The sequence below is a fragment of the Thermodesulfovibrio sp. TK500a genome (genome assembly GCF_055381765.1).
Genome location: NZ_AP041606.1, coordinates 57,672 through 288,357 on the forward strand (window position 1 = coordinate 57,672; position 230,686 = coordinate 288,357).

A 230,686-nucleotide genomic window follows, 5' to 3' on the forward strand; every position below is an offset into this window, starting at 1 on the left:
TTAATGGATACAATTCTTTTACCTCCTTTATTTGCCTTATCTTAAGAGGAAAGGGATCTTTGTTTTTGGTCAGTATTAAATCCCAGATGGATTTGCCTATTGAAAGCCATTTTTTTTCGTATTTTGTGATTGGTTCTTTAATAACAGGTTTAATTACTTCTGAGTCAAAAGCTCCTGTTTTTTCACATTCCTTCAACGTATAGTCTACAAGCATATAATCATCTGTTCTTAATCTGATAGTGCCTCCGTGAATAAGCTTTTTAGCATAAATGTGGAGGTTTTCAGTTGAGGTAAGTCTCTTATTTTCATGTGACTTCTTTGGCCATGGGTCAGGATAATTCATTATTATCTCTTTTACGCTACAATCTTCAAAAAGTAACTGAAAAGCCCAGTAAGCATCTATCTTAGTGCAGTATATATTTTTAATGCCATCTTTTTTACATTTATTCAGAAGTTTGTTTACAGGTATCCAAGATTTTTCTATTCCAAAAAATACTTCATCTTTGCGTTCTTTGGCAAGACTAACTATGTAATCTCCTCCGCCGAAGCCAATTTCTACGGTAAAATTTTTTAAATTTAGAGGTTTTTCAACTTTTCGATAGTCTATGTAATTAAACATAAAAAACCTTCAGACTATCTTTTTAATTTCAATGCCACCTCGGCAAGTCTTTTTCCGAAGGCTTTGCATAGGTTTATTTCATTTTCGTCTATCTCTCTTTTATTTTCAGCTTCTGCAACATGACCCGGACCATATGGAGACCCTCCACCTTTTGTTAAATATAAATCTGGCACAGAATAGGGTATTCCAACAATTATACATCCTAAGTGAAGTAATACGGTCATGAAAGTAAGAATTGTAGATTCTTGTCCTCCGTGAAGAGTGCCTGTTGATACAAAAACTCCTGCTGGTTTTCCTTCAAAAACTCTTTGCATCCACAGAGGTCCGAACTGGTCGACCACATTTTTAAGCTGTGCCGAGACATTACCGAACCTTGTTGGTGTTCCAAAAGCATAACCATCAGCATTTTTAAAGTCTTCAAGAGTGACAAGGGGTATATCTTTTTGCATATCAATGCCTGCCTGAATATCTGGTCTTGATGCAATTAGTTGCTCTGGAAGTAACTCGGGACATCTTCTGATGATAGGTTCTCCTCCTGCTTCGATTACTCCTTCTGCGACATATTTTGCCATCTTATAGGTATTACCAAAAGTGCTGTAGTAAACAATCAAAATTTTCATCTTTTTCACCTCGTTTTTATTTCTTATAACTAACAAATTATAACAAAAAAAACAGCTAATATTGCCATAAAATAAAGTAATGACTAACTCTGGTGATATTATTGATATAATTAAATGTAAATGAATTCGCTGAACGATAAAATCTCCTCTCTTGCAAAAGTCGAAAAAGAGGCTGAGAATCTTGTAGTTTTTTCAGAAGCTTCACAGATTAGAGAGATTGTAAGATTAATCATTTTACAAGGAGCAAGATTTATCCATCTTACAGCCATTGATTTTTCAGAACAGCGCCAGAAAATTCAGCTAAATTACTTTTTTTTACTTCTCAAAGAGAGGATAAACATTATTTTAAAAACAGAATTAGATTCAGCCTCACCCTCAGTGTCCTCTATTTCAGATATTATACCCGGAGCAATTTGGGCTGAAAGAGAGTGTATGGACCTTTTTGGAGTGAACTTTTTAGGGCATCCTGACCCACGACGACTTGTTTTGCCTGATGATTGGCCAGAAGATCTTTATCCTCTCAGAAAAAATTTCTCCTATGATTTTAAGCCTCCCGTTAAATCGGAAGCTTCTGTAGAACTAAAAAAACCTGGGGAAGGGAGGACAGTAATTCCTTTGGGGCCTTTTTATCCATCTCTGGAAGAGCCTGCTTATTTCAGACTTATTGTTGATGGAGAAGAGATTGTAGATTTTGATTACAGAGGTTTTTATGTGCACAGGGGAATTGAAAAATTAGCCGAGAGTGTTCTGAATTATCAACAGATTCCTTTTCTTGCCGAGAGAATATGTGGTATATGTGGATTTGTCCACTCAACTGCCTATTGTCAGGCTGTTGAAAGGGCAGGAAAAATTGATGTCCCCGAAAGAGCAAAATTTATAAGAACCATCTTTTTAGAACTTGAGAGGATACATAGTCATCTTTTGTGGGCGGGACTGGCAGCCCATATTGTTGGCTTTGATACTTTATTTATGCAGGCATGGAGAATTCGTGAACCTGTCATGCAACTATGTGAGATGATAACAGGAAACAGAAAAACCTACGGAATTAACATAGTTGGCGGTGTAACAATCGATATACTTCCTCAGCAAATGAAAGACATGGAAGGAGTTATAAATCAGATTGAAAAGGAAGTGAGAGAGTTAAGAGAAATAATACTAAATGACGAAGTTATTCAACTTAGGTTTCAGAAAGTAGGAGCTTTGCCAGAGGAAGAAGCTAAAAACTTTTATGTCGGCGGACCTGTTGCAAGAGCCTCGGGAGTAGAAATTGATATCCGATTAAACTTTCCTTATGCTGCCTACTCTGAAATAGGATTTAGAATGCCCATAAGAAAAGAGGGAGATGTTTGGGCAAGAACAATAGTGAGGCTTGAGGAGATACTCATATCTATAGGTATTTTAAGGGAGACAGTCAAAAAAATACCTGAAGGTCCTACTTTTATAAAGTTTACAAAGATAGAGCCATGGCAAGAGGGAATATCATATGTAGAGGCTCCGAGAGGTCAGCTTTTCCACTATGTAATGACTGGTCCAGATGGCAAACCTTACAGATGGAGCGTAAGAGCACCTTCCTATCAGAATTACCAAGCTCTTTCGGTTTTACTAAAGGGAGGTTCCATTGCCGATGCACCTCTTATCATTGCCAGCATTGACCCTTGTTTTTCCTGCACAGAGAGATTTGAAACGGTAGACATAAAAAGCAAGATATTTAGGACTTATACGGCAGAGGAATTAAGAAAATGCTTAAAAGCAAAATAAAAGCTCTTCTTTTATCATCAAGGCATAAAAAAATAACAAGACCCTATCCTTTTGTGCCTGTAAAACCACCGGAAAATTTAAGGGGAAAATTGCAAATACTTAAAAATAAATGTATCGGATGTGGCAACTGTGTGAGAACTTGTCCTTCAAGGCTTATAAAAATTGAAAATACAAGTGATGAGAGAATTGTTAAATTCTCTTCAGGCAGATGTATATACTGTGGAAGATGTGCTTCCTCCTGTCCAGAGAGAGCCATTCAGATTACCCATGAATTTGAGCTTGCCACAGAGAATAAGGAAGATTTAGAGATAGAAGTAAGGCTAAAGATGTTTAAATGTCTACAGTGTGGAAAGCCCTTTATTGTTGAAAATATGCTTACAAGACAAATTGAGAAGTTATCGGACAAAAGTGAAGAACAGATAAGGAAGCTTATGACTTGCAGTGAGTGCAAAAGAAAAATGCAACAAAGGGGCGATTGAGTGATGGATAATCTATCTTTTATACTTTTAACGCCTCTTGTGGGTGCTTTTTTATCACTCTTCTTTAGAGGGAGAAAATCAGGTGTATTCGCAAGCTCCTTTGCATTTATTACACTTTGCTTTTGTATCATGAGTATATTATCTCCTCAAACAGTTTATTATAAGATTTTATTTTTCAACTGGTTCAAAGTAAGTTTAATTTTTGGTTTGATGAACGATTATCTAACTTCAATAATGCTTATCTTGATAACTCTAATAGGCTTTCTTGTAATTCTATATTCATTAGGTTATATGTCTCCAGAAAATGCTGACCATCCTTTTTACAGCCCCTACGGAAGTTATTACTTTCTCATGCTTCTGTTTATTGGTGCAATGGCTGGTATAGTTATGTCAACTAATTTTTTGCAAATATTTTTCTTCTGGGAGATAACTACCCTTTGTTCATGGGCATTGATTTCGTATACAAAAGAAAAGAAAGCCCTTTTCTCCGGAATGAAGGCCTTTATCATGACACATATTGGCGGTTTGTGTTTTTTGATAGCTCTTACTATAATGTATGTTGAAACTAAATCGTTTGATTTTCGAGTTTTTGATAATCTTGCAGAGACTTCAAAATTAGTTGTTCTTTTACTTTTATTTTTTGCAGCTTCTGCGAAGTCTGCTCAATTTCCACTTTTTACATGGCTTCCTGATGCAATGGTTGCTCCGACACCTGTAAGTGCTTATCTGCATGCTGCTGCCATGGTAAAGGCAGGCGTGTATCTTATAGCAAGAATTTATATTTCCTCTCCAAACTTAACAGAAAGTTTTGCCTTTATTACGGCAACAGTTGCTGTAATTACAATGATGTTATCGGTAGTTCTTTACTATTTTCAAGATGACCTAAAGAAGCTTCTTGCTTACTCTACCATAGGTCATCTGGGTTACATTCTCTTAGGAGTTTCCTTAGGTATTTTAGGGTCAAAAGTAGGTGGAATTGGTGGAATTTTCCACATAATCAATCATGGCTTTGCAAAGGGACTTCTTTTTCTCTCTGTAGGTGCCATTGCATATGCTACAGGAACCAAAAGTATAAGAGAACTCAGAGGATTAGGTAAAAATTTTCCATTACTTGCTCTTTGTTTTATAGTTGGAATGTTTGCTATTGTAGGCATTCCACCTTTTTCAGGCTTCTGGAGTAAGTTCATGATTTTTACAGGTGCCTTTGAACTAAAAAATAACTATACCGCATTTTTAGGTGTTTTATCTGTCTTAGAAAGCGTTCTTTCATTTTGTTGGTATATATTTATAGGCCACAAAGTTTTCTTTGGAACTCCTTCTGATAAAGTTTTATTAGCTAACACTGAAATTCCTATGACAATGGGAGTAAGTTTAATATTGCTTTTGATTTTCTGTTTATTGTCTCCCCTTATAGGCTTCCCTTTTGTCAAAGCTCTTTATGGAGGTGTATGAATGGATGATTTTTATTATCTATACGCCTCTTTGGGATTTTTATTATTGGGGGCGATTTTGTCTATATTTATTAATAGAAAATCATTAGCTGGTTTCGTAAGTCTCATAATGAACTTTCTTTTTTCAATAGGGCTTTTAAATTTTTCCATAAATTGTTTGATGAATAATAACCAATTGGAAAAAAATCTATTTTCCATTAAGCCTCTTTTAAATTCATCTCTATCCATTTTAGTTGATTCTCTCTCAGCTGTTTTTCTTATAGTCATAGCGATTGTCTCTCTTTGTGTCACCATGTTTTCATGGAAATATTTAGAAGTCTATAAAGCTCATTCTCCAAGAAGATTTTATCCTTTTTTAATGCTCCTTTTTTTCTCCAGCGTTGGAGTTGTAATAGTGAAAGATTTGTTCTTTTTCATCCTTTTCTGGGAAGTGATGACTCTAAGTTCATGGTTTCTTGTAATTTTTGAAGGAGAGAAAAGAGAAGCACTAAGAGGGGGACTACAGTATTTTATAGCAACTCATATTGCCACAGCTTTTTTAATATTATCTGCTGTAATTTTATACTCTTATAGCAATGATTTTAATTTTACAGCAATAAGTAAGTCCCTGAGTGATATATTAAAAGGCAATTTTTTACTCAGTCACTTTATATTATTCTCCTTGTCTTTGGCTTTTTTGACAAAAGCGGGCGTTCTTCCTTTTGGTTTCTGGTTACCTAATGCATATCCTCAACCGCCATCTTCTGCATCTTCTTTCTTTGGAGGAGTGATGTCAAAATTGGCAGTCTATGCCCTTCTTAGATTTTTCCTATCAGTTATTCCACTTTCTCCATATACACAATCGTGGGGATTTATAATTGCAACGGCTGGAGTTTTCTCAATTTTTATTGGAACAATCGCTGCCTTAACTCAGGATGAAGCTAAGAGATTAATGTCTTTTCATGCCATAGGACAGGTTGGCTATATGTTGCTTGGAATAGGTGCAGGACTTTATTTCATGAGCTTGAACCAATTTGTTGGAATAACAGCTCTTACAGGTGGCTTGTTGCATCTTTTAAATAATTCCATGTATAAAAGCCTGCTTTTTCTAAATGCAGGTTCAATTTATTACAAAACAGGAACAACAGACCTTGATAGAATTTCAGGTTTAATTAGGGTAATGCCTCTTACTACAATGACGGCATTAGTTGGTTCTCTTTCAATAGCAGGTGTGCCTCCATTCAATGGTTTTGTCTCAAAGTTGATTATTTTTGAATCATCCATTGGAGCAGCAAAGGTAAGTGAAACTTTGCTTTTAATAAAGGGAGCTTTTATAGTTTTCGGTATAATTTCAGTTTTTATTTCAGCCATTACTCTTGCTTCCTTTCTTAAATTTTTCAACTCCTCTTTTATGGGAAAAATGAAATTAACATATGTTGAAAGAGGAAATGTTCACTGTAGTATGACACTTTCACAGATTATTCTTGCATTGATTTGTCTAATAACAGGTTTATTCCCCATTATATCTCTCAAATTAACTTATAATGCCATAACTTCTGCGGTCAATCTATCTTTGCCAAACTTTTCTGAAATATTTGTAACAAGTTTTTTTGGATTTGGTATTAATTTTTGTAAGAACTGTTCTGAAGGAGGGGTTTGGTTTCCTATATTCGTTATTTTCTCTGTTTTTATTCTTTCCTTATTAATCTTTTCATTTGAGAGATACGCTCAGGCACCCAAAAGAGAAGTGGAGACTTGGTATGGAGGCAAAGAACACTCTCCAGAGGAAGTCACTTACACAGGGCATAGTTTTTATCAACCATTTAAGGAAATGGTAAGCTTTAGGATTGGCAAGATTCAGTTTAAAGGTTTATATCCCGTAGGCTTGCCTTCTTTTAAATTATCTATGCCTTCGTGGATTAAAAAATTTTTAAATCCAGACGATTGGTTTTATTATCCTTTTGCCAATAAAGTCAGACTGGTATTTATCTCTATTGAACAGATATATGAAAAACTAAGTAAAAAATACATTGCATGGCTGGTGTTAGGAAGTATATTAGTTGGTGTTTTAGTGTTTCATTTATCGGGAGGAAAGCCATGAATTGGAGCTTGATTATTTTCTCCTCAATTATAAATATATCCGTAGTGCTTTTGCTGTCCCCTCTTTTCGATGGATTTACCAGAAAGATAAGAGCAATAATTCAAAGCAGGGTAGGACCTCCGCCACTTCAATCATACTACGATATTTTAAAACTAATGGGAAAGGAAGACTTAAAATCAACGATAAATCCACTTTTCAGATTTTCACCATATCTTTCAGTAATCAGTATTGCAATGGCCTCTCTTTTAGTGCCTATTGTGGGAGTAAATCCTCCTTTTAATTTCTGGGGGGACATATTTCTCTTTATCTATATAATAACTGTCGTGGGAATTGCCATAATCATAACAGCCTCGGCCTCAGAAAATCCTTTTGCCTATATCGGTGCATCTCGTAAAATGATGCTCCATCTTTCCGTTGAGCCAATACTTGCTATTGCCTTGATTACTGGAGCTATAAATGCAGACTCTTTTAAAATCGGAGACATTGTAAAATGGTATCATTTAAACGGTCCTAATGTTTCAATGCTTTTGGCAACAGTTTGCGTATTTCTATCCCTACAAGCACTTATTGGAAAAATTCCTTTTGATGTTTCAGAGGCAGAACAAGAGATAGCCGAAGGAGTGCTTATTGAATTAAGCGGTCCTAAGTATGCTTGTGTAAAATGGGCAAATATGTCAAAACAAGTACTTTTTTGTCTTGTTTTCTCCCAAATTTTTATCCCCTGGCCACTAACTGAGAATATTCTCTTAAATATTCTTATTGCCCTGTCTAAAGTTACTGTAATAATTTTCATAAGCACACTGATTGAAGCATTAAATCCAAGATTGAGAATTGACCAAGCACTTAAATACAATTTAACTCTTGCAGGATTTTCAATCACAGCTGTATTTTTAGCTCTTTTAGGAGTATGATATGGAGATAATATATATATCAATTTTATTCTTTACATTTCTTGCAGGTGAATCGAAGAACCTTAAATTTTCTTCCTACAGCCTAATACCTCATTCATTGTTAATTTCTATTTCAATATTTGTTCTTGCCTATCTGAACAATATATCTTCTCTTTATCTAATCGCTGTTTTAGACCTAATTGTGAGGGCCTTTTTAATGCCCTATCTTTTGATAGTTCTTCTCAGAAATAGATTAACAGAAGAAACAACACCTTCTATAATTCATCCTCTCTCAATAGCTCTTTCTATTGTTATTCTGTCTGTAGGTTATAAATCAATAAATGCTTTTCAGAGCTTAATTTTCCCAGACGTTCTTTCATGTTTTTCCACTGGAGTTATGCTTTTTGTTTATGGTATGTTTTTACTGCTTTCAAAAAAAGACATAATAAAAATGATAATCAGCTTTTTCGTAATAGAAAACGGAATTCATTTCCTCATGATAAGCATGATACCTCATATGCCTAAATTTATAGAATTAGCCCTCACTGTGAATTTTGTAATAGCCATATTTCTTTTTATTTATATTGCAAGAAAACTGAGCGAAATAGCGGTTTTAGAAGAGATTAAAAAGTTTAGAAATTCAAAGAGTATTTTAAAAATACAGGAGTGAGGTAGATGAATTACGATTTTATATGTGTTTGCCTCTCCTTTTTAGCTCCTTTTTTAACTGGAATGATTATTTTTTTTATGCGGAAAGGTTTGTTAACTAATGTTATTTTATCATTGGTTTCTATAGCTTTTGCTTTGTTTTCAACCTTCTATAGCTTTTATATACTAAAGTATGGTGAGAGCTTATCTTTAGATTTCTATGGATTTTTTTTCTTAGATGGTTTTGGTATTTTTATGCAGTTCATGGTTGAGTTTGTAACTATTTTCGTTATCCTTTACTCTTTAAAAGAACTTCCCCAGAACTACTTCCATCGAACCAAGCATTTTCATTTTTATTTTTCTATGATTTTAATATCCACAGGATTTATGAATCTTGCTTTTTCTCTGAATAATCTTTTCTTGATATACATAGCCCTTGAACTAAGCAGCATCGTTGCTGTATATCTAATAGCTTTTAATTTAACAAAGGAAGCCCTCAAGGCAGGCTTCAGATATCTTATCGTGGTAAATGTTGGGATACTTTTTAGTTTACTTGCTATTGTTTTTATCTATTATGCAACGGGACAAGAGGTCTCCATTAGCAGTATGGGACAAATTGTATCTTCCCTCTCTCGGGACATGGCACTTTTATGCGCTGGATTATTTATTATTGGATTTTTCACAAAGGCTGGATTAATGCCTTTTCATATATGGCTACCCGATGCTTATGCAGAGTCACCTACAGCAGTAACATTTTTCTTAGCGGGTGCCGTTACAAAAATTGGATTTTACGGTTTAGCCAGAACCGTTACAGCCTTTGCTTATAATTTGGAAGAAATAAGGCTTATGGTTATAATCTTGGCCTCTTTAAGCATGCTGTTCGGAGCAGTTCTATCCTTTAATCAGAGAGATATCAAAAAGTTAATTGCTTACTGTAGTATAAGCGAGATGGGATTAATAGCGTCTGCTTTTGTTTTAAGTAGTTATTCAGGTTTTTGGGGCGGTGTTTTTCATATGTTAAATCATACTCTTATGAAAGGTGCTCTTTTTTTATCGGTAGGAGCATTAATCTATCTGTGTGGAAGCAGAAAAATTGAAGATATATCCCTTCTTCCGAAAAAAAATTCTGTTATCATAATATCTTTCATAATAGGTGCAATGGCAGTAGGAGGGATGCCTCCTTTTAATAGTTTTTTAAGTGCTGTTACTGTAATTTTTAATCTTGCCGAGGAAAGATTTTTCTGGAGTTCAGTCATTCTTGCTATTTCAGGTTTTATAAGTGTCATTGCTTTATTGAGAACCGCTAATGCTATTTTCTGGGCCAAAAATGAAGAAGTAGAGCTCAAAAGTGACACTCCTCTACCAGCTTTAATGATTTTTTGTTCTTTGTTTTTGGCCATTCTACTGATTGTGGGAGGAGTATATCCAGAATTTATTTATTGCCTTATTGATAGTGCTGCAAAGTCAATTTTATCTACAATTCATTAGGAGGAAAAAATGTCTTTGATTAAGAAATTAGCCCAGAGGGCTTTCAAGAAATCCATTTGGGTATTTCATGTAAATACAGGAGCCTGTAATGGTTGTGACATAGAATTACTCGATATTCTAACTCCCTACTATGACATAGAAAGATTTGGTATGAAGGCTGTGAGTTCCCCCCGTCATGCCGATGCCCTTGTAATTTCTGGGCCAGTTACGCGACCTACCGTTGATTTCGTGAAAAAAGTCTACGAAGCTACACCAGAGCCTAAAATTGTCATTGCCCTTGGTTCATGCGCTACTGCTGGTGGAATATGGTTTGACAGTTACAATGTTGTTGGAGGTGTGGATAAAATTGTCCCTGTAAATTTATACATTCCCGGCTGCCCCCCTCGTCCTGAGGCAATATTATTTGGCATTGCAAAGGCTTTAGGAATTTCAAAGGAAAAAATAAAACCTCTTGTTGCAGAAGAAATTGAATCTTGAGGACTTCTTAGACAGACTTTCCGGAAAAATTATAATAGCAGGCATTGGCAATTCTCTTAGAGGAGATGATGCCGTTGGAAGTTATATAGTAAAAAATCTGCAAGGCAGAATCAAGGCCGTTACATTAGATTGCGAAGACAGCCCGGAAAAATACATTGATAAGTTTATTGATTTAAAGCCCGACCTCATAATATTCATTGATGCCATGAGATTAAACAGACAACCCGGTGAACTTATTATTATTTCCAATAAAGATATTGCAAATAAAGGAACAATAACTCATCAGACTAATTTGCACCTTATCATTCATTATATAAAACTGCACATAAATCCGCAGATATTTATTATCGGAATTCAACCGGAGGATACAACTTTTGGGAATTCAATTAGCCATAAAGTAAGGGAAACTGCCAATATAATCTGTGAGTTATTTATTGAAAGGCTATCAAATGATAAATAAACTCAAACATTATGGTATAATTTCTTAAAAACTTTTTAGGAGGTTTTAAAATGCTTAAAGGTTCAATGGTTGCGATAGTCACACCATTTAAAAAAGGTAAGGTAGATGAGAAGACCCTTGAAAAACTAATAGAATGGCACATAAAAGAGGGCACCCATGCAATAGTACCTTGCGGAACAACAGGAGAGGCATCTACCCTTGATTACGAAGAGCATTACAGGGTAATTGAAATAACAGTGAAAACAGTAAATAAGAGAATTCCCGTTATAGCTGGGACAGGCTCAAACTCTACTGATGAGGCAATCATGATAACTAAAAAAGCAGAGCAGCTCGGTGCTGATGCGGTTCTATCCGTAACTCCCTACTACAATAAGCCAACACAGGAGGGTTTATACAGACATTTTAAAGAAATTGCTGACAAGACCGGTTTGCCAATAATTCTCTATAATGTGCCAGGTAGAACTTCTCTGAATATGTTACCTCAGACTGTAGCAAGGTTGAGAGAGCATAAAAGAATAGTAGGAATAAAAGAAGCTACAGGCGATATGAAGCAGGTAAGTGAAATTATAAGGCTTTGCGGGAGAGACTTTACAGTGCTTTCCGGTGATGATTTTACCAATTTAACTCTTCTTACTCTTGGTGGTAGAGGATTTATATCTGTTACTGCCAATATATGCCCAAAGGATGTGTCAGAACTTTTTAATGCCTGGGAGAGAGGTGAAATTGAAAAGGCACGAGAGATTCACTATAAGCTCGAGCCCATAAACAAAGCCATGTTTATTGAAACAAACCCAATTCCCGTAAAAACTGCACTTGCTCTTATGGGTAAGATTAAAGAAGAGTTCAGGCTTCCTCTCTGTGAAATGTCTTCGGCAAATAAAGAGAAACTTGCGGAGGTTTTAAGAGTCGCCGGCTTGATTAAATGATTGAAGAGATAAGAATCAGAGATTTCGCTATAATTGAAAGTCTGAATTTATCTCTCTCTGAAGGATTTAATGTGCTTACAGGAGAGACTGGAGCGGGAAAATCCATTATTATAGACGCTCTGGGAGTTTTACTAAAAGAAAAGGTCTTACCTGCTGATTTTGTAATGCATGGTAAAAAGGAAGCTTCTGTGGAAGTGCTAATTTCGGGTTTTTCCCCTGAAGATTTAGGAATCGACGAAGAGATACTTATTTTTCGAAAAATATTGAATTTGCAGGGTAAGACAAGGGCATATATTAATGAATCTGCCCATACCTTACAGGGCTTTTCGAACATGGCAATGCGATTCATCAACATTCACGGACAACATGAGCATACATATCTTCTTAAAAAAGAAAATCACATAAGATTTTTCGACATTATAGCAGGTCTGCAAGAGGAAACAGAAAAGTTGAGCTTGCTCTATAATGAAGTTCAAGAACTTAATCGGCAAGTAGAGGAATTAAGGGAAAAAATCAATGAAAAAAAACAAAAACTTGATTTACTCAATTTTCAGATTGACGAAATAAAGAAGGCTAATTTAAAAGAAGGAGAAGAGGAGGAGCTAAGCGAAAAAAGACAAATTTTAAGAAATATAATGAAAATAAAGGAAATAGCAGAAAGCAGCTTTGCTCTTCTGAAAGAAGATAAAAACTCTGTTTATACGGGCATGTCTGTCCTTCTTAATCACATTAAAGAACTATCTCAATTTGACTCAAAAGCTGAAGAATTAAGAGGTCTCATTGAATCTTCATTTGTTCAAATTGAAGAAGCAGTTCATATTCTGAGAAAGCTTAAGGAGAGTTATGAACCAGACCCTTTAAGCCTTGAAAGTATTGAAGAGAGACTTTCTCTTATAAGCAAGCTTAAATCAAAGTATGGCGGGAGTATAAAAGAAATCATAGAGTATGCAGAGAAAGCAGAAGAAGAGATAAAATTTTTCTCTCTATCTGAAGATGAATTGAAAGAGAAAGAGGAAAAACTAAAAGAGCTTTCTCAGCTTCTTGAGGATAATGCAAAAATTTTATCAGATAAAAGAAAAGAAAAGGTCGATACGATAGAGAAAAACATTATTGAAGAACTGAAGTTTTTAGGGTTTTCAAAGCCGGACTTCAAGATTAACATTGATAAAAAACCTATCAGTCCTCAAGGAATAGATGATATAGAGTTTTTTTTCACTGCAAATCCAGGACAGCCTCCAAAGCCTCTTTCAAAAGTTGCCTCTGGAGGCGAGCTTTCGAGGCTTATGCTTGCTTTAAAATGTGTGGAATTAAAAATGGCTGAGACATCTGTTAAAGCTATAACCCTTGTTTTTGATGAAATAGATGCAGGGATAGGTGGTATTGTAGCAGAGAATGTAGGTAGGAGAATGAAAGAACTTGCCAGATATCATCAGGTGCTTTGCGTAACCCATCTTCCTCAGATAGCTGCTATGGCAGACAGCCACATAAAAGTTGAAAAATTCATAGCTGATGATAAAACATTAGTAAAAGTAAAGGTCCTCAATGACAACGAAAGAAAAGAAGAAATAGCTCGAATGCTGAGTGGTCGCATAACGGAAAGTTCATTATTTCATGCCGAGGAACTTCTTGATAATAGATGAAACTGTTTTTCTTTGAAACAAAGTTTAATCGATACAGTATAACTCCTATTGTTGCATCCCTTGAGCAAAGAAATGATTTAAATGTGGATATTGTATTTTTTAGCCAAAAAGATATTGAAACCTTAGAAGCTCTAATGAAAGATTGTGATGAAGGCGTTTTTTGTTTTTCCTTTTGTTCTCCCCAATGGAAAGAGATAAAGAGTATCTATACATTTTTGAGAGAAAAATATCCAGCTTCAATTTTTATTGCAGGAGGACCAGCTCCTTCTGGAGTACCAAGGAAAGTTGTTGATTTAGGCTTTGATTATGTTTTCGTAGGTGAGGCAGAAAAGACCTTTCCCGAACTTCTGTCTACCGGTTTCAGAAATCTTGATAGAAAAAGAAAATCTCTAATCAAGGGAGAAAGAATTGACTTGAATGACTTTATGGCGTGGAGCACTATAAACAAGAGATTCTCCCCCCTTGAAATAACCAGAGGTTGTCCTTTTGCCTGTAAATTTTGTCAAACGAGTTATCTTTTCGGAACAAAACCAAGACACAGAAGCATTGAGAGTATTCAAAGTCATGCGGAGATTTTTCTGAGACACGGTATGAGAGATTTTAGATTTATTACTCCCAATGCTATGAGTTACGGCTCTTATGATGGAAAAACGCTTAAGCTGGATGCAGTAGAACAGATGCTTAAAAGTTTAAGAGAACTTTCTGACAGACTGAGATTGTTCTTCGGCACTTTTCCTTCCGAGATAAGACCGGAACATCTTACAAAAGAGGCCATTCAAACTATAAAGCCTTACATTTTTAACAGAAACTTTACAATAGGAGCTCAATCTGGAAGTGACAGAATGCTTGATAGAATGCATCGTGGTCACTCAACTGAAGACGTATACAGAGCTGTAAAAAATGCCATAGAAGAGGGATTTTCTGTAGATGTGGATTTTATTTTCGGACTTCCCGAGGAAACGAGTGATGACCAGAAAAAGACAATAAAATTCATGGAACTTCTTGTTAATCTTGGCAGGAGTAAAAATCTTCCCGTTAGGATACACAGTCATTACTTCATTCCACTTAAAGGAACGCCCTACGGGAATTATGAACCTTCAGGTATTTCTAAGGAGCTTACAACTTTTTTAGGCAAACTTTATAATTCAGGCAGAATTTTTGGACATTGGCACAAACAAAAAATATATACATCAGAGATAACTGCTAAAGTTAAAGCTTAATTATATGTTATATTAACAAAATGATTGAAGAAAAACTGAAGGAATTAGAAATCTCCCTTCCAGAGCCAGTCAAACCTGTGGGGTTCTATGTGCCTGCATTGAGGGTAAATAATCTTCTTTTTTTAAGTGGAATTCTTCCCTTTAGAGAAGGGAAAATTTCAAAGAAAGGCAAAGTTCCGCTGGAACTTTCAATTGAAGAAGCCAGTGAAGAGGCGAAGCAGACAGTTTTAAACGCTTTAGCAATTGTCAGGGAACATGCTGGAAGCCTTGATAAAATAAAACAGTGCATAAAAATAACAGGCTATATTGCCGCTTCAGATGATTTTGTCGACCATCCGAAAGTATTAAATCCTGCCTCGGAGATGCTTTTTAAAATTTTTGGAGACAGAGGTAAACACTGTAGAGTTGCGGTAGGTGTCAGCAGTTTACCCCTCGGAGCTGTTGTAGAGATGGATTTTATATTTGAACTTGTATAGCTTCATTTAAAGGCTACATCGAGAATCATCATTAGAGTAAAGCCAATTATCAATCCTGCTGTGGCGAGGTCAGAATTTCCATTTCTTTGCGATTCAGGAATTAACTCTTCGGCGGTTATAAAAATCATCGCACCTGCTGCAAAACCCAATGCATAGGGCAAAAAGTTCTGCATAATCTCCACAAGAAGAACGCCCAAGACAGCAAATAGAGGTTCCACAAACCCCGATAACTGACCATAGAAAAAGCTTTTACCTCGTGAAAATCCTTCTCCTCTTAGGGGCATTGAAATGGCAAAACCTTCAGGAATATTTTGAATACCAATACCAAAGGCTAAAACAATCGATGAAAGTAGTGTAACAGAGGAAGGCTCCAAGGCATGTGCTCCGAAGGAAACACCTATTGCCAAGCCTTCGGGGATATTATGTAGAGTTACTGCAAATACAAGAAGGGTTGTCCGTCTGAAAGATGTTTTTATTCCTTCTGCTTTTTCAATTGGTGACTGAAAGTGTAAATGGGGTAAAAGCATATCAATTAGCCTTAGAAACAAGGCTCCTAACACAAACCCGCTGGCAGGGGGAATCCATGAAGGAATTGGGAAATTTTGTGCCATTTCAATTGCTGGGTCAAGCAAAGACCAGAAACTGGCAGCAATCATTACACCTGCAGCAAAGCCAAGGGCAGTATCAAGAATTTTTCTGCTTACATTTTTAAAGAAGAAAACAAGAGACGCTCCAAAGGCAGTTAATGCCCATGTGAAAATTCCTGCAAAAAGAGCAAGTGAAATGGGAGAGAGGGTATTTATGTAGTTTTCAATCATTTTAAATTATAATATAAATTAACATGAAGCCGAAAATTCTAATAAGTAGATGTTTTTCTCAGCCTGTAAGATACAATGGTGGAATTGTAAATGATGAATTCATAAACAAATTAAAAAACTATGTAGAATTTCTTGATGTATGTCCAGAGGTAGAAATAGGTCTTGGAGTTCCAAGAGACAGGCTCATCATATTAGAACAGGGAAGCTCAAAGAGATTGTTTCAACCCGAGACTGGTAAAGATTTTACGGATACTATAATTCGGTTTTCAAAAGACAAACTTTTTTCTCTATCTGAACTTGACGGAGCTGTTCTGAAGGCAAAATCTCCCTCCTGCGGAGTAGGGTCAACTAAACTTTACAAAAATGGCTCAATAGTTGGAAAAACATCGGGTTTTTTTGCTGAAGAGGTAAAAAAGACTTTTTCATATCTGCCCATTGAAGATGAGGGAAGATTAAGGGATGAGAGTATAAGAAAGCATTTTCTAATTCGAATTTTCGCTTATGCTGAACTGAGAGATTTATGTAAGAGCACTGCACCTAAAGATTTAGTCTATTTTCATTCAAGATACAAGTATTTACTCATGACCTTTAGTCAGAAGATTCTGAAAGAACTTGGCCAGTTAGTGGCTAATGGGAATATATCATTAAGTGAAAAAATAAAAATTTACAGAGATAAGTTCTATGAGGCCTTTATAAGAAAACCTTCAATGAAAAGGCAGGCAAATACGCTCATGCACATAATGGGACATGTATCCAAAAAAATATCCTCCAAAGAGCGTTCACATCTTATAAGTCTCATTAATAAATTCATGGAAGGTAAAATACAACATAAGGTAGTTATTGAGTTGCTGAAAAGCTTTGCATATAGATTTGAAGAAGATTATATTCTTATTCAAAAGTATCTTGAGCCCTATCCTGAAGACTTAGATGTATAAAAGAGTTATCTACTGGTTTAAGAGAGATTTGAGAATTGATGATAACAGAGCTTTTTGTGAAGCCTGCAAAAACTCTCAAGAGATTATCCCCATTTTCATATTCATCCCGTCTCTTCTCGATAGATTTAAAAGCCATGACAGCAGATTGGGGTTTATTGTTGATTGTATTAGCTCTCTCTCTCAAGATATTAAGAACAAAAGAGGCAGACTTTTTTGTTATTATGATGAACCAGTTAAAATTTTTGAATATATAATTGAAAAATACAAACCACAGGCAGTCTATACAAACAAGGCATTTTCATGGACAGGTGAGGAGATAGAAGAAAAGGTAGAGTCACTCTGCAGAGAAAAAAATATTGCTTTCCATTCTATAAAAGACAACTTTCTCTCTAACATAGATAAAATCCCTTACACCAAGATTTACTCAGCTTTTTACAAAAAATGGAAGTTAAATCTTAATGCCGATATATCACCTTCACTTGAAAAGATTAATACTCCACCTATCAAGGAGACGGAAATTAAAGATTTACAGAACAAGTTAAAATTTGAATTAAATAAAACATGGAAGTCAGATTTTGGTCAAAGAAGACTTTACAGTTTTGACTTCTCAAACTATGAAAAAACCAGAGATAAACTGGATTTAGATGGTACTTCTAAGCTTTCACCTTACATAAGATTTGGTGTTTTATCCTTAAGAAAAATATACAAAAGAGCAATTGAGACTGTTGGTGAGGACTGTCAGTTCATAAAGGAACTTGCATGGCGTGAATTTTGGTATCACATAAAGTTTAACTTTCCTGAGTTTAAACATCTTGAATTTCAGCAAAAGAGGAGAAGCTTGCATTGGCATGATGATGAAAACTTAATAAAAGCTTTCATAAATGCTCAAACAGGCTATCCTATTGTTGATGCAGCAATACTTCAACTAAAGGAAGAAGGCTGGATGCACAACAGAGCAAGAATGATAGTGGCCAGCTTTTTAACAAAAGATTTACTTGTCGACTGGAGGATGGGCGAGAGTTTTTTTATGGAATACCTTCTCGATTATGATGAAGTTGTAAACACGGGAAATTGGCAGTGGAATGCCTCTGTTGGTCCAGACCCAAGACCTCTTAGAATTTTTAATCCAATTATTCAAGCAGAGAAATTTGACCCTCATGCAAAATTCATAAAAAAATATATCCCCGAGCTTAGAAACATGAAAGCTTTCGAATTACATAATCCGCTAAAATTTTCTCTGCCTTACTACAAGCCCATAGTAAATCATTACGAAAGGGTTATTAGTATAAGAAAATTTTATTCTGCTAATAAAGAAAACATCTGACCTTTCTCCCTCCTATATCCTTTAAAGGAGGGATATTTTCTATACACATGTCCATTCTGTATTTACATCTGTAATAAAATCTACAACCTTTAAGAAGCCACGAATTTTTCTCTTCGCTGAATATGGTGGTTTTTTTCTCTCTATCTCTTCTATGAAAACCAGGTATACTCTTCAGAAGAATTGTAGTATATGGGTGAAGAGGTTCTTTGAAAATTTCCTTTGTTTTTGCTAATTCTACAATTCTACCTAAATGCATCACTCCTATGATGTTACTGACAGCCCTTACTACATTTAAATCATGGGTTATGAGAATAATAGCAAAACTTCTCTTTTCTTTGATTTCTATTAGTTGATTGAGAATTGAAGCTTGAAGAGAAATATCTAAAGAAGAGAGGGGTTCGTCAGCAAGCAGTATTTCGGGCTCAAGTATTAATGCTCGTGCTATAGCTACTCTTTGCCTCTGTCCACCACTTAGCTGATGGGGGTATCTATTCAGTAAATCTTCGTCAAGCCCAAGCTCCCTAAACAGATTTATAGTTTTTTCTTCTTTTTTGTCTTTATCTTTTATTTTATGAATTTTTAGGGGTTCTTCAACTATAGACTTTATTCTCATTCTTGGATTTAACGAAGCATAGGGGTCTTGAAAAACTACTCCAATTGATTTACGGAAAGCTTTAAGTTCCTCTGTGCTTGAAGTATATATGTTTTTATTTTTAAAAAATATTTCACCTTTGTCTGGCTTAATAAGTCTTGCTAAGAGTTTCATCACCGTTGACTTACCCGAACCGCTTTCTCCCACAATAGCAAAGAACTCATTTGGAGTTATTTGAATTTCAAAATCTTCTACAGCCTGAATAGAAAAATTTTTAAATTTAAATGTCTTATTTAGATTTTTTGTCTCTAAAAGTAACAACTATGTCTCCCAGAGACTGAATTCCTCTATTAATCTTATGCCTGTATAGTAGCAACACATTTCGTGGTCAAAATTATTAATAAAAGAACGCTCCACTCCATCTTCAAAAATAATTCTCACTAAACAAATCCCTCCCGGAAGCGTTGAATTCCTCTCCTCTATTACCTCTCCAACCCCCCATAAAGAATAATGGAGATGTCTAACTTTATCTCCAATCTTAAGATAAGTTCTCGGCTGCATTTTCTAATTATACCATTTGTAGAAATGGTGATACTAAAAAGACATACAGTATGTGCCTATAGCTCTACGTATCAGAAAATTTATTTTTAGCTCTCCCCCAAGTTGAAAGTTGTTGACGAAAAAATTGTTTTGCTGTTAAAGTATTCTATTAAATTCAAAAAAGAGAGGAGGGGAGGAAATTAATGCCCTCTATAAATGTAAGGGATATGGATTCTTTTGAAGCAGCATTGAAAATGTTTAAGAAGCAGTGCGAGAGAGAAGGCATTCTTTCGGAAATCAAGAAAAGGGAACATTATGAAAAGCCGAGCGTAAAGAGAAAAAAGAAAGTCCTCGCTGCTAAAAAGAAATTAGCGAAAAAAATGAAACTTTTATCAAGGTAATCCAATCCAAATGGAATGGATGGCTATTAAAGATTATTGCTGTCCATTCCATTTAAATTTTGAACACTGGAGGCTCCGATGAAACTCAAGGATTTTTATAAAAAGGCAATAAAAATAGGAATTGAAAATGACCCCCGTGGAAAAGAAGCAGTTATAAGAGAGCTTGAAAAGAGAAAGAAAGATTATGAATCCCTTTCTGAAAAAAAGAAGGAATTCTTTGATTTAGAATCTCTTGAAAATCCATATAGCGACTCGCGAATACTTTTTGGTACAGGAGAGGAGGAAATTAGAACAGTAATAGCTGGTATAGACATGGAAGTAGGTGAAATTGTATTAGCAGATTCTTTAAGAAAAAACGGAACGCCCATAGACCTTGTCTTATCCCATCATCCTGAAGGTTCAGCTTATGCAAGGTTATATGCTGTAATGTATATGCAGGCTGATATATTAGGAAGATTCGGAGTTCCTATAAATGTTGCAGAGAGCTTAATGGATAAGCGAATAAAAGAGGTAGAAAGAAGGCTTATGCCTGTTAACCATACAAGAGCAGTTGATGCTGCAAGATTACTTAATATACCGTTTATGTGCTTACACACTCCTTCTGACAATATGGTTGCAACTTACTTACAGAGACTTTTTGACGAAAAGAAACCCTATACTCTTGATGATGTTATCGAAATTCTTCTTGAGATACCGGAATACAAAGAAGGAGAGAAAAACAATGCAGGCCCAAAAATTCTCTTAGGCAGTAAAGACAGAAAAGCAGGAAAAATATTTGTTGATATGACAGGTGGAACAGAGGGAGCAAAGGATATTTTTCATAGTATGGCATTAAGCGGAATTAATACAGTCGTATGTATGCATTTAAGTGAAGACCACAGAAAAGAAGCAGAGAAAAATCATATGAATATAATAATTGCTGGGCATATTGCCAGTGACAATCTTGGATTAAATCTGCTTCTTGATAAAGTTTTAGAGGGAGAAGATATAAAAATACTTGAATGTTCAGGTTTTAAGCGTGTTGTAAGACAGTAAGCCTTTGTAATGGATTATCAGAAAGTCTTAGAGGAAATTAAAGAGAGAATAGATATTGTTGATTTTGTTTCTGAATACGTTAATCTAAAAAAAACAGGGCAAAATTATAGAGGTCTCTGCCCTTTTCATTCCGAAAAAACACCGTCTTTTTTTGTAAGTCCCTCGAAAAAAATTTTCCATTGTTTTGGCTGTGGAAAAGGTGGCGATATAGTTACTTTTTTAATGGAACACGAGAATATCAGTTTCCAAGAGGCTTTATCTATTTTAGCTGATAGGGCGGGTATTGAAGTTGAGATAACTAAAGAGAAGCTTTCTTCCACAATAAAAGGAAGGTTATATGAAATTTACAAACAAGCTACAGATTTTTATGTAGAAAATTTAAAAAAATCTGACAGAGCAATGAAATATCTGAAGAGTAGAGGTATTGACAATAGAACTATCGAAAAATTTCAGATAGGATATGCAACCGCTGAAAAAACTGGTCTATTTGATTTGTTGAGAACAAAAAATTTTGATGAAAATGCAATGAAAAAATCAGGTTTAACAGGTAGTAATGCCGATTTTTTTAGGGAAAGAATTATCTTCCCTATTCATGACTTAGCAGGAAGGGTAATTGGCTTTGGAGGAAGACTGTTAGATTCAAAAAGTGAATTGCCCAAGTATATAAATTCGCCAGATACGCCGATTTTTAAAAAAGGAGAAAATCTCTTTGGCTTGTGGTATGCTAAAAGGCACATTAAAGAAAAGGGTTATGTTATCATAGTGGAAGGATATATGGATGTAATATTATGCCACCAATCTGGTTTTAATAACGTTGTAGCACCTTTAGGAACAGCTCTAACTTTAGAGCAATTGAAAAAAATCAAGAGAATTACAAATAAGATACTTTTTGTTTTTGATGGTGACGATGCTGGAATAACTGCCGTTGAAAGAAGTCTAATACCGGCCTTTCAAATGGGATTTATTGCAAAGATAGTTATTCTTAAGGAAAATGAAGACCCTGCCAGTATTCTTCAAAAAGAGGGTGCAAGTTCATTTAAAAGCTATCTTGCTAAACCACTTACTCCTGTAGATTTTTTTCTTAAAATCAAGAAAAAGAAGACTCTCACCGAAAAAACTCACGATTTTTTAAAGGCAATAGCCAATCTTAAAGACACCATATACAGAGATGAACTTTTAAAGGATTTTTCAGAAAAGACAGAGTTAAGTGAAGTTACTTTGAGAGATGAACTTAAAAAGATTATATCTATTGATAGTAACAAAGAAGATTATGAAGCAAAGAATATCTCGATTTTAAGTGAAGAGGAGATTTTAATTAGGCTACTGATTTCATTTCCAGAGAAAATAAATTTGGTGTTCAGTTATATAAGCTTTAGTGATTTCGAAAATTCTATGGTAAAAAATTTAATTATGAAAATCAATAAGTTGTATGATGCGAAAGAGTATTCTTTTCACAAATTTTTCAATATGATTGATGAGGACGAAAAGGCTTTTATTTCAAAGCTTATAATGTCCTTTGAAATTGAAGAAAATCTCCTGTCTCAATATGTTAATGACTGCATAAAGAGGATAGCTATAAAGTCAATTAACAAAAAAATCAGGGAAGTTTCTAAGACAGGAGATGAAAACAAGCTCAATGAGCTAATAAAAGAAAAAATAAAAATACAGGCTCTAAAATGAAAGAAAGAGACGAATTTTCAGATTTATCTGCCGGAGAAAATGAGATTGATGGAGAAAATTTACTCAATGATAAGGATTCTGTAAGGCTTTATTTTAAATGTATTGGCTCTTTCCCGGTTTTATCAAAGAAAGAGGAAGAAGAACTCGCAAAAACAATAGACCTTAAAAAAAATGAATTAATTCGGAAACTTCTCAATATACCTTTTGTTCAAAGAAAGATATATGAACTAAGTAAGGTTTTTTCGAATAATCCAAGAAAAGCACAAGAAATACTCGAGGATGAAAGCAGTATCGAACAGATAAGGGAAAAATTTGTCAAACTTTCGGAAGATGTCAAAAAAATAATGAGAAGAAAGAAAACTCCTCGAGATTTATTAAAAAAAATTTTCGATATACCTTTAAAAGATGAACTTGTAACAATGTTTGTCGATGAACTCGATAGATTTAGCAGGGAAATTCAAAGGGGCTCAAATATGGAGGCCATAACAGGACTTTCAAACTACGAGTTCAACGAATTATTCATGGATATCAAAAATCTGTTCAATGAGTATACAGAGGCTAAGAATAAGTTGATTGAGGCTAATCTAAAACTGGTTGTAAGCATTGCAAAGAGATATCTCGGAAAAGGACTTAATCTTGAAGACCTAATTCAAGAAGGCAACATTGGATTAATGAAAGCCGTTGATAAATTTGAATACAAAAAGGGCTTTAAATTTAGCACATATTCTACTTGGTGGATAAGACAGTCAATTACAAGAGCCATTTCAGACTACTCAAAAACAATAAGAATCCCTGTACATGTAATGGATAGTGTATGCAAAATAAACAAACTTTGCAGAGAATTAAGCATGACTCCCGAAGGAGAGATTGATTTACAAAATGTATCAACCAGTCTAAATATTCCCTTAGAGAAAATCAATGAATTTTTTGTTCTTTGTAAAGAGCCAATATCAATTGATATGTCCGTAAGAGATGATGATTCTTTATTAAAAGAATTCTTAGAGGATATAAATTCGCCAAATCCATATAAAGAGACTCTTCATCATGACTTAGAGTCAATAATAGACAGGATGTTTGATGTTCTAACCGAAAAAGAACGAGAAATAATAATCCAAAGATACGGTCTAAAGGATGGCAAACCAAGAAGTCTTGATGAAGTAAGTAAGATTTACTCTGTCTCAAGAGAGAGAATAAGGCAAATTGAATTGAGGGCAATGAGAAAACTTAAGAGGCTTTCAAGGCTTAATTGGCTTAGGGATTTCATAAAAGAATCTTGACTAATAAGCCTTTATAAGGTTATAGTATTCAATACACTGCTCATTTAGGGCCCATAGCTCAGCTGGCCAGAGCTACCGGCTCATAACCGGTTGGTCCCAGGTTCGAATCCTGGTGGGCCCATCTCATAAAGGAGAAATTTTAATAGTGATTGATGTTCTAAATATTCTTATTCAACTACAGGAAATTGATTCGCAAATAATTAATTTAAAACAAAAAACTGAATCTTTACCTTTAAAAATAAAAAAATTAGACCAATTAGCAGAAGAGATAGATAAACAATTTGAAAATGAAAGAAAGAAGCTTTCTACCTTAGAGAAACAAAAAAAAGATAAAGAAAGAGATATAGATGAAATAAACGATAAGATTAAGAAGTTAAAAGAAAAAACCTCTCAAATAAAAACCAACAAAGAGTATCAAGCCCTTCTTAAAGAAATTGAGTCGTTTGAGGAAGCTTTAAAAAAGGAAGAAGAAAATCTTTTATTAATAATGTATGAACTGGATGAAACAAAGAGAAATCTTGAAGATTCGAAGAAAAATGCCGATTTAAAGAAAAAAGAACTCGAATTAGAAAAGATACAAGTGGAGGAAGAAATAAAGAGAGTTAACCAAAGCATAGATACTTTAATCGATGAGAGAAGAGGGTTTATAGATAAATTACCTAAGGAAATTTACGATGAGTATAAAGAATTAATGAAAAAACACAAAGGAATTGCCGTTTCAGAGGTTAAAAATTCTGTATGTCAAGGTTGTTTTCTTCATATACCACCACAATTATATGTGGAAATCAAACTAAATCAATCAATTTACCATTGTCCTCAATGCGGAAGAATTCTTTTTTACAAAAAAGAGGAAAATAAAGAAGAAAAGGCTGTATCTGAATGAAGGGAAAACTTTACTGTGATGGAGCTTCTCGAGGAAATCCTGGAGAGGCGGGGGTTGGTTGTCTTCTGATTTATGACAATGAAAGAGTAGAAGTTTCAGAGTATATTGGAAAAGCAACCAATAATGTAGCTGAATATACTGCTCTAATAAGGGGACTTCAGGAGGCTTTAAGAGTTGGTATAAGTAGTATTGAAATTTTTTTAGACAGTGAACTTATTGTGTTACAACTAAAGGGAGTCTACAGAATTAAAAATAAAAATTTACTTCCGTTTTATAATCAAGCAATAAAACTTCTATCAGAATTTAAAAATTATGAGATTTTTCACATTCCAAGAGAGAATAACTCTGAGGCAGACAAGCTTGCCAAATTAGCATCGCACAAAGTATGAAAGTAAGATGCAAGATATGCGGTATTATAAAAGAGGGCTTATCTATTAAACATTACAATATTAAGCTTTGCTTCGACTGTTTTCCTCAATTTTTTATAAAACGAGTTCAAAATACAATAGAAAAGTTTAAAATGTTCAATCAAGACTCTAATTTGATAGTAGCAATCTCTGGTGGGAAAGACAGCATGAGCCTTGCAAAAGCCCTAAAGGAATTAGGTTATAAAATGAGAGCATTTCATATGAACGTAAATATATCAGAAGTATCACAAAAATCTCAAAGTATTGTTGAAAATTTTTGTAATAAAGAAAATATTCCCCTAAAAACAATAGAGTTATACGAGCAAATTAAAGCTTCTCTTGAAGATTTATCTAAGATTTCAGGGAAGCCAGTTTGTTCTGTTTGCGGAATGATGAGAAGATATTTTATCAACAAAGAAGCACAAGAGGAAGTAATTGTAACAGGTCATACATTAAATGATGAAGTCTCTTTTATATTGAAGAATATTCTTTTTTGGAATGATGAACTTTTAGCAAGGGTCAATCCTGTTCTTCAGGAAAGGGAAGGTCTAAGCCGAAAGGTAAAGCCGCTATGTCTAATTTCTGAAGAGGAAACTCTTGCTTTTTGTAAAGTTATGAATATCGAATACGTTGATGAACCCTGTCCAAACAAGCCCGAAATTTATGACATTTTTAAAACTACAGTTAAAGGCTTCAATGATATTTTCCCTGGGTCAATAGCAGGATTTTATAAAGGATGGTTGAAGAGAAGCAGACAATTTTATGCTTCGTATGAAAAATACATAGAACTCAAAACTTGCCAGAGTTGTGGCTATCCAACGACTTCTGATTTGTGCAGTGTTTGCAGATTAAAGGAAAAGTTGATACAATATGAAGATGGACGAGGTCTTAAAAGCTGTTAAAGAGAGAAGAAGCATAAGAACATTCCTAAAAAAGGATATTCCAGAAGAAATAATAAACAAGCTTATAGACTCGATAATATGGGCACCTTCAGCAGGCAATCTTCAGGCACGAAAGTTTTATTTTATAAAAAATAAGGAGATGAAAATAAAGATTGCTCAGGCAGCTCTATCACAAAACTTCATATCCGAAGCTCCTCTTGTAATTGTGGGATGCGTTGATAAAGCCAGAATATATCCAAGATACGGTGAGAGGGGAGTAAATCTATATGCTATTCAAGATGTGGCATGCAGTATTACAAATGTGATGCTTGTTGCTCATGAAAACGGACTTGGTTCAGTATGGATTGGTGCTTTCAGAGAAGAAGAGGTTGCTAAAATTATTGGTTTGTCACAAAATTTCAGACCTGTTGTAATATTACCTGTAGGTTATCCAGCTAACATACCTCTACCTCCTTCCAGAGTAAGTAAAGATGAAGCTGTGGAGTTTATCGAATGAAATCGACCATTAATGTAGCGATTGAAGCGGCAAAACTTGCAGGAAAGATAATTAAAGAGAATATTGGAACGATAACTAAAGAGGATATAACACAGAAAAGCATATCCGACTATGTAACTAAATTTGACCTTCAGGCTGAAAGAGCGATAATCGAAAAAATAAAAACACACTTTCCAGAACATCAATTTATGGCCGAAGAATCATCGAACAAAATAAAAAAAGCTGAATATATGTGGATAATTGATCCCCTTGATGGAACTACCAACTTTATTCATGGCTTTCCAGTAGTTGCAATCTCAATCGCTTTAATGTTTAAGGAAGAGGTTGTAGTAGGCGTAGTTTATGACCCTCTAAGAGATGAGATTTTTTATGCTGAAAAAGGCTCTGGTGCTTTTTTAAATGATGAAAAAATAGAAGTCTCAACTATAAAAGACCCTTCATTGGCACTTATTGCTACAGGATTTCCTTTTAGAAATAAACATTACATCGATGATTACATGAAAATATTCAGAGAACTTCTTTACTCCGTAAGCGACCTCCGTAGACCTGGTGCAGCTGCTCTTGACCTTTGTTATGTTGCCTGTGGAAGAGTAGATGGCTTTTTTGAGTTTGCTCTCAGTCCATGGGACATAGCAGCAGGGACAGTCATTATAAAAGAAGCAGGAGGAGTTGTGTCTGATTTTGAACGAGGACAGAACTATTTAAAAACCGGAAATATAATAGCTGGCAATCCTTATGTTCATTCTTTTCTTGTTGAAAAAATAAGGGAAGTGTTAGTTGACTGATAATTCAAAATTTTTTTTTCGGTGTAAAAAATTTTTTTCAGAATTTTAGATTTTAGAATGATAATTTTGTTCTAAAATATCAATCACTGATTTCATATCCTGCGGTAAGGGAGATTGTAAACTTATAACCTCTCCATTAATTGGATGTTTGAACTCTATCTTGAAGGCATGAAGCATCTGCCGGTGAACAGGAACTTTTATTTTATCGATTTCAAGATAAGTTTTTTTGCCGTATGTCTTATCACCTAATATGGGATGTCCTATGGAGGAGAAATGAACTCTTATCTGATGGGTTCTACCGGTGATAAGTTTAATTCTAACAAGAGTATAATTTTTAAAATTTTTAATAGATTCCCATTCTGTAATCGCTTCCTTACCTTTTCTTGACCTGACGGACATTTTTTTTCTATCACTTTCTGACCTTCCAATTGAAGATTTTATTTGCCCTTTACCTTTGAGTTCTCCGTACACTATTGCAATATATTCCTTTTTAATCTCCCTTTTTTTAAAGAGTTCTACTAATTTATAATAGGCAACATCATCAGTTGCAACAATAAGTACTCCAGAGGTATCCTTGTCTAATCTATGGACAACACCGGGTCTGAGAGGACCACCAACGTTAGCCAGTTTTTTCATATGAAAGGCAAGGGCATTCATTACTGTTCCGTCTCTATGACCCACTGATGGATATACAACAATGCCAGGAGGCTTTGAAAGACCTACAATAAAGTCATCCTTATACAAAATTTCTAAGGGAATATTTTGCGGTATTAATTCTAAATTATCTTTTTCCTCAGCAACTGAGTATACAACTTCAACTAAATCATTATATTTTAATCTGTAACTTTTGGGTTTATACTGATTATTTACTTTAACCTGCTTTCTTTCAATAAGTTCCTGAGATTTTGACCTCGTAATCTTAAGCTTTTCAGCAACGAAAGTATCAAGCCTTAAATCCTTATCGGAGAGTTCAGCGATAAATGAATGGTTCATAAACATAGTTTACTTTTTAAAAATTTTCCCGTATAGGAATCTGGATTCATAGCTATCTCTTCTGGAGTTCCAGTAGCTACTACTTGTCCACCTTTTTCACCACCCTCAGGCCCGAGGTCAATTATGTAATCTGCCCATTTTATAATATCAAGGTCATGTTCAATAACTATAACAGTATTTCCCATATCAACTAATCTTTGGAGAATTTTTAAAAGTCTGTCTATGTCTACCATATGAAGACCTGTTGTTGGCTCATCAAGGATATATAGGGTATTTCCAGTAGCCTTTTTGCTCAATTCTCTTGAGAGTTTAATTCTCTGAGCTTCTCCACCAGAGAGAGTATTGGCAGGTTGGCCAATTGATATGTAGCCAAGGCCTATTTCTTCCATTATTTTGAGTTTATGAGTTAATTTAGGTATATTTGCAAAAAACTCTCTTGCTTCAGAAACAGTCATTTCAAGGATTTCACTGATATTTTTATTTTTGTATTTTATATTTAATATCTCTTCTTTATATCTCTTGCCTTTGCAGGAATCACAAAGGACATATACATCTGGAAGGAGATTCATTTTTATCTTTTTTAGTCCATCACCCTGACAGGCTTCGCATCTTCCTCCTGGTAAATTAAAGCTGAAATGTGATTTTGTATATCCACGAATTTTAGACTCTGGTAGCATAGAGAAAAGTTCTCTTATATCGGTCATTATTTGAGTATAGGTAGCAGGAGTAGAGCGAGAAGTTCTACCAATTGGTGACTGGTCTACCAACACAACCTTATCTATGTATTCAATTCCTTCAATTTTTTCGTGTTTACCTGGTATTAAATTGGCGTTGTATAACTTATTAGCCAAAGCTTTATAGAGAATTTCATATACCAAAGTGCTTTTACCCGAGCCAGCCACTCCTGTAATACATACAAATACTTTAAGAGGAATTTTTACAGTTATGCTTTTTAAATTGAACGCTTCGGCTCTTTTTATTATTAGATATTTTTCTGGCTTTCTACGGATTATGTCTTTATAAGCAAATCGTTTTTCTCTTAGATATGAAGCAGTAATGGAGTGTTTATTTTTCAGTAATTCTTCTGGTGTGGAAAAACTGGTGATGTAGCCTCCATCCTTACCCCCACCAGGACCAAGTTCCAAGATTAAATCTCCATGGAGAATGGTGTTTTCATCGTGCTCTACCACAAGAAGAGTATTCCCCCTTTCTTTCAACTCCTTCAGACTTTCAATTAGTTTGTAGCTATCTTTTGGATGCAAACCTATGCTTGGTTCATCGAGAATATACAAAACTCCGCTAAGGTTTGAACCAAGCTGGGTGGCAAGTCTCACTCTTTGAGCCTCTCCTCCTGAGAGACTAAAGGCAGGCCTATTTAGACTAATATAACCAAGACCAATTTTCCTTAGAAAATCTAACTTTATAAAAATTTCTTTAAGAATTCTATCTGCTATTATTTTATCGTGAGGTTTAAATTCAAGTTTTGACAAAAATATAGCCAGTTCGTCCAGTGAAAGCAATGACAATTCGTATATGTTTTTGCCATTTATTTTGACTGCAAGAGCCTCTTCTCTCAACCGTGCTCCATAGCATTTTTTACAAGGTGTAAGGTTGAAAGTATCAATTTCTTCATCTTCTACGATATTGTCATATCCAAGCCCTCTACATGCTGGACAAGCACCGTATTTGCTGTTGAATGAAAATATTTTTGGTTCAATTTCAGGTAAGCTTATTCCACAATTTGAGCATGCAAGCTTACTGCTGAAAATTATATCTTTTCCCTCATCAACAAGATTTACCACTACAGTATCGGAATACTTCATCGCAAGCTCTATAGCTCTTCTTACGTGCTTTGTATACTTTTCTTTGACTATAATTCTATCAACTACGAGTTCAATTGTATGTCTAATGTTTTTACTTAATTTAATATCCTGAGTTAACTCAATGATACTGCCATCAATCCTTGCTCTTATGAAACCTTCATTTCTTGCCTTTTCAAGTTCTGCCTTGTGTTCACCTTTCTTTTCAATTACTACGGGAGCAAGAATTTGGATTTTAGTTCCTTCTTTTAAATGCATTATTGATTCTGTAATCTTTGATATGTCCTGAGAAGACAATCTCTTGCCGCAAGAGGGACAATAAGGTATACCAATCTTTGCATACAAAAGTCTCAAGTAGTCGTATACCTCTGTAATTGTTCCAACTGTAGAGCGGGGACTTTTTGAGATAGTTTTCTGGTCAATGGAGATTGCAGGAGAGAGTCCTTCTATGAAGTCTATGTCTGGTTTTTGTAGCTGGTCGAATATGGTTCGTGCCTCAACTGGTAGGCTATGGAGATATCTTCTGTGAGCTTCTGCAAATATTGTATCAATAGCTAAAGAAGACTTACCTGAACCTGAAGGACCTGTTACTACAATTATTTTATTTCTCGGTATTGTTATATCTAAATTTTTTAGGTTATGCTGCCTTGCACCTTTAATAATTATAGTGTTTTGCATATTACTCTTTTTTGTATTCTTTTAATTCTGCTACTACTGTTCCTACAGGCACTTTTGTTTCAACTTTTAAAGGAATTTTATTTTCATCTCTGCTAAGCCATATTAATATATCTCCTTTTCTCTTAAATAGTCCTTCTGTATCAAGTTGGGGTTTTACTACCAGAGCATCCACCTCCTTTTTGTCATATCTCTCAATTTTTTCTTCTCTTAATATCTGGATATTTACCTTTACAAATTTATTGCTGTCGAATATATCAACAGAGGGATTGGTTTTTAAATCAATAGGCAAACTCCTTAGATAAAAGAAACCCGAAAGGACATCCCAAAAGACTTTATCTATGTTAGTGTGAAAGGTTGTATTATTCTTTAGATGATTGATAAAGACTATTTCGCCTTTTTCATAATCAAATAGTGTTTCTTTATTTCCCCTGTGTTTTCCTTCAACCTGAATTAAAGTGAAATGTTTAGGCTTCCCACTCTCTATTTTGCTCTGTGCCCGGTCATTTACATAATAAAAATTGGATATAAACCCTGCAGACCTTACTTCTGAAGTTATAACTGTATCATTTTCATTACCTTTCACAGACATTACTGCAGAACCAACATAAATACCCATCCAGTATATATCAAATTTCATATACTCATTTATAAATTTTGAAAGCGGGTTTATGGACTGAGGCTTTGAAGCTATTGTTGGTGCTGCTGATGAGGCCACCTGTGTATCAGATTCGGCAAGAGGATTTTCATCACTGTGTGAAGTAGCGGTATAAGTATCTGTTTTATTTTCAGAGTTTTCAGCCTTTTCAGAGATTTTTTCTTCCTTTGTAGGTTTTGAATTAGATGGATTAGCATTGGTTTTCTGTTTATTTTCAAAGAAAAAGGTTTCAATAAAATCAATCTCAGGCAGGTTTAGATGAATTTTTCCTACAATAGCAAATATGCTTATATGAATGGCTATAGAGGCAATTAAGGCGAATATAATCCATTTTGTCTTTACTTTCATAAGATAGTATAACACTTAGTTGACCTGTAGTATGAAACATATATAGAATGAAAAGATTACACTGGAGGATTGATTTTGAAGAAAAAAGTCTTATTAGTGTTAATTTTATCAGTTTTCATGCTCTTCTTTATCTTCGGAAAGATAAATCTGAATTCTTTATTAAAAACTCCTATTTCCAATGAGTTAAGAAAAATTACCAGTGCCGATGTATCAGTTGAATCGATATACTTAAATTTAATTCCTCTCTATTTTGAGATAAAAGATATCAAAATAGCTTATGGAAAAGACGAAGTTTTGAAAGTTAAAAGAGTCAAACTTTACCCAGGGTTTGAAAAAATTTTTAATGGCGAGATTGAAATATTGAGGACTGTAGTTTATGATAGCGAATTTTCCTTTGAATATAATAAATTCAATTTATTAATAGAAAGTATAAGTAAATATATCAAAGAAACTACTGATATGCCAATTCTTTTAACCTTTAAAGCTTTAGAGCTTAAAAACTCTTCTGGTGTATTTATTTTTAATAATGATAAGACAATAAAAATTTCCGAATTAAACAGTAGGCTGTTTATTAAAAAAGAACCCGAGCTCTCGTTTCTCACCAATCTTAAAATAATGTCATTGACTTCTCCTCCAATTGAATTTAATTTAAAGGCATCTCTAAGGATTCAAGAAAAAGATATAATTCTGCAGGAGTTGAAGATTTTTGATTTAGACTCTCTTGTTAAATCGGAAGGAAGATTTAATTATCCTAAATTCATGGGTGAATTTGTCATTGGTGGTAAAATATTTGTCAAATCTTTGCTGAGAGTATTTCAAATACATGGTTCTGACTTTGGTGAATTGAATCTAAATGGAAAAATAAAATTGATTGATGGAAAAAATTTGATGGAAAGACTTTATCTCCTCATTAATTTTGATGGATATTTCATGCTTGAAGAAATAATGAAAATTTTAAAAGTATCAGAAAGATTAGAAGGTTATGCACAAATATATAAAGCAAAACTTGAAGGAAGTCCTTTAGATTTTAATGTTACAGGAGAGGTTTATCTAAAAAATGGGAATATCTTAGGCGTAAAAGTAGAGAAAGTTCAGACAAAGGCACTATACAAAAAGGGTATTCTTTATTTCACTGAAGGAAAGCTAAATCTTTATGGTGGGAAGGCTACAGCAGACGTATGGATAACACTTCCAAAAGTTTTCAACCATTATGTATTTCTAAGAGTTAACTCTGTGTCAAGCAGCGGTATTTTTGAGCTGATTAACTGGAATCCAGAAATACCAGAGGGCAAGGTAGATGGCTGGTTGAGGTCAGAGGGAAGAGTCTTTTCTCCCGAGGGTTCTTTTGTCTATATAAAAAAGTCAGATAAAATTCAGGATTTAAGAGGCAAGATTAGAACAATAAGGGGAGATTTCAAGGCTACCGATAACATTTATAGATTTAATTCTCTTGAGATTGAAATGGATAAAACAATCACACGAGCAGTTGGTTATTTTGACTCAATCAGGAACTATATAAATTTTAATTTTAAATCTAACACCACCGACATAAATGAACTCATAATGCCCTATCAAAAGGGACTATACGGAAATGCACATATTAATGGAAGTATTGTTGGGAATACTGATAATCCTGAGTTAAGGATAGGCTTTATCTTAAACAGGCTGTTAGTGAGGTTAGAAGAAATTAGTGATAAACTAAAATCTCAAATATTGGAATTTAATAATGCGAAGGGAGTAATTTCCTATTCAAAGGCAAGATTAAATACTAAAATTAATGGGAAGGATTTCTCTATTTCTGGAGATATAATATTTCCTGAGGCTAAGAGACTATTTGAATTTAAAAACCCCTTATACGATTTGAGCTTCACTATGAATAATATTGAAATTAAAAAATTGCCTGTCACAGGTTTGAATGAATTGATATCAACTAATATAAGTATTGCTGGGAATATAAAAGACAATGGCAAAGTTTATTTTGATGCCTCAACAACAAATTTATTATTAGATAGCAGGAAAATAGCAGATAAAGCAATGATTAAAGCTACCTTATTAGAGAACTCTTTTTTAATAAAAAAGGCTGATTTCTATGTTGAAGACCATTTGCTCCATGCAGAAGGATTTATAAATTTTGATGGAAAATTTGCTATTAAAGGCCATTCTCAAGAGTTTGATATAACTAAATTTTCAGGAAAATTTACGAGATTATTTGGAGTTAAGTATTTGGAAAAGCTTATTCTTAATAAGCTCAATTTTAAAATAGAAGGTTCTTTAGATAAACCAGAAATTAATGCGAGTTCAGAACTTTCATTGAAAACAAAAAATGCCAAGTATATCAATGGAAGTGCTTTTGTAAAATATACCGCTGGTAATATCTCCATCAATACAAATCTACTTAAGGGAATTACTCTTAAGGCTGAAGGAATACCTCAAGAGAGTAAATGGCATATAGATGCTAAATTCAGTTTTGCCCGAGTAGACCCAGTTTTGAGTTTATTAAGCAACAGCCTTCCCGAAGACCTTGTAGTTCTGATTGATGGAAAATTTGAAGCAAAAATAGAGGGAGAAAATATAGATGCCCTAATTAACCTTCCTAAACTTTTTATGAGAATGTATGGAATAGGACTTAACAATAAAGAACCGATTAAAGCCTCAATAAATAAAGGCAATATCCAGTTTGAACCTATAAAGCTTATAGGTCAGTCTACAGAACTTACAATTAAGGGTAAAATAGTTGACTATTATGATGTTTTAATAGATGGGAATACTGATTTGAGACCTTTAAAAGCTTTTTTCAAGGCAGATGATATTAAGGGACGAGCATCTACGCTCATATACATATATGGTCAGAGAAACAATCCAGAAATAATAGGAGAACTTGATGTAAATGACTCCGCAATCACCATAAGAAAGGATATACCAACTTTTAACAACATAAATGCTGTTATTTCATTTAATGAGAACAGAGCATTTATTGAGAAAGCATCGGGTAATTTTTCGCAAGGTAAATTCAATCTTGAGGGGAGTGTTTATCTTGAGAATTTTGCCTTGAAACAAATATGGTTGTCAGGAAATTTCTCAGATGTTAGATGGATTTTTACGCCTAAAGCATGGGCATACTTAGATGGTCAGGTTTATCTTACTGGAGATTATGCAAATCCTTTATTTTCTGGAAGCGTGAGGGTAAGTAAAGGAATATACAGTGATAGATTAGACTGGACAAAATTTGCATTAAGGTCATCTTCATCTCCTAATGTTACCCAGAGGGATGGAGTTTTAAGTAATTTAAAATTCAACCTGAGAGTAATTACAGATAAATTTTTTGTCAATAATAACCTTGCTACTGTTAATTTAGATAGCGATATTGTAATTAAGGGAACAGTTGTTGAACCCTTACTAATCGGATGGATAAATGCTAAGGATGGGTGGATTTATTTTAGAGGCAATAAATTTGAGCTATCCCGATTGCTCATACAGTTCACAGAGTCTAATCCAGTTAAGCCATATATTAATATTTCTGCTCGAACAGCGATTAATCAATATAACGTAAACTTAAATATTAATGGTTATATTGACCAGTTTAATCTTATGTTAAGTTCTAATCCTCCCCTTGCTGAACAAGAGCTACTTAATCTGCTGGTGCTTGGACAAAATGGAGTTTCGTCTGGAGGAATGCCAGGTGCATCAGAAGCAGCCTCATTTATAACAGGACAGATGGAAGAGGTTTTTCAGGAAAGAATTCGAGGTATTACAGGCCTTGATGTGATGACCGTAGAACCGTATTTGTCCAAAAAAACAGGGGCAATCAATCCTCGCATAACCGTGGGAAAGAAGCTTCTCGATGGAAAAATGACTGTCACCTATTCTACAGCTACCGGCGCAACAGCTGAACAGACAATAAAAGTTGAATACCTTGTTAAGAGGGGTGTTTATTTGGTTGGAACAAAAGACGAGACAGGAGGTATCTCGGGTGCTATTAAGTTTCGCTTTGAGTTTCGTTAGTATCCTAATTTTACTCTTTAATAATGCCTTTGCAGATGAAATTGTAAAAAAAATTGAAATTGAAGGATTAAATTCTATCTCTAACAAGGAGTTCATATATCTTCTCGGAGTAGAAGAGGGTAAAGTTTTAAATAAAGAAGAGATAAATAGAGGAATTAAAAGGCTTTTTTTGAAGGGTATATTTGATGATATTGTCGTTAACTATGACAATGGAGTTTTAAAAATAGAAGTCAAAGAAAAGTTAAAAATAAAAAGGATAAACATAGAGGGTAACGAATATTTTAGTGAAAAATTCTATATAAATTCTTTAAATTTAAAAACAGGTGACTTTTTCAGTAAAGTAAAACTTCAAAGAGCAATCGCCAATATTCAAAATGAAATGAATAAAAGAGGCTTTCCGGAAAATAAAATTTCCTATGTAGTATCACAGGAAGGACAGGATGTTTCAATGAGAATATTAGTTGAAGAAGGCAATCCGTTGAGGGTAAAAAATATAATCTGGCAGGGTAGTCTTAATGAAAATATTAAAAACCTTCTTTCTATAAATCAAAACGACCCTTTTGATAAAGTAATGATTGAAGAATTTATCAAAAAATCAATGGAGTATCTAGAAAAAAAAGGGTTTAAAGGTTCGAGTATCAAATACTCCTTTGAAAAAGGAGAATTAAAAATTTTTATTGATGAAGGAGTAAAGTTAGAGATAGAAATAAAGGGAGCAGATTCTCTTACCTCTAAAGAATTAAAGGATTTGATAATGGCTCATTTCAAAGATAAGGTGAGTGAAGATATTATTAAAGACAGCGTTAATAATCTGATAACTTTTTATAGAACAAAAGGATTTATTGATGTAAAGATATCTCCCTTAATGGAAAAGAAAGGCAATGAGTGGAACATTACTTATATTATAAATGAGGGAGAAAAGAGAATTGTTGATAAGATATTATTCATGGGAAACTTTAAAACTCCTCCAGAGGAACTAAAAAAAATTCTAATCAACAGGGAGGGTATTGATTTTAATCCAGAAGAACTTGAAAATGACAGACTAAGAATAGAGGATTTTCTCAGAACAAAAGGTTATTATGAAGCAAAGGTCTCTCAGCCAGATATAAAAGATAGAGAAAATAAAATAGAAATTAGCTTCAATATAGAAGAAGGAAAGCTTCTCAAGATAATATCGATTAATATAGAAGTCAAAGAGAATTTCCTTAAAAAGGAAGCTATTGATGCAGTGGCAAGTTTTATAAATTTCCCTTTCAGTAACTCCGTTTTCATTGAAATTAAGAGACGGATAAGGGAAGTCTATATAAAAAAGGGCTATCAAGAAACATTAGTAGAGGGAGTAACTGAGAAGACTAACGAGGGGATATTAATAAAAATAACTGTGCATCCAGGTAATAAAAAGTATTTTGGCCGGTCAATTATTCTTGGTAATAAGAAAACTAAGACAAATTTTATTTATGATAGACTAACACATAAAGAAAATGTGACTTTTAATCCAGAGTATATAGATAAGGATAGACAAAATTTATATAAAACAGGACTTTTTTCAAGAGTTGACATAAACTATGAAAAATATGACGATACAATTGATTTAATATACAATGTAGAAGAATTACCTGCAGGAATTTTTGAGTTTGGATTAGGATATGGTGAGTATGAGAGGGCAAAGGGATTTGTTGAACTGTCGTATATTAATCTGTTTGGAGTTAACAAACAGTTATTTTCACGCCTTGAAATAAGCAGTATTGAGAAAAGAAGTTACATTACCTATATTGACCCTTGGTTATGGAGTGACCTCATTTTTAAATCGTCATTACTTTTCGAGAGAACAGATATGAAAAATATTGATACTAAATATATCATCTATAGAATTAGAAAATACGGTTTATCGGGTGGCTTTGAGAAAAAATTTTTTGATTATTTCAAGGGAGAGTTGCTTTATGAAGCAACTTATTCTAAAATATGGGACGTTAGACCCGAGGTAATTCTCTCAGATAAAGATATAGGCGAAATATTTATTAGCGGTATCAAGGCTTCATTGATATATGATACAAGGGACAACGTATTTGACCCCACAAGAGGATGGTTGGCTGGTGTAACTTCGAAGATAAGCAGCGAGGCTTTAGGTTCTGAAATTAACTTCTCAAAAACCTCCTTTTATATAAATCGATACACGGAACTTAAAAAAGGATTGGTTTTAGCAACTTCCTTGAGAGCAGGTTTTGCATGGCTTTACGGCAACAGTAAAGAACTGCCCATTTCTGAAAGATATTTTTTAGGAGGAAGGGACACTGTAAGAGGTTATGCTCAAAACACTCTCGGACCAAAGAAAGACAATGAGCCTACTGGAGGAAATGCTTTTCTAATGGGTAATTTAGAATTAAGAACTTCTTTAGGAAAGAACTTTTATCTGATAAATTTTCTTGACTTCGGAAATCTCTGGCAAAAAATTGATAATATGAGTATAACAAATCTTAAATACACAACTGGTTTAGGGCTAAGATATAAAACACCTGTTGGTCCATTTAGAATAGACTATGGATATAAATTAAACAGAGAAAAAGGAGAATCAAGAGGTGAGATTCATTTTAGTATTGGTCATGCTTTTTAATATTTGTTTGATTGAACATGCAAATTCTGAGACTATCAACAGAGTTGTGGCATATGTGGGCAACATTGCTATAACCCTTGATGATTTCAAAGAAGAACTGAGTAAACTTAGAGAAAAAATGCCTGACATAAAAAGTGAAGAAGTTATTAACATTTTAATAAATAAAACTATTTTACTTAAAAAAGCACGAGAGTTGTTCATGGAAGGCAGAGACGAAGATATTATCAACAGCTATATTGATTTGAAAATAAAATCTTCCATTATCATACCAGAAAATCAAGTGAGACAGTTTTATGATGAAAACAGGGAAAAAATGAATGACAGACCATATGCTGCTGTTAGAAGTGAGATTGAAAAATATTTATTTGAGAGAGAGTTAAATAAAAGACTCAAGGAACATATTGAAGAAATAAAAAAAGATGAGGATATAAAAGTAATTTTTATGCCTTGATATTATAAATTAAAGCACTTTCATCACATTCTGGAAATTTAGGACATCTTATACAGTCTCCCCAAATCTTTTGAGGAAGCTTTGATTTATCGATTTCTTTAAAGCCAATTTTTTTAAAAAATTCAGGTATATATGTCAATACAAAAACTCTCTTTATACCAAGTTTTTTTGTCTCCGATAGACATTTTTTTACAAGTAGACGACCTAAGCCTTTTTTTTGATGTTCCCTTCTAACGACTAAAGAACGAACTTCTGCCAGGTCTTCCCATAGAATGTGAAGAGCACATACCCCTAAAATTTCTCCTTTGTCCTCTGCTACATAGAAATCTCTTAAATTCTCATAAAGCTCATTTAACGAGCGGGGAAGCATCTCTCCCTTTCTTGCAAATTCATTAATGAGTTTGTGTATTGTTTTTATATCGCTTATTTTGGCTTTTCTAATTTTCAATAATTGAAAAACCTCTCAAAACAAGCTTTTTGTTGATATCGAGCAGTTCTCTTCTCTTTGGAGGGATAATTTCCTCAAGTGCCTTTACTACATTGTCAATATTAATCAAGCCAGATACTTTAAGAAAAGCTCCAAGTAATATCATATTGGCAAGCTTAGGATTTGCTATGAGAGACGCCTCTTGGGAGGCCTCGACCGAATGAATTTTTTTACGCTCCGAAGAATTTGAATTTTGTATAATAGACGAATCATAGATGACATGACCATTTTCCTTCACTCTATTGAAAAACTTTTTATACGAAGCTTCATTTAATGCAATAAGAAAATCGGCATTTTTTATTATTGGACATCCGATAAGTTCATCGGCAACTATAACCATACAGTTTGCTGTTCCCCCTCTCATTTCTGCTCCATAGGAGGGAAACCATGTTACCTCTTTTCCTTCCTTCATAGCTGCATAGGCTATTACTTTACCTAAAAATAGTATTCCCTGACCTCCGGAACCGGCAATTATTATGCGTTGTTCCATTTGTCCTTTATAACTCCTATTTTGAATTCTTTTAGCATATTTTCTCTTAGCCACTTTAATGATTGCTCAGGAGTCATTCCCCAGTCAGTAGGGCAGGGTGAGAGCATTTCTACAAAACTGAAACCCTTTCCTTCAATTTGATATTTAAAGGCTTTTTCTATATATTTTTTAGTTAGAACTATATTTTTGTATGAATCCAATGAGCCTCTCGCAACAAAAGAACTACCCTGGAGCGTTGCAAGAAGTTCTGAAACATGAATAGGATACCCTGCTTGATTAGGGTCTCTTCCAGTGGGGGTTGTTGTTGTTTTTTGTCCCGGAAGCGTGGTTGGAGCCATTTGTCCACCAGTCATTCCGTAGTTTACATTATTTATAAAAAATACACATATATTTTCACCTCTGTTTGCAGCGTGTATTATTTCCGCTGTTCCTATTGCTGCTAAATCACCATCTCCTTGATAGGTAAATACGACCTTATCTGAACAAACTCTCTTAATACCTGTTGCTGCAGCAGGTGGTCTGCCATGAGGAATTTCAAGTATGTCAAAATCAAAATAATCATAGGCAAAGACAGCACATCCAACAGGCGCTATGGCAATTATTCTTTCTCTGAGATTTAACTGGTCAATTACTTCTGCAATAAGTCTGTGAGCAATACTGTGTCCGCATCCAGGACAATACCTGAAAGGCACTTTCTTTAGAGATGATGGTCTTTCAAAAACTTTTTTCATAAAGATTAATTATAGCAGAAATCCTTATAATTTTTCATTATTCCTTCCATTAGGCCATAGTCACTTACAATTATTTCCTTCGCTTTTACATATTCACATATAGAGTCCATTATTATTATTCCTGGAATAATAATACCAGCTCTATCTTGAGTTAAACCAGCAATATTTTTTCTTGAATTCACAGGAAGTTTTGAGATTTTACTAAAAATAGACTTTAAGTTTTTTATAGATATTTTTGTTAAATGAACGTCCTCGGAATTATAAAAATCTAATTTTTTTTCTATCATAGCAATAGTTGTGGCTGTTCCACCGGTTACGTAAATTTTGTTAATTCTTAAAAGAGGAATGTTCTTTTCAATTTTTTTTCTTAAGTCTTGATAGAAGTTTTCAATTTCAAATTGAAGGGGAGGGTCTGATTTAAAAAATATTTTATAATCTCTCAATGCTCCCGAAGGTATACTGCCCTTTAAAATCTCTTGTCCATCTAAATAAATCCACTCGGTACTACCACCACCTATATCAATAGCAAATAACTCCTTTTTTTGTACCTTAAGCCCTGCAACTATACCTTCTAACATATAATAGGCTTCTTGGTTGCCAGTGATTATTTTTAAACTTAATCCTGATTCTTCTCTTACTTTATTGCAAAAATCTTGTCCGTCCAAGGACTCTCTTAGTGCGCTTGTTCCTATGGCTATTATTTCTGTTGAGTTAAATTCTTCAGCTATAGCTTTAAACTTCTTGATGATTTTTATTGATTTTTCTATGGAATTATTATTAAGTCTTTTTGTTGTGTTAATATTTTTACCGAGCTGCGTTACTGCGCGGTCATGGTAAATTTTAATTATTTTGTCTTTTTTTAATTTTCCTATTAAAATTCGGATAGTATTACTTCCAACATCAATTACAGCAATGATTTCAGTAGGTTTCATAATAGGAGTTTACAATTTCAACAACGGCTTTATTTATGGTAACTTTTTTACTTTCTTTTGTCCTTCGCTTTTTTATTTCAATTTTTCCCTCTTTCAATCCTTTTTCTCCGATTATAACCTGAATTGGTATGCCTATTAAATCGGCATCTTTGAATTTTACTCCGGGACGTTCGTCTCTATCATCAATAAGTACTTCCATGTGCCTGTCTGCAAAACTATTATATATTTCTGAGACTTTTTCGTAGAGCTCTTCAGCTATTTTTGTTGTTTTTGAATCACCCATGTTTAGTGGAATTATCTCAATATCAAATGGGGCAATGCTTTTAGGCCATATTATTCCATCTTGGTCATTATTCTGTTCAATAGCTGCCGCAGCGACTCTTGCAGGTCCTATTCCATAGCTTCCCATTATTATAGGCTTTTCTTTACCATCTTTATCGAGATAGATAGCATTTAAGGGTAGGGAATATTTAGTGCCAAGTTTAAAAATATTTCCTACTTCAATGGCTTTTTCAATTCGAATAGGAGCATTACATTTTATGCATCTATCAATTTCAGAAACCTTTCTAATATCGTGCCATTCAGGACGGAAATCTTTTTCGGGAGTAATTCCTTTAATGTGATAGTCCTTTTTATTTGCTCCAGATACATAGAGGATGTCCTTACTAATTGATTTGTCGGCAATTAGTCTTATTTTGTGGTTCAAAGGTCCGATAAACCCTATTTCTATTCCTAAGATTTTATGGGCTTCTTCTGGTGAGGCAAAGCTAAATTCTCCAATTATTCTTGCAAGCTTTTTCTCATTTATTTCATGGTCTCCTCTAATTAAGACAAGAACCGGCTCTTTTTCAGTAATTACGAGAAGACTTTTAATAAAATACCTCTCATCCAGTCCTAAAAATTCAGAAACTTCTTTGACAGATTTTTTATTAGGCGTATAAACTTCGGAGAATTCCATGTCTATTTTGGGAGGAATAGGGGGATTGCTTTTTGCTACTTCAATGTTAGCAGCATATCCACATTGGTCACATAGCACTATCTCATCTTCACCCGCTGGAGTAGGAGCCATGAATTCGTGAGATTCCATATCACCCATTATTCCTGGATCTGATTCAACTTGATAATATCTAAGACCACACCTTGAGAATATTCTATGATAGGCTTCGGCATGCATTTGGTAACTTCTGTCAAGACCTTCATTGTCAGCATCAAAACTATAGCTATCTTTCATAATGAATTCTCTTGTTCTAAGAACTCCGCCTCGAGGTCTTGCCTCATCTCTGAGTTTTGTTTGAATTTGATACCATATTTGTGGCAGTTGTCGGTATGATTTAATTTCTTTAGCAGCTATCCACGTCATAATTTCTTCATGCGTCATACCAAGACACATATCCCTGCCGGTTCTGTCTTTTAAACGGAACATTTCTTCTTTTATAGAATACCATCTTCCTGTTTGCTGCCATATTTCTGCAGGATGGAGGATTGGCATTGATATCTCTTGAGCTCCAATTCTTTCCATTTCTTCTTTAAGAATGACGTTTATTTTATTTAAAACTCTCCATCCAAGAGGTAAAAATATAAAAAGACCTGCAGCCAGTTGTCTTACATAGCCCGCTTTTAACATTAAGATATGAGATATTGCATTGATACCCGATGGAGTTTCTCTCATTGTAGGAATGAATAGGTTAGAATATCGCATCTTCAACCTCCAAAATTTTGATATTAAATTAAAGTATATCATATCGCCTTTACCAGATAGAAATTTTAAAATTTAACATAATATACATTATCAGACAAAAATTTAAGACTAAAAAATGTTTAAAATCTGTGAAAATTTTAGTTAAAAGAAAGATAAATCCCGTTACTTATATGGGAAATTTTTGGATTGTATATTAAGTGGGCAATTAAAATTTTTAAGGGTTATCAGAATTTTATCTTTTTATCGCGCAACTTACAAACGCCATATCGTTATCAATTGATTTAACCTTTCCAATTACTAATTCTCCAGAAGATATTCCATCTTTATCTTCAATCATACATTTAATGTAATTATCCGATGTTCCTGTAAATAAATGATTTTTTCTATTTTCAACTATTATTTCAAGTTGAGAATTTATAAATTTTTCAATATATTTTCTTTTTTTAGCTTTAGCTATATCGACCAAAACGCTTGTTCTTTCTTTTTTTAGTTGTTCTGGTAAGTGGTTAGGCATTTTAGCGGCTACAGTAAATGGTCTCTTTGAATAATTAAAAACATGAAGGTATGAAAAGTTGACTTTTTCTGCTATTTTAAGTGTTGCTTTAAAGTCATCTTCGGTTTCGGAGGGAAAGCCAACAATTAGGTCTGTTCCTATGGCTATATTAGGATACATGAGAAGTATTTTTTCAATTATTTTCAAGTACTGTGCTATGTCATACTTTCTATTCATCAATTTCAGAATTCTGTCACTTCCGTGTTGTAAAGGTATATGAAGATGTTTACATATCCTTGAATCTCCCATAATTTCTAAAAGCTCTTCATCGACATGATTTATCTCAATGGAGCTTAATCTAATTTTAGGTATAGAAGTTTTTTTAAGTATATTTTTGAGAAGAAAATTCAGATTTGTCTTTTCTTTTTCATTAAAGCCGAAAAGTCCTATATTAATTCCGCTCAATATGATTTCCTTAATTCCGGAAGATTCATAATCTTTTATTTCTTCGATAATTTCTGACACTTTATAGCTAATTGGCTTACCTCGTAAATAAGGAACAACACAATAACTGCAGTAGTTGTTACATCCATCTTGTATTTTTACAACAGCTCTATGCCGGTTAATTTTTTTTGAAGTAATACTTGAAGTTATTGTGTTAAAGTAATTAATTATACTGTCTTTGTTTTGATTAGAGATTATTTTTAAATTTTCTGTTTCTTTTGGAAATCTCAGATTAATATAACATCCAGTGGCAAAACATTTTTTGCCTTCCTTTAATGCCCTGTTAATTATTTGTCTCGACTGGATTTCTGCTTTATTAGTTACAGCGCATGTATTTATAATCCAACAATCTGCCTTTTTTAAATCATCTGTAATTTCATATCCTTTAATCTTGAGTGATTTTTCAAGCTTTTGAAACTCTGCTTGATTTACTCTGCATCCAAAAACAATCAATGCTACTTTCATTTTTAGATAACGATTCCCTCAAGGGAATGTCGGTTAGCTTTTTTGATTTTTACTTTTATGATTTTCCCGGAAGGAAAATGGCTGGTTAGTTTTACAATTTTATTTGTTCTTGTTCTTCCGAAGGTAAAACCTTCTTCATTTTCCCCTTCTATTAGAACCTCTTGAATTGTATCTTCTAATTGCTTATTTTTAGATTCAGTAATATTATCTTGAAGTTTTAGAACTTCCATTAATCTTTTAGCTTTAATATCCTCATTAATTTTTCCTTCAAGCTTTGAAGCAGCTGTTCCAGGTCTGGCAGAGAATTTAAAGGCAAATATGCCGTCAAATTGAATTTCCGTTAATGCACTGATTGTTTTTTCAAAATCTTCATCTGATTCTTGAGGAAAGCCTACAATAATATCTGAAGTTATTGCAATATCTGGAATATTGTCTCTTAGTGTTTGAATTTTTCTCATATATTCTTCATAGGAATACTTTCGATTCATTAGTTTTAAAATTCTATCTGACCCTGCTTGCAAGGGAAGATGGATGTGTTCACACACCTTCTGATTGTTTTTCATTACATAGATTAATTTTTCTGATAAATCCTTTGGATGGGATGTGACAAATCTTATTCTTTCTATACCTTCTATTTCTGAAATTTTTTCAAGAAGCAAGGGGAAATCTATGTTTTCATGCTGGTAGGAGTTGACATTTTGTCCTAAAAGTGTAATTTCTTTAAATCCTTCCTCTCCTAACCTTTTGATTTCATTATATATTTTTTCAAAAGGTCTGTTTCTCTCTCTTCCTCTTGTAAAAGGAACAACGCAATAGGCGCAGTAGTTGTTGCAACCGTAGATTATGTTAACCCATGCCTTAACATTATCTTTTCTTAAAGTTGGAAAGTCAAAATAGGCTATTTCTGAGTTTTCATCGATGAATATTTTTTCTTCCGAATTATTCTCAATAATTTTTCCTAAAATACTAATATTGTCAGGTCCTATAATGTAATCAATAAAAGGTGCTTTGTTAATCAGTCTCTCTCCCTGGAGCTTTGCAGAGCAGCCAGCTACTATTACTTTTAACTCTGGCTTTCTTCTTTTTAGATGTTTAATTCTTCCCAAGCTGCTCATAAACTTCTGTTCAGCTTTTTCTCTAATTGCACAGGTATTAAATATTATTATGTCTGCATTTTTAGGCTCATCTACCTCATTAAATCCCATTGAGTAAAGAATGCCCAACATTCTCTCAGAGTCATGTTCATTCATTTGGCATCCAAATGTTTTAATATATACGGTCTTCCCTTTCATATATTTATTATAACAGGTCTATTAAAAGTCAATTGAAAGGCTATAATTTGTTGTTGATGAATGTGTTTAAGATAGCACATAATAATACATGATTTATGAGTTTCTTCAGGCAATTCTTATTATCTTTGGGATTTCAGGATTAATAATCTATTTTCTCGGAAAACTTCATATTCCCCCTATTGTTGGCTTTCTTCTTGCCGGAACAATAATTGGTCCTTATGGATTGGGGTTGATAAAAGACCCCCACGAAGTTGAAGTTATTGCTGAGATAGGAGTAATTCTACTAATGTTTACAATTGGAATAGAGTTTTCCATACCTCGACTGCTTTCTTTAAAAAAAGAAGTTTTTCTTCTCGGCATGCTTCAAGTTGCTGTCACAATACTAACAATAACCCTTATCAGTCAGTTTACCCTTAATGCTGACTTAAATAATGCCATATTCTATGGTTTTATAGTAGCCCTTAGCAGTACGGCAATTGTAATGAAACTACTTGCTGACCGAGGAGAATTGAACACTCCACATGGTAAAATCTGTCTCGGTATTCTTTTATTTCAAGACCTTTGCGTTGTACCACTCATGCTTTTCACTCAAATGCTTTCAGGTAAGGGAGGTAGTTACTACAACTTTTTTACCGTTATCCTAAAAGCCTCTGTTATACTATCGATAGTTTTCTTGTTTTCAAGAATTGCAGTTCCTTACATTCTCCATGAGGTTGTAAAGACAAAGAGTAGAGAACTATTCATAATTGTGACTATTTCTATCTGCCTTGGAACGGCTTTCTTTACCTCCAAGTTGGGTCTTTCCCTTGCTCTCGGAGCTTTTTTGGCAGGCGTCGTTATTTCTGAGTCAGAGTACTCAGCTCAAGTAGTCTCAGATATTTTACCTTTTAAGGAAACTTTTTCTGGAATTTTCTTTATATCCGTTGGGATGCTTCTCAATTTAGAATTCATAAGTAAGAATCTAATTGAAGAAATTATTCTTGTTGGAAATATCTTTATTATCAAGGCAACGATTATAATTCTAATATCTTATGTTTTTATCCACTCCTTAAAGGTATCTCTTAAGTCAGCCTTTTCTTTATCGCAGATTGGTGAATTCTCGTTTATACTTGCCTTTACAGGAAAAGCCTCAGGACTTTTAGATGAAACTACTTATCAGAGCTTTATTTCTGCATCTGTTATAACAATGCTGGTAACTCCTTTAATCATCAAATATTCTCCTAATTTCATTGACTACATCATACAGAAAGAACCATTCAAATATTTTGAGAAGTCTGACAAAATAAAGGACACTGACGTGATTGTAAAAAAATCTAACCATGTAATAATAATTGGTTTTGGATTAAATGGTAGAAATCTCGCAAGAGTTCTAAAAGAGACCAAAATACCCTATACAATATTAGAGCTAAATCCTGATACTGTGAGGAAAATGAAAAAAAAGGGAGAACCTATATATTATGGAGATGGAACAAGTCAAGAAATTCTTCACAAATTAGGTTTGAAAAGAGCAAAGGCTCTTGTTGTTGCTATTTCTGACCCAACTGCTACGAGAAGAATAGTCCAGATAGCAAAGACTGAAAATCCAAAAATTCATATTATTGTAAGAACTCGTTTTATAACAGAAATGGAAGAACTGAGAAAATTGGGAGCTGATGAGGTCATTCCAGAAGAGTTTGAAACCTCTCTTGAAATATTTGCAAGAGTTTTACATCTTTTCGGCGTTCCAAGAAATAAGATACTTCAGATGATAGAAACAATAAGACAGGAAGGATATGAAATATTAAGATTGCCAGAACAACCCAGAACAAGAGCAGGAGTAGAGTGCGTTCTTTTCGAAGGACTTGAGATGGATAGTTTTCAGATTGATAAAGACTCGTGGCTTAAAGGACACTCTTTAAGGTCTCTTGATTTGAGACATAAAGCAAAAGTTACAGTAATTGCTATTCAGAGGGGACAGGAAACCTTTTTAAACCCACCAGCAGATTTTACCTTAAAAGAGGGAGATATAATAATATATGTTGGTAATAAGAGGCAGTTAATAGAAGCTTTAAGTTTCTTTCAAAAAGGTTCAGATTAATTTATCTTATAAAACTCATGAATATTTTATCTTCTCTTGCAGGTTTAGTTACTTCTTTTGAATTTTCAATTACTTTTAGTATCCAAGCCATATTTTTTCCAAGTATTCTCATTATCTGAATTCCTTCTTCATCTTTTAAAACTTCTCCTGGATTTCTACCAAAAATTACATTCCAATAATTAGAGGATGGTACAACCATTTCAGCATAATGGAGATAATGTAAAAGTTGGTCAAAGGTGCTAACACCTCCTGAACGCCTATCGGCAACTACAGCTACTCCTACTTTTTGTCTGAATAAGCCTCCATTTACCGAGGATACCAAGAATGCTCTATCTAAAAAACATTTAAAAGTTCCAGCTATACCCGAAAAATAAACTGGCGAACCTAAAATAATACCATCTGCTTTTTTAATTTTTTGTATCCATTCATTGACTTCATCATCTATACTACATTTTTCATTCTTATTCTGAGCGCATTTATAACAGGCAATGCATCCTCTTATTGTTTTACTACCGACCTGAATTATTTCAACTTTAATATTTTCTTTTTCAAGTTCTTCAGCGACCATCTTAATGGCATTAAAGGTGTTACCATTTTTTCTTGGACTACCATTAAACGCTACTACTCTCATTTTTTAACCTCCAAAATAAAATACGGAGAGGGAGGGATTTGAACCCTCGGTGGAGCTTTTAGACCCCACACGCGATTTCCAGTCGCGCCCGTTCGGCCACTCCGGCACCTCTCCAAAATATTATGTATTTTAGCATTTAGATTGTCATATTTTCAAAAAAAAAATTAAAAGCTTGTTTACTTTCTAAACAAAATCCGGAGGAGACTTATAGAATTGCCCCTCCGGATTGAAAAAATTAAAAATTATGCCTTTTTGTGGCAATCATTACATTTAGTTGGTGCTGCTTTACCTGCCTCATTTTCTTTCTTATGACAGTCTATACACTGTTTGTGATAGGCATCCATTGCTTTTATGCCTCCACCCTTTTCAGTTGCCTTTTCTCCTTCAGGATCATGGCATTCTATACACTTAGTTGCTTTTTCTGCAGGATTAGCATCGGTATGATGGCAGGTTTTACAATCAATCTTGTAGTTTTCTGCGTGTTTTTTGTGATTGAATTCAGTAGGTGGAAATTTTGCACCTTCCCAATGGAGCTTGTAAACATCTTGCGGTTTTTGTTGAGCATAAACAAGAGAAATAGCAAGAAGAAACATAGCTAATGTTAAGATTATCAGTCCTTTTTTAGATCTCACTTATCTCACCTCCTTTCATTATTCATATTGGTTATTTTAGTGTTCCTCATGTTCTTCTTCATAACCAGTAAACATTGCTTTAATATGAGCCATTGGAGTGTGTCCGAGAGTCGCTAAATAGAAATGAACAATAATGAAAGCACTGAAGAAAATCCAAAGACCAGTGTGGACTAATGTCGCAATTTGAATGCCGCCTATTAAACTGCCTAAAGGACTGAAAAGATGAGGATCCCATAAAATCAAACCTGTCAAAATTTGAAGTGGAATTAATAAGACCATTATCATTAAGTAAGATATTTGTTGCATCGGATTAAACTTGCTTTCTGGTGTTGGATGATGAGGATTTTTATCGCCTATCATTATTCCGTATCCGTAGTATTTAGCCTGCCGAATTGAATTTTTTATAAATTCTATTGGCTTCCAGAAAGGTGGTATGTATATTTTAAAGAGTTTACCAGAGAGCAAATAATATAAAAGCCATATAAAGTAGTTTGCGAGCAGAATAAATCCAAGCCAACTATGAATGTCGACAGCAGTTTCAAAGCTCATCAACCCCATTGAATCGACAAATCTTATCTGAGCACCAGTTAAGATTAGTATTATAAATCCTATTGCATTTATCCAGTGCCATATTCTAACGGGCAATGGGTGTAGATAGACCTTCTTCATTATTTTCCCTCCCTTCTCTTTCTTCTAATTGGTGCAGTTAAAATTCTTAAAGTTATATGGATTATTGGCACCGCTATACCACCGGCAAGAGCTAAGAAAAATAGAATATCAAGCACTTTTATCTTAGTTAATCCAAGAACATAAAAATCTTTGATATTAGGAATTGCATAGGCAGAATTTAGAGATTTGTTGTCAATTACAAATTTTACAGGTTTCGCTCCTTCTTTATTAATCTCAAGTTGTCCTTTAAAAGGAGCACCTGGATTATGACAGTACGAACAGTCTTTTATTGAGTTGCCTTTTGGTTCAATTTTATGTGCATCATTAGGATTTAAAACGTCTATTCTTCCACTCAAATTAGCTTTTGATTTTTCTTTCATAGCGGCCATGAATTTCCATAGTTCCTGTTCCTGAATCTTTCCATCGCCATTTGAATCAATTTTGGATTTTAATGTTTTAATATCAACATTTAGTGCCTTTGCAACTGCCTCGTCAGTTATAGGCTTATTTTTTGACCTTTCCATTAGAGTAAGAAATACAGCCTTTTCAGCTTTCGTGTGGCAAGAGGCACAAGAGGCTGAGTTGAAATGTACATCCACAAAACTTGTAAGCCTTACTGGTGGATTCCATAGCCACTTATTATGACTTATCTTGGCATCTTTATGACACTTAATACATGAATCTCCCAACTTTGCAAGATTTGTGGGAAGAACATCATGGGAATTATGACAGGAAGAACATGTGGGAGCATTTTGTTTGCCCTGTTTTATGGCCATTTGGTGCACACTTTCCTTAAATGCCTTGCCTGAGTCGCTATGACATTTTATACATAGCTCTGAACTTGCCATTTTATCTTTGCTTATGAATGCTACTTTGTGGTAATCATGACATTTTAGGCAATCTGGTGATTGTTGATTGCCTTTCTTCAGGGCGGCGGAATGTATGCTTAGTTCATACTTTTTAACTGCATCCTGATGGCAGTTGTTACATATGTCTTTTGATTTTGCTCTGTAGTCAGCAAGAGATTCAAAGTTTCTTATGGGATGCTGAGTTGGTGAAAATTCTTTATGACATTCTGTACATTTTAGTTTTTTATGGGCTGAATTTAATATATCTGATTCCCTTACTTGCACAGAAAGAGTTTCTCCATTTTTGAATTTCATTGATATTGCTCTGCTGTGACAACTCAGACAGTATTGATTTTCAGGAAGAGATTTGGCCACTTTGGCAGCCTTTACTCCGTGATAACCGTGACATTCAATACATGAGGCCGTTTTTGTCAGGGCATAGTGAGCGGGATTTTTCTGAAGTTCTTTATCTGTGTGGCATTTCGTGCAGATTTTGTTCATTTCATTGGTATACTGCTTTTTGTCTTTGAAGTTGTAAACAGGATGTTTTACTTTTGAAAAATCATCATGACATACGAGACACTGAAATTTACCGTGAACAGATTTTTTTATCTCCTGTTCGTTTACTCTTAAATTTTTCTTTTCTTTGCTTGGAAGAGTTTTGCTTATATCAAATTGATGACAGCTCATACAGTATTCTGAAAAGCTTACTTTGTTTTTCCATTCTTTCATTGAACCTATATAGTGATTACCATGACATTGAGAACAATATATATCTCCTTTTTTGACAATCGTTCCATGTACTGCTGGCTTCATTAAAGCATCTTTAGGATGACAATTTAGACAGTTAGGAGAGAATTCCTTGATATAGTCATTTTTGCTTCCTATTTTTCTTGGTTTAGGGTGATTTTTAAGAGTGATGTTTGGATGACAGGAAGAGCAATCCAATGCACCGTGAACAGATTTTTCAAACTTAGTTCCATCAATAAACAGAGAGATTGATTCTCCGCTTTCGGATTTTTTCTGTAGGGTTTTAATTCCATGACATCGCAGACACGATTTGGCGTCTTGAGAAACAGCATCTTTGATTGGCAATAAGTAGGAGATAAAGAAACACATTATTACTAATCCACCAATAACAATTGCCCTCATCCCACACTCCTTAGTTTGATATTTTTAAAATTTGAGTTGGAAAATTATAACACAAACAGCAGAGACAATAGCAATTAAAATAGAATTAAAAGCTATAAAACTTTTTTAATTAAGTGATTAATACTTTTTATAAAAAAGAGGGTCTTCGCAGATTTTCTTAAGGCAGGCTTTTATTGTTTTCTCTATTTCTTTACCTATTTCTTCATTAAAACCTACAAATCCCTTGTCTCCAATAAAGGTAACAGGTACTCCCGAAGGGGTTATTCCGTAAGATTTTGACATTGTAAGCAGAAGTTCTCTTGAGGCAGGATTAGACCATACTTCGTAATCTTTAATATCAAGCTTTGTGTATTTCTTTTTTATAACCGATAAAAACTCTTTTTGCTTTGCACAATGGGGACAGCCATCTCCCCAAAAAAAGTATAAAATTACCTTATTTTTGCGTTCAGCCGATGCTACAGAAAAAATTAAAAGAATAGCAGAACTAATAAGTATTAAAGATATCAATAGCCTTTTAGCGTCATTCATAGAAAAATATACCATGTATATGATAAATTAATCAATTACAAGTTATTATCTATGAACAATCCTTTTATGGAGGACTAATGTCAAAGTTTGAGAAATTGAATGAAAAAGTTTGGGATTTTTTTTCATCGGTGGATCTTGCCGTATCTCTTTTCATAGTAATTTCGATAGGTGCTGCTGTTGGCACAATCATACCTCAACAACCAGAGCCTGAGATAACGGTTAGATTTTTTTCAAAAATAATGTCTGAAGAAAATGCCATTAAAATCTACGAAGTAATAAATCTTTTAGACTTAAATAATCTTTACCACAGCTGGTGGTTTACTTTTCTGCTTTTCATGTTTGCTCTAAATCTTATTGTTTGTTCCCTTGACCGATTGCCTGTTCTTATTAAATCCTTTAAATCCCAGCCACAACCTCTTCCAATAAGTATAATTGAAAAAATGCCAATAAAGAGAGAGATAAAGTTTAATGAAAAATCAGATTTCAAAAATAAAGTTATCGATCTTTTGAAAAAAAAAGGTTTTCAAACAGATATTTTTCATACATCAGAAGCTTTGCAAATTCAGGCAAAAAAATGGATTAAGACAAGGTTGGCCATATATGTCACACATTTAAGTATCCTAATAATTCTGGCAGGAGCCCTTATTGGAACTTTTTGGGGTTTTAGAGGCCATATGAATATAGTTGAGGGCACAGGCACTGATTTTGCCATTTCCGATGATGGCAAGGCAATTCCATTAGGTTTCAAGGTATTTTGTGACCGTTTTGAAGTAGACTATTATGAAAATTCAGCAGTGCCTAAAGCCTACAGGAGCTATCTTAGAATTATAGAAAATGAAAATCCTGTAAAATTTAATGGAAAAGAGACTGTATTGATAGAGGTAAACCATCCCCTTTCCTACAAAGGAATAACATTTTATCAGGCCAGCTACGGATTTCAACCACAAGAAAATGCAGAATTCAGATTTACTTACTTTGATAAAAACGGAAAACCTGTTCCTCTAAAAGCAAAATTTGAGGAAAAATTTAAACTTCCAGGTCAAACTGTATCAGTTTCTGTAATAGATTTTTCACCAGCTTTAGGGATAGATGAACAAGGAAGATTATTCAATATGACAACAGATATGATAAATCCAGCGGTTCTTCTTTTATTTGAAGACAAAGGAAAGAGAGAGAATCAGTGGATTTTGAAAAAAATTCCAGAGACATGGGAGACGCCATACGGCAGGATAAGATTTGATGAATTATGGGGAGCACAATACACAGGTATTCAGGTTCGTAAAGACCCTGGCGTTCCTTTAATTTACGCTGGTTCAATACTCATGTGCATAGGGCTTTTTGTGTCTCTTTTCCTAAGACCTATCAATTATTTTGTTACAATAAAGAATAATACAATATGCTTTTATGCCCCCTCTTCGAAGGGTAAGGTCATGACAGAGAAAAAGCTTGAAGAAATAATTAGTGAATTGAAAGGAGAAGTATCATGAGCTATCAGATAATTTCAATTGCAGGCTTATTCTATATTCTTGCAATGCCTATATACATAATTTATATGCTCTCAAAAAATAACAAAGTTGGATATTTAGCTTCCACAACTTTATTATTAGGAGCATCTATTCATATATACGGGTTTGTAAGAAGATTTTTGGAAATGTATGCGATAAATCATTCTGTCATGAGAAGCATTCCGATTACTAATCTCTACGAAAGTCTTGTTTTCTTCGTTCTTTCTTTGGTTATTGGTTATCTTTTTATAGAATGGAAGTATAGAAAGAAGAGTTTCGGAGTTTTTATATCTATAATAGCAGGTATTGGAATCGGACTTACCGAGCTGCTTGGAATGGCAAGAGAAGTTCAACCTCTTGTTCCAGCGCTTAAGAGCAATTGGTTACTTGCCCATGTAACGCTAAGTTTTATCGCTTATGCAGCCTTTGCAATAAGCTTTATAACTGCTCTTTTACACATAATTGTATCATCAGAGAATAAAAAATCCTTCAAGTATTATTTTTCAACAGCTTTGCTGGGAGTTATGTTATTTGTCTTTATATCAATGATAATAGACATAATAACCGCTGGCAATCCAAAATCTGTAAAAATGTTTCACTCTACCCTTGGAAATTCTTCACTATCTATTGCAATTTTAAGTTGGCTATCTCTTTTGGGCTTCATTTTTATTTCCTATAAGTTTAGCGATAAGTTAGTTAAGATATTGAAGGATTTTAGAATTGATGATAATTTTTTAGAGGATATAACATACAAAGGAATTGCCTTTGGCTTCCCTATATTTACGATTGGCGGACTTGTGTTCGGAGCTATATGGGCAGATCAGGCGTGGGGTAGATACTGGGGATGGGACCCAAAAGAAACGTGGTCATTGATTACTTGGTTCGTTTATGCTTTTTATCTTCACGCAAAGTTTATAAGGGGTTGGCAGGCAAATAAAACATCCATGATAGCCGTAGTTGGTTTTATTGTAACCCTTTTTACTTATCTCGGCGTTAATCTATTTCTAAGCGGATTGCACTCATACGGAAGTATGTAAAGAGATGTTAGTATTGGGAATTGATACGTCTTGTGATGACACCTCTGTGGCTGTTTTAGAGAATAGAAAAATTCTAAGCAATATTGTCTCTTCTCAGATACAGTTTCACAGCAAATACGGTGGCATCGTTCCTGAAATAGCCTCTCGTAAGCATATTGAGTGGATATGGGATGTTACCGATAGGGCTATAACAGAAGCTAAGATTGATATTAAAGACATTGACCTGATAGCTGTATGTAAAGGCCCAGGGTTAATTGGTTCTCTTCTTGTAGGCCTATGTTTTGCCAAAGCTATAAGTTTTGCGAGTAAAAAACCAATTATAGGCGTTAATCATTTAGAAGCACACATTCACTCAGTTTTTCTGGAAGATAGATACCCTAATTTCCCCTTTTTAAGCCTTATCGTATCAGGGGGACATACAAGTTTATATAGAGTTGAGGATATTGGAAAGTATAAGGAGTTAGGCAGAACAAGAGATGATGCAGCAGGTGAGGCATACGATAAGATAGCCAAAATGATAGGTTTAACCTATCCAGGAGGTCCGTTAATTGATAAACTTGCAAAGGAGGGTAACGGAGAGCTTATAAAACTGCCAAAACCTATGCTTCACGGCACATTTGATTTCAGTTTTAGCGGTTTAAAAACCGCTGTAAAGTTGATACTAAATAACTTAAGCGATGAAGAGGGAGGATTATCTGATAAACTGAGAAAAGACATTTCTGCATCTTTCCAGTCTGTTGTAGTAGAAGTGTTAATTGAGAAGATAAAAACCGCTTCAGAAAGGGAGAATCTAAAGAGAGTTGTAATAACAGGAGGAGTAGCTGCAAACAGTGAACTCAGGAAGCGAGCATTAGAACTCGAAAAAGAAGGTTTTGAGATTTATTTGCCATCAAAATCTCTATGTACAGATAACGCAGCAATGATTGCTATTGCAGGTTTACATAGATTTAAAAAAGGAGAAAGGTCAGACCTATACCTTAATGCCCGTGCTTATTTACCACTGTAAGTGTTTATGCTAAAATAAATATTTAAAAATTTCCTTAAAAGGATTTTATTATTAAAAATTGGAGGCAACAAATGAAAATTATATTAGCTTATTCGGGCGGTCTTGACACATCTGTTGCAATTAAATGGTTAAAGGATAAGTATTCTGCTGAAGTAATAGCTTTCTGCGCCGATATAGGACAGGAGGAGAATTTTCAAGAAATTGCTGAAAAGGCTATTAAAACCGGAGCATCTAAGGTATTTATAGAGGACTTGAAGGAAGAATTTGTAAGAGACTTTGTATTTCCCATGTTAAGAGCAAATGCCGTTTACGAGGGTGGTTATCTTATGGGAACTTCCATTGCAAGACCTTTAATTGCAAAAAAACAAATAGAGATTGCCATTAGTGAAAAAGCAGAGGCTGTGGCTCACGGAGCTACAGGAAAAGGAAATGACCAAGTTAGATTTGAGCTAACCTATTATGCTCTAAAGCCGGACATAAAGGTTATAGCTCCATGGAGAGACTGGGAGTTTTCATCGAGAAGCTCACTGATTGAATATGCAGAAAAAAATAAAATACCCGTTCAGGCAACAAAGGAGAAGCCTTACAGTATTGACAGAAACTTATTTCATATAAGTTATGAGGGAGGCATACTCGAAGACCCTTGGAATGAACCACCTTCTGATATGTATACAATGACCTTGCCTCCAGAAAAAGCTTCCGATACTCCTCTATTTGTTGAAATAGATTATGAAAATGGAGACCCCGTAGCAATTAACGGAGAAAGATTAAGTCCCGCCAGTTTACTTCAGAGACTTAACAAAATGGCTGGAGAAAACGGCATCGGAAGAGTCGACATTGTCGAAAATAGATATGTTGGTATTAAATCGAGAGGTGTTTACGAGACTCCTGGGGGTACAGTTCTTCATATTGCTCACAAAGCCATTGAATCTATTACAATGGACAGAGAAATAATGCATCTTAGAGATAGTCTTATACCAAGATATGCTGAATTGATTTATTATGGCTATTGGTTTTCACCAGAAAGAGAGGCGTTACAGAAGTTAATTGATGAAACTCAGAAAAATGTTACAGGAACAGTAAGACTTAAATTTTATAAAGGTAACTGTATTGTTCTCGGTAGAAAGTCACCCTACTCTCTTTACAAAAAAGAGCTTGCAACTTTTGAAAAAGACCAAGTTTATAATCAAAAGGATGCTGAAGGTTTTATTAAAATAAATGCTCTGAGGCTTCGAACAATCAAGAAATATAATGAATGAAGAAGAAAAGAAGTTTGCTTTAGCTCTAAATGAGATACAAGACGTTGGTATTGTGAGCATAAAAAAGCTCCTTTCGAAATTTGGTTCTTTCAGAAATATATTTAATGCCGACATAGATGCAATTTCCTCTGTCGAGGGAGTTGGTATTGAGAGAGCAAGAAGGATAAGGAATTTCAATGAATGGAATAAAATAGAAAAACTGATTGAAGAGTGCGAAAAGAAAGACATTAGAATATACACTCTTATGGACAAAGATTATCCAAAAAACTTAAGAGAGATTTATGACCCTCCCGTAGTTTTGTTTTGCAGAGGAGAGATAATACCAGAGGATAAATTTGGAATTGCAGTTGTTGGTTCGCGAAAAATGACTGAATATGGAAGACGGGTAACTGAAAAAATAGCTGCTGAGCTTGCTTTAATGGGCATATGCATAGTAAGTGGTCTTGCACGAGGTATAGACTCAACTGCACACGGAGCAGCTTTAGATAGAAATGGAAGAACAGTTGCCGTTTTAGGTAGTGGAGTATGCAATATCTATCCACCTGAAAACAAAAGGCTTGCAGATAGAATAATTCAACGTGGAGCAATAATCAGTGAATTTCATCCCTACGAGCCACCTAAGAAAGAGAACTTTCCAAGAAGAAACAGAATAATAAGTGGCATGACCATCGGAACAGTAGTAACAGAGGCAACTTTAAACTCTGGAGCACTAATCACTTCCTCTTTTGCACTTGAACAAGGTAGAGAAGTATTTGCTGTTCCAGGAAATATAACCTCTAAAAATTCAGAGGGAACAAATTATTTGATAAAAAAAGGAGCCAAATTAGTCTCATCTGTAGAAGACATACTTGAAGAAATTATGCCCTTTATTCCATCATTAAAGGACACAATAAAAGAACAAAAGGCTGCTCCAGCGGTTATTTTAAAGGAAGACGAAAAGGCGGTTTTTGATATTCTTGAAGAACCATTGAATTTAGATGAGATTTTAATTAAAACAGGATTAAATATTTCGAATTTAGTTGACATTATTTTGAAATTAGAGATAAAAGGATTAATAATAAAGAGAGAAGGAAGATATATCAGGAGGAATTAGATGAAACTTCTTGATTTTTTAAGGGTGCTCGCAAGACAACTCATAGACAATGACTACAATGAAGAGTCAATAAAAGAGCTATCGCTAATGGATATTGATTTAAATCAAATCAAGGAAGAGCTTAATTTTATTGAAGGAAGTGAACTGATTGATATCGAAGAGATTGACATGATAAGAGCTTTACTGGTTTATTTACTTATGAGGGAGACCGATTTACACGAAGATGATATATATAGTTTTATTTTCAGTAAAGGTAAACAGATAGTATGGAACTGAAGAAAAAAAATTTAATAATTGTCGAATCGCCAGCTAAGGCAAAGACTATTAATAAAATATTAGGTAAAGATTTTCAGGTCAAGGCATCAGTAGGACACATAAAAGACCTGCCTGAAGACAGGCTCGGTATAGATATTGATAATAAATTTGAACCAGAATACATAATAATTCCAGGTAAGGAAAAGATTGTAAATGAACTAATAGAGACGGCAAAGAATGCAGACAAAATTTTTATAGCTACAGACCCTGACAGAGAAGGTGAAGCAATTGCTTATCACATAGCTGAAGAGATAAAATCTCCTGAAGACAAGGTATACAGAGCAATTTTCAATGAAATAACTCCAACAGCTGTTAAGTCTGCCATTGAAAATCCTTCTAAAATTGATATAAACAAAGTTTATTCTCAACAGGCAAGAAGAATACTTGATAGACTTGTAGGATACAACTTAAGTCCTTTCCTATGGAAGAAAGTTAAGAGAGGTTTGTCTGCAGGAAGAGTTCAGTCTGTTGCATTAAGAATGGTTGTTGAAAGAGAAAAAGAGATACTTACCTTCAAGCCTCAAGACTACTGGACAATAACTGCTAAATTTAAAGAAAAAGAATATGAGATAGAGGCAAATTTATATAAATATAAAGGTAAGCTTCTTGTCGAAAGAAAAGAGGATAAAAAATTTTTAATAACCGACGAACAAACAGCCCTAAAAATTAAGGATGAGTTAGGTAAGCTTAGTTATATTCTTTCAAAGATAGAAAGAAAGAAGAAAAAGAAAAATCCACCTGAACCATTTAGAACTGCTACTTTACAGGCTCAAGCATCGTCGGTATTAGGATTTTCACCAAAAAAGACGATGATGTTAGCCCAACAGCTCTATGAGGGAATAGACATAGAAGGTGTTCGAGTAGGATTAATCACTTATATGAGGACAGACTCGACAAGAGTAGCAGAGGAAGCAAAAAAATGGGCTAAAAAAATAATAGAAGTAAGCTATGGAAAGGAATATGTTGGAGGAAGCAAAATAGGGGAAGGCAAAAAACAGGCAAAATCTATTCAGGATGCCCATGAATGTATCAGACCAACATATCCTGACAAGTCTCCCGATACAATTAAAAAAAACCTATCTCCAGACCAATTTGCACTTTATAAACTTATATGGGATAGATTTTTAGCAAGCCAAATGTCTCCTGCAGAAATTGACCAGACTACTTATGTAATCGAAGATTTGAATAATACTGCTCAGTTCAGGGTTAGTGGTTCTTTAATCTCCTTTCCCGGATTTCTTGTGCTGTATCGCGATGAAGAAACTGAAGAGGATTTAATCTTACCACCTCTACAAGAAAATACTACTCTCGAAATTATCAATATAAGTTCGCAGAAACATACGACTGAACCACCTCCTCGTTATACAGAGGCCACCTTAGTTAAGGCATTGGAAGATAAGGGAATAGGAAGACCATCAACATATGCAACGATTTTAAGTACAATTCAAGACCGAGGATATGTAAGGAAGATAAAACAAAGGCTTCAGCCAACCTATTTAGGATTTCTCGTAAACGACCTTCTTGAAGAAAAGTTTCCCGAATTAATGGATTACAACTTTACCGCTCGAATGGAGGAAGATTTAGATAAGATTTCATTAAAAGAGGCAGAATGGCGGAGAGTAATAGAGGAGTTTTACAGCGAATTTGAAAAGGCTCTCCAGAGTGCCTCAAAGATATCGAGAATTAGCAAGCCCAAAGAAATAAAAACTTCGGTAAAATGTGATAAATGTGGAAAAGATATGGTGATTAGATGGAGTAAAGGAAATCCTTTTATGGCTTGCTCAGGTTATCCAGAGTGTAAAAATACTAAATCAATAATAAATGAAAGTGAAAACAATTCGGTTATCAAACAGTTAGATGAGAAATGTCCGGAGTGTGGTTCTCCACTACTATTAAGACCAGGCATAAGAGGTGAATTTATCGCCTGTTCAAGGTATCCTGAATGTAAATTTACAAAATCCATAACAGCTAAAGCAAAATGTCCAAACTGTGGAGGTGATATTGTAAGAAAAAACGGAAGAAAAAATAGAACATTCTGGGCCTGTGCGAATTATCCTAACTGTAAGTTTATATTACCAAGCGAACCTTACCCAAAAGAATGTCCTAAATGTGGAGCACCTTATATGCTTAAGAGAAAAGATAGAGAGGGAAATGAAATTTTAGTTTGCCATAATAACAAATGTAAAGTTAAAATAGAGTTTAAGGAAAATTCGGCTGGGACCGACCCTGCGCAACAGAATGGTGTGAACCCCGCCAGGTCCGGAAGGAAGCAACGGTAAGCATTTAATTCTGGGTGCCGCAGCAAGTCGGTCCCTTTAACAAGGAATAAAAATGGCATATCTCGGACTTGCAAGAAAATACAGACCCCAGAAATTTTCAGACCTTATAGGTCAAGAGATAATAGTTAAGATACTTCAAAACTCATTAAAATCAAATAAACTCTCTCATGCTTATGTATTTTCTGGCCCTAAAGGTGTTGGAAAAACATCAACGGCACGAATACTGGCAAAAGCTCTTAACTGTCAAAATGAAGAAGAAAAGCCATGTGATAACTGTCCTTCCTGTATTGCAGTAAAAGAAGGTAAAGCAATGAGTGTAATAGAAATAGATGCTGCCTCTCATACCTCTGTTGAAAACATAAGAGATTTGAGAGAAAATATTCGTTATGCCTCTGCTGAAGGTCTATACAAAGTTTACATAATCGATGAAGCCCATATGTTAAGTCAGGCAGCATTTAACGCCTTTCTAAAAACTCTCGAAGAACCACCCCCTCATGTAGTTTTTGTTTTAGCCACTACTGAGCCTAAAAAAATTCCTCTTACCGTTTTAAGTCGTTGTCAACATCTTCAGTTCAGAAGAATCTCTATAAATTCTATAAAAGAAAGACTTGAGACCATATGTAAAGAAGAAGATATTAAGATTACCGACGAAGCTTTAAGGATAATTGCTTCTAATGCCGAAGGAAGTATGCGAGATGCTCTAACCTTGCTTGATCAGATTGCAGCCTATGCAGATGAAATCTCTGTTGAGGAGCTAAATCTACTGCTTGGAACAATGGATGTAAAGATTCTCTATGAGCTTTCGGAGTATATAATTTATGGAAACAGGGAGAAATTGATTTTTAAGATTGATGAACTAAATGACTGTGGCACAGATTTCAAACTTTTAACAAGAGATTTAATCAATTTCTTAAGAAATCTACTCATAAAAAAAGTTGCAGGTGAAAAAATTATTTTTGTCTCCGAAGAAGAATTAAATCTACTCAAGGAACTCGAAAAGAAGACATCGGAAGAACATTTAATTTTAATTCTAAAAGAGCTAATAAATTCAGAATATTCAATAAAAAATTCCCTATTTCCACGAATAAATTTCGAATTAGCTTTATTAAGGCTCAGCATGTTGTCAAGCTTTAGAAATATTGACTCTGTCATGCAAGAATTTAAGAAACATAAGGAAGAAGAAAAAACAGAGGAAAAGTATGAAATCTCAGGTGAATATACATTTGAGGAAAAGTGGCAGAATTTTTTAAAAAAGCTTGATACAGAAAATCACATTCTCGCTGCCAAGATAAAACAGGCTAATGTTAATTTTACAGATGAAGAAATTCAACTGATTTACAATGGTGGCAGCACATTTTGTGCCGAATCTGTTCGAGAACGCCTGCAAGAAATAGAAGAGTTAATGAGGCAGGCAGGATTAAATAAAAGAATTTTAGTAAAAGAACATAAAAAATCAGACAATCTTAAAGATAATTTTTCATTAAACGCAAACAACAATAATGAAAAAGTTTTAGAAAACAAAATAGTAAAGGAAGCGCTACAGCTTTTTGAAGGAAGAATTTACAATATAATTCCTAAAAGGGGAGGAAAGAATGTCTAAAAAAATGTTCGGTGAAATTATGAGGCAGGCTCAAAAAATTCAGGAAGAAATTCAGAGAAAGCAAGAGGAAGTAAAAAAGATGACCGTTGAAGCTACAGCAGGAGGAGGCATGGTTACAGTCAAGGCAAACGGTGCTGGAGAAATAGTCTCAATCAAAATCGACAGAGAGGTTGTTAATCCTGATGATATTGAAATGCTTGAAGACCTTGTCCTTGCTGCTGTAAACGAAGCAGTGAAAAGGGCTCATGAACTTGCCCAGAGCGAGATGGCTAAGGTTTCAATGCCATTTAATCTTCCGGGCATGCCAGATTTAAGCAGTCTTTTTGGTAAACTATGAGCAATCCCTTAGAAAATCTGATAGAAAACCTCTGTAAACTACCAGGCATAGGTAGAAAGACCGCTCAAAGGCTTGCATTCTATATTATGGGAATGGAAGAAGAAGAGGCGATAAAGATAGCGGAAGCAATAACGGATATAAAAAAGAAAGCCCGATACTGCTCTGTTTGTTATAACATTACCGAAAATGAAAGATGTAGCATATGTGAAAATCAAGATAGAGACCAATCTACAATATGTGTAGTAGAAGAACCAAGTAATATTGTCTTATTCGAGAAAACAGGCTACAAGGGTGTATACCACGTTCTATGCGGAACACTCTCGCCTGTTGATGGTATTACACCAGACAAGCTCAAAATAAGAGAACTTGAAGAGCGAGTGAAAACAGGACAAGTAAAAGAAATAATCATAGCAACAAGTCCTAATAATAAGGGTGAGCTTACAGCCCAGTGGATAAAGGAAACTCTTAAAAATTATGAACTAAAGATTACGAGAATTGCCTATGGATTACCTATTGGTATTGACATCGAATTTGCAGATGAAGTAACATTGTCAAAAGCTTTAGAAGGAAGGAAGTCTTTTAATGCATGAGGAGTTTAAAAAGAAGAGAATTGAGCTTAATAAAAGCTTAGAGGAGATTTCTGAACATACCAAAATAAAAAAATGTTGCCTCAAAGCCATAGAAGATGGAAATTTTGAAGAATTACCTGTTGAGGTTTATGCACGGTCTTACATAAAAACATACGCTCAATATCTCAAAATATACCCTACTGAAATATTGAAAGAATATGATAAATTTTTAGAAAAAAAGCAAACTTCTCAAAAACCAGAAGTTGTCTCAGTTAGAGAAATTCCTATAAAAGAGGAGAAAAAGAATAAAAAAGTTCCTAAAGGAGTCTCAACAGCCCTAATAATAGGGGCAGCTTTATTATTGATAATTATCTTGCTAAATATTGAAAAAAAAGAATATACCCCTCCTTCCTTAAACTTACAAAAACAGGTAACTCTTGAGGATGCTAAAAAAGAAAGCAAAGATGAGCAGATAAACAAAAAAAATGAAAATATGCTTGAACAGAAAACTCTTAAAATAGAGGCTACTGATAAAGTATGGATGAGGATTACTATTGATGAAAAGGAAAAAAAGGAATTTTTTCTAAATCCAGGACAGTCTCTTGAGTTAAAAGCTACAAAATCCTTCAAATTACACATCGGAAATGCTGGCGGTGTAAAGATTGTCTTTGATAATAAGGAATTCGAGAAATTGGGTGAAACTGGACAGGTAGTTTATTTAAATCTTCCTCAGGATAGAAATTGACAGATAATAAAATCTTAGAAATAATAACACAAGCAGGAAAACCCCTCTCTTTTAGGGAAATATCAGATAGCTTATCTCTAAAATCTTCAGAGAGAAAAAAATTAAAAACGATACTAAAACATCTTATAAAAGAAGGAAAAATTTTAAGAAATCGGAAGGGGCTTTATCTTCCTGTAAAAGAAGTAAAACTTGTTGCCGGTTATTTTGAAGCCCATAGAAATGGTTATGGCTTTTTAATTCCCGACTCTCCCTCTGAGAACGATGTTTTTATCCCACCGCATGCCACTATGGGAGCTATGAATGGTGACAGAGTTATAGTGAGAATTGAACATAGGAGAAAAAGAGAGGGTAGAATAGTAAGAATTTTAGAGAGAGCCACTAAAAAAATAATTGGCACTATAGAGAAAACTGGTCCTATTCTTACGCTTCAGCCGAGAAAAAAGTTTTTTAATCAACAGATTGTTATTAAACCTTCAGAAATTAAAGTTAGTGAAGGTGACCTTGTACTTGCAGAGATAACTCATTTTCCCTCTGGAAATAAACCTCCAGTAGCTAAAGTTGTGAAAATTTTTGAAAAGCCAAAATCTCCTAAAGAGGATATTGAAATATTGCTTTATGAATATGACCTTCCCCGAAAATTTTCAGCTAATACTTTAATATTTTCAAAGAAAATTGCTGATAGGGGAGTTTTAAAAGGGAATATAAAAAACAGAATAGATTTAAGAAATCTTATTACTGTGACAATAGATGGAGAGAATGCAAAGGATTTTGACGATGCCATTTCAATCAAAAAATCAAAAAAGGGATTTATTCTGTGGGTACATATAGCTGATGTCAGCCACTATGTAAAATGGAATAGTTTAATAGATGAAGAGGCAAGGACAAGAGCTACGAGTGTATATTTGCCAGACAGGGTAATACCTATGTTACCACCAGAATTGAGTGAAAATCTATGTAGTTTACTCCCCAAAACTCCAAGATTAACTTTTACCGTAGAAATGCACTTTAACAACTCGGGAGAACGAGTCGAAACCCTTTTTTACCCAAGTATAATTCAAACTGCCGAGAGAATGACCTATACATCTGTAAAAAAGATTTTATTAGATAAAGACAAAGATGAGACAAAGAGATATAAAAACTTGGTTTCTCATTTTGAAAAAATGGCAGAGCTATGCGATATACTAAAGAATAGAAGACAAAAAAGGGGAAGTCTTGATTTTGACCTTCCAGAACCAGAGGTTTTACTGGATATAAAAGGAGACCCCCTTGCAATTATAAAAGCTGAAAGAAATCTCGCCCATTTTATAATTGAAGAATTCATGATAGCAGCTAATGAAGCAGTAGCGGAATTCTTATTTGAAAACAAAATACCCTGTCTTTATCGTGTCCATGAGGAACCGGAAGCGAATAAAATAAATTATCTAACAAAAATAATACGAAATCTTGGCATTTTAAAGGGAGAACTAAAACCAAAGGAGTTTCACGAATTTCTTGGTATTATAAAAGGAACTCCTCAAGAAGAGATAGTGAATTATCTAATTTTAAGAAGCTTAAAACAGGCAAGATATAGTCCTGAAAACGTTGGTCATTTTGGTTTAGCCTCACAGTGTTATACCCATTTTACCTCGCCCATTAGAAGATACCCAGACCTCATTGTCCACAGGATTTTGAAGGAATTTTTAACAAAAGGTAAGCTGTCTAAAGAGAAAATCAAGGAATTAAATGAAATACTACCAGACCTTGCCGTTCATTGCTCCAAAAAAGAACGTCAAGCAGATGAAGTTGAAAGAGAATCTGTGCAGATAATGAGGGTATGGTTCATGAAAGACCGTGTGGGAGAAGAATTTGAAGGTAAAGTTACAATGGTTACTTCCGAAGGACTTAGAGTAAGACTTGAAGATTACTATATTGAGGGATTTTTACATCTATCACATATGACTGATGATTTTTATCAGTTTGATGAAAACAGATACTGCCTTATTGGTCTTAGAAGAAAAAGAAAGTTTACTATTGGAACTCCTGTTTCTGTAAGATTATGCAAGGTAAACATTGAAGACAGAGAAATTATATTTGACCTTCTATAAATAGGACTTCGTATGTAGCATAAATACCATCTGAATTTCCGAAGAGTTTATTGTAGAGACGACAGAAGTTTTGGAAGGATTGTTTACCGGAAAATTTCTTCTTTTCCGTAAAATTAGTGCCTGTAAGTTTATGGGAAAGGAAAAGTTCTCTTACACTTGAATACTTCTGCTTGTATTTAAGTATCTTATATTTAATGGGGATATCAATATCTTTAAATATGGATAAGTAAAAATCAGCTTCTTTCAATTCATATACTGAACCAAAACCTGTTATTTTTGATACTTGCTCTATTTCTTTTAGAGTCTGTGATGTAAATATGGAAAAATAAAATTTGCCACCTTTTTTAAGAATCCTCAAAAGTTCTGAAAAGTTTGATTTAGGATTGGATAGCCAGTGTAATGCAGAGGAGCTAATCAGCAAGTCAGCTATTTGATTTTTCAGAGGAATTTCCTCTGCTCGAGCATTTATAAGATAATGTGAACTATCTGTATTATTCTTCATTTTCTTTAAAAATTCAAATGAAATATCTACATGGATAAATTTCTGAAAGTTAATTTTATCTGATAAAATGGTCATAATTATTCCGCTTCCACTTCCTATTTCAACAACTTTAGGATAAATGCCAAACTGTATGTTCTTTGTAAGTTCAAGAGCTACTTGTTTTTGAATAGAGGCATAGGATTCGTAGGTATTTGCTGCTTTGTTGAAATAAAATTTGATATCTTTCATATATTTTATTTTAACAGGATTATGCTGTTTGATGGACTTCTCTAACAATTTCTGTAAGGTCTTCTGCTTTGATATTTTCTAAGGTAGCATATCGAGCTTCGAGTAGATGAGCAATTTTTAATGCCATATCCATTTTCAAGAAGCCTTTCTTATTCTCAGTGTCAATAACAATAAAATCAACATGGGGAAAACCTCTAAGCAGAAAACATACACTTTCTAACTCTTTTAAAGGAGGGTTATTTGAAATAGATACATTACCTCTGCCATCAGTAATAATTATTACGATAAATCGACTTTCTAATTCCTTTAACCTGATTTTTTTTATTAATTTATAGGCTTCAAGAATGCCTGCTCCCAGTGGAGTTTTACCTCCTGTTGGAATTTCCTTCAGTCTTCTCTGAGCGAGTTCCACAGAGGAGGTCGGAGGAAGAACTATCTCTGCCCTGTCTTTTCTGAATACAATCATAGCAACTTTGTCTCTCTTCTGGTAGCAATCTATAAGCAACGAAAGCACTGCTCCTTTTGTTGCCTTCATTCTCTGCTCTACACCCATAGAACCTGAACCATCAACAACAAAAATTACATTATGACTCATTCTTCTCTCTTTTTCTTTGTATCTAAGGTCATCATCAAAAATTACTACATTATCCTTCATTGCTCTAAGTTTTTGAAAAGGTGCTGCGGCTCTCAGAGTTGCATCAATTGCAATATCTGGTCTTTTTTGCATAAGACTTCTTACATATCTACCTCCCCTACCCTTTGTTTTAGTCTTGGTTCTTCTTCCTGTTGTTTGCCTTACTATTCTATCTTTCTTGAAAATAAATCTCTTTACTTTAAATTTTTCACCAATGGGAAAAACTTCTTCTTTTTCAGAAGAAGGAATACTCTGAGATTTACCATCATGGGATTCTTGGCTTTGGGAAAGAGGAGTTTTTTGCTCTCTGTCTTTTTGCTCTTGTCTGTTTTCTGAATTATTTGAACTGTCGGTTTCATGTTCTTGTTCGTGTTTCTTTTCTTCAGGCTCTGGTTCAATAGTTCTTCTTCTGTGATTTAAAACAAGAGGTGCTACTGCTTGAACATGCTCCTCAGTAACAGTCTCCTCTTCCCTGTATGCAGCAAAGGCTTTAGAGGCATAGTAAAGATAAATATCTCCTCTATGCCCCGAAACAGCTTCCTTTAAAATCAAGTCTGCAATAAATTCTTTTATCTCATCTGAAACTTTAACTTTTTTTATAAAATCTTTGTATTTTAATATTTTTTTAAATAATTGATATTGCTCTGTAAAATGGCATTCATCTAAAGCATTTAACTTCAATATTTCGACTTTTTTATCTTTATCCCTTACTTCATCCATAATCACGCAAATGCCGAATCTGTCAAGAAAGTGAGATGAAAAATCAGCCTCTTCAGGATTCATGGTTGCGAGAATCTGAAACTGAACAGGCTCTCTCAAGGTAATTCCTTCTCTTTCAATGATATTTTCTTCTCTTGCCTGAACTTCAAAAACAATTGAGAGAATATCCTGGGGAAAAAGATTAATATCTTCAATCACAAGAAAACCTCTGTTTGCCCTTGAAAGAAGTCCTCTCTGAAAAACTCTTTTCCCAGTTTTTATGGTTTCTTCAATATCAATCCCGCCCAAAACCGCCTCTTCAGTTGCATTTATTGGAAGTTGAACAGAAGGAATTTTTAACTGTTTTAAAATATCGCAAAATGCTCTAAGAAGAGTTGATTTCCCTGTGCCTCTTTTTCCAGCCAGTAAAACATCTCCACACCTTGGCTCAATTAAATTAAGCAATAGAGCAAGTTTGGCATTTTCCTGATTTACGAAGTTGAAAAAGTTTATTTTATATTCTTTCAAGGATTGCATGAAGTTTCTCTGCCTCTTGCGAGATATCCTCAAAGGGAAGCCTTTTAAGTCTGTGTCTCAGAGCAAGCGGAGCAATCTTTTTTATATCTTCCTGGGTTATTTCAGCTCTTCCACTGAATGCAGCAAAAGCTCTTGCAGTCTTAAGCATGACTAAGTCTGCCCTGTGACCATCAAGGTTTAGCTCTGCTGTGATATCCACAACCGCTGAAACTGATTCTTCAGTAATTGCTATATCTTTAAGTCTTTCTTTTGCATTGATTATCTTTTCGGCAATCTCTTCCTGAGCATTCTGCCACTTTTTATGGAAACCCTCAGGGTCGTCATCAAACTCTGCCTTTCTTTTTAAAATTTCAACCCTTAGTGCTTTATCCCTTATTGAATTAACCTGAACACAGAGACCAAATCTGTCAAGAAGCTGAGGTCTCAGCTCTCCTTCCTCAGGATTCATAGTGCCTACAAGAATGAATCTTGCAGGATGAACAAAAGAAACACCTTCTCTTTCAACTGTATTAATTCCCATAGCAGCAGAGTCAAGTAAAAGGTCAACAATATGGTCTTCAAGCAAATTTACCTCATCAACATAGAGAAAATTTCTGTTTGCATCAGCAAGAATTCCTGGCTCAAAGCGTTTCTCACCTCTTTTTATGGCATGTTCAATATCAAGGCTGCCTACAACTCTGTCTTCTGTAACACCCAGAGGAAGCTCCACAACCCGCATTTTTTTCTTTTCATTCTCTAAGGCTTGATTTTTTTCAATCTTATCCAAACAATCACTACAAAAAGGTCCTTGAGGTGAGCAACAGAATCTACATCCTTTAATAACCTCTATCTCAGGAAGTAAATCAGCCAAAGCACGCACAGTTGTTGATTTAGCTGTGCCTTTCTCGCCCATTATTAAAACACCGCCAATACTTGGGTCAATAACATTCAAAATAAGAGCAAGCTTCATCTCCTCTTGGTCAACAATAGCAGTAAAAGGGAATATCATTTAATTACCTCCTTCATCTTGTCTCTCCAGAACTGAACTTCCTCTGCTGTTACTATATCAATACTTCCTCCTTGAAAATTTCCCTTTGTCTCACCTATTTTCTCCTCAATCCAGCCTTCAATCTCAAGATAAATTGCTTTCAATGCTTCTTTTACATCCTCTGCAGGTGTCCACAGTCCTCTTTCCATTGCCTCAATAAGTCTACGGGCAATCTCCTCCATTGCCCATGGATTATGCTCTTCAAAGAATTTTCTGTTTTCCTCATTCATCATGAATGTTCTTGCTATGTCATCAAAAATCCAGTCATCAACCTCTTTTGTTGTTGCCTCCCATCCGTAGACTCTACCGATTCTTTTTGAGATATCTCCAGCACCTTTGTATCCATGTCTTTTCATCCCCTCAATCCATTTTGGATTTAAAAGCTTTGTTCTTACAACTCTTCTTATTTCGTCAGCAAGGTCCCTTACCTCTACATTATCTGGATTTCTTGTATCTCCGTAATAGGTTTTTACCTCTTTACCGCTTAAATGCCTTGCAGCAGCAGTCATTCCTCCGTGTGTGCCAAAATAGCAGCAACATCCAAAAAGGTCGTATTCATCGGAGACAACTTTGTTATAAGTAATGTCAACACTTTTAAGAATATCTGCAAATTCTTTATGTTTGCTTTCGCCCCATATGCCTTTTCCGTAAGCATAACCGTTCCAGTAAAGAAAAACCTCTGCAAGGTCTTTTTCTTCCTTCCAAGCAGAAGCATAAACTGCAAGCTGAGTTCCAGCCTGATATGTTCCAGGCATAGAGCAAAATATTCTCAATGTGGCAGCCCGCATATCCACACCGTTCTGAGCCATTTGCTCTAAGGTATGTTTTCGCACAAAGTTCATCTCTTCTGGCTCATCAAGGGTTGCAACTTGCTGCACTGCTTCATCAATAAGCTCAATACACATAGGAAAATTATCTCTTGTAATACCAGAAACCCTTATTGTAACATCAATTCTGGGTCTTCCAAGTTCACTAAGTGGAATTATTTCAAAGCCCTTCACCCTTCCATTTGAAAGCCATTTGGGTTTTACACCAAGAAGATACATAATCTGACCCATTCCCTCTCCATCTGCCCACATTATGTCCGTGCATTGCCAGTATACCGCCACATTTTCAGGGTATCTACCCTCTTCAGAAAGATGCTTTTCAATCAGCTTCTGAGCAAGCCTTTTGCCTATCTCAAAGGCAGTTCGTGTGGGAACTCTATAGGGGTCAAGACTGTAAAAATTCCTTCCTGTAGGCAAAACATCATCTCTTCCTCTTGTTATAAGTCCTGATGGACCTGGGGGAATGTAACTACCATAAAAACCGCTAAGAAGTGAATCAATTTCTTTTGATTCTTCAATCTTTCTGTTAAGCTCAAGAATCTTTTCTTTTATTGCTTTCCATTTTGGGTCCTGCCAGTTTATTCTGTCCAGAATTTTCATACTGAGACCTCCATTAATACTTTCTTTACAAGTTCTTTGCCGATTTTATCTATCTCTTCAGAAATGGCTCCAAAGGCTTTACCAGTGAGAGGGTCAATTTTTTGAGAATTTGCCAAAATTTCTTCCCAATCATATCCAAGCAGTTTTGCTATCTCCTTTCTAAGGGAAAGCTCCTGTCCAGCATCATATCGCATTATTGAGTATATAAAATCTACTCTTCTGTCACCTTCAGGCAGTTTTCCAAATATATGCATCCCATCCTGAATCTGGGAGTTTCTTATTAGAGAAAGCTTTATGTGGGTTTCTTCAACTATTTTTTCAAAGGGAATCTGATGTAGCTCCTCATGACTTAGCTCAGAAAGACACACTTTTTTACCATGCCAGAGGATTTTTATCTCCTTGTCAAGCTTTGCTTTAGCTATTGCATGGATTATCATATGCTCAAGCGTATGAAGTCTTGCAGGCTCTTTTCTTTTCGCCTCCTCATATTCACCAAGAAGCCTGTCAAGCTCCATTAACTCATCATAAAGCCCCCCTTCAGTAAGCACTGTCTGCATGTGATTAACAAGCACTGCATAACTACGCCTCTTTGCAATAGTGCCTTCTGGAGGATTATCAGCATTGTAAATATAAAGATGAGGCATGGTATCTATGGTAATATCAGGAAAGCAGGCTGAACTTAAACCAACACCTTTCCCCGGCAAAAATTCTAAGTTTCCATGTGTTCCTACATGCACAACTGCATGGGCTTTAAACTCACGACTTAGCCACTTATATGTTGCAACATACTGATGTGGTGGAGGAGTGTCAGGGTCATGGAGAATTCTACATACTTGACCATCACATCTTGCTCCTGCACAACCGCGTTTTGGCTGAACCATTATGAGCACATTTCCGAATCTTAATCCAGTTATCACAATCTTGCCATTATAAACCATTGCAGGAGGTATTCCGTTTTTATGCTCCCCAGGAGGTTCACCCCATGAATCAATCATACGTAAACGGGTTTTTTCAGGAATTTCGTTAAACCACTCCATGTATTTTTCTTTATCAATAAAAGCTATGGCACCACCTTTTTCAACGATTTCTTCCACTGTTGTCCATCTGAACTCTGATATTGCCTTTTTGTTCATTATCTCATCAATCAGTGCTTTGCCACTTTCAGGAGGGTCTACAATGTATCCAACCTCTTTCATTTTCTTCATAATTTCAGCAACGCTTTCAAGGCTGTCAAGATGGGCTGCAGAGCCAACTGTTGCCTCCACAGAAGCACAGGGATTGTTATGGAGGACGAAAGCAACCTTTCTTTCATTAACCGGGGTTCTTTTAAGTTCAATCCATCGGCAGATTCTATCAACAAATTTGTTTACTCTTTCCCTAATAGGCATTTTTCTTCTTTCAGACTCTTCTCCTTCAACCTGTGCTGATACTATTACTGGCTCAATAACTCCCTCAAACTCTGGCAAAGCAATACTCCAGCCTATGTCAAGATTGAGTTCCTCTTTTTCCCACTCATCAATAGTTTTGTAATAGGAACTTACAGGACAAAAAACAGGCACATTAAGCCTCTTGAGTATCTCAACTCCGTCAGAGGCTACATCGGTGTTGTCCATTCTTTTCTCTCTGCTTGTTCCAAGAAAGAATGAGATTAACTTAATAAATCCATCTATTCTTGGTTTTCCTTTTCTGTCAATAAACCACTCAAGCACAACTTCTCCGCTTCCCTTTGTGCCAAGAGCATTATCTTTTACAGAGTAAGCAAATGCAGCAATTACATTGAATCCCCTTTCCTCAAGCTCTTTAATCAATAAATCTTCAACCTCTGTGTTTCCATTTATCCAGTAATGTCTGGAAAAGAGAATGCCAATTGTAGGTCTCTCAGTTAGTAGTGAGTCAGCATCTTGACCCTTAGGATAAGACGAAAGAATGTCATTCCGAGACACTTTAGTGCCGAGGAATCTCCTACTTCCATACCATTCTAAGTATTCATCAACATTAGTAAAAATTCTATCTGCATCAGGATGATAAAGTCCTTCCCAGGAAATTTGTTCAGGCTCTTCGTAGGAAATATCATTATCTAACAACTTATTTACAATAAATCTAAACATGTTGGTAACATTTTTTTCACCATTTATAACAAGATAGCTGTATGCCTTACTCAGAAGTTCAGGCTCTACATTTGAGAGCATCCAGTATGATGGGTCATGTCCGAGACAGACAACTTTTGCCTTTGTCTGTTCGCTCTTTATTCTTTTCTCAATCTCTTCCCATACTGCCTCATTTGAGCGATAAAGAAAGATAATCTCAGCCTCTTCCATATCTTTGAAAACTTCTTCAAGCCTTTCAGGTTCAGCATCCAGAACTCTTGCTGAGTATACTTTCAGAGATAAATCTTTTATATTTTTTGATACCTGAAGTACAATATTGTAATAACTCTGCCATATAACTGCTAAAATTTTAAGCATCTGTTACCTCCATTGAATATTTTGAAAAATGGCTTAATTTCGTTATAATATTTTCAAAAAGGGAGGTGTTTTGATGAAGAAATATTCTTTCCCTGTAATCATTGAAACAGATGAAGATGGTTTTTTTATAGTAAGCTGTCCTTTGTTTAAAGGTTGTCATTCTTACGGAAAAACAATTGATGAAGCGCTTAAAAACATAAGAGAAGCTATAGAGCTTTGTTTGGAAGAGGCAAAAGAAGAAGACCTTAAAAGATACATAGGCACAGAAACCATAGAAATACCTGTTAATGCATAAACTTCCAGCTATTACAGGCAAAGATTTAATAAAATTTCTTGAATCAATTGGATTTAAGGTTATTCGTATAAAAGGTTCACATGTAAGGCTAAAAAATGAGGAAGGTAAAGCCACCACAGTGCCTTTGCATGGCAGTGAAACTTTACCTAAAGGACTTTTAAGAAAAATAATAAGAGAAGATTTAGAAATGTCACTTGAAGAATTCCTTATCTTATTCAATAACTTCAAAAGTTAACCCTCCTAAAGCAATGGGCATACTATGCTCTGTCCATTAATGTTGCTTTTTATTACTTCTATATCATAGACCTTTCGTATGAGCTCCTCTGAAATAATCTCATCGGGGTTACCTTCTGCTATCTTTGTTCCAGAATTTATAACCACCACCTTATCAGAAAAAAGCCCTGCAAGATTTGGGTCATGAAGTGTCATTACAACTACTAAAGCCCGATTTTTCGCAATCTCTTTAATCTTCTTAAGCACATTTATCTGATTTCTAAAATCAAGGTGACTTGTTGGTTCATCAAGTAACATCACAGGTGTATCCTGTGCAAGGGCTCTTGCAATCAAAGTGAGTTGACGCTCTCCACCACTAATTTTTGTATAGGGGATATCCTGCAAATGTTCAATTCCAACTATTGTCAAAGCCTCTTTAACTTTTTCATAATCCCTCTTTCCAGGAGATGAAAAAACTCCCACATAGCTTGCCCTTCCCATTAATACAACATCAAATACTGAGTATGGAAATGGAGGTTCGTGTTCCTGTGGAACCATGGAAAATACTTTTGCTCTTTTTCTGAATGAGAGTTTATCAATCGGGTTTCCATCAAAATAAATCTCTCCCTTATAATATTTCCATAACCCCGCAATACATTTAAAAAGCGTTGTTTTCCCTGAACCATTAGGTCCGAGAATTGTGGTAATAGAGCCCCTTTCCGCATTAAAGCTAATACCTTTAAGAACATCGTCTTTTTTATCTTTATGCCTAAAATATATATTTCTTACACTAACCATAATTTATTCCTTTTATACCCTCTTCCCTTTTTCTGTCATTCCGAGCAAAGCGAGGAATCTCCTCCCTCGCTCCGAGTGATAGAAGAAAATATCTACTTCCCCCATGCCTCTTTACCGCCACGCTTCATGAGATATATAAAAAAGGGTGCACCTGTAAGTGCGGTGATTATTCCTACGGGTATATCAAAAGTTGTAAGTGTCCTTGAAACCGTATCTGCAGCAATCATAAAGGCTGCTCCTGCTGCAATACTTAAAGGAACAAGGCTTTTATGGTCCGGTCCTGTAAGCATCCTTACAAGATGGGGAACCATAAGCCCCACCCATCCAATTATTCCACAAAGGGAGGTAGCCACTGCTACCGCAAAAGTTGAAAAGCCTATGAAAAGCAATCTCTCCCGTCTTATATTCACCCCCAATGCCTTTGCTTCCTCCTCTCCCATGCTCATTACATTAAGCCTCCATCGCATAAGAAAAATGGGTACAACTCCAGCTAAAACTCCAGCTCCAGCTATTTTTACTGCTCTCCAGTCTGCAAGGCTAAAGCTTCCCATGAGCCAGTAAACAATGCTTTGAAGTTTGTGGGGGTCAACAAGAAACTTTACTATTGAAACCATTGCTGTGAAAAAGGCAGATACAATCACTCCTGATAAAATCAAGGGAAGACGGGAGACTTCTCCCTGAGTTCTTGCAACACCATAGGCAACCATTACAGCAACTGTAGCAAAAACAAAAGCTGTAATCTGAAGGGGTAAAAAGCTCAAAAAACCTATTGTTATAGCACATCCGAATGCTGCACCTGCTGAAATACCAAGTATGAATGGGTCAACAAGAGGGTTTCGGAAAATTCCCTGAAGCGTAACTCCAGCCGAAGACAATGCTGCACCAACAAGTCCTGCAAGAATAACTCTTGGAAGCCTTATGTCAATGATTATCGCTTTCTCAGGTATATCTCCGATATCAAAGATGTGAAGAGTTTCGTTCAAGAGTATTTTTATCACCATAGTGGGTGTTACTCCATATGCACCAAGAAAAAGAGATGCCCATGCGATAAATACCGGCGAGATAAAAATTAATATACTCCTAAAACCCTTCATACTGTCTCACTTTATAATAAGATATTCCGAATACTTTTTTATAAAAATCATCTATTACCTTTTCAAAATTAATATCCCTAAATACTTCAGGATAAATCTTCATTGCCATATAAAGAGCAATTGGTGCAAGACGGGGTGACCATGTAGACCACTTTGGAAGCTTATATACTTGCCTGTTCTGCACAGCCTTGATAAACCTCCATTGACTGTTATTGTATAACCAAGACTCATCATATCCAGCAGAACCCCAGATAAAAATAAGGTCTGGATTCCATTGAACTATTTTCTCCAAAGAAACATCAATGTGTCTTTGAATAAAGGTCTCCGCTGGGTTTACCCCTCCAGCGATTTTTATTATATCATTAGTAACACCCAATGCTCCCGAGACTCTTGTTGGTGCTCCTCCAAGATGAATAACCTTTTTTCTTTTTTGTGGAGGTATTTTACTAACTTTCTCACTGATGAGCTTAAATATTTTCTCCATCTCCCTGATTACTTCTTCCACTCTTTTTTCTTTTCCGAAAATAATTCCATGCATTCTCATGTCTTTGTATAGCTCAGCGAGACTTTCAGGATACATTCCGATTACTTTTATTCCCTTTTCTTCAAGGAATTTTATCGTATCTGGGTTGTATGTCCAAGTAATTACTAAATCAGGATTTAGCTTCATTACAGCTTCTACATTAACATCGCTTCCTGTGCCTACCAATGGTTTTCTTAAATTTTTATTATCAGTCACGATTGCCTTGTAAAGTCCACAGTTTTCCTCTGCCCAGCGAGAAACTCCTGAAACCTGACTCCATAAATTTAATGCAGGTATTAACTCGTATGAGATAACAACAACAGCTCTTTTAACAGGCACATTGAGAGACACTTTTCTTCCAAGTTTGTCAGTTATAGTGATGGTAGAGGCAGAGGCTCCCCCTACCATCACTAAAGTGATTAAAATTATTAAAACTTTAATGTAAGCTCTGTAAACCATGACCTACCCGGTGCTTTGTAGTATTGATAGTATTTTCTGTCAAAGATGTTATCAACTGAAAAACTGAGCTTTGCAAACTTTGTAAATTGATAGCCAATTTTGCCATCTACAACAAAATAAGGATCGTAGGAACCATAGACATTGTTTGCATAATCTCTGTTCCTATCATCAGCATACATTTTACCAACATATCTTCCTACTATATAGGCTGAAAAACCTGATTTTTCAATTTCTGCACCAATATTTGCTTTCCAGAGAGGATTATAAGTAAGCCTTTTCCCCACAGAAAGAGGTTCTGCTGTATTTTCTTTGATTTCAGAATCTGTATAAGTAAAATTAGAAAAAAGCCTCAACCATTTTTCTAATCTCTGCTCAATTTCAAACTCAACTCCTCTGGATTCTGCTTTTCCAACATTGATGTAGTCCCTGTTTGTGCCTGTAGATTTTCTGTATATTAAATCATTCATATGGTTTTCAAAATAGGTTAATGAAGCTTTTGCATCTTTCCATAACTTTTGCTCAATCCCCAAGTCCCATGACACAGCAGTTTCAGGATCTAAATAAGGATTGGGAAGATATATGGTTCCTGTAGAAGATCTCCATGGTCTATAAAGTTCATAAACTGTGGGTGGTCTGAAAGCTTTTCCAATAGAACCACGAAGAGTCGTCGTGTCAAAAGGCTTATAAACTATTGCAAGCTTTGGGCTGAAAGAAGACTTGGATTTTGAAGGATAGGATTCTATTTTTGTTGGAGTCTGGGTTGTATCATAAGCATATCCTTCATAGGTCTTCCACCAGTCCTCTCTAAAACCTACATAGACTGTTAAATTGTTAAGAAACATTATTTCATCCTGAATAAAAACAGAGTAAATTCTGCCTTTACCTTTTGATTCACTTCTTAGAACTCCTGTCTTTGAATCCTCATCTTTCCAGTTACTAAGATATTCATCTTTTGTCTTTGCATAATCGTGCTTAAAGGAGCCACCAAATGTTAGAATCTGGTTATTAAAAATCGGAATCGTAAATTGTATATCTCCCATATATGACTCTGCAGGTGTATTTGTTACATAGCCACATGTTAAACCCGGAGTTGTACATCCCCAGATTTTAGCAGAAGTATAAGGAGTTACATACCAGTCTTTTTCTATATCAAGATATGAAAGATTAAGTTTCATTTTCATGTCTTTGTAAAGATTTGTCTCAAACCCTAAGGCATAGGTATTCTGGGTTCTACCACCTGCACCATTGAGAAAAGTATACTCACTTGTGCCTAAATAATAAGGGTTTCCAGAGGCATCTTTTAAGTAAGTATGTGGGTTATCATAATTATATTCATAACGATTTCTCATGAATGAAAGATTTATTTTTGTATCTTTTGTAAACTCATACTGTGCTTTAAATGTTATTCCATCATCCCACCAGCGATTGTCTCCTTTATCACCCACAAGGTAGCCAGTACTTACTCCATAGGTGGACCTATAATAAGTAACATATTCTCCCCCAGTATATGTGCCTGAAGGCTTTGATGGTCTTATATTCAAATCATTTGGATAACCATTAGTTCCCTGCCAGCCGTAGCTTAAGAAGATGCTTAGTTTATCCCAGAGTTTGTCTCCATAGGATGTATAAGTTCTCCGTAAGTCATCCATTGCCTCGCCTCTGTTCCAGCTTGAGCCATAGCCTGTTTTAAAAGTGAACTCTCTTTTTTCAGGCATCTTCGTAATAAAGTTCACTACTCCACCCATTGCATAACCACCATAAAGAGATGAAAAGGGCCCCCTTACAACTTCAACTCTCTCAAGGTCTTCTGGGAAAGTTCCGCCAACTTTTACATTTCCTGAATAGGGATTATTTAATACTATTCCATCCATTAAAATAAGTGTCCTTTTTTGATCAGGCACGCCCCTTAGAGTAATAGATGAGAGTGTATCCATCAATCCCTTACCTCGCCTCACAAAGACTCCTGGCAAGTCATTAAGTGCCTGGTCAATGGTTTTAGGTGATTTGAGTTCAATTTTTTCTTTTGTAATAACACTCACGCTCGCAGGTGCTGACTCAACAGGAGTTTCCGTTCTTGTTGCAGTAACCACAATCTCTTCAAGTTTTGAATCCTCCTTTTGTTCTGCCCAAGCAGGACTGAAAAGATATAGAACAAAAAATAACAAAAATAACATTAAATAAATCATCTCAACCCCTCCATAATTCAGTTGTCATGAATTTCATCCTGTTATTCTGAATTTTTTTGTCATTCCGAGCCCGAAGGCGAGGAATCTCCTCCATTTATTAAACTTCGGAAGAGACCCTTCGGAGCTAAGTCCTTCAGGGTGACAATTATCACTCCCTTCTGAGAGGTTTGAGACTCTTCGTGAGTCCGATTAATAAAAAAAGCCGTGGCAGGGATTCTTCCCCTCCACGGCCTTCATGACCATTTCTACCCTTCGTGGGTTTAAGATATTAAATCAGATGAATATTATTTTTGTCAAGTATATGATAATGCCTTATTTTTTTGATTTTTTGGCTACTAAAACACAGGCACGTTTTGCTATTATCACATTAGTGCCAGGATTGGATAATCCTTCTTGAATTGCCTCAAAAGTCGACTTTTTATCATATGGGTCGACTACCTCAACAGAATCTGCTCCACAAGCCTTACATAACTCAACAAGATCAAGTCTTTTAGTCTCTTCTCCTTTTGCTGTAACTCCAGTGGCTGGCGTTGGTTGGTGTCCTGTCATAGCTACAGATGAGTTATCAAGAATACATACCAAAATATTTGATTTATTGTAAACGGCATTTATTAAAGCGGGAATGCCACTGTGAATGAAAGTTGAGTCTCCTATAACAGCAGCCACTCGGCTTACTCCTTGCGAGGCAATACCAGAGGCTTTACTAATGCTTGCTCCCATGCAAAGGCATGTATCAATTGATTTAAGAGGTGGATTAGCTCCGAGGGTATAGCAACCAATGTCTCCAGAGACAAAATTTGGCTTTGCCTCATTTAGAGCTTTATAAAACTCTCTGTGGGGACAACCAGGACACAAAACAGGAGGTCTTGGGAGGAGATATTTATTTAGCTCTGTATTGCACTGAGAACTGCATTTATTTAGAAACTTCATGACACCATCAACTCCTATTTCACCCTCCATAGGAAAATCACCTGAAATTTTGCCTCTAACTTTTGAATGATAATTTCTAACCATTTGTTCCACAAGAGGATAACCCTCTTCAAGAACAATTACCTCATCAAGATTGCTGACAAATTCTTTAATAATTGAGTCGTTAATGGGATAGGCTGATATTTTTAAGATTGGCAGTTTTTCTTGTGCTTCCATGGCATATAAAAATGAGATGCCACAGGCAATTATACCTTTCTTGCCTTCGCCGGCAATAACCTTATTTAATTCGTATTTTTCAATAAGTTGATTGATTTTCTTTTGTTTTTCATTTAGTTCTTTGTGGAGTTTTAATACATGTTTTGGAATAGCAATCATGTGTTCTGGGTCTTTCTCGAGATTCAATTGATTTTCTAATCTTCTATTTCCAAGAGGAACAGGACTGTAGCAATGAAGCAATCTTGTGATACTTCTTATCATAACTGGTAGTTTTAATTCCTCTGATATTGCAAAGGCAAGCTTTGTCATATCCTTTGCCTCTTGGGCATCTGCTGGTTCAAAACATGGGATTTTAGCAAAATAGGCATAATAACGGCTATCTTGCTCATTCTGTGAGGAATAAGCATTAGGGTCATCTCCTATAGCCAGAACAAAACCTCCTTTTACTCCCAAATAGGCGGAGGTCATAAATGGGTCTGAAGCTACGTTGAGTCCCACATGTTTCATTGAACATAGTACTCTTTTTCCCGTAAGGGAAACGCCGTATGCAACTTCGTAGGCAACTTTTTCATTTACAGACCATTCTGCCTTAACGTTTGAATTCTGAGCTATGTATTCAAGAATTTGAGTAGCTGGTGTTCCAGGATAGGAGGTGGCATAAGAAATTCCAGCCTCTATCGCTCCGAGAGCAATTGCCGATGTGCCAAGCATTAATCTGCTTTCCATAGCTTCTCCTTTTTTATTTTATTTGTATGTTGTTCGATATATATCAAATAATATACCACATCTGTCTTCAAATTGTTCCAATCAGTATCAGTTAAGGTCATGAAAAGTTTTATAATGCCGATTGTTACTAACCTATAAAAAGAGGATTGACAAAAGTCACATTTTTCAGGTATTTTTAAATGTTGATGGGCCTATAGCTCAGTAGGTTAGAGCGCACCCCTGATAAGGGTGAGGTGGTTGGTTCGATTCCAACTAGGCCCATTAAAAATGGGGGTGTAGCTCAGTTGGGAGAGCGCCTGCTTTGCACGCAGGAGGTCGTGGGTTCGAATCCCTTCACCTCCATTTATCTTTAATCTATTTGCCTTATAGGGCAGGTAGCTCAGTCGGTAGAGCAGGGGCCTGAAAAGCCCCGTGTCGGCGGTTCAATTCCGTCCCTGCCCATATAAAACTTGTTCTTTAAGATATTTGACAAAATTTAACTTGAAATTTTAAATTATCAAAATGTCCTAACGGGCCGCTAGCTCAGCAGGCAGAGCACCGCCCTTTTAAGGCGGGTGTCGTTGGTTCGAATCCAACGCGGCTCATAAAAATGTCCCCATCGTCTAGCCAGGCCTAGGACATCGCCCTTTCAAGGCGGTAACAGGGGTTCGAATCCCCTTGGGGACGTTAAAAAAAGCCGTGGCAAATACCACGGCTTTTTTATTTTATAGGATAAAATCCAGACTTTTTAGCTTTACATACTGGACATCTGTAATCCTCTGGTGTTTCGTTAAAAGGAGTATCAGCTTTTACTTTGTTTTTCTCGCATCCCTTTTTAGGTTCATAGATATATCCGCAATGGGTACATCTGTAACATCTCTCTTTTTCTCCATCTTTGTTGCTTTCCATTTTTTTACTCCTTATTTCTTACTGAACCTTTTCCATTGTGCCGGTCTTACCGCATTTGGGGCATTTTTTAGGTTTACATCTACCCTCTTTTGTAGTTCCACAGCTGCTACATTTAAAAATTGCCATACTTTCACCTCCTTTACGGTCTACTTTTAATTTAAAATTATTTTAAATAAAAAAATTAAAGTAGTCAAATGTTCAGAAATTTAATGAATGAGCTATAATATTTATTTGAAGTCATAATTTTAGGAGGAATGGTAAATGCATATAGCAATTATAGGCACGGGGTATGTAGGACTTGTTACAGGAGCATGTTTTGCCGAATTTGGTGTTTTTGTAACCTGTGTTGACAAGGACGAGAGTAAAATTGAAAAACTAAAAGAGGGAATAATTCCCTTTTATGAGCCAGGCCTTGAGGACATTGTTAAGAGAAATACAAAAGAAGGTAGGCTAAGATTTACAACTCAGATAGCAGAGGCAGTAGAGCAGTCCCTTGTGATATTTATAGCCGTAGGAACACCTCCAAGAGGTGATGGTTCTGCAGACCTATCCTATGTTGAAGAAGTAGCCATGAATATAGCCCAAAATATGAACAACTATAAAGTAATTGTTACAAAAAGCACTGTCCCAGTAGGAACAGGCTTTAAAATAAAGGAAATTATCAAAAAAAATCTAAGGGTTCCTGTTGAGTTTGATATAGTCTCAAATCCAGAATTTCTAAGAGAGGGTTCTGCTGTTGAGGACTTTATGAGACCAAATAGAGTTGTAATAGGAGCAGAAAGGCAACAGGCCATAGCTATTATGAAAGACCTCTACAGACCTCTATATTTAATTGAAACTCCATTTGTGATAACAGATATAGCCACTGCAGAGTTGATAAAATACGCTACAAACAGTTTTCTGGCAACAAAAATATCTTTCATCAATGAAATTTCAGCCCTCTGTGAAGCAGTTGGTGCGAATGTAAAAACTGTTGCAAAGGCAATGGGGCTTGACGGTAGAATCGGCCCTAAGTTTCTACATGCTGGAATAGGCTTCGGTGGTTCATGTTTACCTAAAGATACAATGGCTCTTGTTAAAATAGCCGAAGAAAGAGGGGTCAATCTTTCAATTGTAAGGTCTGCTATTGATGTAAATCAAAGACAGAGGCAGAGATTGACTGATAAAGTAGTGGAAGCCTTTGAGGGAAATCTGAAAGGCAAAACAGTAGGGATTCTTGGGCTTTCTTTCAAACCCAACACTGACGATATAAGAGAAGCCCCTTCCCTTTTTATTATTCAAACTCTTCTTGAAAAGGAAGCTCTAATCAAAACTTATGACCCCGTTGCAATGGATAATGTAAGAAAGATTTTTCCTGATATTACTTACTGCTCTGATGCTTACAGCGCTGCTGAAGGAGTTGATGCTTTGATAATAGTGACTGAATGGAATCAGTTTAGAAATCTTGAATTGGCGAAGATAAAGAAAATTATGAGGGGTAATTTATTTTTCGATTTTAGAAATATTTACGAGCCTGAAAAAGTTAGAGAATTTGGGTTTAAATATCACAGCGTTGGAAGACCTTAGATTTTCTTCTCTAAAATTGCCTGAAAACAGGGATGATTTCTGATTGCATCATAGGTTTTAGAGTTTTTAAGGTAATTCCAGTTGTTATATCCCTTTTCTATGGCTTTTATTAGCCATTTACAGGCTTCCTCTGGCATTCCTTTTGCAGCATAAAGCTCTGCCATGCTGTTAAGAGCGTAAATGTTGTTAGGATTAAGTTCAACAGATTTTTTTATGTCTCTCTCTGCTTCTGCAATTTTACCCATCAGTAGATAGGTAAAACCCCTGTTATTGTAAGGCATACCGTTGTTTGGTTTTAATTCAATTGCCCTGTTATAATCCGAAATGGCGAGCTCATAAAGTCCTAATACAGAGTAGACAATTCCTCGATTGTTATAGGCAAGAAAGAAATCTGGTTTTAGTTCAATTGCTTTTGTATAGTCGGCTATGGCGAGGTGATAAAGTTTTTTTCTGTAGTAGGCATTACCTCTTTCTTTGTAGGCTTGATAATTCTGAGGATTATCCTCAATCAATTTAGTATACTTAGCTATTGCAATATCATGCTTCTGCCTTTTAATTATTCTTAATTTTTTATTTGCTTGCTGGGGCATATAAGATTTTATTTTGTTTTGAGTTTTTATTTCAACTGGAAATTTTTAATCTAACTCGAAATTAGCAACTATAGTTACCATCTGAATTATAATATTCAGATGAAAAGATTCTGGATTGTTCTTACCGTAATGTTGCCAACCTTTATTGAAATCCTTGACACTACAATAAACAACGTAGCATTAAGACATATTCAGGGAGATATGTCTGCAGGTATTGATGAATCTACATGGATTATAACTTCCTATCTTGTAGCCAATGCTGTTGTGATACCAATGGCAGGATGGTTAAGTAGAGTTTTTGGAAGAAAGAACTATCTTATCTTTTCAATCTCGCTGTTCACTTTCGCCTCACTTTTATGTGGTATTTCATGGGATTTAAACACGTTAATATTTTTTAGAATCCTTCAGGGCATAGGTGGCGGCGGACTTCAACCACTAAGCCAAAGTATATTGTTAGAGAGTTTTCCCAAACATCAATACGGAAAAGCAATGGCCATATACGGAATGGGTATAATATTAGCACCAATTTTTGGACCCATGATTGGCGGATGGATTTCTGACAATTTCTCATGGCGATGGATTTATTACATAAACATTCCAATTGGTATTATTTCAATCCTTATGACCTATCTGGTAATTGAAGACCCTCCATATCTAAAAAGAGAGAGATTGAAAATAGACTATCCGGGCATAATCTTTCTCTCTCTCGGCATTGGTTGTCTTCAAGTTGTTCTTGACAAGGGAGAGAGAGAGGATTGGTTTGACTCTAATTTAATTGTTACTTTATCGATAATAAGCCTTATCAGTTTAATAGTTCTTGTATGGTGGGAATTAAAGAGAGCAGAACATCCCGTTGTCAATCTGAGGCTTTTTAAAGATAAAAACTTTCTTTTTGGCAATCTGGTGATGTTTTTTACTTTTATTAATCTTTTCGGAAGCATAATTCTCCTACCCATATATCTTCAAAACCTGATGGGTTATACAGCCTATCTGGCAGGATTGGTTCTTGGTCCGGCAGGTATAGTGCAACTAATCGCTTTTCCTATAAGCGGAAAAATATCAGATAGAATTAATCCCAAAATACCTCTTGCCTTTGGTATAGTAATGTGCGCCTACTCTACGTATCTTATGAGTCTTTTTAATCTTCAGGCTGATTTCTGGAGTTTTGTGTATCCAAGAGCAGTTTTAGCCTTAGGTATGGCATTTGTTATAACCCCTCTTGCAGTGATGACTGTTGCTTTTGTTCCGAAAGAAAAGATGCAAGATGCCACACCTCTGAGCGCGGTTATAAGAAATATCGGTGGTTCTGTAGGAACAGCAGTTGTAACTACCATTGTAAGCCAGAGAGCGCAATTTCATCAATACAGACTTATAGAGAATTTAACTCCTTATGACCTACCCTATCAAAATATGATTGAAAAACTAAGCGAATATCTATCAACACGGTCTTTACTTTCTCCTGAGGCAGCCCTATACAGAGAACTTGTCAGGCAGGCTAATTCTATTGCCTTTAATGAAGCCTTCTGGATTTTAAGCGTAGCCATGTTTTCAATGCTTCTTACTATTTTCTTTTTTAAAAGACCAATATATAAAAAAGGAGGAATTAAAGATGCAATCCATTAAAGGTAAAACTGCAATTATTACAGGAGCTTCAAAGGGTATTGGCCTTGCAGTAGCCCAAAAATTCGCCCAAGAAGGGGCTAATCTAATGCTAATAGCAAGGTCAGAGGCTACCTTGAAAGATTTATCAGTTAAACTTGAGAGAGAAAACGACGTAAAAGTGATTTATGCAAAAGCTGACCTTACAAACTCTAAAGATATTGAAAGTGCTTTTGAAATTTTTTCAAAAAATTTTAATACACTCGATATTCTTGTAAATAATGCGGGCAGAGGAATTTTTAACTATATACATAATGGTTCACCAGCTGAATGGAGAGAAGTTATTGATTTAAATCTGACAGGTCTTATCCATTTAACCAATCTTTCTGTAAAATTAATGATTCCACAAAAAAACGGTCATATTGTTAATATTTCATCTGTGGCAGGAAGAGTTGGAATTCCAGGATGGTCTGTTTATTGTGCCACTAAATGGGGCGTAGTTGGTTTTTCTGAATCAATAAGAAAAGAGTTGTTAAAATATAATATTCGAGTATCCGTGATTGAACCAGGAGTGGTTACAACCGAATGGGGTGAAAATATGCCTCACGAGTGGATTACCCAGAGGAGTCAGATGAAGGCGCTGAAACCTGAAGACATAGCAGAGGCAGTTTATTATGTGGTTACTCAACCAGCAAATGTTTCAGTAAGCGAACTTTTAATAAGACCAACGGAGCAGGAAAGATGAGCTTCAGTCATTTCGATGAAAAAGGTAGAGCAAAGATGGTCGATGTTACATCAAAAGCTGTAACCGAGAGAACAGCTATCGTAGAAGGATACATTGAGATGAAACCTGAGACACTTAAGATGATATTAAACAAAGAAATAGCAAAGGGAGATGTATTTCAGGTTGCCAGACTTGCCGGAATAATGGCAGCGAAGATGACACCTCACTTAATCCCCCTCTGTCATCCCCTACCCTTGACAAACGTAGAGATAGAAATTGAGCCAGAGCAAACAGGAACAACTGTAAAGATAACGACCAAAGTAAAAACTTCTGCTCAGACAGGTGTAGAGATGGAGGCAATGGTTGCTACTTCTTTGACAGCTCTCACAATATACGATATGTGTAAAGCTGTGGATAAAGAGATGACAATAAAGGAAATTAAACTTATTTACAAATCAGGCGGCAAAAGTGGAGAGTTTAAGAGAAGGGCTTAATCCTCTCTGTCTGACGTTCCACCGCCATATATCTGCCTTTCTACTATTGGATTAAGCCTGATAAAAATTTTAATTTCATCGCCATCTTTTCCATCTTTTTTATAGATGGTCTCAAGGGGTTCTAATATTCCAAAAATCCAAGGCAAGTATATGGGCTTAAGTTCATATCCTAATGTATCGCCAGAATCGCTCTTTATGATAGAGCACTTTATGGAACTTACGGCCGTGGGATTTAAAAGAACTTCTTTACTTATCTTTAAAGCATCTTCAGAGGATACATTTTCAAAAATTCTGTATTTAAATTTAGGAGCGTAAGGGATTATTTTAAACTTGCTGTCAATTTTTTCAAGCACCATAAAGGTTTCAGGGTCATTGATAAACGAATTTGAATATAGGATTACATTAAATTTTCCATTAATCTCTTCTGTTTTACATTCCTTCAGCATTGCCTCTGACCAAACATTAAGGGGTAGAGTGAAAATGGCTATCAGAATTAGATTTCTAATCAGTTTCATAAACGTATTATACTAAAAGATATGTCTGCAGTGAAAGGTATTAACCTAACCAAATACTATAAAAACTTCAAAGCTCTTGATGCCGTAAATTTCGAGATAACCGAAGGTGAATGTTTCGGATTTCTCGGACCCAATGGGGCAGGTAAAACTACTCTGATGGGAATGATTTATGGTTTTATTGAGCCCTCTGAGGGAGAATTGATTCTTTTTAACAAAAAGGTAAATAAGACTACCATGGCTGAAGCCAAGTATAAAATAGGAGTAATTCCTCAGGACAACAATCTTGACCCTGACCTTAGTGTTCTTGAAAATTTAATTGTATATGCAAGATACTTTGACATTACCGGACAAAAGGCCAGAAAAAGAGTAACAGAGCTTCTTGAGTTTGTAAGTCTTAATGAATGGCTAAATGCTAATGTTAGAAAACTCTCAGGAGGAATGCAGAGAAAGCTAATCTTTGCCAGGGGGCTTATAAATAATCCTGAGCTTATAATACTTGACGAGCCAACAACAGGCCTTGACCCTCGTAGCAGAAGGCAGATATGGGATAAAATTGAGGAACTTAAACACTCTGGCAAGACCGTAATTCTTACAACTCATTATATGGAAGAGGCTGAAAAACTATGCGACCGAATTGCTATCATGAATAAAGGTAAGATTCTTGTAGTGGACACCCCTAAAAACCTATCGCTAAAGTTTGGTGGAAATCTTGAATACGTTTATCTGAACATGACAGAGGGATAAATATGAATATTAAAAAAGCCTTCAGAGTATGGCAAAGAAACGCCACTGTATACAGAAAGTTATACCGTTCAAGTTTGGCATTAAATTTTTTTGAACCTATGCTCTATCTTTTTGCCTTTGGTTTAGGTCTTGGAGGATTTGTAAGAGAAATAAGCGGTATGTCTTATATAGAGTTCATAGCCCCAGGAATTGTTATGTCTTCTTCAATGTTTGCTGCCTCCTATGAATGCACCTACGGAACATATGTAAGAATGGTTTATCAGAAAACATTTGATGCAATTCTCGCTACACCTGTTCAATTCAACGAGCTCGTTATGGGAGAACTCCTATGGGGAGCAACAAAGAGCCTTATTTACGGTTGCATAATTCTCTCTGTGATATCTGTCTTTGGAGTTGTTAAGTCTCCCTACATAATATTTGTAATTCCCTTTGTTATTGTTTGTGGAGTTATATTCGCAAGTCTCTCCCTTATAGCCACTGCTGTTGTTCCTGGTATAGATTCTTTTAACTATTTTTATACTTTGATTTTGACTCCTCTCTTTCTATTTTCAGGCATATTTTTTCCTCTCGATAGCTTACCCAAGATACTGTCAGAACTTGCTTTTTTTAATCCCTTAATGCATCTCGTAAGCATCTCAAGAGGGTTTTGTTACGGAGAAATAAGTAAGCTCACTTTAAGTAGTTTAGTTTTACTAATAGGTTATCTCTGTCTTCTAACGCCATTACCTTTCATGTTATTGAGGAAAAAATACCTTCATTAACAAGTTAGACTAACGTTAAAAATTATGGTAAGATAAATATCTATCCATTGCAAATTTACTCTTAGGAGGTTAAGATGATTTTAAAGAGATATCTTCTTGCACCAGGTCCTACACCTGTGCCACCAGAGGTTCTGCTAAGCATGGCAATGCCAATTATTCATCACAGAAGTCCTGATTTTCTTCCAATTCTTGATTCAGCTAAAAAAGGTCTACAGTGGATTTATCAAACCCAAAACGATGTTCTTATTTTGTGTTCTACAGGAACAGGTGGTATGGTTGCAGCGGTTAATAACTTTTTTTCACCGGGCGAGAAAGTTCTTGTAATAAACGGTGGTAAATTTGGAGAAAGATGGGTCAAAATTGCACAGGCCTATGGCTTGAATGTAATAGAGATTCCCGTTGAGTGGGGATATTCTGTTGATGTAAACAAAGTTGAAGAGGAATTAAGGAAGCAACCAGATATAAAGGGAGTATTTATTCAGGCAAGTGAGACCTCCACTGGTGTTTATCACGACATCGAATCAGTAGGTAAAATTGTTAAAAATTATGAAGATACACTTTTCGTAGTTGACTCTATCTCTGCTTTAGTAGCCCATGACATAAAAACAGATGATTGGGGAATTGATGTAATGGTAAGTGGTGCACAGAAAGGCTTTATGCTCCCTCCCGGCCTTGCATTTATAAGTGTGAGCGAAAAGGCATGGAAAAGGAATGAAAAATCTAAAACTCCAAGATTTTACTTCAATCTTAAGAAAGAAAGAGAAAATCTTGCGAAAAATCAGACCAATTTCACTTCTGCTGTCTCATTGATAATCGGTCTCAATGAGGCATTGAAGATGATGCAGAAGGAAGGTCTTGAAAACATATTTAAAAGACATGCCCTTTTAGCATTTGCTACAAGAGAGGCTGTTAAAGAACTCGGTCTTAATCTATTCCCAAAAGGAACACCGAGTAACGCAGTAACAGCTATAGAGGCACCGGCAGGTATAGATGGTCAGGCGATATACAAAACACTCAGAGAGAAACATGGAGTCACCGCAGCAGGAGGACAGGACAAACTCAAAGGAAAAGTTTTCCGTTTTGCCCATCTTGGTTATGCTGATAAGTTTGATGTAATTGTTGGAATATCTGCCCTTGAGATGACCCTTAAGGAACTTGGATATTCAGTTGCTTTTGGAAAAGGAGTTGCTAAAGTTGAAGAAATACTTTACATGGAGGAGAAAAAGTGAAAGTTCTGGTGAGTGACAACATATCATCCAAAGGAGTTGAAATTCTTAAGAAAGCAGGACTTGAAGTAGAGGTTAAGACAGGACTAAAACCAGAAGAACTAAAGGCAATAATTGGCGAGTATGACGCCTTAGTTATAAGGAGTGCTACAAAAGTAACAGCTGAGATAATCGAGGCTGCTGATAAGCTTAAAGTTATCGGTAGAGCAGGCACAGGAGTGGATAATGTAGACAAAGTTGCAGCAACAAAAAAGGGTATTGTGGTAATGAATACGCCCGGTGGAAACACAATCACAACTGCTGAACATGCTATAGCAATGCTGTTTTCTCTTGCAAGAAAGATACCTCAGGCAACCGCTTCTATGAAATCTGGCAAATGGGAAAAGAAAAAATTTATGGGTGTTGAGCTATACAACAAGACAATAGGCATAATCGGGCTTGGAAGAATAGGTTCAGAGGTTGCCAAAAGAACTCAATGTATGGGAATGAATGTACTGGCCTATGACCCTTTTTTAAGTGACGAGAGAGCTGAAGAGCTTGGCATAACTAAAACAGATTTAGATAGAATATTTGCAGAGGCTGATTTTATAACTCTTCATACACCTCTCACTCCTGAAACAAAGCATTTGATTAATAAAGACACCATAGCAAAAATGAAAAAGGGTGTTTACATAATAAACTGTGCCCGTGGTGGAATAGTTAATGAAAAAGACCTTTATGAAGCTATTCAGGAAGGCAAAGTGGCAGGTGCAGCTTTAGATGTATTTGAAAAAGAACCTCCAGAAGAAGGCTATCCATTGGTTGCCGATGAAAGAGTTATATGCACACCCCATTTAGGGGCGTCAACATTAGAAGCTCAAGAAAACGTAGCTGTTGCAATTGCAGAACAGATTGTTGATTATTTAATAAATGGCACAATAAGGAATGCCGTTAACTTCCCATCCATTCCCTTTGACCAAGTTCCTCTTATTCGCCCCTATCTTATTCTTCTTGAAAGGATGGGTAGCTTTGCATCTCAGATTTTCTCAAAAAGCATAAAACAGATACATATAGAATATTTAGGTGAGATTTCATCTCTTAATACTCAGGCACTGACCGCTGCAGCTCTTAAAGGTGTTTTAGACCCTATATTAGGTGAACCTGTAAATTATGTGAACGCTTCTTTTATAGCCAAGGAAAGAGGAATAGAGGTAAAAGAGATAAAGGGTAAGGAAGCAGGAGACTATCAAAGCCTTGTGAGGATAAATCTGATTTCAAAGGACGATAAAGCTATTGTGGCAGGAACGCTTCTCAGCAGAAAAGACCCAAGAATTGTTCAGATTAATGATATTTCCATGGAGATTATTCCAGAAGGAAATATGATATTCATGAGAAATCACGACCGTCCAGGTGTTATTGGCAACATCGGAACGCTTTTAGGTAAAAACAATATAAACATAGGACATATGCATTTTGGCCGAAAAGAAGCTGGTGGAATAGCTTTCTCTGTGATAAGCATAGATGCCTCTTTGACCGATGAGATAATTGAGCAGATAAAGAAACTTCCAAATGTTCTGGAAGTAAAGCCTGTATATATTTCTGTTCATTAATTCATTTAAGGAGAACTGATATGTCCACTTTAGTAATCGTAGGTGCTCAATGGGGTGATGAGGGAAAAGGAAAAATTGTTGATTTTCTAACTGAAAAATGTGATTATGTAGTTAGATTTCAGGGAGGGTGTAATGCAGGACATACCGTTGTTGTAGGAGACGAAAAATATGTTCTACATCTTATACCTTCCGGAATTTTACATAAGGGCAAAAAATGCATTATAGGAAATGGTGTGGTTCTTGACCCCTCAGGGTTGCTTAAAGAGATAGATACTTTACTCAGCAAAGGCGTTGAAATTGACAATAGCCTTTACATCGCTAAACACTGCCACTTAATAATGCCCTATCATATTGCCATTGAAGAGCAGGCAGAGAAAAAGAAAAAAATCGGAACTACTAAAAAAGGCATAGGTCCCTGTTATACTGATAAAATTGCAAGGAATGGTGTTAGAGCTGTAGACCTTCTTTATCCTGAAATCCTTCGTAATAAAATCAAAGTAAATCTTGAGATTATAAACTTTCTTCTGAAAAATCTATATGATGCGAAAGAGCTGGAAGAAGAGAAAATTTTTGAACAATACATGGATTATTCAGAAAAGCTTAAAAAATATATTGTTGATACTGACATATTAATTAACAAAGCTATTGATAGCGGAAAGAATGTCCTTTTCGAAGGTGCTCAAGGCACACTTCTTGATATTGACCACGGCACATACCCTTACGTTACCTCCTCCAATACAATAGCAGGCGGTGCCTGCACAGGCACAGGAGTAAGTCCTATAAAAATTGATAAAATTCTTGGTATTGTAAAGGCCTATACAACAAGAGTTGGAGAAGGTCCCTTTCCTACAGAAATTAAAGACTCTCTTGGAGAAGAGATAAGGAAAAAAGGCGGAGAATACGGAGCAACCACTGGAAGACCAAGAAGATGTGGATGGCTTGACTTTGTTGGTTTGAGACATGCCTTAAGAGTGAATGGTTTTACAGGTATTGCTATAACGAAGCTTGATATTTTAGATGGCATGGACAAAATTAAAGTATGCGTTGGATATAAATATGGAAATACTATACTGGAAGAGTTTCCAAAGGAAATAGAAATCCTTCAAAACTGTATTCCCATTTACGAAGAATTACCTGGATGGAGTGAAAAAACAGCAGGAATAAGGGACTATGAAAAACTACCCAGAAATGCTCAAAAATATCTTCAGTTTATTGAAGACTCCCTAAATGTAAAAATACAGATTATCTCAACAGGACAGAAAAGAGATGAAATCATCATTAAGGAGACACCTTTATGAATTAATTTTTCCCGAAAGCTGTCCTATTTGTAGAAAAAAATCTAACTGGGAAGTATCGCCTTTCTGTAAAGAATGTTGGTTGTCAATTGAAAAATTCAGTTGTCACAAAATAACTACTGGTAAATTTGATAAAGAATTCTGGAGATATATAAAATCTCTCCATTCTTTCGGCTCATATGAAGGAACATTAAAAGAAGCAATTCATTATTTCAAGTATGAAAAAATAAAAAGATTAGGTAAAGAGCTTGGTAAACTAATGTGTCAGATACCATTGATAAATATAGACATTCTAATACCCGTTCCTTTAACTAAGAATAAATTACTACAGAGGGGATTTAATCAATCTGCTATACTTACAAATTATCTCTCAAAATGTTGGAATAAACCATTAAACCTCGTTACTCTTTTCAAAATTAAGGATACTTTGGAACAGGCTTCCTTAGAGGCAAAATATAGAACTTACAATGTAAAGGATGCATATAACGTTATACATTCATTGAGAGATTTGCGAATAGGACTTGTTGATGATGTGGTAACAACGGGTGCAACACTCACTGAGTGTGCTAAATTGTTGAAAAAAGCAGGAGCAAAAGAAATCCACGCTATAACACTTGCAAGAGCTATTTAAAAGAAGAATTGAGTAATGTAACGTAAAGCAAGATAGATTATTATAATGCTTAAAATAAATTTAATGTATTTTTGAGGAACATGTTTTTGAGCCCTTGCACCAAGATAAATACCAATCATTCCTCCAAAGCCGAAAAGTAAACCAAGTAACCAGTCAGGACTTGTTTGAAGTCCACCAGAAGGAAGAACCGAATAGTAAAATACACCAAAAATAGAAGCTGTAAAAGTCCCTAATAAGCAAGCACCTGCAATGCTGTGAACAGGAAGTTTAAAAAAAGTTACCAGGAAAGGTGACATCATTGCTCCACCGCCAATTCCATAGGTTCCGCCAATAATACCTATTATTAGAGCTAAAGTGAAAACTCCAATAGTGCTGAAAGAAAATCTCTCTCCCCAGAATTCATACTCCGTTTTTCTTATTGAAAAAGATATAGTTTTTACAGTAGCTTCTTTTGTCAGCTTTTGGTCAAATTTTTTTGCCTGAGCTGTTTTTTTCTTTTTAAACACATCTAAAAATAGCCTAATTCCGATATACAATAGAACAATTCCTACAAAAAATTTAAAAGATTTAGGGTCTGGTAATATTTTTATTCTGATGTAATAACCAATGATAATTCCTGGGACTGTTCCAGCAACTATTACCCATGCAAGTGGCCAAGCCATTCTTCCCTCTTTTAGATATCGATAGACTCCTGAGGGAATTGCTACAACATTAAATATGAAGTTAGTTCCGCTAACACCTGGGGACGTATAATTTAAAGCACTCACTTGAAAAGGCAGAAGTAAGAAGGCTCCTGAAACACCGCCCATAGAAGTGAAAAAGGATACAACAAGAGCTACCAGAGGAGGAATGAGAATATTCGTAGTAACTCCCGAGACAGGAAAGTTATATACAAGGAACTCTAACATGAAGAGATTATATTAGATTTTATCGGGAGAGACAAATTAAATTTTCTAATTTTTATATAAATTTATTTTGAACTGAGTTCTTCAAACAAAATATTTCTTATTTTATTTTCATCTGGAAGAGGAAAACCAGAGTGCTTTAGTTTTCCGTTTATCAGAATTCCAGGAGTAATTTGTGTGTATTTAAAAATTTCCTTCATGTCTTTAATGTGTGTTATTTCAGCCTGTATTCCAAGTTGAGAAACCACCTTTTTTACTGTTTCTTCAACTTTATTGCAATTAGCACATCCTGGGCCTAAGATTTTTATCTCCATAATTACCTCCCATAAAAAATTTTTTATTTATAATATCATAGTTTGAAAAATTTTTCCAATTCATCTGCTTCTTTAATAGGTTCGAATTGCTTATTACCGACAGATGGAATTATGTAATCTCCGTTATTTTCCCTATGGGCGATTACAGTGAATGGAACTAATTTATGTAATGTGGCTTTTGCAATTTTTGATTCTAATGAAGTGTAGAAATTTAAGGTAAGCAGGTCAAAATAAGTTAACAAGGCTTTAACATAATAAGGAGAAAGATAGGCTGAAACAGTATTAGAGAAAGCTTTAAGAGCATTTATGGCAAAATTGAGAAGCTGTTCTTCCCTGGTTATTGAATGTAGTCTTAGAAGATTAATAATCATGATTGAGTTTGCTGAAGGATAGGGAGTATCGTGAATACTTTTCTGTCTTATTGATATAATCTCCTCTGGAGAGTCATAAAATCCGCCGTTTTTGCTATCCCAGAGATTTTGTAAGGCTAAATCAGTTAGTTCCATTGCATTTGTAAGGTAACTTTTTTCAGACGTTACTTCATAGGCAGATATCAAAGCCGAGATAAAGTAGGCATAGTCATCAATTAAGGCAGGAGTTTTGCCTTTAGTTCTGTAAAAATTTCTGTCTATTAATAAGTTATCAAGCGTAATATTAATAGCTTTGAGAGCTATTTTTAGTAATTCTCTGTCATTTAATTTTCGCCATGCAAGGATGAAAGCCTCTGAGGAAATGCCATTAACAAATGCATAGAGAGTTGCGTCTATATCGGGCATGGTTCTTTTTTGTCTTTCCATAATTAATCTCTCTCTTAATTGTCTTATGATTTCTCTGTCTCTTCCTATGAGGATAAACCTATCATTGACCATTGCTTTTCCGTCAACGAGGGCTATTGTCATATCGGAGATTTTTCTTAACTCGCCTTCTTGCCATGTATAGTAGATTTCATCGGCAGATTGGCTTGAGCAGAAAAATCCGTCTTCAAAGAGTAAGTTTTTCTTCATGTAATCAATTGTTTCAGTAACTATTTCAAGATAAACCTCTTCCTTTAATATGCTGTAAGCATAAAGATAGTTTATGATATGCCAAGAGTTGTCAACAGCTAATTTTTCAAAATGTGGTATTTTCCATTCTCTATCTACGCAATATCGGTGGAAACCTCCTTCAACATGGTCGTAGATACCTCCAGAAATCATTCCCATTAAAGTTTTATCTAAGGCGTTTAATATCCAAGGTTTCGGTTTTATCCAGTATTTCCATATAAGAAGGTCAATGTGAGCAAATGGTGGGAATTTAGGAGTTTTCTTGAATCCGCCGTTTTCAAAATCCATCTCTACAACAATATCCTCTTCAGGATTATGAATTAGCTCTTCTCTTATTTCAGCAGGTGCAATCTCAATTGGCTTTATCGCATCAACTATTACCTGCGCTCTTTCTGCTATTTTGTCTCTGTTAGTATTAAACAACTCTAAAGCTTTATCTATCATTGTCTCAAAATAATCGATTCCTTCGCTGTCTTTATAACTGATACCTGCAAAAGGTTTTCCGTCATGACCAAGTATTAGATTAAGAGGCCATCCACTTCCCTGCCCTATAATGTATGAGGCTTTTTGATAAATTGCGTCTATGTCAGGTCTATTGTCTCTATTTACAAGCACAGGGATGAAGTTTTTATTAATTTTTTCGGCTATTAATGGATTACTTAGAATCTTTTCTCTCATCTTTTTGCAGTAGTTACTCCAGCTTGCATAAATGTGAAGAAATACAGGCTTGTTTTCTCTTTCCGCTCTCTTAAAGGATTCTTTACTGTAGGGAAGCCATTCAATCATGTTTCACTCCTTGAAATGTTTTTTTAATTTTGCCTTTTCAATGAATTTTTTTACAAGTTCATGGTCTTTTATTCCTTTATTTTTTTCAACTCCACTTGATACATCAACAGCGTAGGGAGAAACTTTTTTTATAGCATCCTCTATGTTAAAAATATTCAATCCACCTGAGAGAATTATTCTTCCAAAGTCCTTTGCCTTTTTTGCTATTTCCCAATTAAATGTCTTCCCTGTCCCTCCGTATTCATTCTTACTGAATGTATCGAGCAAGAAAGCAGAAACTTTGTAATGTTTTAGCGTATCTTCCAAAGTATTTTCATTAGGTAGATTCCCGTCTTTATCCACTCTGAATGCTTTTATAACTCTTTTAAATTGAAGACAAATTTCAGGAGATTCTTCTCCATGAAGCTGAACAGTGTCAATTCCTGTTAGCGCAATAATCTCTCTAATTGTTTCAATATCTTCGTTTACAAAAACTCCTACCGCAGAGACAAAAGGAGGCAGGATTTTGATTATTTCTGCTGCCTTTGAGGGACTTATAAATCTTGGACTTTTTTTATAAAAAACAAAGCCTATTGCATCAGCGCCACATTCTGCTGCCCATAGGGCATCATCTAAATTTGTAATTCCGCAGATTTTTACTCGCACCATCTAAATTCTAAGAAGTGTCATTTTGGATTTTTCATCAAGTTCTCTGTTAGCTTTAATATCAAGAATTTCCATCAAAACAGCCTCAAGTATAAGAAAAACCTCTGGATTTTCCCTGAGACATCCCATTTTAACTAAATCCTCTCTTCCGTAAACACCATGTAAATGTGCTTTTGGTTCGTCCTTAAACCAGAATATTGTTCCAATGCCTAATGCTTCGTTATTACCCCTTATTTCTCCCCAAATCGGTATCGGAGGTAATTCATCTCCCTCCGGGCCTACCACAAATCTCCCTGCCTTAAGTCCTCCAACAATCCAGAATATAGCTGAGTATACTTTTTCTTGTTTTGCAAGCTCTGTTAATTTTTCCAGTGGATTTTCTCCGTCTTCAAATTTAATTACAAATACTCTCCCTACCCGTCCACTTTGATATCTCATAGAGCCTCCCATTCTTTTATTTTGTCGTAAACTTTTTTCGGTGTGATTTCTTTCATACACTTTAGTTCAGGGCAATATTTCTTAAAACAGGGACTACAGGGCAAGTCTGAATTTATAACTAAGTGTTCATTTCCAAAGGGACCTGTTCTTTCCGGACAAGTAGGTCCGAAGAGAGCAACAACTCTTTTACCACACGCAACGGCAAGATGCATACTGCCTGTGTCAGGCGATATGACAAAAATAGATTTTTTAAAAACTGCAATCAATTCTCTAAGAGAGGTTTTTCCTACTAAGGATACTGCCTTGCCTTGACTGTATTTTTCAATATTGGACGCTACCTCCTTATCAGATTTAGAGCCTACAATTATAAAATTGTTCGGAAGAATTTTTATTAGCTCAACAAAATATGGAATAGGCCAGTTTTTTGATTGCCACCTTGCAGAAGGAATGATTACAGCATAGTTATCAAAAGCCTTAAGCCAATCTGGTTCTTTTTCCTTTGGAAGCGGAAATTTTACCGAAGAGACCACACAACCTAATGCTTCCGCCATTTTAAGATATCGCCAAACAGCGTGTTGATTGATTTTGGCAGAAACAACTCTATTATAAAAAAGAGGGCTTAACTCTCTTGCCTCCTTAAAGCCCCATCTAAGAGGCGCTCCACTTAAGGCCGTAATTATTCCACTTCTTAAAAGTCCCTGTAAGTCTATAGTCATTTGATAACTCTCTTGTCTCAACTGTTTGCCAATATCGAAAAAGTCTTTGAAAATTTGAGGTATGTTTTTGATATTTTTCCATCTATCTTTATCAACAGGAAAGACTTTTTCAATTAAAGGATGTTCATTAAGGAGGTCTTCAAATGCCTTTCCTACAACCCAGTGAATTTTTACCTCTGGATAGTTTTCTTTAACCGTATTTAAAAAAGCAAGGGAATGAACAATATCTCCGAGAGAACTTGGCTTGACAACGAGAATTTTATCATTTTCTCTGAGCATGAAAATCCCTTTTAATTAACTCAACGACCTCTTTGAGATTACTTGCATCTTTTCCTATTTGGATACCTTTAGCTCCTATCATTTCCGCAAGTTTTATATCGATATCCTTATCCCCAACAACAAAAGATTTTTTAAAATCTATATTATACTTGTATCTTGCTATCATTGGCATTCCAGGAGATGGTTTTCTACAGAAACATCTATCGTCGGGATGGTGTGGACAGTAGAGAAAATCATCGAAACCATATCTGTCCATGAAAAGTTGATTAACCTCTTTTACAAAGTCTTCCCTGATAATCCCCCTTGCTATACCAGACTGATTTGTTACTCCAATCATAATAAAACCCAGCTCTTTTAATTCTTTTAATGCTTCAATATGAGGAAACAACTCAAAATCTTCCCATCTGTTCAGGTAATTGGCATCCTTACATAAAGTTCCGTCTCTGTCAAAGAAAACTGCCTTGTTTTTAGGAAGTAGTTCAATCAGAGCATCCCACACTTCATCAACTTCTATTGATTTCATACACTTTATATCGGAACATTTGTTTTTAAAGCAGGGACTACAGCTTATGTTTGCCTTTATTACTTTTCCTGCAAAACGAGGCGGTCCTGTAAGCTCTGGAGAAGTTGAACCAAAAATTGCCACCAACGGAATACCGAGAGCATAACCTAAGTGCATTATGCCAGAGTCATTACACAGTAGAAGGTCGCATTCAGAGAGAAGTTTAATCAATTCGGTAATTGAAGTTTTACCGGTAAAATCGTATACATTCTCTTTGTTTTCAATGGAAAGACTTTCTCCTCGTTGTCCTAAGACAATAACAGAGCCATACTCACTTGAAAATCTCTCAATTATATCTAAAAATTTAAAAGTCTCCCATTTTTTTGTATCTCCATATTTAGCTCCAGGTGCTACTGCAAGAATAGGTCTTTTTATGATATCTAACTTCTCTCTTGCCGAAAGTCTATCCTCAAGGGATACGTTTATCCAGGGATAATCAGGTGACAAAGAGGGATTAAATCTTCGAGGAATTTCAAAGAAGTAATTAATATGATGAATTTTTCTGTCTTCTCCCTTGTATGGGACAGGATGAGTAAGAAAAATACTCCTACAGTCTCTGTTCCACCCCACTCTCTCTGGAATTCCAGCAAGAAAAGTCAGTAAGGCTGCATCGAAGGCATTTTGAAGTAAATAGGCTCTTTGAAAATTACCCTCTTTTAGTCTATTTATAGTTTTCAATTTACCTTTCAACCCTTTCTCGTAGACAATCACTTCATCAATAGATTTTTCAAACTCAAATATTTCGGCAATTTTTTCTTTGACTAAAACCGAAATTTTTGAATTAGGATGAAGTTTTCTGATACCTCTTACTGCTGGCAGGCTCATTACTGCATCTCCGAGCCAGTTAACAGAACGAATTAGTATATTCATTTTTGTATTTTAAGCCTATAGCATTATCAGTTGCAAATGCTATTTAATCTATTTCCAGTTTTTACCTGGTTTGCCCCAGTCGTATTGGTCAAACTTTCCAGGTTTATAGTCATAGGTAGCTTCGAGGGTTAAAAGCTCCTCATCGTCAGTTCCCTGTAACATGTCTTTCCAATAGGTCAATTTATCTTTTGGATTGAGTCCCAGTTCAGGTTCAATATGGTCAGGAATTGTATCTCCATCTTTATCTTTTTCTGGAACGTATCCATCTGTCCAAAAAGTGTGGGCATTGTTAAAATGAGTAAACTCATGCATAACTATGACTGCAAAGGTATCTATGTGAGTATAAGTAAAAAAGTTTCTATTTTGAAGGGTCGAAGGAATTGATAGCTTAATAGCAGGAAGTCGAATAGTAAAATTTTTACTATCCTCAACATTAAGATTCCTATTTAAATCACATACATTTATTGTCTTATGGAGAGAGTAATAGGGATTATACTGACCTACTATACCTTGTTGCAAGCAGACGCATTTATCTATCGGCATGTCCTCACAATGAAATGATAGCCTTACATTTTGCCCAAAGGGCATAGCTGCAGGAGTCTGCTTCCAGTAATAAAACCAGTTTGGATACTTACCCTGCGGATTGTTCTTTTCATCGCGTGGATAAAAAATCAAAACTTCCTTTGTCTCCTCAATTGAACATCCATCAACCTTCAAACGAGCCTTAACTTTTTGCCTACCGAAAGATTCCGTATGAGTTGGTAGTCCATCATATGTCACTTTTACTTTTGCTCCCTTTGGATTTGAAAGGCCTGATGATGGTTGAAGTGTTATATTTGAGCCTTCCATTTCAGGAATTTCCCATTCAATTGATTCTTCATATTTAGCTGGGATAGTCTTTGCTTTAAGTTCAATCGTGAGGCTTCCTTGATTTTGTTCAGTGAAAATGTATCTCTCTCCCTCCGAAGGTGATAGTATTTCAAGCTTTACTTTTTGGGGACCTTTACATTTTTCAGGCTCATCTTTTTTAACTTTTAAATAGAGGGTAATGGTGGAACCAGCTACACAACTTGAGGATTTGCCAGGATTTTCAATATGTTTTATTAACTTTAGACTGCCAGTTTTCAAAAGTTGCTCAAATTCTTCATTACTAATTGTCCAATTTCCACTTGTGCAACCTACTTTTGTAGCATTTGAAGAACCAATTCCTTCTCTTGTATAAAATACAATTTCTGGAGTGTTCGATTTTATTTCTAATTTTCCTTTTTCTGATTTAATGATATCTACAACTCCTGCATAAAAATTGGGATATAATTCTCCTTTATCTATCTCGAAATGAAGAAAATTCGAATACCTCGTGCATGATTTTGGAACATAATAACTCCATTTTGTGCAGACTTTACCATAAAAATTTTCAACCTTTATGTTTTTGGAGAGGGTATCAAATCCATATTCCCTTTCTTTTTCAAACACTTTTTTATTAGTATTATACTTCCGAACAACCAATATATTACCTACAAAGGATTCTTTAATTCGGTAAAAAAGCTCCTTTTCTATATTATTATCAAAATACCTTCTTTCTCCTCCATCAACCACTATAAAGCCTTCAGTTTCAATAGCTTGTAGTATTTCAATCTCTTCATCTAAGGACACGTAATAATCAAGAAGTTGCTCGGCTTCTCTATACTGGATGTTTATTATTTCCCTTCTTCGTTCAATCTCCTTCTCTGGAGTATCGGCAGGCATTGAAGTTATATGTGGAATACCTAAAAGATTCTCTAATTCCATGTTAGCTTCTTCAATTGTAGATATGGCCTCTTTATATTGTCGAATAAGTTCATTTATTTCTGTCTTTTCCAGGGCAAAAAGATTAAAGCTATCTTTGTCTATATTTGATTGAAAGTATGAGCTGAGATAAAAGAAGAATAGCAGACTTAAAAAAATAAAACCTTTTCTTTTTTTCAAGTTAAACTCCGCTTGATTTTTTCTCACTCAATTATACTGATTAAAATATTTTTTTTCAATTAAAAGTTAGGGAAGGATGAAAAGGAATTTTTCTAAATTTTATAAATCTCCTCCATCTCCTCAGTATATGCACCATCTTCTTCATAAATGAAAAGAGGTCGCTCCACTTTAAGCGATACCTTGCCTTCTTTAACTGCCTCTAAAAGAACCATTTTGGCTTCTGTATTTTTTCTGGAATGAACAAATCGAAGTCTTTTAACTTCAAGTCTGTGGTTTCCCAGTATCTTTATAATCTCCGTTAATCTCTCTGGTAGATGGACAACATATAATCTACCCCTGTTTCTTAAAGCCCTCTGGGCTATACAGGCAATATCTTTTACGGTAAGACTTAATTCATGTCTGGCCAGAGCTTTTTCTCCCCAAGGACTTAATTTGCCCGAATTAGCTTTTCTGAATGGTGGATTTGATACGATAATGTCATAACCAGTTTCATTGAAGGCTTTAGCATCAATGCATATTACTTCTGTCTTGTTTTTTATTTCATTCATTCTAATGTTTTGTTCAGCAAGTTTAGCAAGTTCAGTCTGAATTTCTATCATTTTAACCTCAGCTGTTGGATATTTCTTTGCAAGAATTAAGCCCACTATGCCTGTTCCAGCTCCGATATCAAGGATTTTTTTCGCTTTTTTTAAATTAACAAACTTTGCAAGCAAGATTGCATCAACACTGAATCTGTAGCCTTCTTTAGGCTGACAGATTTTGAGGCTTCCTATTGAATCAATCGTAAAATCCATCGTTATTTTTTGCCATAATTCTTTAAAAAAATCAATAGTAAGTTTTTGTTTTTTCTGATATACTTAAAATAATAGCTTTTTTCAGGAGGTTTTATCATGATTGACCGAGAAAAAATTGAACAGGAGATAAGAATAGTGGCCTATGAAATATACTTAAAAAGTGGATGTATTCCCAACAGAGACTTAGACAATTGGCTTGAGGCAGAGAGAATAGTTCTTGATAAATACAAAGAGAAAGAAGAAAAGGCAATCTCAGAAGAAAAAAAGGTTAAAAAATCAAAAAGTAAATCTGTAAAAAAGAAAAGTTCATCTGAAAAAACAGAAGTAAAATAGCATCGAAAAGAAAGAAAAAGTGAAAGAAGCTCTTTTTTACACCAAGCTTGATAACGGAAAGATAGGGTGTAATCTCTGTAATCACCGATGTATAATCTCGATTAATTCAAGGGGAATTTGTGGAGTTAGAGAAAACAGAGAAGGAACGCTTTACAGTCTTGTTTATGGAAAAGTTATAGCAAAAGCAATTGACCCGATAGAGAAAAAACCACTTTTTCATTTCTATCCCGGTTCTGCTTCTTACTCTATTGCAACAGTAGGATGTAATTTTAGATGTCTTCACTGCCAAAATTTTTCCATAGCCCATTATACAAGATATTATAAGGACATTCAGGGAGAGGAATTATCAGCTGAAGAGATAGTAAAAGATGCTAAATCAAGCAATTGCGAGAGTATATCCTATACTTATACAGAACCGACAATTTTTATTGAATTTGCTTATGATTGTATGAGATTAGCCCATAAAGAAAAAATAAAGAATGTTTTTGTTAGCAATGGTTATATTAGCGAAGAAGCATTGAGATTTATTGCTCCTTACCTTGACGCTATAAATGTCGACCTTAAGGGTGACGAAGGATTCTATAAAAAAATCTGTGGTGCAAAACTTGAGCCTGTAATGGAAAATATCAAATTGCTGAAAGAATTAGGAATATGGGTAGAAGTAACAACCTTAATCATTCCCGAACTTAATGATTCGGAGGATTTTTTAAAAAGAGTTGCCCGCTTTCTTTACTCTATTGACCCAGCTATTCCGTGGCATGTTTCTCGTTTTTATCCTAAATTTCAGATTTTAGATAAGCCCGTCACACCTGTTGAAACTCTAATAAAAGCAAGGGAAATTGGATTTCAAGAAGGACTTAAATTCGTATACACAGGTAATATTCAAGGAGATAAAGGTGAGAATACCTATTGTCCTAATTGTAAAAGCCTTTTAATTGAAAGATTTGGATATTTTATCAATAAAATTAACATAAAAAACTCCCGCTGTCTTTTCTGCGGAAACTTGATTGAAGGAAAAGGTTTTCCTTAAAGCTTGTAGTCTATCTTTCTTAAAAAATCCTTTCTATGAATGCGGTCTTCTTCTTTCTCAACTCCCTTTGGAGAAAGTCCATCAATCACTCCAAGAATACCCCTTCCCTGCTGTGTTTCAGCTACAATAACCTCAAGAGGATTTGCAGTAGCACAGTAAATTGAGCAAACCTCCTGACACATTTTAATCGCATTTAAAACACTTATAGGAAAAGCACCTTTCATCAAAATACAAAACACGTGTCCTGCTCCTATATTTTGCAGATTTCTTATACATGTCTGCCTTAAATCCTCATCATTTGCTTCAGAACGAATAAGGCAAGGACCTGATGCTTCAGTAAATGCCACAGCAAACTTTGCATGGGGTATATGGGTTGCAAGAATCTCATAGAGGTCCTCCGCGGTTTTTATAAAATGTGTCTGCCCAAGAATTATATTAGCACCCTCTGGTATTTCTAATTTTACTGCCTTAATCTCCATTTTTACCTCCTTTTTGAGATTTTTTAATTATATCATAATCGACTTAAAGAGGGATTGTAAATTTTAATATGAATCTATTAGGATAAATTCATGGATGCCATGGAGATAATTGGCAAGTATTATAAAACCAATTCAAAGGCTTACACAATATTAGTCAATCATTCAAGGGCAGTGACAGAGAAAGCTTTAAGCATAGCTGAAAAGTTTAGTGTCGATAAAGAATTCATATCCGAAGCTGCAATGTTACACGATATTGGAATATTCTTAACAAATACTCCAAACCTCGACTGTCACGGTTCTCATCCCTATATAGCTCATGGTTATCTTGGAAGAGAAATACTTGAAAAGGAAGGATATCCGAGACATGCTCTTGTTTGTGAGAGACATACAGGAGTTGGAATAACAAAAGAAGAGATAATCAAAAATAAACTACCCCTTCCTCATCGAGATATGATACCTCTGACTTTAGAGGAAAAAATTATTGCCTATGCAGATAAGTTTTTCTCAAAAGAATCAGATGGCTCTGTAAGGATTAGAACTGTCGATGAAATTATAAAAGACTTGTCAAAATATGGCGTCGAAAAGGTGAAAATATTTAAAGAGTGGATCGATATTTTTGAGGGAGCTGCTTTATAGAGCAGCCCCCTTAACTGATAACTCTTCGAATGTTATTTCCTTAAGAGACTCTATAAATCTATCTCTAATCTTAAACCATACGGGATGAATAGGACATTTAGACACAAGACTACAAATCTTTTTATTATTGACGCATCTGTTAAGAACAACTTTATTTTCCATGGCAACTATAATATCATATAGAGATAATTCAACAGGGTTTTTTTTCAGTCTTATACCTCCAGTCACCCCTCTTTTAAGTTGAACCAATCCTGCTTTCTCAAGTTTTTTCAGGATTTTCATTAAAAAACTCTTCGGTATGTGCATGTTTTTTGATATTTCCTCTGCTTTAGCAAAATATCCTTCCATGCCTGAAAGATATAAAACTGTTCTAATAGCATAGTCTGTATCTCTTGTAATCTGTAATCCCCTAATAGCTTTCCTCCTTTAAATCTTTCTCTGTAATTTTATACATGAAAGTTTTATATGTCCATGCCTGATATAAGATAACAATGGGAACGAATATAATGACGACTATTGTCATTATTTTTAATGTATAAGGGCTTGAGGAAGAATTAAAGAGAGTGAGACTGTATTTAGGGTCAATAGATGATGGAATGAGATTTGGATACAGTCCAATTATTCCGCTGAATATAAGAGTGATTATGAAAAGAGCGGATGATATAAAAGCCTTTCCACGACGGTCTTTGAAAGTATAAAATCCTGTAGCAAACAAACAAAAAACAGCTAAAGCGGGAACTAAAAACCATAAAGGAAATTTAACAAAATTGTCATAAAGATTTGTAAATACTGCAGTTAAAGCCAAGAATATAACTGCAGATACAGTCTGAAAATACCAGAATCTTCTTGCTTTAATAATGGTTTTTTCTGCTAATTTCTCTGGCGCTCGTAAAGAAATCCATAAACCTCCATGAACAATGAAGGTAAAAAGAAAAAGTAAACCGACTATTACTCCATATGGATTAAGAAGACTGAAAAGAGTTCCGTAGTATCCTGAGTCGTCAAATTTAAGTCCCATAAAGATATTTCCAAAGGCAACACCAAAGAGCAAAGCTGGGATAAAGCTTCCAACGAATATTCCTAAGTCCCATAATTTTTTCTGAGTTTCTGTAGTAGCCTTTGGTCTAAACTCAACAGCAACTCCCCTTAAAATTAAGGCAAAGAGAATGATTAAAAGGGGTGTGTATAAATAGCTGAACATATATGCATAGGTTGTTGGAAAGGCTGCAAAAGTTGCTCCACCAGCAGTTATTAGCCATACTTCGTTTCCATTCCACACCGGTCCTATGGCATGAATGACAGCTTTTTTTTCAGTTTCCTCTTTTGCAACAAAGGGATACAGAATGCCAGCTCCAAAATCAAAACCATCGAGCGCAAAATAAACTGCCCAGAGCAGTCCCCATAAAATAAACCATATTATTTGAAATTCCATAGTTACACCTCCTTTGTTTCAGGACCTTTTCTGGCAAACTTTGCAAGAAGATATATGTCAATCACTCCTAATGCACCATAGAAAAGCGTAAATCCGAGTAGAGAGGCTAAAACCTGTGAGGGTTCAACTGACTTCGATACAGCTTCAGTTGTTCTGAGAAGTCCGTATACTATCCACGGCTGCCTACCTACTTCTGCAACAATCCAACCAAGTTGTCCCGCAATGTAGGGAAGAGGAATTGACCAAAGAAGTATTCGTAGCATCAGAGGGCTTGTTTCTGGCTTTTTCATCTTTAAGACTGCCCAGAGAGATAGAATTATAAATAGAAAACCAAGAATAACCATTAACCTGAAACTTACAAAAGTAAGCATTACAGGTGGTCTTTCAGAAGGTGCAAACTCCTTTAATCCCTTGATTTCCTCTTTACCAGCAAGTATACTGAGCATAGAGGGGATTCCGATGGCTTCAACAGCATTTTTTTCATTTTTAGGGTCTGGTATCAATAGAAGATACATTGGTGCATCTTTAGTGGTTTCCCAAAGAGACTCCATGGCGGCAAGCTTTGTTGGTTGAGTGTGAGCCACCTCCTTTGCATGAAAATCTCCAACTCCTGCAACCAGTATAGAGCTCAAAAGAGCAAATATAGCCCCAATCTTAAAACTTTTCTTGAAAAACTCTAACTCATTTTTTCTTAGCAAGTGATAGGCGGAGATGCCAAGAACAAAAAATCCAGCCACTACCCACCCTGAGATTACCGTATGAGCAAATTTTAGCAGTCCATAAGGGTTTGTAACAACAGCCCAAAAATCAACCATCTCTGCTCGACTATTATTAATCACATATCCAACAGGATTCTGCATCCATCCATTTGCTATGAGAATCCACAAAGCAGATAGATTTGTAGCTATTGCTACAAGCCATATGGAGAGGGCATGAAGCTTTGGTGAGATTCTGTTCCATCCGAAAATCCATACTCCAAGAAAAGTAGACTCAAGAAAAAAGGCAACAGTGGCCTCAATGGCAAGGGGTGACCCAAAAATATCACCGACATATCGAGAATACTCGGCCCAATTCATTCCAAACTGAAACTCCATCGTTATTCCTGTTACTACTCCGAGGGCAAAATTAATGATAAATAGCCTGCCCCAGAATTTTGCCATTCTTAGATAATCCTTGTCCCCTGTTCTTACATACTTTGACTCCATATAGGCGATAAGTATGGAAAGTCCAAGGGTAAGAGGAACAAAAATAAAATGAAAGGCCGCAGTTATTGCAAACTGCAACCTACTCAGCAATACAGTATCCATACTTCCCTCCTGAAATTTTTATTGTAGACTAATTTTATCCACTTTTAAAAAATTTGTCAAGCCTGCTCGTTAAAATAAATATTTCGACACAGTTTAGAATCTAAAGGGGCTTGGAACAAAAGTGAGGATGAAAACGATAAAAGATATTATTCCAATTAATCTTCTGCCTGGAGATAGACGACTTTCCCAGACCATTATGGGCGGATGGTCTATGCCTAAAAAAAGCAGCAGAACAGTCCAGACAAGCCAGCCATACCAGTAAAAAATTCCTAAAACAGCAACAAATAGAATTATAACTCTTGATATATAAAAATGCCATCTCCCAAAGAGAGCATAAGTTATATGTCCCCCATCGAGTTGCCCTATGGGTAAGAGATTCATTGATGTCACAAACAACCCTATCCAACCAGCAAAGGCAACAGAGTGTAGAAGCACATCCTGCCCTGCAGGAACTTCGCCGAGTATTACTTTTACAAGCAGAGAGAATAAAATTGAATCACCAAGCATGAAAAATTCATCCTGTCCAGCAACAGTTACAAATTTAGACATCTTAAGCCCTATTACACAAGCAACAACAGAGAGAATAAAACCTATCAGAGGCCCTGTTGCACCGATGTCAATAAGTGCCTTTCGTGTGAGGATAGGTGATTTCATCTTTATAAATGCACCGAAAGTGCCTATTATTGAAGGAGCAGGAATAAAATATGGCAGAGTTGCCTGAGTTCTATGGGCTTTTGATGCAAAGTAGTGACCCATTTCATGACCAAGAAGTATGGTCATTATGCTTATAGAAAAAGGGTAACCTTCTATAATTCTTAAGGGTTCTTTTATTATATTTATGCCCTGCTGAAGAGCTCCTGCAATTAGGGTGCTTACAATGGTGAGAAAAAACAGTATTATCGGAACTACATATCTTTTCATTTCACTGGCACTCCCTTTAAATCGTAATCATAGGCTTCTGTAATTAGAGTTTTAATCTTTTCGCCTTCTCTTAGAGAATTTGCATTGTCTAAGATTAAAACTCCGTCTATTTCAGGAGCATGACAGTAAAGTCTTCCAATGGCAATGTCCACATCTGTATAATCAATGATAGCTTCAAATTCTTTGTTAATTAAGTTTCTGTTTTTTTCAAGAGAAATTACTGATTGTCTTGACATTATTGTGTCGTATCTTCTTTTTTTAATATCCTCTGGAATTTGTCCCTTCAAGTTATAAGCTTTCGTTCCCTCCTCTTTTGAGTACTTGAAAACTCCAAGCCTTTCAAACTGAACTTCCTCTATGAAATCAACTAATCCCTGAAAATCCTCTTCAGTTTCTGTAGGAAAACCAACAATAAATGTGCTTCTTAGAGTTACACCAGGGATAATATCTCTTATCTGCCTTATTTTTTTTAAGTATTCCTTTTTTGTTCCTCGCCTTCCCATTAATCTTAGGATTCTGTCTTCAGAGTGTTGCATCGGAATGTCAAGATAATTAACTATCTTCTCTTCCGTAGCTACTAATTCGAGGAGTTTTTCATCTATATCAGTGGGATAAAGATATAAGAGTCTAATCCAGAAATCGCCATTTATCTTAGTTAAATCCCTCAACAAAGATTTAAGGTCATACCCTTTTAAATCTCTTCCATATTGCGTTATATCTTGGGCAACTAAAATTAATTCTCTAATTCCACTATTTACAAAATCCTCTGCCTCCCTTAATATTAAATCGGGAGTTATACTTCTGAACTTACCTCTTATGTCGGGAATCACGCAAAAGCTGCATCTTCTACTGCAACCTTCTGCTATCTTAATGTATCTGTAGCTTTTGGGTTCAACGCTGTAAAAGGAGTGTTTGCTGCTTTCAATAAGGTTATTTCTGAATTGCTTCATGTATTCGGTTATCTTTTCATTTTCATCAACACCAAAAATAGCATCAATCTCAGGGATTTCTTTTGTTAATTCTCTTCCGTATCTTTTTGCAAGACAACCAAAAACTATTAATTTTCTGTCAACTTTGAATTTGGCAGCTGTTAATATCTCCTCTATTGATTCTTCCTTTGCGTCCTCAATAAAACAGCAAGTATTTATTAAAATGAAATCTGCTTCTTTAAAATCCTCTACGTAGATAAAGCTTTCTTTTTTTATTAGCTCTATCAAGTGCCTGGAATCAACAATATTCTTAGGACATCCAAGAGTTATTACGGTAAATCTTCTCATCGATTAAAAATGTTGCCAACCTTCTGGCTTTGCTGGAATTTTTCCCTTTGATGGGTCAATAATAAAAAGCTCTCTTTGATTTATTATTTTACCTATAGGAATAAGTCCAAAGGCTGTTAGATTTTGATTAGATGATACAACTAAAAGTTCATAGTCTTCACCACCACTTAAAATTAATCTCTCTGGCTCCATATTTAAGTATTCAGCAGTTTTTACAACAGCAGGATGAAAGGGTAATTTTTCTAAATAAATCTCTGCACCTACCTTGCTTTCCTCGCAGAGCCTAAACAAATCAATCAATAATCCATCACTGATATCCATCATTGCTTTGGCAAATTTGCTGAACTCGTAGGGCTTCCTCGCTTTAGGCATTAAGTGTCTTTCTAAAAGGTCATTGATGGGTATTCCAATTTTTTCATTTAAAAGATTAAAATTCTGAAAGTCCCTAATATTTTTTACAACAGCTTTTTCCTTTTCGTCTAATTTATTAAGAAGATAAAAACCTGCAGAAGAAAGTCCTGTGCATGAAGTAATAAAAATGAAATCTCCTGGCTGAGCACCTTTTCTCATTACAGGGTTTTCGCACTCTCCCAATGCAAAACCTGAAAGTATGAGCTTTTCACTTCTCGAAAGGTCTCCTCCGAGTAAGTATCCTTCATAGTAATCGAGGGCGTCTTTTATACCGTCAAATAGTTCGTTTAAATCTCTTTCATTTACGGTCTCTGGAATTCCAAGAGATAAGAGAAAACCTTTAAAATCTCCTCCCATGGCGTAAATATCGCTTACATTGACAGATACTATTTTAAAACCAAGATGATAGAGAGAAGTGTAACTCAAGTCAAAATGTATCTTTTCAATCATTAAATCAGTAGTAAAAACAGCAGCATCTCGAAGTTTTACAATTGCCGCATCGTCTCCTATGCCAAGTCCTAATTTTTCAGGCAAAGGAAATCTGTTTTTTATGTATTCAACTATCTCAATTTCGCTTTTTTCCATTAAATTCCATTAAAATTATTTAGCTGCTTTCCTCTTGATTGACTTTTTTTCTTTTGTAAATATCTGCTTTAGTATCTCATCCATAGACTCGGCAAGTATAAATTTCATCCCGTCTTTTACATATTTTGGCAGTTCCTCAAGGTCTTTTTTATTTCGCTTCGGGATTATTACGGTCTTTATTCCCATTCTCTTAGCGGCCAGCACTTTTTCCTTAAGTCCTCCTATGGGAAGCACCCTTCCCCTGAGGGTAATCTCTCCTGTCATGGCTATATCTTTTCTCAAAGGCCTACCGGTAAATACAGAAGCAATTGCTGATGCCATTGTGATGCCTGCAGAAGGACCATCCTTTGGAATAGCTCCTGCAGGAACGTGTATGTGAAGGTCCATGTTACTTAGGAGTTTCTCATCTATATTTAGCTCCTTTGCCTTTGATTTTACATAACTTAGAGCAGCCTGAGCAGATTCTTTCATCACATCTCCCAGTTGCCCTGTAAGAATTAAATTGCCCTTGCCTTTCATAAGGGTTGCTTCAATATAAATTACATCTCCTCCTGATTCGGTCCATGCAAGTCCTGTAGCAACGCCGACTTCTTCTTTTTTCAGTTCTTCTTCAGGAAGATACTTTGGAGCACCTAAAAATTTTGAAACCTTATCAGGTGTGATGTAGAATTTTCTCTTTTTACCTTCTGCTATATATTTAGCAATTTTTCTGCATAAATTAGCAATTTCTCTTTCAAGATTTCTTACACCTGCTTCTCTTGTGTAGTGAGTTATTATGTATCTTATTGCTTTATCACTTATTTTCAGTATTGAAGAGTTAAGTCCATGTTCATCGAGCTGCTTGGGAATGAGATATTTTTTTGCAATCTGAAGTTTTTCTTCTTCTGTATAACCTGAAAGATATATTATCTCCATTCTATCTCTCAATGCAGAGGGAATTGTATCTGCCACATTACCGGTACAGACAAACATTACCCTGCTTAAATCAAAGGGAACAGCAAGATAGTGGTCGACAAAACTATTGTTTTGTTCAGGGTCAAGCACTTCAAGAAGAGCACTCGAAGGGTCTCCTCTGAAATCCATTCCAAGTTTATCTATCTCATCAAGCATAAAAACAGGATTGTTCGTTCCTGCCTGCCTAATTCCCTGAATAATTCTGCCGGGAAGAGCACCAACATAGGTTCGTCTGTGTCCTCTAATTTCTGCCTCATCTCGAACTCCGCCAAGAGAGATTCTTACAAACTCTCTACCAAGAGCTTTTGCTATAGAACGTCCTAATGAGGTTTTTCCAACGCCAGGCGGACCAATAAAGCAAAGAATAGGCCCTTTCATTTTTTCTTTAAGTTTTCTAACACTAAGATACTCAAGTATTCTCTCTTTGATTTTCTCAAGGTCATAGTGGTCCTTATCGAGAACTTCCTTAGCTACTTTTATGTCTAATCTATCTTCAGTAGAACGAGACCACGGAAGCTCTGTGAGCCATTCGAGATAGGTCCTTACAATGGCTGATTCTGCTGCCTCTGGATGCATTCTTTCAAGCCTTTTTAACTGCTTTTCAGCTTCCTCTTTTACCTTTTCGGGCATTTTTGCTTCTTCTATTTTCTTCCTGAATTCGTTTATCTCTTCTGCCTTTTCGTCTATATCGCCCAGTTCCTTTTGAATAGCCTTGAGTTGTTCTCTGAGGAAATACTCTCTCTGGGTTTTATCAATCTCGTTTTTCGCTTCTTTCTTGATTTTCTGCTGGATTGTTAGAAGTTGAATCTCTCTGTTAAGAATTTCTCCTATTTTTTGAAGTCTTTCAAAGGGGTCTGTGTATTCAAGTATCTGCTGGGCTTCAGAACTTTTAAGCCCAAGGTTAGAAGCAATCAGGTCTGCAAGTCTTCCTGGTTCATCAATATTTTCAATTATAACCATTGCATCGGGTGGAATATTTTTCCCCAAAGAGATTGCCTTTTCGAGTTGTTCTTTTACAGTTCTTACAAGAGCTTCTTGTTCGAGAGAAACCTCTTTAATCTGAATGTCCTCAATTTTTTCAATCTTTGCCACATAAAAACCTTCATATTGCGAAAATTCTAAGGCTCTTGCTTTGGAAAGTCCTTGAACAAGAATTTTAAGCCTGCCATCAGGGAGTCTCAACATTCTCATTATCATGCAAACTGTTCCTATATCGTATAAATCAGAAGGTTCTGGAGTTTCTACGTTAAAATCCTTTTGAGTAAGTAGTAAAATCAGTCTATTCGTATTTAAAGCATGTTCAACAGCTTTAACAGATATGTCTCTTCCTACAAAAAGAGGAATAATCATATAAGGAAAAATTACTATGTCTCTAACAGCTAAAACAGGCAGCTGTTCTGGAATTTCTATCTCTTTATTGTTCTGTTTTTCCTCATTTTGTTGATTGTTTTCTTTTTTTATCTCATCCATTGCTTGCCACCCCCTAAATTTTATAAATCTCTCCATTAATTTTAACAATTTTTTATTAGATTTTGTTAATTTTGGAGAAATTTTAAGAACAAATACTTTGAGCTTTTTCTTTGAGAAACTTTATGAGGTCTTTTGAAATCTCAGGGTCTCTTAGAGCAAATTCAAGAATTGTCTTTATATAACCAAGTTTTTCTCCTGCATCAAATCTTTTACATTTTATTACATATCCGTATATCTTCGTATCCTGCAAAAGAAGTCTCATAGCATCAGTTAGTTGTATTTCTCCACCTTTACCAGGCTCCACCTTTTCAAGGTATCTGAATATATCGGGAGTTAGGATATATCTTCCGATTATTGCCAGATTAGAGGGAGCTTGAGATTGTTCAGGTTTTTCTATCATGTCTTTAATCAAGTAGTTTTCTCCCTCTTTCTCAACTGAAACTATTCCATATCTTGAGACTTCACTCCATGGGACTTCTTCTAAGGCAACTACGGGAGTTTTTGTTTTTTCGTATATAGAAATCATATCCTGTAAAACAGGATATTCGGGGTCAATTACGTCATCACTTAATATGACCACGAAAGGCTCATTATTCACAAAAGGCTTTGCATACATAATAGCGTCTCCAAGCCCTCGTGGCTCTTTTTGTCTTATGAAAGCAAAATTCAGATTTTCAAAGCAGTTTATCTTGTGTAGAAGTTCAAGCTTGCCAGAGTTTCTCAGTCTTTCCTCTAATTCATAGGCCTTATCAAAATGGTCCTCAATCGCTCTTTTATGCTTACCAGTGATGAATAAAAAATCCTGAATTCCAACCTTTTTTGCCTCTTCTACGGCATACTGAATTATCGGTTTGTCCAAGATTGGCAACATCTCTTTTGGAGAAGCTTTGGTAGCAGGAAGAAATCTTGTGCCAAGACCTGCAACGGGCAGAACGGCTTTTCGTATCATAGAGAGCCTCCGAAATAAAAAATAATGCCGGAGACGAGACTCGAACTCGTACGGAGGGAACCCTCCGAGGGATTTTAAGTCCCTTGCGTCTACCAGTTCCGCCACTCCGGCTATTTTTAAATTACTAAAAAAGAGTCATTAAATTCAAGTATTGTTATGTGAATTAATCCATTACTGCTCCTCTGTCAGCAGAACTTACCATTTTCATATATCTGCTGAGATAACCTTTTAGTATCTTATCTTTTTTTGGTCTCCAACTTTTTTGACGTTTTTTGAATTCCTCTTTCGATATCTTGAGTTCTAACTTTCTATTTGGTATATCTATTAGGATTTTATCTCCATCCTTTACTAAAGCAATAGGACCTCCTTTTGCTGCCTCAGGCGAGACATGTCCAATACACGGTCCTCTCGTGCCACCGGAAAATCTTCCGTCTGTTATTAAAGCAACGGATTCATTTAAACCCATTCCTGTTATGGCACTTGTGGGAGAAAGCATCTCTCTCATTCCAGGTCCACCAGAAGGACCTTCGTATCTTATAACTATAATGTCGCCTTTCTGTATTTTCCCATCAAGAATTGCTTTCATGGCATCCTCTTCTGAATCGAAACACTTGGCAACTCCTTCAAATTTGAGCATTTTAGGAGATACGGCAGTCTGTTTAACCACTGCACCATCTGGTGATAGAGAACCTCTCAGAATGGCAATTCCACCTTCTTTATGATAGGCATTCTTTAGTGAACGAATTACATTTTCATCATGTATCTCAGCATTTTTTGCTATATCTTTTATGTCCATGCCTGAAACTGTTGGATTGGGTTGTAATTTATCCTTAAATCTCTTTAAAACAGCTGGAATACCGCCTGCTCTGTAGAGGTCTTCCATATAGTGCTCGCCAGATGGAATGATGTTTACGATATGAGGAGTTTTTCTGCTTATTTCATCAAAAACGTCAAGAGGCAAGTCCACCCCTGCCTCATTGGCAATGGCTTTTATGTGAAGCACTGTATTTGTTGAACCTCCCAGAGCCATATCAATCATAATGGCATTGTGGAAAGCTTCTTTTGTAAGTATTTTACGAGCATTAATTTTTTTCTTTATAAGTTCAACTATCTGTGCTCCTGTCTCAAAGGCTAATCTCCTTTTTTCTGACATTACTGCAGGCGTTGCAGCTACACCGGGAAGACTCATTCCCAATGCTTCAGTTACACAGGCCATCGTATTTGCTGTATACATGCCCTGACAAGAACCTGCCGTTGGACAAGCGCACATCTCAAGGCAATCAAGGTCTTTTTGTGTTAAAAGCCCTTTTTTAAACTTACCCACTGCTTCAAATGTATCTGTTGTAAGGTTTCTTCTTTGTCCTTTGTAAAATCCTCCAAGCATCGGTCCTGCTGTAAGCACTATAGAAGGTATGTCAAGTCTTGCAGCAGCCATGAGCATACCAGGAGTTATCTTATCGCAATTGGTAAGAAGCACAAGCCCATCGAATTGATGGGCTTCTACAATGCATTCTATAATATCTGCAATTAACTCTCTTGAGGGAAGAGAGTATTTCATTCCTTTATGACCCATTGCTATTCCGTCACAAATTCCAGGAATTCCGAAGAAAAAAGGATAACCTCCAGCGCTATGAACTCCTTTTTCAATGAAACGTTCAAGTTCATTCATTGATATGTGACCAGGTATTATGTCAGTAAAGCTTGTTGCAACTCCTATGAAAGGTTTATTGATTTGGCTTTTTGGAATACCTGTAGCATAAAGAAGGGCTCTGTGAGGCGTTCGTTCCAGTCCCTTTTTAACTGTATCGCTTCTCACTTAGTAGCCTCCTCGGAAAGTTTTAATTTATATTGTCTGACAATTTCTGCCATTTTGTCTTTTTTATGAAGCTTTTCTTTTTGCATTTTCTTCTTCTCAATTTCCTCCTCAGGAGTTAAGTAGGCTTTTCTGTTCATTTCGTCAAGAATGCTATCAAGATGTCTGTGTTCCTCGTAAAGCTTTCGAAACTCTTCATTCTCTCTTTTGAGAATCTTAATGATTTCTTCTTCCCTCATGGAACACCTCCTAAGATGTTTTTTTCAATTTTACAACAAAATGAAAAAAATGACAAAAATTTTTATTCAAAGAAAGGCTTTATGTTATGGCAAATTAGAGACTAACCTAAAAGTCTTGCTGCTTTTTTGGCAAAGTAGGTGAGAATTATATCTGCACCAGCTCTTTTTATGGAGGTAAGAATTTCGAGCATCACAGCATCTTCATTAAGCCAACCTAACTGTGAGGCTGCCTTTACCATAGAATACTCTCCGCTAACATTATAGGCTGCAACAGGAACTGAAAAGCTTCTTTTAACATCGGAGATAATGTCAAGATAGGCTAAGGCAGGTTTAACCATTACTATATCGGCACCCTCTTCAATATCAAGGGCTACTTCTTTCAAGGCTTCTCTTCGATTGGCAGGGTCCATCTGGTAGCTTCGCCTATCTCCAAATGCAGGAGCTGATTGAGCTGCTTCCCTAAAAGGTCCATAGAAAGCGGAAGCATATTTTGCTGCATAAGAGAGTATAATTACTTCTGTAAATCCTTCTTTATCAAGGGTTTCACGAATTTTTCCCACTCTACCATCCATCATATCTGAAGGAGCCACTATATCGGCTCCTGCTCGAGCATGTGTTAGGGCTTCAAGCGATAGAAGCTCAAGTGTTGCGTCATTATCAATTTTTCCATTCTTTATAATTCCGCAGTGCCCATGAGAGGTATATTCACACAGGCATACATCTGTTATAACTATCAACTCAGGAACAGAGTCTTTTATAGCTTTAACAGCTTTCTGAACAACACCGTTTTCATCGTATGCTGAAGAAGCTTTTTCATCTTTATGTTCGGGAATTCCAAAAAGAATTACCGCCGGAATGGAGAGGGAGAAAACCTCTTTGGCAGACTTAACTACTTCATCTATGCTTTCTTGAAAGCACTCAGGCATAGATGATATTGGATTTTTAATTCCTTTGCCTGGAACAACAAAAAGAGGATAAATAAAATCCTGAGGCGTGAGGATAGTTTCCCTCAACATTTTCCTCAGGATTTCCGTTTTTCTTAGTCTTCTTGGGCGATGAAGAGGAAACATCGCTTATACGCCGCAAGAACCTCCACAACCAGGGCCACAAGAAGGCATTGGTCCTTTGAGAATAAAGCCTTCTTGTTCTTCATCTTCATAGTAATCCAGCTCAATTTCACTCAGGAGGTCAAAGGTTTGTTTATCTAAGAAAACCCTTAAGCCATCCTTTTCTACAACTTCATCACCTTCCTGGGGATTTTCGTCAATATCAAGACCAAAAGAAGGGCTGCAATATCCCTCTGCTGAGAATATTCTCAAACCCCATCCTTCTTTTCCCTCGTTTTTGAGGATTAGTTTAGCCTTTTCGGCTGCCTTTGAACTGATACTAAACACAGCTACCTCCTAAAAATTTATTCTAACTTGAGGATAGCAGTTTTGGGAAATAATTTGCAAGAAAAAATTTGATGCGTATAAAATATAGACCATGAATCCTGTAAGGAATATAAAAATTATTAGATATAAAGATGGAAAATTTGATGAATGTGACGATATTGTTGCTGTCGAAGCAAAACTGAGGCTTTACATAAATGACGAAGAGATTCTATCCATATCTACTACACCATCAAATATTAGAGAATTAATAACGGGATTTCTTATGACCGAAGGAATTCTAAAAGGAGAATGGTGTCCAGAAAAAATATCAATAGAAACAGACGAAAAAGAAATAAAAGCTAAAGTTATACTTGAAGGTTTTACCTCTTTAGAGGGGAAAACGATTACATCCGGTTGTTTGGCTTCGGTGAGTTTTATCAAGGAGTTGAAAACTAAAATTGTTGACGATTTAAAAGTTGAAGCTCACTCACTATTTAGTCTTTTCAGGGAATTTCAATTAAAATCTCAACTATATAGGGAAACAGGATGTGTTCACTCTGCTGCTATTGCGGACAAGGATAAAATTTTATTCTTATCAGAGGATGTGGGTAGGCATAATGCCGTTGATAAAGTTATTGGTTGGGCACTTCTTAATAAAGTCTCTTTTGCTGGAAAAATAATTCTTGTAAGTGGTAGAGTTTCCTCTGAAATGGCTTTGAAAGTAGCCAAATGGAAAATTCCAATTATTGTAAGCAGAGCAGCACCTACATCTCTTGCGGTAGAACTGGCAAACAATGTTGGGCTGACGGTAATAGGTTTTTTAAGGGGCAATAGGTTTAACGTATACAGTAATCCTCAAAGGATAGGAGAATATGAACAAAAGTGAGGTTATATTTATAATTCAAATAAGTGGAGACCTATCGGGAAAAGATTTAAGCGGTATAAAGCTCTCTGAAATTGATATTATTAAGGTAAATTTTAGTAATGCCATCCTAAGGGATGCAGACCTCAGTAAATCAAATCTTTCTCTTTGTAACTTTGAAGGAGCTGATTTAAGCAATTGCCGACTTGACAGTGCAAATCTTACAGGAGCGAATTTTAAGAATGCTAAATTAAACGGTGCTGATTTAAATTTTTCCTTCCTGCCAGGTGCAAACTTTCATAATGCCCAGATGAAAAAGGTAAATCTTCTTAATGCAAAGATAACTAATTGTAATTTTGAAAATGCAAATCTTGAAGGAGCAAATCTTCAGATGGTTGAAGCTTCTCTTGCAAACTTTAAGGGAGCGACAATGATTTCAGCAGACCTTAAGCAGGCAACTTTCACGGGTGCAGACTTTTCCGGTGCCAATATGGAAAAAGTAAGCTTTTTCAAATCAGACTTATCGGGAGCAAAATTCAACGGTACAAATCTTAAAAATGCTGAATTCATAAGATGCTCTCTAATAGCCACCGAGTTCATCAATTCTAATGAAGGTGACGCAAAGTTTGAGAATAACTTTACGTCACCCTTTAAAAAGTTTCCATAGTTTTACTCTGGAAGTTCCTCAAGATTGAGAAATGGAGGAATGTCTACCATTGCGTTAACTATGAGGTCTGCAAGGCCAGAGTAGTTTATTTTAAATCTATCGAAAAGCTGATAGGCATGTATCATGTCCCTTAAGGAGCCTTTACAATTTGAACATGTTGCTACCACATGTTTGGGAATATCTTTATCGAGAACGTCACTGAAAGTATCGAGAATTTGTTTTGTTTTAACTCTGAGGGATACCTTATTCTTCCATACAGGGAAATTTAATGTTCGAAAGATTGCAAAACCGCTTCCTCCTCCGCAACAGTAGTTCATTGAGCCATTTGGGTTCATCTCTCTGAAAGTTCCCGGTGTTATTGCCTTTATTATATCTCTCTGTGGTTTGTAAATTCCCATTAGCCTAACAATATTGCAAGAGTCATGCATTGTTACAGGAAAATTATTTCTCGAAGGGTCTAACTTTATTCGTCCACTCTTTACTATCTCCCACATAAGTGGTAAACAACTCTCTCTTTGAATGTTCCAGAGAGGAGAACTGGCAGGTAAGATTCTGTCAAATATTACTGTATATACTTTGTGAGAATGACCACATTCACCGATTACGACTTTCTTTACTCCAAGTTCATGGGCAATCTCAAGATGCCTCAACCCTACCCTTGCAAGTTCTACATCATCATACCAAGCGCCATAATTAACACCATCGTATCCAATTGTTTCACTGCTTAATGTGTAGTTAATCCCGGCTGCATCAAAAAGAATTGCAAAAGCTGCGATGTGGTCTGGCCAAGAAATGTATTCTCCACCGTTGTGATACAGGAGAATTTCTGCGCCCTTTTTGTCAACGGGAATTTTTATTTTTCTTCCGGTTTTTTCCTGTATGTCATCTTCGATAAATTTTATTATATCTCTAAAAGCCTCTGTTCTCATGCCAGTGGTTGAACCAGCCTTTAAATGCAGTCTCGTTCCTTTCAGAAAAATCTCCACAGGTGCCATTCCCAGCTCTTGACTGAATAACTTTCTTAGTTCTCTTGCAATCAGTCCATTGTCTATACCTACAGGACACTGTAGAACGCATCTTCTACATAAAGTGCAGCGATAGGCAAGTTCAAGAAGTCTTCGAATAGCAGCATATGTAACCTCTATATCTGCTCCTACGAAAGATTTTAAAAGCTTACCGCTGGTCGTAAAATGTCTTTTGTATATTCTGCGCAAAATTTCAGAACGGAAATTTGGTCTGTATATTTCTTTTTTTCCACTGCCAATATATACATGACATGCGTCAGCACAGGTGTTGCATTTCACACAATACTTTAAAGAGAGTAAGAGAGGCTTCATGAGAGTCCAGTTTGACTCAGGTAATATTAACTTTTGTATGCCCGTTAGAAATTTTTTAACTATTTGAGCTTTCTCCTCTTCATTTGGATTTTCGATTGGAAACACTGTATATCCATCAAGAGAGAAATCATATTTTTCAATCCATTCTTTGGAAAATTTATTGGGATGATTTTCTTCTGTAATGTATGGTGCTAAAGATACAAGCTCATTGTCCTCTATCTTTACTAAAGGCTCTTTTGTTTCAATGGAAAAATCTTTTAATGACTTCATAATTTCCTCCTATTTAAGATTTTTCATGGAGATTTGTATTTTTAGCATTTTCAAGCCAGTTCTGGTCAGAAAGCATGTGAGGCCCTGACCATCTGACTTTATAGTGAAGTTGTTGCATAATTTTCTTTTCCTCTTTAGAACCTTTAGTCTGAAATTCATCGCTCCATAAAATTTTATGAAATGTGAAAAACTTAACGGGACCGTGGAAAAATTTGGAAAAAGGAATATACATAAGAAATAACTCTACAAGAAGAAAATGGATTATTGTTAGCGAAGATATTTCATCAAAGGGTATGCTCAATTTTAAAACACCATCAACATAAATAAAGGCCTCACTAAGGGAACTATCTTGGATAAAGGAGAGAAAACCTGTAAAGAAAATTAACAGAAGAAAAATAAGATTGAAATATTCAATACCCGATGTATACAGCTTCAATTCCTTATTTATAAATCTTTTTGCTATTAGTCCTAAAGAACCAAAAACTCCTAAGACATATGAGAAAATTGGAACAATAACTAATCCCGATAGGTCTATGTCGGTAAATATTCCATCCAGGAGAAGTATTATCAACGTTCCAAAAAGCAACCCTACAGCCCAGTGTAAAGCCATAGACCAAATCCATAACCCATATTTGTTGAATTTATGAACTCTATGGAGAAAGAAAAGCTCTTTGAAAGGTTCTACGAATTCAAAATATGACCTCCGGGGATTATTCTTTTTAACCCAATCAATCTCCTCCATATAAGACCCACCATATCTTATTTTTTCAAGTTCACCCTTTGGAAGTGGATAAATTTCCCATCTTATGTTTAGTGGCATTTGAGAGATTTTATAAAACTTTATGGCAATTCCAGCAGTTAAAGCAACGGGAGATAAAACAGCCAAAAACAACAGTAAAGCTTCCATAGGCCCCTCCATATGTTTTTTTTATAAATTTATTAAAATAATTTATTTATAAATGTTATAAATAAGTCAATAAAAAAATCAAGTTAAATAAAAAATTTTATGAATTTATTTGCTTTTACTCGCTTAGTTGCTAAGATTAAGCTTTTTGATTGGATAACTTTTATGTGATATACTAACTAAGATTATGATTGATTTTATTTTCAATCCTTCATCTATTGCAGTTATTGGTGCTTCTTCTGAAGAGAAGAAGGTAGGTTATTCTGTCTTAAAAAATTTAATGACTGGCTTCACCGGTAAGCTATATCCCGTAAATCCTGGAAGGCAGGAGATTTTATCTCTAAAATGTTATCCTTCTGTCTCAGCAATACCTGACAGAGTAGACCTTGCCGTGATAGTTATTCCCGCCAAAGCAGTAGCAGAAGCCTTAAAGGATTGTGCTCAAGCAGGTGTTAAAGGTGTAGTTGTAATTACTGCAGGCTTTAAAGAAGTAGGTGGGGAAGGTCTTTTAAGAGAGAAAGAAATTGTTGACATTATAAGAAAAGCCGGAATAAGAATGGTTGGGCCAAACTGTCTGGGAGTCATGAACACAAAAAATAGAATGAACGCCTCTTTTGCTGCTGAACTGCCTCCAGAAGGTAGAATTGCCTTTTTTTCTCAGTCTGGAGCATTAGGTGTTGCCATCATAGACTGGTCTATAGAGAACAACTTTGGTTTCTCTAAGTTTGTAAGTTTCGGGAATAAAGCGGATTTGAACGAGACAGATTTTCTTGAGTATTTTGCCCATGACCCAGAGACAGATGTAATTCTTGGATATATAGAAGATATCGTTGATGGAAAGAGATTTCTTGAAGTGGCAAACAGAGTTACGAAAATAAAACCTGTCGTATTAATTAAGTCTGGAGCAACAGAGGCTGGAGCAAGAGCTGCCTCCTCCCACACAGGAGCTTTGGCAGGTTCAGACAGGGCCTTTAGTGAAGCTTTTAGAAAAACGGGGATAATAAGAGCATCGGGAATTCAAGAGCTTTTCGATACGGCTGAGATGTTTATATCTGGTCGAGCTCCGAAAGGCAGAAGACTACTAATAGTGACTAATGCTGGAGGACCTGGCATAATTGCGGCAGATACGGCTGACAAACTTGGAATAAAATTAGACCCCATGACAAGAAGCTCTATTGAAGCAATAGTTGAAAAACTACCATCAACAGCATCACTTTACAACCCTGTAGATATTATAGGAGATGCTACTTCTGAAAGATACAGGGTTGTTCTTGAACAGGCTTCAAAAGACCCTGCTGTGGAGGGAATTTGTGTTATTCTTACTCCTCAAGCTATGACAGATGTTGACAATATTGCAGATGTAGTAATATCCGCTGCTCAAAATACAGATAAACCTGTCTTTACCTCCTTTATAGGTGGTAAGAGAATAAAAAACGCCATATTAAAACTTAAAAAAGCAAGAATACCCTCTTTTACTGACCCCTCTGTATCAATAAATGCTTACAGCAGACTTATAAATTTTGTTGAAATGAAAAATAGAATATTTACCGAAGAAACTGCCCTTAGCATCCCTCTTGAAAATATTCAAAAAGCAGAGAGAATTATCAGTGAGTTACAGGCAAAAGGTGTTTCAGAAATAGGTGGAGAGGAAGCTATGGAGGTTCTATCCCTCTATGGATTCTCCTTCCCTGAAAGAGCTCTTGCAAAGACGCCGATGGAAGCAGTGGCCATAGCAGAGAGAATTGGTTACCCCGTTGTTATGAAAGTCTCTTCTCCTCATATTTTACATAAAACTGATGTTGGAGGAGTAAAGTTAAATCTCAACAATGAAAAAGCTGTATATAATGCTTTTTTAGAAATCACAACAAATGTCAAAAGAGTTATGCCAGATGCTTACATAGAAGGCGTCATGATATATGAAATGGTCACTGGTGGAAAAGAGGTTATACTTGGCGTAAGCTATGACCGAACCTTTGGTCACATGATAATGTTCGGATTAGGTGGAATATACGTAGAAGTTTTAAAGGATGTCTCTTTCAGAATAGTTCCTGTATCTGAAGAGGAAGCCTATGAGATGATAGGAGAGATAAAAGGTAGTAGAATCCTTGACGGAGTAAGAGGTGAAAAACCTTACGACAAAAAGGATATCGTAAATTGCATTAGGCGATTATCTAAAATCGTGCAAGATATACCTTTAATTAAAGAGGTGGACATCAATCCATATCTCGTTATGAACAATGGTGGAATAGGACTGGATGCAAGAATAATAATTTAGGAATTTTAGGGAGGCTTTAAAATGATACCAATTTTTATATTGTCAAACAGAGCATTCACTGGTAAGAACTTTTTTGCTCTTGGCTTAGCTTTAACTCTAAAAGAAAGGGGCTATAAGATAGGCTATATAAGACCTCTCGGACGAATTCCCTTCAAGAAAGGAGAAGAGATATTTGATGAGGAAGCTGTTTTTATAAAAGAAATCCTTGGATTAGAGGAACCTTTAAGTATAATCTCTCCCTTTGTCTTCACCTATGATACGCAATACAGGCTTCTTGAGGGTTCTGATTTAAAAGTTAAAGAAAAAGTTATTAATTCCTTTGGCAACCTGAACAATAAAGATTTTGTGATTGTCGTTGGTCCGAATAATATATTTGAAGGATTTACCCTTGGTATTGATGCCATAAGTCTTGTAAACGAAACGAATGGAAAGGTCATTGCTATACAACACTGGGATAGTGAACTTGCAATGGATGACATCTTTGGCATCAGACAGTTAACAAAGGATAAATTCATAGGTGCCGTCATAAACAAAATTCCTCCAGAACAGTTTCACCATGTAAAAGAAAAAGTAATGCCCTTCATTGAGGGAAAAGGTATCAGAGTGCTTGGGGCTTTTAAAAAAGATAAGTTTCTTGAAGCCGTTACAGTAAGAAGACTTATGGAAGCCATAAATGGAGGTCTTGTTTGCTGCGAAGACAAACTTGATGAATTTGTTGAAAATCTATCAATTGGTGCAATGGATACTGAAACCGCCCTTTCCTATTTTCTCAGAATTCCAAATAAAGCTGTGATAACGGGAATACACAGAACAGACATTCAGATAGTGGCAATGGAGACATCTACCAAATGTCTAATTCTTACAGGCGGTATGCATGTTAATGAGACAGTAACAGGGATTGCCAAGGCAAAGGGAATTCCTATAATAGTGACAGCTCTTGATACCTTCTCTGCTGTGGATAGAATGGAAAAGCTCATGGGCAAGGCAGTTATAAGAGAAAAGGAAAAAACATTAAAGGCAAAAGAAGTAGTAAGCTCTGACTTTGACTTGGAGGAATTTTTAAGAAGGACAAAAAATGACAGAAATTGAAAAAATTCTTCTTGATAAAGCCAATATTCTTGTTGAAGCCCTTCCATACATAAGAAAGTTCTACGGCAAGATATTTGTAATCAAATATGGTGGTGCTGCCCAAAAGGAACTTCCTCTCAAAGACGCTTTTGCCAAGGATATTGTCTTATTAAATTTCATAGGAATTAAACCAATTGTGGTTCACGGTGGAGGGCCAAAGATAACAGAAACAATGAAAAGACTTGGTAAAGAACCACATTTTATAAACGGCCATAGAGTAACTGACAGGGAAACTATGGAAGTAGTTGAAATGGTTCTGGGAGGAATAATAAACAAAGAGATTGTTCAGTTAATTAATGCTCACGGTGGTAAAGCTGTTGGTTTAACTGGAAAAGATGGAAATCTTTTACGAACAACGAAAAAAACAATGAAAATAAAAGAACAGGAGACAGACCTTGGATTCGTGGGAGAGATAGAGCAAGTTTCAACAGATATATTGGAAACTTTACAGAGAGACAGCTTTATTCCCGTAGTTGCTCCAATAGGTTTTGATAAAAATGGCAACAGTTATAACATAAATGCTGATACTGTTGCATCAAGTATTGCCGTTGCCGTAGGAGCGGAAAAGTTAATTCTTCTAACTGATGTAAAAGGTATATCCGATGAAACGGGAAATCACATACCAACTCTGAAAGTAGAAGAAGCTCTAAAACTAATAGGCGAAAATATAATATCTGGCGGTATGATTCCCAAAGTCCATGCTTGCTTAAATGCTTTAACAGGTGGAGTAAGAAAAACGCACATAATTGATGGTAGAATCCCCCACAGCCTTATTCTTGAAATTTTCACAAAGAAAGGAATAGGCACAGAGATTGTCCTTTAATGTCCTCCGTTAGATTATTAATTCAGTATGCTCCTCTAAACATAGGCAGTGTATTAAAACTATCACGGGAGGACTCCAAATATTTATTCAATGTTTTGAGAATGAAGAATGGAGAATTAATTGAGGTAACCGATGGAAAAGGTAGTTCTTTCCTTGCAGAGCTTGTTAACATTCAACATTTAAAAATACTTGAAAAAGTTCAATCTTTATCGGAAAACTCCTTTTCATTATTTTTATGTCAAGCTTTACTGAAAGGAGACAAGATGGATATGGTCGTGCAAAAAGCTACCGAGTTGGGTGTAAGAAAAATAATCCCTTTTTTTAGTGAAAGGTCTATTTTGAAGGATACACGTAAAGTAGACAGATGGCAAAAAATTGCAAAAGAAGCAACAGAACAGTCTGGAAGAAGTTTAATACCAGAGATAAGCAAGGTTCAGTCTTATAAAAATCTAATAGAAAACACAGAAAATGGAATTGTTTTTTGGGAAGGTAGTAAGGAAAATTTTATAAACATTTTCAATTATATTGATATTAGTAGCTCCCTATCCTTATTCATCGGACCAGAGGGAGGTTTCACAAAGGAGGAGATTAAAATAGCTGAGGATAAAGGATTAAAAATAGCCTCTTTAGGTAAGAGAATCCTAAGGGCTGAGACTTCAGCTATTGCTGCCTTAGCTATTGTTAATTTCTTAATGGAGAATTATGCTATAATTAAAAAATGACAGCGAAGGAAAAGGCTTTAAGAATCGCCAGATTACTTGATGAAAAAAAAGCCACTGATATAAAAATTCTCGAACTCAAAGACCTTACCATAATAACTGACTACTTTGTTATATGTTCTGGTGAAAGCACGACCCAGGTAAAAGCCCTTTCGGAACATGTTGAACAAAAAATGGAAGAAGAAGGTATCAGACCTCTTGGTATAGAGGGTTACATATATGCACACTGGGTTTTATTAGATTATGGAGATGTAATTGTTCACATATTTTTAGACGAGCAGCGTTATTATTATGACCTTGAAAGATTATGGCTTGATGCACCTCGAGTTTCTTATTTAGAGTTTTCCGAAGCAAAAATGAAATAAATTCTAACTCTTCTCCTTCAGAAAAAGTATACCCTTTTCAAAATTTTTTATGTTATAATTTTGCACTCATTTTTTAGGAGGGGTGTTATGAAAAGGAGAATTTTACGAGGAGTTTTGATTTTTCTTGTTTTACTCAGTTTTTCTTCGGAAATTTATGCTATTGAAAATGAAGTGGGTGCTTCATTTAGGTTAAGGCAGGAAATCTGGGACAATGTGGTTTCTCTTGGAACAGCCAGAGATGCACAGCCTGACAGGAATTTTTTTAGATTTAGAGTTCAACTGTGGGACAATCTAAAGTTTAATAATAACTTAGGAGCATATCTTAGAATTACGACAGAACCTAAGTATTTTTCTGGCCCTTACAGGTTACCACTTGATTACAATGGTAAGGAATTCACAAATAGAAAAAGATTTGACCAAGACGAAATAGTAATTGACAATCTCTACATTGACATCAAAAAACCCTTTGATTTGCCATTAAATTTCCGCTTTGGAAGACAAGATTTTCTTGGTAAAGACATGTACGGTGAGGGTTTTTTAATTCTTGATGGTACACCCGGAGATGGTTCAAGAACTTTCTATTTCAACGCTTTGAAAGCCTCAGTATTAATAGCTGAAGGGCACTCTGTGGACATTGTGTACGTATCAGACCCTAAGACAGACCAGTATTTACCAAGCATACATCCAGCCTATTATGACAGAGAAGACCGTGGGCGACTCTATATAGACCATAAAAAAAGACTTACTGCTTCTAATGAGAGAGGGTTTTGGATTTACGGAAGACACAAAATTGTGGAATGGCTAAATTTAGAGCCCTATTATATTTACAAGAAAGAAAAAGAATATATAGGCATTGCTGAAAAATATATAAACACTTTTGGTATGAGAGCAGTCTTTAAAATAAGCGATTTCTCTCTGCGAGGCGAGCTTGCAAAACAAACAGGAAAGGATGAGACAAATGATAAAAAAATCAGAGGACTTGGAGGATATATTTTTGCAGGATATGACTTTAAAAACTGTCCTTTAACACCAACTCTTGAGGCTGGTTATGTTTATTTGTCAGGTGATAATCAAGAAACCAAAAACAAAGACGAAGGTTTCAATCCTCTATTCTCAAGAGCTCCCCAGTGGAATGAACTATTGATATACACTTTAGTTCCTGAGACATCTGGAAACGGTGGCCCAATTCCAGGCTACTGGACAAATATAAAGGCAATTGTAACAAAGCTCAAATTAAATCCCCTAAAAGACTTCGGTATTACCCTCTCATACCAACATTTCTGGGCTGATGAGAGAACAAATATTACCAAAGGTACATATAAAGATATGTTTTCAAATAACGGTAAAAACAGGGGAGACCTGTGGGCAATTATTGGAAATTACAAGTTCAACAAAAATCTTGATGGAATGCTTCAGATTGAATACTTTGAGCCTGGAAATTTTTACTCGGACAAAACCAAAAGTGCTGCTTTTATAAGATGGCAACTTCAGTATAGGCTGTAATCAGTACAAAATTTAGAAAGGAGGGATGAAGCCATCCCTCCGTCAAAATCATATTAAATAATTTATGTCACTATGGCACAAAACAAAATCATATTTTAATGGGTCTTCGGGCTCAATTTGCCTTAGGTATTCGGTAATCTCTATTGCTGCCTTTAAATTCTGACTGTTTCTGTCTGTAAAACCCCATCTCTTTGAAACCCTCCATATATGCACATCAAGAGGTATTATAAGTTCAGCTGGCTTAATTATCTTCCATATTCCGAAATCGACATCTCTATTTCTCACCATCCATCTTAAGAAAAGATTAATTCTTTTGCATGGACTTCCTTTTGCCGGATGGGGTAAGAAATGTAAAAGCCCCTTAGTTTTTATATCTCTGCCATAAATTGGCGTTAAGTCTACTTTTAAAGCGATATTTATAAAATTTGTAATTTTAGAGACTGTCTCAGGATATTTTCTGTTAAATTGGCCATTAAAATTGGCAATATTAAAATAATACTCCAGTGAATTTGACGGTGAATTTCTAAGCATCATTTTAAGGATAAACATATAAGCAACAATATCATAGACAGAGCTAAACCTGTATTTTATTGTTAATTTCTTTATTAGATTTTTAGGCTTAAACTCTAAGATAAAATCGGAGGGATTACTTCCCATTATACCGAATAGCTTCTCCAGAAAATTGCAAAAACAATTAATATTTCCGTAAGCAAATGAAGAGGATAGGATGGCTGAAATTTCGATATCAAGGGGATATGAGAATTTTTTGGGAAACTTTATAGGGTCATTCTGTAAAGCTCGTCCAAAATCAAAGGAGTTATATAATCTTTCTAAACTCTCTCTTATCTTTTCCATCCTATATTTTTGATAATTTCTAATTCTTTATGCAATAATAAATTTTTAAACTATCAACTCTTTAAAATTTAAAACGCGATGATTTTTAAATAAAAAAGGAGGAAGCCATGGGAATGACAATAGCTGAAAAAATTCTTGCTGAACATGCAGGTAAAAAGGAAGTAAGCCCAGGAGAGATAATAAATGCAAAAGTAGATATTGTTTTGGCAAATGATATTACTGCTCCTATTGCAATAAAGGAGTTTGAAAAAATTGGAGTAAAAGAAGTTTTTGACAGAAATCGTATAGCCCTTGTTCCTGACCATTTCACTCCGCAAAAAGACATAAAGGCAGCGGAACAATGCAAGATGTTAAAAGATTTTGCCCGGAAATATGAGATAACCAACTACTTTGAAATTGGTCGAGTTGGCATTGAACATGCTCTTTTGCCAGAGGAAGGCATTGTGTTGCCAGGAGACCTGGTTATTGGTGCAGACAGCCATACATGTACCTACGGTGCTTTGGGGGCTTTTGCAACAGGCGTTGGCTCAACGGATGCGGCAATTGCAATGGCAACAGGTGAATGCTGGTTTAAAGTTCCCGAGTCAATGAAATTTATATACTACGGAAAGCTAAAAAAATGGGTTGGTGGTAAAGATTTAATACTGTATACCATTGGAGATATAGGTGTTGATGGAGCTTCTTACATGGCAATGGAGTTTACAGGTGAGGCAATTGACAGTATGCCAATGAGCGGAAGATTCAGTATGTGCAACATGGCAATTGAAGCTGGTGCAAAGACAGGCATAATTGTGCCAGATAAAATTACAGAGGATTACGTAAGGCAAAGGGCTAAAAGGCCTTATAAAATCTTTACTTCCGATTTAGATGCTAAATATTACGAAATAAGAGAATACGACTGTTCAAAAATTCCTCCTGTTGTGGCCTGTCCTCATCTCCCATCAAATGTAAAGCCCGCTGAAGAGCTGACAAACATAAAGATTGACCAAGTGGTTATTGGTTCGTGCACAAACGGAAGGCTTGAAGACCTAAGAGAAGCTGCTGAGGTGCTTAAAGGTAGAAAAGTCCATTCTGAAGTTAGAATGATAGTAATCCCAGCTACTCAAAAAATATACATGGAAGCTTTAAAGGAAGGTTTGATTGAAATATTTATAGAAGCGCAGGCAGTTGTATCTCCTCCCACATGTGGTCCTTGCCTTGGAGGACATATGGGAATTCTCGCAAAGGGAGAAAGAGCAATAGCTACAACTAATAGAAACTTTGTAGGTAGAATGGGTCATCCTGAAAGTGAAGTTTATCTGAGTAATCCAGCCGTTGCTGCAGCAAGTGGAGTGCTTGGCAGAATAGGAACGCCGGAAGAGTTAGGTTTGTAAATTTTTTAGAATATTTTTTTCAATTTTAAACATTTCTCTTGCTTGGCTTTTTGAACCTTCGTGGTCGTAGCCAAGCAGATGAAGTATACCATGAACAAGGAGTCTTTGCATCTCCTCCCAAAAAGTTGCTCCGTATTGCTTAGACTGTAGTAATGCTTTCTCTGGACAAATTAAGAGTTCTCCTAAATATACTTCTTCCATTAGAAAATGATTTTCTAAATAAGGGAAAGAGAGAACATCGGTGATATATTTTTTACCTCTGTATCTATAATTAATTTCTCTCATTCTTTTTCCTCCAATTAAAACAACTGATACTATAATCTTTTTACTCAGTATAGCCTTGTTTCTCTCTGTTATTGTGGTATTTCCCAAAAGTTGAATTATTTTTTTTGCTGTTGTGGTCAATCTTCTCTTTGAGATTTTTATTTTTCTCTGCCTGTTTGTTAATTCTATCTCTATCTTCAATCTTTCTTCTCTGTCTCTGGATAAGGAATTCTTTTATGAAAAATTCCTGTAAGCACATGCTCAAATCGCTTTTTAATTTCAATTAAATCTTTCAAGGTTATCTCACAATCATCAAGTTGACCGTCCAGAAAAATATTTTTGATTATTTTATCTATCAGATTTGAAATTCTTGCTGGCGTTGGTTCATCGAGAGTTCTTGCAGAGGCTTCAATAGCGTCTGCAAGCATTATAAGAGCAGCGAGTTTTGTCTGAGGTTTTGGTCCTGGATAGCGATAATCGATTTCAGACGGTGGAGACTCTTGTTCTTTCAAAGCTTTTTGATAAAAATAGGTTACAAGAGAAGTTCCGTGATGTTGCTGAATAACATCCTTAATTATTTCGGGGAGATTGTATTCCTGGGCAAGTTCGACACCGTCTTTTACGTGGGATATTATTATCATGCTGCTTAGATGGGGATTGAGTTTTTCGTGCTTGCTAATACAGCCTGACTGATTTTCAATGAAGTATTCAGGCATTCTTATCTTTCCAATATCATGATAATAGGCAGCTACTTTTGCGAGCAGAGGACTTACGCCAACAACTTCAGCAGCAGACTCAGCAAGACTTCCCACTATCATACTGTGATGATATGTTCCAGGGGCTTCTAATGAGAGTTGTTTCATTAAGGGGTGGTCTATATCAAGAAGCTCTATTAGACTAAGAGGTGTGGCGATTTTAAACAACTTTTCTACGACAGGAAGAAATAGAAAACAGAGAGCCGACACTGAAAAACCGTTAATCAAAGAAAAAACAGCCAAAAAATAAAAGGACTCAAAGGTAATCTCTTCGTTAATAAATAAAATTGACAAGGAAGATACGAGAGTGAGAATTACGATGTAACTTCCCGCGTTTATTATGTCGCTCCTTTTCTTTACCCTTATGAGACTAAAAGCTGCAATAAGGCAGGTAATAAAAACAAATAATGGGAAAAGGGATATTTTTATCCATATACCTATCATCAAGCTGAGTATAAGAGAAAAGGTAATGGCTGTATGAAAATCAAAAATCATTACTACAATGACAGCACCTATTGCTAATGGTATGCCAAAGTAGTGAATAAAAAAGTTTTCAATATTTAATCCCTTTGAGAAAATCGAAAAAAAATGTTCAAACAGTCTGGCTGAAACTAAGTTAAATATAAAAAGACTTCCAAGAAGAGCAAGCATTTTTTTCTTTTTAAGGTAAGCTGGCTTATACCTTTGCAAGTCCCTGTAAAAAAAGACAAGAAGAATAAACACTAAAATTAAACTGCCCACAAAAGACATGAAACCTCTTTTGTAATCATTAAGAAGTAGAGAAATTATAAATGATAACAGAACTATAGAGTAAAGAATATCCCTTTCAATAAATTTCTTTATTTGTTTGCCATTTTGAGTGGGCTTAAATTTATCTATAAACTTTCTTAGATAGCTTCTGTTTGGCGTTAGAGGTTTAAGTGGTTGACTGTCTTTCGTGCTTTTCATAGGCTTTTATAATCTCCTGAACAAGTCTATGTCTAACCACATCTTTTTCGCTAAAATTTATAATTTTTATCCCTTCGATATCTTTTAAAATTCTTAATGCCTCTACCAATCCTGAAACTTTTTGAGGTGGCAGGTCTATCTGGGTGATATCACCTGTTATTACTGTCTTTGAACCAAAACCAAGCCTTGTTAAATACATTTTCATCTGTTCGGTCGTTGTATTTTGTGCTTCATCAAGAATGATGAAGGCATCATTAAGTGTTCTACCTCTCATAAAAGCAAGAGGTGCAATCTCTATGGCACCCTTTTCTATGAGTTTAGAGGCTCTGTCAAGGTCGAGCATATCGTATAAAGCGTCATAAAGAGGTCTCAGATAGGGGCTTACTTTTTCCTCAATCGCACCTGGAAGAAATCCCAGTTTTTCACCTGCCTCTACAGCTGGTCTTACAAGAACAATCCTTGACACTATTCTACTAAGCAGAAAATGAATAGCCATTGCCATGGCCAGATAAGTTTTACCTGTACCTGCAGGTCCTATGCCAAAGACTATATCATACTTTAATATTGCTTCCATATATTCTTTTTGAGTTTCCGTCTTAGGAATAATAACTCTTTTACGAGAGGGAATAGGAATACCACCCTTGAAAAGTCCTAATATTGACACAGGTCTGCCTTCTTTTAAACCTTGAAGAGAATGCATAACATCTTCAGGTTTGATTATATAGCCCTCTTTGTTTACAAGCCTTATATCTTCGATTATTTTCTCTGCTTGTTCTATGTCTCTTTCGTCTTCGCCTTGAATAATTAATTTATTACCTCTTACGCTAAGGGTGACATTTAGAACATCTTCAATTAATTTGAATATCTTATCTAAGCCACCATGAAGAAAAGGATACTCCCTTTCCTCATTTAGTTCTATTATGCGTGCTATTTTTTACCTCCTGTAGAAGCAATATTGACTTTAACTATAAAATTCTCAATTCCCTTAGCATTGAGTTCTTCCGAGAGTTTCTTTGCCTGCAAAAATCTATCAAATCGCCCTACCCTTACCTTATATAAGTCCTCTTTTGAGAGAAATGATTTATAGCCAGCATTTTCAAGCTTTTCTTGAACTGTTTTAGTATTCGAAATATCCGAAAAAGCACCCACCTGAACTGTATAAAAACTTCTCTTACCTGGCAGAGATTTTTGTGGAGACTTTCTTAAAGCTGAAGTTTGTAATTTTTTTAATCCTTTTTCGGTAGATTTCCTTCTCTCTAAATTCTTAGTCTCTGCTTTTTCTTCTTTTTCTGACTGGTCTGTTTTAGTAATTTTCTCCTTCTCGGTGGCCTGTTTTTCTATGTTTTTTCCCTCTTGTTTAGGAATTTGAGTTTTTTGTTCCTCCGATGGAGATTCTTGCTTTTTTGCAAAAGCCGTATCTACTGTCTGCGGTAATACAGTCTTCTCTGCTTCATTGACTCTTTTTATCTCTATTTCTTTTACTGGTGTTGTTATGTAGCCAATTGTATATCCTATCACAATACCTACAAAGGCAATAGCTGTGAGAATTAATATAAAAACTCTCTTATTAATCACCAGTAACTCATCTCCTTTTTGTTTCATATGATTAACATAGCATCGCCATAGGAAAAAAATCTATATTTTTTTTCTATGGCTTCTTCATATGCTTTCTTTACGTGACGAGACTGACAAAAGGCATATACAAGAGCAAGAGGAGTAGATTTGGGTAGATGGAAATTGGTGATAAGTGCATCAATTACTTTGAATTCATAGCCAGGATAAATAAAAATATCTGTGCATCCTCTAACAATGCTTTTATCTGAGCCAGTATCTTCGAACTTTCCAGAAGCATAACCTTCAAGGGCTCTTGTGGTAGTTGTTCCCACTGAAAAAATCCTTTTACCTTGGGCTTTAGCTTTTAAAATGTCCTCAAATAATCCTCTTTCGATTTCAAAGTATTCCGAATCCATTTTATGTTTTTCAATCTCTTCTGATTTAATCATTTTAAAAGTACCTACACCCACATGAAGAGTTATAGCCTTTATGAAAACTCCTTTTTTTGAAATTCTCTCAAGGAGCTTCTCTGTAAAATGTAGTCCTGCAGTAGGTGCTGCAATAGAACCGTTTTTCTGCGCATATACTGTTTGATATGTCTCTCTGTCTTCGTCCACAGGCTTTCTTTTAATGTAAGGTGGAAGAGGCATTAGGCCTTTTTCAAGAATGAAATTCTTTGCAGAGTGTGAATCCAAGTCAATAAATACAAGCTCTTTGCTGTTTGAGTTTTTTCTTATAAGGCATTTTATTTCATGTACTAATACTACTCCCTCATAATCACCTTTTGTCATTATCTCCCATCTGCTTTCTTCTGCCTTATTCTCTTTGATAAGTAAAATTTCTATTTTTCCTCCCGTTGGTTTTCTGCCAATCAATCTTGCAGGAATAACTTTTGTGTTATTGATTATCAAAAAATCTCCCTCATTAAGATAATCTGTAATCTCGAAAAAAAGTCTATGTTCTATCTGACCCGTTTCTCTATGCAACACAAGAAGTTTAGCCTTATCTCTATCTTTAAGGGGTTGCTGTGCAATTAGAGATGCAGGAAGGTTATAGTTAAGCTCAGTTATTTTCATTTATCTTACTTAACTCTGTTCCTGAATAAAAGTATTGAAGAATCTCTCTGTAATTTTTACCCTCCTGAGCCATCTGAAAAGCACACCACTGACACATCCCTACGCCATGGCCGTATCCATGACCTTCAAAAACAACTCCATCCTCTTCAAATCTGATATCGGTGACCATTGTGCTTGGAAGTAAAGACCACTTAAGCAGTTTTCTTAATTCCGTTGCTTTTATTGTTTTGCTATTCTGTCCATTGAGGAATTTTATCTCTTTCACTCTACCTGTATTTGTGTGGCTTACAATTTCTACTTTAGAAATTTTTTCCATTGAAAGAGCTTTTTGAAGTATCTCTAAAGATATCTTTTTTTCCCAAACAGTATAAGGTGAGGGCGTAAAAGGAACTTCTACGGCCTTTAGATAAGGATAGTCTCTTCCAAAAACTTCCTTAGGTTCTTCTGTTTTACCTACGCTGCAGGCATGATAAAAAGCCATGATAGGCTCTTTATTGTAAGTTAATATTTCTCCTTGTGTGTCTTTTACGGCTCTCTCAATTTCATCGTTTCCCGCTTCACCCTTATAAACCTGATGAAAAACAGAGGAAGTGACGTCATAAAAATTTTTATCTCTGTTTCTTATTATATGGGCAACAGCATAAGTCCTTGCTAAAACAGCCTGAGCTTTTAAAGCTTCAATGGGCCAATTAATTCCAACTTCTGAAGCAACAACACCTTTCACATATTCTTCGAGACTTACAACATTTATCAAAAAGTATCCTTCATCACCTTTCCACAGCTCTATTTCTCCCTGATAGGCTGCTCCGCTTACTATTGCCTTGGCAGACACTTTTTTTATTCTCTCAAGGTTGTTTGAGTTCGGTCTGTTTTCTCCAAGAAGCACTCTTATAAAGTTCGTTTCATTTTTATTCTGAGAGTAACTCACATTAAAGCTCAACAATACTGCCACTAAAAAAATTAAGATTTTGATGATTTTCATCGTCTGTGAAATAGATAAAATATCAAACTTAAAATTATACTAATAAGAATTGAAGTGCCGATAGGCAGATAGAGCGTGAAATTTTTTCTTTCAATCACTATGTCACCAGGAAGCTTTCCAATAAAAGGAATTTTTCCTGCAAAAGTTATTAAAACTCCTATGATAATTATTAAAGCTCCAATTAAAATTAGCAGTTTGCCTATTTCACTCATACTCTATTTGCCTCAAATATCTTTCCGCCTCTGAGTATATACAGCCACAGTATTTTTGCCTGAATAGTTCTAACTCCCTTGCCTTATTCATTCCCTTTTTAAATCCTTCTCTAAAATCTTCTGTTAAAAAACTAATACCATACTTGAATGCAAGCTCTTTGCCTATTTTTAATATTTTATCAAACTTCTGATAGGGACTTACCAGCAAAGTAGTTGTAAATAATTCTATATTTAGCTCTTTTGATTTTTTTGCGGTTCTTTCGAGTCTTAACTGATAACAAATTTGGCATCTTTCCTTTTCTTTTCCCATAACCATTCTTAAAAATTTATAAAATTCTCTGTAGTCTTGGTCATAAACAACTGTAAGCTTCATCAAATTTTCAAGTTTATTAACAGATTCAAGTCTATTTTTGTACTCCGAGTAAGGATGAATATTAGGATTATGCCAATAGAGAACTATTTCAAATCCTCTTTTCTGTAGAATTTCAACGGGATATAAAGCACAGTTGCTGCAACATGTGTGTATTAGTATTTTCATAATTAGAAAAGTTTTTCCGGTATTCTTTTTTTAAGAACCTCATAGGCAAGACGGGTTGCTACCCTTCCCCTTGAAGTTCTCTCAATAAAGCCCTCTTGCATCAAATAGGGTTCATAAACATCTTCAATCGTATCTTTGTCCTCTCTAAGAGAAGCAGCTATTGATTCAATACCTGCAGGACCACCATTAAATTTATCTATTATGGTAAGAAGAATTTTTCTGTCCATGTCATCAAGTCCGTAATCATCAACGTCCATAGCAAGCAGGGCTTCTTTTGCTATATTTATGTCAACTATTTCTTTTTCATTCACCTGTGCGAAATCCCTAATCCTCTTGAGAAGTCTGTTTGCTATTCTTGGCGTTCCTCTTGAACGTCTTGCAATTTCGCTTGCCGCTTCTTCAGTAATTGATATTCCGAGGATATTTGAAGACCTTTTTATAATTTCAGAAAGCTCTTCTGGCGTATAAAACTCCAATCTAAAAACTACACCAAATCTATCTCTCAACGGAGAAGTAATTAGTCCAGTCCTTGTTGTTGCTCCTATAAGAGTAAACCTCGGAAGATTAATCTTGATTGAACGGGCAGAAGGTCCCTGTCCTACAATTATATCAAGAGTGAAATCTTCCATTGCCGGATATAAAATCTCCTCAACCATTCTTGGTAGTCTGTGAATTTCATCAATGAATAGTATATCTCTGTCTGTTAAATTTGTAAGTATTGCTGCCACATCTCCAGCCCGTTCAAGCACAGGGCCAGAGGTGCTTTTAATGTTTACACCGAGCTCATTGGCTATTACCGTTGCAAGAGTTGTTTTGCCAAGCCCAGGGGGGCCACAGAACAAAACATGGTCGAGAGGCTCACCCCTCATAATTGCTGCTTTCACAAAAACTTCGATATTTTCTTTAATCTTTTTCTGGCCAATAAAATCTTTGAGCGTTCTTGGTCTAAGAGTTATATCAAGTAACTCATTATTCTGCATGTTTACTCGACAAGATAACTAAGCATTCTTTAATAATAGAAGCTTCATCTTTGTTTTTATCATAAATTTTTTCTAAAGCTTCCTTGACTTCGGTTTTTTTGTATCCAAGATTTATAAGAGCCGAGAGAACATCTTCATATTTCATATCCTTTTCATATTCTAAGATGGGTAAAGCGCCTTTAAGTTCAAGAATAATTCTTTGAGCAGTTTTCTTTCCAATCCCTGGCACTCTGCTTAAAGATTTAACGTCTTCCTTTTCTATAATACTTTGCAACATATTTCTGTCATAAGTTGAAATAATGTTCATAGCTGTTCGAGGACCTATTCCAGAAATCTTAATTAATTCCTCAAAAAGTTCTCTTTCATATAATTCAAGAAAGCCATAAAGCTCTATTGATTCTTCTTTAATACTGACAGAAGTATAAACCTGAACATCTTCTTCTTTCCTTATTTCTTGGGAAACCCTGAAGGGAACTCTTATTGAGAAACCAATACCGCCAACCTCTATTACAAGTCTGTCTGGCTTAACAGTAACTACCTTACCCCTTATAAAATCAAACATTTATTTATTTTAACACTTCCAGGGATTTTTTTGAGTTAATATGACAAATAGCTACAGCCAGCGCATCTGAACAGTCATAGGATATTCTAATGTTAAGAGACAGAAAATTCTTTACCATACTTTTTACCTGAATTTTATGAGCCCTTCCATAACCAGTAAGAGCTTTTTTTATTTCTGTTGAGGAATACTCATATACTTCAAGGCCTTTCTGGGCAGCAATAAGCAATGCTATTGCTCTTGTATAGCTTAATACGAAGGAAGAAGGAATCTGCTTTCCAACAAATGCTTTCTCTAAAGCCATTTCCAGAGGACTATAGCGATCTATTACTTCCGTAAGAGAGTTGTATATAATTTCTAATCTCTGCGGTATTTTAATTGTATGAGAAAGATTAAAAGTGCCAGCTGTTAATAGTTTCATTGTCGTAGAGTCAACTAAGCCATAGCCAAAGTGTCGGCTTCCAGGGTCTATTCCGATTACAATCATTGTCTCATCTTTTTCTTTGTAGCGGGAATTTCAAAGAGTATATCTTCCACAAGTTCACATAATATATGACCTAAAGTTATATGTGTTTCCTGTATTCTCGGTGTTTCCTCCGAAGGAACAGCAAAGGCATAATCTACCCTCGATATAAGTTTTTCTCCTTTCTTACTTGTGAAAGCTATGGTTTTTAGTCCCCTTTTTTTAGAGGCTTCTACGGCTTTGATTACATTTCTTGAAGAACCTGATGTGCTTATGGCTATCGCAATATCACCTTTCTGACCCAATGCCTTTATCTGCTTTGCAAATATTTCGGAATAGTCATAATCATTTGCTATTGCAGTTATCACTGCCATATCAGTATTAAGAGCAATTGCTGGAAGTCCCGGTCTTTCTCTTTTAAAACGATTAACGAACTCTGCTGCTATATGAGAGGCATCGGTAGCACTGCCTCCATTACCAAAAATTAAAACCTTACCTCCCTCACTCAAGGTTTTGGCAATAATCTCCGCTGTTTCTTTAATCAAAGTCAGATTTTCTCTGAAAAACTGCTCTTTTACTTTTATTGAGTTTTCATAGGCTCTTTTGATTTTTTCTTCTATCTCCATCAATCCTCCTCCTTGAAACATGGATAAAGTTTATCATAGGTAACTAAAATGTGTTCTGGGACAACCCTCACATCTTCAAGTATCGTCATAAATCCTACGTCTCCAGCCCAGCGAGGAACTATGTGCCAGTGAAGATGTTCATCAATACTTGCTGAGGCTACAACTCCTATATTAAGACCTACATTAAAACCATCGGGATGCATAACTTTCTTAAGACACTTTATTGATTTTACTGTAAGAATCATGCACTCTGTATGCTCTTCGATTTCTAACTCTTCAAGAGTATGAACATGCCTGTATGGAACAACCATTAAATGTCCTGAACTATATGGATACTTGTTCATTATTACAAAAGCAAGTTTGCCCCTGTATAAAATGAGATTATCCCTGTCATTTTTTCCCTTGGGTTTATCACAAAATATACATCCCTTTTCTTTTTCTCCCAATATGTATTCTATTCTCCATGGAGCCCAAAGAACTTTCATTGTAATCTCCTTAAAGCTTCTTGTGCATCTTCCCAGGTAAGCCATTTATCCTTCCTATTTCTAAGCAAATAGGCAGGATGAAAAGTTGGTACTACAGGAATGTTTTTGTAATAAAAAACATTGCCTCTTATTTTTGAGATAGCCAAATCTTTAATTTTTCCTTTCATGCCCATTAAAACATAGGTAGCCACCTTACCAAGAGTCATAATTACTTTAGGTGAAACAATATCGATTTCGTTTTGTAAGTAGTCAAAACAAAGAGAAACTTCTTCTTCAAAAGGGTCTCTGTTTTCTGGAGGATGGCATTTAACAGTATTTGTTATATATACATCCTGTCTTTTAAATCCCATTTTTTCAATGAGGTTTGTTAATAGTTTACCTGCTTCTCCAACAAATGGACTACCCTGTCTGTCTTCCTCAAATCCAGGAGCTTCTCCTATAAACATAAGTTTTGCCTCTATATTTCCCTCTCCGCACACTGCCTGCGTTCTACCTTTGCTTAAGGAACACTTTTTACAAATTTTGATTTTTTCATTTATTTTTTTTAGCTTATCTTCTTTTTTTGATTCCTTCATTGAATTCAAATTATCTGCTTCATTCAAAAAAGATTCTATAAAACTTGAAGGTAACTCTGTAAAGCCAAGGATTCTGTAGAATTTCAATAAATCATTAAAGCTATCTATCTCTCTCCCCATCTCAATTTATCCCTTAATATCTTAAAATAATCTCTTCCTACGGGAGCTATTATTAAAGTTTTTTCCTCTGCAATAAAACATCTAACTCGGTCATTTTTTTTCAATGCAAATCCTATCTGACCGTCAACTGTTAAAAAAACATCTCTTACTTGCGATGAAATTACTATTTCTATAACAAAATCGTCAGGCAGAACAACAGGTCTTACACTTAGAGTGTGGGGACATATGGGTGTAAATACTATTCCTTTAAGGATTGGATAAAGTATCGGACCGCCGGCAGAAAGATTGTAGGCTGTAGAGCCTGTAGGAGTTGATATTATCACTCCATCCGCTTTTATCGTGGCTACATATTGATTATTTATATAGAGGTCATAATTAGAGATTTTTGCCATAATTCCCTTGCCTATTACGATATCATTTAGACCAATATAGCGGGATAATGTTTTATTATCTCTATAAATCTCAGCTCTGAGCATGCTTCTCTCTTCAATTTCATATTTACCAGAGAATATTTCATTGAGACATTCAATGAGATTTTCTCGAGGAATTTCTGTTATAAAACCCAGATTCCCCATATTTATGCCAATTATGGGAATTTTTCTGCCACCGACAATTCTTGATACGGCAAGCATTGTTCCATCTCCACCCAGTACTATCAAGGCATCGGAGCTGTGTATAGTTTCAATCTCTGAATGACTGAAAGTGGAAAATTCGCCGACAGAGTGGAAAAGATTACATTCACTACCCCTTTCTTTTAGCCAGTCTTGTACTTTAAGGGCATTGTTAATTGCTAAATTATCATTTTCTTTGTACAAAATTGATACATTTTTAAACATTTAACGCTAAAACTCCATTTCGAAAACTCTTGTGTTATTGTCTATTAGCTGTATTTTAATCTTTATAGAGTTCGCCGGCAAATGCTTTAATCTATCTGCCCACTCAACAACACATGTTCCCTGTTCAAAGTAATCCCACAAATCAAGTTCTTCCTCATTTATACTGTCTAATCGATACAAATCTATGTGATAAAAGTTTCTTTCTTCATAACTTGAGACGATAACAAAACTTGAACTCATTACGTCTTTTTCATCTATTCCAAAAGACGAGGCAATTCCTTTTGTAAGAATTGTCTTACCAACGCCCATCTCTCCATAAAGGGCTACTACTTTTATAGATTCCCTCTGCACAAAACTACCTATTATCTTCCCAAAAAGTTTTGTCTCCCTCTCAGAATAGGTGTATATCTTCATTTTTTCAGATTTTTATAGATGAAAAGAACAATTCCTATGCTTATGGCAGAGTCAGCCAGATTGAAAGCGGGCCAATGAAATCCGCCTATATGCAAATCAACAAAATCAATCACATAACCCCGTAGTATTCTATCTGTAACGTTACCTAAAGCTCCTCCTATGAGAAGAGAGTATACGTACCAATTCTTACCATCCTTCAATAAAAAATAGACAAGTAAAAGAGTTGCCAACATTGCAATCAAAATGAAAATACCACTCCCTAAAAATTTCATAAGACCAAAAGCAGTGCCTGTGTTTTCGACGTAAACAAGGTTTAAAAAGGGTAGTAAACTAATAATTTTTTCAGGATACAAAAACTTGATAGCTAAATATTTAGTTATCTGGTCGAGCAAAAGTATTAATGCTATTAATGTAGAGGTTTTTAACTTATAATTCAAGGGCATGATAACATCTTGGGCATATGTCTTTCTCTTTAAGCTTACCAACCATGGGAGAATAATTCCAGCATCTCTGACATTTCTGTCCTTCTGCCCTTTCTATAGTTACATTAAATTCCTTTTCATCGGCATTATAACTTTTTAATTCTACCTGAGAAACTATGAACAGGGTTGGAAGAAAATCTGTATAAGGCTTTAAGAATTCACTTAAAGCATCGTTCACATGAAGAACAACCTTAGCCTCCAGTGAATTACCAATAAACTTTTCCTGTCTCTTTATCTCTAAAGCTTTGTTTACTTCGTCTCTTATGTCAATAAGTTTCTGCCACTTTACCTCAAGCTCTTCCTCTATAAATGCTTGATTAACCTCTGGCATTTTTGAAAGAAAAACACTTTCTTCATCTTTAAATGGTAGATGCTTCCATGCCTCTTCGGCAGTAAAAGATAGAACCGGCGCTAAGAGTTTTATTAGAGAGTTTGCAATGTTGTACAAAACCCATTGGGCTGCTTTTCTTTGAGGACTATCGGTTCTTGAGGTATAAAGTCTGTCCTTGAGAATATCGAGATAAAAGGCACTCATATCAGTAACGCAGAAATTATGCACCGCATGAAATACTTGATGAAACTCAAAATCTTCATAAGCCTTCCTTACTTTTTTAATCAGTCTTTGAAGTTTATGCATAGCCCATCTGTCAATTTCTAATAGGTCTTTTGAATAATCCTTACCGTCATAGTCATAAATGTTTCCTAATAGGTATCTAAGAGTATTTCTTATTTTTCTGTATGCTTCAGTAAGTCTTGACAAGATTTCCTTTGAGAGTTTTATGTCGTCTCTGTAATCCTCTGCTGAAACCCAAAGCCTTACAATATCTGCTCCATTAAGATTGATTATCTCCTGAGGAGAAATTACATTTCCGAGAGATTTCGACATTTTTCTTCCCTGCCCATCAACAGTGAAACCATGCGTTAGAACAATTCTGTAAGGTGCTTTTCCCTTATTTCCTGTTGAAGCCAATAGCGAACTCTGAAACCATCCTCTGTGCTGGTCACTTCCTTCAAGATACATATCAGCAGGCCAACTAAGGCGAGAATCTCTTTCGAGAACAGCGGCATGGCTAACTCCTGAATCAAACCAAACATCAAGGATATCCTTTTCCTTTTGGAATTCTCTCTCTCCGCACTGAGGACAGCTGTAGTTTGGTAAAAGCTCATCAAGAGAAAGCCTGAACCACACATCCGAGCCTTCCTTTTCCACAAGTTCAATTATTTTATCGAAAAGTTTTTCGTCCTTTATTATGTATCCGCAGTTTTTACATACGAAAAGAGTTATAGGTACTCCCCAGCTTCTCTGCCTGGATAAACACCAGTCTGGCCTTCTTTCAACCATTGAATAAATTCTCTCACGACCCCAGGAAGGAATCCATCTTACTCTGTCTATCTCGTTTAAAGCCCTCTGACGTAGAGCTTCATGACGCATTGAGATAAACCACTGAGTAGTTGCTCTAAAAATAACAGGTTTTTTGCATCTCCAACAATGAGGATAGGAATGGGTTATTTTACCTTCCCATATGAGCAGCCCCTTTTCTCTGAGATGTTCAATGATATCTTTGTTTGCGTTGAAAACATTTAAATTGGCAAAAAGAGTAACATCGCTTGTAAATCTTCCTTTATCATCAACGGGTGCATATATTTCAAGTCCGTGCTTCAAGCCAACTTCATAGTCTTCCATTCCATGTCCAGGTGCAATATGAACAATGCCTGAGCCTTCTGCTGTCTCTACAAAATCGGCTGTTACTATCTTTGAAATCCTATCTATAAAAGGATGTTTTGTTCTTATGCCTTCAAGATAAGAGCCTTTAATACTGAAGAGTGGTTCTTCCTTAATCTCTATTTTGTCTTTTAAATTGTTAACTGCCTCCTTTACAATTATAAGCACTCCTAAGGGTGATTGAACTCCAATATAGTCAAACTCCGGATTTACTGCCAATGCCAAGTTTGCAGGTAGCGTCCAAGGTGTTGTTGTCCATATGACAATGTATAATGGCTGATTTTTCACCGGAAACTTCTCTTTATCAATAACTTCAAAGGCAACGAATATGGATGGCGATTCTTTTTCAGCATATTCAACTTCTGCATCAGCGAGGGCTGTAACACAAGAAGGACACCAGTATACTGGTTTTTTCCCTCGATATACATAACCATTTTTAACGAATTGTAAGAACTCTCTTACAATAGTAGCTTCATAATCATTAGACATCGTTATATAGGGAGTGTTCCAGTAGCCAAAAATACCTAATCTGATAAACTCATCTCTTTGAATATTTATGAACTTTTCTGCATATTCTCTACAGAGCTGTCTTTTTCTAAAAATATCTACTTTATCCTTTTCTTTTCCCAGAGACTTGTCAACCTGAAGCTCAATTGGAAGTCCATGACAGTCCCACCCTGGAACAAAAGGGCAGTATTGACCTATCATCGAATGGTATTTAACAATAATATCCTTTAAAATCTTATTCAATGCATGTCCTATGTGAATATGCCCATTTGCATAGGGAGGACCGTCGTGAAGAATAAACTGACCTGAGGATTCTTTTTTATTTTTTTGTTGAAGCTTTTCATAAATACTATTTTCTTGCCAGAATTTAAGAATTTGAGGCTCTCTCTCAGCGAGATTAGCCTTCATGGGAAAGTCAGTCTTAGGAAGATTTAAAGTGTCCTTATAATCCTTAGGCATAAGTAAAAGATTACCACAATTTTTGCCTAAAATTCAATTACAACTATGTTCTTTTCCGCTTCTCTCTCTCTTTACTTATTACAAATCTCACAATAATATCCTTATGCCAATCTTTCATGTTAATAAATCTAATACCTATGTCATAATTACCATTGATTTTATTACACCTAATGACTTCTCCATGAGTGATAATTCCAACGAAAGATTTTGATATGGAAAGTATCATTTTTATACCGACAAAAGACCCTATGTTATAGCTTATTTCCGATAAAAAACCTATTCCTCCTGCACTTAAATTTACTAATTTCTCTGGTAAACCTGAAAGACCGCGTTGCTGTAGTAAAAGCAAGTTCATGATTGCATTTAATTTCGTGTTCATCTCTTCTAACTTCTGATTTATTTCGTTTCCTGTCAGGATTTCTGGCATATCATGAATTGAGAAGTCTACATCACCGATGATTTCTGTCTCAAGTTTTTCTATATCTTGAACCTGGATATCATGGATTTTTATAGGTATTGATACATCAATTCTCGCAAATTCTCTCATGTTTTCATAGTCTTCCATAATCTTACCTCATTATTATGATTTCTATTCTTCTGTTTTTCTCCCTTCCTTCCTCTGTATCATTGTCTGCGATTGGCGAGTATTCTCCGTGGGCAGTTGCAGTAAGTCTTTCAGGAGATATGCCTTTTTCTCTTAAATAGTATAAAACAGAAAGCGCCCTAAGGGCAGATAAATCCCAGTTTGACCTGATAAACTCACTGCTTATTGGAATATTATCCGTATGTCCTTCTATAGAGATTTTGTTCGGTATCTGTTTGAGAATGGTTGATAGTTCATCTAAAAACAGCTTGGATTCATCGGTCAGTTCGTATTGTCCTGATTTAAATAAAATTTTGTCTTGTATTCTTATCATGTATCCCTGAGGTAATTCTTTATACTCAATGTCTGCAGATTTGTATTTTTCCTTTAAACTTTCGATAAACTTAAAAATTTCTGGTTTTTCAATGATTACGTTTTTAATAGGGCTCTCAATAACCCTGAATGCCTGATTTAATGATTGGGAAAATTCGTTAACTTTTTTGGTATCTACCGTAGAAAGTGCATATAGGGCAACAAAAAATGTAAAAAGCAGCGTAAGAAAGTCAGCATACGAGATTAGCCATCTGTCTATGTTTTCCTGCTCTTCCTGTTCCTGTTCATTTTCATCGTATTTCATAACTGCTTTTCCCTTATGCTTTCAAGGATATCTCTTAAATAGGCTGGATTTACTCCCTTTTCTATTCCTTCTATGCCTTTAAGAACTAAAAGATTTTTTCTAATTTCCCTTTTTGCTTTCTGAATTATTCTTTTAGCTAATGGGATAAAAATAAGATTTGCAGAACCAACACCATAGATGGTTGCAACAAATGCAATTGCAATGCCAGTGCCTATTTTAGAAGGTTCTGTAATATTCTGTAGGACATGAATAAGTCCTAATACAGCACCGATAATTCCAATTGTAGGAGCATAACCACCTGCTGATTCAAAAACTTTTGATGCAGTTTTTACTTCATCTTCAAAATTTTTTATTTTCTTTAAAACTACATCTCTTATTACCGATGCCTCATAACCATCCACAACCATTCGCATATTTTCCCGTAGGAATCGGTTTTCAATACTGGACAGCTCTTTCTCAACAGCAAGAAGCCCTTTTTTTCTTGCAATCACAAGCAAGCCAATAATTTCCTCTATTAGCAATCTCTCTTCGTTTTTTATTTTTCTATCTAATAAAGCAATTTTTAAACCTTTAAGGCCTAATTTTAAGTCGTAAGCGGGAAAACTTACTAAAACAGCTCCAGCGGTGCCACCAAAAACTATAAAAGCAGCACCTAACTGAATAAGATGTCCCGTCGAACCACCTTCAACTATATTTCCTGTTACTATCGCTCCTAAACCTATGAATAGGCCAAATAAAAGGAATTTATCTATCATAATTCTTAAATTTCAAAATTTAATTATTTTAACATTTTCTGAATAAATATGACCCAATTACAGTAATCTTACTCCCTGTTCAGCCAGCTTTGACCTTACCGTTGTCTTAAGATTTAGATAGCAAAAATTTGACTCCTCTATAAATCTATCGACCAGATAGGCAATACCCGATGAGGTGGCATCAAGATAGGGGGTGTCAATCTGTTCGAGGTCTCCGGTGAATACTATTTTTGTTCCTTCACCAGCCCTTGTTACAATAGTCTTTACATCTAAGGGTCTAAGATTTTGTGCTTCATCTATGATAATAAAGCTGTCAGGCAGGCTCCTTCCCCTTATAAATGTAAGCGCTTCAATCTGGACAATGTCATCCAGACTGATTTTGTCCCGTTTCTTTCTTTTCAAGTCAGCGATGGATTTTTCAAAGGCCAATGAGATAATGTCCAAGTTGTCATATATAGGTTGCATCCAAGGTGAAAGTTTTTCCTTAACATCACCAGGAAGATAACCTATATCAGTTCCGTGAATGGGAATAACGGGTCTCATTACAATAACCCTTTCATAAACTCCTCTTATTACCTGATATATACCTGCTGTAAGTGCAAGAAGGGTCTTTCCTGTTCCTGCAAAGCCATTCAGAACTACAAGGTCTATGTCATTGTCAAGGAGAGCATCTAAAGCACATAACTGGTCAGCAGTTCTGGGAAGGATATTAAAAATTGTTTTTGATTTTACCCTAAACTTTTCCTGTTTTTTGATTTTATACAGTTCATTTTCATGCCATATATAGTAAACTGAATTGATATTATGGTTTGAATTGGATTTAATTTCACCATATTTCTGAAATGAATGAGATTTATCTGTTTGATAATCTTGAGCAATAAATCCTTCAAGAGTAATTCTGATTCTGAAAGAAATATCTTTAGTTACAAATATAACAGGTGCAGGGAATTCTCTGTTAAAGGTGTTTGAGATATTTCTGAAATATCTTAGAATAAGCTCATCATTTGGAGTATTCTCATCACTATACCATTTGCCTGTAACAACAAACTGTCCATGATTTGGTAATCTTATCTCATAGCCATAAATTCTCTTTACCGCTGTATTGGCATTTATTAGTTCATTTAGATATCTTATGACTTTTCTTGCGGCATAGGCTTTGCCATTGGGATTTTTTTTCAATGAATCTAACTCTTCAATTACAGGATAGGGAATAACAACTGTATTGTCTTCAAAATTAAAAATACTGTCAGGGTCATGAATCAGTACATTCGTATCTAAGACATAAGTTTTTTTCACTTTTCTGCCTCCTTATTTTCAAAAAGCAGACTCTGTCTATTCTGAAGAATTTCTTTCGCTACTGCGAATTTAGATTCAATTCTTTTTAATGCCCATAGATGACAACAGTTTGCAATAAACCACAAGAGTAAGCCAAACATTGAAGATAATGCCCAAAAATCCATGATTTTCTCCTTTTAATTTTTATTTGACTTCTATTTTAAAGATTTAATGTTACGGAAATGTTAAAGATTTCTTTGTGATTAATGAGTGGAGGAATAAGAAATTTTTTAAGCTGTGAAAGTTCCGTTTATATAAAATTTCTCTTGAGGTATAATTCTAAGTATGAGAATATTTATAAAAACTCCTATTGGAGAGCTTGATATTTGTTTCGATAGAGAGCTTAGATTAACCAAGATATCTAAAAAAACAGAATTTGAGCCTTCAGAACATATAGAAAATCTACCAAGAGAAATATTAAGATTTATCTCATCTCTAAATGATTATTTCTTAGGCAACCTAATAGAAATAGATTTTCCATTTGAATTGTATAATCTTTCAAATTTTGACAGAGTTGTCCTTGATTTAATAAAAACTATTCCATACGGAAAAACAGTGTCTTATAAATGGATTGCCGAAAAACTAAAAACTTCACCAAGAGCTATAGGTCAAGCCCTAAAGAGAAATCCTATTCCCATTGTAATTCCATGTCACAGAATTATAAAAACTGATGGTCAAATAGGCGGATATTCTCTTGGAATAGAGGCTAAAAAATGGCTAATTGAACATGAAAAGACTACCTTATATAAGCTTCTGTCACATAGAATCTGACCATTCTGTGAGTGTTGAAGTAGTATGCGTTTAGAGCTATGGCATTTTTCATTATTTTCAACCATATATCTCTTTTTTCATAAAAAATGGGAAGTATCTCATTTGAGAGTTTAAAATATAAATCTTCTGCGTCTCTTTTGGGGTCTGAAGTCTCCTCCATTGTTCCAATTGCCCATCCTGTATAGCCTTCTATCCAACCTTCAATCCACCATCCGTCAAGAACACTAAAATTTGGCACTCCGTTATGTGTTGCTTTCATTCCCGATGTTCCCGATGCTTCATAGGGTTTAAGAGGATTGTTAAGCCAGATATCAACTCCAGAAACAAGTTTCATTGCCATTGCCATATCGTAATTTGGAAGATAGACAATTTTAACCCTGTCCTTTAATCTCTCTTTGATTTCAAAAATTCTCTGGATTAACTGTTTACCGCCCTCATCTCTTGGATGAGCCTTTCCAGCATAAATAATTTGAACCCGTCCCTCGCCAATAATAGCCAATCGCTCTGGGTCAGACATCAATAAGTCTGCCCTTTTATAAGGAGTAGCTCTTCTTGCAAAACCTATGGTAAATGTTTCGTAGTTTAGGTTTGCCCCAGTAATTCTGTTTACATAATCAATCAAAGAACGCTTTGCTTGCATATGAGCTTCCCATACTTCTTCAGAGGGAATTCTCCACGCCCTTACAAAAATCTCCGGTTCATTTGCCCAACCGGGAAGATACTTATTGTAAAGAGCTTTAAAAGGCTCTGATACCCATGTATAGGGATGAACTCCATTTGTGATAGCATGAATTTCATATCCAGGAAACATTCTCTCTGATACTTCTTCATGCTTTTTAGAAACTCCGTTTATATATTCACTCAGGTTAAAGCCAAGCAGAGTCATGTTAAGCATTCCATCGCCGGCAAGCTTTTTTAGTAACCACATCGGTACAGGTTCACCCATTATTCTTTGCACGAGTTCATAAGGAAATCTGTCATGTCCGGCTTCTACAGGCGTATGGGTTGTGAAAACGCATAGATTTCTTACTCTCTCAACATTCCACACAAGTTCTTCAGACCATACTTCCTCTAAAGGTCTTTTGAATTTGTTAAGAAGTTCAAGGGTTAGAAAACTTGAATGTCCCTCATTCATGTGATACTTCCGTATATCAAAGCCAAGCTCTTCAAGCATTCTCACTCCACCTATACCGAGCACTATTTCTTGCTTAAGCCTGTAAGTTAAGTCACCGCCATACAAAAAATGAGTAAGTTTTCTGCTCTCTTCGTCATTTTCCGGAATGTCGGTATCGAGAAATATTACAGGAACCTTACCTCCAGTAGTGCTTTCGATTATGTAATACCAGGCTGTCACATAGACAGGTTTGTCCTCTATAATGACAGATACTTTCTGGTCAATTCTTTTCAGATATCTTTCTATATCCCAGGGGTCAGGATACTCTATCTGTCTTCCGAAGGGGTCAAGCTCCTGTTTAAAATAGCCCATTCTATGAATTAAAGTTATTCCAACGACAGGGATTCTCAAATCAGCAGCAGATTTCAATGTATCTCCTGCTAAAATACCTAAACCACCACTATAAGTATGCATCTCTGGTTTAATTCCAATTTCCATTGAGAAATAGGCAATGCTTGTATTCTTAGCAAAATACTCTATTTCCATAGGCCCTCCTCATTAATTTTATCCATTAATCTACTTATTGACTTCATTCCCTTTTCACCTAAATCTAATGAGTAGTCATTGACGTAAGTTTTTATATGAGAGATTATTACATCATCGTCAAGTTCTTGAGCATATTTCTTTATGAAAGGCAAAACTTCGTCAAGATGATTTCTTGAGTATAAAATACTTTCTGTAATTAAATGCTCCATGAGTATTTTCTCAGGAAAACTCTTTTTAGCAACTATGCACCCAAGTGGTATGAGTGAGTTTGTCTGTTTTTTCCAGAATTCTCCTAAGTCTGCTATTAGTTTTAATCCGAAGTTCTGATAAATAAATCTGCCTTCATGAATTAAAACTCCCATTTGAACTTCATTTTTTATCAATTTATCTATGATTTCGTTAAAGGGAACAAATAGAAGTGTATACTTTTTGTCAAAAAAATGTTTTTTCCAGTAAAACCACATAATTGCCGTTGCTGTCGTAAATCTACCGGGTAGAGCTATCTTTATTTGAGCTGATTTTTCAATTTCTGTTAAATCCTTAGCCACCAATACCGGACCTTCCTCGGAAAAGGCTCCTCCGCTTCTGAGTATTTCGTAATTGTCCCTAAGATAATAATACACATGCGTTGAAACTTTAGATAAATCTAATTCTCCATTCAGACAGAGCTTATTCAAAGTCTCCACATCCTCTATTACGAAGTTTAATTGTAATCCTGCCATGTCAATCTTTTTTCTTATCATGGCATAAAAAATAAAAATGTCGTTTGGACACGGTGAAATTCCGAAATTTAGCATGCAATAATTTTACAGATATTGAAACATTTATGTAAACTATGGTATTTTTAAAATTAATAATCTCAATACAAGGAGGATACGTTTGGCAACGGCAAGATCAACAGTTAAGAAAAGAAGTAAATCTGTTCTGAAAAGAATTAGACAAAATGAAAAGAGAAGATTGAGAAATCAATCCTGGCAAAGTAGAATTAAAACTTCCCTCAAGAAGGTTGAAGAAGCAATTGAAAAGAAAGAAAAGGAACAAACCCAAGAGCTTTTGAATGAAGCCGTCAAAATAATAAGTAAAGCAGCATCAAAAGGTGTAATTCACAAAAATACGGCATCAAGGAAAATTTCAAGATTAATGAAAAAGGTAAATCTAAAAAAAGAGTAAGCAACAGTTTTCAATAAAAATTCAATTTTTAATAAAATCTCGTGGATATAAAATGAATGAAGAGACAAGAAGAAAAAGAATAGAAGAAATAAGAAAAAGCCTTTTAAAGCAAAAGGAACAGATTTTAATTGATGCGGGAGTAATGATTTCAAATCTTCCATCCGAGTCAAGTCTATCTGAGATAGGAGACATTGCCTCTCAAGAGATAGACAGAAGCTTTCTTCTGAGATTAAGAGACAGAGAGAGAAAGCTTCTAAAAAAAATTGAAAAAGCACTTGAAAAAATTGAAAATGGTACTTATGGAATTTGTGAAGCCTGCGGAGCAGAGATTCCCGTTGAAAGACTTGAGGCAAGACCTGTTACAGACTTATGCATAGAATGTAAAACAGAACAGGAAGAAGCCGAAAAATTAAAGGAAACCTAAGTTTTAAGAAAATTTAAAGGATTTTCATAAACTGCTTTATTGATAATTTCGATTGAAAAACCTATTTTTATAAGCCTTTCTTTTATCTCAAATAAGCTCAAATTACCTCCTCTTAATCTTTCTTCGTTACCACTTTCCTTTACCATATCTGATACTAAAATAATTCTCTCTGGATTTTTTATTTTAAAAATCCATTTAAGAACATCATCACTTAAATGTCTGCCATCACCAATTACTTCAATAAACACCTCTTCGTTAATTAGACCAAAGCCTGCAAGTCCTGGCTCTCTGTGATGTATTCCTCTCATGGCATTGAAAATATGGGTTATTAGCTTAGCACCTGCACGAAAACCCTCCTCAGCTTCCTTGAAAGTAGCATCAGAGTGTCCCATGCCAATCCTTATTCCTTTCTCTACGGCTCTTTCGATTAATTCTAATGCTCCGGGTAATTCTGGAGCAACTGTCATTACCTTTATGATGTCCTCAAACCCATCAACAATTCTTTTAAAATCTTCATTATTTGGCATCAAAAGATACCTTTTATCTAATGCTCCGGAATGTTTTGGGTTTAAAAATGGACCTTCAAGATATGCTCCAAGTATATTAGCTCTTAATTTATTTTCTAAAATAGCCTTTTTAATAAAACTCAGTTTTTCCCTCATCTTGTATACACTTTCAGGATAAAGAGTGATTAAAAAACTATCAACACCCTTTTTACCGTACTCTTCAGATAGAAAAAGAAGTTGTTCCAAGGATTTTACTTCGTTTATATCAATATGTTCGGTGCCATGAAAGTGGATATCAATAACAGACATGTTTTATCATAGCATATGATATTAAAAGAAGGTAAAATTAACATAGAAAAACTAATTAATAACGTAAGTAATATAAAAAATTCAGAAAAAATTTTAAAAATTTCTGAATCTTTTTTAGATATTCCTTATGTAAGTAATACCCTAATTGGAAGTGCTGAAATTGATGAAATCCTAACAATAAATTTTGAGGGACTTGATTGCATGACTTTAATTGAGTATGTAGAGGCTCTTAGACTTTCTACTGATTTTGAATCTTTTATCAAAAACATTAAATTAGTTCGATACAAAAATGGCATAGTAGGCTTTAAGACCAGAAGACATTTTTTTTCAGACTGGGGAAGTCTAAAAACAGTAAAAAATGTTACCTATGAAATAGGAAAATCTCTCTGCCACACGGAATACAAAAAACTCAACCGCATTGACGCAAAAAGAAGATGGATAGAAGGATTACCTGTTAAATTAAGAAAAATAATATACATTCCCGTTAAACACCTCTCTGAAGCTCTGAGAAATCTTAACTCTATTTATTACTGCGGTTTTTTTTCATTAAAAGAAGGCCTTGATGTGGAACACGTAGGTATTTTATTTAAAAAAAATAATATTCCCACTCTAAGACATGCATCCCTTATAAAAAGTAAAGTAGTTGATGAGATTTTATTGGAATATGCTTCGAATAAAAATGGTATCATACTTTATAAGCCTATATTCAAATAAATGGACAGAAAAAGAGAAATAAGAAAGGTTTTACTGATAACTCTTTTTTTGAATCTTTTAGTGTCTATTGCCAAGATAATCTACGGTCTAAAAGTTAACTCCCTTGCCATATATTCAGACGGATTCCACTCTCTTTTTGACGGAGTAAGCAATATCGGTGGAATTATTGGAATATACTTAGCCAATAGACCCCCTGACAGAGAACATCCCTATGGACATAGAAAATATGAGACCATTTTCGCTGTTTTTATTGGAGTATTGATGGGATTTACATCTATTGAAATATTAAAGGGAGCATACGAAGCAATAGTGAAGAATAAAAGGCCTGAATTAGACGAGAGGGCTTTCATAGTTCTTTTTTTAACAATGGCAGTAAATATCTTCGTATATTTATTTGAAAGAAAAAAAGGCAAACAGCTGAAAAGCGAATTTTTAATTGCTGACTCCTCTCACACAAAAACGGACATATACATAACTTCAGGAATAATACTTGCAATTTTCTTTATGAATTCTGGATTTTATATTCTTGATTCAATTTCTGGCATCATAATAGGCTTTCTGGTTGCAAGGGAAGCTTTTAAAATATTGAAAGAATCAACAGATATTCTCATTGACAAAGCTCTGATTGACAGTTCAGACATTGAAAAGATAGTAAAATCCTGTAATGACGTTCAAGCCTGTGAGGACATAAGAACGAGAGGAACTGCAGGACAAATATTTGTTGATTTAAAAATTTTAGTTGACTCTCAAATTTCCGTAAAAGAGGGACATGAAATAGCTGAGAGAGTTGAAGAGATTATAAAAAAAGAATTTCCAGATGTCGTTGATGTTGTAGTTCATATTGAACCAAATAGGGAGAATTAGAGAATTTTTTCTGGGTCAAAAGAATCAAGAGATTTTAAATAATCCTCCCACTCAAAAGGCAAAAGATATTTCTTCTTGTTATTGCAATCTTTGCAACAAGGGACTAAGTTGCCCTTTTTTGACTTTCCACCTCTTATAAGCGGTATCAAATGATCCATTGTAAGTTCCTCAGGTGGTGTTTTCTTTCCGCAATAATAACATACTCCGACGGATATCTTTTTTTTCCACCATGAAGATTTTCTGATAATTTTTGCCTTTTGTTTTTCAATTTCGAGTTCTCTTTTGGAAATCGGAGGGATAAATTCTTGCATTACCGAATTAATCGTTTCTTTTCCTCTTCTTCAAAAAATTTCTTATAAAGCACATTCCATTCTGTACTGCCTTCGACTATTTTTTTTGAAAAAGATTGAAGCTTTCTTCTTACTGTTTCATCTATAGATTCGCCTATTTTCAGAGCTTGTATAAAGCTTCGCTTAATTTCCCTTCTTACTTCCTGTTCATCGGTTTTTAATTTTATAAGCCCTTTGTTAATTAAACCGTTGAATAATATATGAGAAGTATGGGAGATTTTTTCTTCAGAAAGAATCATAATACCAGATTCCTCTGTTTTACAAGTTTCTGCTTTGTCATCTCAAATAGCTTTCTGTAGTCGAGTTTTCCTTTCTCAATCTCATTTTCATATTTCTTGAGAAGTTCTCTCACTTCCTCATTTAATCTGTCTTCAACCATCAACTCATCGAGAATTAATTTTTCAACCTCCTCAAGAAGTATATCTTTTGATACTGTAAGTTCTATCATATTCTTCTTGAGAAGATTCTCCACTATAGTGTTAGCTATATAGGGTATCCAAGTTTTTGGAATTCTCATTTCTATTTCTATTAGAGCTCAATATAAGGCAACAAAGCTATCGACCTTGCTCTCTTTATAGCCCTCGTTAACTCTCTCTGATGCTTTGAACAGGTGCCAGTAAGTTTTCTTGATAGAATCTTCCCTCTCTCTGTCATAAAGCCTCTAAGCAACTTAGAATTTTTGTAATCGATAAATTCTACTTTGTCTGCGCAAAATCTACAATATTTTTTTCTAAAAAATCTTCTCTGTGATTGTTGTTGCATTATTTTCCTCCTTAAAATGGTTCTAAGTCAGTGTATTCGTCTGGGGGCATCTGCTCATTATCATGGGGCTCAGCAGATTCCCTTTTTGATAAAAATCTTATATTACTCGCAATAACTTCAAATTTGCTTTTTTTCTGGCCTTCATACTCCCATCTTCTCTCTCTCAATCTTCCCTCAACAAGAACAGTTCTTCCTTTATTAAGATATTGAGTGCATGTTTCAGCCTGTTTTCCAAATACAACTGCGTCAATGAACAAGGTTTCCTCTCTCATTTCTTCACCCTGTCTATAACGAGAATTTACAGCGATTGGAACTGTTGCAACCGCTACTCCCGATGGAGTATATCTTATTTCTGGGTCTCTCGTTAAGTTTCCTATTAGTATTATTCTGTTAAACATTTGTATCCCGAGTTGTTATTTCAGAAGGCTCAACAGGAATGCCCTTTATCTCAGGCGGTAAGGCATTTATCTGTTGTTTTGTAAGCCTTATAATCATAAACTTAAACACAGGGTCATAAACTCTGTAGAATTCCTCAAATTTTCTTATTGCTGCAGAGGGAGACTTAAAGATAAAGAACACATAATAGCCCATGTTTTGCTTGTTTAGCTTATAAGCGAGTTTTTTCTTACCCCAGTTTTCAACCTTTAAGATTTCTCCTGAATTTTCCTTAATAAGCGTTGAAATCTTTTGAATAGCCTCCTGCACTTCTTCCTCTGAAAGAGCCGGTTGAAGTAAAACTACTTTCTCATAAAAATTATCTGACATCCTCTAACCTCCACATGGATTTAAGCCCTCCTTACATTGAAGCGAGGGCATGGAGAAAAAATCTCAACTTTTTTTATAACATATTTTTAAATTTTAAATCAAACTGTAGTGTTTTAATTTCTTATTCAAAGTATTTCTGTTTATGCCTAAAATTTTGGATGCCCTTAATTGATTTCCACCTGTTTCATTAAGAGCAAGAATAAATAGAGCTTTTTCAACTTCCTGAATAACTGTTTCATACAGATTTGAGTTTTTAATATTCTCAAAGTCTTTGAGAAGACTGCCAATTTTTTGCTCAAGAAAATTCTTTATGGAGAGTTTATCATCATATTCACCAAAAATATCTTTTGGCACTATTTTCTGATGCCTGCTTAAAATATAAGCTTTCGTCAGACATTGTTTAAGTTGATATGCATTACCTTCCCATGGATATTCCATTATGAGGCTTTTTGCCTCCCTACTTAATATTTTCAATGGAAGATTTAGAAAGATAGAAATTTCTTGTAGGAAAAAATTTGCAAGAGGAAGTATATCCTGCTTTCTCTCTCTCAATGGAGGAATATATAGCACACAAGATTTAGAAAGCAAGTCATATATTTCACTGCTTATTTTCCCATCCCTATAAAGATAGATAAAATCAAGTTCAGATAGGAAAATAGAACATTTAAACTTATTTTCATATCTGAATAGACTCAAAATATCGGAGTTTTCAAATTGTTCGATAATGCAAACTGTCCTGTTTTGTCTTGAACATACAGGTTTTCTTTTTAATCCACCGGATATTCTTAAAATTTCAGTATTAGGATAAAGCTGAAGAATTGTCTTTACAATATAGTCCTTTTCTGTCCCCCTTTCACCATGTATGAAAAAAACTGAGTTTTCTGAAATAGACTTTTGTAGACTTTCCACCAGAATTCGCATATGAGGACTTTTGTAAAGCTTAGTAAAATTCGCAAGATTAAAAAAACAATCAGATATCTCGCTTGATTTATGTGTCATTGTTCACTCCCGATAGAGTTTATTATCTTCTATGTATTCATATACTTTCTGCGGCAAAAGATAGCGAACACTTCTCCCATTTCTTAGTAATCTCCTTAAGTCTGAGGATGAGTAAAAAAAGGGAGAAATTTTTAAGAAATATAATTTTCTATCCGAATTTTTTAGACTGTAACAGCCTTCTCCTATCCGAGATTCTATGAACTCTGAATTCTCAAAATTATTATAGCCAGGCCTTGACATTACTATAATATCTACCATCTTCAAAATTTTTTCAGGCTTGTGCCACCTTGGCAACTCTAAAAAGGAGTCCACACCAATTATAAACAAAAGAGTATTACTTTCGTAAAGCTTTTTAAAATGCATTAGAGTATTAACTGAATAAGAAGGTCTATTTATTTTTATCTCGTAATCGGAAACTTCAAAATAAGGATTATCCTCTGTAGCCAGAACAGTCATATTATACCTGTGGAAGCTTTCGGCAATATCATTATTTTTAAGAGGAGGTATTCCAGATGGTATAAATATAATCTTGTCTAACTTTAAATTTTCACGAACCTCTTCTGCCCCCCTTAAATGACCAAAATGAATGGGATTAAAAGTACCCCCGAAAATTCCTATCTTCATATTGTTGTCATTCTCTCAACTGTCCGCTACCGAAAACGATAAATTTCATGCATGTAAGTTCTTCAAGACCCATGGGCCCTCGGGCATGTATTTTATCTGTAGATATACCTATTTCAGCTCCAAGTCCAAACTGGTATCCGTCGTTAAGTCTTGTAGAAGCATTTACAAAGACTGCCGATGAATCTACTTCTCTTAAAAATCTCATTGCCCTTTCATAATTTTTTGTTACTATTGAATCTGAGTGGGCAGAACCATACTTTGCTATATGTTCCATAGCCTCATCCATATCTTTTACTACCTTAACATTTAGAATAAAGTCTAAGTATTCTTTACTGAAATCCTCTTCTGTAACTTCCTTTACACTCGGATATATTGCTTTTGTTTTATCGCATCCTCTTAATTCCACTCGAGCCTTTTCAAATCTCTTAAGCATTTTAGGTAAAAATTTTTTCGCTATAGGTTCATCAACAAGCATTGTCTCCATTGCATTACATGTAGCAGGTCTCTGAACCTTAGCATTGAAACATATTTCTTCTGCCATTTTTAAATCTGCTTCTCGGTCAACAAATACATGACAGACTCCTTTATAGTGTTTTAGAACGGGAATCCTTGAATTTTCAGTGACAGTTCTTATAAGTCCTTCACCTCCCCGAGGAATAATAAGGTCAATTAACCCCTCCAGTTTTATCATCTCTAAAACAGCCTCTCTCTGAGGAATATCCAGATAGGTTACAACTCCTTCATGCATTCCTTCATCCCGGAGAGCATCTTTTAGAATTTTTACCAAGCACACATTAGAATTTATCGCTTCAGAGCCTCCTCTTAACACCACAGAATTACCAGCTTTAAGACATAATCCTGTCACATCTACCGTCACGTTTGGCCTTGCTTCGTATATAACGCCTATCACTCCAATAGGAACTCGCATTCTTCCAACCATCATGCCATTAGGTCTTAGCCACATCTTTGTTATCTCTCCTACTGGGTCCGGAAGGGCAACAACTTCATTAAGTCCTTTAACCATTTCAGATATTCTCTTTTCCGTGAGAGTCAGTCTGTCAATAAGAGCCTTTGAAAGTCCTTTTTTCTCAGCATTAATCACATCTATTTTATTTGATTCTATTAATTCCTTTTCTCTCTGTTTTATGTAATCAGCCATTTTCAGAATTATTCTGTTTTTAAGCTCGGAAGATGCTTTAGCTATAAAACGAGATGCTTCCTTTGCTTCCTTTGCCTTCTTCAAAATCTTTTCTCTCATAACAAATTACCTCCTTTTGAAAATTTTAATTTGCATATTTTAACTTTTTTTGTTATATTTTATGAAAACAAATTCACAAAAAGGAGGTGACTACTATTATGGCAACACCAGTAGTCGATTACGATCTCTGTGTAGGATGTGGAAGCTGCGCAGAAGTTTGTCCTGAAGTATTTGAAATGAGAGATGATAAGGCTTGGGTTATTGGACCAGACAAATGCTCAACTTGTGACTGTCAACAGGCAGCAGACCTTTGTCCATCTCAGGCAATTAGATTTGAGTAGAAGAATTGATAGGGTAGAGTCTAAGACTCTGCCCTATCAATATTTATTTGATATACCTTTTTGCAAGCTCTAAGAAGCCGTATATTTTCAGGTCTATTAAATCACCTTGTTCTCTTCTTTCTCCCAAAAAATCAAAAGCTTTTTTATGATTGATTTTAAGCACTTCTATAAGTTCTGATTCGTCTGGAGGATATTTTTTCCGTAAGTCTTCTGGAGCTTCTTTTACATTTTTGGCTACATAAACAGTTATTACCTCCGTTGAAAGACCAGAGGATACAGGACCTTCGGCAAGAAAGAGAATATCATCACATATTAGGCCAGTCTCTTCAATTAGTTCTCTCCTCGCTACTTCAATTAATGCCTCTTTTTTATCATTTAATCCAGCGGGAAATTCTATTACATATCCACCAAAGGCTGGTCTAAACTGTCTAATAAAGACAAATTCTCCTGCCGATGTTATTGGAATTACAATTACAATACCTTTACTGTTTTTTCTCTCTACCGCTTCCCACTTTCGTGTATGGCCATCCCGGTCAATAAAAGTGATTAAGACTATTCGTAGAAAATTACCTTCCCATAGTGTCTCTTTTTTAATTATTTTCATTTTCCATTTCTATCCAGGAGGCCAGTGCATTACTCTTCCCGCAAGAAGATGAAAATGGAGATGAAAAACAGTCTGTCCGCCTTCACTATTGCAGTTAACAACCACTCTGAAGCCTTTTTCATCAAAAGCCATTTCTTTGGCAATTCTCTTAGCCACAAGGAATATATGTCCGATTAATTCTTTATCAGACTCGTTTATATCAAGAATAGTGGAATAGTGTTTTTTAGGTATTATGAGGATATGAACCGGAGCCTGTGGTGCTATGTCATGGAAAGCTAAAACATGTTCATCCTCATATACTTTTCTCGATGGGATTTCACCATTTACAATTCTACAAAACAGACAGCTCATTTTAATCCTTTTTTAGAGGGATTTCTCTGTAAAAACAGGTTCTATTACCTGTATGACAGGCACCGCTTCCGTGTTGCTTAACCATTACAAGTAGGCAATCGGCATCGCAGTCATATAAGATAGATTTAACTTCTTGAACATTTCCAGAGGTTTCTCCTTTTTTCCAATATTTCTTTCGAGAACGAGACCAGAAATGAGTATAACCTGTCTCTAAAGTTCTTCTCAGGGCTTCTCTATCCATATATGCAACCATTAAAACCTCCTTTGTATCAATCTCTTGTATTACAGCGGGAATTAATCCCTTTTCATCAAAACTTAGATTTTCAAGCATTCGAGTTCTCCCTTTTTGATTTTTCCTTATAAAGTTTGTACTCTATCCCATCAACAATAGCCTGCCAAGATGCTTCGATTATATTTTCAGAAACACCAACAGTGCTCCAAACATCTTCATCATCGCCAGATTCTATTAAAACTCTAACCTTAGAAGCTGTTCCTTTTCCTGAATTAACAACTCTGACTTTGTAGTCCTTTAATTTAACCTTTTTAAGCTCTGGGTAAAATCTTTCGAGTGCCTTTCTTAAGGCATTATCTAAAGCATTCACAGGACCATTACCAGTAGCAGCGGTATGTTCTATATTCTTACCAACCTTCACCATTATGGTCGCCTCACTTAAAGGCGGTTCATCCCACTTTCTTTTTTCATCGATAACTCTAAATCCTATCAAGTCAAAAAATTTTCTCTTTAAACCCAATGTCTTTTTGAATAAAAGTTCAAGTGATGCATCAGCTCCTTCGAATTGAAATCCCTCATTTTCTAAGTTTTTCACTGCATCTACGATTGCTTGAACATCAGGAGAATTAGGGTCAAGAGAAATATTAAACTCCTCTGCTTTTTTCAAAATATTACTTTTACCTGCCAGGTCAGATACCAGAACTCTTTGTCTATTTCCTACCAGTTGAGGCCTGATATGCTCGTATGTTTCAGGTCTTTTTCTTATAGCACTTACATGTACTCCTCCTTTATGAGCAAAAGCACTTTCACCGACAAAAGGTTGTCTTTTAAAAGGAGTTAAATTGGCTATTTCATATACAAATCTTGAAATCTCCGTTAGATTTCTTAATTTTTCATCATCAATACACCGAAAGCCAAGTTTAATCTGTAAATTCGGAATAAGGGAGCATAAGTTGGCATTTCCACATCTTTCGCCAAAACCATTCATAGTTCCTTGCACATGAACAGCTCCATTTAGTACAGCTACGATACTGTTTGCTACTGCGCAATCTGAATCATTATGGGCATGAACACCGAGAGGTGCTCGAATTTTTTCTTTTACTTTTATCATTATTTCGGAAATCTCATGAGGCAGAGTGCCTCCATTTGTATCACATAAAACAAGACAATCTGCACCAGCCTGCTCAGCTACCTCTAAACATTTTTGGGCATACTCTGGATTGTCTTTGAAACCATCAAAAAAGTGTTCAGCATCAAAAAATACTTTATTAACGTATTTTTTTAAGTAAACTATGGTGTTATATATGAGCGATAGATTTTCTTCGAGAGAAATCTTCAAAGCTTCTGTTACATGGAAATCCCAGCTTTTTCCAAATATTGTTATAATTTCGGTTTCAGAGGCAATCAAGGTCTTAATATTTGCATCATTTTCAATTTTTAATTTTGGTCTGTGGGTGCTACCAAAGGCTACTATCTTAGAATTCTTAAGATTTAGCTTTTTAACTTTTTTGAAAAACTCGGCATCCTTTGGATTTGAACCAGGCCATCCTCCTTCAATATAATGAACTCCCAGCTCATCAAGTTTTTCAGTGATTTTTAACTTATCTTCAAGAGAAAAAGAAATATCCTCTGCCTGAGCTCCATCTCTCAGGGTCGTATCGTATATTTCAATTGTTCTGTTCATAGCTGTAATATATTAAATTTTTGTTATATTTGGCAAGAAATTATTTTAATTGGTAAAGAGAAAGGAGAGCCCTTTAAAGAGCTCTCCTTAGAAGTTATCTTATTTCTCAGTAGATTTGTGCGCCAGATATCTGACAAAAGTTGATGCTGTTGAGTCACCTCTTCCTACAAGTGTCCTCAATACAGAACCCCAGAATGCAACAGACTCAGAAATTTTCGGAGACTCTGCAAGTTTATAAATCTTTGGAGAGTCAGTCAAAGCAAAGATAACTCCAAGACCGCCAAGTTCTGTCTCTCCATAGATTTTATATTTCTTTGCCTTTGCCTCTTTTAGCAATGCATCCCTGTCTCCGTATCTTATAGCTCCGGTTGGGCAAGTTTTTGCACAGGCAGGTGTTAATCCTGCACGAACTCTGTCAATGCAGAGGTGACACTTGGCAATTTTGCCTTTTCCACCCTGGTCATACCTGGGTATATCAAATGGGCAGGCAGACTTGCAGGCATGACAGGCGATGCATTTGTTTTTATCATAATAAACAATGCCCGTGTCTTTGTCCTTTATGAGCGCGCCAACTGGACATATCTGTACACAGGCAGGCTCACCGCAGTGCATACAGCGCTGACTTACAAATAGCCACTTTACACCTTTCTGGTCAGCATGCTCAATGAATCTGATTTTATTGAAATTGTTACCATCTAAATCTGGTGGATTTTCGTGGGTTCCGTTGTTTTTTGTCTTGGTTGCAGGAAGCTGATTCCACTCCTTGCAGGCTACCTGACAGGCTCTGCACCCTACACATATATCTGGTGTTATTAACAATCCCTTACGTGCCATGTTTCACCTCCTATGCCTTCTCTATGTTTACCATGAATGCCTTTGATTCAGGAATCATGGTATTGGGGTCACCAATTGTTGGTGTAAGCAGGTTTGCACTGTCTCCGCCTGAGCCATCCTCTGGGAATTTCCATCCGTAATGCCATGGTAATCCTACTATGTGAATAGTCTGCCCAAGAACTTTCATTGGTTGAAGCCTTGGCGTGATAATTGCTATTGCCCACAGTTTTCCCCTTGCAGAAGACACTATTACCTTATCTCCACTCTTTATTCCTTTTTCCTTTGCAAGCACAGGGTCTATCTCAGCAAAAATCTGGGGCTCAAGCTCTCTGAGCCAATCAGTATGTCTTGTCATAACTCCTGTCTGCCAGTGTTCTGTTACTCTGTAAGTAGTTCCTACATAAGGATATCTGGTGTCGCAGTAAACAAATACGTCTGTGTCTGCATCAAAGAGCTTTACTGTTGGATTAATTCTATGCTTCTTGTAAAGAGGATTTTCCTGGAAAGGACACTCAAGGGGCTCATAATGCACCGGAAATGGTCCATCGGCCATGCCAGGTCCGAATATAGCACCTACACCAAGCGGCTTCATTATGAATGGCAGTTTTCCACCTTCAAGAGCAAGAGGCGGCTGAGGTCCATCAGCAATGTCTCCAACCCATTTTTTATTAGCTGCATCCCATTTAATTACAGCTCTCTTTGGATCCCATGGATTACCTTGTGGGTCAACGCTGGCACGGTTGTAAATAATTCTTCTATTTACTGGCCATGACCATGCCCAGTTGGGGAAAAGTCCTAATCCTGTTGGGTCTTCTTTGCCCCTTCTTGCCATCATATTGCCAGCGTCTGTATAGCTACCACAGTATATCCAGTTACCACAGGCTGTTCTTCCATCATCAAGAAGTAATGCAAAGGAAGGAACTTGCTGTCCCTTCTTGTAAGCCTTCTTGTCATTAGGATGCTCAGGCACATCGGCTGTAAAGTATCCGTTAATCTCTTTGGCAACTTTGTGAACATCAACATGTTTAATTTTTCCGTTTTTGTCTTTTTCACCGTAATCCCAAGTTAAGTGCAAGATAGGATCAGGGAATGCTCCTTTTTCTTTCTCATAAAGTTTCTTTACTCTAAAGTAAAGCTCATTAATTATCTCTGCATCGGGCATGCACTTGCCAGGTGGATTTACAGCTTTATATCTCCACTGGGCTATTCTTCCAGAGTTGGTTACACTTCCCTCTTTTTCAACAGAAGCTGCACAGGGCAGGAAAAATACTTCTGTTTTTATCTTCTTTGAATCCATGCCAGGGCCTTTCCAGAAGGAAGAAGTTTCATTATCCCAGAGATTGACGCATACAAGCCAATCAAGCTTTGCAAGAGCCTGTCTTGTTTTGTTGGAATTAGCACCAGAACATGCAGGATTCTGCCCCCAAGCAAAGAAGCCTTTTATTTTGCCCTTATACATCTGGTCAAAAATCATAAGCCATGAGCAGTTCTGTGTGTCATCTCTCTTTGGCAGATAGCTATAGCAGTAGTCATTCTCCTTTGTTGCCTTATCTCCATATATTGCTTTGAGATAACTTACAATATATTTTGGTCTGTTGCTCAACCAGTTGAGGCTCTTAGGTTCTTTTGTTTTCGGTGTATATTTTTCAATATAAGTTTTAAGGTCAACATCGCTTGCAACAGGAGTTGGATTATATCCGGTCAGAATATGGAAAAGAAGACCCGCATCAGTTGAACCTTGAACGTTGGACTCTCCTCTTAGAGCATTAATTCCACCACCTGCCATTCCCATGTTTCCAAGAAGAAGTTGAATAATTGACATGGCTCTTATGTTCTGGGCACCAACTGTGTGTTGAGTCCATCCCATTGCATAACATTCTGTCATAACCTTGTCTGGTTTACCTGTAGAGGCAAGAATTTTATAGCACTCTTCTATTTTGTCTTTTGGAGCTCCTGTTATATTGGAAACAACGTCAAGTGTATATCTTGAATAAATTTTTCTAAGTAATTGAAATACACAGTGTGGGTCTTGAAGCGTTGGGTCCTTTTTAGGAATTCCATTTTCATCAAGTTGGAACTTCCAAGTAGCCTTGTCATACGCCCTCTTTTTCTCATCGTAGCCTGAAAAAACTCCATCAAGTTCATCGGGCAGTTTAAAGTTAGGGTCAACAAGGAAAGAGGCATCGGTGTAATTTAATACATAGTCTTTGAAGTAGAGATTGTTATCAATGATGTATTTAATCAATCCTCCTAAAAATACAATGTCTGTTCCAGAACGTATCGGGACATAGAGGTCTGCTTTTGCTGCTGTTCTTGTGAAACGAGGGTCAACTACGACAAGCTTTGCTCCCCTTTGCTCTTTTGCTCTCATAATCCATTTCATAGCAACGGGATGATTTTCAGCGGGATTACCTCCCATTATTAAAATTACATCTGCATTTTTGAGGTCTGTGTATTGATTGGTCATTGCTCCTCTACCAAACGACTCTCCCAGAGCCGCTACAGTAGGGGAGTGTCATATACGGGCTTGATGTTCGATGTAGACCAATCCCCATGAACGGAGTAATTTCTGAAGTATATAACACTCCTCATTGTCAAGAGCTGCTGAACCCACATGAGCAATAGCATCAACCCTATTGACTACCTGGCCTTTTTCATTTTTAACAATGAAATTCTTGTCTCTTGTTTGTTTTATGAGCTTTGCAATTTTATCTAATGCTTCATCCCACGAAATCTTCTTCCACTGATTTGAACCTGGAGCACGATAAAGAGGTTCTGTAACTCTGTATGGATTATTAGCCATCTGATAAATTGAAGCTCCCTTTGGACATAGAGCACCCTCATTAATAGGACCGTCTGGGTCACCCTCGGTGTTGACAACCTTACCATCCTTTACAGACACAATAATACTACAACCTACTGAACAGTAAGGACATACAGTAGTTGTCTCCTTAGCACCCTTTGTTCTCAGCTCAGCGGCATAAGCTTTTGTGGGTTCAAGATTAAGTCCCAATGAGCTGAGAAGAAGAGCACCAGTGGAGATTTTCAAAAAACTTCGCCTTGTAAGCTCCATATTACCTCCTCCTTTAAAATTTTTAAATAAAAAAGGGATACCCTAAGGCTTTCCACCTCAAGAGTATCCCCCCTCTCCCGATTAAATTTATTAGGGGGCTGTATGGAAAATTTAATCGGTTCATCTAAACTTTATTAGTTACAATTATCGTGCCAATAGATTTCCACCTATAATCAATGAGTTATGAAATAAGTGGGTGCAACTTTTTTTGCTAACAAGCGGAAGTGTAAAAAATTATTTCAGGGAGGCTCTATTGCTTTTCAGTCTCTTATTTAAAGCTTGTCGAGTAATTCCGAGCATAGATGCTGCAATTCCCTGATTACCCTGTGCCCTTCTCATTGCCTCTTTTACCAATAAGTCCTCCATTTCTCTTAATGTAGGAAGCTTATCGGGAAATCTCATTTGAATATAGAATTTTACTATCTCACTTTTAAATTCATTATCAAGAGCACTGCCTATGTCTATTATGTCTTTGAAAATTTCCAATGAAAGGACATTGGAAGAACATCTTGTTACAGCGTCATAAACTAACATTTTCAACTCTCTTATATTGCCAGGAAAGGTATAATTACTAAGAAGAATTAAGAGTTCTTCAGGGTATTTGGGAGGTTTTTTACCTAAAGAAATAGCAGCTTCTTTTATGAAATGGTCTAACAAAACGGGAATATCATCTTTTCTCTCTCTAAGTGGAGGTAGGTGAACATGATGAGCTTTAAGTCTAAAGAAAAGGTCTTTTCTGAATGACCCCTTCTTTACCATTTCTTGAATGTTTTGATTCGTCGCAACTATTATTCTTGTATCTGAAATTTTAGGAATGTCTGAACCAATTGGATAATAAATCTTTTCCTGAAGAACTCTTAAAAGTTTTAATTGAGATGGTTCAGTAAGGTCACCAATCTCATCAAGAAATAGAGTTCCACCTTTTGCTTTAGCAATTAATCCTTCCCTATTAGAAATTGCTCCTGTAAAAGCACCTTTTTTATGTCCAAAAAGAGTATCAGAAAACATGTTATCATCAAGACCTGCCACATTTATTGCCACAAAATCACCCTTCTTTCCACTGATTTTATGTATTGCTCTTGCCACAAGTTCCTTTCCAGTTCCTGTCTCTCCAGTTATTAATACGGGTTGCTCAGTTTTTGATATAACTTCTATGTATTTAAACAATCCCCTCATTTTCTGATTGACAGTAATAATTTCAGAAAAGTATTCTTCATTCTCAAGTTTATCTTCGATTAGTCTATATTTGAGCCCAATTATCTCTTCCCTTAACCTATTCATCTCAAGAGTATTTTTAAGAGATGAGAGTAGTTTATTAGGTTCTACAGGTTTTACTAAATAGTCAGAAGCCCCCATCTTTATACATTCTACCGCTGTATCTATCTCTTTAATTGCTGTTATTATTATTACCGGTATTTCTGGATACTCGACAGTTAAGAATTTAAGAAGTTCAAAACCTGAAAGATAAGGCATTGATAAGTCAAGAAGAATTAGAGAGAATGACCTTTCCTTTAAAACTAATGGCAATTCTCTTGCATCTTCAAAGAGTGTTATATCACTTATTCCAGATTGCTTTACTATGAGAGAATAGGTATAGAGAGATTCTTTTTCATCATCAACTATTGCTATGCTGTAGTTAAAATTTTCCTTTTTAAGACTCATAGGGTAAGCATATCTTTACTGCTGTGCCTTTATTTTCCTCTGAGTTGATTAATATTTCACCCCCAAATTCTTCTACTATGGACTTTGAAAGATAAAGCCCCAGTCCAGAGCCTCCGGTTGAATATTTTGTAGAGAAGAAAGGTTCGAAAATATGAGGCATTATGTTTCGGGGTATTCCAATGCCTTCATCTTTAATTTCTATAATTACTTTATTCCCCTCAATACCTGTGCAGACTGACACACTTTTATGTCTATCTGGCAAAGACTGAAGGGCATTTGTAAGGAGATTTATTATAACCTGTTCCAGTTTTTGTAAGTTACCTTTTACTTCAGGAATAGAATCTAAGAGATGAATATTAAAATTTTCTGTATACAAAAAGATGTGATGATTCAGTATGCTTATAACTCTCTTTATGACCTCATTTACATTAATCATCGAGAGTTCGGATTTAAGGCCTTCCCTTATATATTTTTTAAAATCATCTATTGTATCTGAAATCCTGTTTATTCCATCGATAAGAGACATCATAAGCCTCGGAACTACTTTATTAACCTCTGCGGAAGGAATACCACCTAACAGAAATTCGTTATTTTCACTTTCGTGTTCTCTAATGAGTTTAAAGACATCATTCCAAGTCTGAAAAACTATCTTGAGATTGTTTACCATAAAATTGCAGATGTTATTTATTTCATGAGATATACTTGAGGTTACGAGGTCAACGGATTTTAGTTTATCCTGAAGTATCAACTGAGCGTTCTTTTTACGCCTTTCTTCCTTTTGTTTTATTTTTTCAGTTATTTCTTGGAATGTTAATACTACCAATCTTTGCTCTTCATTTGGTATGGGGTATAGATTGAAAAGCAAAACTCCTTTTGTGTCATCATTTTTTTGATAGGTGATTACTCTTTTTTCCTCGATACTGTAGCAATCTTTTATTAGCTTTATAAAGTTTAGATATTCATCTTCCTGAAATAAACAAGATAAATTCCTTGCTTCCCCGAAAAAATCCTTCGCCTTTTCATTGGCATATATAATTTCATATCTCTCTGGGTCAAATATTATTAACGGTGACAAGTAGGATTCTATAAATTTTGACAATACCTCTGTTATCGTAGTTTCTGTAAGAAAAATCTTCATTTTATTTCTACTTCTCTTGAGCCTTCTCTGGTTTCACCTATCATATAGCTCTCGTATCCCTCTTTGCTTAGGATTTTTATAGCTTCATCAGTATTTTGTTTATCTACTATAAAAATAAATCCTATTCCCATATTGAACACTCTATACATCTCGGAATCACTTATCCTCCCTGTTTTCTGAATAAAATCAAATATTGGATTTATATTCCAACTATTTTTGTTTACTACAGCTGAAATGTTAGAAGGAAAAATTCTTGGAAGATTGCCTGTAATTCCTCCGCCTGTTATATGAGCCATTCCCTTAATATTTAATCTGTCTTTGATTGCATTAAATGCATTAACGTATATTCTTGTTGGTTTAAGTAATTCGTCTGCAAGTAAACAGCCAAGTTCGGGAATATACTGCTCAAGTTTGAATTTTCCTATCTCAAATAGCACCTTTCTTGCGAGAGAAAAACCGTTGCTGTGTAATCCCGAGGAAGCAACTCCTATGATAGCATCACCAACTTTTATATCTGAGCCGTTTATTATTCTCTTCCTTTCAACAATCCCAACGGCAAAACCTGCCATATCATATTCATTTTCCCTGTAAAAACCTGGTAGTTCAGCGGTCTCACCTCCAATTAGAGCACAACCTGCCTGCCTACAGCCCTCTACTATACCTTTTATTACCTCCGATGCTTTCTCTGCTTTCAGCTTACCTGTAGCAAAATAATCAAGAAAAAATAAGGGCTCTGCTCCTACGGTTAAAATATCATTGACACACATTGCAACAAGGTCTATACCAACAGTATCATGTTTATCTACCTCAAAGGCTATTTTAAGTTTTGTTCCCACCCCATCGGTGCCACTAACTAAGATAGGCTCTTTATATTTCGATATATCAAGTTTAAAAAGTCCTGCAAAAAGGCCTATGTCAGTAAGAACCTCCTTACGAAATGTTTTTCTAACCATAGGAGAAATCATGCTTACAAATCTATCTGCTTCATCAATATCAACGCCGGCTTTTTTATAGGTAATGCTCATAGAACCTCCCTAATTTTCATACTAATATCAACGGCTTTTGCTGAGTGTGTAAGTGCTCCAATAGACACAAAATCAACGCCTGTCGAGGCTATCTCATGTATATTTTCAAGATTTACTCCCCCAGATACTTCAAGCAAAACCTTGCCCTTTGCTATTTGCACTGCTTTTTTTATACTCTCCATATCCATATTATCAAGCATTACTATGTCTGCACCTTCTAAAACTGCTTCCTTTAACTCTTCAATATTCTTGACCTCTATTTCAATTTTCTGATGAATAGCTTTTTTTTTGGATAGCTTTATGGCATCTTTTACAGAACCTGTAATTTTAATGTGGTTGTCCTTTATTAAGACAGCATCATAAAGGGCAAATCGGTGATTAAAACCTCCACCTACACGGACAGCATATTTTTCCATGAATCTCATACAGGGAGTTGTTTTTCTTGTATCGAGTATTTTTATATCATATCCTTCTGTTTTCCTCACAAACTTGGATGTCAGTGTAGCAATACCAGAAAGTCTCTGGAGGATATTAAGGGCAATACGTTCTCCTGCAAGTAATAGCCTCGCATTACCCTTCAATTCAGAGATTATTTCTCCCTTTTTAACAAAATCTCCATCGTTGCAATAATCTATGAAATCCACACCATCTGATTTGAGCTTAAAATATGAAGAAAGAACTACAAAAAAACGTTTTATAAAAGGTAAACCAGCTAAAATACAATCTTCTTTACAAATTATATGAGCTTTAGCAAAAGTATCTTCTGGAATTAGTAGTTCCGATGTTATGTCTCCATTTCCAATATCCTCTAATATTGCAAGGTTAAAAAACTTATCAACAATAGGATTAAACATCATCTTCTGAGGAAAAGTCTTAAGATACCAAAAATTCCTCCAGCAACTGCTGTTACAGCAAGAGCGCTTTTCCAGTCAAAAAGAGTTGTTATATTACCTTCAACATTTTTACCCACCACAATTAGAGCTGCTGAATTCTTAACTTCCACATTATTGCCAATTACTAAACCGGCAGCTGATTTTTTTATTTTTGCCTCTTCCTTTCCTATTGACAGGGGACTAAATGAAAAATTTATTTCTGTCTTTTCTCCCATAGAAACTCCACTTATACATTGATTCATGCTTATATCTGTTGCTTTAACAAAACCTATAGCACCTTGAGTTATCTCGGCCTTCTCCGCATCAACACTTAAAGCGCATACCTGTTGCATTTCAGCGCTCCCTGCTTCTACGGCTCTAATAGTGCTCTGTTTTACATTCATGAACTCAGCTTCAGCTATATCCATATTCTGACTTTCGATTTCTATTTTTTGCTCCATTTTTTTACCTCCTAATTGAGTTCTTCAAGAACCTTAAGATTCTCTTTTATTTTATCACTTCTCATAAGAAGTTCTTCATATTTTGACCTATCCTTCTCCACAACATCCTTAGGAGCATTCTTTATGAAATCTTCATTCATAAGTTTTTTGTTTAAAAATTTTATCTCTTCTTCGGTTTTTCTAAGTTCTTTAAGAAGTCTATTTTTCTCCTTTTCTATGTCTATCATGTCTTTTACGGGGATGTAGATTTCGAAATCTCTCTCAACAGCTATGGCGCTACCCTTTTGCCTGATTATGTTACCTGCAATTTCCAGATTATTCACTTTCGCAAGCTTATTTATAAATTTAGCTGATTCTTTCAGTATGTTATTCACTTCTTCATTGAAGGTTTTTATAAAAACGTCTACTCTTGCTGATGGAGGGATGTTAAGTTCTCCTCTTATGCTTCTTATGCCAGATATGCTATTGATAAGATGGTTCATCTTTATTTCAGAGTTTTCATCTCTTGATATGTCCTCTGCTTTAGGGTATGAGGATATCATTAGAGATTTGTCTTTTTTTAAGATATTAAGCCATATCTCCTCTGTCACAAATGGCATAAAGGGATGAAGAAGTTTAATTATATTTTCAAATACGAAAAAAAGACAGTTTACAGTGTCTTCCTTCGTATCATCTTCAGAATAGAGTATAACTTTAGAAAACTCAATATACCAGTCACAGAATTCATGCCATAGAAATTGATAAATAGCTCCTGCAGCATCATTAAATCTGTATGCTTCAAGAGCCCGATTTGTCTCATGTATTGTGAATGAAAGCCTTGAAAGAATCCATTTATCCTTAAGCTCTCTAACTTCATCAACGGAAACAGTATCTTTCGTTCTTAATTTAGAAAAGCCCATGATGAACTTCATGGCATTCCATATTTTATTTATAAAATGTCTATAGCCTTCTACTCTATCTTCTGAAAATTTAATATCCCTTCCTTGCGCCGCAAAGGCAGCTAAAGTGAACCTAAAAGCATCTGCTCCATATTTTTCTATCATTACTAAAGGGTCAACTACATTTCCTTTAGACTTACTCATTTTCTGCCCTTTCGAGTCTCTTACAAGTGCATGAATATAAACATCTTTGAATGGGACTTCTTTCATAAATTTCATTCCCATCATAATCATTCTGGCAACCCAGAAAAATATAATGTCAAAACCTGTAACAAGCACACTTGTTGGATAAAACCTCTTCAGTTCCTCTGTTTCCTCTGGCCAACCAAGAGTAGAGAAAGGCCAGAGAGCTGAAGAAAACCATGTATCGAGCACATCTGGGTCTTGAATAAACTCTTTACTTCCGCATTTAGGGCATTTTTCTGGTTCTTCTCTACTTGATAAAGGTATAATCTCTTTGGGAATTTTTATTATCTTAGCTTTGCCTTCAATCTCTTCTTTTGATATTCCATAACTTCTTAATTCAGAGAAACTTCCACCCCATACCTCTTTTTCTCCTAATTTGATAGGTTTGTAGAAGAGAATTTCGATTAGTCTTCCCTGTTCAACTCCATCTGGCGTTTTGCAGTCAGTACAGTACCAAACAGGAATTCTATGTCCCCACCAAAGCTGTCTGGAGATACACCAGTCTCTTATATCCCTCATCCATGCATAGTAGTTGTTTATCCAGCCCTCAGGAATAAATTTTATTTGACCTTCCTGCACAACCCTTACTGCTTCATCTGCAAGAGGTTTGATTTTTACATACCACTGAACTGTTTGGAAGGGCTCTATTATCGTTTTACACCTGTAACAGTGTCCTACTGCATGTTTATGTTTTTCAATCTTTTCAAGAAGTCCTAATTCAGTAAGGTCTGTAATTATCTTATTTCTTGCCTCATATCTGTCTATTCCCTCGTATTTACCTGCTTGAACAGTCATTTTACCCTCTTCGTCAATAACAGATACATAAGGAAGTGAATGTCTCTGAGCTATTTCAGCATCATTGAAATCATGGGATGGTGTGACCTTTACCGCTCCTGTTCCAAACTCCATGTCTACGGATTCATCAGCAATTACGGGAATTTCTCTGTTTACGAGAGGGAGAATAAGAGTCTTTCCGATTAAATTTTTATATCGCTTGTCTTCTGGATTTACAGCAACAGCAGTATCTCCGAGCATTGTCTCTGGGCGGGTTGTAGCTACGATAATGTAATTGTTTGGATTTTCTCTAAGGGGATATTTGATATAGTAAAGCTTGCCTTCAATTTCCTCATGTTCAACTTCAAGGTCTGAAAGAGCGGTATGGCATCTCGGACACCAGTTAATAAGCCGCAAATCTCTGTATATTAAACCTTCTTCAAAAAGCCTTATAAAAACCTCTCTTACGGCATTACTTAATCCCTCATCCATTGTGAAACGCAAACGAGACCAATCGCAAGATGCACCTATTCTTTTTAATTGGTCAATTATTCTTCCTCCACAGGCATCTTTCCACTGCCATACGCGCTGAAGAAACTTATCTCTGCCAAGCTGATACCTGTCAAGACCTTCCTGAAGAAGCTGTCTTTCCACGACGTTCTGAGTTGCTATTCCTGCATGGTCTGTTCCTGGAAGCCATAGACTACAGTATCCGAGCATTCTTTTCCATCTTATGAGGATATCCTGTAAGGTTGCATTTAAAGCATGCCCCATGTGCAGTGTACCTGTAACATTTGGCGGTGGAATGACTATACAGTATGAAGGGGTATTTTTGTCTTCATGAGGTTTAAAAAAACCCTTTTCTTCCCAGTAATTATAAAGTTTTGTCTCAATTTCAGCGGGTGAGTAGCTTTCTGAAATAGAATTCTTATTGTCAAGCATTTTTCCTCTCTAAAACCTCCATAAATTCTCTAAGAATATTTCCAACTTCTTTTCTGACAATTTCATTTAGATAAGGCTTCAATTTTTCCACTAAAACTTCAATTTCCTCTAAGGGCTTAGGTTGAACTTCACTTTTCGCTGGCTTTATGTTTAGAGAAATCATTTCTCTAAACTCCTCTTCTCCGAGAGGACTTACAAGAATCTCTACTCCAAGATTTCTAAAAGCCGACAAATCCATAGAAGAATAAAAATTTATCACTAATACTATAGGCAAAAGGAGAGAGTATTTTTCTCTGACCTCTTTACAAAGATTTAATAATCGCTCTCCTCCAACTTCCTCATGACACATGACAATATCTGGCTCAAAGTATGACATTTTTCTCAGAGCTTCTTCTTCATTAGAACAAGAAAAAACTGTAACCTCTTGCTCTACTAAACTTCTTTTTATAAAGTCATTCAAAAGAGATTTTTTTTCAATTAACAAAATTTTCATGCTTTCTCCCTTGTTATTTCTTCAATTTGTTTTGATTTCATTCTTTTGATAAGTTCCTGATAGGAATGGTTACGAATAATCTTATTGAACTGAGAACGATAATTACTCACAAGGCTTACTCCCTCAATTACTACATCATAGACTTTCCATTCCTTTCCGTTGAAGAATAATCTGTAGTCTATTGGTATTTCTTTTTTATCACTGGTTATAATTCTTGTTCTTACTTCAGCGTATTGATTGTTATCAATTTTTTCATCCAGATATAAGACCTTTTCGTCTGTATAGGACTCTATTTTTCCACTGTAAGACCTTTCAAGAAGGTCTTTAAATAGTTCGACAAACTCTTTTCTTTCGTGAGGAGTTCTCTCCCTCCAGTAAACTCCAAGAGAGCGTTTTGCCATCTCTTCAAAATCAAATATTTTCCCTATTTCAGTTCTCAAGGCTTCTCTTCTTTTGTTAGCTTTTTCTTTACCCTTATATTTTGGATTTTTGAGAATAGAAATTACATTATCTACGGTAATCTTAACCTGTTCTTTTGGAGAGAGCTGAGCAAATACTAAAGAAAAACTAATAAAGGGAATGACCATTAACATTAATATGAATATAAAACTTCTTGTTTTCATTCTTTTACCTCCCTTTCCTCTTTATCCAGTCCTGACAGTTGATAGAGATTTGCCATTGCCATTTTTTGATTGTAAAGAGACCTTAGATGATTGACCCTTGTTGTAGCATATGCAAGAACTGCATCGGCTAAATCTTTTGTTTCTCCAATACCCATGTCCAAGTTGGCATCAGCTGTTACCAACCATTTCTTTGCATTCTGAAAGGCCTCTTCCATGTCTTTAGCTGTCTTGGTTGCTTCTAAATATTCTAAATAGGCCTTGGTAATCTGAACGGGGATACCCTGCTCGGCCAGTTTTTTCTTTTCCAGTATTTTTTCGTATTCTATCTGAGCCTCTCTTATTTTGCCTTTAGTAATTCCAAAATCTATATTTAGCTTCATTCCAAGAACTGCTGCTATATAAGAACTATTAAGGGGGTCTGAAATATAGGGATTATGGATTTTATCTCTATTCGTTGCTCCAGAAAGGTTGCCTTTTATGAGAGCAAAAATCTGGGGATACTGATTACTTTTCTCCACATTAACCAACGCTTCTTTTGCTTTGAGCCCTTCTCTTATCTGGATTATTTCAGGTCTGAGAGCAAGTGCTTTATTTATCATTTCTTCTTTATTTATTTGAGCCTCCTCATACCTTAGCGAAGGTGTGATTATATTAACTCTTTGCGTTAAAGGAATTCCTGTCATGAACTTCAAAGCTTCTGTAATAAGAGCTTCATTTTTTTCAATTTCGTTCAGGTTTCTTTTAACCTCTCCCAGATAGGTTTTCAATTTGTAAAGCGTAAGTTCGTCTGCGGATGGAATGTCTTTTTTTAAATCCTCTGTTGTTTTCTTTATGGCCTTCTCAAGTTCTTCTTTAATTTCCGTAGCAAGCCCCTTTAACTCTCTTACAAGGGCTAAGCTCCAGTATAGCTCTTTTGTCTTCAGAATAATCTCTGAACGTTTTTTTTCCAGCTCTGCCTCTGAGACTTTAATACCCCCCTCTGCAGCGGTTTTGTAGCCCGTAATCTTTCCGAAAGTGTAAATTGGCTGTAAAACTTGCATAGTAATCATGCCAAAAACGCCATTGATAGTTGTTGATTTAACATCTGTCTTAATTTCTGGAGAAAGGGTCTCTTTTTCTGCTTTTGGTGACGGACCACCTATGGCCATTAGTTCAATCTGAGGCAAGACAGCACTTTCTGCCTGGCTTAGCTTTGCTTTGTAAATTTCAATATCTTTCTTGTATTCTCCCAATTCTGGATGGAATCTAACAGCTCTCTCAATACAACTCTTCAAATCAAGGGAAATATTTTCCTCTGCAAAAGCCCACCCTGTAAAAAGAAAAACGAACAGAACAATTGAGGTTTTAAATTTTACCGAATACATATTTTGATAACACCTCCTCTATGTCTATTGAAGATTCTGTTTCTCTTATTCTACCACCCTTAGCAATGTATCTGTCAGAACCTCCAGGAGTTATTTGAATATATTTCTCTCCTATTAGCCCCTTTGTTCTAATTGAGGCAATTGAATCATCGGGAAGTTTTATAGAACTCCTTATCTTAATCTCTACAACGGCATGATATTTATCGTTAATAGAAACTCTTTCGACCGAACCGATTGGAACGCCAGCTATTTCTACTACTGAGCCCTTTTTTATTCCTCCAACCTTGTCGAACTCGGCATATATCGTATATGAATCTGCTGAAAAGAGCTCTATTTTGCCAAGTCTAAAAGATAGATAACCAAGAGCTAAAATTCCAATTAAGACAAAAATTCCAACGGCTATCTCAATATTTTCCCTTTTCATTCAGTACCTCCATTTTCTATTCCAAGTATAAAGTTTTTTACAACAATTTTATTGCTGTTTTTTATCTCCTCGGGCGTGCCAACTTCTACAATCTTTCCATCGTGAAGCACCGCAACTTTATCGGAAATTTCAAAGATTTCTGGAATTTCATGACTTATGATTATGCCTGTAAATTTATACTGTTGCTGAGTATCTCTTATTAGTTTATGAATCGAGTGAACTAAAATAGGGTCAAGTCCTGTTGTAGGCTCATCAAAAAGTATAATCTTAGGTTTAGCAATTAAGGCTCTTGCAAGGGCAACTCTTTTTTTCATTCCTCCACTTAGTTCAGCGGGATATTTATACTCCATGCCGAGAAGTCCTACATCATTAAGAGCAGTCAATACAGCCTCATGAATTGTTTTCCTGTCGAGCTTGGTCTTTTCCCTTAGAGGAAATGCTACATTATCATAAACAGTCATTGAATCAAACAAAGCTCCTCCCTGAAATACAACACCAATATCTGAGCGTATTTCATCAAGCCTGCTTCCCTTTAATTTTGTAATGTCCTCACCCTTCACTAATATCTTTCCTCTGTCAGGTTTAAGGAGACCAACAATATGTTTGAGCAAGACCGATTTGCCTCCTCCACTTCTTCCTATAATAGCTGTTACTTCGTTGTCATTAATCTTAAGATTAACTCCTTTTAGAACTTCTTGCGTTCCAAAGGATTTATAAAGTTCTATTATTTCAATCATAACAGAATTGCTCCAAGAATATAATCCCAAACAAGAATTACGACAGATGATAAAACGACTGCATTAGTTGTAGCCCTGCTTACACCTCTTGCTCCATAGCCTGTATTATATCCCATAAAAGTGCATATCCATGTAACGAGAAGTCCGAAGCTCAGAGATTTATAAAGACCTATTCTTATATCTTCCATGTCCACATAGAGCTCCATCTGAGCAAAATATGTTCCTTCGCTTAGACCTAATGCATGAACAGATACAAGATATCCGCCGTAAATTCCAACTACATCGAAAATTGCCGTCAACAAAGGAAATGTTGTTATACCTGCAAGAATATTAGGAACAATGACGTATTTAAAAGGATTGACTGCCATTACTGTAAGTGCGTCTATCTGCTCAGTTATTCGCATTATTCCAATTTCAGCTGTAACAGCAGAACCTGCCCTTCCCGTTACCATTAGGGCGCATAAAACCGGCCCTAACTCTCTTATTAAAGATAAAGCCACTACAGGTCCAAGGAGAGCCTCTGCTCCGAATTTGTTGAGAGCATAAAAACCCTGAAGTGCAAGCACCATTCCGCTGAATGCGCCTGTAAATACAACTACGATAATTGATTTGTTACCAAAAAACCTTATCTGTCTTAGTAAATTTCGAAATTTGAAAGGAGGATAAAGGGCATGATAAATTGATTCAGCGAGGAAAATTGAAATTTTCCCCAAAAATGCGAGTAGTTGAAAAACCTTTTCACCTAAAAACTTGAAAAAAACTAACATAGGAGATTTTAAGATATCCATTTATTCTTTCTTTTGTCAACATTTAAATTGTTTGGTATGGTTTATTAAACAAATGAATTTTTCGGCAGAAAATTTCCTAATTTTTTTCAATTAAAATGAACCCATGTTATAATTTTTAGGATAAAGGTTAGCGGGAGGAGAAATGAATCGCACACTTATGTCAATACTTAAAATTCTCTCAAAGGAGAATAAAATAATTGGTTCAAAGGAGATATCAAAAAAACTAAAAATGTTTGGTGTTAATCTTTCAGAGAGAACTGTTAGATACCATCTAAAAATTCTCGATGAAAGAGGACTTACAAAAGTTTTTGGCAAGGAAGGAAGAAAAATTACTGATAAAGGCAGAAAAGAACTTGAAACAGCAAGCACCGTTGAAAAAGTAGGTTTTATAATAAATAAAATTGAAACCTTAAGTTATCAATCGGATTTCGACCTTGAATCAATGAAAGGTAAGCTTATTCTTAATGTTACTTACATACCGAAAAATAAATTTCGGAAGGCTTTAAAGGCAATGGAAAGTGTTTTTGCCTCTCCTTATGTAATGAGTGATAGAATTTTAATTTTAGAGAAAGACAGTGAAAACATACTTGTGCCTGAAGACCATATATGTATAGGAACTGTTTGTAGCGTTACTCTTAATGCCATCTTGCTAAAAAATGGTGTGCCTATAATATCACGCTTTGGAGGTGTTCTCGAAATAAGAGATAGAGAGCCCTATAGATTTGGAGCACTTATTAGCTACGATGGAACTTCTCTTGACCCCTTAGAAATTTTTATTAGAGGTAAAATGACAGATGTTTTAGGTGCAATAAATAGCGGTTCTGGTAGAGTTCTTGCAAGTTTTAGAGAAATTCCAATCGTATGCATAGATAAGGTGAAGGAAATTTATTCACTAATGCAGAAAAGAGGATTTCAGGGAATAATGATGTTTGGCGAACCTAATCAACCCCTATTAGATATACCCGTTGGTATGGATAGAGTGGGCATTATCGTAGTGGGAGGGCTAAATCCAATAGCAGCAATTGAAGAAAGCAATATTCACACATATACATCTGCCATATCAACGCTCTATGATTGTAGAGAGCTTATTCCTTTCGAAGAAGCAATTGAACAATTCAAATAAATGCAGGTAATTACTACCCATCTTAATGCAGATTTTGACTCCCTCGCATCCTGTATGGCAGCGAAAAAATTATATCCTCAGGCAGTTGTAGTGCTTCCAGGCTCTATGGAAAAAAGAGTAAAACTATTTCATGAAAGCTTCAAACTCTTTGAAATAAAAAAATTAAAGGAAATTGAAAATGAAAAAATAAACACCTTAATTATAGTTGACACCAGAAGTATAGCAAGAATAGGCGAATTATCCCATTTTTTAAAGCCAGAAGTCAAAATTCATCTTTATGACCATCATCCTCCAGGCGATGATGATATAAAAGCAGACTTTGAAATTACTGAACCGATAGGAGCTTTATCCTCTCTTTTTACAGAAATTTTTCGAAAAAAGGAAATTGCCATCTCACCGATGGAAGCCACTCTTCTCTGCTTAGGCATCTACGAGGAAACAGGCTGCCTGTTATTTCCATCTACCACTCCGAGAGACTTAGAGGCAGTATCATATCTTCTAAAGAGAGGTGCCAATTTAAACATCGTATCGCAATTTCTTAAGGAAGAACTCACAAAAGAAGAGATTACTCTCTTCAATGAACTTTTAAAAAATCTCGATGAACACATCGTAGGAGAAAAGAGAATACACATTACCCACGGTGTTATCGACTTGTCAAAGGATATCTCCCACATAGCTCATAAACTCATGGAACTCATAGATACAGATGCACTATTTATAATTGTAGGAATGGAAGATAAACTCCTAATAATAGGAAGAAGTAACATTCCGGAAATCGATGTGGGCAGTATACTGTCAATTTTTGGTGGAGGTGGTCATTGGGCTGCAGGAAGCGCGACAATAAGAGACATGCCGATTAATCTTCTTATTGAAGAGATTATCGAAGGAATAAAAAATCATGTTAAACCTTTAAAATTAGCTAAAGACCTAATGACTACGCCTGTAATTTCTGTTCAGTGGGATATTCCCATTAAAGAGGCCGAAAAAATCATGACCAAGTATGGAATTAATGCAATGCCTGTAGTAAAAGAGGAAAGCTACATGGGAGTTATCACAAGAGGAGTAGTTGAAAAGGCTATTTTTCATGGGCTTAAAAAATCGAAAGTCTCCGATTTTGCCACAACAGATGCTTATACTGCTGAAGAAGACACTCCAATTATGGAGATAGAAAAAAATATGGTAGAACTTAATCAGAGATTTGTGCCTATTCTAAGAGAAAATAAAGTTGTTGGTGTTATAACGAGAACAGATATACTACGGAATTTATATGAAGAACTCATGAGAAAATTCAAACTCTCTCAGCCAAAACAGGAAACATATGAAGAAGTTAGAAGAAATATAGCAAATCTGCTACAAGAGTTTTTCCCTAAAGAAGTCTATGAGATTTTATTGAAGGCAGGAGAACTTGCCGATGAACTTAACTTTGGCGTGTATCTTGTTGGAGGTTCTGTAAGAGATATTCTCATGAGAATTCCCAGTCCAGATGTGGATATAGTTGTTGAAGGAGATGGAATAAAGTTTGCTTATAGGCTTGCCGAGAGGATAAAAGGAAAAGTAACCCCCCATCCTCGATTTTCAACAGCAAAAATAATAAAAGAGCTATATAAGAATGGTAAAACATCAGATTTCCACATAGACATAGCAACAGCAAGAACAGAATACTATGAATCACCTGCTGCTTTACCAAAAGTTGAAACTTCATCCATAAAAAAAGATTTATACAGACGGGACTTCACCATAAACGCACTTGCAGTCAAATTGAATTCACAAGATTTTGGTTTACTTCTGGATTTCTTTGGAGGACAGAGAGACATAAAGGAAAAAAGAATAAGAGTGCTTCATAATCTGAGCTTTGTGGAAGACCCTACAAGAGCAATCAGGGCTATTAGATTTGCAGAAAAATTAGGATTTAGAATATCAAAACATACTGAAAACCTAATAAAACTTGCCGTTAGAATGGGTATTTTTGAAAAACTGAAAGGTTCAAGACTTTATGATGAGCTTTTATTACTTTTAAGGGAGACTTCGCCTCCGAATTCATTAAAAAGAATGCAAGACTATGGTTTAATAAAAGTAATACATCAATCTCTTGACGAAAAGTATGTCTCTATCGATATATCTAAAGCATATGAAACTCTACAAGGCATAGAACTTCTCTACTTAAAAGAAAATTACAGGAAAGAACTTATTTACCTTATGGTTCTGTTATGGAGACTTAAGGATACAGAGAGAGAGGAAGCACTTGAGAAAATATCGCCCCCAGAACACATTAAAAAAGAGATTATAGATAGTATTTCTACCGCTCGCAACACCCTTAGATTACTCATAACAGACCAACCAGCCCAAATTTACACAATCCTGAAACCCCTTAAAATAGAAACAGTCATTCTTGCTATGATATTCGCCTCAGAAGAACAGAAGAGAAGAATTTCTCTATATCTTACCAAACTAAAAGATATCAAGCCTTCTATAACTGGTAATGAATTAAAGAATCTTGGCATAACACCAGGGCCGAAATACAGAGAAATCTTTGATACAATCCTCAAAGAAAAACTTCTCGGTAGACTTCAATCAAAAGAGGAAGAAATAGAGTATGTAAGAAAGATTTTAAATGAGGAGATGAGAGAAAATTGAAAATGCTTTTTAATTCAATACCAGTGCTAATGTATCATCATGTAATTCCCTTTTCAATAGAACTAAGCATTACTCCAGAAAATTTTGAATCTCAAATCTTAGAAATGAAAAGAAAGGGTTGGAAGGCACTTGATAGTCAAGAATTCTCATATTTAATTGAACATCCAAAAGAGTCAAGAAAAAAATGCATTGTTATTACTTTTGATGATGGCTTTTTAGACAATTACCTTTATGCCTATCCTATCTTAAAGAAATATAAAATGAAAGCAATATTATTTGCTGCCACTGGTTTTATATCTGATATAGAGCTCAAGAGAAATGATTTTAAGATTCTGTCACACAAGCAAATGTGGGAAATTGCTCATACTGAAAGAAGACATGAAGTAATGTGCACATGGAGTGAGCTTAAGGAAATGGAAAGCGAAGGTGTTTTTGATATCCAGAGTCATGGGCACAGCCATAATATTCCAGATTTCATAAAAACTAAGGATTATAAAAGTGTCAGAGAAGATTTGGAACTATCTAAAGCTTTAATACTAAAACATTTAAATAAAACTCCTTCACATTTGGCATGGCCTAAAGGAGCTTATGACAATAAAACAGTAGATTTAGCTAAAGAACTCGGATTTAAGATTCTTTATACCACTCAAAGAGGGGCAAATTTGGACGATTACTCCTATGTTAAACGAATTGCTGTAAAAAACAAAGGCAAAGGATGGCTTAATAAAAAACTAATAATTTACAGCTCCTTCCAGCTTACCAAGATATATCATAGTGTAAGAATAGGATGAAAATAGCTTTTATTAAAAGGAACTTTTCTTTTCACGGCGGTGCTGAAAGATATCTTCACACGCTTTTGCAGTCACTGATGAGAGAAAAATTTGAGATTCACATATTTTCAAACAATTGGCTTAATGAGGAAAAGATAATTTTTCACCATGTTCCTATCCTCTCCATTGGCTCTTTTTTGAAAGCTTACACATTCAATCGCAATTTAAATATTGACCTTAAAGACTTTGATTGTGTGATTAGTTTTGAAAGAACAACCAACCAGCATATTTATAGAGCTGGAGAGGGTTGTCACATAAGATGGCTTGAATTACGCTCTCTAATAGAATCAAAATTTAGAAAGCTCTCATTTAAAATCAATCCCCTTCACAGATTTTATCTTAGGCTTGAAAGAGAAATATTTGAAAAAACTCCATTAATCATCGCAAATTCAGAGATGATAAAAAATGAAATCATTAACTGTTATGGAATATCTCCTTTAAAAATAGTGGTCATCTATAATGGCGTTGATACTATTAAGTTTTCACCAGATAAAAAAAGAGAAAAAGAGAAATTAAGAAAAATCTACAAAATTCCAAAAGACAAAAAAATAATTCTTTTTGTTGGTTCAGGATTTGAGAGAAAGGGACTCTCTACTCTTCTTAAGGCTTTGTCGATTTTGAGATCTGAAGAAATTTTACTCATAATAGTGGGAAAAGGAAATTTTAAAAAATACATGAAGATATCAAAAGCTTTGAATATTTCAGATAGAGTTTTCTTCCTTGGAACAACAAAGGCAATTGAAAACTTTTATGCAATGGCTGACCTTTTTGTGCTTCCAACCATTTATGACCCCTTCAGTAACGCAACTCTTGAGGCAATGGCATCAGGACTACCTGTTATTACTACAATAAATAATGGCGTTGCAGAGTTAATAGAGGAAGGAAAGGAAGGCTTTACATTGAAAAATCTTTTCGACTATGAAGAACTTGCAGATAAAATTAACATTACCATGAGAGATACTGAAAAAATGGGAGAATTTGCAAGGAAAAAGGCAGAGCAGTTTCCTATTGAGAAAGCTGCAGAGGAGTTCATCAGGTGTATAAGAGAATTCTTGTTATAAAGCTTCGTCACATTGGAGATGTTTTACTTACAACACCTGTTTTCAAAGCTTTAAGGGAGAAATTTCCAGAGGCTTTTATTGCTGCTTTGGTAAATAAAGGCACGGAGGCTGTTCTTGAGAAAAATCCCTATGTAGACCAGATTATCACCTATGATAGAGGGATAAAAAAATTGCCTTTTTTAGATAGGTATGCTGAGGAGATGAGATTTATCAATTTTATAAGAAAATTGAAGTTTGATACAACCATAGATCTAACAGGAGGAGACAGGGCAGCGATAATATCATATTTTTCAAGAGCAAAAAGAAGAATTGGAATAAGCGCAAGGGGATTTTTAGGGAAAAAGCACTTTTATACAGATATTTTTGAAATAGATGGCAACAAACATACGGTGCTTCAGAATTTTGACTTGCTTGAAAAGATGGGAATAAAAACCATAAAACCTGAAGTAACTCTTAATGTCACAGAAGATGAAAAAAAGTGGGCAAAAAATCTTATTCAGCCTTTCACTCACTATAAAGTTGTTCATATTCATCCTACATCTCGCTGGCTTTTTAAATGTTGGAGAGATGAACATATGGCAGAGGTTATAAAATGGCTCATAGATAAAGGTTGCAAAGTAGTTTTGACTGCGTCAGCAGAGGAGAAAGAATTAAGAAAAATTGACACAATTATTTCTTATCTGCCAGCTTTTTCTGAAGCAAACAGACAGCCTGCTCCATTAATTAACCTTGCGGGGAAATTAACTCTCAGACAACTGATAGCAGTTTCATCTGTTTGTAATTTATATTTCGGCATAGATACTGCACCCATGCATATAGCAGCTGCATTGGGAAAACCTGTAGTGGCACTTTTTGGTCCAAGTGGAGCATTTCATTGGGGACCATGGGATAATGAAGCTAATGAGACTCCTTATGAGAAAAGAAATGGCATACAAAAATTCGGGAAAAATGTGGTAATCCAGCGAGACTGGATCTGCATTCCCTGTGGTAGAGACGGCTGTGAAGGAAGTAAAATAAGCAAATGCCTTTTTGATATAAAGCCTGTTGAAGTCAAAGATATTCTGAAAAGCTATGTGATATAATCAAAATATGAAAAGCACTAAAATAGATACCCAGTTAGTCAAAAATTATCTTTTAGAAAAACATCAGAAAAAAATAGCCCTTAAAGAAAAAGAGAGAGACGAAATACTTTCAACATTGAGGGAACTCTCACAGCTATGGGAAAAATATGAGCTTGAAAGGGTTTATCTTTATGGTTCAATGGTAGAGCTCTCATTTAATAAGCATTCAGATATTGATATTGCTGTGGAACCAGACTTAGATTTTGAGAATCTTCTTAAGCTTTACACAGAAATAAACAGATACTTTAAAAGAGAAGTGGATATCCGATTACTTAGCGAAATTCCTTTTAAGGAAAAGATAAGAAAAGAAGGAATTCTTATATATGAGAGAAAGCATTGCAGTTTTAAAAAGTGAAATTGAGAAAGATACCGAGAAGTTAAATAAACTTTTTAAGAGATTTTCTGCTTCCTACAAAGAATTTGAAAAAACAGGAGAGTATTCAAAACTGATTGAATCTGCCTTTTATATAAATCAAATCTGTACGGGCTTTGAAAGAATTTTTAAGAGTATTATGAGGACTTTTGAAAACACCATAGAAGATTACTGGCATAAATCTTTGCTTGAGAGAATGAATCTTGAGATTAAAGGTATAAGACCTGCTTTACTTTCTGATGAAAGCTTTTACTGCCTAAATGAATTAAGAGCCTTCAGACATTTTTTCAGGCATGCCTACGATGTTGATATTGATAAAGATAAGTTTAAGATTGTTGCTAAAAAGGCATTGAAATTAAAGAAAAAATATAAAAGTGAAATAGATAAATTTTTGAATTTTCTTGATGAGTTGTTGAAATAATCGTATATTAGATTACCTTCATCTTTAGTTTAGAGCTTTTTCTTGCAAGGCTTAGGATGACAGGTGAGAGTATAAATAAAAAATAAGAGAATTTTCAATTACTAATGGTCATTCAGAGCACCCTAAATGGGTGCGAGGAATCTGACCCTATGGGGTCATCCCGAGGGCAAAGCCCGAGGGATCTCTTAACTTGAAAAATCTGGATATTCCTCGCAGACCCTTAGCCTACGGCTCAGGGCTCGCTTCGATCGGCTCTGAATGACAGATGAAGGTAATTAGAAAATAGGACTTGTGATTTATTGATTTTAAATAAATTACAGGTTTTTGAATAGTCTCAAAAATAATATTAAAAAAATCAAAGAGGCAGATGAAACTCAGGATAAGAGAAAATCTTTTGTATTTTTTATTAAAAATAATCAAAAAATTTGACAAAAGACAAACAGAACTGAAATATTTTAATCCTGACGAGGTAAGGAATATTCTCGTAGTTTCCTCAACAGCTATTGGAGACACACTTATGTCAACTCCTGCAATAAGAGCTATAAGGGAAAGATATCCCAATGCAAAAATAATTGCCCATTTCAATGTAAAAAACATGGAACTTTTTGAAAACAATCCCCACATAGACGGAATAATTCCCTACTACGGAGGCTGGAAAAAGTTTTTTAGGACAATAAGAGAGTTTCGAAAACACAAATTTGATGTAGCAGTGATTCTTCATGGCAACGAACCTCAGGCAACACCAATGGCATACCTCGGAGGAGCGAGATTTATCGTTAAAGTGCCGATACCAAAAAAGTTTGGATTTTTATTAAGTAACAAAACCAATGGATTTGAAAATCCATGGAATCATCATGGCATTGAGGTAAGGCTAAAAGCAGCTTATTTTATTGATTGTAAGACAAATAAAAGAGAAATGGTTCTCTTATTAGATAAAAGGGCAAATGAAAGAGTGGAAAAATTACTTAAAGAACTTGGGATTAATAATAAAAAGTTAATTGGTTTTCAAGTAGGTGCAGCAAATAAATATAAAATATGGTCTCAGAATAAATTTATAAAACTTGGTCAAAAGCTTATCGAATTTGATAGTGATATATTCATTTTAATTCTTGGGTCTAAAAAAGAGATAGATCTATGCAATCAAGTAAAAGATGGGATAAAATATAAAGTAATGTCTATGGCTGGGAAGTTATCCTTGAAAGAACTTGTGGCATTAATAAATAGGCTTGATATATTAGTGACAAATGATACGGGCACTATGCACATCGCAGTAGCACTAAAGAAAAAAACAGTCTCTCTTTTCTGCCCAACCAATTTCTGGGGAGTAGGACCAATTCAAGATATGCATTTGCATAGAATTATCGCAAAAGAAAAGCCATGTAACCCATGCCTGACAAAGAAATGTAAGTCTCCTTTTTGTATGGATTTAATAGAAGTAGATGAAGTATTCAAAGCTGTAAAGGGTGGTTTACTTGAACATCGCTCTCTATAACTTAACTACAACAATCAAAAAAGGTGGAATTGAGACTTTTTGTTGGGGACTAGCAAAAAATCTCTCAAATAGAAATATAAAGATATATCTGTATGGAGGAAAAACAAATGATATTTTGACAGATAAAGAAAATTTGGAAATAATAACCCTATCATATCTTCCTCGTAACAAATTTCCTGATTTTGGCTCACGCTTTAGAAAATTTATGGAAAGACTATCTTTTGCCTATTATGCATTACCTGAATTGAAAAAAAATAAATATGATTTTTTCTGTATCTTTAAGCCCTATGATTTTCCAGTGGCTTTATATTTAAAAAAGCTAACTAATTGTAAAATAATTTTTTTCTCAGGAGGCACAGAATTTTTTCCTGGATATAGAAAAATGGTTAAAAAGATTGATTTTTTGTTTTCCTGTAGTGAATTTAATGCTAATCAGATAGAAGAATATACTAACGTAAGACCTATTGTGTTACCAAATGGAATAGATACAGATATTTTTAAACCTCTTATGCCAGATATTAAGCTCAAATCAGAATTAAACATAAAAGAAGATGAGACAGTAATAATTACTGTTTGTAGACTTGTAGGCTGGAAAGGTGTTCAATACAGTATTAGAGCGGTAGATAAATTAATTAGAGCAGGATATTTAATAAAGTATTTAGTAATTGGAGATGGAGAAGAAAGAAAAAATTTAGAGAAAATCGTATTTGAGAGTAATTTAAATGACAAGTTTATTTTTCTTGGAAATATTAACAATAGCTTATTGCCTAAATATTACTCTATAGCAGATATAGCAGTCTTTCCAAGTATAGCTAATGAAACATTTGGCATTTCGATCGCTGAAGCAATGTCATGCGGAGTTCCAGTAATTTCAACCACTGTGGGAGGAATTCCTGAAGTCGTAGGAGATGCTGGAATTTTGGTTTCTCCAAAAGATGAAAATGCTATTGCTGATATGATAAAATTTCTAATTGAAAATTCATACGTTAGAAAAGAATTAGGGATAAAAGGAAGGAATAGAGTTATTGAGAATTTTAGCTGGGACAGAGTTATTTATAGATTTCTGGAGAACATAAGTGCCTGAGAAGGTTCTCATGTTTTCAGATCCAGTTCATCCCATCCCTCCATTAAAAGGTGCAGCTGTAGAAACATGGATGTATGAAGTATCAAAAAGAGTTCTTAGTTTTGAGCCTCATATTGTTTCTATAGGTGATCCATATTATCGCGGGAAAGAATACCAAGATGGAATATATTTTCACAGAATCAATTTTAGTCCAGTATATAAAAGATTATTTCAAAAAATTACCAAACTTGATCCTTTATCCTACCCCAAAAGAATTTTAAGAATTATCGACGAAGTCAAACCCGACATATTACATATTCACAATACATTTAAATGGGCTTTACCTGTTATTGAAAGTCTAAAGAGACAAATAAAGATAGTTTTGCATTTTCATAATGAAATTAATGTAAATAAGGAAATTTTAATTGATGCTTTTGTTGGATGTAGTGATTATATTGTAAATATTCATAGAAATAACGATAAAATAAAGACAAAAATATATAAAACTATATACAATGGAGTGGATCTGAAAAGATTTAGACCATATTGGGAAGTTTTAGATATACGAAGAAATTTGAGAAGGAGATTTAATATTAAAGATAGAGATTTTGTGGTAGTTTTTGTTGGCAGGATTTCTCCTGAAAAAGGCGTTGAACATTTTGTAGAAACGGCCATTCAAATGAAAGATATTGAAAATATAAAATTTTTAGTTATCGGTGAAGTTTCAAAAAAAGGTGATAGACATGAGTATGCTAAAAATATAATACAGAAAGCAAGTTCATTTAGGGATAAAATAATTTTTACCGATGTTTTTCCTCCTTCAAAAATGCATCTAATTTATTTGATTGGAGATGTTGTGGTACTAACATCTAATTTTAATGAACCTTTCGGTATGGTAGCAATAGAAGCAATGGCTTCAGGACTTCCTGTAATAGCCAGACAAAAAGGTGGTCTAAGAGAGTTTATTGTAGATGGATTGAATGGTTTCTTTATCAGTGAGGATAAAATTATTGAAGACTTAGTAAATTTAATCAAAAATTTAATGGAAGATAGAAATTTGAGAGAAAGAATCGGAGCAGAAGGTAGAGAAACTGTAGAAAATAACTTTAGTTGGGATGTGATAGCGGAAAAGACAGAGACATTTTATAGGCAATTGGAGGAATAAATTAATGTCAAATAACCACTTTTTAAAAAATTTGGAACTATTAAATGAATTTTTCATTTACATACTTATTATCTTTTTATTTATGGATAAAGGAGAAACATTAAGAGTTATAGGTATATATATACCTTTTTCTCTTTTAATAATTAGATTTTTAGTATTGAAAGAAAATCCTATTCGCTTAAATAATTCTATCCTATTATTTATATTGTTCTGCCTTTTTTGTTTATCTGGCATTATTGCTTCTTTATTTGCTCCATCTTTTTTGTATTCATTGGAATGGTTTAAAAGAACTTACCTGAAATTGTTTTTAGTAGGTATTGTTTTTTTAGGATTCCTTAACTCACAGGATAAAATTATTAGATTGACATATCTTTTCATTATCATGGCTTTAATTTTTACAATTTTTACTTATTATGATTTTTATAAAAAAATTCTAATTCTAAATGAAGACTATGGCAAAAGTATTAGAAAATATATTGTTCCATTAGAAATTTTTCTTCCTTTTGTTTTTTTCTTATTTATAAAAGAATCAAAACTTTTTAAATTTTTGGGGTTATTTTTATTAATTTTAGGCTCAGTAGCAGTTATTTTAACAGGAAGTAGAGGAGGATGGATTAGTTTATTTATAAGTTTTTTTATTTGTGCATATGGTTATTTCTACTTAAATAAAGTAAACTTTAAATGGCTAATCTCTATTATCATGATTATCTTATTAATTTTTTGTTTTTTAATAAATATTATTTCACCTAATTATATTAATATGAAATTTAAACAGCTTTTAAAGCGAGATACTTCTTTAAGAATTGAAATAGTCTGGCCTGCTGCAATTGAAATTTATTCAAATTTATCTTTCATTAATAAAATTTTTGGAAACGGCCTTGGAAGAATGACATATTTGGAGGATTTCAGAAAGTGGTATTTAGATAAATTTAATCATCAACCTTCAGAAACTTATTCTCCTCATAATTTTTATTTATCAATTCTATACAAACAAGGGATTGTTGGTTTAGTTATTTTTATAATTCTTGTTTTTGTTTGTATGCGATATTTGATTTATTATATAAGATTTTCTAAACAAAATATAGATATAAAAATTATTGGTATATCAATATTAGCAGCATTAAGTGGTTTACTTATACACAGTTTAGTAGAAGATATGCGATTTATACAATGGATATTTATTTTGCCAGTTACCATTGGATATCTAAATTATATTAAACCCCAAAAAGGTTATGATTAGAATTATATACCCTGTTCCAGAGCTTTTTCCTGACAATAGAGCGAGGTTTATTCAAATTATAAATACTTGTCATGCACTTGCTCAAAAAGGGCTATCAGTAGAACTCATTACTGGGTTGAAGAAAGGATGTGATAAAGAAAAAATTTTTAACTTTTATGGACTTAAACCCTGTAAAAATCTAAATATAGTTAAACTGCCTATAATGAGAAGAGAAAGAGGCAAATTTCTCAAAATTTCTTGGAATGGAATTTTCAATTTTTCACTTTTAGCATATTTATTACTAAAAAAAAAAGAAAAAGCAGTTATATTTCTCAGGCATCTTAAACTTGCAAAATTTCTATTAAGATTCCGAAAAATGATTACGAACCATATTATTTTTGAAGTTCATGAAATTTTTCATCTCAATGATTCATTGAACTTATCTCAAAAAGCCAAGTTAAAAAAAAATGAAATTGAAATATACAAAAAAGTTGATGCTCTGATATGTATTTCAAATCAGCTTAGAGATTTTTTACTAAAATTAATCAATGTCCAAGAGAATAGAATTTTCGTAATATATGACGCTTTCAAAAAAGAATGGCTTGAAATAAAAAGAAATTTAGATAATTCCTTCATCTGTTATACTGGAAGCTTATATGCATGGAAGGGAGTTGATGTTCTGATATCTGCAATGAAGTTTCTTCCAAATGAAAAATTATTAATTGTTGGTGGAGGAGACAGACTTGAGAAATTAAAAGAGTTAGCTATTAAAGAAAATGTAGCAGATAGAGTGAAATTTATTGGGTCAGTGTCTCATGAGTTGATACCAGAGTATCTTTCTAAGGCTAAAGTTGCTGTGCTACCTAATATTTCAGAAGGTCCATCACAGTTTTCTTCTCCTCTAAAATTATTTGAATACATGGCTGCAGGGATTCCCATAGTTGCTTCAGATTTACCAGTTTTTAGGGAAATCTTACAAGATAATGAGACTGCCATATTTTTTGAACCTGGTAACCCTGAATCTTTAGCATATGCCATAAAAAAAGTCTTGAATTCAAAAGAATTGTATGATAAATTAAGCATGAATGCAAAGATAAAAGCTGTGAACTATACCTATGAAAATAGAGCTAATAAAATCTATAAAATCTGTAGATTGCTAAAATGATTTCCAAAATCCTTTTCATACGCCGGGACAATATTGGTGACCTCGTATGCACAACTCCTGCGATATATGCAGTAAGACAAGCTTATCCTCAAGCAAAAATTGGAATATTGGTCAACTCTTATAATGCAGATGCAGTAAAGAATAATCCAGATATTAATGAAATATATGTTTATGAGAAAGCCAAGCATGTCCCTGAAAAAAACAAATTGAAGGTTTGGTTGAATAATCTCACAGTTCTCTCAAAAATAAGAAAAGAAAAATATGATATCGCTATTGCCTGCGGTTCTTACTCACCGAGACTTGCAAGATACACATATATGACAAGAGCAAAATTAAGAATTGGCTATTTACCTAAAAATGTTGAAAATTCATTTTTTTATAATATGCCTATCAGAGAGCCTCAAAAACCAATGCATGAAGTGGAGAGAGTTTTTGCCTTACTTTTACCATTGGGAATAAATGAAAAACCAGACAAAATGAGGGTATATCCATCATCATACGAGATTGAAAGGGTAAATGAATTGCTTAAAAAGGAGAGATTCTTCGGGGTCATTGAGACCCCTCAGAATGACAGAAAGATAGCCTTCCACATAAGCAGCAGAAAGCCTGAAAACAGATGGTCTGCTGAGAAGTTTATAAAACTTGCCAAACTCATCTTAAAAAATCATGATGTAAATGTTATGCTTTTATGGTCCCCAGGCTCTGAAAACAATCCCTATCATCCCGGAGATGATGAGAAAGCTGAGTTTATATCAAAAGCCGTTCCTGAGATTATTCCTTACAAGACCGTCCATCTTGGAGAGCTTATAGCTGCATTGAGTTTAGCTGAAGTTGTTGTCTGCCTTGATGGAGGAGCAATGCACATAGCAGCAGCTCTTGGCAAGCCTATTGTAACAATATGGGGTTCTACAGACCCTGCAAGGTGGAGACCATGGGGGGTGAGACATGCTCTTATTCAAGGTAATAATAAAAAAGCAGACGATGTAGATGTCGATTCAGTATATGAGGCCATTGTCAGACTCACTAAGGAGATAACGCAGTAATGCCTATAAGAGTGCTTCACACTGAATCCTCACCTGGTTGGGGTGGACAGGAAAATAGAATTTTAAATGAATGCATAGGCATTCAGAAATTAGGTGCAAAAACATATATACTCTGCCAGCCTGATAGCATACTTGCCCAAAAAGCTCGAGATGTTGGTATAGAAGTTTTCACCACTCCAATGCGAAAAAGTTATGATTTAAAAACGATTTACTACACAGTTAAATTAATTAAAAAGTTAAAAATTGATGTTATTAATACTCATAGCGGAAAAGACACCTATATTACTGGATTTGCAGGAAAAATCTCTACCCGAAAACCACTGATAGTAAGAACAAGACATCTTGCACTGCCAATAACTTCAACTTTCTCGTATAAAATTCTTGCAGACCTTGTTGTTACAGTCAGTGAATATGTAAGAAACTATTTGATAAGTAAAGGAATTAATCCTGAAAAAGTCTATGCTATTCCCACCGGTGTCGACCTTGAAAAATTCAATCCTGATAAAGTAAACAAAAATCTTAGAGCAGAACTTGGATTAGACGAAAATATTCCTCTAATTGGCACTGTAGCAGTTTTAAGAAAGAAAAAAGGTCATCACATTCTCCTTGAAGCAATTCCTGAAGTTTTACGAGAAATCCCAGAAGCAATTTTTGTCTTTGTCGGAGACGGTCCTCAAAGAAAAAATATTGAGGAAAAAATTAAGCAGTATGGACTTTCGAAAAATGTAATTATGCTTGGACACAGAAATGATATTCCTCAGATACTTAATTCCATTGATTTATTTATTCTTCCCACCCTACAGGAAGCTCTCGGCACTTCTTTCTTAGAAGCAATGGCAATGGGCAAACCTGTGATAGGTTCAGATGTTGATGGAGTAAGAGAAGTAATTGATGATGGCATAAATGGATATCTTGTTTCTCCGAATGAGCCTCGTTTATTAGCATCCAAAATATTGGAAATTCTTAAAGAGCCAAATTTAGCATATAAGATGGGACAGGCAGGAAGAAAGAAAGTGGAAAAAAAATATACTTTAGAACATATGTGCAAAAGTATGCTTGATTTATATTTGCAATATTCAAATAAAACTTTATAATCTCCAATAAAGAAATCCTTTCTTCAAAATTTCCTCTCTATCATAAGCACCTTTTATGTCAATAATTATACAAGGGGTTTTCATAATTTTACTGTAAAAATCAAGGCTAAATTTCTTAATGAAAACTTCATGTTTAACGGCTAAAACAACGCAATCATAGGGTAAATGGTTCTCTATATTATCTATAAAATTCCATCTGTATTCATGGTTTATGTCATTTTTCATCACAACTGGGTCATAATGATAAATCTGCATTCCAAAATCCTCTAATTCCTTGCTTAATTCAATTACCTTACTGTTTCTTAAATCAGGCACATTTTCCTTGAAAGTCGCACCTAAAATTAAAATCTTTGAACCTTTAACCTTTTTTTCAGCTTTTATTAAAATTTTCAGTATTTCATGAGCAATGTAACGGGGAATGGACTCATTTATACCTCTACCAGCTAAAATTAACTCTGGAACGTGTCCTACCTCTACAGATTTTCTGGCAAGATAGTAAGGGTCAACAGGTATGCAATGACCCCCTACAAGCCCAGGTTCAAAGGGCAAAAAATTCCATTTGGTCTTAGCAGCATTCAAGACTTCCTTTGTATCAAGTCCTAATTTGTGGAAAATTAATGCCAGCTCATTCATCAAGGCAATATTAATATCCCTCTGAATATTTTCAATCACTTTGGCTGCTTCTGCTGTCCTTATATCTGGAGCCTTATAAACACCTGCCTTGATTACTTTCCCATAAACCGATGCTACAAGCTCAAGTGTCTCAGGAGTATCTCCTGATACGATTTTTACTACTCTTTCTATTGAGTGTTCCCTATCTCCTGGATTTACTCTTTCCGGGGAATAGCCAACCCAGAAATCTCTTTTCCATTTTAATCCGCTTTCTTTTTCAATAACAGGAACACAAACCTCCTCAGTTGCTCCTGGATAAACTGTAGATTCAAATACAGCCACCCCACCCTTTGAAATATGTCTACCTACCACCTCAGATGCAGAAACAAGAAAGGACAAATCAGGATTTTTAAGCTTATCAACAGGTGTTGGAACAGCAACTATTATTAATTTGAATTTATCTTGCGGAGTTAATGTTTCTCTGAATTCAATATTAGAATTTACCAGCTGTTTCTTAGAAATCTCAAACGTTGAGTCTATACCTTGTTTCAATTCTTCAATTCTGTTTTTATTTCGGTCAAAGCCTACAATTTTAAAGTATTTTGACATAGCAACAGCTAATGATAGTCCCACATATCCAAGACCTATTACCAAAATTTTCTCCTTGCCTGATAATAATGCATCAATTTTTAACATAACCCTTTCCTCCTTATCTTTCCATCTATTTATTATATGAGATAAGCTGTTAATATTCAAAAACTTATATTTTATTACTTCAAAGAATTCATTACTACAAAAAGATTGAAGGAACTTAGATATATATGTGTCATTATGGCTTTGAAAATTGATATATACTTAAAATTGATATTCTGGAGATGATTTATAAAAGAGAGAGAAAAAGTAGTAGTATACAGAATAAATTTTTAAAACCCTTGAAAATACTTATCGGGGCGAGTGGATTTGAACCACCGACCCCCTGCTCCCAAGGCAGGTGCGCTAACCAGTCTGCGCTACGCCCCGATGCTTTTCTAATCTAATTAATCTAATAAAATTAATTAAAAAATGTCAAATACCTACTTTTGAAAGGTAAAGTTGACCTTATCAATAAAATTTTTGTATTCTATTTATGTTGGGCCGTTAGCTCAGCTGGTAGAGCAGCTGACTCTTAATCAGCGGGTCGGAGGTTCGAATCCTCCACGGCTCACTCAAAAAATCCTTAAAAATCAATAATTTAAAAAGTCCAAAACAATTGCGTTGCTCAAATCCTGCAAGCAAAAAGTCCTAATAAAATCAAATAGTTGCATTTTTGACAGTCACCACGACAGTCACAAAAATTAAAATCAATTTTCTATCAATCCCCTCATTTTGCAATTCGTTTGCCTTATGATAAATTTTAAAACTCTTTTGGTTTGTTAGATTTTTAAGTATGTTCTCTGAGGATTGCACGTTAAGACATATTTTAAACTTTTTTAAAATCGTTGCTTTCCATATGAGAATGGGAAAATTTGAGTTTTTAGAGAGTTTTAAAGAGGGGGCATGCCCCCTCTTTAAATTTAGCAACCCTCTACTGCTTTCTTTTTCTTAGGTGTTGCTGCTCCTTCTTTACCTTTTTCCTTACTCTTGTCCTTTTCAGCTGCTGGTTTAATTGTTATTTTGTCGCCCACCTTAAGTTCAACAGTGACCTCTTTGCCATCAGCCTGCTTTACTGTTACCTTGTTGCCATCAATCTTTGTAATTGTTCCATTTACATTGGCAGCATAGGCTGAAAAGACAAAGCCGAAAACAAAAGTTAATAAAACGGCTATTGCTAATGTTCTCTTCATCGTATCACCTCCTTTCTTTTTTAGATTACATCAATTATATCAATATGGCGATAACTTTGTTAACTGTCCGGCGTAAACTATTGCTGCTCTTAATATTAGCGTTCCTACAAGAACAAGAGAGGCTGCAAAATTCATTCTAAAAATCTGAGATTTCGTAAACTCAGTATGTATTCCACCTTCAAACTCCTTGAGTTCACCAAGTTTTATTCTTAGCGCAAGGGGTAAAACTAAAAATATTACTATTAGTGCAATGGCAAATATGAAATGTTCATCGCTGAGAGAGAAGAAAGGAGCAATTGCATTCTTGTATGGTGCTGTTGAGGTGTAAAGTCCGTAGAAAAAGAGTAGAATAATTACCAGTTCTGCAACTATTAACCATATGTCTATCTTAGTGAAGAGAAATTTTATGTCGTTATTTTTAGCTATTATGACAATCATCGCTGCTCCTGAAGAAAGGGCGGATACTAAAAATAGAATAGGAAGTGTAGCATTGTTCCAGAGGGGAATTGCTGCAAAAGAGCTTAAAAGAACACCTGTGTATATTCCTAAGAAAATTCCCATGGCAAAATTGAGCTTTGCAATAGGTCTCATCCATGGGGCAAGTTTTTCAGAGAGATTTATCAGTATAGGAAATCTCAATTTGGGTCTGTCAGCCTTCGGAATCACGGCAAGTATGTATAAGGCATTAGCAAAAAGCACAGCGGGCACTCCCCAAGTACCCCAAGACATTAGGGAAAGAGGCTGAAAAGTTAAATAACCCCAAATAAGGCTTTGAGGTTTGCCAAGGTCTAAGATTATAAATTGCGCACCAATTGCAAGAATTATGAAAGCAATTAAGGGCGCTCTTACACATTGAGCTAACTCTTCTACCGGCTGTTTTGGAATTCTGAGATTGGCAATTGAGCACATAACCAGCATGCCTGCAGATAATCCACCGAGAAAAAGATATATAACTATTCTCCAATCCCAAACTTCTAAATAAGGATGCGTTATAGCATTTAAGCCTGTTATTGTTATTTCGGTCATCACATACCTCCAGCAAACTTCTTTTTAATGTAAAAAACTCTTGGTCTGGTTCCAGCGAATTCGAGTCTTACGGAAGAATCATATTTTCTTAATAAATCTGCCACTTCACTGTTAGGGTCATCTAAGTCTCCAAATATTCTTGATTTTCCAAGACAGGTTTCAACACAAGCTGGTTTTTTACCTTCCTTAAGTCTATGGTCACAAAAGGTGCATTTATCCGCAAAACCTTTTGGATGAGAATACCTTGCATCATAAGGACAGGCTAATATGCAGGCTTTACAGCCAATACATTTTTTTCTGTCTATTTGTACTGTTCCGTCTTTTGCTCTGTGAGATGCCATGGTGGGACAGGCATCTATACAGGGAGCGTTTTCACAGTGGTTGCAAAGTTCACTTCTTAACTCCATTCTTAAATTGGGAAATTCACCTCTGACTTCTTCTACTACTCGAGTTCTAAAATACTCTTCAGGAACATTGTTTTCCTTTTTACAAGCTATTACACAAGCCATGCATCCAATGCATTTTTCCACATCTATTACCATTACATATTTGGGCATTCTATACCTCCTTGGTAATCTTCACAAAGTTCACTCTCATTCCTACTGTACCAGCAATTGGGTCAATAGCATAGCGTGTTATTAACTGCTGGTCATCCGCACCTCTGTGATATGCTCTATGAAGAAGTTTCGAAGTTGAGCCAAATCCATGAACGAGGTATATACAGTCTGGTCTAATTCTCTCCGTTACCTTAGCTCTTACTTTATTGCTCTTAACTCCATCTTGATTTACTAAAACAATATACTCACCATTTTTAAGTCCCATTTTCTTTGCCACTTTAGCATTGACCCAGGCTACATTTTCCTCCATTAGCTCCCATAAAGATGGATTATTCGTTGTTCTTGAGAAAGTATGAACGGGGGCTCTCCCGTATATGAGTCTAAACCAGCCTTCAGACGGCTGACTGTGTTTTGTATATCTGGGGACTGGATCAAAGCCTTTTTCTTTGAGTTCTCTGCTGTAGAGCTCAATTTTGCCTGAGTGAGTTTTAAATTTATAATCCTCTCCTGGTGCAAGATATGGTTTAGCGCTTTCTGGAAAATCAATATATCCTTTTTTAGCAAGCTCAGAGTAATCAATTCCCCATGTTTGTGCTTTCATTTTAAGAAAATCTTCAAAAGTATTCCAGGGGAAGTATTCTTCAAGACCTAATCTTTTACCAAGTTCCTTAGCAATCCACCATCCAGGCTTTGTTTCATACATGGGTTGCACAACGGGTTGACGAATGGATATGCCGAAACTTCTCTCTTTTACAGTAAAAAAGTCATCATGACGCTCAAGGTAGGTGCATTCGGGAAGGACAACATCGGCAAGCATTACTCCGTCATAGGGCATCATGTCTACTGCAACAAGGAGGTCAAGCTTTTTAACGGCATTAAGAGTGTCCTTTTGGTTTGGCATTGCCTTCATTATGTTTGTACCTGTTATGAACCATGCTTTTATAGGATAGGGCTCTTCTGTTAAGGTCGTTCTCACAATCTCGTGAGTTACTCCTTCCTCGCCAGCAAAGGGATATTTACCCTTATTCATAGCAGGCTTATGGTCTGGATAATCCTTTTCTGAAAGGAATACTGGTTCGAGTTTTTTCTTTGGATTTAAATATATTCCTCCAGGCCTTCCATAGGAACCAAGAATTGCTGTAAGAATAGCAACGGCTCTTTGTCTTTGAACGTTGTCGGAATACCAAGCAGTATGTCTTCCAGGATGGATTAAAACATTCGGTTTATTTTTACCGAGTACTATTGCAGTCTCAACAATTAGTTTTGCAGGTATATCTGTTTCTTTCTCTGCCCATTCAGGTGTATATTCTTTTACAGCTTGAGCAACCTCATTGAAACCATTGGTATATTTAGCGACATATTCTTTATCATAAAGACCTTCGCTTATTATCAGATTTATCCATGCAAGCAGTATGGCAAGGTCTGTTGCAGGCTTTATTGGCAGCCAATATTTTGCTTTACCTGCTGCCGTTGAAAATCTTGGGTCAAGCACAATTACCGTTGCTCCTTTTCCGACTGCCTCAGCAAACTCCTGACATTGTGAGTTATGAGCATTTTCACCAAGGTGGCTTCCTATTAGGACAATAGCTTTGCTATTCTGCAGGTCAAGCCTTTCGGGATTGCCCACGTCTTCACCAAAGGTTACCTCAAATGCAACACCCCTTGCTCCTCGACATAGGGCAAAAGAGGGCATTGCAAAATTTGGAGAACCAAATGCCTGAAGTAAATGCATAAAATATGTTGATACAGTTCCATGAGTTAGTAATGCTATTGATTCAGCTCCATATTTTTCTTTGATTTTTTTCATCTTATCGGCAACAAAGCCAAGAGCCTCATCCCAAGAGACTTTTTTAAACTTTCCCTCACCCCTTGCTCCAGTGTTTATTAATGGGGTTTTTAATCTGTCAGGGTCATAGAGTAATCCAATTCCACCATGTCCTCTTGCACATAGTTTACCTCTTGAATTTGGATGAATTGGATTGCCATCAAGCTTTACTACCTTTCCATCTACTACTTTTGCTATGGCACCACATCTCCAGAAGCACATCTCACAGGTGGTCGGAACAAACTGAGGTAAAGAGGCAGGCTTTCTACCAAGTGCTAAAACAGATTTAATAGCAGGGGTAGTTGCCGCTACAGCGCCACCTGTTACAGCCGCAATTTTGAGGAAATCTCTTCGGGTAATGCTCATACCCTCACCCCCTTACTTTTGTTATACTAATAGTTAAATACTACATAATTTTTTTCATTTTGTCAATATATATTTCAAATAGGATAAGGGGGTATAAGCTAATATATGCAACTAATTCAACAAGATGAAAAATTTCAAAGGAGAGCCTTCTTAAAGAGAATTATTAGGTTTTTCTTTTTAAGTATTTCTTTCATCTTTTTAATTTTAGGCATTAAAATTCTAAAGCCTAAAAACCCTCGCAAAAGGGAGTATAAATTTTTCCAAATTCCTGAGGATAAAATCCTTAGAAACGGTGTCAGAAAGGTTGATATAAATATTGGCGGAGAAAAGTATTTGCGAATTTATGTTATAAGTAAAGAAGACACCTTAATAGCTCTCTCTCCTATTTGCACCCATCTTGGTTGTTTTGTGAATTTTGATAGAAATGACAATGAATTTGTATGTCCCTGTCACAGCGGAAGATATGATACAGAAGGTAAAGTAATATCTGGTCCGCCGAAAGAGCCACTTCAAAGACTTCCAGTTAAAATTGAAAATAATAAAATCTACGTAGGTTTAGCTTTATGAAAATTATTGATTGGTTTCTTGATAGATTTAGGCTTAAAAATTTTCATAGAGGTATTTTCGAGAGGGATATTCCCGAGGGTATAAGTTACTTCTATTGTCTTGGCGGAATAGCTTTCTCGGCCTTTCTTTTCTGTTTTATATCGGGGTTATTTCTATCTTTCCATTACATACCCTCTGAAAGCGAAGCATATCGGAGCATATTGAGAATTCATGAAGAAGTATCATTAGGTAAAGTCATGAGAGGCATTCACAAATGGTCTGCTAATGTATTAATTATAAGTATTGTTCTACATTCTATTAGGGTTTTTGTTACTAAAAGTTATCGTCCTCCAAGAGAGTTAAATTGGATTGTTGGTGTAATGATTTTTATTCTTGTAATGTTTGAAGGATTTACAGGATATCTTCTGCCATGGGACCAGAAAGCCTATTGGGCTACTGTTGTCGGAACAAACATAGCGGGAAGCATTCCTGTAATTGGAGAGGCCATTCTTTTAATCATTCGAGGAGGCTATGATGTTACAGGGATAACTTTAATGAGATTTTACAGCTTTCACGTTATCTGGTTTCCTTTATTGATTATTATTCTTCTTTGGGCTCATTTTCATATAATTAAAAAACTTGGCATATCAAAACCTCTATGAAAAAGAAATTTTACCCAGACTATCTGATAGAAGTTCTATTTTTTACTGTCTTAACATTTGAATTGATAATTATTCTTACCTTTCTATTCCCACCCTTAATTGGTAGAGAAATTGACTTCACCGCTTCTTATCAACCAAGACCTGAGTGGTATTTTCTATGGCTTTTTTGGCTTGTGCGATTTTTCTCAGGCGATATGATGTTCATAGGAGGAGTTTTAATTCCAACCATATTTATTGCTTTTTTTATGATGATACCATGGATAGAAAAAAAACTTGGTAGAAAAATAACCATCATACTGGCTGCGGTCATTTTTATAATTCTTGCCTATTCCACCCTGATAGAGCTTTTAGATAAATAGGGCTATAAGGTATATAAAAAAATATATTGACATGCTTTTGGTTTTTATTGTAAATTTTTTCATATAAAATTTAAAGCTTGGAGGGGTATATGGAAAACAGTAGAGTTAAAAATTTTCCCGTGTCATTTTTTGCAGTAGTTATGGGTCTTACGGGGCTTGCAATAGCATACACGAGACTTTCTTTCGTGGGAGATATTTTTGTAAAAATAGGTTATGGAATTACCTTCCTTGCGTCAATAATATTTCTAATACTTCTTTCGACTTACTTGCTGAAAATTGTTAAGTATATGCCTGAGGTTAAAAAAGAATTTCATCATCCCGTTAAATCGAGTTTTTTCCCAACAATTTCAATTTCGATGCTTCTTTTGTCTATCAGTTATGAAGCAATCAATGACCATATCTCCCTTATTTTGTGGGTTTTTGGAACATTGCTTCACTTCTCTTTTTTGATAAGAATAATAACGTACTGGATAAATCATGAGTTTAAGATTGAAATGATAAATCCTGCTTGGTTTATTCCTGTTGTAGGGACAATAATTGTTCCCATCCAAGGAGTGAGATTTGACTATGAAATTTCTTGGTTTTTCTTTAGCATAGGTATAATTTTCTGGATTACTCTTTTCACCATTGTTTTCTACAGATTTATTTTTCATCATCCCCTGCCAGACAGACTCTATCCAACTTTCTTCATATTAATAGCTCCCCCTGCTGTTGGATTTATCTCCTATACAAAAATAGTAGGTTCTATTGACACTCTGGGAAATCTTCTATTTTACTTTGCTCTTTTTCTATCATTAGTTCTTGTAGCAATGATTAAAAAGTTTATAAACCTCAGATTTTACATATCTTGGTGGGCATATACTTTTCCTCTTGATGCCGTTACTATTGCTCTTACTTTAAGATATCATCTGACAGCCTCTCCTTTTTACTATGGTCTGAGTTTGCTGTCAATTATTGTTACAACCCTTGTTATAGGAGTTGTATCTGTGAAAACTTTAATAGCCATATCTAAAAGAGAAATATGCGTTGAAGAGTAATTAGTTGATTATTATCTTTTCATCGGGATTATGCAATAAAATACCTCTAAGTGTCTTTAGCTTGGTGGGAGATAAATTTTTATCTCTCGCCAATTCTTTTAATTTGTTTAGATTTTGTTTATAACTTCTTTCATATTTTTTGTATTTCTCAGGATTTACTTTAATAGCAAAATTTCCCTCCACAAACCACTTGTCTTTTAAGAAAATCCAAGAGGCAAAATCGGAGATTTCATATCCCTGAAAAGGTATTATCTTGGTGTGCCAAAATTTATCAAGCCTCAGTCCTTTCTCATCGGCAACTATTCTATAGCCTCCCTCAAATGGCTCTGATCCCTGGGTATCTTCATATTTCCATTTGGATATGGAAACCTGTTCTTTTTTATGACAACTCTTGCAATCTCGGGCTTTTCCAAAAGGATGAGAGACTTCTTCAATCTGTAGCCACAACAGGTGTTTATTTGCCGAAGGCAGTCCGTCAAAAGTTCCTATTACGGCATACATATCTCGTGTCTCTCCTTTTTGCCATCTAAACTTGATGCCAGTGGCAGATACATCCTTTTTAACATTGCCTAAAAGATGAGGAAAAATTTTAACTGGAAACCATACTCCCTTTTGGTCTTTGATTAAAATCAGCGGGCTCTGCATGCCATAGTAAAGAGAGTATTTTTTAAAAGGATTTGCTCTTTCTCCAATGTAACCTTTACCCCAGACAGTAATCTGATATCCTCCTGCTTCTGTTACATGACAGGCAGTGCATGTTAGAGCCTTATGAATAGAATTTGCATGAGCTTTTTCAATTTCCAAGTGACAATCACCACATGTTGCTTTTCGCTGCATATCTCCCATGCCTTTTTTACCTGTTGGATGGCACTCTACACAGTGAATTCCTTTAGTGAAATGAATGTCAGGTTTTCTTCCTTGTGGAATAGAATAAAACTTGCCTATATAGGTTTCACCCCTTCTTGAATGTCCAGAACCAGTATGACAGACAGAATTTCCTCTGCCTCTTCCCATACAGCTAAGGGAGTCTGGTATTTTTATAAAAGCATGTGCTCCCTTTTCTCTGGTTGGCGCATAATGACAGTCCAAACAGCCAGCATGACATACGTTACAGAGTCTTTGTTTTGCTATTGCCTGTTCATTTGTAAAAGGTATGTTCATTTCTTTTCTTATCTTTTCGGTATTCTCAAAATCAAATCCAGCACTCTTAAGTATTTCCATAGGAGGCAAATCAGCAAAGGAAGGGCCACAGTTATGTGGACCGTAGGGTTCAAGCCAGCTTCTCATTGTTCTTTGACGAAAGTTGGTTGCCATTGTTGTCACCTTAAACTGTTTTAACTCTTCCGAATGACAACCTCTTTTACCGCATGTCTTTTCTGCTATTTTCGGGTCAAAGTTGAAAGTCTGAGGATTCCTGTCATGCCATAAAATATTTCTCACCTCTGAATGTAGCTCCAACTTTCCTTTTTCTTTTCTCTTTGGCAGTAATTCAAAAAGAGCATTTTCACCAGTAGGTTTTATTACGTTAAGGTCTCTATCCTCTCGTGTATATACCTTTGTTCTTTCGGTAGGTTCAGCATTTTCATTTACGAAAATTGCCTTTAAAATTCCTTCATGGGCTTTATCTTTGTCAAAGGCTCTTCCGTTGCCAAAATGACAGTCCCTGCACTGAACTGTTTTATGGCCTGTAGTCTGCCTCACCTCCTCAAGAGTTACATAAAACTGGGGATAGCCAAATTCAATCATTTTCTCCTTTGAACCGTGACAGTTTATGCAAGACTCGGATGAATCATTGTAATATTCATAACCAAGATATCCCAATATTAGAAGAAACTGGACAAAAAAAAGAGTAACCGTAAGAGGAGTTGCAAGGTCACTGATTTTACCGAGCTTGAAGGACATTGAGAAATTATATCAGAGAGAGGGAGCATAAAGCTCCCTCATTAAGATTTAATTCTCAGTTATTTTATACTTACCGTCTTTTTTAATCTGTATATTCGCATCAAGAAACTTCACGTTGTAGCCAGCTTCTTTGAGAATGTTATAAGCCATCTCTGCTCTCATTCCCGTTGCACAATGGATTACTATCTCTTTGTCCTTTGGTAGTTCATTAAGTCTGTCTTTAAGTTCATTTACAGGTATGTTTTTAGCACCTTTTATCATTCCCATCTGGGTCTCTTCAGGGTCTCTTACATCAAGTATAATCACGTTCGGAGGAATTTTCTTGCCTGTAATTTTCTTGAACTCTTCAACTCCAATTGTTCCTGGCTTTGGCTTAGGAACATATACAATCTCTTTCTTTAACTGTCCTGCTACCGTCTCACCACCGGCTTTTTTCCATGCCTCTATACCGCCAGTTAGGTAGGAAGTATTGACATAGCCCCATTTCCTAATGATATCAAAAGCTTTCTGAGAAAGATTGTCTTTTGTGCAGTAAATTATTATTGGTGCATTTTTCTGCTTCGGAAATTTTCCCTGAGCCTTTGCAAGCTCCTCTAAAGGTATATTTACAGCACCTTTTATGTGTTCTTTTTCTGCTTGCTCTTTTGGCCTTACATCAATCAGCACATGGGGAATATCTTTACTGATAAGCTCTTGTAGATATTTAACTGTTGAGGCGACAGGATAGCCCTGTTTTTTCCACTCAGGAAGACCATCGACAAATTGTTTTACATTAGTGTAACCGAGTGCTTCTGCTCTACGAGCAGATGAAGGTGTGAGAGCTCAAGTTGGGCCTTGACAGTAGTAAACGATTAGTTGGTTTTTGTCTTGCGGTAATTTGTCTATGTATTTGTCAAACTCTGCAAACCAGATGTTTATTGCACCAGGAATATGCCCCTCATTGTATCTACCAGCAGGTCTACAATCTATGATGAGACCCTTTTTTTCATCATAGATTTTTTTCATTTCAGAGACTTTTATTACCTTTGCAGGATCAACAGCAACCGGTGGTTTTACATTAATGAAAGTAGCATAGAGCTCTCCGTTTTTCTCTACATAGGTTATTGCGATTTCCTTTTCTTTGGGGAGTTTGTTAATAGGTTGATTCCAGTTTTTAAGTTTCGTATTCTCATCAAACTTTACTGTCCATAATGCTCCAGTGTCAATCTGAATCATCTCCGCTTTACCAGAGACAGTTTTAACATTACCCCATAGCTCTCCTGCCTTTGCAGTGTGACATCCAGGGAGGGAGCAACCCTTAGCAATAATGGGTTTTTGTTGAGTGATACCCTGGCTGACTAAGAAAGCTAAAAATATGCTGGCCACAAGAAAGATTAGGACAGCTCTTCGCTTTTTTTGGTTCATGAAGCACCTCCTTTTTTCTATAATTGTAACGTGACCAATAGATTTTGTCAATACACTTATACCCTTTAGCCCTTGCATATAGAGGTCTTTTAACTTGACTAAAAACGTTTTCATTTTATATACTCCTATAGACTATCCTGCTTGGCAGGATTTAATAATGAATTAAGGAGGATAGAAAATGAGATTGATACTATCTGCTTTATTAGCAGTCATGCTTCTTGTGCCTACAGTTTATGCCTACGACAAAGAGATGGCAAAAAAATTTGATGCCATATTCTCGCAGATGACTCCAGAGGTGCTTACACTAAGACCCTGTCAGATAACAACTAAAGACATTCTTGAAATGATTAAAAAGAAAGAAGATTTTGTTATTCTTGACATAAGAACACCTGCGGAAACGAAACTCATAGCTCCCGTATGGAAAGGCTCTTTGATAATACCTATGCATGAACTTTTTAAACCTGAAAATCTCGCCAAACTTCCAAAGGATAAAAAAATTGCCGTCCTGTGTCATACAGGAGACAGGGCAGCAGCAGCTACCATAGGCCTCAGAGCAGTTGGGTTTAACAATGCATTTCAATTCAAAGGTGGAATTGCCGAGTTTGCCAAAGAGGTTGGAAGATTAGCTACAGAGTATGTTAAAGAATAATTCAAGGATAGAGGGGCATGCTCGGCCCCTCTCCTCTTTAACATAGAATACTGATATAAGTTAGATAATGTCTATCAGATGATGCTGTAATTGAAATAAAAACTAAAAACTTTTCCATTTTTTAGTTGCCTCAAAATTTAAAATACCCCGCCTTCCATTCAGAGAGCTTTCTTTATTATTTCGAAAAGTTAAACCCACTTACTTTGACCTAAAGAGTTCTTGATAATTATTTTCTTTTTATTTTAAAATGTAAAGTTATTCTAATTTCTCGTGGAGGGGATTATGGAAAAAGATTTTTCAAGGTATTATGATGAAATCAAAAATTTCAAGCTTGAAGTACCAGAGAAATTCTCTTTTCCCCTGGATGTGTTTGACAGATGGGGTGATTCGACAGCTCTTATTTGGACAAATGGTAATGATATGAAAAAGTATTCTTTCAACGAATTAACAATTCTCTCTAGTAAACTCGCAGGCGGGCTAAAGAACCTTGGGATAAAGAAAGGAGACAGAATACTCGTTTTACTACCCAATCTACCCCAGTGGTGGGTTATAATTCTTGCCATAATGAGACTCAATGCAGTAGCTATTCCGGGCACAACCCTTCTTACCTCAAAGGATATAGAATACAGATTAAAAGCAGCAGATATAAAAGCCGTAATATCAGATTTTGAAAATGCAGAAAAAATAGAAGAAGCTGTAAACAAACACGGAAAAGATGTAATACTAATAAATCTTGATAAAAAAGCCGGCTGGAAAAGTTACGATGAGTTAATAACAGGTGATACCTTTATCGGAGAGAGAGCCCTTTCCAGTGAGCCTGCTTTTATTTTCTTTACATCAGGCACTACTGGACTACCCAAAATGGTTCTTCATACGCAAGTAAGCTATCCATTAGCTCATAAAATAACTGGAAAATTCTGGCTTGACTTAAAACCAGGAGATATCCATTGGAATATTTCTGATACAGGATGGGCTAAAGCAGCATGGTCAAGCTTTTTCGGACCTTGGAATATGGGAGCCACTGTTTTTACCCTCTACAGAAAAGGGAAGTTTTCACCTTCTTTAATTGTTGAAACTCTTAAAAAGTTTAATATAAACACCATCTGTGCACCTCCTACGGCATACAGAATGATAGTAAAGGAATTACCCCTCCAAGAACTCAAATTTAACACCGTTAGACATTTCGTAGCAGCAGGGGAACCTCTTAATCCAGAAATCATTAACCTATGGAAAGAAGCAACCGGTGAGTACATTTACAATGGATATGGACAGACAGAGACAGTAAATACTCTTGCAATGCTTAGGTCCTTTCCGATGAAGCCTGGAGCCACCGGATTGCCAACTCCTGGATTCGAGATAGATATTGTAGATGACGATGGTAAACCTCTACCTTCTGAAACAGAGGGTAATATTGCAATAAAAATTACTCCTCAAAGACCAGTTGGGCTTTTCGAGGAGTATATTGGCGATAAACTTGAGATGGCGGCAGCATTCAGAGGTGAATGGTATTTCACAAGAGACAGAGGTTACAAAGACGGAGACGGATATTTCTGGTTTGTAGGCAGAGAAGATGATGTGATTATAAGCGCTGGATATCGAATTGGTCCTTTCGAAGTTGAGAGTGCCCTTATTAAACACCCAGCAGTAAAGGAAGCAGCAGTAGTTGCAAGTCCCGATGAAGTTAGAGGAGAGGTAGTGAAAGCATTTGTTGTATTAACTCAAGATTATATCCCATCTGATTCTCTGGTTAAAGAAATTCAGGATTTTGTCAAAAAGGAAACTGCACCTTATAAATATCCTTATAAATATCCAAGAAAAATAGAGTTTGTCGAAGAACTTCCTAAGACAATAAGTGGAAAAATCAAGAGAAAAGAACTGAAACTTAAAGAATTTGGGAAACTATAGGGAAATTTCATGTCTTATATAGCTGTAATAGGTGCCGGAAGCTGGGGAACAACCTTAGCTTCCGTCCTTGCAAAAAAGGGATTTGACGTTGTAATCTGGGCAAGAGAGCCTGAAATTGTTCGTTTAATAAATTCTGAAAGGGAAAACTCTATCTATCTTCCAAGTATTAAACTGCCAGAGAGTCTTTCCTGCACAGACGATATATTTGAAGCTATAAAGAAGGCAAGATTCATAGTAAATGCAGTTCCAACTCAGTATATAAGAAATATCTTTACTCCTATTAAAAATCTACTCCAAAGTGATAGCATAGTTGTAAGTGCTTCAAAAGGAATTGAAAAAGTGACATTAAAAACTCCATCGATGATTCTCAAGGAAATACTCGATAGAAATGTAAACGTTCTTTCAGGTCCAACTTTTGCGATAGAAGTAGCTCAAGAAAAACCTTCAGCCGTTACCATCTCTGGATTTGAAAAAAAGGAAAGATTACTGCTACAAGAGATTTTTAATACTTCCTACTTTAGAGTATATGAGCATGACGACCCCATTGGAGCAGAAATAGGTGGTGCGATAAAAAATGTGATAGCCATAGCTTCGGGAATATGTGATGCCCTTGAACTTGGTAATAATGCCAGAGCAGCCCTTATAACAAGGGGGCTTCATGAAATAATGAGGCTTGGTAAACATCTTGGTGCAAAGGAGATAACTTTTTCTGGTCTGAGCGGATTAGGAGACCTTTTTCTTACGTGTACGTCGAATTTGTCAAGAAACTATACGGTTGGTTATAAACTTGGAAAAGGTGAAAGCATAGAACACATATCCTCCAGCATGCGTTCTGTGGCAGAAGGGGTGGAGACAAGCCTTTCCACTGTTCAATTGTCTCGAAAAATAGGCATTGAAATGCCCATATCTCTGGAAGTTTACCGAGTAATATACGAAGGAAAATCACCGAAAGATGCAGCCTATGACCTAATGAATAGAGCATTAAAACCTGAATTTTATTAAAGATGGATGCTCTTGAATTAACGCTGATTTTACTGCAAAGGCTAAGTATAATAGCAACATTTGCCTTTATCCTTTCAAGAATGCCAGCACTTGGAAGAGTTCTATCAAGAAAACCCTCACTTAAAGACAAAATAATTTTTACATTTGTATGTGGGGGACTTGGAATTTTGGGAACTTTTGGAGCTGTTGAAATTCATGGAGCCCTTGCCAATTCAAGAGTTGTTGGAGTAATGGTCGGTGGTCTTCTTGCAGGCCCGTTTGTCGGTGCAGGAGCAGGACTTATTGCAGGAGTGCATAGGTATTTTGTAGGTGGCTTTACAGCCTTTGCCTGTGGATTATCTGCTGTTGTTGAGGGCTTTCTTGGAGGCGTTATCCTGAGATACTGGAAAAAAGGCTTAATACCGTGGCATATAGCCCTTCTTGCTGGCCTTAGCGGAGAGATAATACAGATGATTATTATCCTTATTTTTGCAAAACCCTTCTCAGATGCCCTTGAACTTGTCAAGATAATAGCAATCCCCATGATTACTGTAAATTCCATAGGAGTAGCTATTTTTATGTCAATAATAAAATCTGCCATAGAGCATCAAGAGAGAATAGCAGCCAATCAGGCAAGAGCTACTCTAAAGATTACCAACCTGATTCTACCTCATTTAAGAAAAGGCTTAAATGAACAGTCCGCAAAAAACATAGCTGAGATTATTCTCAACAGCATAGGAGTAGCAGCTGTTGCTATAACCAATAGAAAATATATTCTTGCTCATGTTGGTCTCGGAGCAGACCATCACCGTGTAGGTCATCCACTACAAACAAAAGCAACCATAAATGCCATTATTTCTGGCGAAATACAAATAGCAAATAAAAAACAAGAAATAGGTTGTAGCAATTTCAAATGCAAACTTAGTTCTGCCATAATAGTACCTCTTAAGAAAAGAAAAGAGGTAATCGGAACTCTCAAATTATATTATGAAAAAGAAAATAGCATAACACCTGTAGACATCGAGGTTGCAAGAGGCCTTGCCCATATATTCTCAACTCAGTTAGAGATAGCTGATTTTGAAGCAATGGCAAGACTTAAAACCGAGGCAGAGCTAAAATCGCTTCAAGCTCAGATTCATCCTCATTTCATCTTTAATGCTTTAAATACAATTACCTCTCTAATAAGAATAGACCCTTTGCAGGCACGGAAACTCCTCAACAATCTGGCAATCTTCTTAAGATACAGTCTTAAGAGAGAAAGGGAGATACCATTAAGGGAAGAACTTTCCTATGTAGAGGCTTATCTTTCAATCGAACAAGCAAGATTTAAAAACAGGTTAAACGTCATCTACTCAATACAGCCAGATATAGATTTAGAAATTCTAATCCCTCCTTTTACAATTCAGCCTCTTGTTGAAAATGCTATAAAACACGGATTAAAACCTAAAATTACAGGCGGCGAAATATGGATAAAAATATACAGAGAAGCATTTCACACAGTAATTTCAGTAGAAGACAATGGAGTGGGGATTTTAAATAACACTAACACACATAAGCCAAACGGCACAGGGCTCGGCTTATATCTTGTAAACGAGAGACTTAAAAGATTTTATGGTGACGAAAGTATATTAAGAATAGAAAGTTTTACCGGTACAGGAACAAGGGTTTCCTTTAAAATTCCAAATAGAGCGATACTGACAGATGCCATTTACAGCCGTAATAATTGATGATGAACCCTATGCCAGAGACGAGCTTGTCTATATAATATCTAAATTCAATTACTGCAAAGTCATTGGAGAAGCAGATACTGCAGAAAAAGCCTTATCAGTTTTCAAAAAACTAAAACCCGATGTTATTTTCCTTGATATTGAACTGCCAGATGTTTCAGGAATTGAAACAGCAAGAATAATTTCAAAACTTTCTACTCCTCCTTTAATAGTCTTTGCCACTGCCTACGATGAGTATGCAATAGAAGCCTTTGAATTAGGAGCTGTAGACTACATTTTAAAGCCTTTTGATGAAAGGAGAATTGAAGTAACACTTCAAAGGATAGAAAAGCTTAAAGCCAACAAAAATGACTGGAACAGAGAGATTAATAAAATAGCCGAATTCATAGATACAAACATGCCTAAAAAACTACCTGTCCAAAGAACAGACGGAATAATAAATCTTATTCCCTACAGGGACATCCTTTACGGCGAAGCTTCTGGAAAGGAAGTTAAAATTATTACTACAAAAGAAGAATATCTTTTCGAAGGAACTCTCTCAGAATTAGAAATGAGACTAAAAAAAGAGGGATTTCTGAGAATTCATAAAAGTTATGTAGTAAATTTAAAGAGGATTGAAGCAGTGATTCCATGGTTTAAAGGCACTTACTGGGTAGTAGTTGAAGGTAGAAAAGTTCGTCTTCCGGTAAGCAAAGCATTAGTAAAAGAATTAAAGAAAATTCTTGGTATAAGCTGTTAAAAATTTCCATATAAAGCTCTTAAATTTCCGTTCATTCCCTAAATTTTTCCAATAGTTCCATTTTTATTGTTATGTGCTTCACATAGCTTTAAAATGATACCTAAAGCTTGCTGTTAAGAATTAATTTTACTGTTGGAGAAATATAAAAATAGCGCTTACAGTTTATTTATTTTCAATAAATTACAAGCTGTTGAATAATCTATATCTCAAGGCTGTTAAATTATTAAAGGTCATTCCGAGCACCCTCAATGGGTGCGAGGAATCTGACCCGTAGGGTCACCCTGAGGCGAAGCCGAAGGGTCTCCTCCTTAAATCGGAAAAAGGAGATTCCTCGCCTTCGGCTCGGAATGACAGATGGAGGTGATTGAAAAATTTTAGAGCTTATTTTATTTAATTTCAATAGCTTACAAGTTTTTGAATAATCTAAATCTCAAAAAGGAGGCGTATGGATATGCATGCCTTGGTATTGGTGGTAATAGCAGCCTGTGTGTTTGTCCTGGCATACAGGTTCTACGGCGCTTTTATAGCCGCAAAGGTTCTCTCTCTCAATCCTGCTCGTCCTACGCCAGCTAACACCCTGAATGACGGAAGGGACTATGTCCCAACAAACAGATGGCTCGTATTCGGACATCATTTTGCCGCAATAGCTGGTGCTGGTCCTTTAATAGGCCCTGTTCTTGCTGCTCAATTTGGTTATTTGCCAGGATTTTTATGGATTTTAATTGGTGGGGTTCTGGCTGGAGCAGTTCACGATATGGTTGTGCTTTTTGCCTCTGTTAGACACAACGGTAAATCCTTGGCAGAAATAGCAAAAGCTCAAATAGGCCCGGTATCTTACTGGCTTGTGCTCGTAGCAACGCTTTTTCTGCTAATAATAGTCTTAGCTGGAGCATCGATTGCTGTTGTTAATGCTCTTTTTAACAGTCCTTGGGGAACTTTCACTGTTGGTTTAACTATTCCAATTGCACTATTTATAGGAGCATATCTAAAATGGCTAAGACCTGGTAAAATTGTTGAAGCAAGTATAATTGGAGTTTTACTCATAATTCTGGCTGTAGTAATAGGTCCTGTCATTAAAAGTTCTCCCCTTGCATCTATTTTCACACTTAACAAAAAGGAACTCTCTGTTTTAATACCACTTTATGGATTTTTTGCTGCGGTACTACCTGTATGGCTATTACTTGTTCCAAGAGACTATCTTAGTTCTTATATGAAATTTGGAACAATGTTCTTACTTGCAATAGGCGTAATACTTGTTAACCCTATACTTCAGATGCCAGCTACAACTCAGTTCATAAGCGGAGGTGGTCCTGTAATTCCTGGAAAAGTTTGGCCTTTTATGTTTATAACCATCGCCTGCGGTGCTATCTCCGGTTTTCATTCTCTCGTATCATCTGGAACAACTCCGAAAATGGTAGCCAATGAGCGAGATATAAGACCTATTGGCTACGGTGCTATGCTTACTGAAAGCTTTGTAGCACTAATGGCTTTAATAGCAGCAACAGTTCTGCCAACGGCAGATTACTTTGCCATCAACAGCCCTCCTGCTTTGTTCCAGAAACTCGGTATGCAGGTTCAAGACCTACCCTATCTTTCAGCTCTTGTAGGAGAAGAGCTGGCCGGGCGTCCTGGTGGTGCCGTATCGCTGGCAGTTGGTATGGCAGACATATTCTCCAGAATTGGTGGGCTTAGACATCTTATGGGATACTGGTATCATTTTGCTATAATGTTTGAGGCCCTATTTATTCTTACCTTAATTGATGCAGGAACGAGAGTTGGTAGATATTTAATGCAAGAGATAGGTGGGGTTGTTTATCCCAAACTGAGAGACTATAAGTGGTGGCCTGGAATAATAATAACAAGTGGTATATTCACTTTTTGCTGGGGCTATCTGCTTTACACAGGAACAATCTCTACTATATGGCCTTTATTCGGAGTAAACAACCAACTTCTTGGAGGAATGGCTCTGGCCATAGCTACGACATTTCTTTTAAGAATGGGGAAGGCAAAATACATATGGGTAACTGCTATTCCTATGACATTTCTTCTTATAACAACAATTGTTGCAGGTTATCAAAACATCGTAAATAACTATCTTCCAAAGAATAACTATCTGTTGGCCACAATTTCTGCTATAATGATAATAATGGTTGTTTTAATAGTAGCGGATTCAATAAGAGTATGGGTTAATATTTTAAGAGGTAAAACACCACTAATTACAGAAACGGAAAGTAAGACTAAACTGAATGAAATACCAACGAAATATCTTTCTGAATAGTGAATTTAAATGGGTGGCTCAAACAATGAAGCCACCCTTAAATTTTTTACATATCCATGGAACCTCTATCCGAATTTGACCTGAAAGAACAGATAGAGTCTTTATTTTTAGCCTTTGACTGTCTTGAACACAATATATCGATAATGGATAGAGATTTAAATGTTCTATGGGTTAATAAAGCCTTCGTTAAAAGACTCGGAATTACTAAAAATGAGGCAATAAAGAAGAAATGTTATAAACTCTGGCATAGAAGAAGTCTTCCATGTGATAACTGCCCTTGTGTAAAAGCTTTACATACAGGCAATATTGAAAAATTTGAAAGAATATCCTCGGAGGAAAGACATTATATACTTACAGCAATACCAATTAAAGAAAATAACCAGATTAAAGGCGTTTTAGAAATAGGAAAGGAAATTACAGAGGAAAGACTTATAGAGAAAAGATTAAGAGAAGTTATAAAAATTGAGGGCATATACGAAACACTTGATAACCTATCTCATCAATTTAACAATATTTTTACGGGCATATATGGCTTTGCCCAATTACTGGAAAATCGCCTTACTGACGAAACCTCACTTAAATATCTTAGAAAACTTATAGATGGCATTGAGAAAGGTTTAAAGTTCATGCATTCTATTGCCAATCTTAAAAAAATACCATCTGTAAAAAGAGTTATTGACTTAAACTATCTTATAATCTCTATCAGGGAGTTAATTGAAAATGTTGTAGGCGAAAAGGTGATGGTTGAATTTTCGTTTACTAAAGAAGTTCCATTAATATCCGCCGACCCATTTCAAATTAGAGAGGTTATTTTAGAACTCATTCAAAATGCTAAGAACTCAATAACTGACAAAGGAATTATCAAAATTTCCACAGAAAAGAAAACTGTAAACTCGGAAATGAGAGTATTTGTTGTAATTTCCGATAACGGTAAAGGAATGAATGAGGAAATTCTGAAGAAATGTTTTGAACCTCTCTTTACAACAAATCCTACAAACTTTGGATTAGGTCTATCCATCGTAAAAAGTATAATTACTAAACATTCAGGAGAAATTGAGATAGAGAGCGTTCCCGAGTCAGGAACAACTGTAAAAGTTCACTTTCCCGCCGTTACTTTACCACAAGAACAGGGCATTTAGAATATTCAACTACTTTTGAAGAAACACTTCCTATTAAGAATTTCTTTGTTCCATGTTTACCATGAGAGCCTGTAACAATCAAATCTACCTTCATCTTATGGGCTGTCTCAAGAATTTTCTCTGCTGGGTCACCTTGCCTTACGAGAAATTTAATCTCAATGGGTTTTCCAGAAAGAGTCTTTCTGATTCTCTCCATAGTGTCTTCTGTCTCTCTTGTAAGAACCTCTGTAATCCTCTGTCTGTCTGCATCAGAAAGTTCTGTTAGATAAAGTTCTGGCACAACTGCGAGAACCGTGAGTGAAGACTGCATGCTAAGTGCAATCTCAAGAGCTTTTCTTAGAGCTTTGTCCGATGCCTTTGAGCCATCATGAGCGACAAGAATTCTTTGCATTTTATCCCTCCTCTTTATATCTTTATGTCCTTCAGTATTTCCCTGTTTTCTCTATACCAATCAATGGTCTTTCTTATTCCTTCCTCGATTGATACCTTCGGTCTCCATCCTAAGTAATCTCTTGCCTCAGTTATATCTGCCCACGTCGCATAAATGTCCGCAGGATGCCTTTTTTGCCATTCTATATTTGCTTTTTTACCCAGTAAATCTTCTATGATTTTAATCACATAAATCAGCTCAACGGGTCTGTCATTGCCGAGATTTAATACCTTATAACCTTTTAAATTGAGACATAAAACAGTTGCCTCTGCAATGTCTTCAACATATGTAAAGTCTCTCTTTTGTTTTCCATCTCCGTAAACTACAATTGGTTCACCTATATCTATTTTTTTAATAAATCTGAATATGCTCATGTCTGGCCTACCAAAGGGACCATAAACAGTGAAATATCTGGCAATTATAGTATTAATACCATAAAGATAATGATAACTGTAACAGAACAACTCAGCTGCTTTTTTAGATGCCGGATAGGGAGCCAGAGGTTTGTCAGTCGTATCAGACACCCGGAAAGGCATCCTATCTGTGTCTCCATACACGCTTGATGTGGATGCAAGAACAAAAACCTCCATTCCATAATCCTTTACACATTCAAGTAAATTTATAGTTCCCTTAACATTCGTATCGAGATAACCCCAAGGATTTTCAACAGATGCCCTAACACCTGCCCTGGCAGCAAGATTTATGATACCTTCGATTTTATGAGAATTAAAGATTGATTTTAGTACTTGAAGATTTTCTATATCATCCTCATAGAAAACAAAATTTTTATTTTCTTTAAGTGTTTGAATTCTCAAATGTTTTATTTTAGGGTCATAATAATCGCTAATGTTATCAATACCGATAACATTTATCCCTTTCTTAAGCAAAAGCTTACAAGTAGCCCATCCAATAAATCCTGCACTTCCTGTTACCAAAATCGTCTGCATAGTTTTTTATTTTACCATAAAATTTTATTTTCTTTGTTTGATTTTTATAAAAATCGGAGAAAATTTGAAATTAAGAGCCTCTCTGAGAAGTTTTTCTAAAAATTTTAAATGATGCTGTTTTACAGCTTTTTCGTCATTAACAAATAATACAAAGGAAGGCGGACGAACTGCTATTTGAGTAATATAGTAAAATCTAAGCTCCTTACCTCCAGAGGATAAGACTACCTGTTGAATTCTTTCTGAAAAAATCCTGTTTAATTCTGAAGTGGCTATTCTTTTATCGTATTCAAGTAAAATTTCGTCAACAAGGGGGAATACCTTAGTAAGCCTTCTTTTGTCTAAAGCTGAAACTGTAATAAAGGGTGCATAATCTACAAACCAGAGCTTTCTTTTTATCTGGTCACTGAAATACTTTGCCTTGCGGTCTCTTTCATCCTGAGGTATAAGGTCCCATTTATTAATCAGAATTATCAATCCTTTTTTTTGTTCTGCCACCATTCCTGCAATTTTTTGATCCTGACTTACAATGCCCTCTGAAGCGTCAATTACGAGCACTACAATATCTGCCCTTTCTATACTTCTTATGGCCTTGTAAAATGATAGTTTTTCCACATATAGTTCTTGAGAAATCTCATTTTTATAATAAGAAAGTCTCTTTATTCCCGCTGTATCAATAAGAATATACTTTTTCCCGTAATACTTACAGATGGTATCAACGGCATCTCTTGTTGTTCCGGGAATAGGGCTTACTATCATTCTATTTCTTCCTACTAAAGCATTAACCACAGTAGATTTACCCACGTTTGGTCTACCAACAATTGCTATTTTGGGAATTCTTTCGACCGAAGAAAGTTCTGGAGCGGCTTCAGGTATCTTAGCTACAATTTTCTCTATGAGTTCATCTACTCCAAAACCTGTAATGGCTGAAACAGGAATAAACTCATCTGTTCCTATACTGTAAAAATCTGCTACTCTGTTGAGCTTTGAGGGGTCATCAATCTTATTAATAACCCATAGAATTTCCTTGCCTGTCTGTCTTAGTTTTCTTGCAGTTTCTAAGTCATCGGGTAGCAATCCCTCTTTGCCATCAAGTAAGTGGATTATTATATCTGCTTCCGATATTGCCATCTCAACTTGTTGTAACATTTGTTTTTGAATTATATCCTCTGCCTTCTCTTCTGGGAAAAAACCTCCAGTGTCAACAACGCTAAATACTCTATCTTCCCACCTTGCAGTGCCATAGTTTATGTCTCTCGTAACTCCCGGAAGGCGGTCAGTTATTGCTTTAAGTTTCTGTTCTCCTCTAATTAATCTGTTAAAAAGAGTAGATTTGCCAACATTTGGTCTTCCCACGATTACTACTGTAAACATTTAAACTCCCTTTAATCTTCTGAAAGTTCTTTAGGCAGAGGTATGCCAAGAGATTTTATCTTCTTATAAAGATTGCTTCTTTCAATACCAATGAGCTCTGCTGTTTTTGTCATATTCCAATTGTTTTCCTTAAGTCTTTTAATTATAAAATCTTTTTCAAAGGCATCTCGAGCTTCCTTAAGAGAGCTATACTTAAAATAGCTTTCCTCACTCACTTTTTTGCTTATTAAGCCTAACCTTTCGATATCCTCAGCATCAACCCTGTCTGACGGTATCATTATCATTAATCTCTCTACAGCATTTTTAAGTTCTCTAACATTGCCAGGCCAGTCATAACTCTGAAGAATCTTGAAAGCCCTTTCTGTTAGCGCCTTGTATTTCCATCCTTTTTCTCTTACAAATTCTGTCATAAAATAGTGTATCAGTTCAGGAATATCCTCCTTTCTTTCTCTAAGCGGTGGTAAATAAATGGGAACAACATTTAGTCTGTAGTAAAGGTCTTCTCGAAAACTGCCTTTTTTTATCTCTTCTGAGAGGTCTTTGTTCGTCGCTGAGATAATTCTTACGTTTACCTTTATGTCCCGAGTGCCTCCAACTCGTTGAAATCTTTGTGTTTCTATGACTCTCAGTAATTTTGCCTGCGTGAGAAGTGACATATCTCCTATCTCATCGAGGAAGAGAGTGCCTCCATCGGCAAGTTCAAACTTACCTATTTTTTTATCTATTGCACCGGTGAAAGCTCCTTTCTCATGGCCGAAAAGTTCACTCTCAATTAACTCTTGCGGAATAGCTGCACAGTTGACTTCTACAAAAGCTCCGCTACTTCTTTCGCTTAACGAGTGAATTGCTCTTGCCACAAGTTCTTTGCCTGTTCCAGATTCGCCGAGTATTAATACCCTTGAGTCACCTTTTGCAATTAACTCTATTTGCTGTCTAATAGAGTTGATTACCTTTGAATTACCGATTAACTCATGTCGTTTCGACAAACTGCTTTTTAACTTAACATTTTCTCTCTCTAAATTTTTAAATTGTAATGCCCTCTCGACAGTTAATATTACTCTCTCAATAGAGAGAGGCTTTTCAAGAAAATCGAATGCTCCAATCTTAACTGCCTTTACAGCCATCTCTACGTTAGCATGACCAGAAATCATTATAACTGGCAGCTCTTGATATCTTTCCTTTATCTGTTTTATTGCATCGATTCCGCTCATACCTGGTAACCATACATCAAGAAGAACAAGGTCTACTTCCTCTTTCTCAATAATATTGAATGCTTCCTCTGCAGTTTCTGCCTGAACTACAGAGTATCCCTCGTCTGACAAAATCTCTGACAGTGTCTCAAGGATACCCTTTTCATCATCTACTATCAAAAGTTTCTCTTTCATGCAGGCACCTCTACGGTAAATACTGTTCCTTTTGGCAGATTATCTTTAACATAAATTTTACCACCATGTTCAGTCACAATCTTTCTTGCTATTGCCAAGCCAAGGCCTGTGCCATCCTTGCTTCTTGAAAAATAAGGCAGAAAAAGCTTTTCTTTTACCTCATCATCAATGCCCGGACCAGTGTCTGCTATCTCAATAATCAAACTCTCACCTATTTTAACAGAGATAGTTATCTCTCCCTTACCATTCATAGCCCTTATGGCATTGTCAATTAAATTTATAAGCACTCTTTTAAACTCTTGTTGGTCTAATAATACATCTCTCACTTCATCTTTAAATACAAGATTAATTTTTACATCCTTGTATCCTCTATAAAGCTCTCTCACATCTTCAAGAAGCTTCAATGGATTTATACTTTCCTTTTTAATCTCAGGCAGTTTACCAAATCTTTGGAAAGAGTCAACTAAAGCCTTCAGAGAGTCTACTTCAGATATAATAGTTTGGGTTGACTTCTCCAGAACCCTCTCAAAATCTTCATCACCGCTTCTCCATTTTCTGATAAGTCTTTCTGTGGCAAGTTTTATAGGAGTAAGCGGATTTTTAATTTCATGGGCAAGTCTACGGGCAACCTCTTCCCATGCTGATGCCTGCTGTGCCTTTACAATATCCGTTATATCATCAAAAACCACGATAATTCCAGATGCCTTTTCGTTTTCACTCTCTCTAAGAGATATAATTCTTGCCCTTATATTTTTAATCTGTCCGCTAATTTTGATATTTAAGTCTTTCTCAATCTCGTAAATACGTTCTTGAGATATTTTACTAATGAATTCTCTCAACTCATCTGATTCAAGATGGGAGAGTATATTCTCATAGTGCTTTCCTTCAATTTTATTTTTTTCCAGATGCAAAATTCTCTCTCCGGCCTTGTTTATTGTTAAGATATTACCATCGGGAGATATAAAAATAACTCCTGATGTGATGTTAGAAAGAATGTTCTCAAGCAGTATATTTCTCTCAGAGATTTGCAGATAAGCCTTATCAAGCTTCTCTATCATTTCATTGAAAGAATTAACGAGTATGCCTATCTCGTCAGAACTTTTTGTCAAAATCTTAACCTTAAGGTCTCCCATAGCAACCCTGTTTGTCGCATCAACAAGTTCTCTTAATGGATTAGTTATTTCCTGAGAAATTTTCATAGCTGCCCATAAAGCAAGAAAAATTATAATAAGACTTAAAAAACCCAAAAAATACAGATAATTAGTCTTTACAGCCCTTCTCATAGAGCCCATTTTTAAATATTCCTCGTGATAGCCTCTTAATTCCTCTACTTTTTTTGTTACCTCCTGTGAAATTGGCATTTTTGCGACTAAAATTCCTTTACCATAAGGAATAGCAGCAACTACCGTATCTGCATCTGGTGATGAAACAATCTGGCTCACTTTTTTACCCTGAAAAGCTTCTCTGTAAATCTCGGGCATCTCTTCTGTTGGAGCATCAATTCTCTCAACAGAAATATATCTTGGAAGTGTTTTAATTCTCCCTTGCGAATAATCTTCGAGTATTGTTAAGAGTTTTTCTTTCTCCAAATCATAGAAGGCTCTGACTGTTTCAACAGCCCTTGATACAATTTCCCTGTTTGATTTTGAAAAAATTTTTTCTATGGAACTCTCGAGCACACCACTGAAAGCAACGAATAAAAGGGCAGAGGGAATAAGCACCAAACCAACAAAAATTGTTACTATTTTTATTCTAAACCTGTAACCAGGAACTTCCCTGTGCTTTTCGAGATATAGCCTGAAAATGCTTCTAATAACAAAAAATCCAAGCGTTACTATCGATATTATGTTTATAACAAAGAGAGATACAATTATGAAGCGAGTTGGAATTTGCTCCGAAGGGATTCTAAGAAGATATATCTCGAAAGCAAGAACCAGAAAAAGCAAGCACGTCAAAAAAATAGGCAAAAAATATTTTTTTAATCTATCTTTCATGGCAGCTTAAAACTCTCGGAATTCTTACTTATTTTTTTCTCATACTTTGGTATAAAAAACAAAAAGTTCTCAAGAATCGATGGAAGTCTTTTGATATTAGATTCTACAGTAATTTTCAGATAGTATGTGCCTTTTTCAAGTCTGCTTATATCAGCCACTTTTGTAGGTTCTATATGCATAGCCCATTTTATCGCATCGCTATAATTATTAAATCTTTTTTCGAGGAGCACATCTCTCAATATACTTTTCACTGTAAATTCACCTTTTATTGGGTCAGAAGACATAGCTCTTTGGATTTGCACGGTAGCAATAAATTCATCTGGTATAATTGACCATCGCCTGTATAGTTCTATTGTTATCAGAAGATTTTTACCAAGGCCATTTTTAAAATCCTCCACAAACTCAACCGATGGCACAATGGTTGCACTCGTTGATACGTATCCACCGTCTATATTAACCTCCATTTTTATGTCTTCAATGCCATACGCGGAAGGTATAAAAAACAAAACAGTCATTAAAGTTATTATGAACAGACTTGAAAACCTTTTGATCATCAGTTTTATTATATTACTTTTTCTTTACTTTTTCTGAATTTTTATGATAAAAACTTAGAATAAAAACATTTTAAGGAGGTTTTCGATGAAAAAATTTTTAATCGTTGCCGGTGCGAGTTTCATCCTTCTTAGTGGTTGTGCAACAAAAGAATATGTAAAAGAGCAGATTGACCCAGTTAATTTGCGTCTTGAAAGAATTGAAAAACAGTTAGAGAATATGAATAAAGAAACGAACAGAGAGATATCAAATCTCAAATCCGAATTAGCTTCAACAAATAGGACAGCCCAAGAGGCATTAAGAAAATCTGAGGAAGCTAAGAAAGAGGCAAATGCAGCAAGGATGAGTGCTGATGATGCTGCAAGAAAAGCACAGGCCGCAGCAGAGGCCTCAAAGAAGGCCTTTGAACTTCAACAAAAGAAGTAATTTGACATTTTAGTTCATTAAATATTACATTTTCAGATTATGAAAAGCCAAGTTATTCATTCCCTATGGATAGGACTTTTGGCTGGCTGTTTTGGAGGGCTTGTAGGGCTTGGAGGAGGAGTCGTGATGATTCCTCTAATGGTAGCTGTCCTGAAGATTACTCAACACAAAGCTCATGGAACAAGTCTATTTGCCCTTGTATTCACAGGAATTACTGGTGCTGTAACCTATGGCATGAAAGGCTCTGTAGATGTGATTGCCTCTGTTATACTTGCTATCACAGCTATTTTTACAGCAAGGGCTGGTGCTAAATTTGCCCACAGTCTTCCAGAATGGAAATTAAAAAGAGCTTTTGGAGGTTTTCTCATATTTGCAGCTTTAATACTTCTTTTAAAGCCCTATCTCGCCAGTTTGTATCATTTCGAATTTGAAAGTTCTCTAAAAATTATAACCCTTTTGATAGTTGGAATATTTGCTGGTTTTCTCGCAGGGATGATGGGAATCGGAGGAGGAACTGTTATGGTTCCTGCTTTAGTTTTAATACTCAATTATGGTCAGCATATCGCACAAGGAACATCTCTTCTGTGTATGGTTCCAGCAGGAGCAGTTGGAGCTTATACTCATCTTAAGCTTGGAAATGTAATTAAAGGGCTATTGCCCGGCTTAATAATCGGAATTATAGCAGGTACTTATATTGGTTCTACTATTGCTCATTTTCTTTCTGAAGGCAATCTTAGGGTAATATTCGCAATAATTATAATCTGGACTGGTATAAGATTTCTCAAGACACCTAAACCAGTTAAATGAAAAAGACAATAGTTATTCTATTAATCTCCTTATTAATTTCTATTGTAAATGCACAAGAAGAGCCCCGTAAAATCTCTATAAAAATTGGCAAATATCAGGATTTTTATAGATTTGTCTTCGTATGTGAAAACAGCGCGATAAGCAAGTCAATAAATGTAAATCTCTCTGCAGAAGGCACAATTAAACTCTTCTTTCCTGAACTGTTTAGTTTCGATTTTGAAGGTAAAACACTTGAGGAAGACAACACCATAAAAGGTATAAGGGTCATAATAAAAAACAAAACGCTTTTAATTAAAGGAATTCCAATAAAGGAAATAAAAGTATTGAGACTTGAAAATCCATCACGAGTTGTCGTTGATGGATATTTTTTGGAAAGTGTGGCTGATGAAAAGCCCCTTAAAAATACTACAGTTCTGATTGACCCAGGACATGGAGGAAAAGATTTAGGGCTGAATTTCAATGACACCAATGAAAAGACTATTGTTTTAAATTTGGGAAAGGATATAGCTTCAAAATTAGCAAAAAGAGGAATAAAAGCCTCTCTTACAAGGGCAACAGATGATGACTTATCAATAGAAAGTAGAATTAAAATTGAAAACAAAATTAAACCCGCTCTCACTTTAAGTCTCCACCTATCAAACAAGGAAAATTTTACAGTTTACACTTCTCCGATTAAAAAAAATATATCCCGACAAGAAGCTTCAATTGTATTTTTAAATGAAGACAGGGCATTGAGAATCTTAACTAAAAAAATCAATGAACATTTTACAGAACAAGTATATTCTGAAAAATTGCCTATTACTTTGCTAAAAAATACAACTTCTACATCTCTGTTAATTGAACTACCAAAAAGAACAGCCTTAGGTGATTCGAAGTATATAGAGAGAATATCAGAAATTTTTGTTAAAACAATTGAAGAACTCTTAAAAAAGCAAGAAAGCGGCAAGAGGAATGAATAAAAAAATACTAATTTATGTAGCTGTTCTTTTCGCTCTAATCGCAATTGGAACAGCAATTTTTCTATTCTTTTATAGAGAAAAAGGACAAACGCAAAACAAGAAAGAACTTCCCGAAAGCATGCAAAGCTACAGGATATTTATAGCTGATTTTAAAATGCTACAAACAAAAGAGTTATTTCTAAAAAAGGAAGGAAACGATTTACAACTTCTTGAGAAAGTGTTAGAAAACTATATTACCGAATTACCATCTCACATAAAAGATATAAAAGTCTTAGGTGTCTATAGAGACAAAGAAAATGTTATTTACATAGATTTATCAAAAAATCTGTTCACTCAGGGAGATGCTCTCGAAGAGTATGCTATTTTAAAATCCCTTTACAGAACAATAAAGGACAATTTTGCTTGGGTAGAAGACATAAGAATACTAATTAACGGAAAGGAATTAGAGACATTGGGAGGTCATTTTTCTATTGAAAACTCACTGAAGACAGCACTGGAGGATAATAAATGAAAGAAAAGCCAATTGGAATCTTTGACTCAGGTGTAGGAGGATTAACCGTCCTAAAGGAGATATCAAAATTATTACCAAATGAAAGTATAATCTATCTTGGAGATACGGCAAGAGTGCCCTATGGAATCCGTTCTTCAGAAACAGTAGTCAAATATTCTATAGAATGTGCAAACTTCTTACATAAGAAAGGAATAAAAATTTTAGTAGTTGCCTGTAATACCTCTTCATCTGTGAGTTTAGACATACTGAAGGAGAAATTACCAATACCTGTAATAGGCGTAATTATTCCTGGAGTAAAGGCTGCCCTAAAAACAACAAAAAAGGGTAAAATAGGAGTTATCGGAACTGAAGCTACTGTAAGGAGTCAATCCTACACAAAGAGAATAAAGGAAATAAATCCAGCCATTGAGGTCATATCAAAACCGTGTCCTCTTTTTGTGCCACTTGTTGAGGAGGGGATTCTGGAGGGGAAAATTGCTGAATTAGTAATTGATAGGTATTTAAAGGAGATTAAAGAAAGTGGGATTGATACTCTGATACTTGGATGCACCCATTATCCTCTACTAAAAAAATCAATTCAGCAATATATGGATGGTATTAAACTTGTCGATTCGGCTGAGGAGGTTGCCATAGAAGTGAAAGAAATGCTAAAGGAATTGAATCTACTTAATGAAGAGGGAGGAAAAAGTTTTAAAACTTTCTATGTAACCGATGACCCAGAGAGATTTAAAAAAATTGGAGAAATTTTTTTAAACTATGGCATTGAAAAAATTTTCAAAGTATCACTTGAGGAGGATAAATGAGACCAGACGGTAGAAAAAATGATGAATTGAGAATAATCAAAATTCAAAAGGAGTTCATCAAAAATGCAGATGGTTCTGTTTTAATTGAATTTGGAAATACAAGAGTAATCTGCACTGCCTCTATTGAAAATAAAGTGCCTCCTTTTTTAAAAGACCAGAAAAAAGGGTGGATAACAGCCGAATACGGCATGATTCCCCGTTCAACACCTGTTAGAATGCTGAGAGAGTCAACAGCTGGTAGGGTCGGAGGAAGAACTCATGAAATACAGAGATTAATTGGTAGGTCATTGAGAGCTGTTGTTGACCTTGAAAAACTTGGAGAGAGAACAATATGGATAGACTGCGATGTTATAGAAGCGGATGGAGGAACAAGAACAGCTTCAATTACTGGTGGATATCTTGCATTAAGAGAGGCAATAAAAAAGGCAATAAATGCAGGAATGATTACAGAAAACCCTATCAAAGACACGATTGCAGCTATAAGTGTTGGAATTGTAAGTGGAGAACCAAGGCTTGACCTTTGTTACGCTGAGGACTCTCAAGCAGAAGTTGATATGAACGTAGTAATGACGGGAAGTGGAAAGTTCATAGAAATACAAGGAACTGCTGAAATAGTGCCTTTCTCAAAAGAGAGTTTACAGCATCTGTTAAATTTAGCTGAAAAAGGAATAAGAGAGATTTTTCGTCTTTTTTCAGAATAAGGATAGTTCCTTGACATTTAAAGAATAAACATGATAGTTTTAATTTGAAACTTTACTTGAAAAAATGGAAAATGATTCGTTAAAAAAGCGTTGTTTTATTAGTCCTACCTTTGGCATCCTTTCTTTAGAAGAAGTCTTTGCAAAAATAATTCAGTTTGTAAAAAATGAGCAAGAGAAAAGTTACAGTCTTATCATAGGAAGCGATTCATTCCCCGGAGAGGAAACTGTATTCGTAACTGCAATTATTGTTCATCGTAAAGGTTCTGGTGGGATATATTTTTACAGAAAAATTCGCCTTGAAAAAATGTCAAATCTAAAATTAAGGATATTCACAGAAGCTTCCTTAAGTCTTGAATTGGCGGAAATGATGAAGAAAAAACTAATGGAAAATGGATTTTCTCGCCTACCAGTAGAGATACATCTTGATGTGGGTAAGAACGGAGCAACAAGAAGTCTTGTTAAAGAAGTAATAAAGATGATTGTCGGCTCTGGCTACATAGCTGTTACCAAGCCAGATTCATTCGGTGCCTCAAAAGTAGCAGACAGACATACAAATTAAAAGCCGGGAATGGGATTTGAACCCACGACCGGTCGATTACGAATCGACTGCTCTGCCGCTGAGCTATCCCGGCTTATTTTTTATATTTTATCAAACTCTCTCTTAAAGTAGCGATAGGTATCTTCGTCGTATAGACAGAATTCTAATGTCTCAAGACAAGAAGCTTCTTTTTTCATGTAGTCAACTGCTGTTTTAATAAGAATTTCTGCAACAAAATCCTTCGGACATCCATAGATACCTGAACTTATTGCTGGAAAGGATATGCTTTTCAGGCCGTATTCTTCAGCTTTCTTAAGACTGTTTAAAACGGCATTTTTTAATTTTTTATCCTCATCTCCCTCGCCCCATATGGGTCCGACAGCATGAATAACGTATTGAGCTTTCAAAGCTCCTGCTTTTGTTACTGCTGCTTCTCCAGTAGGAACAAAGCCAATCCTGTCACTTTCTTCTTGGATTATGTGACCACCCTTTTTTACAATAGCTCCTGCTACTCCGCCTCCATGTTTGAGATAGTTATTAGCGGCATTTACAATCGCATCCGTATCTCTTTCTGTTATATCGCCAATTATTATTCTTAACACCTTATCATTTATTTTCTTTTCTTCCATAGACACCCTCCTACGTATAAAAATATCTTAACTAAAAATAAGTTTTTTGTTAAACTACATAATATGATAGACAATTGGATAAAAGAAATCAAAGCTAATCCGAAAAGCCAATCAGCCGGAATGATTCTAATTCATAATGGAATAGTTAGAGAAACTTCTAAGGATGGTAAAGCTGTAAAAGGGATGAAACTTAGCTATAACAAAGAAAAACTTGAACAAGCAATAAACCAAATAAAAACAAAAGATGGAATTATAGATGTCAAGGTATGGATAAATGAGGGAGAGTTAAAAGTAGGCGATGACATAATGATTGTTCTTGTAGCAGGAAGACTAAGGACAGACGTATTCCCTGCCCTTCAAGAACTTGTTGCAAAAATTAAAAATGAGGTTGTAAATGAAGAGGAAATTTTCTAAACTTTTGATTGTTCTTTTAATCTCTCTTTTATCCTTCTCCTGTATTGCTGAAGTTGACCCAATCTCAGGTAAAAAAACCTACACCCTACTTTCTACTAAACAGGAAATTGAGATAGGACAGAAAGTTGTTCCTTCTGGAATAAATGAAAACGAAGGTTTATATCCTGACAGGGAAGTTCAAAATTACATAAGACAGCTCGGAGCAAAGATTGCTGCTGTTACTCCGAGAAAGGTGGACTATCAATTTTATATTGTAAATTCGCCAGAAATAAATGCTTTTGCACTGCCAGGCGGGCCTGTGTTTATTACCAGAGGAATATTACTCAAAATGGAAAGAGAAAGCGAACTCGTTGGTGTTTTAGCCCACGAACTTGGTCACATAAATGCAAGGCATCATGCTAAATTTCTTGAAAAAAGCTTCGGAATGAGCGCCCTTGTAAGCATTTTGGGAATAGCCTTGCAAGGAAGTAACTATGCTTCAGCAGTCATGACAGTTGCTCAGATTTCTGCAGGATTGCTTCAGTTGAAATTCAGCCGTGACCAAGAAAACGAAGCTGATGCACTGGGAGTAAAATTTGCTTATCAGTCAGGGTATGACCCTCGAGGCCTCGTAACAATGTTTGAGAAATTTAAGACTCTCGAGAGGGGCATGTCTGTTGAGTGGCTAAGCACTCATCCTTTACCAGATACACGAATAAGACATGTCCAGCAGATGATAGCTCAGCAGTATGGAGACTCTCAAAGGTTAAGACAGAACAGTAGTGAGTTCAATAGGGTTCAAGGAATTTTACAATCAACAAAAGAATCCTATGATTTGGTCGAAGAGGCTAAAAAAT

General features: G+C 35.5%; 228 protein-coding genes, 11 tRNA genes, 1 other RNA gene and 2 pseudogenes (2 of these 242 only partly in view). 112 read left to right on the top strand and 130 right to left on the bottom strand.

What is annotated here, in order from left to right; all coding sequences use genetic code 11:
• On the bottom strand, positions 1–619 hold the 5' portion of the coding sequence (gene trmB / locus ACZ430_RS00275; RefSeq protein WP_297211881.1) for a tRNA (guanosine(46)-N7)-methyltransferase TrmB. It extends 287 nt beyond the left edge of the window; only the first 619 of its 906 coding nucleotides appear in the window; the start codon lies at positions 617–619; its stop codon lies off the left edge, out of view.
• A 14-nt stretch (positions 620–633) separates the two neighbouring features.
• Complete coding sequence (wrbA, locus tag ACZ430_RS00280; RefSeq protein ID WP_297211878.1) at positions 634–1,239, bottom strand: NAD(P)H:quinone oxidoreductase; 606 nt, start codon at positions 1,237–1,239, stop codon at positions 634–636.
• 120 nt (positions 1,240–1,359) lie between these two features.
• Between wrbA and ACZ430_RS00285 the strand changes: the two genes are divergently transcribed.
• The 13 genes from ACZ430_RS00285 (at position 1,360) to ACZ430_RS00345 (ending at position 15,232) form a co-directional block, all read left to right on the top strand.
• Complete coding sequence (locus ACZ430_RS00285) at positions 1,360–2,997, top strand: hydrogenase large subunit (RefSeq protein ID WP_297211875.1); 1,638 nt, start codon at positions 1,360–1,362, stop codon at positions 2,995–2,997.
• Positions 2,979–3,476 (top strand): 4Fe-4S dicluster domain-containing protein, encoded by a 498-nt coding sequence (locus ACZ430_RS00290; protein WP_464910595.1) that lies wholly within the window; start codon positions 2,979–2,981, stop codon positions 3,474–3,476. Before ACZ430_RS00285 ends, ACZ430_RS00290 begins: the two co-directional genes overlap by 19 nt.
• Positions 3,477–3,479: 3 nt before the next feature.
• Positions 3,480–4,928 carry a hydrogenase 4 subunit D gene (locus ACZ430_RS00295; protein ID WP_297211869.1) on the top strand — a complete coding sequence of 483 codons (1,449 nt, stop codon included), beginning with the start codon at positions 3,480–3,482 and terminating at the stop codon, positions 4,926–4,928.
• Positions 4,929–5,102: 174 nt separating this feature from the next.
• Positions 5,103–7,007, top strand: coding sequence for a complex I subunit 5 family protein (locus tag ACZ430_RS00300; protein WP_464910596.1), 1,905 nt, complete (start codon positions 5,103–5,105; stop codon positions 7,005–7,007).
• The gene (locus ACZ430_RS00305) at positions 7,004–7,918 is read left to right on the top strand and encodes a respiratory chain complex I subunit 1 family protein (protein ID WP_297211863.1); all 915 of its coding nucleotides are present in this window, start codon (positions 7,004–7,006) and stop codon (positions 7,916–7,918) included. Before ACZ430_RS00300 ends, ACZ430_RS00305 begins: the two co-directional genes overlap by 4 nt.
• Before the next feature lies 1 nt (position 7,919).
• Positions 7,920–8,567, top strand: a complete 648-nt coding sequence (locus tag ACZ430_RS00310) for a hypothetical protein (RefSeq protein ID WP_297211860.1) — start codon at positions 7,920–7,922, stop codon at positions 8,565–8,567.
• Positions 8,568–8,644: 77 nt separating this feature from the next.
• Entirely contained in the window at positions 8,645–10,033 is a 1,389-nt protein-coding gene (locus ACZ430_RS00315) for a complex I subunit 5 family protein (RefSeq protein WP_464910597.1), read from the top strand.
• 9 nt (positions 10,034–10,042) lie between these two features.
• Entirely contained in the window at positions 10,043–10,510 is a 468-nt protein-coding gene (locus tag ACZ430_RS00320) for an NADH-quinone oxidoreductase subunit B family protein (RefSeq protein ID WP_297211853.1), read from the top strand.
• A complete protein-coding gene (locus ACZ430_RS00325) occupies positions 10,500–10,970 on the top strand; it encodes a hydrogenase maturation protease (protein WP_464910598.1) in 471 nt (156 codons plus the stop codon). The genes ACZ430_RS00320 and ACZ430_RS00325 overlap by 11 nt, the downstream gene beginning before the upstream one ends.
• A 50-nt stretch (positions 10,971–11,020) precedes the next feature.
• Complete coding sequence (gene dapA / locus ACZ430_RS00330) at positions 11,021–11,896, top strand: 4-hydroxy-tetrahydrodipicolinate synthase (RefSeq protein ID WP_297211848.1); 876 nt, start codon at positions 11,021–11,023, stop codon at positions 11,894–11,896.
• Positions 11,893–13,536 (top strand): DNA repair protein RecN, encoded by a 1,644-nt coding sequence (gene recN, locus ACZ430_RS00335; RefSeq protein WP_297211846.1) that lies wholly within the window; start codon positions 11,893–11,895, stop codon positions 13,534–13,536. Before dapA ends, recN begins: the two co-directional genes overlap by 4 nt.
• Positions 13,533–14,756: a TIGR04013 family B12-binding domain/radical SAM domain-containing protein gene (locus tag ACZ430_RS00340; RefSeq protein WP_297211843.1), complete on the top strand. Its 1,224-nt coding sequence runs from the start codon at positions 13,533–13,535 to the stop codon at positions 14,754–14,756. The genes recN and ACZ430_RS00340 overlap by 4 nt, the downstream gene beginning before the upstream one ends.
• Before the next feature lie 20 nt (positions 14,757–14,776).
• On the top strand, positions 14,777–15,232 hold the full coding sequence (locus ACZ430_RS00345) for a RidA family protein (protein ID WP_297211839.1): 456 nt from the start codon (positions 14,777–14,779) through the stop codon (positions 15,230–15,232).
• 2 nt (positions 15,233–15,234) lie between these two features.
• Here ACZ430_RS00345 and ACZ430_RS00350 read toward each other — a convergent pair whose 3' ends face one another.
• Positions 15,235–16,050 (bottom strand): ZIP family metal transporter, encoded by an 816-nt coding sequence (locus ACZ430_RS00350; RefSeq protein WP_297211836.1) that lies wholly within the window; start codon positions 16,048–16,050, stop codon positions 15,235–15,237.
• Between the two features lie 23 nt (positions 16,051–16,073).
• Between ACZ430_RS00350 and ACZ430_RS00355 the strand changes: the two genes are divergently transcribed.
• Complete coding sequence (locus ACZ430_RS00355; protein ID WP_297211834.1) at positions 16,074–16,985, top strand: YbgA family protein; 912 nt, start codon at positions 16,074–16,076, stop codon at positions 16,983–16,985.
• Positions 16,978–18,309 (top strand): cryptochrome/photolyase family protein, encoded by a 1,332-nt coding sequence (locus ACZ430_RS00360; RefSeq protein ID WP_297211831.1) that lies wholly within the window; start codon positions 16,978–16,980, stop codon positions 18,307–18,309. The genes ACZ430_RS00355 and ACZ430_RS00360 overlap by 8 nt, the downstream gene beginning before the upstream one ends.
• Here the strand turns inward: ACZ430_RS00360 and ACZ430_RS00365 are convergent.
• Both ACZ430_RS00365 and ACZ430_RS00370 read right to left on the bottom strand, forming a co-directional pair.
• On the bottom strand, positions 18,290–19,222 hold the full coding sequence (locus ACZ430_RS00365; RefSeq protein ID WP_297211829.1) for an ABC transporter ATP-binding protein: 933 nt from the start codon (positions 19,220–19,222) through the stop codon (positions 18,290–18,292). The two genes, ACZ430_RS00360 and ACZ430_RS00365, sit on opposite strands and share 20 nt — an antisense overlap.
• Entirely contained in the window at positions 19,223–19,462 is a 240-nt protein-coding gene (locus tag ACZ430_RS00370) for a hypothetical protein (protein ID WP_297211826.1), read from the bottom strand.
• Between the two features lie 182 nt (positions 19,463–19,644).
• Between ACZ430_RS00370 and rpsU the strand changes: the two genes are divergently transcribed.
• The 10 genes from rpsU to ACZ430_RS00420 all read left to right on the top strand — a co-directional run bounded on the left by rpsU (position 19,645) and on the right by ACZ430_RS00420 (position 27,307).
• Positions 19,645–19,842 (top strand): 30S ribosomal protein S21, encoded by a 198-nt coding sequence (gene rpsU, locus ACZ430_RS00375; RefSeq protein WP_297211822.1) that lies wholly within the window; start codon positions 19,645–19,647, stop codon positions 19,840–19,842.
• 78 nt (positions 19,843–19,920) lie between these two features.
• Positions 19,921–20,877 carry an NGG1p interacting factor NIF3 gene (locus ACZ430_RS00380; RefSeq protein WP_297211820.1) on the top strand — a complete coding sequence of 319 codons (957 nt, stop codon included), beginning with the start codon at positions 19,921–19,923 and terminating at the stop codon, positions 20,875–20,877.
• A gap of 9 nt (positions 20,878–20,886) precedes the next feature.
• A complete protein-coding gene (gene dnaG, locus ACZ430_RS00385) occupies positions 20,887–22,557 on the top strand; it encodes a DNA primase (protein ID WP_297211818.1) in 1,671 nt (556 codons plus the stop codon).
• A complete protein-coding gene (locus ACZ430_RS00390; RefSeq protein ID WP_464910599.1) occupies positions 22,554–23,834 on the top strand; it encodes a sigma-70 family RNA polymerase sigma factor in 1,281 nt (426 codons plus the stop codon). The genes dnaG and ACZ430_RS00390 overlap by 4 nt, the downstream gene beginning before the upstream one ends.
• A 47-nt stretch (positions 23,835–23,881) precedes the next feature.
• A tRNA-Ile gene (locus tag ACZ430_RS00395) sits at positions 23,882–23,955 on the top strand.
• A 24-nt stretch (positions 23,956–23,979) separates the two neighbouring features.
• Positions 23,980–24,717 carry a zinc ribbon domain-containing protein gene (locus ACZ430_RS00400; protein ID WP_297211810.1) on the top strand — a complete coding sequence of 246 codons (738 nt, stop codon included), beginning with the start codon at positions 23,980–23,982 and terminating at the stop codon, positions 24,715–24,717.
• Complete coding sequence (locus ACZ430_RS00405) at positions 24,714–25,106, top strand: ribonuclease HI family protein (RefSeq protein ID WP_297211807.1); 393 nt, start codon at positions 24,714–24,716, stop codon at positions 25,104–25,106. The genes ACZ430_RS00400 and ACZ430_RS00405 overlap by 4 nt, the downstream gene beginning before the upstream one ends.
• Positions 25,107–25,237: 131 nt before the next feature.
• The gene (locus tag ACZ430_RS00410; RefSeq protein ID WP_297211805.1) at positions 25,238–26,026 is read left to right on the top strand and encodes a PP-loop family protein; all 789 of its coding nucleotides are present in this window, start codon (positions 25,238–25,240) and stop codon (positions 26,024–26,026) included.
• On the top strand, positions 25,995–26,522 hold the full coding sequence (locus tag ACZ430_RS00415) for a nitroreductase family protein (RefSeq protein WP_464910600.1): 528 nt from the start codon (positions 25,995–25,997) through the stop codon (positions 26,520–26,522). Before ACZ430_RS00410 ends, ACZ430_RS00415 begins: the two co-directional genes overlap by 32 nt.
• Positions 26,519–27,307: an inositol monophosphatase family protein gene (locus ACZ430_RS00420; protein WP_297211799.1), complete on the top strand. Its 789-nt coding sequence runs from the start codon at positions 26,519–26,521 to the stop codon at positions 27,305–27,307. The genes ACZ430_RS00415 and ACZ430_RS00420 overlap by 4 nt, the downstream gene beginning before the upstream one ends.
• 45 nt (positions 27,308–27,352) lie before the next feature.
• On the opposite strand, the gene ACZ430_RS00425 is transcribed toward ACZ430_RS00420, so the two are convergent.
• The 3 genes from ACZ430_RS00425 to ACZ430_RS00435 are packed head-to-tail and all read right to left on the bottom strand — an operon-like array spanning position 27,353 to position 31,816.
• A complete protein-coding gene (locus ACZ430_RS00425) occupies positions 27,353–28,300 on the bottom strand; it encodes an RluA family pseudouridine synthase (protein ID WP_339943291.1) in 948 nt (315 codons plus the stop codon).
• The gene (gene uvrA / locus ACZ430_RS00430; RefSeq protein WP_297211794.1) at positions 28,297–30,798 is read right to left on the bottom strand and encodes an excinuclease ABC subunit UvrA; all 2,502 of its coding nucleotides are present in this window, start codon (positions 30,796–30,798) and stop codon (positions 28,297–28,299) included. The genes ACZ430_RS00425 and uvrA overlap by 4 nt, the downstream gene beginning before the upstream one ends.
• 1 nt (position 30,799) lies before the next feature.
• Positions 30,800–31,816 (bottom strand): DUF3108 domain-containing protein, encoded by a 1,017-nt coding sequence (locus ACZ430_RS00435; protein ID WP_464910601.1) that lies wholly within the window; start codon positions 31,814–31,816, stop codon positions 30,800–30,802.
• Between the two features lie 60 nt (positions 31,817–31,876).
• On the opposite strand from ACZ430_RS00435, the gene ACZ430_RS00440 reads away from it, so the two are divergent.
• From ACZ430_RS00440 to ACZ430_RS00450, 3 genes are read left to right on the top strand one after another with little or no spacing between them, the layout of a single operon-like run.
• Positions 31,877–35,803: a translocation/assembly module TamB domain-containing protein gene (locus ACZ430_RS00440; RefSeq protein WP_464910602.1), complete on the top strand. Its 3,927-nt coding sequence runs from the start codon at positions 31,877–31,879 to the stop codon at positions 35,801–35,803.
• Entirely contained in the window at positions 35,772–38,414 is a 2,643-nt protein-coding gene (gene bamA / locus ACZ430_RS00445; protein WP_297211786.1) for an outer membrane protein assembly factor BamA, read from the top strand. The genes ACZ430_RS00440 and bamA overlap by 32 nt, the downstream gene beginning before the upstream one ends.
• Entirely contained in the window at positions 38,380–38,865 is a 486-nt protein-coding gene (locus tag ACZ430_RS00450; RefSeq protein ID WP_297211782.1) for a hypothetical protein, read from the top strand. Before bamA ends, ACZ430_RS00450 begins: the two co-directional genes overlap by 35 nt.
• On the opposite strand, the gene ACZ430_RS00455 is transcribed toward ACZ430_RS00450, so the two are convergent.
• The 7 genes from ACZ430_RS00455 to miaB all read right to left on the bottom strand — a co-directional run bounded on the left by ACZ430_RS00455 (position 38,855) and on the right by miaB (position 45,958).
• Complete coding sequence (locus ACZ430_RS00455; protein WP_297211779.1) at positions 38,855–39,313, bottom strand: N-acetyltransferase; 459 nt, start codon at positions 39,311–39,313, stop codon at positions 38,855–38,857. The two genes, ACZ430_RS00450 and ACZ430_RS00455, sit on opposite strands and share 11 nt — an antisense overlap.
• A complete protein-coding gene (locus ACZ430_RS00460; RefSeq protein ID WP_297211776.1) occupies positions 39,303–39,842 on the bottom strand; it encodes a 2-oxoacid:acceptor oxidoreductase family protein in 540 nt (179 codons plus the stop codon). The genes ACZ430_RS00455 and ACZ430_RS00460 overlap by 11 nt, the downstream gene beginning before the upstream one ends.
• On the bottom strand, positions 39,827–40,573 hold the full coding sequence (locus ACZ430_RS00465) for a thiamine pyrophosphate-dependent enzyme (RefSeq protein WP_297211774.1): 747 nt from the start codon (positions 40,571–40,573) through the stop codon (positions 39,827–39,829). The genes ACZ430_RS00460 and ACZ430_RS00465 overlap by 16 nt, the downstream gene beginning before the upstream one ends.
• A gap of 5 nt (positions 40,574–40,578) precedes the next feature.
• Positions 40,579–41,505, bottom strand: a complete 927-nt coding sequence (locus ACZ430_RS00470; protein WP_297211773.1) for a Ppx/GppA phosphatase family protein — start codon at positions 41,503–41,505, stop codon at positions 40,579–40,581.
• Positions 41,492–43,204, bottom strand: a complete 1,713-nt coding sequence (locus ACZ430_RS00475; RefSeq protein ID WP_339943273.1) for a proline--tRNA ligase — start codon at positions 43,202–43,204, stop codon at positions 41,492–41,494. Before ACZ430_RS00475 ends, ACZ430_RS00470 begins: the two co-directional genes overlap by 14 nt.
• Before the next feature lie 232 nt (positions 43,205–43,436).
• Positions 43,437–44,666 (bottom strand): tRNA (N(6)-L-threonylcarbamoyladenosine(37)-C(2))-methylthiotransferase MtaB, encoded by a 1,230-nt coding sequence (gene mtaB, locus ACZ430_RS00480; RefSeq protein ID WP_297210159.1) that lies wholly within the window; start codon positions 44,664–44,666, stop codon positions 43,437–43,439.
• Between the two features lie 2 nt (positions 44,667–44,668).
• A complete protein-coding gene (miaB, locus tag ACZ430_RS00485) occupies positions 44,669–45,958 on the bottom strand; it encodes a tRNA (N6-isopentenyl adenosine(37)-C2)-methylthiotransferase MiaB (protein WP_464910603.1) in 1,290 nt (429 codons plus the stop codon).
• Positions 45,959–46,046: 88 nt separating this feature from the next.
• On the opposite strand from miaB, the gene ACZ430_RS00490 reads away from it, so the two are divergent.
• On the top strand, positions 46,047–48,035 hold the full coding sequence (locus tag ACZ430_RS00490) for a monovalent cation:proton antiporter family protein (protein WP_297210152.1): 1,989 nt from the start codon (positions 46,047–46,049) through the stop codon (positions 48,033–48,035).
• Position 48,036: 1 nt separating this feature from the next.
• Here ACZ430_RS00490 and ACZ430_RS00495 read toward each other — a convergent pair whose 3' ends face one another.
• From ACZ430_RS00495 to ACZ430_RS00520, 6 genes are all read right to left on the bottom strand, one after another.
• Positions 48,037–48,666, bottom strand: a complete 630-nt coding sequence (locus ACZ430_RS00495; RefSeq protein WP_297210150.1) for a flavodoxin family protein — start codon at positions 48,664–48,666, stop codon at positions 48,037–48,039.
• A gap of 23 nt (positions 48,667–48,689) precedes the next feature.
• A tRNA-Ser gene (locus tag ACZ430_RS00500) sits at positions 48,690–48,780 on the bottom strand.
• A gap of 128 nt (positions 48,781–48,908) precedes the next feature.
• Entirely contained in the window at positions 48,909–49,298 is a 390-nt protein-coding gene (locus tag ACZ430_RS00505) for a cytochrome c3 family protein (protein ID WP_297210147.1), read from the bottom strand.
• Positions 49,299–49,334: 36 nt separating this feature from the next.
• Positions 49,335–49,967: a cytochrome b/b6 domain-containing protein gene (locus tag ACZ430_RS00510; protein ID WP_297210144.1), complete on the bottom strand. Its 633-nt coding sequence runs from the start codon at positions 49,965–49,967 to the stop codon at positions 49,335–49,337.
• Positions 49,967–51,967 (bottom strand): cytochrome c3 family protein, encoded by a 2,001-nt coding sequence (locus ACZ430_RS00515; protein WP_297210141.1) that lies wholly within the window; start codon positions 51,965–51,967, stop codon positions 49,967–49,969. The genes ACZ430_RS00510 and ACZ430_RS00515 overlap by 1 nt, the downstream gene beginning before the upstream one ends.
• Before the next feature lie 117 nt (positions 51,968–52,084).
• Positions 52,085–52,495 (bottom strand): glutaredoxin family protein, encoded by a 411-nt coding sequence (locus ACZ430_RS00520; protein ID WP_297210138.1) that lies wholly within the window; start codon positions 52,493–52,495, stop codon positions 52,085–52,087.
• 77 nt (positions 52,496–52,572) lie between these two features.
• Here ACZ430_RS00520 and resB point away from each other — a divergent pair, with 77 nt between their 5' ends.
• From resB to rnr, 13 genes and pseudogenes are all read left to right on the top strand, one after another.
• Positions 52,573–53,982 carry a cytochrome c biogenesis protein ResB gene (gene resB, locus ACZ430_RS00525; protein ID WP_297210135.1) on the top strand — a complete coding sequence of 470 codons (1,410 nt, stop codon included), beginning with the start codon at positions 52,573–52,575 and terminating at the stop codon, positions 53,980–53,982.
• The gene (gene ccsB / locus ACZ430_RS00530; protein ID WP_297210132.1) at positions 53,979–55,037 is read left to right on the top strand and encodes a c-type cytochrome biogenesis protein CcsB; all 1,059 of its coding nucleotides are present in this window, start codon (positions 53,979–53,981) and stop codon (positions 55,035–55,037) included. The genes resB and ccsB overlap by 4 nt, the downstream gene beginning before the upstream one ends.
• A 4-nt stretch (positions 55,038–55,041) precedes the next feature.
• Positions 55,042–56,043: a tRNA (adenosine(37)-N6)-threonylcarbamoyltransferase complex transferase subunit TsaD gene (gene tsaD / locus ACZ430_RS00535; RefSeq protein ID WP_297210128.1), complete on the top strand. Its 1,002-nt coding sequence runs from the start codon at positions 55,042–55,044 to the stop codon at positions 56,041–56,043.
• Positions 56,044–56,114: 71 nt separating this feature from the next.
• Entirely contained in the window at positions 56,115–57,302 is a 1,188-nt protein-coding gene (locus tag ACZ430_RS00540; protein WP_297210125.1) for an argininosuccinate synthase, read from the top strand.
• Positions 57,295–58,395: a DNA-processing protein DprA gene (gene dprA / locus ACZ430_RS00545; RefSeq protein ID WP_297210122.1), complete on the top strand. Its 1,101-nt coding sequence runs from the start codon at positions 57,295–57,297 to the stop codon at positions 58,393–58,395. The genes ACZ430_RS00540 and dprA overlap by 8 nt, the downstream gene beginning before the upstream one ends.
• On the top strand, positions 58,396–58,671 hold the full coding sequence (locus ACZ430_RS00550; protein WP_297210119.1) for a hypothetical protein: 276 nt from the start codon (positions 58,396–58,398) through the stop codon (positions 58,669–58,671). It begins immediately after the preceding gene.
• Positions 58,662–60,785: pseudogene (gene topA, locus ACZ430_RS00555) on the top strand (type I DNA topoisomerase); the annotation flags it as partial. The gene ACZ430_RS00550 and the pseudogene topA, both read left to right, overlap by 10 nt.
• A gap of 142 nt (positions 60,786–60,927) precedes the next feature.
• Positions 60,928–61,026: signal recognition particle sRNA small type (ffs, locus tag ACZ430_RS00560), an RNA gene on the top strand.
• 15 nt (positions 61,027–61,041) lie between these two features.
• Positions 61,042–62,589 carry a DNA polymerase III subunit gamma/tau gene (dnaX, locus tag ACZ430_RS00565; RefSeq protein ID WP_297210116.1) on the top strand — a complete coding sequence of 516 codons (1,548 nt, stop codon included), beginning with the start codon at positions 61,042–61,044 and terminating at the stop codon, positions 62,587–62,589.
• Entirely contained in the window at positions 62,582–62,926 is a 345-nt protein-coding gene (locus ACZ430_RS00570; RefSeq protein WP_297210113.1) for a YbaB/EbfC family nucleoid-associated protein, read from the top strand. Before dnaX ends, ACZ430_RS00570 begins: the two co-directional genes overlap by 8 nt.
• Positions 62,923–63,516: a recombination mediator RecR gene (gene recR, locus ACZ430_RS00575; protein WP_297210110.1), complete on the top strand. Its 594-nt coding sequence runs from the start codon at positions 62,923–62,925 to the stop codon at positions 63,514–63,516. Before ACZ430_RS00570 ends, recR begins: the two co-directional genes overlap by 4 nt.
• Complete coding sequence (locus ACZ430_RS00580; RefSeq protein ID WP_464910604.1) at positions 63,509–64,240, top strand: helix-turn-helix domain-containing protein; 732 nt, start codon at positions 63,509–63,511, stop codon at positions 64,238–64,240. The genes recR and ACZ430_RS00580 overlap by 8 nt, the downstream gene beginning before the upstream one ends.
• Positions 64,237–66,324 (top strand): ribonuclease R, encoded by a 2,088-nt coding sequence (gene rnr, locus ACZ430_RS00585; RefSeq protein WP_297210105.1) that lies wholly within the window; start codon positions 64,237–64,239, stop codon positions 66,322–66,324. Before ACZ430_RS00580 ends, rnr begins: the two co-directional genes overlap by 4 nt.
• On the opposite strand, the gene ACZ430_RS00590 is transcribed toward rnr, so the two are convergent.
• From ACZ430_RS00590 to cobN, 4 genes and pseudogenes are all read right to left on the bottom strand, one after another.
• Positions 66,305–67,054 (bottom strand): methyltransferase domain-containing protein, encoded by a 750-nt coding sequence (locus ACZ430_RS00590; protein WP_297210102.1) that lies wholly within the window; start codon positions 67,052–67,054, stop codon positions 66,305–66,307. The genes rnr and ACZ430_RS00590 overlap by 20 nt on opposite strands.
• 19 nt (positions 67,055–67,073) lie before the next feature.
• Positions 67,074–68,924 carry a VWA domain-containing protein gene (locus tag ACZ430_RS00595; RefSeq protein ID WP_464910605.1) on the bottom strand — a complete coding sequence of 617 codons (1,851 nt, stop codon included), beginning with the start codon at positions 68,922–68,924 and terminating at the stop codon, positions 67,074–67,076.
• The gene (locus ACZ430_RS00600; protein WP_464910606.1) at positions 68,902–69,912 is read right to left on the bottom strand and encodes an ATP-binding protein; all 1,011 of its coding nucleotides are present in this window, start codon (positions 69,910–69,912) and stop codon (positions 68,902–68,904) included. The genes ACZ430_RS00595 and ACZ430_RS00600 overlap by 23 nt, the downstream gene beginning before the upstream one ends.
• Positions 69,909–73,696, bottom strand: a pseudogene (gene cobN / locus ACZ430_RS00605) (cobaltochelatase subunit CobN). Before cobN ends, ACZ430_RS00600 begins: the two are co-directional and overlap by 4 nt.
• 220 nt (positions 73,697–73,916) lie before the next feature.
• On the opposite strand from cobN, the gene ACZ430_RS00610 reads away from it, so the two are divergent.
• On the top strand, positions 73,917–74,138 hold the full coding sequence (locus ACZ430_RS00610; RefSeq protein WP_012546765.1) for a type II toxin-antitoxin system HicB family antitoxin: 222 nt from the start codon (positions 73,917–73,919) through the stop codon (positions 74,136–74,138).
• On the top strand, positions 74,131–74,373 hold the full coding sequence (locus ACZ430_RS00615; protein WP_028842737.1) for a type II toxin-antitoxin system HicA family toxin: 243 nt from the start codon (positions 74,131–74,133) through the stop codon (positions 74,371–74,373). Before ACZ430_RS00610 ends, ACZ430_RS00615 begins: the two co-directional genes overlap by 8 nt.
• A gap of 5 nt (positions 74,374–74,378) precedes the next feature.
• On the opposite strand, the gene ACZ430_RS00620 is transcribed toward ACZ430_RS00615, so the two are convergent.
• The 5 genes from ACZ430_RS00620 to ACZ430_RS00640 all read right to left on the bottom strand — a co-directional run bounded on the left by ACZ430_RS00620 (position 74,379) and on the right by ACZ430_RS00640 (position 81,283).
• A complete protein-coding gene (locus ACZ430_RS00620) occupies positions 74,379–75,149 on the bottom strand; it encodes an ABC transporter ATP-binding protein (protein ID WP_028842736.1) in 771 nt (256 codons plus the stop codon).
• A gap of 92 nt (positions 75,150–75,241) precedes the next feature.
• A complete protein-coding gene (locus tag ACZ430_RS00625) occupies positions 75,242–76,243 on the bottom strand; it encodes a FecCD family ABC transporter permease (protein ID WP_028842735.1) in 1,002 nt (333 codons plus the stop codon).
• Positions 76,230–77,225 (bottom strand): ABC transporter substrate-binding protein, encoded by a 996-nt coding sequence (locus tag ACZ430_RS00630; RefSeq protein ID WP_239639302.1) that lies wholly within the window; start codon positions 77,223–77,225, stop codon positions 76,230–76,232. The genes ACZ430_RS00625 and ACZ430_RS00630 overlap by 14 nt, the downstream gene beginning before the upstream one ends.
• Positions 77,195–79,411 (bottom strand): TonB-dependent receptor plug domain-containing protein, encoded by a 2,217-nt coding sequence (locus ACZ430_RS00635; protein ID WP_464910607.1) that lies wholly within the window; start codon positions 79,409–79,411, stop codon positions 77,195–77,197. The genes ACZ430_RS00630 and ACZ430_RS00635 overlap by 31 nt, the downstream gene beginning before the upstream one ends.
• A gap of 312 nt (positions 79,412–79,723) precedes the next feature.
• Entirely contained in the window at positions 79,724–81,283 is a 1,560-nt protein-coding gene (locus ACZ430_RS00640; RefSeq protein ID WP_464910608.1) for a thiamine pyrophosphate-dependent enzyme, read from the bottom strand.
• Between the two features lie 187 nt (positions 81,284–81,470).
• On the opposite strand from ACZ430_RS00640, the gene ACZ430_RS00645 reads away from it, so the two are divergent.
• From ACZ430_RS00645 to ACZ430_RS00665, 5 genes are all read left to right on the top strand, one after another.
• Positions 81,471–81,544: transfer RNA gene (locus tag ACZ430_RS00645), tRNA-Ile, on the top strand.
• Between the two features lie 8 nt (positions 81,545–81,552).
• A tRNA-Ala gene (locus ACZ430_RS00650) sits at positions 81,553–81,625 on the top strand.
• A 26-nt stretch (positions 81,626–81,651) separates the two neighbouring features.
• A tRNA-Phe gene (locus tag ACZ430_RS00655) sits at positions 81,652–81,724 on the top strand.
• A gap of 70 nt (positions 81,725–81,794) precedes the next feature.
• Positions 81,795–81,867: transfer RNA gene (locus ACZ430_RS00660), tRNA-Lys, on the top strand.
• Positions 81,868–81,874: 7 nt separating this feature from the next.
• Positions 81,875–81,949: transfer RNA gene (locus ACZ430_RS00665), tRNA-Glu, on the top strand.
• A 33-nt stretch (positions 81,950–81,982) separates the two neighbouring features.
• Here the strand turns inward: ACZ430_RS00665 and ACZ430_RS00670 are convergent.
• A complete protein-coding gene (locus ACZ430_RS00670; protein WP_297211066.1) occupies positions 81,983–82,171 on the bottom strand; it encodes a rubredoxin in 189 nt (62 codons plus the stop codon).
• An 18-nt stretch (positions 82,172–82,189) separates the two neighbouring features.
• Complete coding sequence (locus tag ACZ430_RS00675) at positions 82,190–82,297, bottom strand: RCKP-type rubredoxin-like domain-containing protein (RefSeq protein WP_339943217.1); 108 nt, start codon at positions 82,295–82,297, stop codon at positions 82,190–82,192.
• A 135-nt stretch (positions 82,298–82,432) separates the two neighbouring features.
• On the opposite strand from ACZ430_RS00675, the gene ACZ430_RS00680 reads away from it, so the two are divergent.
• Complete coding sequence (locus tag ACZ430_RS00680; protein WP_297211064.1) at positions 82,433–83,737, top strand: UDP-glucose dehydrogenase family protein; 1,305 nt, start codon at positions 82,433–82,435, stop codon at positions 83,735–83,737.
• On the opposite strand, the gene ACZ430_RS00685 is transcribed toward ACZ430_RS00680, so the two are convergent.
• Positions 83,734–84,327, bottom strand: a complete 594-nt coding sequence (locus tag ACZ430_RS00685) for a tetratricopeptide repeat protein (RefSeq protein WP_297211062.1) — start codon at positions 84,325–84,327, stop codon at positions 83,734–83,736. The two genes, ACZ430_RS00680 and ACZ430_RS00685, sit on opposite strands and share 4 nt — an antisense overlap.
• A 99-nt stretch (positions 84,328–84,426) precedes the next feature.
• On the opposite strand from ACZ430_RS00685, the gene ACZ430_RS00690 reads away from it, so the two are divergent.
• Genes ACZ430_RS00690 through moaC form a run of 3 tightly spaced genes read left to right on the top strand, consistent with a single transcriptional unit; the run spans position 84,427 to position 87,144 of the window.
• Entirely contained in the window at positions 84,427–85,950 is a 1,524-nt protein-coding gene (locus tag ACZ430_RS00690) for a DHA2 family efflux MFS transporter permease subunit (protein ID WP_297211059.1), read from the top strand.
• Positions 85,937–86,671 carry an SDR family oxidoreductase gene (locus tag ACZ430_RS00695; RefSeq protein WP_297211056.1) on the top strand — a complete coding sequence of 245 codons (735 nt, stop codon included), beginning with the start codon at positions 85,937–85,939 and terminating at the stop codon, positions 86,669–86,671. Before ACZ430_RS00690 ends, ACZ430_RS00695 begins: the two co-directional genes overlap by 14 nt.
• Entirely contained in the window at positions 86,668–87,144 is a 477-nt protein-coding gene (moaC, locus tag ACZ430_RS00700) for a cyclic pyranopterin monophosphate synthase MoaC (protein ID WP_297211053.1), read from the top strand. The genes ACZ430_RS00695 and moaC overlap by 4 nt, the downstream gene beginning before the upstream one ends.
• On the opposite strand, the gene ACZ430_RS00705 is transcribed toward moaC, so the two are convergent.
• A complete protein-coding gene (locus ACZ430_RS00705) occupies positions 87,141–87,659 on the bottom strand; it encodes a hypothetical protein (RefSeq protein WP_297211050.1) in 519 nt (172 codons plus the stop codon). The two genes, moaC and ACZ430_RS00705, sit on opposite strands and share 4 nt — an antisense overlap.
• A gap of 21 nt (positions 87,660–87,680) precedes the next feature.
• Between ACZ430_RS00705 and ACZ430_RS00710 the strand changes: the two genes are divergently transcribed.
• The 6 genes from ACZ430_RS00710 (at position 87,681) to ACZ430_RS00735 (ending at position 93,905) form a co-directional block, all read left to right on the top strand.
• Positions 87,681–88,403: an ABC transporter ATP-binding protein gene (locus ACZ430_RS00710; protein WP_297211048.1), complete on the top strand. Its 723-nt coding sequence runs from the start codon at positions 87,681–87,683 to the stop codon at positions 88,401–88,403.
• A 2-nt stretch (positions 88,404–88,405) separates the two neighbouring features.
• On the top strand, positions 88,406–89,164 hold the full coding sequence (locus ACZ430_RS00715) for an ABC transporter permease (RefSeq protein ID WP_297211045.1): 759 nt from the start codon (positions 88,406–88,408) through the stop codon (positions 89,162–89,164).
• 74 nt (positions 89,165–89,238) lie between these two features.
• Positions 89,239–90,393 carry a pyridoxal-phosphate-dependent aminotransferase family protein gene (locus ACZ430_RS00720; protein ID WP_297211042.1) on the top strand — a complete coding sequence of 385 codons (1,155 nt, stop codon included), beginning with the start codon at positions 89,239–89,241 and terminating at the stop codon, positions 90,391–90,393.
• A complete protein-coding gene (gene serA / locus ACZ430_RS00725; RefSeq protein WP_297211039.1) occupies positions 90,390–91,979 on the top strand; it encodes a phosphoglycerate dehydrogenase in 1,590 nt (529 codons plus the stop codon). The genes ACZ430_RS00720 and serA overlap by 4 nt, the downstream gene beginning before the upstream one ends.
• 20 nt (positions 91,980–91,999) lie before the next feature.
• The gene (locus tag ACZ430_RS00730; RefSeq protein ID WP_297211036.1) at positions 92,000–93,277 is read left to right on the top strand and encodes an adenylosuccinate synthase; all 1,278 of its coding nucleotides are present in this window, start codon (positions 92,000–92,002) and stop codon (positions 93,275–93,277) included.
• Positions 93,246–93,905 (top strand): ComF family protein, encoded by a 660-nt coding sequence (locus ACZ430_RS00735; RefSeq protein ID WP_297211033.1) that lies wholly within the window; start codon positions 93,246–93,248, stop codon positions 93,903–93,905. The genes ACZ430_RS00730 and ACZ430_RS00735 overlap by 32 nt, the downstream gene beginning before the upstream one ends.
• Here the strand turns inward: ACZ430_RS00735 and ACZ430_RS00740 are convergent.
• From ACZ430_RS00740 to ACZ430_RS00780, 9 genes are all read right to left on the bottom strand, one after another.
• Positions 93,902–94,813, bottom strand: coding sequence for a sulfite exporter TauE/SafE family protein (locus tag ACZ430_RS00740; RefSeq protein WP_297211030.1), 912 nt, complete (start codon positions 94,811–94,813; stop codon positions 93,902–93,904). The two genes, ACZ430_RS00735 and ACZ430_RS00740, sit on opposite strands and share 4 nt — an antisense overlap.
• 62 nt (positions 94,814–94,875) lie before the next feature.
• Positions 94,876–95,124, bottom strand: a complete 249-nt coding sequence (locus ACZ430_RS00745) for a thioredoxin family protein (protein WP_297211028.1) — start codon at positions 95,122–95,124, stop codon at positions 94,876–94,878.
• A gap of 35 nt (positions 95,125–95,159) precedes the next feature.
• On the bottom strand, positions 95,160–96,953 hold the full coding sequence (locus ACZ430_RS00750; RefSeq protein ID WP_297211025.1) for a thioredoxin domain-containing protein: 1,794 nt from the start codon (positions 96,951–96,953) through the stop codon (positions 95,160–95,162).
• 3 nt (positions 96,954–96,956) lie between these two features.
• Positions 96,957–97,601, bottom strand: coding sequence for a phosphoribosylanthranilate isomerase (locus tag ACZ430_RS00755; protein WP_297211023.1), 645 nt, complete (start codon positions 97,599–97,601; stop codon positions 96,957–96,959).
• Positions 97,602–98,036: a PPC domain-containing DNA-binding protein gene (locus tag ACZ430_RS00760; RefSeq protein ID WP_297211020.1), complete on the bottom strand. Its 435-nt coding sequence runs from the start codon at positions 98,034–98,036 to the stop codon at positions 97,602–97,604.
• Positions 98,033–99,031 carry a lipopolysaccharide heptosyltransferase I gene (waaC, locus tag ACZ430_RS00765; protein ID WP_297211017.1) on the bottom strand — a complete coding sequence of 333 codons (999 nt, stop codon included), beginning with the start codon at positions 99,029–99,031 and terminating at the stop codon, positions 98,033–98,035. Before waaC ends, ACZ430_RS00760 begins: the two co-directional genes overlap by 4 nt.
• Complete coding sequence (waaF, locus tag ACZ430_RS00770; protein WP_297211014.1) at positions 99,015–100,463, bottom strand: lipopolysaccharide heptosyltransferase II; 1,449 nt, start codon at positions 100,461–100,463, stop codon at positions 99,015–99,017. The genes waaC and waaF overlap by 17 nt, the downstream gene beginning before the upstream one ends.
• Before the next feature lie 48 nt (positions 100,464–100,511).
• A complete protein-coding gene (locus ACZ430_RS00775; protein WP_297211012.1) occupies positions 100,512–102,428 on the bottom strand; it encodes a hypothetical protein in 1,917 nt (638 codons plus the stop codon).
• A 92-nt stretch (positions 102,429–102,520) separates the two neighbouring features.
• The gene (locus tag ACZ430_RS00780) at positions 102,521–103,222 is read right to left on the bottom strand and encodes a tRNA1(Val) (adenine(37)-N6)-methyltransferase (RefSeq protein ID WP_297211008.1); all 702 of its coding nucleotides are present in this window, start codon (positions 103,220–103,222) and stop codon (positions 102,521–102,523) included.
• Positions 103,223–103,318: 96 nt separating this feature from the next.
• On the opposite strand from ACZ430_RS00780, the gene ACZ430_RS00785 reads away from it, so the two are divergent.
• Together ACZ430_RS00785 and amrS are read left to right on the top strand one after the other, a co-directional pair.
• The gene (locus ACZ430_RS00785; protein WP_297211005.1) at positions 103,319–103,555 is read left to right on the top strand and encodes a DUF2934 domain-containing protein; all 237 of its coding nucleotides are present in this window, start codon (positions 103,319–103,321) and stop codon (positions 103,553–103,555) included.
• 19 nt (positions 103,556–103,574) lie between these two features.
• The gene (gene amrS / locus ACZ430_RS00790; protein WP_297211003.1) at positions 103,575–104,585 is read left to right on the top strand and encodes an AmmeMemoRadiSam system radical SAM enzyme; all 1,011 of its coding nucleotides are present in this window, start codon (positions 103,575–103,577) and stop codon (positions 104,583–104,585) included.
• Here the strand turns inward: amrS and ACZ430_RS00795 are convergent.
• Entirely contained in the window at positions 104,582–105,064 is a 483-nt protein-coding gene (locus tag ACZ430_RS00795) for an adenosine-specific kinase (protein ID WP_297211001.1), read from the bottom strand. The genes amrS and ACZ430_RS00795 overlap by 4 nt on opposite strands.
• 90 nt (positions 105,065–105,154) lie before the next feature.
• Here ACZ430_RS00795 and ACZ430_RS00800 point away from each other — a divergent pair, with 90 nt between their 5' ends.
• A complete protein-coding gene (locus tag ACZ430_RS00800) occupies positions 105,155–105,700 on the top strand; it encodes an HD domain-containing protein (protein ID WP_297210998.1) in 546 nt (181 codons plus the stop codon).
• Here ACZ430_RS00800 and ACZ430_RS00805 read toward each other — a convergent pair.
• The 13 genes from ACZ430_RS00805 to ACZ430_RS00865 all read right to left on the bottom strand — a co-directional run bounded on the left by ACZ430_RS00805 (position 105,695) and on the right by ACZ430_RS00865 (position 118,452).
• Entirely contained in the window at positions 105,695–106,114 is a 420-nt protein-coding gene (locus tag ACZ430_RS00805; RefSeq protein WP_464910763.1) for an RrF2 family transcriptional regulator, read from the bottom strand. The two genes, ACZ430_RS00800 and ACZ430_RS00805, sit on opposite strands and share 6 nt — an antisense overlap.
• The gene (cydB, locus tag ACZ430_RS00810) at positions 106,110–107,132 is read right to left on the bottom strand and encodes a cytochrome d ubiquinol oxidase subunit II (RefSeq protein WP_440871050.1); all 1,023 of its coding nucleotides are present in this window, start codon (positions 107,130–107,132) and stop codon (positions 106,110–106,112) included. Before cydB ends, ACZ430_RS00805 begins: the two co-directional genes overlap by 5 nt.
• Positions 107,133–107,134: 2 nt before the next feature.
• Positions 107,135–108,439 carry a cytochrome ubiquinol oxidase subunit I gene (locus tag ACZ430_RS00815; protein ID WP_297213657.1) on the bottom strand — a complete coding sequence of 435 codons (1,305 nt, stop codon included), beginning with the start codon at positions 108,437–108,439 and terminating at the stop codon, positions 107,135–107,137.
• A gap of 93 nt (positions 108,440–108,532) precedes the next feature.
• Positions 108,533–109,360 carry a site-2 protease family protein gene (locus ACZ430_RS00820; RefSeq protein WP_297213660.1) on the bottom strand — a complete coding sequence of 276 codons (828 nt, stop codon included), beginning with the start codon at positions 109,358–109,360 and terminating at the stop codon, positions 108,533–108,535.
• Positions 109,357–110,637 carry a 30S ribosomal protein S12 methylthiotransferase RimO gene (gene rimO, locus ACZ430_RS00825; RefSeq protein ID WP_297213663.1) on the bottom strand — a complete coding sequence of 427 codons (1,281 nt, stop codon included), beginning with the start codon at positions 110,635–110,637 and terminating at the stop codon, positions 109,357–109,359. Before rimO ends, ACZ430_RS00820 begins: the two co-directional genes overlap by 4 nt.
• A 3-nt stretch (positions 110,638–110,640) precedes the next feature.
• A complete protein-coding gene (gene thiL / locus ACZ430_RS00830; protein ID WP_297213666.1) occupies positions 110,641–111,633 on the bottom strand; it encodes a thiamine-phosphate kinase in 993 nt (330 codons plus the stop codon).
• 15 nt (positions 111,634–111,648) lie between these two features.
• Complete coding sequence (gene lon, locus ACZ430_RS00835) at positions 111,649–114,057, bottom strand: endopeptidase La (protein ID WP_297213670.1); 2,409 nt, start codon at positions 114,055–114,057, stop codon at positions 111,649–111,651.
• A gap of 82 nt (positions 114,058–114,139) precedes the next feature.
• Positions 114,140–115,006: a UTP--glucose-1-phosphate uridylyltransferase GalU gene (gene galU, locus ACZ430_RS00840; protein ID WP_297213673.1), complete on the bottom strand. Its 867-nt coding sequence runs from the start codon at positions 115,004–115,006 to the stop codon at positions 114,140–114,142.
• 25 nt (positions 115,007–115,031) lie between these two features.
• A tRNA-Leu gene (locus tag ACZ430_RS00845) sits at positions 115,032–115,117 on the bottom strand.
• Positions 115,118–115,169: 52 nt separating this feature from the next.
• Positions 115,170–116,822 carry a dihydroxy-acid dehydratase gene (ilvD, locus tag ACZ430_RS00850; protein WP_297213676.1) on the bottom strand — a complete coding sequence of 551 codons (1,653 nt, stop codon included), beginning with the start codon at positions 116,820–116,822 and terminating at the stop codon, positions 115,170–115,172.
• The gene (locus ACZ430_RS00855; protein WP_464910609.1) at positions 116,819–117,058 is read right to left on the bottom strand and encodes a DUF465 domain-containing protein; all 240 of its coding nucleotides are present in this window, start codon (positions 117,056–117,058) and stop codon (positions 116,819–116,821) included. The genes ilvD and ACZ430_RS00855 overlap by 4 nt, the downstream gene beginning before the upstream one ends.
• Before the next feature lie 101 nt (positions 117,059–117,159).
• Positions 117,160–118,128: a porphobilinogen synthase gene (gene hemB, locus ACZ430_RS00860; RefSeq protein WP_297213682.1), complete on the bottom strand. Its 969-nt coding sequence runs from the start codon at positions 118,126–118,128 to the stop codon at positions 117,160–117,162.
• Positions 118,129–118,131: 3 nt separating this feature from the next.
• A complete protein-coding gene (locus ACZ430_RS00865; RefSeq protein WP_297213684.1) occupies positions 118,132–118,452 on the bottom strand; it encodes a HesB/IscA family protein in 321 nt (106 codons plus the stop codon).
• Between the two features lie 91 nt (positions 118,453–118,543).
• On the opposite strand from ACZ430_RS00865, the gene fdhD reads away from it, so the two are divergent.
• Complete coding sequence (gene fdhD / locus ACZ430_RS00870; protein ID WP_297213687.1) at positions 118,544–119,317, top strand: formate dehydrogenase accessory sulfurtransferase FdhD; 774 nt, start codon at positions 118,544–118,546, stop codon at positions 119,315–119,317.
• On the top strand, positions 119,304–119,960 hold the full coding sequence (locus ACZ430_RS00875) for a pentapeptide repeat-containing protein (protein ID WP_297213690.1): 657 nt from the start codon (positions 119,304–119,306) through the stop codon (positions 119,958–119,960). The genes fdhD and ACZ430_RS00875 overlap by 14 nt, the downstream gene beginning before the upstream one ends.
• 2 nt (positions 119,961–119,962) lie before the next feature.
• Here ACZ430_RS00875 and ACZ430_RS00880 read toward each other — a convergent pair whose 3' ends face one another.
• Both ACZ430_RS00880 and ACZ430_RS00885 read right to left on the bottom strand, forming a co-directional pair.
• The gene (locus ACZ430_RS00880; protein ID WP_297213692.1) at positions 119,963–121,567 is read right to left on the bottom strand and encodes a (Fe-S)-binding protein; all 1,605 of its coding nucleotides are present in this window, start codon (positions 121,565–121,567) and stop codon (positions 119,963–119,965) included.
• 13 nt (positions 121,568–121,580) lie between these two features.
• A complete protein-coding gene (locus tag ACZ430_RS00885) occupies positions 121,581–122,474 on the bottom strand; it encodes a hypothetical protein (protein ID WP_297213695.1) in 894 nt (297 codons plus the stop codon).
• A gap of 184 nt (positions 122,475–122,658) precedes the next feature.
• Here ACZ430_RS00885 and acs point away from each other — a divergent pair, with 184 nt between their 5' ends.
• From acs to ACZ430_RS00915, 6 genes are all read left to right on the top strand, one after another.
• The gene (acs, locus tag ACZ430_RS00890) at positions 122,659–124,746 is read left to right on the top strand and encodes an acetate--CoA ligase alpha subunit (RefSeq protein WP_297213697.1); all 2,088 of its coding nucleotides are present in this window, start codon (positions 122,659–122,661) and stop codon (positions 124,744–124,746) included.
• A gap of 21 nt (positions 124,747–124,767) precedes the next feature.
• Positions 124,768–125,835 carry a DRTGG domain-containing protein gene (locus ACZ430_RS00895; RefSeq protein WP_297213700.1) on the top strand — a complete coding sequence of 356 codons (1,068 nt, stop codon included), beginning with the start codon at positions 124,768–124,770 and terminating at the stop codon, positions 125,833–125,835.
• Positions 125,822–126,697, top strand: coding sequence for an acetylglutamate kinase (gene argB, locus ACZ430_RS00900; RefSeq protein WP_297213703.1), 876 nt, complete (start codon positions 125,822–125,824; stop codon positions 126,695–126,697). The genes ACZ430_RS00895 and argB overlap by 14 nt, the downstream gene beginning before the upstream one ends.
• Entirely contained in the window at positions 126,697–127,419 is a 723-nt protein-coding gene (locus ACZ430_RS00905) for an RsmE family RNA methyltransferase (RefSeq protein ID WP_297213706.1), read from the top strand. Before argB ends, ACZ430_RS00905 begins: the two co-directional genes overlap by 1 nt.
• Positions 127,416–127,781: a ribosome silencing factor gene (gene rsfS / locus ACZ430_RS00910; RefSeq protein WP_297213708.1), complete on the top strand. Its 366-nt coding sequence runs from the start codon at positions 127,416–127,418 to the stop codon at positions 127,779–127,781. Before ACZ430_RS00905 ends, rsfS begins: the two co-directional genes overlap by 4 nt.
• Before the next feature lie 87 nt (positions 127,782–127,868).
• On the top strand, positions 127,869–129,284 hold the full coding sequence (locus ACZ430_RS00915; protein WP_297213713.1) for an alginate export family protein: 1,416 nt from the start codon (positions 127,869–127,871) through the stop codon (positions 129,282–129,284).
• 48 nt (positions 129,285–129,332) lie between these two features.
• Here the strand turns inward: ACZ430_RS00915 and ACZ430_RS00920 are convergent, their stop codons facing one another.
• Positions 129,333–130,139 (bottom strand): TIGR02757 family protein, encoded by an 807-nt coding sequence (locus ACZ430_RS00920; RefSeq protein WP_297213716.1) that lies wholly within the window; start codon positions 130,137–130,139, stop codon positions 129,333–129,335.
• A 107-nt stretch (positions 130,140–130,246) separates the two neighbouring features.
• On the opposite strand from ACZ430_RS00920, the gene leuC reads away from it, so the two are divergent.
• Positions 130,247–131,512, top strand: a complete 1,266-nt coding sequence (gene leuC / locus ACZ430_RS00925) for a 3-isopropylmalate dehydratase large subunit (RefSeq protein WP_297213718.1) — start codon at positions 130,247–130,249, stop codon at positions 131,510–131,512.
• Here leuC and ybeY read toward each other — a convergent pair.
• The 23 genes from ybeY to ACZ430_RS01040 form a co-directional block, all read right to left on the bottom strand.
• A complete protein-coding gene (ybeY, locus tag ACZ430_RS00930; protein WP_297213721.1) occupies positions 131,501–131,977 on the bottom strand; it encodes an rRNA maturation RNase YbeY in 477 nt (158 codons plus the stop codon). The two genes, leuC and ybeY, sit on opposite strands and share 12 nt — an antisense overlap.
• Positions 131,974–133,479: an HD family phosphohydrolase gene (locus tag ACZ430_RS00935; protein ID WP_297213724.1), complete on the bottom strand. Its 1,506-nt coding sequence runs from the start codon at positions 133,477–133,479 to the stop codon at positions 131,974–131,976. Before ACZ430_RS00935 ends, ybeY begins: the two co-directional genes overlap by 4 nt.
• Positions 133,448–134,179 (bottom strand): PhoH family protein, encoded by a 732-nt coding sequence (locus tag ACZ430_RS00940; protein ID WP_440871049.1) that lies wholly within the window; start codon positions 134,177–134,179, stop codon positions 133,448–133,450. The genes ACZ430_RS00935 and ACZ430_RS00940 overlap by 32 nt, the downstream gene beginning before the upstream one ends.
• A gap of 227 nt (positions 134,180–134,406) precedes the next feature.
• On the bottom strand, positions 134,407–135,054 hold the full coding sequence (locus ACZ430_RS00945) for an SPOR domain-containing protein (protein ID WP_464910610.1): 648 nt from the start codon (positions 135,052–135,054) through the stop codon (positions 134,407–134,409).
• Positions 135,055–135,077: 23 nt separating this feature from the next.
• A complete protein-coding gene (queA, locus tag ACZ430_RS00950) occupies positions 135,078–136,109 on the bottom strand; it encodes a tRNA preQ1(34) S-adenosylmethionine ribosyltransferase-isomerase QueA (protein WP_297213733.1) in 1,032 nt (343 codons plus the stop codon).
• Positions 136,096–137,061 carry a SpoIID/LytB domain-containing protein gene (locus ACZ430_RS00955; protein WP_297213738.1) on the bottom strand — a complete coding sequence of 322 codons (966 nt, stop codon included), beginning with the start codon at positions 137,059–137,061 and terminating at the stop codon, positions 136,096–136,098. Before ACZ430_RS00955 ends, queA begins: the two co-directional genes overlap by 14 nt.
• Before the next feature lie 26 nt (positions 137,062–137,087).
• Positions 137,088–137,303 (bottom strand): DUF2905 domain-containing protein, encoded by a 216-nt coding sequence (locus ACZ430_RS00960; RefSeq protein WP_297213740.1) that lies wholly within the window; start codon positions 137,301–137,303, stop codon positions 137,088–137,090.
• Complete coding sequence (locus ACZ430_RS00965) at positions 137,296–137,841, bottom strand: epoxyqueuosine reductase QueH (protein WP_297213743.1); 546 nt, start codon at positions 137,839–137,841, stop codon at positions 137,296–137,298. The genes ACZ430_RS00960 and ACZ430_RS00965 overlap by 8 nt, the downstream gene beginning before the upstream one ends.
• Before the next feature lie 2 nt (positions 137,842–137,843).
• Positions 137,844–138,821, bottom strand: a complete 978-nt coding sequence (gene ruvB, locus ACZ430_RS00970; RefSeq protein WP_297213745.1) for a Holliday junction branch migration DNA helicase RuvB — start codon at positions 138,819–138,821, stop codon at positions 137,844–137,846.
• Positions 138,811–139,383, bottom strand: a complete 573-nt coding sequence (ruvA, locus tag ACZ430_RS00975) for a Holliday junction branch migration protein RuvA (RefSeq protein ID WP_297213748.1) — start codon at positions 139,381–139,383, stop codon at positions 138,811–138,813. Before ruvA ends, ruvB begins: the two co-directional genes overlap by 11 nt.
• A 4-nt stretch (positions 139,384–139,387) precedes the next feature.
• Positions 139,388–139,867, bottom strand: a complete 480-nt coding sequence (gene ruvC, locus ACZ430_RS00980; RefSeq protein WP_297213751.1) for a crossover junction endodeoxyribonuclease RuvC — start codon at positions 139,865–139,867, stop codon at positions 139,388–139,390.
• Entirely contained in the window at positions 139,864–140,469 is a 606-nt protein-coding gene (locus tag ACZ430_RS00985) for a D-sedoheptulose-7-phosphate isomerase (RefSeq protein ID WP_297213754.1), read from the bottom strand. The genes ruvC and ACZ430_RS00985 overlap by 4 nt, the downstream gene beginning before the upstream one ends.
• Positions 140,469–140,954, bottom strand: coding sequence for an HIT family protein (locus tag ACZ430_RS00990; RefSeq protein ID WP_297213757.1), 486 nt, complete (start codon positions 140,952–140,954; stop codon positions 140,469–140,471). The genes ACZ430_RS00985 and ACZ430_RS00990 overlap by 1 nt, the downstream gene beginning before the upstream one ends.
• Positions 140,951–141,649 (bottom strand): uracil-DNA glycosylase, encoded by a 699-nt coding sequence (locus ACZ430_RS00995; RefSeq protein WP_297213759.1) that lies wholly within the window; start codon positions 141,647–141,649, stop codon positions 140,951–140,953. The genes ACZ430_RS00990 and ACZ430_RS00995 overlap by 4 nt, the downstream gene beginning before the upstream one ends.
• A complete protein-coding gene (locus ACZ430_RS01000) occupies positions 141,634–142,485 on the bottom strand; it encodes an NAD(+)/NADH kinase (RefSeq protein ID WP_297213763.1) in 852 nt (283 codons plus the stop codon). Before ACZ430_RS01000 ends, ACZ430_RS00995 begins: the two co-directional genes overlap by 16 nt.
• A 6-nt stretch (positions 142,486–142,491) precedes the next feature.
• The gene (gene tsaE / locus ACZ430_RS01005; RefSeq protein WP_297213766.1) at positions 142,492–142,899 is read right to left on the bottom strand and encodes a tRNA (adenosine(37)-N6)-threonylcarbamoyltransferase complex ATPase subunit type 1 TsaE; all 408 of its coding nucleotides are present in this window, start codon (positions 142,897–142,899) and stop codon (positions 142,492–142,494) included.
• Positions 142,896–143,342, bottom strand: coding sequence for a signal peptidase II (gene lspA / locus ACZ430_RS01010; protein ID WP_297213768.1), 447 nt, complete (start codon positions 143,340–143,342; stop codon positions 142,896–142,898). The genes tsaE and lspA overlap by 4 nt, the downstream gene beginning before the upstream one ends.
• The gene (gene ileS / locus ACZ430_RS01015) at positions 143,326–146,070 is read right to left on the bottom strand and encodes an isoleucine--tRNA ligase (protein ID WP_297213771.1); all 2,745 of its coding nucleotides are present in this window, start codon (positions 146,068–146,070) and stop codon (positions 143,326–143,328) included. Before ileS ends, lspA begins: the two co-directional genes overlap by 17 nt.
• A 43-nt stretch (positions 146,071–146,113) precedes the next feature.
• The gene (locus tag ACZ430_RS01020; protein WP_297213774.1) at positions 146,114–146,635 is read right to left on the bottom strand and encodes a PilZ domain-containing protein; all 522 of its coding nucleotides are present in this window, start codon (positions 146,633–146,635) and stop codon (positions 146,114–146,116) included.
• Positions 146,636–146,639: 4 nt separating this feature from the next.
• Positions 146,640–147,290 (bottom strand): OmpA/MotB family protein, encoded by a 651-nt coding sequence (locus tag ACZ430_RS01025; protein WP_297213777.1) that lies wholly within the window; start codon positions 147,288–147,290, stop codon positions 146,640–146,642.
• The gene (locus tag ACZ430_RS01030) at positions 147,287–148,045 is read right to left on the bottom strand and encodes a flagellar motor protein (protein ID WP_297213780.1); all 759 of its coding nucleotides are present in this window, start codon (positions 148,043–148,045) and stop codon (positions 147,287–147,289) included. Before ACZ430_RS01030 ends, ACZ430_RS01025 begins: the two co-directional genes overlap by 4 nt.
• Before the next feature lie 57 nt (positions 148,046–148,102).
• Complete coding sequence (locus tag ACZ430_RS01035; RefSeq protein ID WP_297213782.1) at positions 148,103–149,341, bottom strand: PhoH family protein; 1,239 nt, start codon at positions 149,339–149,341, stop codon at positions 148,103–148,105.
• Entirely contained in the window at positions 149,338–149,505 is a 168-nt protein-coding gene (locus ACZ430_RS01040; RefSeq protein WP_297213785.1) for a hypothetical protein, read from the bottom strand. The genes ACZ430_RS01035 and ACZ430_RS01040 overlap by 4 nt, the downstream gene beginning before the upstream one ends.
• 160 nt (positions 149,506–149,665) lie before the next feature.
• On the opposite strand from ACZ430_RS01040, the gene ACZ430_RS01045 reads away from it, so the two are divergent.
• Complete coding sequence (locus tag ACZ430_RS01045) at positions 149,666–150,151, top strand: methylated-DNA--[protein]-cysteine S-methyltransferase (RefSeq protein ID WP_297213788.1); 486 nt, start codon at positions 149,666–149,668, stop codon at positions 150,149–150,151.
• Here the strand turns inward: ACZ430_RS01045 and glgP are convergent.
• A complete protein-coding gene (gene glgP, locus ACZ430_RS01050) occupies positions 150,117–151,811 on the bottom strand; it encodes an alpha-glucan family phosphorylase (RefSeq protein ID WP_297213791.1) in 1,695 nt (564 codons plus the stop codon). The genes ACZ430_RS01045 and glgP overlap by 35 nt on opposite strands.
• On the bottom strand, positions 151,802–152,608 hold the full coding sequence (locus ACZ430_RS01055; protein ID WP_297213794.1) for a 1,4-dihydroxy-6-naphthoate synthase: 807 nt from the start codon (positions 152,606–152,608) through the stop codon (positions 151,802–151,804). Before ACZ430_RS01055 ends, glgP begins: the two co-directional genes overlap by 10 nt.
• 82 nt (positions 152,609–152,690) lie before the next feature.
• Between ACZ430_RS01055 and rpsT the strand changes: the two genes are divergently transcribed.
• Both rpsT and dksA read left to right on the top strand, forming a co-directional pair.
• The gene (rpsT, locus tag ACZ430_RS01060) at positions 152,691–152,981 is read left to right on the top strand and encodes a 30S ribosomal protein S20 (protein WP_297213797.1); all 291 of its coding nucleotides are present in this window, start codon (positions 152,691–152,693) and stop codon (positions 152,979–152,981) included.
• A 52-nt stretch (positions 152,982–153,033) separates the two neighbouring features.
• Positions 153,034–153,405 (top strand): RNA polymerase-binding protein DksA, encoded by a 372-nt coding sequence (dksA, locus tag ACZ430_RS01065; protein ID WP_297213800.1) that lies wholly within the window; start codon positions 153,034–153,036, stop codon positions 153,403–153,405.
• On the opposite strand, the gene ACZ430_RS01070 is transcribed toward dksA, so the two are convergent.
• Complete coding sequence (locus ACZ430_RS01070) at positions 153,402–154,220, bottom strand: hypothetical protein (RefSeq protein WP_297213803.1); 819 nt, start codon at positions 154,218–154,220, stop codon at positions 153,402–153,404. The genes dksA and ACZ430_RS01070 overlap by 4 nt on opposite strands.
• Before the next feature lie 15 nt (positions 154,221–154,235).
• Between ACZ430_RS01070 and ACZ430_RS01075 the strand changes: the two genes are divergently transcribed.
• Positions 154,236–154,934 carry an N-acetylmuramoyl-L-alanine amidase-like domain-containing protein gene (locus tag ACZ430_RS01075; protein ID WP_297213806.1) on the top strand — a complete coding sequence of 233 codons (699 nt, stop codon included), beginning with the start codon at positions 154,236–154,238 and terminating at the stop codon, positions 154,932–154,934.
• Entirely contained in the window at positions 154,935–155,798 is an 864-nt protein-coding gene (locus ACZ430_RS01080) for a cation diffusion facilitator family transporter (protein WP_297213809.1), read from the top strand.
• Here the strand turns inward: ACZ430_RS01080 and ACZ430_RS01085 are convergent.
• From ACZ430_RS01085 to ACZ430_RS01125, 9 genes are all read right to left on the bottom strand, one after another.
• Positions 155,795–156,109: an HNH endonuclease gene (locus ACZ430_RS01085; protein ID WP_297213813.1), complete on the bottom strand. Its 315-nt coding sequence runs from the start codon at positions 156,107–156,109 to the stop codon at positions 155,795–155,797. The genes ACZ430_RS01080 and ACZ430_RS01085 overlap by 4 nt on opposite strands.
• On the bottom strand, positions 156,109–156,387 hold the full coding sequence (locus tag ACZ430_RS01090; protein WP_297213816.1) for a DUF507 family protein: 279 nt from the start codon (positions 156,385–156,387) through the stop codon (positions 156,109–156,111). Before ACZ430_RS01090 ends, ACZ430_RS01085 begins: the two co-directional genes overlap by 1 nt.
• Positions 156,384–156,665 carry a DUF507 family protein gene (locus ACZ430_RS01095; RefSeq protein ID WP_297213819.1) on the bottom strand — a complete coding sequence of 94 codons (282 nt, stop codon included), beginning with the start codon at positions 156,663–156,665 and terminating at the stop codon, positions 156,384–156,386. Before ACZ430_RS01095 ends, ACZ430_RS01090 begins: the two co-directional genes overlap by 4 nt.
• 11 nt (positions 156,666–156,676) lie before the next feature.
• A complete protein-coding gene (gene rpsR / locus ACZ430_RS01100; RefSeq protein ID WP_297213821.1) occupies positions 156,677–156,910 on the bottom strand; it encodes a 30S ribosomal protein S18 in 234 nt (77 codons plus the stop codon).
• An 11-nt stretch (positions 156,911–156,921) separates the two neighbouring features.
• Positions 156,922–157,308 (bottom strand): single-stranded DNA-binding protein, encoded by a 387-nt coding sequence (locus tag ACZ430_RS01105; protein ID WP_297213824.1) that lies wholly within the window; start codon positions 157,306–157,308, stop codon positions 156,922–156,924.
• Positions 157,301–157,675: a 30S ribosomal protein S6 gene (gene rpsF, locus ACZ430_RS01110; RefSeq protein WP_297213827.1), complete on the bottom strand. Its 375-nt coding sequence runs from the start codon at positions 157,673–157,675 to the stop codon at positions 157,301–157,303. Before rpsF ends, ACZ430_RS01105 begins: the two co-directional genes overlap by 8 nt.
• Positions 157,676–157,768: 93 nt before the next feature.
• On the bottom strand, positions 157,769–158,674 hold the full coding sequence (locus ACZ430_RS01115) for an AAA-type ATPase lid domain-containing protein (protein WP_464910611.1): 906 nt from the start codon (positions 158,672–158,674) through the stop codon (positions 157,769–157,771).
• Between the two features lie 3 nt (positions 158,675–158,677).
• A complete protein-coding gene (gene nadD / locus ACZ430_RS01120) occupies positions 158,678–159,298 on the bottom strand; it encodes a nicotinate-nucleotide adenylyltransferase (protein ID WP_297213832.1) in 621 nt (206 codons plus the stop codon).
• Positions 159,299–159,305: 7 nt separating this feature from the next.
• Positions 159,306–160,556 (bottom strand): glutamate-5-semialdehyde dehydrogenase, encoded by a 1,251-nt coding sequence (locus ACZ430_RS01125; RefSeq protein WP_297213835.1) that lies wholly within the window; start codon positions 160,554–160,556, stop codon positions 159,306–159,308.
• 98 nt (positions 160,557–160,654) lie between these two features.
• Here ACZ430_RS01125 and ACZ430_RS01130 point away from each other — a divergent pair, with 98 nt between their 5' ends.
• The gene (locus ACZ430_RS01130) at positions 160,655–160,837 is read left to right on the top strand and encodes a ferredoxin (RefSeq protein ID WP_297213837.1); all 183 of its coding nucleotides are present in this window, start codon (positions 160,655–160,657) and stop codon (positions 160,835–160,837) included.
• Positions 160,838–160,880: 43 nt separating this feature from the next.
• On the opposite strand, the gene ACZ430_RS01135 is transcribed toward ACZ430_RS01130, so the two are convergent.
• From ACZ430_RS01135 to ACZ430_RS01220, 18 genes are all read right to left on the bottom strand, one after another.
• Positions 160,881–161,441 (bottom strand): NUDIX hydrolase, encoded by a 561-nt coding sequence (locus ACZ430_RS01135; RefSeq protein WP_297213840.1) that lies wholly within the window; start codon positions 161,439–161,441, stop codon positions 160,881–160,883.
• A gap of 9 nt (positions 161,442–161,450) precedes the next feature.
• Complete coding sequence (locus ACZ430_RS01140; RefSeq protein WP_297213843.1) at positions 161,451–161,792, bottom strand: histidine triad nucleotide-binding protein; 342 nt, start codon at positions 161,790–161,792, stop codon at positions 161,451–161,453.
• Position 161,793: 1 nt separating this feature from the next.
• Positions 161,794–162,123 carry a phosphoribosyl-AMP cyclohydrolase gene (hisI, locus tag ACZ430_RS01145; protein WP_297213848.1) on the bottom strand — a complete coding sequence of 110 codons (330 nt, stop codon included), beginning with the start codon at positions 162,121–162,123 and terminating at the stop codon, positions 161,794–161,796.
• Positions 162,116–163,708: a citramalate synthase gene (cimA, locus tag ACZ430_RS01150; RefSeq protein WP_297213851.1), complete on the bottom strand. Its 1,593-nt coding sequence runs from the start codon at positions 163,706–163,708 to the stop codon at positions 162,116–162,118. The genes hisI and cimA overlap by 8 nt, the downstream gene beginning before the upstream one ends.
• Before the next feature lie 99 nt (positions 163,709–163,807).
• Positions 163,808–164,542 carry a 4Fe-4S dicluster domain-containing protein gene (locus tag ACZ430_RS01155; protein WP_297213854.1) on the bottom strand — a complete coding sequence of 245 codons (735 nt, stop codon included), beginning with the start codon at positions 164,540–164,542 and terminating at the stop codon, positions 163,808–163,810.
• A gap of 10 nt (positions 164,543–164,552) precedes the next feature.
• Positions 164,553–167,615 carry a formate dehydrogenase-N subunit alpha gene (gene fdnG / locus ACZ430_RS01160; protein WP_297213856.1) on the bottom strand — a complete coding sequence of 1,021 codons (3,063 nt, stop codon included), beginning with the start codon at positions 167,613–167,615 and terminating at the stop codon, positions 164,553–164,555.
• Positions 167,616–167,849: 234 nt separating this feature from the next.
• Positions 167,850–169,277 (bottom strand): sigma-54-dependent transcriptional regulator, encoded by a 1,428-nt coding sequence (locus tag ACZ430_RS01165; RefSeq protein WP_297213859.1) that lies wholly within the window; start codon positions 169,275–169,277, stop codon positions 167,850–167,852.
• A complete protein-coding gene (locus ACZ430_RS01170; RefSeq protein ID WP_297213862.1) occupies positions 169,267–170,415 on the bottom strand; it encodes a PAS domain-containing sensor histidine kinase in 1,149 nt (382 codons plus the stop codon). Before ACZ430_RS01170 ends, ACZ430_RS01165 begins: the two co-directional genes overlap by 11 nt.
• Positions 170,412–171,434: a phosphoribosylformylglycinamidine cyclo-ligase gene (purM, locus tag ACZ430_RS01175; protein WP_366934826.1), complete on the bottom strand. Its 1,023-nt coding sequence runs from the start codon at positions 171,432–171,434 to the stop codon at positions 170,412–170,414. Before purM ends, ACZ430_RS01170 begins: the two co-directional genes overlap by 4 nt.
• A 2-nt stretch (positions 171,435–171,436) precedes the next feature.
• On the bottom strand, positions 171,437–172,294 hold the full coding sequence (nadC, locus tag ACZ430_RS01180) for a carboxylating nicotinate-nucleotide diphosphorylase (protein ID WP_297213868.1): 858 nt from the start codon (positions 172,292–172,294) through the stop codon (positions 171,437–171,439).
• Positions 172,294–172,773 (bottom strand): hypothetical protein, encoded by a 480-nt coding sequence (locus ACZ430_RS01185; protein WP_297213871.1) that lies wholly within the window; start codon positions 172,771–172,773, stop codon positions 172,294–172,296. Before ACZ430_RS01185 ends, nadC begins: the two co-directional genes overlap by 1 nt.
• 11 nt (positions 172,774–172,784) lie before the next feature.
• The gene (locus tag ACZ430_RS01190) at positions 172,785–175,613 is read right to left on the bottom strand and encodes a valine--tRNA ligase (protein ID WP_297213874.1); all 2,829 of its coding nucleotides are present in this window, start codon (positions 175,611–175,613) and stop codon (positions 172,785–172,787) included.
• Entirely contained in the window at positions 175,606–176,106 is a 501-nt protein-coding gene (locus tag ACZ430_RS01195; RefSeq protein ID WP_297213877.1) for a DNA-binding transcriptional response regulator, read from the bottom strand. The genes ACZ430_RS01190 and ACZ430_RS01195 overlap by 8 nt, the downstream gene beginning before the upstream one ends.
• The gene (locus tag ACZ430_RS01200; RefSeq protein ID WP_297213880.1) at positions 176,103–176,729 is read right to left on the bottom strand and encodes an MlaC/ttg2D family ABC transporter substrate-binding protein; all 627 of its coding nucleotides are present in this window, start codon (positions 176,727–176,729) and stop codon (positions 176,103–176,105) included. Before ACZ430_RS01200 ends, ACZ430_RS01195 begins: the two co-directional genes overlap by 4 nt.
• Positions 176,726–178,093 carry a TolC family protein gene (locus ACZ430_RS01205; protein ID WP_297213883.1) on the bottom strand — a complete coding sequence of 456 codons (1,368 nt, stop codon included), beginning with the start codon at positions 178,091–178,093 and terminating at the stop codon, positions 176,726–176,728. The genes ACZ430_RS01200 and ACZ430_RS01205 overlap by 4 nt, the downstream gene beginning before the upstream one ends.
• A complete protein-coding gene (mlaD, locus tag ACZ430_RS01210) occupies positions 178,074–178,517 on the bottom strand; it encodes an outer membrane lipid asymmetry maintenance protein MlaD (RefSeq protein WP_297213888.1) in 444 nt (147 codons plus the stop codon). The genes ACZ430_RS01205 and mlaD overlap by 20 nt, the downstream gene beginning before the upstream one ends.
• Positions 178,514–179,254, bottom strand: a complete 741-nt coding sequence (locus ACZ430_RS01215; protein WP_339943119.1) for an ABC transporter ATP-binding protein — start codon at positions 179,252–179,254, stop codon at positions 178,514–178,516. The genes mlaD and ACZ430_RS01215 overlap by 4 nt, the downstream gene beginning before the upstream one ends.
• Positions 179,251–180,021, bottom strand: a complete 771-nt coding sequence (locus ACZ430_RS01220; RefSeq protein ID WP_464910612.1) for an MlaE family ABC transporter permease — start codon at positions 180,019–180,021, stop codon at positions 179,251–179,253. Before ACZ430_RS01220 ends, ACZ430_RS01215 begins: the two co-directional genes overlap by 4 nt.
• A 163-nt stretch (positions 180,022–180,184) precedes the next feature.
• On the opposite strand from ACZ430_RS01220, the gene ACZ430_RS01225 reads away from it, so the two are divergent.
• The 14 genes from ACZ430_RS01225 to ACZ430_RS01290 all read left to right on the top strand — a co-directional run bounded on the left by ACZ430_RS01225 (position 180,185) and on the right by ACZ430_RS01290 (position 195,846).
• The gene (locus ACZ430_RS01225) at positions 180,185–181,165 is read left to right on the top strand and encodes a DUF128 domain-containing protein (RefSeq protein WP_297213898.1); all 981 of its coding nucleotides are present in this window, start codon (positions 180,185–180,187) and stop codon (positions 181,163–181,165) included.
• Positions 181,166–183,799, top strand: coding sequence for a CBS domain-containing protein (locus ACZ430_RS01230; protein WP_464910613.1), 2,634 nt, complete (start codon positions 181,166–181,168; stop codon positions 183,797–183,799).
• Between the two features lie 2 nt (positions 183,800–183,801).
• Positions 183,802–184,590 carry a polysaccharide deacetylase family protein gene (locus tag ACZ430_RS01235; protein WP_464910614.1) on the top strand — a complete coding sequence of 263 codons (789 nt, stop codon included), beginning with the start codon at positions 183,802–183,804 and terminating at the stop codon, positions 184,588–184,590.
• Positions 184,587–185,690 (top strand): glycosyltransferase family 4 protein, encoded by a 1,104-nt coding sequence (locus tag ACZ430_RS01240; RefSeq protein ID WP_464910615.1) that lies wholly within the window; start codon positions 184,587–184,589, stop codon positions 185,688–185,690. Before ACZ430_RS01235 ends, ACZ430_RS01240 begins: the two co-directional genes overlap by 4 nt.
• Positions 185,666–186,772 carry a putative lipopolysaccharide heptosyltransferase III gene (gene rfaQ, locus ACZ430_RS01245; RefSeq protein ID WP_464910616.1) on the top strand — a complete coding sequence of 369 codons (1,107 nt, stop codon included), beginning with the start codon at positions 185,666–185,668 and terminating at the stop codon, positions 186,770–186,772. The genes ACZ430_RS01240 and rfaQ overlap by 25 nt, the downstream gene beginning before the upstream one ends.
• Before the next feature lie 7 nt (positions 186,773–186,779).
• Positions 186,780–187,166: a nucleotidyltransferase family protein gene (locus tag ACZ430_RS01250; RefSeq protein WP_464910617.1), complete on the top strand. Its 387-nt coding sequence runs from the start codon at positions 186,780–186,782 to the stop codon at positions 187,164–187,166.
• Positions 187,135–187,605: a ribonuclease toxin HepT-like protein gene (locus ACZ430_RS01255; protein WP_464910618.1), complete on the top strand. Its 471-nt coding sequence runs from the start codon at positions 187,135–187,137 to the stop codon at positions 187,603–187,605. Before ACZ430_RS01250 ends, ACZ430_RS01255 begins: the two co-directional genes overlap by 32 nt.
• A 367-nt stretch (positions 187,606–187,972) precedes the next feature.
• The gene (locus ACZ430_RS01260) at positions 187,973–189,097 is read left to right on the top strand and encodes a glycosyltransferase family 9 protein (RefSeq protein WP_464910619.1); all 1,125 of its coding nucleotides are present in this window, start codon (positions 187,973–187,975) and stop codon (positions 189,095–189,097) included.
• Positions 189,078–190,181 carry a glycosyltransferase family 4 protein gene (locus tag ACZ430_RS01265; protein ID WP_464910620.1) on the top strand — a complete coding sequence of 368 codons (1,104 nt, stop codon included), beginning with the start codon at positions 189,078–189,080 and terminating at the stop codon, positions 190,179–190,181. The genes ACZ430_RS01260 and ACZ430_RS01265 overlap by 20 nt, the downstream gene beginning before the upstream one ends.
• Positions 190,174–191,325: a glycosyltransferase gene (locus ACZ430_RS01270; RefSeq protein WP_464910621.1), complete on the top strand. Its 1,152-nt coding sequence runs from the start codon at positions 190,174–190,176 to the stop codon at positions 191,323–191,325. Before ACZ430_RS01265 ends, ACZ430_RS01270 begins: the two co-directional genes overlap by 8 nt.
• A 4-nt stretch (positions 191,326–191,329) precedes the next feature.
• The gene (locus tag ACZ430_RS01275; RefSeq protein ID WP_464910622.1) at positions 191,330–192,565 is read left to right on the top strand and encodes an O-antigen ligase family protein; all 1,236 of its coding nucleotides are present in this window, start codon (positions 191,330–191,332) and stop codon (positions 192,563–192,565) included.
• The gene (locus tag ACZ430_RS01280) at positions 192,558–193,709 is read left to right on the top strand and encodes a glycosyltransferase family 4 protein (RefSeq protein WP_464910623.1); all 1,152 of its coding nucleotides are present in this window, start codon (positions 192,558–192,560) and stop codon (positions 193,707–193,709) included. Before ACZ430_RS01275 ends, ACZ430_RS01280 begins: the two co-directional genes overlap by 8 nt.
• Positions 193,706–194,752 (top strand): glycosyltransferase family 9 protein, encoded by a 1,047-nt coding sequence (locus ACZ430_RS01285; RefSeq protein ID WP_464910624.1) that lies wholly within the window; start codon positions 193,706–193,708, stop codon positions 194,750–194,752. Before ACZ430_RS01280 ends, ACZ430_RS01285 begins: the two co-directional genes overlap by 4 nt.
• Complete coding sequence (locus ACZ430_RS01290; protein ID WP_464910625.1) at positions 194,752–195,846, top strand: glycosyltransferase family 4 protein; 1,095 nt, start codon at positions 194,752–194,754, stop codon at positions 195,844–195,846. The genes ACZ430_RS01285 and ACZ430_RS01290 overlap by 1 nt, the downstream gene beginning before the upstream one ends.
• On the opposite strand, the gene ACZ430_RS01295 is transcribed toward ACZ430_RS01290, so the two are convergent.
• Both ACZ430_RS01295 and ACZ430_RS01300 read right to left on the bottom strand, forming a co-directional pair.
• Positions 195,841–197,154 (bottom strand): nucleotide sugar dehydrogenase, encoded by a 1,314-nt coding sequence (locus tag ACZ430_RS01295; RefSeq protein WP_464910626.1) that lies wholly within the window; start codon positions 197,152–197,154, stop codon positions 195,841–195,843. The two genes, ACZ430_RS01290 and ACZ430_RS01295, sit on opposite strands and share 6 nt — an antisense overlap.
• A 249-nt stretch (positions 197,155–197,403) precedes the next feature.
• Positions 197,404–197,478, bottom strand: a tRNA-Pro gene (locus ACZ430_RS01300).
• A 111-nt stretch (positions 197,479–197,589) separates the two neighbouring features.
• Between ACZ430_RS01300 and ACZ430_RS01305 the strand changes: the two genes are divergently transcribed.
• Positions 197,590–197,662: transfer RNA gene (locus ACZ430_RS01305), tRNA-Lys, on the top strand.
• A gap of 349 nt (positions 197,663–198,011) precedes the next feature.
• Here ACZ430_RS01305 and extJ read toward each other — a convergent pair.
• Genes extJ through ACZ430_RS01325 form a run of 4 tightly spaced genes read right to left on the bottom strand, consistent with a single transcriptional unit; the run spans position 198,012 to position 202,055 of the window.
• On the bottom strand, positions 198,012–198,281 hold the full coding sequence (extJ, locus tag ACZ430_RS01310) for a selenite/tellurite reduction operon protein ExtJ (protein ID WP_297213930.1): 270 nt from the start codon (positions 198,279–198,281) through the stop codon (positions 198,012–198,014).
• 39 nt (positions 198,282–198,320) lie between these two features.
• Positions 198,321–199,307: an NrfD/PsrC family molybdoenzyme membrane anchor subunit gene (nrfD, locus tag ACZ430_RS01315; RefSeq protein ID WP_297213932.1), complete on the bottom strand. Its 987-nt coding sequence runs from the start codon at positions 199,305–199,307 to the stop codon at positions 198,321–198,323.
• Entirely contained in the window at positions 199,307–199,864 is a 558-nt protein-coding gene (locus ACZ430_RS01320) for a 4Fe-4S dicluster domain-containing protein (RefSeq protein ID WP_297213934.1), read from the bottom strand. Before ACZ430_RS01320 ends, nrfD begins: the two co-directional genes overlap by 1 nt.
• Before the next feature lies 1 nt (position 199,865).
• Positions 199,866–202,055 carry a molybdopterin-containing oxidoreductase family protein gene (locus ACZ430_RS01325; RefSeq protein WP_297213937.1) on the bottom strand — a complete coding sequence of 730 codons (2,190 nt, stop codon included), beginning with the start codon at positions 202,053–202,055 and terminating at the stop codon, positions 199,866–199,868.
• 105 nt (positions 202,056–202,160) lie between these two features.
• Between ACZ430_RS01325 and ACZ430_RS01330 the strand changes: the two genes are divergently transcribed.
• The 4 genes from ACZ430_RS01330 (at position 202,161) to ACZ430_RS01345 (ending at position 204,659) form a co-directional block, all read left to right on the top strand.
• Positions 202,161–202,622 (top strand): QcrA and Rieske domain-containing protein, encoded by a 462-nt coding sequence (locus ACZ430_RS01330; RefSeq protein ID WP_297213940.1) that lies wholly within the window; start codon positions 202,161–202,163, stop codon positions 202,620–202,622.
• A complete protein-coding gene (locus tag ACZ430_RS01335; RefSeq protein ID WP_297213943.1) occupies positions 202,619–203,263 on the top strand; it encodes a cytochrome b N-terminal domain-containing protein in 645 nt (214 codons plus the stop codon). Before ACZ430_RS01330 ends, ACZ430_RS01335 begins: the two co-directional genes overlap by 4 nt.
• Positions 203,260–203,622 (top strand): cytochrome b family protein, encoded by a 363-nt coding sequence (locus tag ACZ430_RS01340; protein WP_297213946.1) that lies wholly within the window; start codon positions 203,260–203,262, stop codon positions 203,620–203,622. Before ACZ430_RS01335 ends, ACZ430_RS01340 begins: the two co-directional genes overlap by 4 nt.
• An 89-nt stretch (positions 203,623–203,711) precedes the next feature.
• Positions 203,712–204,659, top strand: a complete 948-nt coding sequence (locus ACZ430_RS01345) for an SLAC1 anion channel family protein (protein ID WP_297213949.1) — start codon at positions 203,712–203,714, stop codon at positions 204,657–204,659.
• Here the strand turns inward: ACZ430_RS01345 and ACZ430_RS01350 are convergent, their stop codons facing one another.
• From ACZ430_RS01350 to ACZ430_RS01360, 3 genes are all read right to left on the bottom strand, one after another.
• On the bottom strand, positions 204,660–206,561 hold the full coding sequence (locus ACZ430_RS01350; RefSeq protein ID WP_297213951.1) for a cytochrome c3 family protein: 1,902 nt from the start codon (positions 206,559–206,561) through the stop codon (positions 204,660–204,662).
• 48 nt (positions 206,562–206,609) lie between these two features.
• The gene (locus ACZ430_RS01355) at positions 206,610–207,227 is read right to left on the bottom strand and encodes a rhodanese-like domain-containing protein (protein ID WP_366934822.1); all 618 of its coding nucleotides are present in this window, start codon (positions 207,225–207,227) and stop codon (positions 206,610–206,612) included.
• Between the two features lie 156 nt (positions 207,228–207,383).
• Positions 207,384–207,965 carry a rhodanese-like domain-containing protein gene (locus ACZ430_RS01360; protein ID WP_297213954.1) on the bottom strand — a complete coding sequence of 194 codons (582 nt, stop codon included), beginning with the start codon at positions 207,963–207,965 and terminating at the stop codon, positions 207,384–207,386.
• Positions 207,966–208,143: 178 nt separating this feature from the next.
• On the opposite strand from ACZ430_RS01360, the gene ACZ430_RS01365 reads away from it, so the two are divergent.
• The 7 genes from ACZ430_RS01365 (at position 208,144) to ACZ430_RS01395 (ending at position 217,383) form a co-directional block, all read left to right on the top strand.
• The gene (locus ACZ430_RS01365; protein ID WP_297213957.1) at positions 208,144–208,614 is read left to right on the top strand and encodes a rhodanese-like domain-containing protein; all 471 of its coding nucleotides are present in this window, start codon (positions 208,144–208,146) and stop codon (positions 208,612–208,614) included.
• 282 nt (positions 208,615–208,896) lie between these two features.
• Complete coding sequence (locus ACZ430_RS01370) at positions 208,897–210,519, top strand: acyl--CoA ligase (protein ID WP_464910627.1); 1,623 nt, start codon at positions 208,897–208,899, stop codon at positions 210,517–210,519.
• 9 nt (positions 210,520–210,528) lie between these two features.
• Positions 210,529–211,521, top strand: coding sequence for an NAD(P)H-dependent glycerol-3-phosphate dehydrogenase (locus ACZ430_RS01375; protein ID WP_297213963.1), 993 nt, complete (start codon positions 210,529–210,531; stop codon positions 211,519–211,521).
• 2 nt (positions 211,522–211,523) lie between these two features.
• Entirely contained in the window at positions 211,524–213,227 is a 1,704-nt protein-coding gene (locus tag ACZ430_RS01380; RefSeq protein ID WP_464910628.1) for a LytS/YhcK type 5TM receptor domain-containing protein, read from the top strand.
• The gene (locus ACZ430_RS01385; protein WP_297213969.1) at positions 213,202–213,966 is read left to right on the top strand and encodes a LytR/AlgR family response regulator transcription factor; all 765 of its coding nucleotides are present in this window, start codon (positions 213,202–213,204) and stop codon (positions 213,964–213,966) included. Before ACZ430_RS01380 ends, ACZ430_RS01385 begins: the two co-directional genes overlap by 26 nt.
• A gap of 451 nt (positions 213,967–214,417) precedes the next feature.
• The gene (locus ACZ430_RS01390) at positions 214,418–216,244 is read left to right on the top strand and encodes a carbon starvation CstA family protein (protein WP_297213971.1); all 1,827 of its coding nucleotides are present in this window, start codon (positions 214,418–214,420) and stop codon (positions 216,242–216,244) included.
• A gap of 56 nt (positions 216,245–216,300) precedes the next feature.
• Positions 216,301–217,383 (top strand): two-component system sensor histidine kinase NtrB, encoded by a 1,083-nt coding sequence (locus tag ACZ430_RS01395; RefSeq protein WP_464910629.1) that lies wholly within the window; start codon positions 216,301–216,303, stop codon positions 217,381–217,383.
• On the opposite strand, the gene ACZ430_RS01400 is transcribed toward ACZ430_RS01395, so the two are convergent.
• Genes ACZ430_RS01400 through ACZ430_RS01425 form a run of 6 tightly spaced genes read right to left on the bottom strand, consistent with a single transcriptional unit; the run spans position 217,355 to position 224,025 of the window.
• A complete protein-coding gene (locus ACZ430_RS01400; protein WP_297213977.1) occupies positions 217,355–217,774 on the bottom strand; it encodes a universal stress protein in 420 nt (139 codons plus the stop codon). The genes ACZ430_RS01395 and ACZ430_RS01400 overlap by 29 nt on opposite strands.
• 14 nt (positions 217,775–217,788) lie before the next feature.
• A complete protein-coding gene (locus ACZ430_RS01405) occupies positions 217,789–218,760 on the bottom strand; it encodes an SDR family NAD(P)-dependent oxidoreductase (RefSeq protein WP_297213980.1) in 972 nt (323 codons plus the stop codon).
• 24 nt (positions 218,761–218,784) lie between these two features.
• Positions 218,785–220,131, bottom strand: a complete 1,347-nt coding sequence (gene der / locus ACZ430_RS01410; RefSeq protein WP_297213983.1) for a ribosome biogenesis GTPase Der — start codon at positions 220,129–220,131, stop codon at positions 218,785–218,787.
• Positions 220,132–220,142: 11 nt separating this feature from the next.
• Entirely contained in the window at positions 220,143–221,516 is a 1,374-nt protein-coding gene (locus ACZ430_RS01415) for a sigma-54-dependent transcriptional regulator (protein ID WP_339943059.1), read from the bottom strand.
• The gene (locus ACZ430_RS01420) at positions 221,513–223,462 is read right to left on the bottom strand and encodes a sensor histidine kinase (RefSeq protein WP_297213988.1); all 1,950 of its coding nucleotides are present in this window, start codon (positions 223,460–223,462) and stop codon (positions 221,513–221,515) included. The genes ACZ430_RS01415 and ACZ430_RS01420 overlap by 4 nt, the downstream gene beginning before the upstream one ends.
• Before the next feature lie 44 nt (positions 223,463–223,506).
• Complete coding sequence (locus ACZ430_RS01425; RefSeq protein ID WP_297213991.1) at positions 223,507–224,025, bottom strand: DUF4390 domain-containing protein; 519 nt, start codon at positions 224,023–224,025, stop codon at positions 223,507–223,509.
• A 124-nt stretch (positions 224,026–224,149) separates the two neighbouring features.
• Between ACZ430_RS01425 and ACZ430_RS01430 the strand changes: the two genes are divergently transcribed.
• From ACZ430_RS01430 to ACZ430_RS01460, 7 genes are all read left to right on the top strand, one after another.
• Entirely contained in the window at positions 224,150–224,488 is a 339-nt protein-coding gene (locus ACZ430_RS01430) for an alanine-zipper protein (protein WP_297213994.1), read from the top strand.
• Positions 224,489–224,527: 39 nt separating this feature from the next.
• The gene (locus ACZ430_RS01435) at positions 224,528–225,295 is read left to right on the top strand and encodes a sulfite exporter TauE/SafE family protein (RefSeq protein ID WP_297213997.1); all 768 of its coding nucleotides are present in this window, start codon (positions 224,528–224,530) and stop codon (positions 225,293–225,295) included.
• Positions 225,292–226,254, top strand: a complete 963-nt coding sequence (locus tag ACZ430_RS01440) for an N-acetylmuramoyl-L-alanine amidase family protein (protein ID WP_297214000.1) — start codon at positions 225,292–225,294, stop codon at positions 226,252–226,254. The genes ACZ430_RS01435 and ACZ430_RS01440 overlap by 4 nt, the downstream gene beginning before the upstream one ends.
• Positions 226,247–226,765, top strand: coding sequence for a GerMN domain-containing protein (locus ACZ430_RS01445; RefSeq protein ID WP_297214003.1), 519 nt, complete (start codon positions 226,247–226,249; stop codon positions 226,763–226,765). The genes ACZ430_RS01440 and ACZ430_RS01445 overlap by 8 nt, the downstream gene beginning before the upstream one ends.
• Positions 226,762–227,568 (top strand): glutamate racemase, encoded by an 807-nt coding sequence (murI, locus tag ACZ430_RS01450; RefSeq protein WP_297214006.1) that lies wholly within the window; start codon positions 226,762–226,764, stop codon positions 227,566–227,568. Before ACZ430_RS01445 ends, murI begins: the two co-directional genes overlap by 4 nt.
• Positions 227,565–228,269 (top strand): ribonuclease PH, encoded by a 705-nt coding sequence (gene rph, locus ACZ430_RS01455; protein WP_297214009.1) that lies wholly within the window; start codon positions 227,565–227,567, stop codon positions 228,267–228,269. Before murI ends, rph begins: the two co-directional genes overlap by 4 nt.
• 64 nt (positions 228,270–228,333) lie before the next feature.
• Entirely contained in the window at positions 228,334–228,828 is a 495-nt protein-coding gene (locus ACZ430_RS01460) for a ribonuclease H-like YkuK family protein (protein WP_297214012.1), read from the top strand.
• Between the two features lies 1 nt (position 228,829).
• Here the strand turns inward: ACZ430_RS01460 and ACZ430_RS01465 are convergent.
• Positions 228,830–228,901, bottom strand: a tRNA-Thr gene (locus tag ACZ430_RS01465).
• Positions 228,902–228,908: 7 nt separating this feature from the next.
• Positions 228,909–229,436 (bottom strand): macro domain-containing protein, encoded by a 528-nt coding sequence (locus ACZ430_RS01470; protein WP_297214015.1) that lies wholly within the window; start codon positions 229,434–229,436, stop codon positions 228,909–228,911.
• Between the two features lie 63 nt (positions 229,437–229,499).
• Here ACZ430_RS01470 and ACZ430_RS01475 point away from each other — a divergent pair, with 63 nt between their 5' ends.
• Both ACZ430_RS01475 and ACZ430_RS01480 read left to right on the top strand, forming a co-directional pair.
• On the top strand, positions 229,500–229,850 hold the full coding sequence (locus ACZ430_RS01475) for a molybdenum cofactor biosynthesis protein MoaE (RefSeq protein WP_297214018.1): 351 nt from the start codon (positions 229,500–229,502) through the stop codon (positions 229,848–229,850).
• On the top strand, positions 229,831–230,686 hold the 5' portion of the coding sequence (locus ACZ430_RS01480; protein ID WP_297214021.1) for a beta-barrel assembly-enhancing protease. The gene runs 428 nt beyond the window's last position; only the first 856 of its 1,284 coding nucleotides appear in the window; the start codon lies at positions 229,831–229,833; its stop codon lies off the right edge, out of view. The genes ACZ430_RS01475 and ACZ430_RS01480 overlap by 20 nt, the downstream gene beginning before the upstream one ends.

Bases quoted from the DNA above. Each gene is read 5' to 3' on its own strand.
- wrbA (WP_297211878.1), bottom strand. From the start codon at position 1,239: ATGAAAATTTTGATTGTTTACTACAGCACTTTTGGTAATACCTATAAG.
- ACZ430_RS00285 (WP_297211875.1), top strand. From the start codon at position 1,360: ATGAATTCGCTGAACGATAAAATCTCCTCTCTTGCAAAAGTCGAAAAA.
- ACZ430_RS00290 (WP_464910595.1), top strand. From the start codon at position 2,979: ATGCTTAAAAGCAAAATAAAAGCTCTTCTTTTATCATCAAGGCATAAA.
- ACZ430_RS00295 (WP_297211869.1), top strand. From the start codon at position 3,480: ATGGATAATCTATCTTTTATACTTTTAACGCCTCTTGTGGGTGCTTTT.
- ACZ430_RS00305 (WP_297211863.1), top strand. From the start codon at position 7,004: ATGAATTGGAGCTTGATTATTTTCTCCTCAATTATAAATATATCCGTA.
- ACZ430_RS00310 (WP_297211860.1), top strand. From the start codon at position 7,920: ATGGAGATAATATATATATCAATTTTATTCTTTACATTTCTTGCAGGT.
- ACZ430_RS00315 (WP_464910597.1), top strand. From the start codon at position 8,645: ATGCGGAAAGGTTTGTTAACTAATGTTATTTTATCATTGGTTTCTATA.
- ACZ430_RS00320 (WP_297211853.1), top strand. From the start codon at position 10,043: ATGTCTTTGATTAAGAAATTAGCCCAGAGGGCTTTCAAGAAATCCATT.
- dapA (WP_297211848.1), top strand. From the start codon at position 11,021: ATGCTTAAAGGTTCAATGGTTGCGATAGTCACACCATTTAAAAAAGGT.
- recN (WP_297211846.1), top strand. From the start codon at position 11,893: ATGATTGAAGAGATAAGAATCAGAGATTTCGCTATAATTGAAAGTCTG.
- ACZ430_RS00340 (WP_297211843.1), top strand. From the start codon at position 13,533: ATGAAACTGTTTTTCTTTGAAACAAAGTTTAATCGATACAGTATAACT.
- ACZ430_RS00345 (WP_297211839.1), top strand. From the start codon at position 14,777: ATGATTGAAGAAAAACTGAAGGAATTAGAAATCTCCCTTCCAGAGCCA.
- ACZ430_RS00350 (WP_297211836.1), bottom strand. From the start codon at position 16,050: ATGATTGAAAACTACATAAATACCCTCTCTCCCATTTCACTTGCTCTT.
- ACZ430_RS00355 (WP_297211834.1), top strand. From the start codon at position 16,074: ATGAAGCCGAAAATTCTAATAAGTAGATGTTTTTCTCAGCCTGTAAGA.
- ACZ430_RS00360 (WP_297211831.1), top strand. From the start codon at position 16,978: ATGTATAAAAGAGTTATCTACTGGTTTAAGAGAGATTTGAGAATTGAT.
- ACZ430_RS00370 (WP_297211826.1), bottom strand. From the start codon at position 19,462: ATGCAGCCGAGAACTTATCTTAAGATTGGAGATAAAGTTAGACATCTC.
- rpsU (WP_297211822.1), top strand. From the start codon at position 19,645: ATGCCCTCTATAAATGTAAGGGATATGGATTCTTTTGAAGCAGCATTG.
- ACZ430_RS00380 (WP_297211820.1), top strand. From the start codon at position 19,921: ATGAAACTCAAGGATTTTTATAAAAAGGCAATAAAAATAGGAATTGAA.
- dnaG (WP_297211818.1), top strand. From the start codon at position 20,887: ATGGATTATCAGAAAGTCTTAGAGGAAATTAAAGAGAGAATAGATATT.
- ACZ430_RS00390 (WP_464910599.1), top strand. From the start codon at position 22,554: ATGAAAGAAAGAGACGAATTTTCAGATTTATCTGCCGGAGAAAATGAG.
- ACZ430_RS00405 (WP_297211807.1), top strand. From the start codon at position 24,714: ATGAAGGGAAAACTTTACTGTGATGGAGCTTCTCGAGGAAATCCTGGA.
- ACZ430_RS00410 (WP_297211805.1), top strand. From the start codon at position 25,238: ATGTTCAATCAAGACTCTAATTTGATAGTAGCAATCTCTGGTGGGAAA.
- ACZ430_RS00415 (WP_464910600.1), top strand. From the start codon at position 25,995: ATGAAGATGGACGAGGTCTTAAAAGCTGTTAAAGAGAGAAGAAGCATA.
- ACZ430_RS00420 (WP_297211799.1), top strand. From the start codon at position 26,519: ATGAAATCGACCATTAATGTAGCGATTGAAGCGGCAAAACTTGCAGGA.
- ACZ430_RS00425 (WP_339943291.1), bottom strand. From the start codon at position 28,300: ATGAACCATTCATTTATCGCTGAACTCTCCGATAAGGATTTAAGGCTT.
- uvrA (WP_297211794.1), bottom strand. From the start codon at position 30,798: ATGCAAAACACTATAATTATTAAAGGTGCAAGGCAGCATAACCTAAAA.
- ACZ430_RS00460 (WP_297211776.1), bottom strand. From the start codon at position 39,842: ATGGAACAACGCATAATAATTGCCGGTTCCGGAGGTCAGGGAATACTA.
- ACZ430_RS00465 (WP_297211774.1), bottom strand. From the start codon at position 40,573: ATGAAAAAAGTTTTTGAAAGACCATCATCTCTAAAGAAAGTGCCTTTC.
- ACZ430_RS00470 (WP_297211773.1), bottom strand. From the start codon at position 41,505: ATGAAACCTACTGAAATCATTGCTGTAATTGATGTTGGAAGTAATACT.
- ACZ430_RS00475 (WP_339943273.1), bottom strand. From the start codon at position 43,204: ATGCGATATTCTAACCTATTCATTCCTACAATGAGAGAAACTCCATCG.
- mtaB (WP_297210159.1), bottom strand. From the start codon at position 44,666: ATGAAAGTAGCATTGATTGTTTTTGGATGCAGAGTAAATCAAGCAGAG.
- miaB (WP_464910603.1), bottom strand. From the start codon at position 45,958: ATGAAAGGGAAGACCGTATATATTAAAACATTTGGATGCCAAATGAAT.
- ACZ430_RS00490 (WP_297210152.1), top strand. From the start codon at position 46,047: ATGATTTATGAGTTTCTTCAGGCAATTCTTATTATCTTTGGGATTTCA.
- ACZ430_RS00495 (WP_297210150.1), bottom strand. From the start codon at position 48,666: ATGAGAGTAGTAGCGTTTAATGGTAGTCCAAGAAAAAATGGTAACACC.
- ACZ430_RS00510 (WP_297210144.1), bottom strand. From the start codon at position 49,967: ATGAAGAAGGTCTATCTACACCCATTGCCCGTTAGAATATGGCACTGG.
- ACZ430_RS00515 (WP_297210141.1), bottom strand. From the start codon at position 51,967: ATGAGGGCAATTGTTATTGGTGGATTAGTAATAATGTGTTTCTTTATC.
- ACZ430_RS00520 (WP_297210138.1), bottom strand. From the start codon at position 52,495: ATGAATGACGCTAAAAGGCTATTGATATCTTTAATACTTATTAGTTCT.
- resB (WP_297210135.1), top strand. From the start codon at position 52,573: ATGTCAAAGTTTGAGAAATTGAATGAAAAAGTTTGGGATTTTTTTTCA.
- ccsB (WP_297210132.1), top strand. From the start codon at position 53,979: ATGAGCTATCAGATAATTTCAATTGCAGGCTTATTCTATATTCTTGCA.
- tsaD (WP_297210128.1), top strand. From the start codon at position 55,042: ATGTTAGTATTGGGAATTGATACGTCTTGTGATGACACCTCTGTGGCT.
- ACZ430_RS00540 (WP_297210125.1), top strand. From the start codon at position 56,115: ATGAAAATTATATTAGCTTATTCGGGCGGTCTTGACACATCTGTTGCA.
- dprA (WP_297210122.1), top strand. From the start codon at position 57,295: ATGAATGAAGAAGAAAAGAAGTTTGCTTTAGCTCTAAATGAGATACAA.
- ACZ430_RS00550 (WP_297210119.1), top strand. From the start codon at position 58,396: ATGAAACTTCTTGATTTTTTAAGGGTGCTCGCAAGACAACTCATAGAC.
- dnaX (WP_297210116.1), top strand. From the start codon at position 61,042: ATGGCATATCTCGGACTTGCAAGAAAATACAGACCCCAGAAATTTTCA.
- ACZ430_RS00570 (WP_297210113.1), top strand. From the start codon at position 62,582: ATGTCTAAAAAAATGTTCGGTGAAATTATGAGGCAGGCTCAAAAAATT.
- recR (WP_297210110.1), top strand. From the start codon at position 62,923: ATGAGCAATCCCTTAGAAAATCTGATAGAAAACCTCTGTAAACTACCA.
- ACZ430_RS00580 (WP_464910604.1), top strand. From the start codon at position 63,509: ATGCATGAGGAGTTTAAAAAGAAGAGAATTGAGCTTAATAAAAGCTTA.
- ACZ430_RS00590 (WP_297210102.1), bottom strand. From the start codon at position 67,054: ATGAAAGATATCAAATTTTATTTCAACAAAGCAGCAAATACCTACGAA.
- ACZ430_RS00595 (WP_464910605.1), bottom strand. From the start codon at position 68,924: ATGCAATCCTTGAAAGAATATAAAATAAACTTTTTCAACTTCGTAAAT.
- ACZ430_RS00600 (WP_464910606.1), bottom strand. From the start codon at position 69,912: ATGATATTCCCTTTTACTGCTATTGTTGACCAAGAGGAGATGAAGCTT.
- ACZ430_RS00610 (WP_012546765.1), top strand. From the start codon at position 73,917: ATGAAGAAATATTCTTTCCCTGTAATCATTGAAACAGATGAAGATGGT.
- ACZ430_RS00615 (WP_028842737.1), top strand. From the start codon at position 74,131: ATGCATAAACTTCCAGCTATTACAGGCAAAGATTTAATAAAATTTCTT.
- ACZ430_RS00620 (WP_028842736.1), bottom strand. From the start codon at position 75,149: ATGGTTAGTGTAAGAAATATATATTTTAGGCATAAAGATAAAAAAGAC.
- ACZ430_RS00625 (WP_028842735.1), bottom strand. From the start codon at position 76,243: ATGAAGGGTTTTAGGAGTATATTAATTTTTATCTCGCCGGTATTTATC.
- ACZ430_RS00630 (WP_239639302.1), bottom strand. From the start codon at position 77,225: ATGGTTTACAGAGCTTACATTAAAGTTTTAATAATTTTAATCACTTTA.
- ACZ430_RS00635 (WP_464910607.1), bottom strand. From the start codon at position 79,411: ATGATTTATTTAATGTTATTTTTGTTATTTTTTGTTCTATATCTTTTC.
- ACZ430_RS00640 (WP_464910608.1), bottom strand. From the start codon at position 81,283: ATGGAAAGCAGATTAATGCTTGGCACATCGGCAATTGCTCTCGGAGCG.
- ACZ430_RS00670 (WP_297211066.1), bottom strand. From the start codon at position 82,171: ATGGAAAGCAACAAAGATGGAGAAAAAGAGAGATGTTACAGATGTACC.
- ACZ430_RS00675 (WP_339943217.1), bottom strand. From the start codon at position 82,297: ATGGCAATTTTTAAATGTAGCAGCTGTGGAACTACAAAAGAGGGTAGA.
- ACZ430_RS00680 (WP_297211064.1), top strand. From the start codon at position 82,433: ATGCATATAGCAATTATAGGCACGGGGTATGTAGGACTTGTTACAGGA.
- ACZ430_RS00685 (WP_297211062.1), bottom strand. From the start codon at position 84,327: ATGCCCCAGCAAGCAAATAAAAAATTAAGAATAATTAAAAGGCAGAAG.
- ACZ430_RS00690 (WP_297211059.1), top strand. From the start codon at position 84,427: ATGAAAAGATTCTGGATTGTTCTTACCGTAATGTTGCCAACCTTTATT.
- ACZ430_RS00695 (WP_297211056.1), top strand. From the start codon at position 85,937: ATGCAATCCATTAAAGGTAAAACTGCAATTATTACAGGAGCTTCAAAG.
- moaC (WP_297211053.1), top strand. From the start codon at position 86,668: ATGAGCTTCAGTCATTTCGATGAAAAAGGTAGAGCAAAGATGGTCGAT.
- ACZ430_RS00705 (WP_297211050.1), bottom strand. From the start codon at position 87,659: ATGAAACTGATTAGAAATCTAATTCTGATAGCCATTTTCACTCTACCC.
- ACZ430_RS00710 (WP_297211048.1), top strand. From the start codon at position 87,681: ATGTCTGCAGTGAAAGGTATTAACCTAACCAAATACTATAAAAACTTC.
- ACZ430_RS00715 (WP_297211045.1), top strand. From the start codon at position 88,406: ATGAATATTAAAAAAGCCTTCAGAGTATGGCAAAGAAACGCCACTGTA.
- ACZ430_RS00720 (WP_297211042.1), top strand. From the start codon at position 89,239: ATGATTTTAAAGAGATATCTTCTTGCACCAGGTCCTACACCTGTGCCA.
- ACZ430_RS00730 (WP_297211036.1), top strand. From the start codon at position 92,000: ATGTCCACTTTAGTAATCGTAGGTGCTCAATGGGGTGATGAGGGAAAA.
- ACZ430_RS00735 (WP_297211033.1), top strand. From the start codon at position 93,246: ATGAAATCATCATTAAGGAGACACCTTTATGAATTAATTTTTCCCGAA.
- ACZ430_RS00740 (WP_297211030.1), bottom strand. From the start codon at position 94,813: ATGTTAGAGTTCCTTGTATATAACTTTCCTGTCTCGGGAGTTACTACG.
- ACZ430_RS00745 (WP_297211028.1), bottom strand. From the start codon at position 95,124: ATGGAGATAAAAATCTTAGGCCCAGGATGTGCTAATTGCAATAAAGTT.
- ACZ430_RS00750 (WP_297211025.1), bottom strand. From the start codon at position 96,953: ATGATTGAATGGCTTCCCTACAGTAAAGAATCCTTTAAGAGAGCGGAA.
- ACZ430_RS00755 (WP_297211023.1), bottom strand. From the start codon at position 97,601: ATGGTGCGAGTAAAAATCTGCGGAATTACAAATTTAGATGATGCCCTA.
- ACZ430_RS00760 (WP_297211020.1), bottom strand. From the start codon at position 98,036: ATGAGATATCAAAGTGGACGGGTAGGGAGAGTATTTGTAATTAAATTT.
- waaC (WP_297211017.1), bottom strand. From the start codon at position 99,031: ATGCTCAGAGAAAATGATAAAATTCTCGTTGTCAAGCCAAGTTCTCTC.
- waaF (WP_297211014.1), bottom strand. From the start codon at position 100,463: ATGAATATACTAATTCGTTCTGTTAACTGGCTCGGAGATGCAGTAATG.
- ACZ430_RS00780 (WP_297211008.1), bottom strand. From the start codon at position 103,222: ATGGATTTTACGATTGATTCAATAGGAAGCCTCAAAATCTGTCAGCCT.
- ACZ430_RS00785 (WP_297211005.1), top strand. From the start codon at position 103,319: ATGATTGACCGAGAAAAAATTGAACAGGAGATAAGAATAGTGGCCTAT.
- ACZ430_RS00795 (WP_297211001.1), bottom strand. From the start codon at position 105,064: ATGGAGATTAAGGCAGTAAAATTAGAAATACCAGAGGGTGCTAATATA.
- ACZ430_RS00800 (WP_297210998.1), top strand. From the start codon at position 105,155: ATGGATGCCATGGAGATAATTGGCAAGTATTATAAAACCAATTCAAAG.
- cydB (WP_440871050.1), bottom strand. From the start codon at position 107,132: ATGGAATTTCAAATAATATGGTTTATTTTATGGGGACTGCTCTGGGCA.
- ACZ430_RS00815 (WP_297213657.1), bottom strand. From the start codon at position 108,439: ATGGATACTGTATTGCTGAGTAGGTTGCAGTTTGCAATAACTGCGGCC.
- ACZ430_RS00820 (WP_297213660.1), bottom strand. From the start codon at position 109,360: ATGAAAAGATATGTAGTTCCGATAATACTGTTTTTTCTCACCATTGTA.
- rimO (WP_297213663.1), bottom strand. From the start codon at position 110,637: ATGAGAAGATTTACCGTAATAACTCTTGGATGTCCTAAGAATATTGTT.
- thiL (WP_297213666.1), bottom strand. From the start codon at position 111,633: ATGGAAAAAAGCGAAATTGAGATAGTTGAATACATAAAAAACAGATTT.
- lon (WP_297213670.1), bottom strand. From the start codon at position 114,057: ATGGATGAGATAAAAAAAGAAAACAATCAACAAAATGAGGAAAAACAG.
- galU (WP_297213673.1), bottom strand. From the start codon at position 115,006: ATGATACGAAAAGCCGTTCTGCCCGTTGCAGGTCTTGGCACAAGATTT.
- ACZ430_RS00855 (WP_464910609.1), bottom strand. From the start codon at position 117,058: ATGAGGGAAGAAGAAATCATTAAGATTCTCAAAAGAGAGAATGAAGAG.
- hemB (WP_297213682.1), bottom strand. From the start codon at position 118,128: ATGTTTCCTCTTCATCGCCCAAGAAGACTAAGAAAAACGGAAATCCTG.
- fdhD (WP_297213687.1), top strand. From the start codon at position 118,544: ATGAATCCTGTAAGGAATATAAAAATTATTAGATATAAAGATGGAAAA.
- ACZ430_RS00875 (WP_297213690.1), top strand. From the start codon at position 119,304: ATGAACAAAAGTGAGGTTATATTTATAATTCAAATAAGTGGAGACCTA.
- ACZ430_RS00880 (WP_297213692.1), bottom strand. From the start codon at position 121,567: ATGAAGTCATTAAAAGATTTTTCCATTGAAACAAAAGAGCCTTTAGTA.
- ACZ430_RS00885 (WP_297213695.1), bottom strand. From the start codon at position 122,474: ATGGAAGCTTTACTGTTGTTTTTGGCTGTTTTATCTCCCGTTGCTTTA.
- acs (WP_297213697.1), top strand. From the start codon at position 122,659: ATGATTGATTTTATTTTCAATCCTTCATCTATTGCAGTTATTGGTGCT.
- ACZ430_RS00895 (WP_297213700.1), top strand. From the start codon at position 124,768: ATGATACCAATTTTTATATTGTCAAACAGAGCATTCACTGGTAAGAAC.
- argB (WP_297213703.1), top strand. From the start codon at position 125,822: ATGACAGAAATTGAAAAAATTCTTCTTGATAAAGCCAATATTCTTGTT.
- ACZ430_RS00905 (WP_297213706.1), top strand. From the start codon at position 126,697: ATGTCCTCCGTTAGATTATTAATTCAGTATGCTCCTCTAAACATAGGC.
- rsfS (WP_297213708.1), top strand. From the start codon at position 127,416: ATGACAGCGAAGGAAAAGGCTTTAAGAATCGCCAGATTACTTGATGAA.
- ACZ430_RS00915 (WP_297213713.1), top strand. From the start codon at position 127,869: ATGAAAAGGAGAATTTTACGAGGAGTTTTGATTTTTCTTGTTTTACTC.
- ACZ430_RS00920 (WP_297213716.1), bottom strand. From the start codon at position 130,139: ATGGAAAAGATAAGAGAGAGTTTAGAAAGATTATATAACTCCTTTGAT.
- leuC (WP_297213718.1), top strand. From the start codon at position 130,247: ATGGGAATGACAATAGCTGAAAAAATTCTTGCTGAACATGCAGGTAAA.
- ACZ430_RS00935 (WP_297213724.1), bottom strand. From the start codon at position 133,479: ATGAAAAGCACGAAAGACAGTCAACCACTTAAACCTCTAACGCCAAAC.
- ACZ430_RS00940 (WP_440871049.1), bottom strand. From the start codon at position 134,179: ATGCATTCTCTTCAAGGTTTAAAAGAAGGCAGACCTGTGTCAATATTA.
- queA (WP_297213733.1), bottom strand. From the start codon at position 136,109: ATGAAAATAACTGAGCTTAACTATAACCTTCCTGCATCTCTAATTGCA.
- ACZ430_RS00960 (WP_297213740.1), bottom strand. From the start codon at position 137,303: ATGAGTGAAATAGGCAAACTGCTAATTTTAATTGGAGCTTTAATAATT.
- ACZ430_RS00965 (WP_297213743.1), bottom strand. From the start codon at position 137,841: ATGAAAATACTAATACACACATGTTGCAGCAACTGTGCTTTATATCCC.
- ruvB (WP_297213745.1), bottom strand. From the start codon at position 138,821: ATGCAGAATAATGAGTTACTTGATATAACTCTTAGACCAAGAACGCTC.
- ruvA (WP_297213748.1), bottom strand. From the start codon at position 139,383: ATGTTTGATTTTATAAGGGGTAAGGTAGTTACTGTTAAGCCAGACAGA.
- ruvC (WP_297213751.1), bottom strand. From the start codon at position 139,867: ATGATTGTAATCGGAATAGACCCTGGAAGCCGACACTTTGGCTATGGC.
- ACZ430_RS00985 (WP_297213754.1), bottom strand. From the start codon at position 140,469: ATGGAGATAGAAGAAAAAATCAAAAGAGCCTATGAAAACTCAATAAAA.
- ACZ430_RS00990 (WP_297213757.1), bottom strand. From the start codon at position 140,954: ATGAAAGTTCTTTGGGCTCCATGGAGAATAGAATACATATTGGGAGAA.
- ACZ430_RS00995 (WP_297213759.1), bottom strand. From the start codon at position 141,649: ATGGGGAGAGAGATAGATAGCTTTAATGATTTATTGAAATTCTACAGA.
- ACZ430_RS01000 (WP_297213763.1), bottom strand. From the start codon at position 142,485: ATGTTTAAAAATGTATCAATTTTGTACAAAGAAAATGATAATTTAGCA.
- tsaE (WP_297213766.1), bottom strand. From the start codon at position 142,899: ATGAAGATATACACCTATTCTGAGAGGGAGACAAAACTTTTTGGGAAG.
- lspA (WP_297213768.1), bottom strand. From the start codon at position 143,342: ATGCCCTTGAATTATAAGTTAAAAACCTCTACATTAATAGCATTAATA.
- ileS (WP_297213771.1), bottom strand. From the start codon at position 146,070: ATGCCTAAGGATTATAAGGACACTTTAAATCTTCCTAAGACTGACTTT.
- ACZ430_RS01020 (WP_297213774.1), bottom strand. From the start codon at position 146,635: ATGGAAGACTATGAAAACATGAGAGAATTTGCGAGAATTGATGTATCA.
- ACZ430_RS01025 (WP_297213777.1), bottom strand. From the start codon at position 147,290: ATGAAATACGATGAAAATGAACAGGAACAGGAAGAGCAGGAAAACATA.
- ACZ430_RS01030 (WP_297213780.1), bottom strand. From the start codon at position 148,045: ATGATAGATAAATTCCTTTTATTTGGCCTATTCATAGGTTTAGGAGCG.
- ACZ430_RS01040 (WP_297213785.1), bottom strand. From the start codon at position 149,505: ATGGATTTTTGGGCATTATCTTCAATGTTTGGCTTACTCTTGTGGTTT.
- ACZ430_RS01045 (WP_297213788.1), top strand. From the start codon at position 149,666: ATGAGAATATTTATAAAAACTCCTATTGGAGAGCTTGATATTTGTTTC.
- glgP (WP_297213791.1), bottom strand. From the start codon at position 151,811: ATGGAAATAGAGTATTTTGCTAAGAATACAAGCATTGCCTATTTCTCA.
- ACZ430_RS01055 (WP_297213794.1), bottom strand. From the start codon at position 152,608: ATGCTAAATTTCGGAATTTCACCGTGTCCAAACGACATTTTTATTTTT.
- dksA (WP_297213800.1), top strand. From the start codon at position 153,034: ATGAATGAAGAGACAAGAAGAAAAAGAATAGAAGAAATAAGAAAAAGC.
- ACZ430_RS01070 (WP_297213803.1), bottom strand. From the start codon at position 154,220: ATGTCTGTTATTGATATCCACTTTCATGGCACCGAACATATTGATATA.
- ACZ430_RS01075 (WP_297213806.1), top strand. From the start codon at position 154,236: ATGATATTAAAAGAAGGTAAAATTAACATAGAAAAACTAATTAATAAC.
- ACZ430_RS01080 (WP_297213809.1), top strand. From the start codon at position 154,935: ATGGACAGAAAAAGAGAAATAAGAAAGGTTTTACTGATAACTCTTTTT.
- ACZ430_RS01085 (WP_297213813.1), bottom strand. From the start codon at position 156,109: ATGCAAGAATTTATCCCTCCGATTTCCAAAAGAGAACTCGAAATTGAA.
- ACZ430_RS01090 (WP_297213816.1), bottom strand. From the start codon at position 156,387: ATGATTCTTTCTGAAGAAAAAATCTCCCATACTTCTCATATATTATTC.
- ACZ430_RS01095 (WP_297213819.1), bottom strand. From the start codon at position 156,665: ATGAGAATTCCAAAAACTTGGATACCCTATATAGCTAACACTATAGTG.
- rpsR (WP_297213821.1), bottom strand. From the start codon at position 156,910: ATGCAACAACAATCACAGAGAAGATTTTTTAGAAAAAAATATTGTAGA.
- ACZ430_RS01105 (WP_297213824.1), bottom strand. From the start codon at position 157,308: ATGTTTAACAGAATAATACTAATAGGAAACTTAACGAGAGACCCAGAA.
- rpsF (WP_297213827.1), bottom strand. From the start codon at position 157,675: ATGTCAGATAATTTTTATGAGAAAGTAGTTTTACTTCAACCGGCTCTT.
- ACZ430_RS01115 (WP_464910611.1), bottom strand. From the start codon at position 158,674: ATGACACATAAATCAAGCGAGATATCTGATTGTTTTTTTAATCTTGCG.
- nadD (WP_297213832.1), bottom strand. From the start codon at position 159,298: ATGAAGATAGGAATTTTCGGGGGTACTTTTAATCCCATTCATTTTGGT.
- ACZ430_RS01125 (WP_297213835.1), bottom strand. From the start codon at position 160,556: ATGAGAGAAAAGATTTTGAAGAAGGCAAAGGAAGCAAAGGAAGCATCT.
- ACZ430_RS01130 (WP_297213837.1), top strand. From the start codon at position 160,655: ATGGCAACACCAGTAGTCGATTACGATCTCTGTGTAGGATGTGGAAGC.
- ACZ430_RS01135 (WP_297213840.1), bottom strand. From the start codon at position 161,441: ATGAAAATAATTAAAAAAGAGACACTATGGGAAGGTAATTTTCTACGA.
- ACZ430_RS01140 (WP_297213843.1), bottom strand. From the start codon at position 161,792: ATGAGCTGTCTGTTTTGTAGAATTGTAAATGGTGAAATCCCATCGAGA.
- hisI (WP_297213848.1), bottom strand. From the start codon at position 162,123: ATGCTTGAAAATCTAAGTTTTGATGAAAAGGGATTAATTCCCGCTGTA.
- cimA (WP_297213851.1), bottom strand. From the start codon at position 163,708: ATGAACAGAACAATTGAAATATACGATACGACCCTGAGAGATGGAGCT.
- ACZ430_RS01155 (WP_297213854.1), bottom strand. From the start codon at position 164,542: ATGGCACGTAAGGGATTGTTAATAACACCAGATATATGTGTAGGGTGC.
- ACZ430_RS01165 (WP_297213859.1), bottom strand. From the start codon at position 169,277: ATGAGTCTTAAAAAGGAAAATTTTAACTACAGCATAGCAATAGTTGAT.
- ACZ430_RS01170 (WP_297213862.1), bottom strand. From the start codon at position 170,415: ATGAAGATTTTTCTTACAGAAACTACGATAACAGAGGTATTGTCAAAA.
- nadC (WP_297213868.1), bottom strand. From the start codon at position 172,294: ATGTTTAATCCTATTGTTGATAAGTTTTTTAACCTTGCAATATTAGAG.
- ACZ430_RS01185 (WP_297213871.1), bottom strand. From the start codon at position 172,773: ATGGAGCAAAAAATAGAAATCGAAAGTCAGAATATGGATATAGCTGAA.
- ACZ430_RS01190 (WP_297213874.1), bottom strand. From the start codon at position 175,613: ATGCTTGACAATAAGAATTCTATTTCAGAAAGCTACTCACCCGCTGAA.
- ACZ430_RS01195 (WP_297213877.1), bottom strand. From the start codon at position 176,106: ATGAAAATTTTGTTAATTGAAAAAAAATCTCTTTTGAATGACTTTATA.
- ACZ430_RS01200 (WP_297213880.1), bottom strand. From the start codon at position 176,729: ATGAAAACAAGAAGTTTTATATTCATATTAATGTTAATGGTCATTCCC.
- ACZ430_RS01205 (WP_297213883.1), bottom strand. From the start codon at position 178,093: ATGTATTCGGTAAAATTTAAAACCTCAATTGTTCTGTTCGTTTTTCTT.
- mlaD (WP_297213888.1), bottom strand. From the start codon at position 178,517: ATGAAAAGGGAAAATATTGAGATAGCCGTTGGAATTTTTGTCTTAATT.
- ACZ430_RS01215 (WP_339943119.1), bottom strand. From the start codon at position 179,254: ATGATTGAAATAATAGAACTTTATAAATCCTTTGGAACGCAAGAAGTT.
- ACZ430_RS01220 (WP_464910612.1), bottom strand. From the start codon at position 180,021: ATGTTAGTTTTTTTCAAGTTTTTAGGTGAAAAGGTTTTTCAACTACTC.
- ACZ430_RS01225 (WP_297213898.1), top strand. From the start codon at position 180,185: ATGAATCGCACACTTATGTCAATACTTAAAATTCTCTCAAAGGAGAAT.
- ACZ430_RS01230 (WP_464910613.1), top strand. From the start codon at position 181,166: ATGCAGGTAATTACTACCCATCTTAATGCAGATTTTGACTCCCTCGCA.
- ACZ430_RS01235 (WP_464910614.1), top strand. From the start codon at position 183,802: ATGCTTTTTAATTCAATACCAGTGCTAATGTATCATCATGTAATTCCC.
- ACZ430_RS01240 (WP_464910615.1), top strand. From the start codon at position 184,587: ATGAAAATAGCTTTTATTAAAAGGAACTTTTCTTTTCACGGCGGTGCT.
- ACZ430_RS01250 (WP_464910617.1), top strand. From the start codon at position 186,780: ATGAAAAGCACTAAAATAGATACCCAGTTAGTCAAAAATTATCTTTTA.
- ACZ430_RS01255 (WP_464910618.1), top strand. From the start codon at position 187,135: ATGAGAGAAAGCATTGCAGTTTTAAAAAGTGAAATTGAGAAAGATACC.
- ACZ430_RS01260 (WP_464910619.1), top strand. From the start codon at position 187,973: ATGAAACTCAGGATAAGAGAAAATCTTTTGTATTTTTTATTAAAAATA.
- ACZ430_RS01275 (WP_464910622.1), top strand. From the start codon at position 191,330: ATGTCAAATAACCACTTTTTAAAAAATTTGGAACTATTAAATGAATTT.
- ACZ430_RS01280 (WP_464910623.1), top strand. From the start codon at position 192,558: ATGATTAGAATTATATACCCTGTTCCAGAGCTTTTTCCTGACAATAGA.
- ACZ430_RS01285 (WP_464910624.1), top strand. From the start codon at position 193,706: ATGATTTCCAAAATCCTTTTCATACGCCGGGACAATATTGGTGACCTC.
- ACZ430_RS01290 (WP_464910625.1), top strand. From the start codon at position 194,752: ATGCCTATAAGAGTGCTTCACACTGAATCCTCACCTGGTTGGGGTGGA.
- ACZ430_RS01295 (WP_464910626.1), bottom strand. From the start codon at position 197,154: ATGTTAAAAATTGATGCATTATTATCAGGCAAGGAGAAAATTTTGGTA.
- extJ (WP_297213930.1), bottom strand. From the start codon at position 198,281: ATGAAGAGAACATTAGCAATAGCCGTTTTATTAACTTTTGTTTTCGGC.
- nrfD (WP_297213932.1), bottom strand. From the start codon at position 199,307: ATGACCGAAATAACAATAACAGGCTTAAATGCTATAACGCATCCTTAT.
- ACZ430_RS01320 (WP_297213934.1), bottom strand. From the start codon at position 199,864: ATGCCCAAATATGTAATGGTAATAGATGTGGAAAAATGCATTGGATGC.
- ACZ430_RS01325 (WP_297213937.1), bottom strand. From the start codon at position 202,055: ATGAGCATTACCCGAAGAGATTTCCTCAAAATTGCGGCTGTAACAGGT.
- ACZ430_RS01330 (WP_297213940.1), top strand. From the start codon at position 202,161: ATGCAACTAATTCAACAAGATGAAAAATTTCAAAGGAGAGCCTTCTTA.
- ACZ430_RS01335 (WP_297213943.1), top strand. From the start codon at position 202,619: ATGAAAATTATTGATTGGTTTCTTGATAGATTTAGGCTTAAAAATTTT.
- ACZ430_RS01340 (WP_297213946.1), top strand. From the start codon at position 203,260: ATGAAAAAGAAATTTTACCCAGACTATCTGATAGAAGTTCTATTTTTT.
- ACZ430_RS01345 (WP_297213949.1), top strand. From the start codon at position 203,712: ATGGAAAACAGTAGAGTTAAAAATTTTCCCGTGTCATTTTTTGCAGTA.
- ACZ430_RS01350 (WP_297213951.1), bottom strand. From the start codon at position 206,561: ATGTCCTTCAAGCTCGGTAAAATCAGTGACCTTGCAACTCCTCTTACG.
- ACZ430_RS01360 (WP_297213954.1), bottom strand. From the start codon at position 207,965: ATGAACCAAAAAAAGCGAAGAGCTGTCCTAATCTTTCTTGTGGCCAGC.
- ACZ430_RS01365 (WP_297213957.1), top strand. From the start codon at position 208,144: ATGAGATTGATACTATCTGCTTTATTAGCAGTCATGCTTCTTGTGCCT.
- ACZ430_RS01370 (WP_464910627.1), top strand. From the start codon at position 208,897: ATGGAAAAAGATTTTTCAAGGTATTATGATGAAATCAAAAATTTCAAG.
- ACZ430_RS01375 (WP_297213963.1), top strand. From the start codon at position 210,529: ATGTCTTATATAGCTGTAATAGGTGCCGGAAGCTGGGGAACAACCTTA.
- ACZ430_RS01380 (WP_464910628.1), top strand. From the start codon at position 211,524: ATGGATGCTCTTGAATTAACGCTGATTTTACTGCAAAGGCTAAGTATA.
- ACZ430_RS01385 (WP_297213969.1), top strand. From the start codon at position 213,202: ATGCCATTTACAGCCGTAATAATTGATGATGAACCCTATGCCAGAGAC.
- ACZ430_RS01390 (WP_297213971.1), top strand. From the start codon at position 214,418: ATGCATGCCTTGGTATTGGTGGTAATAGCAGCCTGTGTGTTTGTCCTG.
- ACZ430_RS01395 (WP_464910629.1), top strand. From the start codon at position 216,301: ATGGAACCTCTATCCGAATTTGACCTGAAAGAACAGATAGAGTCTTTA.
- ACZ430_RS01400 (WP_297213977.1), bottom strand. From the start codon at position 217,774: ATGCAAAGAATTCTTGTCGCTCATGATGGCTCAAAGGCATCGGACAAA.
- ACZ430_RS01405 (WP_297213980.1), bottom strand. From the start codon at position 218,760: ATGCAGACGATTTTGGTAACAGGAAGTGCAGGATTTATTGGATGGGCT.
- der (WP_297213983.1), bottom strand. From the start codon at position 220,131: ATGTTTACAGTAGTAATCGTGGGAAGACCAAATGTTGGCAAATCTACT.
- ACZ430_RS01415 (WP_339943059.1), bottom strand. From the start codon at position 221,516: ATGAAAGAGAAACTTTTGATAGTAGATGATGAAAAGGGTATCCTTGAG.
- ACZ430_RS01425 (WP_297213991.1), bottom strand. From the start codon at position 224,025: ATGACTGTTTTGTTTTTTATACCTTCCGCGTATGGCATTGAAGACATA.
- ACZ430_RS01430 (WP_297213994.1), top strand. From the start codon at position 224,150: ATGAAAAAATTTTTAATCGTTGCCGGTGCGAGTTTCATCCTTCTTAGT.
- ACZ430_RS01435 (WP_297213997.1), top strand. From the start codon at position 224,528: ATGAAAAGCCAAGTTATTCATTCCCTATGGATAGGACTTTTGGCTGGC.
- ACZ430_RS01440 (WP_297214000.1), top strand. From the start codon at position 225,292: ATGAAAAAGACAATAGTTATTCTATTAATCTCCTTATTAATTTCTATT.
- ACZ430_RS01445 (WP_297214003.1), top strand. From the start codon at position 226,247: ATGAATAAAAAAATACTAATTTATGTAGCTGTTCTTTTCGCTCTAATC.
- murI (WP_297214006.1), top strand. From the start codon at position 226,762: ATGAAAGAAAAGCCAATTGGAATCTTTGACTCAGGTGTAGGAGGATTA.
- rph (WP_297214009.1), top strand. From the start codon at position 227,565: ATGAGACCAGACGGTAGAAAAAATGATGAATTGAGAATAATCAAAATT.
- ACZ430_RS01460 (WP_297214012.1), top strand. From the start codon at position 228,334: ATGGAAAATGATTCGTTAAAAAAGCGTTGTTTTATTAGTCCTACCTTT.
- ACZ430_RS01470 (WP_297214015.1), bottom strand. From the start codon at position 229,436: ATGGAAGAAAAGAAAATAAATGATAAGGTGTTAAGAATAATAATTGGC.
- ACZ430_RS01475 (WP_297214018.1), top strand. From the start codon at position 229,500: ATGATAGACAATTGGATAAAAGAAATCAAAGCTAATCCGAAAAGCCAA.